The 230686-nt window shown below is 57.5% G+C and carries 182 protein-coding genes, 2 tRNA genes, 1 other RNA gene, 3 pseudogenes, 2 riboswitches and 1 other annotated feature; of the genes and pseudogenes, 82 read left to right on the forward strand and 106 right to left on the reverse strand.

Annotated features, from left to right (window positions below; translation table 11 throughout):
- Positions 1-2: 2 nt before the first annotated feature.
- Both ACWGXE_RS17145 and ACWGXE_RS17150 read right to left on the reverse strand, forming a co-directional pair.
- A complete protein-coding gene (locus ACWGXE_RS17145) occupies positions 3-398 on the reverse strand; it encodes a hypothetical protein (protein WP_447599218.1) in 396 nt (131 codons plus the stop codon).
- Positions 399-531: 133 nt separating this feature from the next.
- Positions 532-1161 carry a CGNR zinc finger domain-containing protein gene (locus ACWGXE_RS17150; RefSeq protein WP_447599219.1) on the reverse strand — a complete coding sequence of 210 codons (630 nt, stop codon included), beginning with the start codon at positions 1159-1161 and terminating at the stop codon, positions 532-534.
- Between the two features lie 131 nt (positions 1162-1292).
- On the opposite strand from ACWGXE_RS17150, the gene ACWGXE_RS17155 reads away from it, so the two are divergent.
- From ACWGXE_RS17155 to ACWGXE_RS17170, 4 genes are all read left to right on the forward strand, one after another.
- Positions 1293-1754: a VOC family protein gene (locus ACWGXE_RS17155; protein WP_447599220.1), complete on the forward strand. Its 462-nt coding sequence runs from the start codon at positions 1293-1295 to the stop codon at positions 1752-1754.
- Between the two features lie 37 nt (positions 1755-1791).
- Positions 1792-2700 (forward strand): pyridoxamine 5'-phosphate oxidase family protein, encoded by a 909-nt coding sequence (locus ACWGXE_RS17160; RefSeq protein WP_447599222.1) that lies wholly within the window; start codon positions 1792-1794, stop codon positions 2698-2700.
- Between the two features lie 123 nt (positions 2701-2823).
- Complete coding sequence (locus ACWGXE_RS17165; RefSeq protein ID WP_447603780.1) at positions 2824-3084, forward strand: superinfection immunity protein; 261 nt, start codon at positions 2824-2826, stop codon at positions 3082-3084.
- A gap of 9 nt (positions 3085-3093) precedes the next feature.
- A complete protein-coding gene (locus ACWGXE_RS17170) occupies positions 3094-3360 on the forward strand; it encodes a hypothetical protein (RefSeq protein ID WP_447599223.1) in 267 nt (88 codons plus the stop codon).
- 364 nt (positions 3361-3724) lie between these two features.
- Here the strand turns inward: ACWGXE_RS17170 and ACWGXE_RS17175 are convergent.
- From ACWGXE_RS17175 to ACWGXE_RS17210, 8 genes and pseudogenes are all read right to left on the reverse strand, one after another.
- A pseudogene (locus ACWGXE_RS17175) lies at positions 3725-5283 on the reverse strand (IS110 family transposase).
- 38 nt (positions 5284-5321) lie between these two features.
- Entirely contained in the window at positions 5322-5714 is a 393-nt protein-coding gene (locus ACWGXE_RS17180) for a nuclear transport factor 2 family protein (protein WP_447599224.1), read from the reverse strand.
- Positions 5715-5864: 150 nt separating this feature from the next.
- Positions 5865-6182 carry a response regulator transcription factor gene (locus ACWGXE_RS17185; RefSeq protein WP_447599225.1) on the reverse strand — a complete coding sequence of 106 codons (318 nt, stop codon included), beginning with the start codon at positions 6180-6182 and terminating at the stop codon, positions 5865-5867.
- A 37-nt stretch (positions 6183-6219) separates the two neighbouring features.
- Positions 6220-6465 (reverse strand): hypothetical protein, encoded by a 246-nt coding sequence (locus ACWGXE_RS17190; RefSeq protein ID WP_447599226.1) that lies wholly within the window; start codon positions 6463-6465, stop codon positions 6220-6222.
- Positions 6466-6704: 239 nt separating this feature from the next.
- Positions 6705-8078, reverse strand: a complete 1374-nt coding sequence (locus tag ACWGXE_RS17195) for a sigma-54-dependent transcriptional regulator (protein WP_447599228.1) — start codon at positions 8076-8078, stop codon at positions 6705-6707.
- Positions 8079-8096: 18 nt separating this feature from the next.
- Positions 8097-12509, reverse strand: coding sequence for a PAS domain S-box protein (locus tag ACWGXE_RS17200; RefSeq protein ID WP_447599229.1), 4413 nt, complete (start codon positions 12507-12509; stop codon positions 8097-8099).
- A gap of 223 nt (positions 12510-12732) precedes the next feature.
- On the reverse strand, positions 12733-13641 hold the full coding sequence (locus tag ACWGXE_RS17205) for a DMT family transporter (protein ID WP_447599230.1): 909 nt from the start codon (positions 13639-13641) through the stop codon (positions 12733-12735).
- Between the two features lie 40 nt (positions 13642-13681).
- The gene (locus tag ACWGXE_RS17210; RefSeq protein WP_447599231.1) at positions 13682-14329 is read right to left on the reverse strand and encodes an O-methyltransferase; all 648 of its coding nucleotides are present in this window, start codon (positions 14327-14329) and stop codon (positions 13682-13684) included.
- Between the two features lie 89 nt (positions 14330-14418).
- On the opposite strand from ACWGXE_RS17210, the gene ACWGXE_RS17215 reads away from it, so the two are divergent.
- Positions 14419-15963: a carboxypeptidase M32 gene (locus ACWGXE_RS17215; RefSeq protein WP_447599232.1), complete on the forward strand. Its 1545-nt coding sequence runs from the start codon at positions 14419-14421 to the stop codon at positions 15961-15963.
- A 241-nt stretch (positions 15964-16204) separates the two neighbouring features.
- Positions 16205-17620 carry a CHASE3 domain-containing protein gene (locus tag ACWGXE_RS17220; protein ID WP_447599233.1) on the forward strand — a complete coding sequence of 472 codons (1416 nt, stop codon included), beginning with the start codon at positions 16205-16207 and terminating at the stop codon, positions 17618-17620.
- A gap of 68 nt (positions 17621-17688) precedes the next feature.
- Here the strand turns inward: ACWGXE_RS17220 and ACWGXE_RS17225 are convergent, their stop codons facing one another.
- Positions 17689-18252, reverse strand: coding sequence for a hypothetical protein (locus ACWGXE_RS17225; protein ID WP_447599234.1), 564 nt, complete (start codon positions 18250-18252; stop codon positions 17689-17691).
- Positions 18253-18468: 216 nt separating this feature from the next.
- Here ACWGXE_RS17225 and ACWGXE_RS17230 point away from each other — a divergent pair, with 216 nt between their 5' ends.
- The 6 genes from ACWGXE_RS17230 (at position 18469) to ACWGXE_RS17255 (ending at position 23657) form a co-directional block, all read left to right on the forward strand.
- On the forward strand, positions 18469-18900 hold the full coding sequence (locus ACWGXE_RS17230) for a Fur family transcriptional regulator (protein ID WP_447599235.1): 432 nt from the start codon (positions 18469-18471) through the stop codon (positions 18898-18900).
- A gap of 112 nt (positions 18901-19012) precedes the next feature.
- Positions 19013-20038, forward strand: a complete 1026-nt coding sequence (locus ACWGXE_RS17235) for an extracellular solute-binding protein (protein ID WP_447599237.1) — start codon at positions 19013-19015, stop codon at positions 20036-20038.
- Positions 20039-20052: 14 nt separating this feature from the next.
- Positions 20053-21639: an ABC transporter permease gene (locus ACWGXE_RS17240; RefSeq protein ID WP_447599238.1), complete on the forward strand. Its 1587-nt coding sequence runs from the start codon at positions 20053-20055 to the stop codon at positions 21637-21639.
- Positions 21640-21663: 24 nt separating this feature from the next.
- Positions 21664-22785 carry an ABC transporter ATP-binding protein gene (locus ACWGXE_RS17245; RefSeq protein WP_447599240.1) on the forward strand — a complete coding sequence of 374 codons (1122 nt, stop codon included), beginning with the start codon at positions 21664-21666 and terminating at the stop codon, positions 22783-22785.
- Between the two features lie 82 nt (positions 22786-22867).
- Positions 22868-23293, forward strand: a complete 426-nt coding sequence (gene exbB / locus ACWGXE_RS17250) for a TonB-system energizer ExbB (RefSeq protein ID WP_447599242.1) — start codon at positions 22868-22870, stop codon at positions 23291-23293.
- Complete coding sequence (locus ACWGXE_RS17255; RefSeq protein ID WP_447599243.1) at positions 23283-23657, forward strand: biopolymer transporter ExbD; 375 nt, start codon at positions 23283-23285, stop codon at positions 23655-23657. Before exbB (ACWGXE_RS17250) ends, ACWGXE_RS17255 begins: the two co-directional genes overlap by 11 nt.
- Before the next feature lie 133 nt (positions 23658-23790).
- On the opposite strand, the gene ACWGXE_RS17260 is transcribed toward ACWGXE_RS17255, so the two are convergent.
- The 4 genes from ACWGXE_RS17260 to ACWGXE_RS17275 all read right to left on the reverse strand — a co-directional run bounded on the left by ACWGXE_RS17260 (position 23791) and on the right by ACWGXE_RS17275 (position 29510).
- Positions 23791-24747, reverse strand: a complete 957-nt coding sequence (locus ACWGXE_RS17260) for a glycosyltransferase (RefSeq protein WP_447599244.1) — start codon at positions 24745-24747, stop codon at positions 23791-23793.
- A 217-nt stretch (positions 24748-24964) separates the two neighbouring features.
- Positions 24965-27076: a hypothetical protein gene (locus ACWGXE_RS17265; RefSeq protein ID WP_447599245.1), complete on the reverse strand. Its 2112-nt coding sequence runs from the start codon at positions 27074-27076 to the stop codon at positions 24965-24967.
- Positions 27077-27102: 26 nt separating this feature from the next.
- Positions 27103-28029: a glycosyltransferase gene (locus ACWGXE_RS17270; RefSeq protein WP_447599246.1), complete on the reverse strand. Its 927-nt coding sequence runs from the start codon at positions 28027-28029 to the stop codon at positions 27103-27105.
- Positions 28026-29510 carry a lipopolysaccharide biosynthesis protein gene (locus ACWGXE_RS17275; RefSeq protein WP_447599247.1) on the reverse strand — a complete coding sequence of 495 codons (1485 nt, stop codon included), beginning with the start codon at positions 29508-29510 and terminating at the stop codon, positions 28026-28028. Before ACWGXE_RS17275 ends, ACWGXE_RS17270 begins: the two co-directional genes overlap by 4 nt.
- Positions 29511-29578: 68 nt before the next feature.
- Between ACWGXE_RS17275 and ACWGXE_RS17280 the strand changes: the two genes are divergently transcribed.
- Positions 29579-30562: a hypothetical protein gene (locus ACWGXE_RS17280; RefSeq protein WP_447599248.1), complete on the forward strand. Its 984-nt coding sequence runs from the start codon at positions 29579-29581 to the stop codon at positions 30560-30562.
- Here the strand turns inward: ACWGXE_RS17280 and ACWGXE_RS17285 are convergent.
- The 6 genes from ACWGXE_RS17285 to ACWGXE_RS17310 form a co-directional block, all read right to left on the reverse strand.
- Positions 30489-31463, reverse strand: a complete 975-nt coding sequence (locus tag ACWGXE_RS17285; RefSeq protein WP_447599249.1) for a glycosyltransferase family 2 protein — start codon at positions 31461-31463, stop codon at positions 30489-30491. The genes ACWGXE_RS17280 and ACWGXE_RS17285 overlap by 74 nt on opposite strands.
- Before the next feature lie 23 nt (positions 31464-31486).
- On the reverse strand, positions 31487-32545 hold the full coding sequence (locus ACWGXE_RS17290) for a Gfo/Idh/MocA family protein (RefSeq protein WP_447599250.1): 1059 nt from the start codon (positions 32543-32545) through the stop codon (positions 31487-31489).
- Between the two features lie 14 nt (positions 32546-32559).
- Positions 32560-34032, reverse strand: a complete 1473-nt coding sequence (locus tag ACWGXE_RS17295) for an NAD(P)/FAD-dependent oxidoreductase (protein WP_447599251.1) — start codon at positions 34030-34032, stop codon at positions 32560-32562.
- A 40-nt stretch (positions 34033-34072) separates the two neighbouring features.
- Positions 34073-35203: a glycosyltransferase gene (locus ACWGXE_RS17300; protein WP_447599252.1), complete on the reverse strand. Its 1131-nt coding sequence runs from the start codon at positions 35201-35203 to the stop codon at positions 34073-34075.
- A 181-nt stretch (positions 35204-35384) separates the two neighbouring features.
- Entirely contained in the window at positions 35385-36524 is a 1140-nt protein-coding gene (locus tag ACWGXE_RS17305) for a hypothetical protein (protein WP_447599253.1), read from the reverse strand.
- A 500-nt stretch (positions 36525-37024) separates the two neighbouring features.
- Positions 37025-37744: a class I SAM-dependent methyltransferase gene (locus ACWGXE_RS17310; protein ID WP_447599254.1), complete on the reverse strand. Its 720-nt coding sequence runs from the start codon at positions 37742-37744 to the stop codon at positions 37025-37027.
- 115 nt (positions 37745-37859) lie between these two features.
- Between ACWGXE_RS17310 and ACWGXE_RS17315 the strand changes: the two genes are divergently transcribed.
- From ACWGXE_RS17315 to ACWGXE_RS17355, 9 genes are all read left to right on the forward strand, one after another.
- Positions 37860-38612: an ABC transporter permease gene (locus tag ACWGXE_RS17315; RefSeq protein WP_447599255.1), complete on the forward strand. Its 753-nt coding sequence runs from the start codon at positions 37860-37862 to the stop codon at positions 38610-38612.
- 60 nt (positions 38613-38672) lie between these two features.
- Positions 38673-39959: an ABC transporter ATP-binding protein gene (locus tag ACWGXE_RS17320; protein ID WP_447599256.1), complete on the forward strand. Its 1287-nt coding sequence runs from the start codon at positions 38673-38675 to the stop codon at positions 39957-39959.
- A 183-nt stretch (positions 39960-40142) separates the two neighbouring features.
- Positions 40143-41327: a glycosyltransferase family 2 protein gene (locus ACWGXE_RS17325; RefSeq protein WP_447599257.1), complete on the forward strand. Its 1185-nt coding sequence runs from the start codon at positions 40143-40145 to the stop codon at positions 41325-41327.
- Entirely contained in the window at positions 41279-42652 is a 1374-nt protein-coding gene (locus ACWGXE_RS17330; protein WP_447599258.1) for a glycosyltransferase family 2 protein, read from the forward strand. The genes ACWGXE_RS17325 and ACWGXE_RS17330 overlap by 49 nt, the downstream gene beginning before the upstream one ends.
- A complete protein-coding gene (locus ACWGXE_RS17335) occupies positions 42633-44978 on the forward strand; it encodes a glycosyltransferase (protein WP_447599259.1) in 2346 nt (781 codons plus the stop codon). Before ACWGXE_RS17330 ends, ACWGXE_RS17335 begins: the two co-directional genes overlap by 20 nt.
- Positions 44944-46536 carry a hypothetical protein gene (locus tag ACWGXE_RS17340; protein WP_447599260.1) on the forward strand — a complete coding sequence of 531 codons (1593 nt, stop codon included), beginning with the start codon at positions 44944-44946 and terminating at the stop codon, positions 46534-46536. Before ACWGXE_RS17335 ends, ACWGXE_RS17340 begins: the two co-directional genes overlap by 35 nt.
- A gap of 292 nt (positions 46537-46828) precedes the next feature.
- Positions 46829-47968, forward strand: coding sequence for a TonB family protein (locus ACWGXE_RS17345; RefSeq protein ID WP_447603782.1), 1140 nt, complete (start codon positions 46829-46831; stop codon positions 47966-47968).
- A 28-nt stretch (positions 47969-47996) separates the two neighbouring features.
- The gene (locus ACWGXE_RS17350; protein ID WP_447599261.1) at positions 47997-48458 is read left to right on the forward strand and encodes a hypothetical protein; all 462 of its coding nucleotides are present in this window, start codon (positions 47997-47999) and stop codon (positions 48456-48458) included.
- Between the two features lie 83 nt (positions 48459-48541).
- A complete protein-coding gene (locus ACWGXE_RS17355; RefSeq protein ID WP_447599262.1) occupies positions 48542-50935 on the forward strand; it encodes a TonB-dependent receptor family protein in 2394 nt (797 codons plus the stop codon).
- 290 nt (positions 50936-51225) lie between these two features.
- Here ACWGXE_RS17355 and ACWGXE_RS17360 read toward each other — a convergent pair whose 3' ends face one another.
- The 17 genes from ACWGXE_RS17360 to ACWGXE_RS17440 form a co-directional block, all read right to left on the reverse strand.
- The gene (locus tag ACWGXE_RS17360; protein WP_447599263.1) at positions 51226-52263 is read right to left on the reverse strand and encodes an FAD:protein FMN transferase; all 1038 of its coding nucleotides are present in this window, start codon (positions 52261-52263) and stop codon (positions 51226-51228) included.
- 80 nt (positions 52264-52343) lie between these two features.
- The gene (locus ACWGXE_RS17365; protein ID WP_447599264.1) at positions 52344-52856 is read right to left on the reverse strand and encodes a hypothetical protein; all 513 of its coding nucleotides are present in this window, start codon (positions 52854-52856) and stop codon (positions 52344-52346) included.
- A 13-nt stretch (positions 52857-52869) separates the two neighbouring features.
- Positions 52870-53553: an FMN-binding protein gene (locus ACWGXE_RS17370; protein WP_447599265.1), complete on the reverse strand. Its 684-nt coding sequence runs from the start codon at positions 53551-53553 to the stop codon at positions 52870-52872.
- Positions 53538-54008, reverse strand: a complete 471-nt coding sequence (locus ACWGXE_RS17375) for a hypothetical protein (protein WP_447599266.1) — start codon at positions 54006-54008, stop codon at positions 53538-53540. Before ACWGXE_RS17375 ends, ACWGXE_RS17370 begins: the two co-directional genes overlap by 16 nt.
- Positions 54009-54088: 80 nt before the next feature.
- Positions 54089-55543: a hypothetical protein gene (locus tag ACWGXE_RS17380; RefSeq protein ID WP_447599267.1), complete on the reverse strand. Its 1455-nt coding sequence runs from the start codon at positions 55541-55543 to the stop codon at positions 54089-54091.
- Between the two features lie 429 nt (positions 55544-55972).
- Positions 55973-56578, reverse strand: a complete 606-nt coding sequence (locus ACWGXE_RS17385) for a hypothetical protein (protein WP_447599268.1) — start codon at positions 56576-56578, stop codon at positions 55973-55975.
- A gap of 217 nt (positions 56579-56795) precedes the next feature.
- Positions 56796-57266, reverse strand: coding sequence for a bacterioferritin (bfr, locus tag ACWGXE_RS17390; RefSeq protein ID WP_447599269.1), 471 nt, complete (start codon positions 57264-57266; stop codon positions 56796-56798).
- Positions 57267-57336: 70 nt separating this feature from the next.
- A complete protein-coding gene (gene bfr / locus ACWGXE_RS17395) occupies positions 57337-57813 on the reverse strand; it encodes a bacterioferritin (RefSeq protein ID WP_447599271.1) in 477 nt (158 codons plus the stop codon).
- A gap of 317 nt (positions 57814-58130) precedes the next feature.
- Positions 58131-60467, reverse strand: coding sequence for a type I DNA topoisomerase (gene topA, locus ACWGXE_RS17400; protein ID WP_447599272.1), 2337 nt, complete (start codon positions 60465-60467; stop codon positions 58131-58133).
- A 112-nt stretch (positions 60468-60579) separates the two neighbouring features.
- Positions 60580-61701 (reverse strand): DNA-processing protein DprA, encoded by a 1122-nt coding sequence (dprA, locus tag ACWGXE_RS17405; RefSeq protein WP_447599273.1) that lies wholly within the window; start codon positions 61699-61701, stop codon positions 60580-60582.
- Positions 61702-61842: 141 nt separating this feature from the next.
- Positions 61843-63351 carry an Rne/Rng family ribonuclease gene (locus tag ACWGXE_RS17410; protein WP_447599274.1) on the reverse strand — a complete coding sequence of 503 codons (1509 nt, stop codon included), beginning with the start codon at positions 63349-63351 and terminating at the stop codon, positions 61843-61845.
- Between the two features lie 149 nt (positions 63352-63500).
- Positions 63501-64607, reverse strand: a complete 1107-nt coding sequence (gene rodA / locus ACWGXE_RS17415; RefSeq protein ID WP_447599275.1) for a rod shape-determining protein RodA — start codon at positions 64605-64607, stop codon at positions 63501-63503.
- Between the two features lie 4 nt (positions 64608-64611).
- On the reverse strand, positions 64612-66495 hold the full coding sequence (gene mrdA, locus ACWGXE_RS17420; RefSeq protein WP_447599276.1) for a penicillin-binding protein 2: 1884 nt from the start codon (positions 66493-66495) through the stop codon (positions 64612-64614).
- Between the two features lie 26 nt (positions 66496-66521).
- On the reverse strand, positions 66522-67022 hold the full coding sequence (locus ACWGXE_RS17425) for a hypothetical protein (protein ID WP_447599277.1): 501 nt from the start codon (positions 67020-67022) through the stop codon (positions 66522-66524).
- A complete protein-coding gene (gene mreC, locus ACWGXE_RS17430; RefSeq protein ID WP_447599278.1) occupies positions 67019-67900 on the reverse strand; it encodes a rod shape-determining protein MreC in 882 nt (293 codons plus the stop codon). Before mreC ends, ACWGXE_RS17425 begins: the two co-directional genes overlap by 4 nt.
- 18 nt (positions 67901-67918) lie before the next feature.
- Positions 67919-68950, reverse strand: a complete 1032-nt coding sequence (locus tag ACWGXE_RS17435; RefSeq protein ID WP_447603784.1) for a rod shape-determining protein — start codon at positions 68948-68950, stop codon at positions 67919-67921.
- Between the two features lie 70 nt (positions 68951-69020).
- A complete protein-coding gene (locus ACWGXE_RS17440; RefSeq protein ID WP_447599279.1) occupies positions 69021-69479 on the reverse strand; it encodes an RDD family protein in 459 nt (152 codons plus the stop codon).
- 154 nt (positions 69480-69633) lie between these two features.
- Between ACWGXE_RS17440 and ACWGXE_RS17445 the strand changes: the two genes are divergently transcribed.
- Complete coding sequence (locus ACWGXE_RS17445; RefSeq protein ID WP_447599281.1) at positions 69634-70332, forward strand: SurA N-terminal domain-containing protein; 699 nt, start codon at positions 69634-69636, stop codon at positions 70330-70332.
- 10 nt (positions 70333-70342) lie between these two features.
- Here the strand turns inward: ACWGXE_RS17445 and queA are convergent, their stop codons facing one another.
- From queA to ilvB, 13 genes are all read right to left on the reverse strand, one after another.
- On the reverse strand, positions 70343-71362 hold the full coding sequence (queA, locus tag ACWGXE_RS17450; protein ID WP_447599282.1) for a tRNA preQ1(34) S-adenosylmethionine ribosyltransferase-isomerase QueA: 1020 nt from the start codon (positions 71360-71362) through the stop codon (positions 70343-70345).
- Positions 71362-72417 carry a SpoIID/LytB domain-containing protein gene (locus ACWGXE_RS17455; protein ID WP_447599283.1) on the reverse strand — a complete coding sequence of 352 codons (1056 nt, stop codon included), beginning with the start codon at positions 72415-72417 and terminating at the stop codon, positions 71362-71364. The genes queA and ACWGXE_RS17455 overlap by 1 nt, the downstream gene beginning before the upstream one ends.
- 179 nt (positions 72418-72596) lie before the next feature.
- Positions 72597-72851, reverse strand: coding sequence for a DUF2905 domain-containing protein (locus tag ACWGXE_RS17460; protein ID WP_447599284.1), 255 nt, complete (start codon positions 72849-72851; stop codon positions 72597-72599).
- Positions 72852-72854: 3 nt separating this feature from the next.
- The gene (locus ACWGXE_RS17465; RefSeq protein ID WP_447599285.1) at positions 72855-73874 is read right to left on the reverse strand and encodes an aspartate-semialdehyde dehydrogenase; all 1020 of its coding nucleotides are present in this window, start codon (positions 73872-73874) and stop codon (positions 72855-72857) included.
- Between the two features lie 33 nt (positions 73875-73907).
- Positions 73908-75113: an NHL domain-containing protein gene (locus tag ACWGXE_RS17470; RefSeq protein ID WP_447599286.1), complete on the reverse strand. Its 1206-nt coding sequence runs from the start codon at positions 75111-75113 to the stop codon at positions 73908-73910.
- Positions 75114-75123: 10 nt separating this feature from the next.
- Positions 75124-76197 carry a 3-isopropylmalate dehydrogenase gene (gene leuB / locus ACWGXE_RS17475; RefSeq protein WP_447599287.1) on the reverse strand — a complete coding sequence of 358 codons (1074 nt, stop codon included), beginning with the start codon at positions 76195-76197 and terminating at the stop codon, positions 75124-75126.
- Between the two features lie 29 nt (positions 76198-76226).
- Positions 76227-76589 carry a cupin domain-containing protein gene (locus tag ACWGXE_RS17480; protein ID WP_447599289.1) on the reverse strand — a complete coding sequence of 121 codons (363 nt, stop codon included), beginning with the start codon at positions 76587-76589 and terminating at the stop codon, positions 76227-76229.
- Between the two features lie 98 nt (positions 76590-76687).
- Positions 76688-78235, reverse strand: a complete 1548-nt coding sequence (locus ACWGXE_RS17485) for a 2-isopropylmalate synthase (RefSeq protein WP_447599290.1) — start codon at positions 78233-78235, stop codon at positions 76688-76690.
- 183 nt (positions 78236-78418) lie between these two features.
- Positions 78419-78658, reverse strand: a binding site (T-box leader).
- Positions 78655-79455, reverse strand: a complete 801-nt coding sequence (gene pssA, locus ACWGXE_RS17490) for a CDP-diacylglycerol--serine O-phosphatidyltransferase (RefSeq protein ID WP_447599291.1) — start codon at positions 79453-79455, stop codon at positions 78655-78657. It overlaps the preceding feature by 4 nt.
- Positions 79452-80102: a phosphatidylserine decarboxylase family protein gene (locus ACWGXE_RS17495; protein WP_447599293.1), complete on the reverse strand. Its 651-nt coding sequence runs from the start codon at positions 80100-80102 to the stop codon at positions 79452-79454. The genes pssA and ACWGXE_RS17495 overlap by 4 nt, the downstream gene beginning before the upstream one ends.
- Before the next feature lie 48 nt (positions 80103-80150).
- Positions 80151-81164, reverse strand: coding sequence for a ketol-acid reductoisomerase (gene ilvC / locus ACWGXE_RS17500; RefSeq protein ID WP_447599294.1), 1014 nt, complete (start codon positions 81162-81164; stop codon positions 80151-80153).
- A gap of 63 nt (positions 81165-81227) precedes the next feature.
- Positions 81228-81746, reverse strand: a complete 519-nt coding sequence (gene ilvN, locus ACWGXE_RS17505) for an acetolactate synthase small subunit (protein WP_447599295.1) — start codon at positions 81744-81746, stop codon at positions 81228-81230.
- Between the two features lie 16 nt (positions 81747-81762).
- The gene (gene ilvB / locus ACWGXE_RS17510) at positions 81763-83538 is read right to left on the reverse strand and encodes a biosynthetic-type acetolactate synthase large subunit (protein WP_447599296.1); all 1776 of its coding nucleotides are present in this window, start codon (positions 83536-83538) and stop codon (positions 81763-81765) included.
- Positions 83539-83853: 315 nt separating this feature from the next.
- Between ilvB and ACWGXE_RS17515 the strand changes: the two are divergent.
- Positions 83854-83964, forward strand: a pseudogene (locus ACWGXE_RS17515) (hypothetical protein); the annotation flags it as partial.
- Between the two features lie 66 nt (positions 83965-84030).
- On the opposite strand, the gene rnpB reads toward ACWGXE_RS17515, so the two are convergent.
- An RNA gene (rnpB, locus tag ACWGXE_RS17520) (RNase P RNA component class A) lies at positions 84031-84442 on the reverse strand.
- A 143-nt stretch (positions 84443-84585) separates the two neighbouring features.
- Here rnpB and rnhC point away from each other — a divergent pair.
- Positions 84586-85245 carry a ribonuclease HIII gene (gene rnhC, locus ACWGXE_RS17525; RefSeq protein ID WP_447599297.1) on the forward strand — a complete coding sequence of 220 codons (660 nt, stop codon included), beginning with the start codon at positions 84586-84588 and terminating at the stop codon, positions 85243-85245.
- Here the strand turns inward: rnhC and ACWGXE_RS17530 are convergent.
- The 18 genes from ACWGXE_RS17530 to rho all read right to left on the reverse strand — a co-directional run bounded on the left by ACWGXE_RS17530 (position 85242) and on the right by rho (position 101559).
- A complete protein-coding gene (locus tag ACWGXE_RS17530; protein WP_447599298.1) occupies positions 85242-86018 on the reverse strand; it encodes a zinc ribbon domain-containing protein in 777 nt (258 codons plus the stop codon). The genes rnhC and ACWGXE_RS17530 overlap by 4 nt on opposite strands.
- A 62-nt stretch (positions 86019-86080) precedes the next feature.
- Positions 86081-86157, reverse strand: a tRNA-Ile gene (locus ACWGXE_RS17535).
- Between the two features lie 200 nt (positions 86158-86357).
- Positions 86358-88163 (reverse strand): RNA polymerase sigma factor RpoD, encoded by a 1806-nt coding sequence (gene rpoD, locus ACWGXE_RS17540; protein ID WP_447599300.1) that lies wholly within the window; start codon positions 88161-88163, stop codon positions 86358-86360.
- Between the two features lie 12 nt (positions 88164-88175).
- A complete protein-coding gene (dnaG, locus tag ACWGXE_RS17545) occupies positions 88176-89990 on the reverse strand; it encodes a DNA primase (RefSeq protein ID WP_447599302.1) in 1815 nt (604 codons plus the stop codon).
- 138 nt (positions 89991-90128) lie between these two features.
- Positions 90129-90473: a histidine triad nucleotide-binding protein gene (locus ACWGXE_RS17550; RefSeq protein WP_447599303.1), complete on the reverse strand. Its 345-nt coding sequence runs from the start codon at positions 90471-90473 to the stop codon at positions 90129-90131.
- Position 90474: 1 nt separating this feature from the next.
- Positions 90475-91152, reverse strand: a complete 678-nt coding sequence (gene hisIE, locus ACWGXE_RS17555) for a bifunctional phosphoribosyl-AMP cyclohydrolase/phosphoribosyl-ATP diphosphatase HisIE (RefSeq protein WP_447599304.1) — start codon at positions 91150-91152, stop codon at positions 90475-90477.
- Positions 91142-91957 carry an imidazole glycerol phosphate synthase subunit HisF gene (gene hisF, locus ACWGXE_RS17560; protein ID WP_447599305.1) on the reverse strand — a complete coding sequence of 272 codons (816 nt, stop codon included), beginning with the start codon at positions 91955-91957 and terminating at the stop codon, positions 91142-91144. Before hisF ends, hisIE begins: the two co-directional genes overlap by 11 nt.
- Positions 91951-92691: a 1-(5-phosphoribosyl)-5-[(5-phosphoribosylamino)methylideneamino]imidazole-4-carboxamide isomerase gene (gene hisA / locus ACWGXE_RS17565; RefSeq protein WP_447599306.1), complete on the reverse strand. Its 741-nt coding sequence runs from the start codon at positions 92689-92691 to the stop codon at positions 91951-91953. The genes hisF and hisA overlap by 7 nt, the downstream gene beginning before the upstream one ends.
- A 6-nt stretch (positions 92692-92697) precedes the next feature.
- Positions 92698-93396 carry a hypothetical protein gene (locus tag ACWGXE_RS17570; RefSeq protein ID WP_447599307.1) on the reverse strand — a complete coding sequence of 233 codons (699 nt, stop codon included), beginning with the start codon at positions 93394-93396 and terminating at the stop codon, positions 92698-92700.
- A gap of 35 nt (positions 93397-93431) precedes the next feature.
- Positions 93432-94064 carry an imidazole glycerol phosphate synthase subunit HisH gene (gene hisH / locus ACWGXE_RS17575; protein WP_447599308.1) on the reverse strand — a complete coding sequence of 211 codons (633 nt, stop codon included), beginning with the start codon at positions 94062-94064 and terminating at the stop codon, positions 93432-93434.
- A gap of 32 nt (positions 94065-94096) precedes the next feature.
- On the reverse strand, positions 94097-94699 hold the full coding sequence (hisB, locus tag ACWGXE_RS17580; protein WP_447599309.1) for an imidazoleglycerol-phosphate dehydratase HisB: 603 nt from the start codon (positions 94697-94699) through the stop codon (positions 94097-94099).
- A complete protein-coding gene (gene hisD, locus ACWGXE_RS17585) occupies positions 94696-95979 on the reverse strand; it encodes a histidinol dehydrogenase (protein ID WP_447599310.1) in 1284 nt (427 codons plus the stop codon). The genes hisB and hisD overlap by 4 nt, the downstream gene beginning before the upstream one ends.
- Entirely contained in the window at positions 95976-96683 is a 708-nt protein-coding gene (gene hisG, locus ACWGXE_RS17590) for an ATP phosphoribosyltransferase (protein ID WP_447599312.1), read from the reverse strand. Before hisG ends, hisD begins: the two co-directional genes overlap by 4 nt.
- The gene (gene murA, locus ACWGXE_RS17595; protein WP_447603786.1) at positions 96677-97936 is read right to left on the reverse strand and encodes a UDP-N-acetylglucosamine 1-carboxyvinyltransferase; all 1260 of its coding nucleotides are present in this window, start codon (positions 97934-97936) and stop codon (positions 96677-96679) included. Before murA ends, hisG begins: the two co-directional genes overlap by 7 nt.
- Positions 97936-98796 (reverse strand): peptide chain release factor N(5)-glutamine methyltransferase, encoded by an 861-nt coding sequence (prmC, locus tag ACWGXE_RS17600; RefSeq protein ID WP_447599313.1) that lies wholly within the window; start codon positions 98794-98796, stop codon positions 97936-97938. The genes murA and prmC overlap by 1 nt, the downstream gene beginning before the upstream one ends.
- Before the next feature lie 42 nt (positions 98797-98838).
- Positions 98839-99906 (reverse strand): peptide chain release factor 1, encoded by a 1068-nt coding sequence (gene prfA / locus ACWGXE_RS17605; RefSeq protein WP_447603788.1) that lies wholly within the window; start codon positions 99904-99906, stop codon positions 98839-98841.
- Between the two features lie 108 nt (positions 99907-100014).
- The gene (gene rpmE / locus ACWGXE_RS17610) at positions 100015-100221 is read right to left on the reverse strand and encodes a 50S ribosomal protein L31 (protein WP_447599314.1); all 207 of its coding nucleotides are present in this window, start codon (positions 100219-100221) and stop codon (positions 100015-100017) included.
- Between the two features lie 90 nt (positions 100222-100311).
- Positions 100312-101559 (reverse strand): transcription termination factor Rho, encoded by a 1248-nt coding sequence (rho, locus tag ACWGXE_RS17615; protein WP_447603790.1) that lies wholly within the window; start codon positions 101557-101559, stop codon positions 100312-100314.
- A 519-nt stretch (positions 101560-102078) separates the two neighbouring features.
- On the opposite strand from rho, the gene ACWGXE_RS17620 reads away from it, so the two are divergent.
- The 10 genes from ACWGXE_RS17620 to ACWGXE_RS17665 all read left to right on the forward strand — a co-directional run bounded on the left by ACWGXE_RS17620 (position 102079) and on the right by ACWGXE_RS17665 (position 108620).
- On the forward strand, positions 102079-102492 hold the full coding sequence (locus tag ACWGXE_RS17620) for a DUF2203 domain-containing protein (protein ID WP_447599315.1): 414 nt from the start codon (positions 102079-102081) through the stop codon (positions 102490-102492).
- Between the two features lie 63 nt (positions 102493-102555).
- Positions 102556-102843 carry a YciI family protein gene (locus ACWGXE_RS17625; protein ID WP_447599316.1) on the forward strand — a complete coding sequence of 96 codons (288 nt, stop codon included), beginning with the start codon at positions 102556-102558 and terminating at the stop codon, positions 102841-102843.
- Positions 102844-103142: 299 nt separating this feature from the next.
- Complete coding sequence (locus ACWGXE_RS17630; RefSeq protein WP_447599317.1) at positions 103143-103778, forward strand: carbon monoxide dehydrogenase beta subunit family protein; 636 nt, start codon at positions 103143-103145, stop codon at positions 103776-103778.
- A gap of 38 nt (positions 103779-103816) precedes the next feature.
- A complete protein-coding gene (locus ACWGXE_RS17635) occupies positions 103817-105028 on the forward strand; it encodes a transketolase C-terminal domain-containing protein (protein ID WP_447599318.1) in 1212 nt (403 codons plus the stop codon).
- Positions 105029-105083: 55 nt separating this feature from the next.
- Entirely contained in the window at positions 105084-105989 is a 906-nt protein-coding gene (locus ACWGXE_RS17640) for a thiamine pyrophosphate-dependent enzyme (RefSeq protein WP_447599319.1), read from the forward strand.
- Between the two features lie 17 nt (positions 105990-106006).
- Positions 106007-106714, forward strand: a complete 708-nt coding sequence (locus tag ACWGXE_RS17645) for a 2-oxoacid:acceptor oxidoreductase family protein (protein ID WP_447599320.1) — start codon at positions 106007-106009, stop codon at positions 106712-106714.
- Between the two features lie 18 nt (positions 106715-106732).
- Entirely contained in the window at positions 106733-107011 is a 279-nt protein-coding gene (locus ACWGXE_RS17650; RefSeq protein WP_447599321.1) for a pyruvate ferredoxin oxidoreductase, read from the forward strand.
- Between the two features lie 116 nt (positions 107012-107127).
- A complete protein-coding gene (locus tag ACWGXE_RS17655; RefSeq protein ID WP_447599322.1) occupies positions 107128-107397 on the forward strand; it encodes a hypothetical protein in 270 nt (89 codons plus the stop codon).
- 84 nt (positions 107398-107481) lie between these two features.
- Positions 107482-107557, forward strand: a tRNA-Asn gene (locus ACWGXE_RS17660).
- A 109-nt stretch (positions 107558-107666) separates the two neighbouring features.
- Positions 107667-108620, forward strand: coding sequence for a YheT family hydrolase (locus ACWGXE_RS17665; RefSeq protein WP_447603791.1), 954 nt, complete (start codon positions 107667-107669; stop codon positions 108618-108620).
- Positions 108621-108670: 50 nt separating this feature from the next.
- On the opposite strand, the gene ACWGXE_RS17670 is transcribed toward ACWGXE_RS17665, so the two are convergent.
- On the reverse strand, positions 108671-111670 hold the full coding sequence (locus tag ACWGXE_RS17670; protein ID WP_447599323.1) for an ATP-binding protein: 3000 nt from the start codon (positions 111668-111670) through the stop codon (positions 108671-108673).
- A 226-nt stretch (positions 111671-111896) separates the two neighbouring features.
- The gene (locus ACWGXE_RS17675) at positions 111897-113006 is read right to left on the reverse strand and encodes a TenA family transcriptional regulator (protein ID WP_447599324.1); all 1110 of its coding nucleotides are present in this window, start codon (positions 113004-113006) and stop codon (positions 111897-111899) included.
- A gap of 739 nt (positions 113007-113745) precedes the next feature.
- Here ACWGXE_RS17675 and ACWGXE_RS17680 point away from each other — a divergent pair.
- Complete coding sequence (locus ACWGXE_RS17680; protein WP_447599325.1) at positions 113746-114141, forward strand: hypothetical protein; 396 nt, start codon at positions 113746-113748, stop codon at positions 114139-114141.
- 228 nt (positions 114142-114369) lie between these two features.
- Positions 114370-115215: a hypothetical protein gene (locus ACWGXE_RS17685; RefSeq protein WP_447599326.1), complete on the forward strand. Its 846-nt coding sequence runs from the start codon at positions 114370-114372 to the stop codon at positions 115213-115215.
- Here ACWGXE_RS17685 and ACWGXE_RS17690 read toward each other — a convergent pair.
- The 9 genes from ACWGXE_RS17690 to ACWGXE_RS17730 form a co-directional block, all read right to left on the reverse strand.
- Complete coding sequence (locus ACWGXE_RS17690; protein WP_447599327.1) at positions 115190-116707, reverse strand: proteasome accessory factor PafA2 family protein; 1518 nt, start codon at positions 116705-116707, stop codon at positions 115190-115192. The two genes, ACWGXE_RS17685 and ACWGXE_RS17690, sit on opposite strands and share 26 nt — an antisense overlap.
- Before the next feature lies 1 nt (position 116708).
- Positions 116709-117548 carry a hypothetical protein gene (locus ACWGXE_RS17695; RefSeq protein ID WP_447599328.1) on the reverse strand — a complete coding sequence of 280 codons (840 nt, stop codon included), beginning with the start codon at positions 117546-117548 and terminating at the stop codon, positions 116709-116711.
- Complete coding sequence (locus ACWGXE_RS17700) at positions 117541-118320, reverse strand: proteasome subunit alpha (RefSeq protein ID WP_447599329.1); 780 nt, start codon at positions 118318-118320, stop codon at positions 117541-117543. The genes ACWGXE_RS17695 and ACWGXE_RS17700 overlap by 8 nt, the downstream gene beginning before the upstream one ends.
- A 127-nt stretch (positions 118321-118447) precedes the next feature.
- Positions 118448-118639, reverse strand: coding sequence for a ubiquitin-like protein UBact (locus ACWGXE_RS17705; protein ID WP_447599330.1), 192 nt, complete (start codon positions 118637-118639; stop codon positions 118448-118450).
- Between the two features lie 3 nt (positions 118640-118642).
- Positions 118643-120163 (reverse strand): proteasome accessory factor PafA2 family protein, encoded by a 1521-nt coding sequence (locus ACWGXE_RS17710; protein WP_447599331.1) that lies wholly within the window; start codon positions 120161-120163, stop codon positions 118643-118645.
- A gap of 76 nt (positions 120164-120239) precedes the next feature.
- The gene (locus ACWGXE_RS17715) at positions 120240-122018 is read right to left on the reverse strand and encodes an AAA family ATPase (RefSeq protein ID WP_447599332.1); all 1779 of its coding nucleotides are present in this window, start codon (positions 122016-122018) and stop codon (positions 120240-120242) included.
- Positions 122019-122106: 88 nt separating this feature from the next.
- Complete coding sequence (locus ACWGXE_RS17720; protein WP_447599333.1) at positions 122107-123216, reverse strand: S1C family serine protease; 1110 nt, start codon at positions 123214-123216, stop codon at positions 122107-122109.
- Between the two features lie 20 nt (positions 123217-123236).
- On the reverse strand, positions 123237-123659 hold the full coding sequence (locus ACWGXE_RS17725) for a secondary thiamine-phosphate synthase enzyme YjbQ (RefSeq protein ID WP_447599334.1): 423 nt from the start codon (positions 123657-123659) through the stop codon (positions 123237-123239).
- Between the two features lie 3 nt (positions 123660-123662).
- Positions 123663-124511, reverse strand: coding sequence for a hypothetical protein (locus ACWGXE_RS17730; protein ID WP_447599335.1), 849 nt, complete (start codon positions 124509-124511; stop codon positions 123663-123665).
- Between the two features lie 190 nt (positions 124512-124701).
- On the opposite strand from ACWGXE_RS17730, the gene ACWGXE_RS17735 reads away from it, so the two are divergent.
- The 5 genes from ACWGXE_RS17735 to ACWGXE_RS17755 all read left to right on the forward strand — a co-directional run bounded on the left by ACWGXE_RS17735 (position 124702) and on the right by ACWGXE_RS17755 (position 130849).
- Complete coding sequence (locus ACWGXE_RS17735; RefSeq protein ID WP_447599336.1) at positions 124702-125325, forward strand: hypothetical protein; 624 nt, start codon at positions 124702-124704, stop codon at positions 125323-125325.
- Positions 125322-125756 (forward strand): HIT family protein, encoded by a 435-nt coding sequence (locus ACWGXE_RS17740; protein WP_447599337.1) that lies wholly within the window; start codon positions 125322-125324, stop codon positions 125754-125756. Before ACWGXE_RS17735 ends, ACWGXE_RS17740 begins: the two co-directional genes overlap by 4 nt.
- Before the next feature lie 44 nt (positions 125757-125800).
- The gene (locus ACWGXE_RS17745) at positions 125801-126463 is read left to right on the forward strand and encodes a hypothetical protein (RefSeq protein WP_447599338.1); all 663 of its coding nucleotides are present in this window, start codon (positions 125801-125803) and stop codon (positions 126461-126463) included.
- A 199-nt stretch (positions 126464-126662) separates the two neighbouring features.
- Positions 126663-128138, forward strand: a complete 1476-nt coding sequence (locus ACWGXE_RS17750; protein ID WP_447599340.1) for a tetratricopeptide repeat protein — start codon at positions 126663-126665, stop codon at positions 128136-128138.
- Positions 128139-128152: 14 nt separating this feature from the next.
- Positions 128153-130849 (forward strand): sigma 54-interacting transcriptional regulator, encoded by a 2697-nt coding sequence (locus tag ACWGXE_RS17755; protein ID WP_447599341.1) that lies wholly within the window; start codon positions 128153-128155, stop codon positions 130847-130849.
- 232 nt (positions 130850-131081) lie between these two features.
- Here the strand turns inward: ACWGXE_RS17755 and ACWGXE_RS17760 are convergent, their stop codons facing one another.
- A complete protein-coding gene (locus ACWGXE_RS17760) occupies positions 131082-131324 on the reverse strand; it encodes a hypothetical protein (RefSeq protein WP_447599342.1) in 243 nt (80 codons plus the stop codon).
- On the opposite strand from ACWGXE_RS17760, the gene ACWGXE_RS17765 reads away from it, so the two are divergent.
- From ACWGXE_RS17765 to ACWGXE_RS17805, 9 genes are all read left to right on the forward strand, one after another.
- A complete protein-coding gene (locus ACWGXE_RS17765) occupies positions 131303-132145 on the forward strand; it encodes an OmpA family protein (protein WP_447599343.1) in 843 nt (280 codons plus the stop codon). The two genes, ACWGXE_RS17760 and ACWGXE_RS17765, sit on opposite strands and share 22 nt — an antisense overlap.
- A 221-nt stretch (positions 132146-132366) precedes the next feature.
- Positions 132367-132822 (forward strand): DoxX family protein, encoded by a 456-nt coding sequence (locus ACWGXE_RS17770; RefSeq protein ID WP_447599344.1) that lies wholly within the window; start codon positions 132367-132369, stop codon positions 132820-132822.
- 95 nt (positions 132823-132917) lie between these two features.
- Positions 132918-133310, forward strand: a complete 393-nt coding sequence (locus ACWGXE_RS17775) for a tetratricopeptide repeat protein (RefSeq protein ID WP_447599345.1) — start codon at positions 132918-132920, stop codon at positions 133308-133310.
- Positions 133311-133315: 5 nt separating this feature from the next.
- A complete protein-coding gene (locus tag ACWGXE_RS17780; RefSeq protein WP_447599346.1) occupies positions 133316-134083 on the forward strand; it encodes a dioxygenase family protein in 768 nt (255 codons plus the stop codon).
- Positions 134080-134889: an SDR family NAD(P)-dependent oxidoreductase gene (locus ACWGXE_RS17785; RefSeq protein WP_447599347.1), complete on the forward strand. Its 810-nt coding sequence runs from the start codon at positions 134080-134082 to the stop codon at positions 134887-134889. Before ACWGXE_RS17780 ends, ACWGXE_RS17785 begins: the two co-directional genes overlap by 4 nt.
- A gap of 46 nt (positions 134890-134935) precedes the next feature.
- Positions 134936-136771 (forward strand): glycoside hydrolase family 15 protein, encoded by a 1836-nt coding sequence (locus ACWGXE_RS17790; RefSeq protein WP_447599348.1) that lies wholly within the window; start codon positions 134936-134938, stop codon positions 136769-136771.
- Between the two features lie 238 nt (positions 136772-137009).
- Positions 137010-137528: a helix-turn-helix transcriptional regulator gene (locus ACWGXE_RS17795; protein ID WP_447599349.1), complete on the forward strand. Its 519-nt coding sequence runs from the start codon at positions 137010-137012 to the stop codon at positions 137526-137528.
- Positions 137525-138484, forward strand: coding sequence for a TonB family protein (locus tag ACWGXE_RS17800; protein ID WP_447599350.1), 960 nt, complete (start codon positions 137525-137527; stop codon positions 138482-138484). Before ACWGXE_RS17795 ends, ACWGXE_RS17800 begins: the two co-directional genes overlap by 4 nt.
- Positions 138485-138905: 421 nt before the next feature.
- Positions 138906-139088: a hypothetical protein gene (locus tag ACWGXE_RS17805; RefSeq protein ID WP_447599351.1), complete on the forward strand. Its 183-nt coding sequence runs from the start codon at positions 138906-138908 to the stop codon at positions 139086-139088.
- A gap of 603 nt (positions 139089-139691) precedes the next feature.
- On the opposite strand, the gene ACWGXE_RS17810 is transcribed toward ACWGXE_RS17805, so the two are convergent.
- From ACWGXE_RS17810 to ACWGXE_RS17825, 4 genes are all read right to left on the reverse strand, one after another.
- Positions 139692-140135, reverse strand: a complete 444-nt coding sequence (locus ACWGXE_RS17810; protein ID WP_447599352.1) for a Fur family transcriptional regulator — start codon at positions 140133-140135, stop codon at positions 139692-139694.
- Between the two features lie 103 nt (positions 140136-140238).
- Positions 140239-140889: a hypothetical protein gene (locus ACWGXE_RS17815; RefSeq protein ID WP_447599353.1), complete on the reverse strand. Its 651-nt coding sequence runs from the start codon at positions 140887-140889 to the stop codon at positions 140239-140241.
- A gap of 1239 nt (positions 140890-142128) precedes the next feature.
- Positions 142129-143247, reverse strand: a complete 1119-nt coding sequence (locus ACWGXE_RS17820; protein WP_447599354.1) for an energy transducer TonB — start codon at positions 143245-143247, stop codon at positions 142129-142131.
- Positions 143248-143259: 12 nt separating this feature from the next.
- Positions 143260-145365, reverse strand: a complete 2106-nt coding sequence (locus ACWGXE_RS17825; RefSeq protein ID WP_447599356.1) for a TonB-dependent receptor — start codon at positions 145363-145365, stop codon at positions 143260-143262.
- A 26-nt stretch (positions 145366-145391) separates the two neighbouring features.
- A riboswitch (cobalamin riboswitch) is annotated at positions 145392-145564 on the reverse strand.
- Between the two features lie 432 nt (positions 145565-145996).
- A riboswitch (cobalamin riboswitch) is annotated at positions 145997-146170 on the reverse strand.
- A gap of 161 nt (positions 146171-146331) precedes the next feature.
- Here ACWGXE_RS17825 and ACWGXE_RS17830 point away from each other — a divergent pair.
- The 4 genes from ACWGXE_RS17830 (at position 146332) to ACWGXE_RS17845 (ending at position 152625) form a co-directional block, all read left to right on the forward strand.
- Positions 146332-147198 (forward strand): carbon-nitrogen hydrolase family protein, encoded by an 867-nt coding sequence (locus tag ACWGXE_RS17830; RefSeq protein WP_447599357.1) that lies wholly within the window; start codon positions 146332-146334, stop codon positions 147196-147198.
- A gap of 392 nt (positions 147199-147590) precedes the next feature.
- On the forward strand, positions 147591-148103 hold the full coding sequence (locus ACWGXE_RS17835; protein ID WP_447599359.1) for a sigma-70 family RNA polymerase sigma factor: 513 nt from the start codon (positions 147591-147593) through the stop codon (positions 148101-148103).
- A gap of 186 nt (positions 148104-148289) precedes the next feature.
- Positions 148290-149342 (forward strand): FecR family protein, encoded by a 1053-nt coding sequence (locus ACWGXE_RS17840; RefSeq protein ID WP_447599360.1) that lies wholly within the window; start codon positions 148290-148292, stop codon positions 149340-149342.
- A gap of 514 nt (positions 149343-149856) precedes the next feature.
- A complete protein-coding gene (locus ACWGXE_RS17845; protein ID WP_447599361.1) occupies positions 149857-152625 on the forward strand; it encodes a TonB-dependent siderophore receptor in 2769 nt (922 codons plus the stop codon).
- An 80-nt stretch (positions 152626-152705) separates the two neighbouring features.
- Here the strand turns inward: ACWGXE_RS17845 and ACWGXE_RS17850 are convergent, their stop codons facing one another.
- The 11 genes from ACWGXE_RS17850 to ACWGXE_RS17900 form a co-directional block, all read right to left on the reverse strand.
- On the reverse strand, positions 152706-157385 hold the full coding sequence (locus ACWGXE_RS17850) for an amino acid adenylation domain-containing protein (protein WP_447599362.1): 4680 nt from the start codon (positions 157383-157385) through the stop codon (positions 152706-152708).
- A gap of 54 nt (positions 157386-157439) precedes the next feature.
- Entirely contained in the window at positions 157440-160673 is a 3234-nt protein-coding gene (locus tag ACWGXE_RS17855) for an amino acid adenylation domain-containing protein (protein ID WP_447599364.1), read from the reverse strand.
- 4 nt (positions 160674-160677) lie between these two features.
- A complete protein-coding gene (locus ACWGXE_RS17860; RefSeq protein WP_447599365.1) occupies positions 160678-165348 on the reverse strand; it encodes an amino acid adenylation domain-containing protein in 4671 nt (1556 codons plus the stop codon).
- Between the two features lie 4 nt (positions 165349-165352).
- A complete protein-coding gene (locus tag ACWGXE_RS17865; RefSeq protein ID WP_447599366.1) occupies positions 165353-177565 on the reverse strand; it encodes an amino acid adenylation domain-containing protein in 12213 nt (4070 codons plus the stop codon).
- Entirely contained in the window at positions 177562-182901 is a 5340-nt protein-coding gene (locus ACWGXE_RS17870; protein ID WP_447599368.1) for an amino acid adenylation domain-containing protein, read from the reverse strand. Before ACWGXE_RS17870 ends, ACWGXE_RS17865 begins: the two co-directional genes overlap by 4 nt.
- 13 nt (positions 182902-182914) lie before the next feature.
- Positions 182915-183928 carry a TauD/TfdA family dioxygenase gene (locus ACWGXE_RS17875; RefSeq protein ID WP_447599369.1) on the reverse strand — a complete coding sequence of 338 codons (1014 nt, stop codon included), beginning with the start codon at positions 183926-183928 and terminating at the stop codon, positions 182915-182917.
- Positions 183929-183992: 64 nt separating this feature from the next.
- Positions 183993-184772 carry a thioesterase II family protein gene (locus ACWGXE_RS17880; protein ID WP_447599371.1) on the reverse strand — a complete coding sequence of 260 codons (780 nt, stop codon included), beginning with the start codon at positions 184770-184772 and terminating at the stop codon, positions 183993-183995.
- On the reverse strand, positions 184772-185008 hold the full coding sequence (locus ACWGXE_RS17885; RefSeq protein WP_447599372.1) for an MbtH family protein: 237 nt from the start codon (positions 185006-185008) through the stop codon (positions 184772-184774). Before ACWGXE_RS17885 ends, ACWGXE_RS17880 begins: the two co-directional genes overlap by 1 nt.
- Before the next feature lie 79 nt (positions 185009-185087).
- Complete coding sequence (locus ACWGXE_RS17890) at positions 185088-187460, reverse strand: penicillin acylase family protein (protein ID WP_447599373.1); 2373 nt, start codon at positions 187458-187460, stop codon at positions 185088-185090.
- Positions 187457-188860, reverse strand: a complete 1404-nt coding sequence (locus tag ACWGXE_RS17895) for a diaminobutyrate--2-oxoglutarate transaminase (protein WP_447599374.1) — start codon at positions 188858-188860, stop codon at positions 187457-187459. The genes ACWGXE_RS17890 and ACWGXE_RS17895 overlap by 4 nt, the downstream gene beginning before the upstream one ends.
- Before the next feature lie 9 nt (positions 188861-188869).
- The gene (locus ACWGXE_RS17900) at positions 188870-190576 is read right to left on the reverse strand and encodes a cyclic peptide export ABC transporter (RefSeq protein WP_447599375.1); all 1707 of its coding nucleotides are present in this window, start codon (positions 190574-190576) and stop codon (positions 188870-188872) included.
- A 424-nt stretch (positions 190577-191000) separates the two neighbouring features.
- Here ACWGXE_RS17900 and ACWGXE_RS17905 point away from each other — a divergent pair, with 424 nt between their 5' ends.
- Together ACWGXE_RS17905 and ACWGXE_RS17910 are read left to right on the forward strand one after the other, a co-directional pair.
- Positions 191001-191519 carry a sigma-70 family RNA polymerase sigma factor gene (locus tag ACWGXE_RS17905; protein ID WP_447599377.1) on the forward strand — a complete coding sequence of 173 codons (519 nt, stop codon included), beginning with the start codon at positions 191001-191003 and terminating at the stop codon, positions 191517-191519.
- Between the two features lie 203 nt (positions 191520-191722).
- The gene (locus ACWGXE_RS17910; protein ID WP_447599378.1) at positions 191723-193552 is read left to right on the forward strand and encodes a tetratricopeptide repeat-containing sulfotransferase family protein; all 1830 of its coding nucleotides are present in this window, start codon (positions 191723-191725) and stop codon (positions 193550-193552) included.
- Positions 193553-193688: 136 nt separating this feature from the next.
- Here ACWGXE_RS17910 and ACWGXE_RS17915 read toward each other — a convergent pair whose 3' ends face one another.
- The gene (locus tag ACWGXE_RS17915; protein ID WP_447599379.1) at positions 193689-194267 is read right to left on the reverse strand and encodes a Fur family transcriptional regulator; all 579 of its coding nucleotides are present in this window, start codon (positions 194265-194267) and stop codon (positions 193689-193691) included.
- Positions 194268-194471: 204 nt separating this feature from the next.
- Here ACWGXE_RS17915 and ACWGXE_RS17920 point away from each other — a divergent pair, with 204 nt between their 5' ends.
- The 12 genes from ACWGXE_RS17920 (at position 194472) to ACWGXE_RS17975 (ending at position 205908) form a co-directional block, all read left to right on the forward strand.
- Complete coding sequence (locus ACWGXE_RS17920; RefSeq protein ID WP_447599380.1) at positions 194472-194726, forward strand: hypothetical protein; 255 nt, start codon at positions 194472-194474, stop codon at positions 194724-194726.
- 173 nt (positions 194727-194899) lie between these two features.
- A complete protein-coding gene (locus ACWGXE_RS17925) occupies positions 194900-195073 on the forward strand; it encodes a hypothetical protein (RefSeq protein WP_447599382.1) in 174 nt (57 codons plus the stop codon).
- Entirely contained in the window at positions 195070-195354 is a 285-nt protein-coding gene (locus tag ACWGXE_RS17930; protein ID WP_447599383.1) for a DUF3649 domain-containing protein, read from the forward strand. The genes ACWGXE_RS17925 and ACWGXE_RS17930 overlap by 4 nt, the downstream gene beginning before the upstream one ends.
- 39 nt (positions 195355-195393) lie before the next feature.
- A complete protein-coding gene (locus ACWGXE_RS17935) occupies positions 195394-196935 on the forward strand; it encodes a PepSY-associated TM helix domain-containing protein (protein ID WP_447599384.1) in 1542 nt (513 codons plus the stop codon).
- Positions 196913-197260, forward strand: coding sequence for a DUF3325 domain-containing protein (locus ACWGXE_RS17940; RefSeq protein ID WP_447599385.1), 348 nt, complete (start codon positions 196913-196915; stop codon positions 197258-197260). Before ACWGXE_RS17935 ends, ACWGXE_RS17940 begins: the two co-directional genes overlap by 23 nt.
- A gap of 161 nt (positions 197261-197421) precedes the next feature.
- Positions 197422-198174 (forward strand): ZIP family metal transporter, encoded by a 753-nt coding sequence (locus tag ACWGXE_RS17945; RefSeq protein WP_447599386.1) that lies wholly within the window; start codon positions 197422-197424, stop codon positions 198172-198174.
- 1038 nt (positions 198175-199212) lie between these two features.
- Positions 199213-199638 (forward strand): TonB-system energizer ExbB, encoded by a 426-nt coding sequence (gene exbB / locus ACWGXE_RS17950; RefSeq protein ID WP_447599387.1) that lies wholly within the window; start codon positions 199213-199215, stop codon positions 199636-199638.
- Entirely contained in the window at positions 199628-200002 is a 375-nt protein-coding gene (locus tag ACWGXE_RS17955; RefSeq protein ID WP_447599388.1) for an ExbD/TolR family protein, read from the forward strand. Before exbB (ACWGXE_RS17950) ends, ACWGXE_RS17955 begins: the two co-directional genes overlap by 11 nt.
- Positions 199999-201114 carry a TonB family protein gene (locus tag ACWGXE_RS17960; RefSeq protein ID WP_447599389.1) on the forward strand — a complete coding sequence of 372 codons (1116 nt, stop codon included), beginning with the start codon at positions 199999-200001 and terminating at the stop codon, positions 201112-201114. Before ACWGXE_RS17955 ends, ACWGXE_RS17960 begins: the two co-directional genes overlap by 4 nt.
- A gap of 42 nt (positions 201115-201156) precedes the next feature.
- A complete protein-coding gene (locus ACWGXE_RS17965; RefSeq protein WP_447599390.1) occupies positions 201157-201615 on the forward strand; it encodes a hypothetical protein in 459 nt (152 codons plus the stop codon).
- Positions 201616-201684: 69 nt separating this feature from the next.
- On the forward strand, positions 201685-202767 hold the full coding sequence (locus ACWGXE_RS17970; RefSeq protein WP_447599391.1) for an efflux RND transporter periplasmic adaptor subunit: 1083 nt from the start codon (positions 201685-201687) through the stop codon (positions 202765-202767).
- Between the two features lie 21 nt (positions 202768-202788).
- Positions 202789-205908, forward strand: coding sequence for an efflux RND transporter permease subunit (locus ACWGXE_RS17975; RefSeq protein ID WP_447599392.1), 3120 nt, complete (start codon positions 202789-202791; stop codon positions 205906-205908).
- Between the two features lie 52 nt (positions 205909-205960).
- Here the strand turns inward: ACWGXE_RS17975 and ACWGXE_RS17980 are convergent.
- Together ACWGXE_RS17980 and ACWGXE_RS17985 are read right to left on the reverse strand one after the other, a co-directional pair.
- Positions 205961-206406: pseudogene (locus ACWGXE_RS17980) on the reverse strand (efflux RND transporter permease subunit).
- Positions 206407-207020: 614 nt separating this feature from the next.
- A complete protein-coding gene (locus ACWGXE_RS17985) occupies positions 207021-209261 on the reverse strand; it encodes a response regulator (protein WP_447599393.1) in 2241 nt (746 codons plus the stop codon).
- A 330-nt stretch (positions 209262-209591) separates the two neighbouring features.
- Between ACWGXE_RS17985 and ACWGXE_RS17990 the strand changes: the two genes are divergently transcribed.
- The 10 genes from ACWGXE_RS17990 to ACWGXE_RS18035 all read left to right on the forward strand — a co-directional run bounded on the left by ACWGXE_RS17990 (position 209592) and on the right by ACWGXE_RS18035 (position 218985).
- Positions 209592-211316 (forward strand): sensor histidine kinase, encoded by a 1725-nt coding sequence (locus ACWGXE_RS17990; protein ID WP_447599394.1) that lies wholly within the window; start codon positions 209592-209594, stop codon positions 211314-211316.
- A 33-nt stretch (positions 211317-211349) separates the two neighbouring features.
- On the forward strand, positions 211350-211802 hold the full coding sequence (locus ACWGXE_RS17995; protein ID WP_447599395.1) for a response regulator: 453 nt from the start codon (positions 211350-211352) through the stop codon (positions 211800-211802).
- A gap of 4 nt (positions 211803-211806) precedes the next feature.
- On the forward strand, positions 211807-215385 hold the full coding sequence (locus ACWGXE_RS18000) for a PAS domain S-box protein (RefSeq protein ID WP_447599396.1): 3579 nt from the start codon (positions 211807-211809) through the stop codon (positions 215383-215385).
- 10 nt (positions 215386-215395) lie between these two features.
- Positions 215396-216037, forward strand: a complete 642-nt coding sequence (locus ACWGXE_RS18005) for a response regulator (RefSeq protein ID WP_447599397.1) — start codon at positions 215396-215398, stop codon at positions 216035-216037.
- Between the two features lie 306 nt (positions 216038-216343).
- Positions 216344-216757, forward strand: a complete 414-nt coding sequence (locus ACWGXE_RS18010; RefSeq protein ID WP_447599398.1) for a hypothetical protein — start codon at positions 216344-216346, stop codon at positions 216755-216757.
- 51 nt (positions 216758-216808) lie between these two features.
- Positions 216809-217078, forward strand: coding sequence for a DUF2934 domain-containing protein (locus ACWGXE_RS18015; protein ID WP_447599399.1), 270 nt, complete (start codon positions 216809-216811; stop codon positions 217076-217078).
- 68 nt (positions 217079-217146) lie between these two features.
- Positions 217147-217545 carry a hypothetical protein gene (locus ACWGXE_RS18020; RefSeq protein WP_447599401.1) on the forward strand — a complete coding sequence of 133 codons (399 nt, stop codon included), beginning with the start codon at positions 217147-217149 and terminating at the stop codon, positions 217543-217545.
- A 46-nt stretch (positions 217546-217591) separates the two neighbouring features.
- A complete protein-coding gene (locus tag ACWGXE_RS18025) occupies positions 217592-217807 on the forward strand; it encodes a hypothetical protein (protein WP_447599402.1) in 216 nt (71 codons plus the stop codon).
- Positions 217804-218484, forward strand: coding sequence for a response regulator transcription factor (locus ACWGXE_RS18030; RefSeq protein ID WP_447599404.1), 681 nt, complete (start codon positions 217804-217806; stop codon positions 218482-218484). Before ACWGXE_RS18025 ends, ACWGXE_RS18030 begins: the two co-directional genes overlap by 4 nt.
- 198 nt (positions 218485-218682) lie before the next feature.
- Entirely contained in the window at positions 218683-218985 is a 303-nt protein-coding gene (locus ACWGXE_RS18035; RefSeq protein ID WP_447599405.1) for a hypothetical protein, read from the forward strand.
- A gap of 257 nt (positions 218986-219242) precedes the next feature.
- Here the strand turns inward: ACWGXE_RS18035 and ACWGXE_RS18040 are convergent, their stop codons facing one another.
- Positions 219243-220955: a helix-hairpin-helix domain-containing protein gene (locus ACWGXE_RS18040; protein ID WP_447599406.1), complete on the reverse strand. Its 1713-nt coding sequence runs from the start codon at positions 220953-220955 to the stop codon at positions 219243-219245.
- A gap of 168 nt (positions 220956-221123) precedes the next feature.
- Between ACWGXE_RS18040 and ACWGXE_RS18045 the strand changes: the two genes are divergently transcribed.
- Entirely contained in the window at positions 221124-223418 is a 2295-nt protein-coding gene (locus ACWGXE_RS18045) for a mechanosensitive ion channel domain-containing protein (protein WP_447599407.1), read from the forward strand.
- 559 nt (positions 223419-223977) lie between these two features.
- On the opposite strand, the gene ACWGXE_RS18050 is transcribed toward ACWGXE_RS18045, so the two are convergent.
- Both ACWGXE_RS18050 and ACWGXE_RS18055 read right to left on the reverse strand, forming a co-directional pair.
- Positions 223978-225054 (reverse strand): hypothetical protein, encoded by a 1077-nt coding sequence (locus tag ACWGXE_RS18050; RefSeq protein ID WP_447599408.1) that lies wholly within the window; start codon positions 225052-225054, stop codon positions 223978-223980.
- 575 nt (positions 225055-225629) lie between these two features.
- Positions 225630-225998 (reverse strand): hypothetical protein, encoded by a 369-nt coding sequence (locus ACWGXE_RS18055; RefSeq protein WP_447599409.1) that lies wholly within the window; start codon positions 225996-225998, stop codon positions 225630-225632.
- Positions 225999-226520: 522 nt separating this feature from the next.
- Here ACWGXE_RS18055 and ACWGXE_RS18060 point away from each other — a divergent pair.
- Positions 226521-227546, forward strand: a complete 1026-nt coding sequence (locus ACWGXE_RS18060; RefSeq protein ID WP_447599410.1) for a cysteine synthase A — start codon at positions 226521-226523, stop codon at positions 227544-227546.
- A gap of 635 nt (positions 227547-228181) precedes the next feature.
- Here the strand turns inward: ACWGXE_RS18060 and ACWGXE_RS18065 are convergent.
- From ACWGXE_RS18065 to ACWGXE_RS18075, 3 genes are all read right to left on the reverse strand, one after another.
- The gene (locus tag ACWGXE_RS18065; protein ID WP_447599411.1) at positions 228182-228340 is read right to left on the reverse strand and encodes a hypothetical protein; all 159 of its coding nucleotides are present in this window, start codon (positions 228338-228340) and stop codon (positions 228182-228184) included.
- 122 nt (positions 228341-228462) lie between these two features.
- The gene (locus ACWGXE_RS18070; protein WP_447599412.1) at positions 228463-228702 is read right to left on the reverse strand and encodes a hypothetical protein; all 240 of its coding nucleotides are present in this window, start codon (positions 228700-228702) and stop codon (positions 228463-228465) included.
- Positions 228703-228993: 291 nt separating this feature from the next.
- Complete coding sequence (locus ACWGXE_RS18075) at positions 228994-229497, reverse strand: cupredoxin domain-containing protein (RefSeq protein WP_447599413.1); 504 nt, start codon at positions 229495-229497, stop codon at positions 228994-228996.
- A 257-nt stretch (positions 229498-229754) separates the two neighbouring features.
- Here ACWGXE_RS18075 and ACWGXE_RS18080 point away from each other — a divergent pair, with 257 nt between their 5' ends.
- On the forward strand, positions 229755-230294 hold the full coding sequence (locus ACWGXE_RS18080; RefSeq protein ID WP_447599414.1) for a hypothetical protein: 540 nt from the start codon (positions 229755-229757) through the stop codon (positions 230292-230294).
- Positions 230295-230686 lie beyond the last annotated feature (392 nt).

Below are 230686 nucleotides of genomic sequence, written 5' to 3' on the forward strand. Positions count from 1 at the left end.
GGTTAATCGGTGCATTGGCAGCCGTCCAGGGATCGGCTTGCAATGTAAGTGAGGTTGTTGGAATACCTCGCGAATCCCTTTTGACGGCCATAGAGCCGCAGCAGGCATTCCGAACGTTTGTGCTGAACGAAAAAACTATAGTCGGCTCCCGAGGGAGAGGACACGCCGAACGGCCGAGGCCCCAAGGCGCCGGTCGCCAAGACGGTGGTGGTGTTTACAGCGAGCCGCTGAGCGATTTCAGGCTGTTCGCCTTGTTCAAGCAAGACCGAGTTGAGTTGGTCCCGCACCGTGCTTTTGCACGCCGGATCATCCAGGGTGGTGACTTGCGCGACCGTGGTGCACCCCGTGCCCACCGTCAGCATGGCTATCACACCGCCTGCCAAAATGAATTGTCTCATTGATTTCCTCCGGTCGCAGAAAAGCCCGCGCCTGTATGCCTCAATGCAGAGGAGCACGCACCAAGCGGGCAGGACGGTAGCCGGAAGAGGATGAAATGTCAATGAAGCGATCATTACGATATCACCCGATGATCTATGTGGTATCCAAAGTTCTCAAGCGACGATAATAGGCCGCCACTTTCATCCGATTTCCGCACGCGCTCATGCTGCACCAGCGGCGGCTATGGTTCTTAGTCGTGTCGTAGAAGAACAATACGCAGGCTACGTTTTCACACTTCTTGACGAGAGAAAGATCTCCATAAACCAGAAGATCGCACGCCGATTCGGCGACAGGCCACAAGAGATGGATCGGCTCTCTAAAATCGCTTTGGAATCGTTTTTCAAAGCCGCCCTTCACGCGCCTGAGTTCTCCGTGCCCCACGTGATGCTGAAGTAACTCATTAATCTGATCGACCACGGTTTGCGGCACCGCTTTTCCCTCCATAATCTTTTCTGCCATATGCCGTAAGGCCGTCCTAAATTCTCGCGCACGATCAAGCACTGTCGCAGTTTCACGATCCTCACTCCAGTTCCTGATGATTGCTCTCGACTGCTCCGTATCGAGCACGCGGGTCTGACTTAACCACACGATGAGATCGTCGAAGCAACTCAAGAGATCAACCGGCCGCCCGTCCTGAGCAATGAATGTATTGACGAAATCCAGGCATAAGTAGTTACCGATTAAAATGAATTTGTCCTCCTGCCGTTGCCTTGATATTGCCATCCCTCTCTCCTTTTAAGCCATTATCGCATAACCATCAAAACATATATTGACAGGTTATCATTTCCAGCGTATAACCTCTAATTATCGACTTTACAGGTTAGCGCCCGCAATATTTCAAAAGGAGCCGTCCAATGACCAGTCATAGCATACAGAGTGTCACGACAGGGCACGTGGGTCTTAACGTCAGCGACCTTAATCAATCCAAACGGTTTTACCAGGAGGTATTCGGGTTCAAAGTCACCGGGGAATCCCAGGAACCGAACCGTCATTTTGTCTTTCTAAGCGACGGAAACACACTGGTCCTGACCCTCTGGCAGCAGGCGACCGGTCGATTTGAGAAAAAGCATCCCGGCCTTCACCACCTTTCGTTTCAAGTCGCTGCCATCGAGCAAGTCAAAGAAGTTGAGCGGAAACTTCAGAGTATGAAGGTGCCCTTCATTTACGACGGCATCGTACCCCATGCAGAGGGGGCTCAGTCCGGCGGCATTTTCTTTGAAGACCCGGACGGCATCCGTCTGGAGATTTACGCCCCGAGCGGTGCGGGCAATCGAACCGCTCCATCACCTGGCGCGCCTTCCTGCGGATTCTTTTGAATCATGTCTCAATGAATGGAAGGGAAGGAGGGGTGAGATGGCTGTCATGTATCATCCCGGCGAGCTTATCGTACAAGCACGCGCGAATCGCCGTGACATGGCGGATCGTATCGGCAAGTCCATCAGCGCCGCCATCCCGCCGGTGGCGCGGGAATTCTTGCTCCGCCAGCCCATAGCCTTTATCGGGGCGGTCGCTAGCGACGGCCGGCAGTGGGCCTCTGTTCTAACCGGTCATCCCGGCTTCATGCAAGCGGTTGATGATCGGACTGTGAGAATCAACGCCCGCCCCGCGGCAGGCGACCCACTCGCTCAAAGTCTGGCAACCGGCGGCCAAGTCGGCATGATCGTGATCGACTTCGCAACCCGTTATCGGATGAGACTGAACGGCAGGGCCGAGATACAGAAGGACGGAGCAATTCACGTATCCGTCCAACAGGTCTATGCCAATTGTCCCAAGTATATTCAAGCGCGGCAATGGCAGCCGGCAGCCGGAAAGTCAATGAAAGAGGAAAGGATTCTATGCAGCCGGAGTCTTACAGAAAAGCAGCGGCGGTGGATTCGTGAAGCGGATACATTCTTCGTAGCCAGCAGCCACCCGGATGGCGGAGTCGACGCGTCACATCGCGGCGGGAACCCCGGATTTGTGCAGGTCGTGAACGAGAGCCGGCTGGTTTGGCCCGATTATTCCGGCAACATGATGTTCCAAACCTTGGGCAACATCGCCGTGAACCCCCGTACCGGGCTCCTGTTCATAGATTTCAAAAAGGGCGACACACTCCAACTCACGGGACAGGCCTCTATCAATTGGGAAGTTAATCGCGCGATTAACTTTCCCGGCGCGGAACGTCTCGTGGAGTTCGACACCGAGGAGACGGTAGAAATCACCAACACGATTCCGTTCCGGTGGCAATTTATTGAGTCCTCACCCTTCAACCCGACCGGGTGAGGATAGGATGGGATCAGCGGCTTCCAGGCGAGGGAGTTACGGCCCCGGCGGCAAGAGCAACGGATAGATCGCATGGTTCGTGTACCGCCGGTTCAGAAAATCTCGGACACCCTCAATCGGAGCATGATATGCGCCGCGGGGGGACGATCTCGGAGCTACTCGATTGCTCTCGTGAATATTTTTCTAGGATGGACAGTGCTCGGCTGGTTTTGGGCGCTGATCTTGTCCTGTATGAATCCACCGCCACAGAATCTAATCGTGATCGCTCAGAATTTTCAGGAACAGCCGCGTGCTCGGGATTGGGAGCGGGGCTTGCTGCCCAGATTGCCACCGCTCCGCCTCCCCGCGCAGCTCCTACTTTCCGGCTGCGCTATGGCACGCTGACAGCATGAAATGCTCGAAACCGCCGGCATGATCCCACCGGCAAAAATGCATCCAGCAGGAGTGAAACTGTACCGTGATGGGGCCTTTCCTGAAGCTGGCTGCTTCAAAAGGCGAAAGTGGCTGGCGCATGGAAATGGCTATGCCAATATGCATACCTTGGAAAGTAAGATTCAAGAGGAAGCGGCGGATATCGGAACGGAGTCGGTTATCATTCTTGGCTCGCACGTCTCCAATGGAACGACTTTTGGGACTTATGGAGGAGGGCTCGCCATCTGAATTAGCTAACGAGCAGGCCTGCACCCTTTAAGTGCAAGCTCCACTTCACTCCATTCCATCTTACTACCTAAGCTAATGCAGCCATCGAGGCCTGTGGCCGCGACTTCGCCGGCGAGTCGCGCTGATGTGCGAAGGTGCGCGAGGCGATGAAGAAATCGCCTCATGCTTGCGACGGGCGCGAGTCGGTGAGCGCCCAGTGTCTTTGCGAGACCCGACCGGCAATGCCATCACTTTATGGCATTGCCGGATCGGAATCCCCCGCATTCCGATGCGGGGGTGCGCGATGCGAGGACTAACGAGCATCAGGTCTGCGCACGCCGCCGAGTCGGTGAGATACCGTTGTGATTGTCAAGTGGTGTGTTCGTCATTGGAGGACTCCTTGCTCCACGGGGTGGGCGACAAAAGGCCGGCGATGTTTTGCGACGCTATAGATGGCCGCCAGCAGTTTGTGCATGGCGGCGATGAGGGCGACCTTGGCCAGTTTGCCACGAGCCCGCAGGCGCTCGTAGAACGCGTTCAGCCAGGGATTGAAGCGCACCGCGACGAGCGTCGGCAGCCAGAGGGCCGCCCGCAGCCGCGCATGGCCCAGTGGAGTCAAGCTGGCCCGGCGCGACTGCCGCTTGCCGGATTGTCGCAAGGCGGGGATGACGCCGACATAGGCGGCCAACGCCGCCGCACTGCGGAAGGCGGCCGGATCGCCCAGTTCGCCGATCAGGCGGGCGGCGGTCTGTGGGCCAATCCCCTCGATCGTCGTCAGCAGCGTGCCGACCTCATGCTGCGTCAACCCCCGCTCGATGTCCTGCGCCACGCCATGCAGTCGCTGTCGCAACAGGTCGAGATCTTCACAGAGATACCGGATCTGCAGCTGGTATGCGGCACCGTGATGCTGCCCGACCGAGTGCGCCGCCGCCTCCACGAGCTGCTGCGCCAACGGGGCGCCGACGCGCCGCCGTTCTCCATAGCGCAGCCCCGCCAGGCGCCGAGCGGAGACGGTCGCAAAGGCCTGCGCCGTGGGATAGGCGTGCAACAGGGTGGTGGCCAGGGGATCGGCCAGATGTGGAACCAGGCGTGTGAACTCCGGGAAGCCCAAGTCCACCAGCCGGTGCAGCTGCCGAACGCGATCGCCCTGGTCCTGCAGCAGGCGATCCCGCAGGCGGACCCATTCGCGCAGTTCCCGGACCAGCGTGTCGGGCACCGGCATGGGGGCCGGCCGCTTCTGGACCGCCAACCGCGCCAATCCCACCGCATCAATCGCATCCGTTTTCGTGCGGGCCAGGTCCTCGGCCGCAAAGCGGTGGGACCGCAACGGATTGAGCACGGTCACGGCGAAGCGTGCGCCGTCAAGAACGCGAAGAGGTTTTGCCAGTAATGGCCGGTGGCTTCCACGACGATCAACAGATCCGAGGGGGAGCCGAGCCGAGCCTGGAGCAGGGCATAGCCCGAGGCATCCTCGCCAAAGGGCGTGGGCGGCACGAGGATCTGTTCGTGCTCATCCATGAGAGCGACCACATGACGTTCAGCCGCGATGTCAATGCCGGCGAAGCGCATAGGACTCCTTTCTGCGGCGGCACGCGGGGAGTCTCGATGCCGGTGCGCGGGTTCGGCCTTGTGCATGCGAGGACACGACTGGTGCCTCGGGATACCGTGCGAACCATCGGCACCGGTCGAGGGCGCCCTTCTCACCTCCGAGGACGGAGCCTCGCGGCGGCCATGACGGCGACCCTCTCCCGGCATCCGTCGAGCAACTAAGATGTTCGAGGACCTATCATACAAGGCGGCCGGAACAGGGGGGAGTCGCAGCCGTTCTGCCGCTAGCTTACAGCAGACCCGGCGAGCCGGCGGAAGCGAGCACAGGCCTTGATGGACCTGAGACGAGATAATTATCGCGTGGAATTCTTCACAGTCCTGCAACATGACGAGCATGCACCGAACGACTTTTCTGTCGCGACGAAGTTCCTCGTTCACCCCATGACCGGCGATCCATGGTGATGGATCATCAGCCACTCGTCCCCGATCCGCTCGAACAGATTCGTCGCGAGCACGCGCGTCTCGATCGGCTGCTCGCCCTGCCGGCTGGCGAGATGCTCCGTGCAGATGACCCACCCGATGTCCCCGGCCACCTGGACTTGGACCTCGGTCAGCTCGAAAGACATGGAAAAGGTATTGTTGAAGATCAAAACCCAGGAATCGCGGACGGCAGGCCAGCCGGACCGCAGGGACCAGCCGGGATGGATGCAGGTGACATAGTCCTGATGCGCCCAGATCTTATCCATCTGAGCAACATCGAGACTTTCGAAAGCTTCATAGAAGGCACGATTGGCTTGGGTCACCTCTTCGATTCTCTGTTCAATCACTCGCCGCTCCTGTGATGAGGTCCGCTATCATACTGCAAACCGCATCGCAGGAGCGAGCGCGATGTTGGGCGCGGGGCGAACAGCCGGCGCGGGAAACGGCGGCGGCTCGAGGTCGATCGCGAGGCTACCGCCGCTTGCCGCAATGATAAGTCAACGGCTCTCCATCCCCGCAGCGAGCAACCCGGTTTCAATGGCGGTCTTCAACAGCTGGGCCGTATTGGACACCCGCAGCTTTTTCATCATGTTGGCACGATGCGCTTCGACTGTTTTAATGCTGATGCCGAGTTGATGCGCGATATAGCGATTCGTGAACCCGGCCCATACCTTCTCAAGAATTTCTCGTTCGCGCGGCGTGAGATCTTCCGGCCGATGCCGCCGGGCCGAAGCCTGCATCGCCAAGGCCTGCTCTTCGCCGCGACTCGACATCGCCACCAAGGTGCTCACTATCCCCTCCTCTTTGTACAACATGGCCCCTCCTTTATTGTCGGTATTGCCGGCGAACCGGTTATTGCTCGACTCTTGGTATCCTCTGCGTCGTTTGCCAAAGTCCTTGGAGATATCCAAACACAGCCGCAATGGCCAGACTGCGGTCCTGCCACGAGGTTTGCGCATTGCTGCCCAGATCAATCCAATAGCCGTCCACTTTCTCCCGAACGACCAAGCGCTCGAACGGACCCTGCGCCGAGGGCTGGATCGTCAGCAAGAACTCGCGATCCGATCCATTTTGAAGAAGAAAACCTTTGACGGTCATGGCTCAATCCTCCTGAGCGAACGATTCAGGCTTCAGTGACGGTTTCCCCCGCCGATCCTGCTTGCTTGGTGACTCGCATGGAGTTTTCTTATGTCAAGCTCCATGCCAGCCTTGACGAACAGCCAGATCGGGCTTTTTCAATGAGATAGAGAACTGCCGGGCAGGGATGAACTTTGGAGCTGTGCCAACGCTGTGCCATGAAAGAAGCCTGTGCCAAGGCCCTCACGGTGCGTGCAACGTCAGATGGTCAGAGGCAGGTTATATTCGAGGAGTCGCCGATAAAAGGTGCGCCGGCTCATTCCTAACAGACGAGCGGCTTCGGAGCGGTTGCCGCCGGCCTCACGCAAGGCGATCACAATGCGGTTCCGTTCATCCGATGACGGCTGTTCACCTGCCTGTTCCGTCGGGGTGTCGGGGGCGATGATTTCCGGCGGTAGATCGTCATACTCGATCATGGAACTTTTGCAATGGATGACCGCCGATTCGATGGCGCTTTTCAATTCCCGAACATTGCCGGGCCAGGCGTACCCTGCGAGCCCCTGCATGGCAGCGTCGCTGATCTGGTGAACCGGCTTCTCCATGATCGACCGAAATTGGCTGAGAAAGAAATGTGCCAAAACCGGCACATCATCCTGCCTGGCGCGCAGGGGCGCAATATGGATACGGGCGACACGAATTCGATACAAGAGATCGCGACGAAACGTGCCCTTCTCGACGTCATCGGCCAGCTTGTGGTGCGTCGCTGCCAGAACGCGCACATCCACCTTGCGCGGCTTGGCTTCTCCCAGGCGCGTAATCTCCCGCTCTTGAAGCACCCGCAGGAGGCCGGTCTGGACCGCCGTCGGGATGTCACCGATTTCGTCGAGGAAGATCGTTCCTCCGTGAGCCGCCTCGAAGACGCCTTCCTGCGAATCGATCGCCCCGGTGAACGACCCTTTCTTATGGCCGAAGAGCTGACTTCCCAGAATCGATTCTGTAAACCCGGCGCAGTTGACTGCAATGAACGGCTGGTCCTTGCGGCGGCTCGCCGAGTGGATGGCTCTGGCTACCAGTTCCTTGCCGGTGCCCGTCTCCCCTTCGATCAGGACTGTGGAGTCCACCGCGGCGATCTCTTGGATCTGCGCATACAATCGAGTCATGCAGGGAGTCTGGCCGACGAGGTCGAAAAAGCGTCCAGCTTTGGCCAATTGTCGCTCGAGGTCTTGCGCTTTGTCTTCCGCTTCAAAGCGACGGGTCAGATTTTCGACCCATTGTTCTGCGACGCCGAGGCGCAGCTTGAGCAATTCCGACCCGAGTGGCTTCACCAGGTAATCGTTGACGCCAGCCTGGAGCGCCGCCTTGAGACTCTCGGGTGTATTGTGCGCCGTCACCATGATGATGACACATCGGTCCCCGCGCGGGTCTGCACGGATCTTCCCGCAGAGCTGAAGGCCGTTCATCCCGCCGCATCCTAGCTCCCAATCCAGCAGGATCAAGGAATACTGTCCCTTCTCATAGGCTCTCCATCCGGCCTCGCCATCCGCGCAGGCCTGCACATGGTGGCCCAACGATCGGATGACTTGGCCGAACAAGTCCCGGATATCTTCTTGGTCTTCGACGATCAATACCCGCATGAACAGCATGCTCTGGGGTTACACAAATACCAATTCGACGCGCTCCAAATAGTCGTTCAGTGCGGTCACATCCGCCTCAATTGCGCCCGCGTTCCGCTCGATCGCAGCCTGTTCAATATGCTCTCCCAGCCGGCTAATGACCGCGGACCCATAGGTTCCGCCGGCTCCCTTGATGCCGTGTCCTAACACTCTGATACGCTCGAACTCGCCGTTGGCCAATTCCGCGATGATCTGCGCCACATCGCGCCGGCGATTCGCAAGAAATTTCGGCATCAATTCTTCCAGCTCCGCACTCACCTCCAGAACCAACCGGCCTTCCGGATTGGCCTCCGAAGGAGGGACGTCATTCGCCGGCCGGTCCTCCGTATGCTGCATGATGGCCTGGAGTAATTGCGCCTTCCTGATGGGTTTCACCAGGTGGGCGGTGCAGCCCGCGGTCAGGCTTTTCTGCACCTCGCCTTTCAAAGCATTGGCGGTCAATGCCAGGATCGGCGTCGGAGGCCGGTGCTGGTCCGCTTCCCATTTTCTGATCAATCCGGTCGCCTGATAGCCGTCCATGACCGGCATCTGAATATCCATGAGCACGAGGTCATAGGAGGCATTGGTGAACATCTCCACCGCAACCTGTCCATTGGGAGCCATATCAAGCTGATAAGGACTCTTCTTCAGATACAATTCGATCATGCGGCGATTATCGGCGAAATCCTCGACCAACAGAATCCGCAACGGTCGCGTCGCTCGGGAAAGGGTCTGTCCTTCGCCTTCCGAAGAAGAGAGCGGCAAAGCCGTTTGCGCCCCGATGATAGCCATGATGGCATTGAAGAGATCGGACCGTCTGAAAGGCTTGGCTAGATACCGGGTAATCCCCAATCTCCGAATCATCTCTTGATCGCTCTGGCTTCGCTCCGAGGCCAACATGACAATGGGCAGTTTCGACAACAACGGTCTGCGCGCCATTGATTCCGCCACCTGCCACCCGCTCCGGCCCGGCATTCGCACATCGAGGATGACCAGGCGGAAAGGATCTCCTGCTTCGCCGGCTCGCGCGAGCGCGTCCAACGCCTCATCTCCGCCTGCTGCTTCTTCGACAGGAATTCCCCATGACACCAATGTCTCCCGCACGATCAAACGGTTGGTCGTATTATCATCCACTACCAGGGTCTTCAAGCCCGTCAACCGCTCCCATTGCGGAAGAAGCTCCGCCACCGACTGCCTCACTCCCACTCCAAAACAGGCGGTGAAGAAAAATGTGCTGCCTGAGCCCAGTTCACTTTCAACCCAAATGCGCCCCCCCATGCGTTCCACCAATTTCTTTGAGATGGTCAGTCCTAGCCCGGTGCCGCTGTACTGGCGGGTAGTCGAAAGGTCGGCCTGACTGAAACTTTCGAAAATCATGTCCAGTTTGTCCGCCGGAATCCCGATGCCCGTATCACGCACGGAGAAGAGCAGTGCTCCCCGAGCGCCCCCAGTAGGATCGGACTGAATCTGCAGCACGACTTCTCCCGCTTCCGTAAATCGAATCGCATTGCCCAACAGGTTGATCAGAATTTGTCGCAGGCGGTTCGGATCACCGATGAGGAATCCCGGCACATCGGATTGAATGCGATAGGCCAGCTCAAGATTCTTCTCATTGGCCCGGATGGCGACCAGTTCCGCAACCCGTTGGACCAGATCATGAAGGTCGAATTCGACGGCGTCCATTTCCAGATGGCCCGCCTCGATCTTCGAGAGGTCCAGAATGTTATTGATCAGGCCGACAAGATTTTTCCCGGCATCCCGGAAGATCCGCACATATTCCTGTTGGTCTTCGTTCAGCGGGGTCTCGGATAACAAATCCGCCATGCCGACGATCGCGTTCATCGGCGTCCGAATTTCATGGCTCATCGTGGCGAGAAAATCACTCTTGGCCCGATTGGCGGCCTCCGCCGCCTCTTTCGCAATGAGCAGCGCTTGCTCCGCTTCCCGCCGATTGGTCGCTTCATAGGCGAGCAACACCACATGTCCGATGGCCGACGCAAACTGCTGCTCGGCCACGGTCCACCGGCGAGCCGCTCCGACATGCTCATGGCAGACCACGCCGGCGAGTCTGCCTTCGCGGGAAATGGGCACATCCAGCACCGACGTGACGTCCGGCGGGGCTAAGGCCGACAGTGTTCGTTCGCCTGCCCGGCTGTCGCTCTGCACCTCATCCATGGCAATTACCCCTTCCCGGGAGAGCCGCTCGAAATAGTCCGGATGGTCGCCGGCCGAAAGCATCTGACCGTCGCCATGGCGTGCGAGCGACCGTTCGTACAGCTCCACACAGCGTAACTGTACGCCGTCGCGGTCGAACAACCACACGCTGCCTCGTTCGACATCCAAGCCTTTGGTGGAGGTTTCCATGATGTCGCGCAGAGCATCCGACCACTGCCCGCTGCTGATATGCGCATTTTGTGTCAGGCACATCAGTGCCTCCTGATGTTTCAGGAGCACCTCCTGATTGTAATGGAGCGCATCCTCGGCCTGTTTGCGCCTGGTAATGTCCAGGATCAGGGTCAACAGGCACTGGTCGCGCCCGATGGTTAAAATCTCGACATTGAACAGGCAGTGGCGAACATCTCCGGATTTGAGATGGTACGCTTTTTCCATAAAGCGAATATGCCCGTCACGTTTGAGGGTCTGCAGGAGATCCTCCCGCTCTTCCGGCTTCACCCATAACCCGAAGTCGAGCGCGGTCGTCCCGATCACTTCCGCTCGAGTGCCTCCGAAAATCCGCAGGAACGCCTCATTCACGTCCAGCAGTCGGCCGTCTTCATAACGGCTGATCACCATGGCGGCGGGACTGCTCCGAAACGCCGTGGCAAACCGCTCCTCGCTTTCCCGGAGAGCGGATTCAACCCGCTTGCGTTCGGTAATATCTCGAGCGACCACCTGAAACCCAATGATCCGCTCGCCGTCGCACAGCAGCTGCACATTCTGGCCCAGCCAGACTTCCGCGCCTGTTTTAGAGACCGCAGGCAGTTCGTAATAGGTACGAAGGCGCTTTCTGACGAACTGTCGGCCGTAAAAATTCTGCGCCTCCTGTCGAGAAGCCGGGTGGACCAGCGCCAGGCAATGGCGGCCAATCAGTTCTTCGGGCGTATACCCCAGGATTCGCTGAGAGGTCGGATTACAATAGGTAAAAATTCCCCGCTCATCGGTCCGATACATGATATCGCTGGCGACCTCAACGATGTTTCGATAGCGCTCTTCGCTGGCCCGCACCGCCGCCTCGGCTTCCTTGCGAGCCGTAATATCTTCGACGATCCCCTCATAGCCGACAATCGTCCCATCATTGTCGCGAAGCGCCCTGACATTCTCCCAGATCCAGATGAGCGTCCCGTCTCGTCGCCGCACCTGCGCCTCAAATTTCGTCACCATCCCGGCTGCTTGCATCTGCCGTTTGAATTCATCCCACCGTTGCGGATCGACATACAACTGTTGCGCAATACCGGTCACGAGGCTCAGCATATGTTCCGGCGAATCATAGCCATACAGCTTCGCCAAGGCGCGATTGACCGTCACATAATGCCCGTCTATGGTGGTCTGAAAAATTCCCTGCAACGCATGCTCGACAATATTGCGGTACCGTTCCTGGACCAGCCGCAGTGATTCTTCTGCGAATTTGCGTTCCGTCATGTCGATGTGAACACCGGTCATGCGGACCAGCGCTGCCTTCTCGTCTCGAAATGCCGATCCGCTGGTCAGAATCCAGCGATAGGACCCGTCTTTGTGCCGCAGCCGATGTTCAACGTTATAGATCAACAAATGGCCTTCGAGGTAGGCGCGAATCGTCTCCATCGCCCGTTCGTGATCGTCGGGATGTATTCGCGATTCCCATTCTTCAAACGTATTGCCGATCTCATGATCGGCATAGCCCAATTGGCTCTTCCAGCGCGGGGAGAAATACATGCGGTTGGTCCGCAAATCCCAATCCCAGACTCCGGCATCCGCCCCTTTCGTGGCCAGTTCCAACCGTTCACGACTGTCCCGTAACGCCGCTTCAATTTGTCGCCGTTCGGCCAGCTGCTGGGTCAGCTGTTGGTTGACGGTCCGGAGCTTATGGGTCTGATCGGCCACTTGTTGTTCCAGTCGCTCTTTCACTCCTAGAAACGCCTGTTCCGCGCGCCTGCGATGCCAAAATAAGCCGGTCATTCCCCCCAGCACCGCAATGCCGAGCATGCGATTCACAATCGCCATGGACAATTCCATTCCCGGCGGTGAAATCACCATTCCCACCGCCGTGAGGGACGCGCATACACCGCCGGCCCAGAGGGCCGCTCCAGGCGGAAGAAGACGGAAGGCCAACCAGATCGGAATGAGATAGAGAAGAGGGACCAGATACCCCAACGCCGTCAATACATCCGCAAACAAGACCGCTGCGATGAGAAGGGCAACGCCGATGTATGCCACCGCCTGACCTCCTGGGGAGAAGCTGCGGCCCGAACCCCGTCCTGCAAATGTGCCTCACCATACTCTTGTCTCGCGTCCAGGTAAATTCTGGCCAATCGGCCCTAGATCCCTCAACGTAGTTTACGGGACAGCGGTTCAAGAGCCGGCAGAATGCAGGACCGCTGAGGCAGCTACGGCGTTATGCCATGCAGTAAGAAAATGGAACCATTAAGGGGATGCTGGATCAGCGGGCCGTTTTGACTCCGGCCGATTGCCGGCCCACCAGCCAAACGCCTGCGAGAATGAGCAGAATGCCCGCGCTTTCTCTTACGCCGATCGGTTCTCCAAGTATGAGCGCGGACAATGACACAGCCGAGACCGGAATGAGATTCACGAAGACACCCGCGCGCGAGGGACCGACTCCCTTGACCCCATAGAGCCATGCCTGCTGGCCCAACGCGGTGGCGAACACAATCAGATAGATCAGCGCCATCCATCCACCGGAGGAGACGGCGGATACGCCGGTATCCAACATTTTGTGGTCAGTCGCCAATAAGGGCGCCTGTACGAGAAGCGAAATCAAAAGTGTCGTCCAATTGACCGTCAAAGGGGAGAGACGGTCCATGATCCGCCGCCCACCGATCGTATACAGACTCCAACTCACGAGACCGAGCATGACGAGCATGCCGCCGAGCCAGGGATTCGACCCGGCCGATCCTCCACCAAATCCCGATACCAGCGCGACACCGGCAAAAGACAAGAGGCAGCCGCCGGCAACCGAAGAGAATGGGACGTCTCGAATCAATAGCGCGGACAGAAAGGCGGTGATGGCCGGACTTGCCCCGATGACGACTCCCGCCGGGGCCGCTCCGATGTACCGGAGTCCGATCAAGGTCAAGAGATGATTGCCCAGCACTCCCATCCCAAGCGCGGCGAGCACCATTAGATCTTGCGAGGAGAACTTGACCTGAGGTCCTTCCTGCCGCCACCACAGGGGAATAAGAATTGCCAGCGCCCCGATCCCGCGTAAAAGGGAGGTCTCCACAGCCGAAAACGCATCCAACGCGATTTTCTGCGCGACAATCGATCCTCCCCACACGAAGGCGGCGGTGGCCAAGGCGCCATAGGCGACCACATCGGAGGGGCCCCTCATGCGCCCCTCTCGAAAGCAGAACTCTGCAGACCGGCGCCGTTCACGATCCGGTCGGCTTCACGACAAACAGGCCGTCCCGGACCGTAAGCATAACGGCGTTGACCGTGGAATCGGCTGCGACCACCCGGTTCAATTCCTGAATGGCGGCCGTCCGCTCGTCCGGAGGCGGTTGCCGAACAACGGCGCCGTCCCATAGAACGTTATCGATGAGGATGATGCCCCCCGGCGCGAGCAGTTCCAACGCCCGCCGGTAATAGTTGACATAATTTTGTTTGTCCGCATCAATGAAAATCACGTCAAACGGATCGGTAAGCCGCCGCATCGTGTCCAAAGCCGGTCCCATTTCCACCTGAATTTTCCGCCCGACCGGCGAGCGGGCGAAATAGCGGCGGGCGATCGCAGCGGCCTGTTCATCCAACTCGCAAGTGATGACTACTCCCTCTTCGGGCAAGGCCTCGGCAAAGCAGAGGGCGCTATACCCGGTAAACATGCCGAGTTCCAACACGCGTGAGCCCCCGACGAGCCGCACCATCATCTTCAGAACCGCCCCTTCCAGAGGTCCGACGATCATCTCTGCACATTCCATGGTACGAATCGTCTCTTCCCGCAATGCCCGGCAGCAGTCGGATTCAGAGGTTGAATGATTCTGGGCATAGGCTTCCACATCGGCTCTCACCAGCTCCTGCATTACATCGCTCCCTTGGTTTGAAAATGCGGCACCGGTCACGTAGACTGGCAATCATAGCATGGCGCCCCGGCGCAGTAAGGAGGATTCGTGTGAAGACCCTCGCGACCCTGGAACCATTGACCTCCCGGCTCCTCGAGATTCAACGCATCGGTAGCGCCGCCTCCCTGCTCGGTTGGGACCAGGAAACGTACATGCCCGCAGGCGGCGGAACGGCCCGCGCCGATCAAATCTCAACCTTGCAGGGCTTGGCTCACCAGAAGCTCGTCGCGCCGGAAATTGAACGTTTGCTTCGGCAATGGATTGATCCACTTAGCGGCCAGGCGATCGACACCCCGGCCAATGGCTGGGACGAACCGTCCCGTGCGCTCTTACGTGAAATTTGGCGGGATTTCAGCCGGGCGAAAAAACTACCCTCGGAATTCGTGGTTCGTCTCAGCCGTGAATGTTCGCTGGCTCAACAAGCCTGGGTCACCGCGCGCGAGCATAACCGTTTCAAAGACTTTCTGCCGCATCTCCAAACCGTTCTTGACCTCAAGCGGCAGGAAGCCGACTATTTGGGATACCGGGCCTCGCCCTATGATGCCTTACTCGACATATACGAGCCGGGAGCCACCGTGGCGTTTCTCGAGCCTCTGTTCGACCGATTGCGGTCCCACCTCGTGCCGTTGCTCCAACGGGTCATGGCCGCCTCCGTGACGATCGACGAGCGTTTTCTCTATCGGAGCTATGACAGCGGCCGTCAAATTGAGTTCGGCCGCCTGGTACTGACCGCCATGGGATATGATTTCGACCGGGGACGCTTGGACCTATCGGCGCATCCGTTCACCACCTCATTCCATCCGACCGACGTTCGTGTGACCACGCGCGTCCACGAACAGGACCTGCCGTCCTGCCTCTTCAGTTGTATTCACGAGGGCGGGCACGGGCTCTACGAACAAGGCCTCGATGTTCGCTACTATGGAACACCGCTGTGCGACGCCGTGTCGCTCGGCATCCACGAAAGCCAGTCGCGATTGTGGGAAAACTGCGTGGGACGGTCCCGGCCGTTTTGGCAATTCTTCTATCCGATTCTTCAACGGACCTTCCCCGATCAGCTGAACGAGATCGCGCTCGATCATTTCCACGCCGCCATCAATCGAGTGAAGCCCTCCTTGATCCGTGTCGAAGCGGACGAATTGACGTACAACTTACATGTCATGTTGCGCTTCGAAATCGAGCAGGCTTTGATTGAGGAACGCCTGCGGCCGGAAGAGCTTCCCGAGGTGTGGCGCGAGAAGATGGGACAATACCTGGGCATCGAGCCGGAGCGGGATGCCGACGGCGTCCTTCAGGACGTGCACTGGTCAATAGGCTCCTTCGGCTATTTCCCCACCTACACATTGGGCAATCTGTATGCGGTACAACTCTATGAGCAGGCCAAGCGGGACATTCCTCGACTGGAAGACGACATCGCGTCGGGGCAGCTCACGGGGCTGCGTCGATGGTTGGAGCAAAAAGTCCATCGCTGGGGCCGGACGTTTTCTCCCGACCGTCTGGTGGAACGAGTGACCGGGTCCACGCTTCAGCCCGAACCATTCCTCCGCTATCTCGACGACAAATACCGCCGGCTTTACCGCCTTGCTCACTCACCATAACGTGCCGCGTTCCCTTCGCTCCCTGCATTGCACGGCCAAAATCGCCCGATGAACCGCCATATGGCTATCACGGCTATATGGACCTGACCTAATCGGCTCTATTGTACATCGGCGGAACGATCTCTAGAATCATTTCCTTGGGAATGGTTCTTAGTGAGTCCTCATTCATCCACCCTGCGCGAAATTCTCTTCGCTGCCTGAGCTGCGTTTCGCGCAACTGTAGGAGACCAACGCCTCACTGATGGGGAAGATCCCCGCGCCGCACAGCAAAGGGATATCGATGCTCTTGGCCCTTGAACGGAAATGGCTCTTGGCCGGGCTTCTCGGCATCCTTTTATTTCTCTTCAATATTTATCTCTCGGTCACCAACGCGTGGACGATCATCGAGCTTCGGCAATCGGTCGAGCATGCCCATAAGAGCGTCGCCGGCTTGCAGCGCTTTCTCGCGACGTCCCAGGCGGCGGAGAGCGGGCAACGGGGATTTGTGATCACCGGCCTGCCCGAATACCTGGACCTGTACAATGCGGCACTGGCGGAAGTGAACCAGGAGCTCGACCGTGTCGCCGAGCTGACGACGGATATACCCGGACAACGGCAACGAGTGAACCAGCTACGAGAGATATTGGCGGAGAAGCTGACCGAACTCGCCGAAATTATCCGTCTCAGAAAAGAACGTGGATTCGAGGCAGCCCGCAAGGCCGTCGCCACCCAGCGGGGCAAGCAACTCATGGACGGCCTCCGGTCCGTGGTAGGCCGAATGGAACAGGAAAATTATCGTCTCCTGAGCGAGCGGGAACACCTGTTCACGCGTACGTCCTATCAAAGCCTATTTGCATTCAGCGCCACCGCGCTGTTGGCCCTCATCGGCTTTTCGATCGCGGTCGCTCTGGCGCAAAAATACGTCTCCATCCGCCGGACAGCCGAGGAGCAATGGAGACATTCCTACGAACAGCTCCAGGCGGCCGGGCGGCTGATCACCGGAGCGGAGAATGCGGAGCGCCGCCGCATCGGCCGCGATGTCGATGAGGATTTAGGACAACTGCTCAACGGCATGCGGTTTGACATGACCTGGCTGCACAAACGGTGCACGGCGTTGCCGACCACGTCCGAGCGGCGCGAGATTACCGATAAGCTGAGCGACCTCATCGGACTGGCCGACCGCGCCTTATCCTCGGTTCGACGAATCAGCGCGACGTTACAACCGGTCCCGTTGGACCAGATCGGTCTCATCTCGGCCGTTCACACCTACGCGCAGAATTTCGAATCCAACACCGGCATTGCATGCGCGGTGGCGGTTTCGCAGACACTCGATGATTTTACGTTTGATGAGCACACGGCCTCGAATATCTTCCGAATCATTCAAGAGTTGCTCACCAATGCGGCGCGCCATGCGGACGCCACGCTGATCACCGTCACGCTGACCTTGGCGGATGATACGGTCATCATCACCGTGGAGGACAACGGGAAAGGCATCACGCTCGAGCAGGTCAAACATGCTCAATCACTCGGCATCGTCAGCATGGAGGAGCGGGCCCTGTTGATCGGCGGCGAGTTTACCATCACCGGCACGCCGGGCGTCGGCACGGTTGCGAGGCTGACGATCCCGATCACGCCCAGTCAACGGCGCGAGCGGGACGTGCTCAAAGTACGCTCCTGATCGGCTGTTCTCCATAGACGGATAGACCTCCGGTCGAGGCCTCCTCGCGGACGCATCACAGGCCCCGCTCAATATCCCATGGCCGCGTTCAGCTTTCTCACCAGATTCGGAGCGAACGTGAGTTCCGTGTGGACTTCGATGCGGCTGGGAACTAAGAGAGTAGTGTGGAAGACGATATCCCGAATCGGAATTTTATGGTCCGGTTCCTGCGGCGTGACAAGTTCGACTGATTCCACCGATTTGATAATGGCGCTGCTATCCTGCGGGCCATAGGTCGCCACGACAGCCTGGATGATTTCACTGGTCTTCTGGTTGGGCTCCGTCCCTTCGAACCCCGTCGTCAGCAGCGGGAGCACAGCTTCCCGCGCTTGATCGGACAAGGTAAAATTCTCAATGCGTTCCTTCCGGCGCAGCGACGTGAGGTCGTTATCGAGATCCTTGCTGAACGCGCCATAGGCGAACCGGAAGAATTCAAAATGAAGCCCTTTCATGCCTTTGCCGAATAACTGCAACTCGCACAAAAAACAGAGCTGCTGAAGTTTGACATCGTTGAGCAGGCCATAGGGCTCGGCCAAGTGGAGGATGAACAGCAGCAGCCCGCGATCTATCGTCATCTCATGGGGTTTTCGCATGGCATCATCCCGCAGCCGGAGTGGTCCAGGACTATAGGCCGGCGAAAACACGCGCGTCAATCGCCGTGATGACACCGCCGGGGCCGGTCACGCCGGGCGCAATGCCTCCACAATCAGGCGGCAAATCTGATCTCTTTCTGAGAGGCCGCAAGAGGCACTTGACCAAGCATGCCATTTCGTCTTTTAATAAACGGTCTTTGGCTCATGGAAACTCGGATGAACAAGAGCATGAAAGAAATGGAGACCTTGAGGGAGCACCTCGCCAAGCACCAATTGAAGCTCACCCGCCAGCGCGAACTCATTCTCACCGCCTTCCTCAAGCAGGAACACGTCACGGCCGAAGCCATGTACCATCAGCTCGCCAAGAAAGATCCCCATCTGGGCCTGGCGACGATCTACCGCACGTTGAATCTCTTCTGCGAGGCCGGCTTGGCCCAGGCGCGGCACTTCGGCTCTCAAACCCAATATGATAACGTGTCACACAAGGGGCATCACGATCATCTGATCTGCACCGGCTGCGGGAAGATCGTGGAGTTTGAGAATTGTGAAATCGAGCGCCTGCAAGAGGAGGTGGCGTCCAAGAATGGATTTATAATCCAGACGCATAAATTGGAACTGTACGGGTTGTGTTCCCACTGTCGCCATTGACCCGCCACGACATTTCCGATAACCGGAGCGCGTTCCTGGTCGTCACCAGCTCTTGCCCTCGCTTACCCATCACGTCGAAAGAATGTCCGACACCGGAGGAGCAATGTTCCATATGACTCATCGGCGATTACTATGGTTCTTCATGTTCATTGTGATCTCCGGCTGCCTGGCGATCACGGAAGGCCACACGGAGGCGGCGGATACACTTATAGTATATTCCGGACGCGCGGAGCGATTAATCAAGCCCGTGCTGGACGAATTCCAAGCCAAGACCGGTGTTCAGGTCCAACTGCTTTCATCGGGTACGACGGAGCTTGTGAACCGGCTGAAAGCGGAGGGAGAGCGCAGTCCGGCCGATGTCTTAATCACCAATGATGCCGGCAGCCTGGAATATGCCCGTGAATTGAAGCTTCTTCGTCCTCTGAACCTCCGGGAAGTCGATCGGGCCATTCCCCCTCAGTTCAGAGCGCCGGACAACAGCTGGGTCGGGCTGTCGGGCCGTTTTTGGATCTTGGTGTACAACACGCAACTAGTGAAGGCGGACCAGATCAAATCGTTGCTGGACCTTGCGGACCCCCGCTGGAAGGACAAAATAGCCATTCCCAATGCCGGCAGCGAATATCTCCAGGCCGGTGTCTCGGTCATCAAGGCGACGTACGGCGACGAGCGGACGAAGCAGTTTCTGAGAGGGCTCAAAGCCAATGCGGGAACCCAGGTGTACCAGAAAAGCTCACAAATCGTGGAAGCCGTGGCCAAAGGACAAGCGGCGATCGGCATTGTCAACCACTATTACATCTATCGGCATCTCGCCACCCAGCCCAATGCCCCAATTGCCGCGCTGATGCCGGATCAGCAAGAAGGAGGCATGGGCGCGATCATGAATGTGGCCGGGATCGGCATCACCCGATCTTCCCATCATGTGGACACCGCCAAGTTACTTGTCGAATTTCTGGTCGCGCAGGCCGGCCAGCGGTTTTTTGCGGAACTGAATAAAGAGTATCCTCTGCATCCCGAAGTCCATGCCGACCCGGCTCTTGTCGCGCGCGCGTCTTTTCGAGCCGCCATGGTTCCGCTCGCCCGCCTGGCCGAGCTTCGTGAGCCGACCTTGCTCTTGATCGAACAAGTCGGCCTTCGTTGAGTGGCTCAGCCGCCATGGTGATGACGCTGCGCCGCAGTCTTTTGACTCCTCTCCAATGGATCAGCCTCGGAACCACTGCGCTGCTGGTCTCACCTGTCGCCTACATTACATTCCTGGCGTTCCACGGCAATGCAGCGGTATGGCAGAGACTGTGGACAACCCGCCTGCCGGAGTTGTTGTGGAATACCGTCGCGCTCGCCATGAGTGTGTCCGGCCTGACATTCGTCGTCGGGTTTTCCCTGGCCTGGCTCGTCGTTCGATACGAATTTCCCGGTCGCCGGATATGGGAATGGGCCTTGGTCCTGCCCTTGGCCATGCCGACCTATGTCCTGGCCTATGTCTATGCTCATTTATTCGGCATGGGCGGCCCGGTGGATCAATGGTGGCATAGTCTGTTCGGACCGGACGTCCAGTTGCCGGCGCCTCAGAGCTTTGCCGGGGTCAGTATTATCATGGCCCTGGATACCTTTCCGTTTGTCTATCTCCTGGCCCGCGGGGCATTGTTGAGCCTGAATGTCTCCTATGAAGAAGTTGCCCGTGCGTGCGGAGTCTCCCCTTGGCAAACCATATGGCGAGTGACGCTGCCGCTGATTCGTCCATCCGTCGTGGCAGGGCTCGCATTGGTGGTCCTTTATGTGATTTCCGATTTTGGTGCGATTTCTCTTCTGCGTTATCAGACGTTGACCTATGCGGTGTACCAACAAATGACCGGCCGGTACGATCAAACCGCCGCCGGCATTTTGAGTGTGCTGCTGGTCGTCATGGCCTTATTCTTTCTTGTCATGGAGCGGTGGTTCCGGCGCCGGAGTCGTTTCTATCAAACCAGCGGACGCTACAAGACCATCCAGCGGCGGCGCTGTGGCCTGATCGGCGCATGGACTATCACAGCCTTGGCCGCGCTGCTATGCAGCATCGCGTTCGGAGTCCCGGCCGCCATGCTTCTCCATTGGAGTGTCGCGGCCGTTCAGCAGGGCGCCCTTGATGGTCGGTTTATCGGTTTTGTCTGGAACAGCGCCTTTCTCTCTTGCATAGCGGCCAGTTGCGCTATCATGGTCGGCCTTCCCCTCGCCTACCTTGCCAGCCGCCGTCCGACGCGGTTAAACCTCGCCTGCCTGCAAGCCGCTTATGCCGGCTATGCGCTACCCGGCCCAGTTGCAGCCTTGGCGGTACTGGCTTTGTTTACCGCATTCCTGCCGTTTTTGTATGGTTCCGTGGTGATTCTCATCGTCGCGTACGTCATTCATTTCCTGCCCGCCGGGCTCCAATCGCTCGAACCGGCCATCCAACAAGTCACGCCCAATCTCGAAGAAGCGGGCAGAACGCTGGGCCTGAGGACCCGCGAGACATTGTGGTTGATCACCTTGCCGCTCATTCGAAATGGATTTCTCGCCGGATGGGTTCTGATGTTTTTGCAGACGATGAAAGAATTGCCTGCGACCCTGCTCTTACGTCCCGTTGGATTTGATACACTGGCTATTCGAGTCTGGCTCGAGGCGAGCGAGGAGTATTATCAACTGGCGGCTCCCAGCGCACTGCTGATCGTCATCCTCAGTCTTCCCGCTTTGCTGCTGTTGGTATCCAGAGATTGGCGCAGCGCATAGACGCATAGGGGGATGGAATACCCGGTGGAACCTCGAACCGGCACATGGACCACAACCTCAGCCCCGGTCGAGCCGGCGATCAGCCCGGAGACCATTGTTGAGCTTCGGGGTGTGTCATGCGCCTATGAGCCGGGGCATCCCGCGGTCTCGGATATCTCTTTTGCGGTGCGGCACGGCGAAGTGCTTTGCCTGCTCGGACCGTCCGGCTGCGGCAAGACGACGATTCTGCGTGCGATAGCCGGATTCGAGTCGGTGACAGAGGGCTCAATCACTTTGTCAGGCCAAGTCGTTTCCTCGCCGCACGTGCTCATTCCGGCCGAAGAGCGGCATGTCGGCATGGTGTTTCAGGAGTATGCGTTGTTTCCTCATCTCCGCGTCGGCCGCAATATTGCCTTTGGCTTGCGTCGCGTGCCCCGCGCCCAACGCAAGGCCATGGTGGAAGATCTGCTGAAGCTGACCGGCCTGACCGGACTGGAACGTCGATATCCTCACGAGCTGTCGGGTGGCCAGCAACAACGAGTGGCATTGGCCCGTGCCCTTGCTCCCCAGCCCGTTCTGCTCTTGCTCGACGAGCCCTTCAGCAATCTGGATCCCGATATGGCGACCCGGATGCGCCAGGATCTCCATGATTTGCTCAAACGAACAAAAACCACGGCTATTCTGGTCACGCATGATCACGATGAGGCGTTTGCGATGGCGGATCGAATCGCGGTCTTGAACCATGGCCGCCTGGAGCAATTCGATGTTCCGGAAATCATCTACCACACGCCGTCCACGCCGTTCGTCGCCGATTTCGTCGGGCAAGCGGATTTTTTGCCCGGCATGGTGCGTGGAGAGCGGATCTGCACTGAAATCGGAGAGTTTCCCAATTTGAAACGGCTGGAGGAGGGAATGAACGTCGTCGTGATGATTCGACCCGACGACATTCATGTATCTCCGGATAAAAACGGCATTGCCCATGTCGTCGGGCGGCAGTTTAAAGGATCGGAAAACTTGTACACGGTCCAACTGGCGTCCGGACAGCTGCTTCATAGCAGCGAAGGGTCCTTGCACATTCTGCCGGTCGGCACGGCGGTCAGTCTACGTGTCCTTGCAACCCATACCGTGTTGTTTCCGGCAGCCGAGGATGGAGACGGGCCGACTTGACAACCTTTCCGCTCCCCTGGCATTCATAGATCTGTACACCCTCCAAACCGGAAACATTTCCGCAACCATCGAGGAGCACGCTATGGAGTTTCTACAACACACGGTTGATTATGGAATCATCGGAGTCTTGCTGGCATTGAGCATGTGGTCGGTGGCCGTGGCCATCGAGCGATGGCTGTTTTACCGCCGCGTCGATCTGGCGCAATTTCCAAATCCCCAAGCGTTCGAGATCGCTCTGACCAGGCGATTGGTCGTCATCGGCACGGTGGCGGCCAATGCCCCCTATATCGGACTCCTCGGAACGGTGCTCGGAATCATGCTGACGTTCCATACCATGGGAACCTCGGGTACCATGGCGGTGAATACGATTATGGTCGGCCTCAGCTTGGCGTTGAAGGCGACGGCCGTTGGTTTGCTCGTCGCCATCCCATGCGTGGTGATGAACAATGTGTTGCGGCGGCGCGTTGCGGAACTCATTACACTCTATAAGGTGCAGCATGGAACGTGAGCTGGATCAGATTAATGTCATTCCGTTAGTCGATGTGATGCTGGTACTCCTGGTTATCGTGCTGACCACCGCGACGTTTATCAGCACCGGCCAGATCCCGGTCAACCTCGCAAAGGCAAAAGAAGTGGGCGATCATAAGGATGTCCCGATCGTAATCACGTTGACAGCCGAAGGGATCTTATATCTCAATGATCGAGCCGTCCCAGGGAATGAACTCAAGCCTGTACTGGTATCGCATCCCCGCGAATCTCAGGTGGTCGTGCGCGCGGACAAGGTCACGTTACTCGAGCGATTTGTCTCCGTTGTCGACGATGTGCGAGGGATGGGTTTTCAACAGGTCAGCTTAGAGGTGGTGCGCCTATAAGCGGTATGGCGCGCACGAAGGTGATCCAGGCCCTATTTCATCGCGTTCGGTAATTTAACAGAGACGTCCCTACCCGTACTCGTGATCTTCGCGCAGGGTTTCCTGCTCCCTTCTCTCATGGCGCCCTGGGCCTCTACTTTCGCCCGTTCTTCAATATCCTGCGGGTTAATCGCTCGGGATAATTGAGAAGAAGTTGCGATAAATACCGCGCCGTACTTCTCCACTTCCTTCTCTCAGCGTCTTCGTATATTCTGATCACAAGCCTTTCGCCATAGTAGTTCTTCCAGTGTGTCCTTCCTCGTTTCAGCGCAGCTTCCAAAAACGGGTTGCCTTTGACCACCGGTGCCTGTTTTCTCAAGGCAAGAAGGCACGCTGGCAGCATGACGGCTGGGTCATTGCTCATATTAGCCCCGTGACGGCGATATTCCAGGACCGGTTCAGTATGACACGTGACGGGGAACACATATGTGAGACGAAGATACAGATCATAGTCGCCCGCAGCTTGGTTGGCGGAGTCGAACCCATCGACCGCCAGGAGCGGATCCTTTCGGTAGAGCGCGACCCCGGGATTCCCGATGAAATTCTGCTCGAGGAAATCGCTATACCCATATCTCCGCTGGGTGACAGGATGACAACTCCCTTTTCTCTTACCGTCCCCGTCGATCATATAGAACGTCCCGAATGTTAACGCGCAATCAGGATTGGCCTGGAGACTTCGAATGCCGATTTCAATGGCTTTTGAAAGCAATCGATCATCCGCATCCAGAAAGAGAACATATGAGCCGGCGCTCAGCTTGAGCCCGACATTGCGTGCGGCGGTGACGCCACGATTTCTTTGTTTCACATACCGAACACATTGATACGCTTTGACTACATGCTCGGTTTCATCATCGGATCCATCGTCGATCACGATGATTTCCACCGGCCCATAGGTCTGTTCCATTACACTTTGGATCGCGTCGGGAAGGAAGCCAGCATGGTTGAACGATGGAATAACGACGGAAACGAGTTCCGCTTGGGGGGTAGCGTGGCGTTCAATGGTCCTCGCTCCGTTCAGTCCTTCCTCCTTATTCAACTCAGTGGCGGACAACCTGCGGCTCCCCCTCGGCAAACTCACTAGACAGTGAATGCTGATCGCTTCTTCATCAAAATAAGACCACACCGATCTGCAGAAACGGGGTTCAATCTTCGTATAGTATTACAATGATACTGATAACAGTTATCAATGACGGGAAGATCTTGTCAAGTGCTATGTTTGAGGATTCACACGAGCGGTTCCACAATATTCCGGCTGAGATCCGATCCTCTCACTGCCCGTCATGCCCTACTTCCCGCGCGGCATGCCGTTCCGAGTATGGCATAAGATAAACCCAGTAGCGTTCTTCCTTGAGAATACTCCGCTGAAACGAGGCGAGTTCCAAGGTTCGCACCCCCGCACTCCCGAGGTCATAGCTCAAAATCATGACCACATTGTCATGGTTCACGCGGGCCAAATCCGTTGCCTGCCGTACGACCTCCTCAGGAGTGGCACGCGTTCGCTTGTCTTGCCATCGGATAAACGTGCCGGTCTGTTTGTTTTCAACATAATACATCGGGTGATTGAGATACCCAGCGACCGCTGAGGCCAGGTCAAATTTGCTGCCGACCATGGTGGTTCCCATGAGGCCGCGTCGTTCGATGAATTCTGCCGTCTCCTTACTGGCGGAAAAGGGATAGACTAAGTCAGTAGCGGCGGCTAATCCCCCAGCCACCGTGTGGCCTGCGAATAGCATCGTGACGAATGCCATGTCCGCCCGCCCCGTTATCCTCTCGATACCCTGCCATTGCTTTCGCGCGAGCGAGAGCCACAGGCATCCCACGAAGATGAGAAACACATGGCCCGTATGGCGGATGCCATGATTCACCTTGAGATGTAGAAACAATAAAAGCCCGCCGGTCGCCACGACATAGAGCAGCATAACGGACGGGGTTCGTGCCAGCAGAACGGCCGCAATCCCGAACAGCCCCACCGCCAGCAATGATTGGACATCCCGCGGTTCGAGCACCAGCTGCCCAAGCCGAATAGCCGGCATTTCATCCAAGAGGTTCGAATTCCAAAAGTGCGGGAGGTTCAATGGAAGCGGTACGAACGACCTCCAGATTGCACTCACGGTCTTTTCCAGCGGACTGCCCAGAAGAATCGTGTTCCAGGCCAGCATCCTCGGCGAATTATCCGGAGGCGGAGTACTTTGCATTCCGGCAACGGCGAGGCCGAGACCAAGCACACACACGACTCCCAGAATCAAGGCCGGGGACGTCCTCTGCCGGCAAGCGAATCCCTCGACCAGCAGCCAGCCTCCGAGCGCCACAGCAATGATTGCTCCGAACGCGCTGGTATTGATCATGATCGCGAGAAGAAGGGCGGAAGTCAGAAGACGCCCAGGCGATTTGGTCTGCACGGCGCAGAAGGCGCACAATGCCAACACACCCAATGCATAGTTCCGGCTTACGATAAGGTATTCGTAGAAAGGGAAGTAGCCAAACGAAAGGCAAATCTTCTGCAAGCGGGTGAACGGCGCATGCCGACATAACACGAAGACCGCTGCAACACCGACCATTAGATGGAACAATTGCATGAGGAGGGGATTGTTCGAGAACCGACTCAAAATATACAGACAGAGATACCAGAGAGGCGGATGGCCTTCATATCGCGCATTGCCAAGGAGCTCCGACAAGGTCTGACTGCTCGCGGCAATGCTCCAAGCCTGCAGTTCATCACGCCACATTTCATGATGAAGAATAACCACCAAGCCGATCAGGAAGGCCGTCATCGACACCACGGCGGCGAAGCGCGCATCCGACTCGGTCGGCGAGTTGTCAGCCACTGCAGGCTCCGGTTGTGACCACATAAGCCAGCCGGACAACGTAAGGAGCCCGGCGAAGAGTACAGCCAGAACAGCCGCGAATATGGCGCCGGCTGTATCGATCAATATCGGCCAATTCTGATAGAGTTTCACAGACTGTACGGACAACACCTCCGACCGAGTCGGTGTGGCATGATAACTATCATCGCCGTCCCAGACGTCCACCGGCGCGCCTCCGGCTGTCTTGGTGATCAAAAACCCGTAATTGACTGTCGCTTCTTTCTCCACCCGAAGGATGACCGTAAACGATTTCTCTTTCAGGATCATGGGCGTGGCCATCACTTGTTTACGCATCACAGTCCCAGGAGGCCGGATGTGGTCGCTGACCGGAAGCCATCCATTCACTCCCCAAACGAACAATACTTCCCCCGCGGCGGGAAGTTCGTATCGGATTTCGAGATCGATGAGAGACCCTTGAGCGGGCGCCGGCCAACCCGGGGCCGGGGATAACAGGAATGCGCAGCACAGGAACCCAAGAAATACCCGTATCCGTGAGGCTCTTGCACGAACGCGCATAACCGATTCGCTCCTCACGCCCAGCATCAGGATCGCTCCGGCCGATGCGCCGGTATGTCGCCGCGGCGGCCTGTCACTGCTTCCTTCAAGGCTTGTTCAAAACATCCGGCCGCATTGGCAACTTGCGCCGTCATCAATAAAGAAAAGTCGCGGAGAACGTACCGGGTGAACCCTTTTGACAACGGCGAGCACAGCAACGATTTATAAAACGCCCAATCAGGCCGGAACCGGCCCGTGCCGCGATTCGCACGTGCCGTGTGATAGAGCCACGCTCCTCGGCCATATCCGGCATGTTGATTCCAAAATGAGCGGAAAGTCAGATGATGCGCATGGAAGATAACTGCCTCCGCCGCGTACTGCAAAGGAAGACCTTGTGACCGCCACCGATCACACAGATCACGATCTTCGGAAGTTCTGAAGCCGGCATCGAAGCCGTTCATCGCGTGAAAACGATCCGCTGGAATTGCCATGTTATTGGAGGCAAAGAACTGTGCGTCCAATGGATCTCGATTGTAATGCGCATACACGACGTCGATGATCAGCTGGCTTGCGCTGGCATACGGATTCCTGTGCAAGGCATTGATCGTCCGCCCTCCCACGAGCGCCCTGTCCGTCATAGCAAATTGCGATGCAAATGCTTGCAACCAGTGGGATGCAGGCGCGCAGTCGTCGTCGGTAAAGACAAGGATGTCCCCGTTCGCATGCGAGGCTCCGCAATTGCGTGCGGCGGCCGGGCCGGCATTCGCCTGCCACACCACTTTCATGCGGAGATCTCCGGCAATCGGGTCGAGCAGCGGTTGCAATGGAATAGCGCCTCCATCATCGACAATGATGACCTCGAATCCATCTCGCGGATAATCAAGCGCTGACAGCGCCTGCACGCAGGCGCGCAACGCCTCTGGACGGCGGTAGGTCGGTATAATGATTGAAAACATCGGTCGATAACGGCTCATGGGATGTCTTCTGTACCCTGTTCGGTCACATGCCGGATGTTAATGAGAGACGGATATCCGATAAGCCCCTCCCACCATCCATAGATCGCGATGAGGACGATCGCTACGCTGGGCAAGCCCAACAGTAGCCAGATAGGCCCTGTCGGACCGATCGTCGTCACCCCCCACCCAAGCGCTCCGAGAAATAGTGCGCGGGCCAGGCTTTGGATACGGAGTCGGACCAAGCGTAGAGATTGCGCGACACCATACGCGAAAAGGGTTCCAACCAGCATCGTGCTGCTCGTGACGGCTGCGGCTCCGAGTGATCCCCATATCGGAATCGACCATACATGCCCAACCATCGCAAGCAATACGAGGAGACTCCCGATGGCCGCGGTCCAGTGCAGGTCGCCATTGGCCGTCAAAACAGCCATCAATATTCCCATAAATACCTGCGCCATGGCCCCAACCATGAGCAGCGATACAAACGGCGCGGCCCCTTGGAATGCGGGCCCAAAACACAACACAGCAATGCCGGAAGCCGCCCCGGCCACCATGGCCACCGGCGGCAGCAGACAGAGCACCACTTGAAGCGACTGGCCGGCCGTTTGTCGAAAAATACCCATCTGCCCATCGACCTTCGTTCTGGTCAAGGTAGAAAGGAGGACAGAGGAAACCGCCTGTCCCAAAATTCCGGGAAGGATGGCGAGATTCTGCGCAGCTGCATAGAGGCCGGCCTGTTCGACCGGCATTCCCAATATTTTGATCAGAAACAAATCCATCTTACTGACCAACATGATGCTCGCGGCCGACACCACAAGAGGAAGTGCAATCCGCTTGAGCATCACTCCATCCGAGGTCCCCACCGACCCAACCGGTCCCAGAGCCCAGCGTCCGATCGCCAGTTCAACAATTGAAGCGCCGATACTGGCCATAATCGCGGCGGAAATTGATAAGCCGATCTCAACCGCTATGCCGATCAACACCAATCTTGCAAGCCAACGGCTGGCGCCCGTGAGGGCCCGTGCGGCGAACTGTCCGCGGCCGGTTAGAATGTTTCGATACGCTTGGGCCAACAGAAAAAACGGAAGGTCACAGGCAAAGAGCGCCAGATAGATAAACAACGCCGGCTCGCGCAGCAATTCCGCCAGCGGGTGAGACAAGATCCAGAGGATCGACAGGACCCCCACTGCAAGCGCCAGATGCCAGCCAAGCAGCGTGCGAGCCACGGGACGCCAGTCTGACGCATGACTGAGACTATGAATCGTAGGGCGGGACAAGATTGAGGCAAGACCCCATTCGACGCCGGCGACCAACGACGCCGCGAGCGCAAACATCCCATAACCTTCGGGACCCAGCCAGCGAGTGAGAAGCGCCACGGTCGCGAGGCCGGTTGGGACCATGAGGAGATCGGCAAGACAAATGAGCGCACTGCCGGTCCACAGATTCGACCGCCCATCGAATGCCGATCGGTTGAACTGACCGGTGCGTTGCGCTAGCATGGCCCCCCACCACGATGACACGTCACCAGTCGCCCATTTTGGAGACGAACTCTCACTGGAGCTGGCATGTGCTGGCTGCCTTGGCTGTCTTGCTGCTCGGTGTCGCAATACTGCTTGTTCAGCTTGCCCCGGCACACCAACAATTCGGACAGGCGCAACGGCATGTCCTTGCGACCATCTGCGCCATGCTGGGAGTGGCCTGCCTCATACCATGGTCGCTGCGTCGCCATCTCTCGCGTGACTGGCGCGCCGCAGTGGCTCGGCAACATTCCCCTTGCCCTTCGGCCTACGATATCATTCCAGCCGTTCTTCCTCCTGCGCTCAACACGGCTTCGTGGCTGATACTTATATTGTGGACGGCTTGGGTCGCCTGGACGTTGACGATCAACGATGGCCCGGCGGCCGGCATGACCCTCGAGAACGGCTTGTTGCAGCACCTTACGGTGCTCTGTTATGGCACCGCTGCGATTCTTTTGTTCAGGCTGATGCTCCGGGCTCTTGGACCGGAAGCCACCCCCGGGTTTCGACGCTGGTGGCTTCTCATCCTCGCACTTGGATGTCTGGGAGTGGCGGGCGAGGAGATCAATTGGGGCCAGAGCATCCTCAACTATGAAACACCGGAGTTTCTCGCCCACACGAACATTCAACAGGAGGTAAGTCTCCATAACTTAGAACTTCCAGGACTGCCCGGTCGCCATTGGTCCAACGACATACTGTGGGGGATCTCGCTGTTTGGCGGCGCCATTTTGCCGATCGCTTCGTTGGCAAGCGCGCGGTTTCGACTGATAGCTTGGAGATGGGACATTCCTCTCCCACCCTGGATCAGCCAAAGTTATTTCTTGGCGGCCGCTCTCATCCCCCGCGACGGCAATATGCTGGGGCAACTGAGCCGTGACAACATTCCCTCCGAATTGAGAGAAGTGACGATTGCTTTCGCCATGCTGATCTGGGCATGGGCGTTGTGGCGAGGGCGAATCATTACACCGGCTGATCTTGAGGATCATACGCGCCAAGATGGCGGACCCGATGAAATTCGAATTCAGCGAGTCTAGGCCGGGCCTGTCCGGGACCGGCGCAGTATCCCACGAATTCCCCGAGCGCGCTGATGAAAAGGCCCAACAAGAGCATCGGCAGAACACCGCGAGGAACTTTTTGCCATGCCCCGGATTCTCGGGCCTGCTCAATAATTCGTTTGATCCGTACAAATGGAATCAATGGTGAGGCCATTGCGTACAGGATTCGCCGGCCGGTGCTCCAAGACCGGGATCGAGAAGAAGCAAAGACACGGCCGCTGTAAAATTGCGCCTGAAGCCAGGAGGACAGCCGACCAAAGTTGAGGTGAGCGATTTGGGCGGCCGGCTCCAAATGGAGCTTATACCCTTTCTCGCGCAAGTCCCAATGCAGCACGCTCTCCGCCTCGAGCATGGCTTCGAGCTCGGAACCATACGCGAGAAGCACGCTTTTCTTGTAGCTGCTATTGTGTCCGGGGAGATGCTCGGGGTGTCCGGTTTTCCCAGGATACAGCCAGGGCGCATAGGCAATGAGCAGATCGGCCCAGCTGACGATGCTCCGTGGATTGGCATTGCGGACCACCGGACCGACCGCGGCCCATTCGGCATTGTGCGCTGCCAGCAATGCCTCGGCCCATCCCGGAGCCGGGAAGGCATGATCCTCCGCCAAGGCCACGATCGGCGCTTTCGCCTGCCGGACTCCGGCGCAGTTGGCATAGGCAATAGATTGGATCGGCCCGACCTCCACTACTTGATAGGTCAAGAAGCCGCGTAACTCTTCGGGATCCAACCGCAGATCCTGCTCTCGCGGGACAACTACGACCAGTTCCATGCGATCACGAGCCTGCTGTCGCAGGAGATAGCGAATCGTGGTTCGAATGGTCGCATAGGTGTCTGGGGTGACGAGGATGACAGACAATTCCGGCTCTTGGACTGGTTTCATATGGAAGGCTCCGATTCGATGGGTCAGGTCTTTACAGTGATCGGCTGTCCGATCAACAAGGATTCCGTGGCAGCGACCGCCAACTGCACGGCGCGCCGTCCATCCTCCACGGTGCAGCCGACTCGGGCGCCGGTTCGCACGCAATGGAGGAAATGTCGCCACTGCGCGTCATAGGAGCCGGCAATCTCGCCTCCGCACCTCATCCGGCTGACGGCATACGGCCACGCCACGGCTTTGCCATACGCGCCACGAATGAGGCCGGCGAGACCGGCCCTCTCCGGAGAGTGCTGCAGGCCGTCGTACCGATAGCAGGAGACCTGAAGCCGACCGGCTTCACCATAGCATTCCAGCTCATGGGTCTCGCTTGTGCCGCTTGCGAACACGGAAGAGACCAGTATGCCGTTTGCCATCCGCGCGGACAGCACCGCCGCTTCATCCTGCCAGCGTTCCGAGCGGCCAGAGACGGAGATCTGCTGCACGTCGGATGATAAGAGAAACCGCCATAGGTCGAAATGATGCACGGCAAGATCCTGGATCACGCCCCCTCCAAGAGAACGGTCCCGCCGCCACGCCGGGATACGACCATCATGGCGCAACGCATTTGTGAAGACCGTCCGCATCAGTGAAATCGACCCGAACCGCCCCTCATCGAGCATGGACTTCGCCTGTAGAACCAGTCGATGCCAGCGAAGGTTGAATCCGACTAAGACTTTACGATCCGTCCCTGCGGCGCGTTCCACCAACCGATCCGCCTGCTCGATCGACAAGGTCATCGGCTTTTCGATGAAGACATGCTTGCCCGCATTTATTGCGGCGATCGCAAGATCCGCATGATCGGCGGGGGGGACACAGACTGCTACGGCATCTACTTCTGCGTCCGCGATCACTTCAGACGCATCGGCAAAACAGCGCCGTATATCGAAGCGACCACCGAGTTCTTGCGCACGCTCCAAGTCCCTATCGGCCAACGCCACCACGGCGTAACCGGGAATCCTGCGCAACGCAGGCAGATGCAAGTTGCCGGTAGCCCACCCGCACCCAATGATCCCGAGTTTCAGCTTCCCGTTGAGACCCGTCGGCATGTTGAGACCATGACCTATACCATCCCTGACATTTGCTTCGAGGTGCGGGCCTCTCTCACTTCTTCCAGGTAGTGATCGTGCCCCGAGACCTTCCACGTGGTTTGGCGCTCACCTCGCACGACCCTTTCGGCCGCCTTCATGCCGGTCAGCATTGCATGATCTTGATTGTCGTACCTGTGAAGCCCATTGCGGCCGATGGTATGTGCGTTGTGAAATCGCCTCACATACTGCTCAATGATCGCTAAGGCATCCCGATAGGTGGAATCGTAAATCGGATAAGCTTTTGGCATGCGGAAGACGCAGCCATCTTCAACTTCCTCGGTTCGAATCAATCCGATCTTCGCGCTCTCCCGTGTGCCAAGCGCAACTAGTTGGCTGTCGGACAAAGACCACAAGTCGTCTCCCTCTTGGCAAAAGTATTCCAACCCGAGACTGGATTTCTTCTGGTCCGGCACCATGTCGGGACTCCAGTTCTTGAAGTTTTGTATTCGTCCCACCTTCACGCCCGGATCATGGATATAGATCCAATTGTCGGGGAAAAGGTCGGGGCGATTGACGATGAGGCAAACGGTCAAAAAGTCTCTATAGCGCAAGCGACGAGCCGCAGCGAGCACATCGAGAGGAGCCTCCGGGCGCAGCTTGAAAATGAACTCGGTAATCGGCATGCTCGATATGATTTCGGAAACCGGAACACGCTGCCGGCCGCTATGACACTCCATGACGGCCTCGCGTATTGTATTTCCGTCATGACCTATTTCTATCACGGATGAATTCAAACGAACCGCGCCGCCATATTGGTGAATACGCTCCTGCACCGCGCTCCACATCATGCCCGGCCCGAGGCGAGGATAGGAAAATTCTTCTATAAGCGTGCGAATCCGGCCTTTTCTTCTCCACATCATGTTGAGTAGCGCGGTCTTCAGCGACAGATCTTTGATCCGTTGCGCCGCCCACTCCGCCTTCAGCTCAGAGCAGGATATGCCCCAAACCTTCTCGGTGTACCGCCTGAAGAAAGTTTCGAAGAGCCGTTGGCCGAATCGATTCGTAACCCACTGCTCAAAGGTTTCCTCCCGCCGATGAGGAAAACATTGCCAGTACAGATAGCTCCCGATAACACGGACCGTTTCGCCCAGACCCAGGTGTCCCAATACATTCAACGGGCGTAGCGGATAATGGAAGAACCGCTGTTTATAATATATGCGGGACAAACGCGGCCGAGTAAGAAAATCCTTCCCGAGCATGTCCTCCCAGAATTGTTTCACCAATTCCGAGGTCGTGAAAAAACGGTGACCGCCCATGTCGAACCTGAATCCCTTATAACATTCGGTGCGCGCCATCCCTCCAACGGTGCCGGATCGCTCGGCCACGACCGGTTTCAGACCGCGCCGCGCCAACTCCATTGCAGCCGTAAGGCCGGCTGGTCCCGCACCTATCACTAGAACGGTTCCTTCACTGTGATGTCGCTGTCCCCGCGTTCGACTCTTCATTGAACTCACATGCCACCCATTCGAGCCTTACCTGATCCAATCATGGTCGACTCCCGCTTCCAATTGAGGCCGACTTAGATGTTCGGGCGATCATCGTCTGAAAGAACATCGCCAGTCGGGGTACAAGGCCATAGCAAACCAACCCGGCCGCAAACGCCAGACCGCCGTAGGCGAATGACAGCCAGTGCAGAGGAATAACAGCCAAGGCGAATACAAAACCTCGCCGCGCGATAAAAAAACGATAGAGAGGAGCATTGAAGATCAACAGGAGCAGCACCAAACTTGCCGGCACAATAATCAACGCCGGCAACCATGCAGCCAGGGCCGAGGTCGGAAGAAGAGCAAACACCGTAAGAACGCTGAGGCGGTCGGAATATCGCAAATTGAGATCGTTGCGGAAGATGTGGTGCCGCGTGATGAGCTCGGTCCATGGCAGCGCTCGATCTCGAATATCGGAATTGAGAAGCGAGAAGAAGCTCCAGGGTTTCAGATGCTTGACCTGCAGTGTCTTATGGAGGCGGATCGCATGGTTCGCCGCCCGCAAACGGTAGCCCAGATCGATATCTTCAACGCAGGGACGGCGATAGCGCTCATCAAACCCACCCATCGCGGCGAACACCTCCCGCCGGATAGCGCCGCACGCTCCCCAAAATGTCATGGCCTCTTCATTGGATTGCTGGTGCACGTAGTGATGCAAAAGATTTTTGTACTGCGAGATGACGCCTGGTGCGGCCGGATCACAATCATAGGAGCCCATGATCGCAGCCGCATGCGGGGCGCCCTCGAAGGCTTCGATCACTCGATGAATAAGGTCGGGAGGAACCGCCACATCAGCATCGATGAACAAGAGGATTTCACCGCGCGCTCGCCACGCTCCCTCATTTCTCGCCCGGGCGGGGCCTCCTCGTTCAGCAAGACGGATGACTTGGGCATTAAATTGAGCGGCCATATCAGCCGAACCGTTGGTATCCCCGTCGCTTACCACAATAAGTTCAAGCGGCGGTGGTTGTAACGCGCTCACGGTTTCCAAACAACGCCGAAATTTTTCTCCGCCGTTGTGAACGGGAATCACGATGGAGATTTTCAGAGAGTGGTCCGCGCTACGATCAATCGCAACCGGCCTGGCTTTCTCTGCTCTCGGATTTTGGTTTCTATTATCAATATCAGCCACGTGCATTACAACCCAGGGTCCTTTACGTCCCTGCGAATCACCTTAACAATACTGCGGCGAGAGGGCGGCGAAGCGCGAGCTATAGAGATGTCCAGCGGCGAGAGGAGCCGAGGTCGAAAGTCGTGAGGCCACCGATAACAGGCGCATGTCCGTCATGATACTCGGAAATTAACGATCCATGTCAATACGAAACTGATGCTTCAGCATAGTTTTTACTGAGCCGCGACGGATTCTCGATTGAATAGGAGGATCTTTGCTTCAGGCGGCGTCTTTCACTCAATACTGTAATGGAGAACGGATGCAGATCGATGCGGGTTGGATCGGCGATTTCAACATCGGGGAGCTGTTCCCATATCGGAGCGGTATCGGTCGGTCCTGCGCCTCTGAATACCCATCGCTCCAAGGACTTCGACGTCACTGGACGGGTGGTGGAAATGGAGGCCGCTTGATGGCTGGATTCCTTATTTAGTAGAAAAATTGTCAACTCTTCCCCTTCCTGCATGTAGGAGGCATAGGCACGGACAGGGTCATGGCTTGCCGCGGCCACCAACTGACCGCCGCTATACTGCCCCCAAATGGCAAGTGCTCGCCCCACCGGAAGCAATTCATTGGCAGAAGTTAAGGCATCGTAGACACTAGGCGGGAATCGTTCGTCTATCCACCTGGTCGTCCAGAGGTGAATGAAATCAATCTCGGGTATGGAGAGCAATTGCCCAAAGAGGTCAAATGCAACCAGGGCATGACCTAAATCATTGTCGTTCGCCCAGGTGAAAATCGGCGACCAATCCCCTACGTTGGCCTCGGTAACCGCGATGCGCAAGCGCTTTCTATCCTGCGCCGGCGCATAGACGTTCACGGCTTCGATCACATCGGCGATAGGGTCCGTCGGGTTGACCGATCTCAAGCGGTAATAGTCATAGCTTTCCCAGCCCCACACCGGATAAACATGAACACTTAAAAAGTCTATTTTGGATGCAGCCAAAGAAAGGACCTCGCGCCACCACTCCAAACCAAGTCCGTTGGCGCCGATCTTAATAGTGGGATCCACCGCCTTCATGGCATCCGAAAATTCCTCCAAGTCAGCGGCATATTGTTCGGCGATGGTGGACCCGTTATTGGAATCGAGATAACTTTCATTCCCAATTTCCCAATACTTCACCGCATAACCCTTGGTAATGTTTGCATAGCGCACCCATTCGACGGCTGTCCTCAGGAGCCGGGATTTGTCGGGAGCAGTCCCCCCATCTCCAGCCGGTTTGTACATGGAGTCATAGCAGACGACCAGGACCGGCTCGGCGCCCAACTCGTTTGCAATCGCCATGAACTCGTCAAAATCCAACGTGTCGCGTAAGGTTATTCGATCTGGGAAAGTAAATCGGACATCGTTCGCAGGCCATTCTTCTCTTCCCGTTCTCGCGAGTGTGGGGATACTTTTGGTAAACGGCGGGACCGACCACAAATAGCCGTCTGAATCCTCTCCCCCGGGAAACCGTAGCGACCCTACTCCCATCTCTCTGAGGGCCGCTTGCAGAGGCCTTGGCGGTCGGCGGTCTGCCTCATCATCCAAGAGAAAATTGAGATTAATTCCCAGGCGCGCCTTCGTCAGGCCCGCCTTCTTCCTATTCGTGTCGATGAGAACGGCGCCGGAGGCGAGTGAGGACAGCGATAGGAAGTCCTCCCTGCCGACTCCCTGCGTTTGCCGGCAACCGGTCAACATCGCAACAACGACCAACCCAAGACCGACCGTCCCCGTCGCGATCCGGAAGAGTTCTTGGAGGTGCGTACGGCGGCTTCCGATTAGAATGCTATCTATGGCTCTCATCACGTACTGGCACTGAATCTGAGAATGTGTCGAGAATAGACGGTCTCGTGGACAACCTTCAATTCCTGCTGAGCTTCAGACCACTCCTTAAGCTCCTGCAGCCAGGGGATTTTCCGGCCACCGACAGTGGCGTACATTTTCTGTGGTGTGATACAGATCGGGCTTAGCCGACCGCTCAATACCGCCTCCCATGTTGCGGCCGCCACTCCTGGGGTATGGGCCGACCTATAATCGTCAATAGCGACGACACCGCCTGGTTTCAAGAGGTCGGAAACCGTACGAATATCTTGACGTACAACTCGATACAGGTGGCTCCCGTCAACATGGATGAACCGGAAGGTTTTCGTCAGCTTCGCAAAGTCCTTGATCCGACCGGAACTGCATACCAATATTTCCGGTAGCACCGGATGGACTTGAAGGTAGCGTAATTCGAAGGTTTGCCGACCAAGCTCGGGATACCAGGCTTCCTTCTCGGCCTGATTCTCAGCGCTCCTTGCCCGATTGCCGAATAAATCGCAGACGATAAACCGCTCGTTCGTCCCGCGGAGAAATCCCAAAAATGCGGCACTTTTGCCGCAATACACGCCGATCTCCAAAAAATCTCCACTCATGCGGCGACCGGTCTGTATCGTATTGATCGCCTCAAACACGATCGCATCTTCGCGGTAGAACCATCCCTCAATGTCTTGTACGGCTTTGAAGTATGTATGTGGATCCAACGTCAGTCTCCGCGCATCGGATTTGCCGCTGTGTGCAAAAAGAGTCTTGACTTGAGCCGGCCCCTCTTTCTAAGCTTTCTGATCTGACTAATTGCCTCCTACCGATTGATCTCGAGTGATTTATTCCGCCGATCTGATATGGCATTTGGTGCAGCGTGATTTCCAGCTCAGCCACATCGGCTCATGCCTTGGAGTCGGTTGGCGGATTCTTCTTCCGCTGGCCCAACTCGCATTGCTGGTTCTCGTTTTTGGTTCCGTAGTCCCACTCGATATTCCGGACTATCCCGCGTTCATTTACAGCGCTTTGCTTCCATGGCTGTGGTTCAACAGCACATTAGGTTCGTCCGGTTTTCTTTTTCTGGGCAATCGCGATCTTTTGCGCCGGCCGAACTTTTCTCCCATTGTACTGATTGTTGCGAATATGATTTCAACCTTGATTACCTTTCTCCTCAGTCTTCCGCTTCTCTTTTTCCTCCTCGCGTGGTACGAGAGGCCGGTGAGCGGCGCGGTAGTGTTTTTTCCTTTAATCCTTCTCGTTCAAGGCGTCCTGATCTTTGGGCTCAGCCTTATCATTGCGACCTACAATGTGTTTTATCGCGATATCGCCCATTTTGTGAGTATTACGCTGCCCATGCTTTTCTTCATTACTCCGGTTTTTTACCGCCCGGTGACTGAGGTGGAATATAGCTCCTGGTTTCAATTGAATCCCATGACGGCGTTGGTCCGAGCCTATCGGGCGGTTTTCTTCCACGGCGCCATGCCGGAATGGGGCGCCATCCTTATCGTGGCCGCGATCAGTCTGGCTCTACTGTGGGCAAGCTATGCGGCGTATCGAAATCGGTTACCGGACATCATTGATATTTTATGACGGTCGCAACGCTTCGATTCCGCGCCGGCCGGTGCATCTGACGACACGGGGACCGTTATCATGCCGTTGGCGATAAAGGCTGACCATCTCACCAAGCGTTACCGCGTCCTGCGCAACCGCCCAGTGACGCTTCGGGAATCATTGCTGCATCACCTTACCGGAAGCGCCGCGGTTCAAGACCATGTCTTGGCGCTTGATGATGTCACGTTCTCAATTGAACAAGGACAGATCCTTGGAATCGTCGGTCACAACGGTGCGGGTAAGAGTACGCTCTTACGTCTCTTATGCGGCCTGGGCCGCCCAACATCCGGTCGAGTCATGTCGAACGGGATGGTCAACGGACTTCTTGAACTGGGAACCGGTTTTCACCCGGAGCTGACGGGGCGCCAAAATATTATGACAACGGGCATCCTGAACGGGCTTCGGCGTTCAGAAGTGTCCGAGAGACAGAATGCCATCATCGCGTTCGCCGAGCTGGAAGACTTTATCGATCAGCCGGTGCGGACATATTCCAGCGGGATGTACCTGAGGTTGGCTTTCGCAGCCGCCATGGAATTTGATCCTTCCATCCTTATCATCGACGAAGTCCTCACGGTCGGCGACGAACGGTTTCAACAGAAATGCCTCGAACGCATTCAGACATTCCGGGCGCGAGGCAAGACCTTGATCGTCACATCCCATGATGCCGGCCTCATTCAAAGCCTCTGCGACCAGGTCCTGGTCCTTGAAGAAGGACGGGTCGTCATACAGGGAGATCCCAAAAGCGCGTTGACCTGCTATCACGATCTCATGCGTGAACGCACCAATCGCCGAGCCTCTCTTGTATCGTCCAGGTCCGTGCTGCCTCATCTCTTGAATGCTCAAGGAAGCCGGCAAGGCACGCAAGAGGCCGCCATTACATCCGTCCAGCTGATCTCCCGTGGCAAGGAGATCGTCGAACCGCTCAGTAAAGGACAGGACCTCACGATCGAGCTGATGATCGAACTCCACGTTCCCTCTACGGATCTGGCCTGTACCGTCGGCATCTTCAGCGAAACCCATGTGAAATGTTTTGAGGCCGTGATCGCCTCGATGAAGACCACGTTCGGCGCGGTTCAGGTCAAAAGTATGCTGCAATGCAAAATTACATCATTGCCGCTGCTTCCGGGAACTTACTTTGTCAACGTGGGTCTCTTTCCAACCGATTGGAGCTTCGTCTACGACTTTCATTGGCAGATGCATCCGTTCACCTTGGTTTCGGAAGCAGTGCCGGGCATCAATGCAGCCGGAGTGGTATCGTTGCAGGCCGAATGGGCCATCACATCGGTTCCAGCAGCCAGCACCCTCCGATCGGCCTCATCCATGTGACGCGCAAACAATCCTTCCGACTCATCATTCATTCCGGAAAATCCAAGTGCAACAATGACTCCGGCGAGACGCTTTAATTTGAACGGACGGACGTAGTAGCATACCCGTCCACCAGGCTATATAGGGGGCCATTTTCATCTTTGCCCTTCGTACGCTTGAACAGCCGCTCGAGGTCGTGACTCTATGCCAACCGCCGTGCTTGATTTGGAGTTTGCTCATCTGCCGCGGGAGATTACCGGGTTGGAGCGCTATCATGGAGCCTACATCCTGATCCGATTACGGGGCGTCCCAATCGCACAGATAACTTTGCCTGTCTTCGAGGGTCGTATTGACGGCATGGAATTGCGTTCAGCGGCGGTTCGAGCCGGTGGCTGGCAGCTTTGGGAGACATGGTTACACCAGTCGTTGGAATGGGATCAAATCCAGTTGGGCTATAATCCGCCCCCCTTATCGACGGTTGCAATATGCACACGGGATCGGCCTCACGATGTCCGCCGTTGCCTCGAAGCTCTTTCACGCCTGGAAGATGACGGACAGGAATTGTTGGTCGTCGACAATTGTCCTTCCACCGACGAGACTCGGCGCGTGGTCGAGACTTTTGCGCGCGTGCGCTACGTCAGAGAGGATATTCCGGGATTGAATGTCGCGAGAAACCGGGCACTAGAGGAAGCTGCGCACGATATCGTCGCCTTCACAGACGATGATGCCGCTCCGGGCCGCGGATGGTTGCGGGCATTGATCCGTAACTTCAATGATCCTCTGGTGTATTGCGTGACAGGGCTGACGCTGCCGATGGAACTTGAGACGGAGGCGCAGGAATGGCATGAGCGGTATAGCACGTTCGGACGGGGCTTCAAGAGGCGCTTGTTCGAACGTGCATCCATTAATCCCATGGCAGCCGGTCAAATCGGGGCGGGAGTCAATATGGCGATGCGCAAGAGCGCGTTGGCGCTGGTCGGCCGGTTTGATGAAGCACTGGACGCAGGCACGCGAACGAGATCGGGCGGGGATTCCGAGATGTTTTCGAGATTGCTCGCCGCCGGATGCCGCATCGTGTATGAACCGCGGGCGGTCAGCTGGCACCGCCACCGGAGGACGTGGACCGAGTTGAGAAAGATGATCTACGGATATGGCGTAGGGGTATACGCGGCTTGGACGCGAAGTTTTCTTGTCGAGCACGAATGGTCCATGTTTCGCTTGGCGGCAAGGTGGTTTTTTGAAACTCAACTCCCGAATCTTTTCCGTTCAGCCCTATGGCGATCCTCGCCGGTGCATTTTGATCTGGGCCTCCTGGAGCTTCGAGGGTGCATCGCGGGCCCATGGCATTATCTCGCTTCACGCGCGGCCGTCCGCAAGAGAACACGATAGTGGACCGCGACGTGCCTGCCGTCAGTATTGTGATTCCTACCCGTAATCGATGCGGCTCCCTTCGGCGCACCCTGGACGCGTTGAACACCCAAATTACCTCTTCAACAATGGAGGTCTTGGTGGTCCTTGACGCCTGCACCGACGACACAGCGCATATACTGGAACGGTATGAGGCGAATTTCAGGCTTCGGACGCTGGCTCTCGATCCTCCGCACAAGGGACCCGCGACGGCGAGGAACCTCGGGGCGCGTTCTGCTCGAGGCCCCTTGCTTCTCTTCCTGGACGACGATGTGGTACCAGACGCCTGTCTCGTGCAGGCGCATATCGACGCGCACAGGGCGATTCCAAACTCCGTCGTCCTGGGCCCCTATCTGCCTGTGATGCAGCGCGGCGCGGATTGTTTCCGTGTTCTGCAGCAAACATGGTGGAACGATAAGTTCGTCTCGCTTCAACAGTATGGTCACAGGTTTTCCTATACAGACGTTCTTACCGGCAACCTCTCTATCCAGACGCACCGGTTTGCTGAAGTCGGCGGCTTTGATGAGCGCTTTCCGGCGGCGCATGAAGACTATGAATTGGGCCTGCGCCTCATTCAAGCAGGACTCCGTATCGTTGTTGCGAGAAACGCAACCGCGCGTCACCATGAGCACGAGCATATGACGGTTGAACGGTCATTCGAACGTGCACGGATGGAGGGCCGCGCGGATGTGCTTCTGGCGCATCGCCATGCGAGTGTGATCCACACGTTGCTCTTTGTGATCTTGTATGAGCAATCGGCTCTGCCCCATCGAGTTATCCGCTGGCTGGCTTATGACCGCCCGTCGCTCGGCGATACACTCGCAAAGTTCCTCGGCTCCTTTCTGCCGCTGCTTGATGGCTGCCGCTTCAGGGTTAGCTTTCATAGAATCTACAAAGGGCTCCGATACTATTGGTACCTGCGGGGTGCGGCACAAGAGGCCGGGAGCGCTTCCGCGGTGAGTGTCTTGCTGGAAAACAATCGGCTGCTGAGCCAACAACACCATGAAACTCATCTTGATTTGCGTAAGGGCCTGACGGAAGCGGAGGCACAATTGGATCACGAGCGCCCCGAAGCCGCACGGCTATGGTATGGTCGGCAATTTATCGGAAGAATACCGTTTCTTCCCGGGAGCGAACGTCTACGTGGTGAACATCTACGACCTGTATTGGCCTCTTCCTTATCTTGGCGCTACCTAATGTGTCTGGTGATGGAAACGGCCGGCCAATCGCCTGTTGGGCATTCCACCGCCGATTTTTTTCAATCACTGGCCGTCGACGAGACTTCGCATGCCGGTAAAACTAATTGACTGGGACCTTTCAGAGCCGCTGCAGGCAATTTGGGGGATGGAAGGATACGAAGGTCTCAGTGTGCTGGTCCGCTATCACGGCAAACCGATCGGATGGGCCTATGCCGTCGGATCCAACCGCAGCTTTGTTTCGTCTGATCAAGTCTTGCATGCGATCGACAATCAAATCAGTTGGCAATGTGTTGAGGCGGTATTAGGCGAAGGTCCCCGCGATATCGACGAGGTCCCCGATAAAGTTCCCCCGATCAGTGTCATCGTGTGCTGCGGCGATTTGACGAGGCGCATCACCGATTGCCTCACCCACCTTCGGCAGCTTGCCTATCCTCAGCGAGAAATTATTGTCGTTGATTATGGGGCTCATCCCCAGCCTGCCGAGGTGTATGAGGAGCTTGACTGGCGCGTTATTCGTATGGAGCAAGCCAACCTAAGCGTGGCCCGAAATCGGGGAATCACTGAAGCGCGTCACGATATCGTGGCATTTATCGATGCGGACGGCTATCCCGATCGTGAATGGTTAAATGCCATCGGTCGTGCGTTCAGGTCACCCGGCATCACAGCAGTTTGCGGCCTCGTGGTTCCAACAGAGTTAGAAACCCCATCGCAATTTCAATTTGACCATGGAGGGTACGGCTTCGGCAAAGGATTGGAGCGCAGGGTGTGGCGCGGAAGACACCTCGACCAGCGGCGGCTCCTACAGGTGGAAGATTTCGGCAGCGGCGCAAATATGGCATTCCGTCGCTCGGTGTTGGATGAACTCGGAGCCTTTGATCCTCGGTATGGCATTGATTTAATCAGTGGAGGAAGCGAGGTCGAACTCTTGCATCGCCTCCTGGCAAGCGGCCACACCTTACTATACGAACCGAGCATCCTTACATGGCATGCCCCTAAGCGTGATCCCGATTCACTCCGTAGGATTGCTTACGAACATGGGAAATCCGCAGGGCTGTACCTATTCATGTGTTTCCGCAAGCACACGGTGCGTCGCGGTGCGCTCATAGGGTTTCTTTTTCAAGACTGGGCATGGCGACGCATTTTCAAGCGCTTGCTTCGTCCTGGAAAGGCCACGCGAACATTGGTCCTCGCCGAATTGGCGGGCGCCTTCGCTAGTCCCCTCACGTTCCTGAAAAGCCGAAAGCGGTTCGGCAAGTTGGCCGAAGCCGCGCATGCTGCGTCCACCGCGTTGCAGCAATCGCTGACCAAGCGCCGGAGGAAGATCAGCGAGATTCAATCACCCGCTCCGGATCTCTCGCTTGACGATCCGAACGTTAGCCGGATCACAATCGTAAGGACCTGGTATCCTCACTGGGGAGCCTATTCGGGCATCCACCAATATCTGAGACATCTGAATCGGCAGAAATACCGCTCGGCGACCCTCCTGGTGCATGAAAACGACTCCCAATTTCCGGTCCGAAATAGCCGGCTTCGGGATTGGCTTCGTTATCGGTGCCAAAAACACGACATGGCCTGGTATAACCTCAGCGATCTGAGGGCGGAGTTCTCCATTCTCACATCATGTATCTTTGAATGTCCGGATATCGTGCACTATCTGGACGGGGAGCATGCCGCGCAGTGGGTGCCCCGGCTCTCCTCTCTTCCGGCTCGGATTCGACCGGCTCTCGTTGTTTCTTATCACCAACCGCCCGACGTGATGGAATATGCGGTTCGTAAAGAGACTATCGGGCGTTTCGACCATGTCATTGCCGTCGCCCCCGAACAAATGGACTTCCTGCATCGATTCACATCGCCGGCAAAAGTGAGTCTTATTCTCCACGGGATCGATACGGAATTCTTCCATCCTTCTCCCAAAGAAATCGCGACGGATAAGGTTCGTTGCATATCGGTCGGTCACAATTACAGAGATTACGCTATGATCCGACAAGTCGCCACAAAGCTCAAAGACAATCGCCGCATTGAGTTCCACATCGTCTCTCCAAAAGCCACAGGGCTGGAGGGTTTCCCCAATGCGGTTTTGCACAACGATGTCGATGATCTCGGCTTATTGAAATTGTACCAGGGCGCCGATATTCTTTTTCTTCCGCTCTTAAAGGCAACCGCGAACAATGCCTTGTTGGAAGGCATTGCATGTGGTTTGCCGGTCATCTCCACATTGCTTCCATCGGTCAAGGCATACGTTCCCGGACCGGAGGCCATGTTGATTGATACCGACGATCCATCCCATTATGCGGATGCCGTCCTTGCCCTCTCTGAGGATATCCAACATCGGCGACAAATGGGTAGGCTAGCCCGCCAGAGAGCCGAACAGTTGAGCTGGCAAAACATAACCGTTCAGTATGAAGCGCTTTATGCAAAACTCGCCGGTCGATAGGCCGATGGATTTCCTGCTTATCTTCGTGCTTTTCCTTTTCACATGCGCGCCTGTCCACGCCGACCAGGAACGGCCGGCTGAACTCATCGCACAGGACATTCGATACATTTCCCACGAAGCCGGTGAGGTTCTTCTTGTTTGGGGCATCAATGATTGGAAAAGGATGCCGGATGACCAGAGACCGGCCGGGACTCTTATAAAAAATTCGGTCATGCATACGCCCATGACTAAACATGAAAACCACTTTGCTGTCACGTTATATGCGGAGGCCGGCACGATCGTGGACTTCGGCTTTTTGGTCACGCGGACCAAGAACGGTATCGATGTGCTGGTATGGGAAGGGGACGGCAAGGATTCCTTTCATCAAAAAGTGCGGAGCGACCATGTCATCAGTGTGTCCTCTGAAGTAAGCCTCCTACAAAGCGGGAAAACACCACCCGATAAATGGGATTCAATTCCCTACCTCATAATCCCCATATTGTGCTTCTTCATTGCATTGAAAGCCGGCATCGTCCTTGTCAAACATAGGGACAAGGTATGGCGGCGTCGAGTTTTACTCCCAGCCTTTAAGAAGCCGCGCCGGCCGTCTACCGCGGGCAATGCAGGGCTTATTGGAATCAGCCTATTGATCGGTTTCGCTCTGACAGAATTGACGCTGTATCTAATAGACCCTGATGGGGGCTTTGGAGCAGCGAGACCTCTGGAGTGGATCCGGCAAGGCGGTCATGAGATCGACCAGTCGATTATGCTCGATCCTACAGTGGGCCTCAGACCCAGACCAAGCCGGGGGCTATATGATGAAAACGGGACTGTGGTAAATTCCTATCCCGCCAGAAAATCTCCCGGCACAGTCCGCATTCTGGTGCTGGGCAGTGCGGCTGTATTTGAAGGCCAACTTGTTGAGGCACTTCGTCATCGTTATGCCGAAAGAGACGTAGAAGTTTGGAACGGCGGAATTCCGTCCTACGGGACCGTTCAGACGATTGATTTCTACCAACAGCATCAATCCCAAATACAGGCTGATAAGATCATTCTTTTCATAGTATCCGGCGATATTGAGACTACGCCCATCGCCTACCGAGACGGCACTCATAATATCGTGGCGCTGATGCCGTATTTGCCGACCAGTTCGTTGAACTCATTCTTGTTTGTCCACAGTCGTTTCTACAGACTTTTGATTGGCATGCAAGCGCTCATCAGCACGGAAGCAGGAGTGCTTCAAGAGATCGGTGCCAAGCTGTCAGATTTGGCTGCGTCATTGAAAACAGATCGGAAAGATTTCTTAGTTGTCGTGCTGCCGTTGCTGTACCCGGAAGAGATGTGGACTCGTGCAGAGCAAGAGCGGCGAAACGCGATTATCAATATGCTTGAGACTCGGGACGTTCAATACGTTGATCTGTTAACCCCGTTCCGCATAGCGATCAATGAAAGGCTTGACGTACGGGAGCATGCCGGAAGTCCATTCGCACCGACAACCGGCTTAGCGAAACGCTTTGTTGCGTATTTAGATGAACAGGACCCCGCAAAGATACTTGATGCAAGAGTGAAGCATCAATAGAAGCAATGCCCGCAACCCCCCGATTCCGTTTCTAGCCTCACTTCATAAATTTCTAGTTGCGTCTTAAATTGAGAAGTATTATCATTCTCTCCGCCATTATCAGCGTGTGATCCGTCTAGCAATCTCAGCGCTTCCCTTCAGCGTCGAGCTTCATATGTGTTTTACCAGCAAGGTTCTCCGAGATCCGGATTGGGTCCCTGCCGACCAATTGGAAAAAGAAAGCGGACACACACTTTATAGAGCAATTATGAGATTCAGCAAAAAAGGCCGGACGCCGTAAGCTGTGGTGACGATGTCTTTAGATGTCGAGATTCTTCCAGACCGGATGTCGGGATGGCTCATCTCTTTGGTCACGCATGCAGTCGTGGCAAGCATGGCTATTCTGTTGATGAACGACCTGCACTTGGCCAAGCAACCCGAGCCGTTTCAATGGGAAGTCTCTGTAACACAATCGTCGGTCCCTCAAGGATCTGAAGTTCCTTCGCCACCGACACCTATCCCCCCACCAACACACAATGTGACTCAAACGCGTACACCAGCACAGAAAGTACCCGTGCCTGCCAGTACACCTATTGAACGGGTTCGGCATGCTACCCACGCCGTTCAATCGGTAGCACCGGTTACCCATCGGGAAAACCGTCATGTTGAGCCGGTGACGCACTCCAGACGCTTACCCGTGGAGCCTACACAGCCTCAGCCGGCGGTAACGCAAGAAACGTCACCCATTGCGCAGGTAGAAACCCGTTCCATCGCCACAAAAACAGCCGCTGCATCGACCACAGAAATTGCTGTAACCGAGTCCGAGCACTCTGTCGTCCAATCACCTCCCATGGTCGAACAGAAGGTTGTCGAGCGAACGGATCCCATAGCTACTGGGCCGGTGGCTGCCTTGGAAAGGACTGTCACAGAGGCGAGCGAGGTGATCAATCCTGTCCCTTCCCGGGTAGAAGTCTCAACACTTGAGACCAAACCCGGTGTAGAGCCGTCCTTGAGTCAACACGCTATTGAAAGTGTTCCAGTTGAAACCTCTCTCGTAGAGACAATGGCGGTTACTGAATCGACTCCGGTTGAGCCAATGCCTCCCGCCCCCATCCAGCAGGCATCAATTCAGAATCTGCCCATACAGTCTATGCCTGCGGCGAAGGCCGATTATGATTGGCTACTCGACACACTGTGGAGGCGAGTTGAGAAGCTGAAGCGTTATCCGCACATCGCGAGAGCCAATCGTTGGGAAGGTCTGGTCATTCTGCAGGCGGTGATCGACGGCAACGGGCAGCTTCTCGATCTGAAGGTTGCAGAAAGTTCGGGATATGCGGTGCTCGACCAAGATGCAATGGATGTCCTGAAAAGATCTTGCCCTCTTCACTTGAAACATTCGTTGGGGAAGCCGCAGGTGGAACTCCGGATTCCCATCAACTATAAACTTCGGTAGACAATGGCGGAAACAGGAGGGTACGGCATTGAACACATATTCATTCGGCATTCAAAGAGTTTTGCTTATTCTTGTCGCAGCGATATCTTATGAGTTCTTCCAACAAGCTTGGTGCTCGGCTGAGGGTCAAGGTAAGGATCGCTCCTTCAACGCAGTCATAACGGACTCTCAAGGCATAGAATCCGAAGTCAAGAACGTCCTCTTTTATTGGGAAGAAAAAGTCAGTGAGACGGCATTCGTACCTCACGAACTGCGGGATGTGCCTGTCAAGAAAGGAGCGGCAACCATTAAAGTGAGGTTTGATCAGATCAGGCAGATCGACATCAAACCAGCCCCGGATTCCGGCAGCTCCCCGGCCCTTGTAATCAGCTTAGCCAGTGGCAAAACCGGTGAATTTTCACTGGCAATTAATGGAAGTTTCAAGGGGTTGTCTGATTTTGGTGAAGCGGAGTTTCCTGCCAACGGGTTAAGAAGAATCGTTCTTAAATAATCGTTCCTTCATGGCTACTCGCCGACAGTTCGTCACCATTCTCAATTAGTTCAAAGCAAGCACCGGGTAAAGGAGGGAAGCGTATGCGTGGGCAACCAATTCGTCCGTTATTGAGAATAAGAACTAGAATTGTTATCGCCTTAATCGTATTACTCATGACTGTCGGTAATCCTTACGGTCCCCAAGCCAGTGATCAAACCCATCCTAAGGATGAGACTCTGCAGACGGAGCCGTTCGGCACCACCGAGGAGGATCAGAAATCCTCTGTCATTCCCTCCAAACCACAGGGTCCGACAGCCCCGCGCGAGGAACCGCTACATGTCCCACTCACGGAAGTGATTGGAACCGGCCCCGAAGCGTTGGAACACATTCCCGGATCCGGACGAGTTGTTACGCAGAAAGAAATCTGGGAAAACCATCGCATGACAGTCAACGAGGCACTTCGAGAAGTACCAGGTGTAAACGTGCGAGATGAAGAAGGCTTAGGTCTACGCCCAAACATCGGCATCCGCGGTCTCGACCCCACTCGAAGTCGAAAAGTCCACATTATGGAAGACGGTGTACCGATCATGTTAATGCCTTACGGGGACCCCTCATCCTACTATTTCCCACCGATCTTTCGATTTGACAGGATTGAGGTTCTGAAAGGGAGTGGCCAGCTACTCTATGGCCCTCAGAGCATCGGCGGTGTGATGAATTTCATTACAAAGATGCCGCCTCGCGCTCCACAAGGAAACCTCGAATTCAGAGGTGGCAATCTGAATTATTTCAACACACACTTCGACTACGGAGGCACTTGGGGAAAGAGCGGATACCTTGTCGACTACACCCACTTCCAAAGCGATAGCCCGCGCTTCACCAATAACCGTGTTAGAGTGGACGACATCACGTTCAAAACGGTTCAAGAGATTAGCGATCGTACTACCATTCTCGCCAAGTTCAACTATTACGGCGAGGAGTCCAAGCTCGGCTACCAGGGATTCACGGAAGCGGATTGGGGAGCTCGCGGAGGTGACCGCCAAACTCCATTCACACACGACAAATTCGATTTTCGCCGAATTGGCGCACATATCGCTGTTCAGCACACATTCAACGCCAGCCTCAGCATGACGACGAACTTCTTCGGTCACTATATTTCACGCGATTGGATGCGGCAAAACCAACAGGGGGTCGATGCTAACGGCAACCCCATCGGACCGAGTGTCACGGGAAACAATATTCCCGCGACAGCGTTCAGCGTCGTGCCCGCCAATCAGAGTTTCACCAACGGCCGCGAATATTGGGTCTATGGAGTCGAGCCGCGCTTTCACTTGGCTCATCACCTCTTCGGGATTGCGAGTGAAGCCGATTTCGGGGCGCGGGCCATGTATGAGCAATCGGATCGCAAGCAGTTCCTGAATCAATTATCGGGCGCCGGCGGGATGTTTACGTGTTTTGTCACAGACCCCAACGGTCTATGTTTGAACGAAAACAATATCCGAAAGACGGCCGCCTATTCGCTGTTTTTCCAGAATCGTTTCTTCGTGACGGACCAGATAACCATTACGCCGGGATTCCGTGTCGAAAACGTGAACTATGAACAGTACAACAAGCGCAACCCGCCGGCAGAGACGTTCGCAAAAACTAGTGTTACCGAGGTACTACCGGGAATTGGGGCAACCTATTCCCCCTTCGACAATTACACTTTCTTTGCCGGAGTTCACCGCGGATTTGCACCACCGTCCATCTCGGACGCCATCACCGGAGCTTTTTCGCCCGGCCCAAGCGTCATCAATGACCTCGATCCGGAACTCAGTTGGAACTATGAATTGGGTGTGCGAAGCACTCCGGTTCAGTGGCTCGGATATGAGCTGACGTTGTTCGAAATGGACTTCCAGAATCAAATTGTTTCTCAGTCGGTCGCCGGAGGAACGGGTGCTACTCTGACAAATGCGGGCAGAACTCGGCATCGCGGCATCGAAGTCGGAATCAAAGCTGACATGTTCGATATGATCAAAAGTCAGAACAGGGACCAAGACGTTATTTTGGATGTCAATTACACCTGGCTTGCGGAAGCAGACTTCCGAGGCAATAGAAACAGTTCTATTACCGGTGCAGCGCTTCTGCCGGATGAACCAACTGTGGTGAGCGTCAGCGGGAACCGTCTGCCCTATGCGCCGAAACACATGATTACGGCCGGTTTGGGCTACACAAATCGTCCCATCGGATTCAATGCCAGAATAGAAACCCAATGCATCAGCGATGTCTTCGCTGATGACCGCAATAGACATGACCCGACACCGAACGGCGCGCGGGGCATTATCCGAGGTTGGTGCGTTCTCAATGCGGCCGTCAATCAGTATGTGAAGCCCATCAATACAACGTTTTACGTGGTAGGCAAGAATCTGCTTGACCAACTGTACATGGTCGATCGGTCACGTGGAATTTATCCCGGTCTTCCCCTTATGGTGCAAGCCGGAGCAAGATGGACTTTCTAAGACGGCAGGAACGCGGAGTCAATTCCGGATACCGCCGGAATTGATCAAGGCTATGTCAGGGGTGGTAGAAGAAAACTTATTGCCCAATGAGCAACCAGCAGAGTTCAACATTGACTGCGGAGATGTTGATATTTCGTCATCCTCTGATATCCAAAAGATGACTCATGATCGAGTAATATAAATCCAACATTCATTATGATTCGGTTCGACTCTATCCGCTTCAAATATGAGCTTGACCACGTTGCGCGGACTTAAGAGAACCTTCGCGCCGCGTGATGTCCAGGGGCGCTTCACTTCCCTGGCATCGACGCGGAGCTTTCGGATCTGCCTGCCAAACTCATCTGCTCCATGTGCACTCGCCCATTAAGGCCCGATGAAATCCACACCCTCCCGTCACGATCCACGATGAGGGCCTCAACCTCCGGTAACCGTTCGACCAGTTCCATGCCGCGTTCGGGGCCTAATACAAAAATCCCAGTGTCCAGGCCATCGGCCATAACTCCCTCTCGCGCAATAATGGTGACGCTTTGACAGGCACGTGCGGGCCAAAGGGTGTGCGGATCCAAAATATGGTGATAAATGACACCGTCCTTCTCAAAAAAACGCTCATAATCTCCCGCCGTTGAAATAGCCTCATCTCGAAGTTCCACACGGGCCAGCAATGCTCCTTCAACACGGGGATGTCTAATACCAAAGGTAAACGCCCCACCGTCCGGCATCCTCCCGAACGTCTTGATGTCGCCGGACAAGGCTACGACTCCAGCCAGAGCTCCAGCTGCTCTCATAGCGGCCACAGCACGGTCCGCCGCAAACCCCTTTCCGATTCCTCCGATATCAATCTGCATATGCGGCCGTGAAAGGAATACCGTCCCCGCTTCCTCATCGAGATGTACCTGCCCGAGGTCAAGAAGAGGCCTTAGACGAACCAACTCGGCATCATCGGGAATTCGCGGTTCCTGAACCACATTCCAGGCTTCCACGGCCGGCCCGACCGCGATATTGAAGGCCCCGTCGGTCAACCGTGCAATCTCCAGCGACCACTTAAGAACGGTCATGGTGTCCGGACTTACTGCAACAGGCTCGAGTCCGGCGGCGGCATTGACGTGAGACAGCTCGCTCGTGGAGATCCAGGTGCTGAGCAGCTCCTCCAGCCGCCGAATCTCAGCGAAGCCGGCCGATATCGCCTGACCGGCACTCTGTTCATTTGAACCGACTGCAGTGATCTGAACCAGAGTGCCCATCAACAATTGGCTGCGTTTCACGGTCTGAAAACGGATAGCGGAATCGGAAGTCCAAGCGCAGCCCCCGGCCAGAAATATGAGCCCCACGATAAAACACCGGAAACAGCGGACCACAACATCTCGCACGCGAGTCGGACTCTGGACATCGCAGAATAGTGAGGAGCATCTCATTTGCTTTCTCCGGACGCCATAAACGGAACTTTCCGGACCCACATTTCATACATGGGAATAGCCATCATTACCAAAAAGCTCGCAACCATGAGAAAATCTCCCGCCAACATAGTCAGTACGAAAATCGGAGAGACATAACTAATCAACCACGGCGAGATCAAATCCAGCATGACACCGCCGAATCCGGCCCATGTCATCCATATTTTCATTCGGCTGCTCGCCATAGTAAGGTATAAGACGTGAACGAGAATGATAAAGACAACCGGCATGGTGAACAGATGAAAATGCGTCACCTCAGCCAGTTCGCGAAAAGACATGGGTTCGCCGAATGTGGCGTCGGAACCGAGATAATGATCGGCGATCCCCTGTGGGGACAGGCCGGTCATGCTGTGGGCCCAGAAGAAGCTAAACGCAAAGCCGGCGAGCATGCAGAAAAGGAAAAGAGTATAGACCAGCCGGATCTGGCGATCGGTATCGCGGAGCCGGAATCGCGCATTGAAATTACGCATCTTTCTAAGCGCGCTAGAACCCGAACAGCGTTCCCAAGAATCCCTTCTGATTCCGTCGCGCTTGCACGTTGTCACTGCCGCGGCCGATCGGCTTCAGATACAACTCATCGACCATCACCAAAGTGCGTTTGACGCCTGCACTAAGCGATCGAACCGACATCGTCGCCCCGCTGATATTGATGATATCCTTGTTCATGCGAATCGGGTCGAAAACCGTCTTCCCCTCGTATTGAGCATTAAAGCGTTTGGTGCGGACTTCGCTTCCCCGCGACTCCCGATAGATGAGAACTTCAATGTTGAGCACTTCGCCGGCGGGGTCGACACCGACCATATAGGTGATCGGCTTGTGCTTGCCGATGGTATTTTGCACAATGGCGTACCCGTCTGTCTGGGCGCCTGTTTTCCCTAGATATACGTTGAAATCGTTCTCCGGAAAATGCCACCCAATCCTGTCTTCAATGACCTTCTTTTGGTCGGGGGTCAATTGAATGACTTCCTTGCCGATGCGTTCAGATTTGGGAAACATCAAGCGCGCGGCCTCGTCTTCCGTCAAGAAGACGTCTTCCTGCCCCATCTCCTGAGGGGTGAGGAACCGCTTCAGTTCCGCATCCCAGATACGTTCCGCTCCGGCGGGCGGCGCACTGAGCAGAATCGCGGCGACCAACGCACCGATTGAGAATGTTATGAGGGGGTGCATCCTTGGTCCTTTAGCTTGGTATTAAGCCGGTTCATCACCTCCACCATCGCCTCTTCGGACGGCTCGATCGGCCACCACCGTGTGGCCTGACTCGTCACACCGCCCTTGAGATGCCAGCGTTCTCTGTTTTCGGTGACAATGACTTCAGTAACTTCATTCAGTCTTTTGACCGTCAGAAACATGCGGGCACGCTCTTTACTGCCGAATCCCGAACTGACCCGTTGGAATAGTCCAAATCCTCTCTCCGGGCCTTCCATCTCGGTCCATCTTGTTTCAATCACACCGCTGTCCTTGTCTTGGACCTTTACAGGAAATACTTTCATCGTATCAGTCGCCGCTTTCCATACGACCTCATACGGGCACACCAGATACTGATCCTGCTGATCTTTCGGGAACAAGGCGCAGCTTGAAGAAAACACACCGAAGCAGAAGATCATCGCGATACGAACCTGCATATGAATACCCTCTCCTTAAAATGACACGGGCGGCCCGGAGGCCGCCCGCTTGAAGCCCTCCTGTTCCTCTTTCCAACCGCCTAGAAGTATGTCGCTGCCGACAGAATAAATGCGGTATCGTGAATCCTCTGGTTGTTGCGATTAATCGTTTCCGGACTGTATTGAAAGTCCGCCTTGAAAACCGTGTCCTCGGTCGGCCGGTAGTTCAATCCAACGGTCAGCCGCTGGAGATCTCCGAGCCCGCCCGGTTGGTCTTTATTCGTGTTGACCTGTTCCCATCGAACCATGGCTGTAAACGTGGACACTTCAGGGCGGAAGAAGCTCGGGGCCAGCCGGGTTATCCATTCCGGAAGGAAATGGTAGTTGCCTTGTATGTAATAGCCCTGCATCCGTTGGGGACAGAAGTGTCCCGGCGCGATCCCGCCGATCGATGTATTCACCGTACATGGGGTACCGTTGAGATTCTTGGAGTTATCCTGAGCATAGGTCCAGATCGATTCGCCGATCACCTCAAACGGACCGCGGACAAGCGTCCAGTCCACCGCCCAAATGCCCAAATGCTTCTGACCAAAGGGATCATAGGTGCCATAGTGTCCCGATCCGCCGATTTCAACACCCAGGAAAGGACTAAAAGCGACCCTTCCGACGACCGCCTTGCCGTTGTTATTGTCGAACCCCGAACTGATATCCGTCTTGCGCTGGCGGGCATTGGCCACCCCGCCTGCCTCGTTGATTTGAGAACCGCATGACAGGCTATTGGCTTGTACGCTTCCGGCCTGGCAGTTTCCGTATCCGTTGTAGCCTGTGGTGACGTAAAGTTCATAATCGAGTTTCGAGCGGCGGGACGGATAGAAGGTTCCATAGATGCCGGCGCCGGTCTCCGAAAGCACGGATCCATAGAGCAGTTGCGTGACGAGCGGCCGCTCAGTAAGGTCCCGCAACGGCGCGTCATGCAGAAGGTTGAATTTTCCGACCGGCAGCAAAAGAACACCCGCTCTAAGATTCAGCTTGTCGTTAATCAAATAATCGATGGAGGCGAATTCAAGGCTGACTTCGCTATGGGGCACGCTGGAACTTTCCAAGATACCATGCTCAATCTCGATTTCAGAGGCGAATTTGACGTGCTCGCTAATATCGCCGTAGATGAACGGGACAAACCGGTGGACATCGATGCTGCTTGGCGTCCCCTGATGCGCGCGATTGATGTATTCCACATCCATATATCCACCGACGATCGCCTTGGGGCTTGCAACGAACGGGCGAGCGTAGATCAGCTTACCGGACCCCTGCATAATTGATCCGTACTTTCGTTCAGCGCCCTGTTCTTCAGCGCCCATCTGTTGAACGTTTGGGGTCTCGCCCGGCTGTGTTGCCGGTGGCTGCCCCTCGACTTCCCGCTCAAGGGCCTCGTGCCGCTTCATTTCTTCAATAGCTTCTTCCAATTTTTTCAGCCGATCATCCACGCTCTGCGCGAACGCCGTTCCGTTGAACACCCACACATACATAACCAAGACCACAAACCATAGCCGTCCCATGAATTCCTCCTTAAATTAAGCTGCCGGGACGCCATGGTCCTCTGAATCGAAATGATTACTTTCGGTTATGACCCCCTATGATCTCGGCACTGGTAGTAAGAGGCTTAGACATCCGTAATGAGTCTCTTTCAAATGGAATGAATAGCAGGCGTTTGCAGCGCTTGCATTTCAGTTCAACGCCGGTTCTTCTCAACTTAGCGACGAGATGCCCACAATGGCACCGCGCCTCTTCGTTGTGAGTCCCGGAAATCATTGGTGCCAACCCATAAGAATGATATTGAGAACGAGTCTTACTCTCTTTAATAGAAGGGTGCACCGCGTATGTCAATGACAATTTTTTGCGATTTCAGTTTTTTCTGGCGGAAGGCAAATCGAGCGCGACCCTGGCGCCTTTGACAGTTAGTCTGAAATCATGTGAATTATCGATGTTTAGGAGGTGTGATGGCGTCGGAACCACCAAAACCTTGGGTAGGGAGCAACCTCGTACAGACGTGTTTCTACCGTCGCAGGGACTAGGAGATCGATCGATAAAGGATGGTCTCGAAGAGACTGATAAGATCCCATTGCCCGGCGAACAACCTCCCGGTCTTCCTCGATGGCCGACAATACAATGCTGCGATCATACTGAGGTGATTCGATACCGAGTCGCCACATTCCGACGTAAGTGATCCGCCCCTCGATGACCTTGAAACCCGGATTCAGCCCCGCCGTTGCCTGAAACGCGCCCTCGGAGATCTGAAGACGGCTCAATTCATAATCTCCCGGAAGCAACGGGAGAATAAACCAGCGATCCTTGCTCTGAACGTCTACTCGAATTCGTTCTTGTGTCGCCGTATTGATCAGTTCAAAGAAGCGCAACTCCGGAGCATACGGACGCGTGGTTGGTCCAATCAGGACTGTGACCACATGGCCGACCACAACGGCGCCATCGGAAGGTAGAAGTTCCGCCAGTTCAGCGGAGTCGGGCGAGGCCGGTAGCGAGACGACACATCCACCAAGCGTTAGCAGTATGAGACAGAGAACCAATCTTCGCATGGTCCCTTTCAAATCAATGACTTGATGGCATTCTAACAGATAAGGCTATGCCGGCATGGAGAAATCTATCCAAAGGAGACGCCCAACCTAAGCGCGGTAAGCCGGAAGGACTAGGTCATAAAGACCCATGAACGTCACTAAAGGGAGGGCACAACGCGGCAGGGAGAGTGTGGGAGGGAAAAGGCTCATCCGCAGCCCTCTCCCTCCCGGACGGTTGCTACATCTGCTCGGAGAGGTACCGGGCTAGTCCGATCTGCTCGATCGTCCGCAACTGCGTTTCAAACCAGTCGATATGCTCTTCGGTATCTATGAGCATATGTTCAAGCATGTGCCGAGTGGTGAAGTCCGAGACCTTCGTGGAATGCGCAATCGCCTCGCGGAGAAGTTCCACATCATCTTTCTCGAACTTTAGATCTCCCTCGAACAATTGCTTCACATCAGTCCCGGTTGCGACAGCCTCGACCTGTTGCATGTCGGGAACTCCGTCAAGATAGAGAATTTGGTCAATCAATTGCCCCGCATGCTTCACTTCCCCCTGAGCCAGGGATTCAAACTCCTCATGCAACCGACCATAGCCCCAACTCTTGCACAACCCGGCATGGAGCAGATATTGGTGAACGGCCGTCATTTCCGCCGTCAGGATTTTCTTCAGATTCTCGATGACTCCTTCTTTCGCCTTCACCGGCATCCCTCCATCGGACGGTTGGTGATGATGGTCCCTGGCTCAACGTCTGTTTGACTGCCCTTCCTTCGGTCCATCAACTCTCCTTCTTGATCTGCTCGGCCAGATAGTTTTCCAGCCCGATCTGCTTCACAGTTTCCATCTGTGTCTCAATCCAGTCGATATGTTCATCGACGTCTTTGACCATATCCTCGAGCATGTGCCTGGTGGTAAAATCACCGACTTTTGTGCAATGCGCGACCCCTTCGCTCAGCAGCGCCAACATCTCCTGTTCCGCTTTCAGGTCGGCCTTGAATTGCTCTGGCACGGTCTCTCCGACATGCACGTTGTTGAGACGTTGCACATTCGGCACACCCTCCAGATAGAGAATATGCTCGATCAACTCATCGGCGTCTTTCATTTCATCAAAAGACCGCTGCTTCACGTGATGATGGAGTCGCTCATAGCCCCAATTGGCGCACATCTTTGCATGGACGAAATATTGATTGATCGCCGTGAGATCAGCGGTCAGGATTTTATTCAACAGTTCGATAATGCCTTGTTTTGCTTTCATCGGTTGCTTCTCCTTCCGGCCGGGGAGTTTGTCGCGGGCATCCGTCGCGTCCGAAGCGGCCATCAATGGCGCGACGGCGTATATCTTCAATCAGCTCCTTCCTCATTATCGACATCTCGCCGAGTATCGTCAAGCCCATTGTTAAGTAGTTTTGACTAACGTTCTCATCTTCACTGAGAAGAGAACTCATTGTTGACCAACGGGGCACAGCAAAAGCACACTCCTACAAAATTGCCGTTGAATCGTACGGCAAATGCGGAACACGAAATTCCGTTAGCGTCTTATGTTGATGCCTATGCGGGAGAGATGAAAGCAGTTCAACCGGCTTCGCGGTAGCCGCAGTCCTCATTGCGACACTGTACCGTGCGACCGGTCTGCTTGGAGATCCTCTCAATGAGGAACGGGGCTTGGCACGTCGGGCAGGATTTATTCACAGGACGATCCCACAATGCATATTCGCACTGAGGATACCGGCTGCAGGCATAAAACGATCGGCCTTTTCGTGTTCTTTTCTGAACCAAGTCGCCCCCACACCCTGGCGTGGGGCACTTGATGCCCAAGGCGATGGCTTTTGTAGTTTTACACTCGGGATAGGCGGAACAAGCAAGGAATTTCCCAAACCGCCCGCTTTTCACCACCATGGGGCTGCCGCATTTCTCGCATTTCTCGTCGGTCGTCAATTCCTCCTTCGGCAAGATCTTGATGCTGCCGTCTGGAAGTCGCTGGAAGTTCTGGGTATTTTTGCAGGGCGGATCTTCTTTGAATCCCGGACAAGCAAGGAATTTCCCATTGCGGCCCCATTTGATCTCCATCATGCGGCCGCACTTTTCACAAGGGATGTTTGTAGGCGGTTCCACGGTATCTTTCGGCCCGGGGATATTCTGAGCGTGTTCCATGTCCCTCGTAAACGGAGTATAGAATTCCCGAACGGCCGTGACCCATGGTTTGCTTCCTTCCTCTACCTCATCCAGCTGCTCCTCCATCTGTGAAGTGAATTCCGTATCCAGGAGGTCCGGAAAACCCTTCATCAGAAAATCGTTCACCGTCTTGCCGGTTTCAGTTGGAGCAAACCGTCCCTCCACCTTCTCAACGTACTTCCGCTCCTGAATTGTGGAAATGATAGACGCATAGGTGGAAGGGCGTCCGATACCTTTTTCCTCAAGCTCACGAATCAACAGCGCCTCATTGTAGCGGGGTGGAGGTTGGGTAAAATGCTGCTTGGACAAAAGGCCCGGCTGATTCTGCCCTTCTCCGGCAACTAAGCGCAACGATTCGCCTTCCGACAACACCGGCAACTGCCGTTCCGAGTCGTCGTCGCTCTCCTGCTCCGCCTTGGACTTTTGCGCGCCGCTTTCCTTGTCTGTCCCCTCCAGGTACACAGCCGTATGGCCGGGAAATTTCATCACGGTGCCCGTCGCCCTGAAGACATAGCGATCATTCGTGCCGACGGGCGTGCAATCGACCCGTGTCACATCGAAGATGGCCGGCACCATCTGCGACGCGATGAACCGGTTCCAGATCAGCTTATAAAGATGATATTGGTCCGCCTGAAGAAACTGTCGAATGGATTCGGGGTCACGAAAAGCCGAGGTCGGTCGAATGGCCTCATGCGCCTCCTGCGCGGCCTTTTGCGTCTTGTACACATTTGGAGCCTGCGGCAGATACTCCGCACCGAATCGATCCATGATCACGCGACGCGCATCCTCCGTCGCTTCGGACGAAATGCGCGGCGAATCGGTCCGCATATACGTAATCAGGCCGGTGGCCCCCTCTGCTCCGATTTCAATCCCCTCGTAAAGCTGTTGGGCCAAGGTCATAGTTTTTTTCGGTGTAAAATGCAGTTTTCTGGCCGCCTCTTGCTGCAGGCGACTCGTGATGAATGGGGCGACTGGATTGCGCCTCTTTTCCTTTCGTTCGATTAATTGGACGACGAACGGCTTCCCATGGACGTCATCTACTACCCCGCGAGCCTGCTCACCTGTCGAAATATCGGCATCCTGACCGTTGATACTATGGAGTTTGGCATCGAATGGCGGAGGCTGCTCTCCCGCCAATGTAGCGACGATGGACCAATATTCTTCGGGCCGAAAGGCCTCGCGTTCCCGCTCTCGATCGCAAATCAGCCGGACAGCCACTGATTGGACGCGTCCCATGCTGAGTCCGCGGCGTACCTTTTTCCAGAGCAGTTGGCTCCCTTGGTATCCCACGATTCGGTCCAGCACCCGGCGGGCCTGTTGCGCCTGCACTAACTTCATATCGATCTGGCCCGGAGATTGAAGCGCCCGCCGGATCGCCGATTCGGTGATTTCATTGAACAACACTCTAAAGACTTTCCCGTCCTTCTTGCTCTTCTTTCCGTTCAACTCCTGAGCAATGTGCCAGGCGATGGCTTCTCCTTCACGATCTGGGTCCGGAGCCAGATAAATCTTGTCGACTGCCTGCGCTTTCTTTTTGATCTCGGCCAGTACCTTGGATTTGCCTTTGATCGTCACGTACTGCGGCTCGAAATCATTGTCGAGATCGACACCCAGCTTGCTGGTCGGCAAATCTTTCACATGCCCCACCGACGCCATGACGGAGTAGCCTCGCCCCAAATACTTGGTGATGGTCTTCGCCTTCGTTGGCGATTCGACAATGATCAGTGACTTTGCCATATGAATCCTGTGAATCCTGGCGACCTCTTCGCGTGCATTCGATCCCCTGTCACTCCTTCACTATAGCAAATTCCAGAGATGTCTCCGCAAGCAGAGACTTAACCTTCTGAAACTACAGACGCAGATACTGGTTGCCCGGAAGTTGGCGGATACAGTTCTTCAGTTCGAGCGTAAGAAGAGCCGTTGTCACCTGTGAGGACGTCAATCCGGTTTTTCGTATCACGGCGTCCATAGATTGAGGCTCGCATGACAAGGCATCATACACCAGAGTCTCTTCATTTCCAAAGCACTGAGGAGAATGCGGAGCGGGTATGTGGCGCATTCGAAGCCGCTCTTTGAAGACCTCGTCCACCTGTGAAATGAGTTCATCAATCACATCGTTTCCCGACTCCACCAATTTAGCCCCTTCCTTAATCAACGCGTTCGGGCCACGGCTGGTTTCGGACTTGACCATTCCCGGGACTGCGAAGACTTCTCGTCCCTGATCGGCCGCCAATCTCGCTGTAATGAGCGATCCGCTGTTCAAGGCCGCTTCCGTCACGATCACGCCAAGAGCCAGGCCGCTGATGATCCGGTTCCTGCGCGGGAAATGGTAACTATGAGGAGCCGCCCCAACCGGCAACTCCGATAGAACCGCCCCACATTGCTCGATATCGTGCCGCAGCCTCGCATGAACGGACGGATAGGTCCGTTCGATTCCGCAACCCGAAACCGCAATCGTCCTCCCCCGGGCCTCAATCGCACCACGATGAGCAGCCGCATCGATGCCTAATGCCAAGCCGCTGATAATGCTAAATCCGGCCGATGCCAATTCACGGCTCAATTCTTCGGTGAACAAGCGCCCGGCATGCGAGGCTCGCCTGGACCCGACGATAGCCACAGCATACTGATCTGCTGCAACCATCCGTCCCGACACATATAAGAGCGGCGGGGGATCGGCAATTGCCCGCAGACGAGACGGATAGGCCTCATCGGAGTATGCCAATACAGTGACTCCCAAACGATCCAGCACCTGAAGTTCCCGGTCGATCCGGCGTTCCATATTCGCCGGAAGACTGGAGCGGATCGCTTGAGCCAGGCTCTGACGACAACCGAGTTGAACCAAGGTCTCCTCGGAGGCTTCCAGCACCGACTGGGGTGAGCCGAGTGCTTGGACAAGAGTCAGCATCGTGGCATCACCGACTCCCGTGACGGCGCGCAGCACAAACCACGGGCGAATCGTGGCATTATTCATACGGGACTTGGATCCTGATGTGCAGGATTGCGATGGGTCTTCCGGCGCGGACCGTCCCGGACGGCGATAGCAGGCGGGGGCTTAGGCGAATACTCAATGAGGTTCCTGCAGGGCGTCGTGTGCGCGCAACGCCGTTTCGCGTTACATCATGACCAAGTCGTATTGCTCCAGATGCAACTTGCTGTCCGGCATGACGATAATCTTTGCCGCATAGCGCCGTTCGAGATCTTCCAAACCTTGTTGCTCCTCTTCCTGAAGCAGTCTCGCAACGGAAGGATGGGCCCCCACGATAATGCGTTGTTGTTCCGATGAGCTGCCGAGGCGCCGAATGTCACGAAAAATTTCATAGGCGACTGTCATCGGCGACTTCGTATAACCCCGCCCGTCGCAATAGTGACAGGGCTCCGACAACGCCCGCAGGAGGTCTTCCCTGACACGCTCGCGGGAAATTTCGATGAGGCCGAGATCTGAAATCCTAGAAATACGGGTTCTGGCTTTGTCGGCGGCCATCGCATCGACGAGAGCATGATAGACCTTATCCCGATTCTTCTCGCGCTCCATATCGATGAAGTCCACAATGATGATCCCGCCGATCCCGCGGAGTTTGACCTGGTAGGCGATTTCTCGCGCTGCCTCGAGATTATTGCGCAAGATCGTCTCCTCCTGGTCTCGCTTGCCGACGAACCGCCCGGTGTTGACGTCAATGACGGTCATGGCTTCGGTATGATCGATAACGATGTACCCTCCGGACTTGAGCCATACTTTTCGGCTCAGGGCCCGCGCAATTTCCTGTTCGACTCCAAGATAGTCGAAGAGGCTCTCTTCTTTGTCATAAAAATGGATGCGCGATGTCTGTTCCGGCGAAAAGCGCTGCACAAAATTTCGGATCGCCTCGTATTCATCGCGGGAATCGATCAGCAGCCGATCGACCTTTCGCCCGAATAAATCTCGGACAACTCGGAAACTCAGACTCAGGTCGCTATGCAGCAGGACCGGCGCCGGATGCTGGTCTCGCTTAGTCAGCACATCCTGCCACAATACATGCAAGAACTCGACATCGGCGCGGAGGTCTTCTTCCTTCACTCCTTCGCTGACAGTCCGCACGATATACCCATACCCAGGTCGGCGAACCCGTTTCATAATCTCCTTTAAACGGGCCCGCTCTTCGTCCCGCGCAATCCGCCGGGATACTCCGATATGTTCGACAGTCGGCATAAAGACGAGATATCGCCCCGGCAATGAGACATATGTGGTGACGCGGGGGCCTTTAGTGCCGATCGGACCCTTCGAAATCTGAACCATCAGCTCTTGCCCTTCACTGAGCAGTTCTTCGATGGGCTTCGAAGTCTGTCGCTTGGGGCGAGGCACTTCGGAATCCCGATCGTCTTCCTCCGCATCCACGAGAGTATCCGCCGGCTCCGTATCTTCGGACAGATCGGATACATGCATGAAGGCCGCTTTCTCAAGACCGATATCGACGAATGCGGCCTGCATACCCGGCAAGACTTTGGCCACCCGTCCTTTATAAATATTTCCGACAAAATCTTTATCTTTCGCCCGGTCACCGTACAGGTCGGTGACGACCCCGTTGTCGAGAACCGCGACCCGCGTCTCTTCGCGGGCCTGACTGATCGCTATTTCCACACTCATATCGACTCCTTCACATCCGGGTCAGCCGCGATGAGGGCTGGCGCGGGCGACAGCGCCCGGGTATCGATGCACCCTTCACTCACGCAGTTTCCCTGTTTTCCTGTTTGACGATCGGCCGCAGCCGAATCTATGTCTGGCCCATAACGGACTCAATAGAACAAGGCTAATCGCCGTCGCTTCACATTCAGCAATAGTCCCAGCGAAGCCATGATCATAATGGTCGCGCTGCCTCCGTAACTCATCAGGGGCAGCGGAATCCCCACGATCGGAAACATGCCCGCCGTCATGCCGATGTTCACAACGACACAAAAACATAACATAGCGACAATCCCGGCCGCTAAAAGCACCCCGAGCGTGTCTTTTGCGCGAGCGGCAATCTCGAGAGACACCCATATCAACATGACAAACAGCGTAAGGAGAGCGAGCACCCCCAGAAAGCCCCATTCTTCGGCGAAGACCGCAAAGACGAAATCCGTATGCCCTTCCGGAAGAAACTTCAATTGGCTTTGTGTGCCGCCGTGCAATCCTTTTCCGGCCAACTCCCCGGACCCTATTGCAATGCGAGATTGAAGGGCGTGGTACCCCTTTCCTCCCGGATCATACTCCGGATCGACAAAGGCCATAATGCGCTGGCGTTGGTAATCATGAAGCGAGCCCCACACGTACTCCCAGGCGAAGGGAAACAACATTAATGAAAACAGCAGGATAATTCCCAGCGCCTTGGATCGCACGCCCACCATGAGCAGCATAGCGGCGTACACCGCGACAAAGCTCAAGCCGCTGCCCAAGTCAGGCTGCTTTAAAATCAATAGCAACCCAGGCAATACCAGCAGACCCGGTATGACAACCCGCTGTATCCATCCGACCCGCGGTACAGACGAATAGTATTTTGCCAACACAAGAATGAGCACCAGCTTGGCGAATTCCGACGGCTGAAATGCGAACGGTCCGATGGTCATCCAACGCTGCGCCCCGTGGGACGTTTTACCCATCATGAGCACCACGGCCAGCAGCACAAGAACCACAGCATAAGCAGGATAGGCCAGCCGTGCAACTTTATGGTAGTCGGACACCAACATGACAACAAATGCAACAGAGCCGAGCCCGATCCAGACGACCTGCTTCAGATACAGCGGAACACCGCTGTCCTGCTGATACGTCACGCTGTAAATCGAGACCAGTCCGAATGAGAGAATCGCCAGAATCAATCCTATGAAACGGATATCGAAACTATCCAATCCGCGACTGTCGATCACACGATCAATCATGGCGGTAATGGAGAGCGGATGCCGGCGAAGCGGCGACAACGCCCGCGGCCGTATGTACCGAGGGAGACGAGGCGGAGAATCTCATGTACGCTTCAATAATTTCCTTCGCTAGCGGCGCGGCAGCCGAACCACCATGGCCCATATGCTCGGCCAGTACGGCTACCGCGATTTTAGGGACATCCACCGGCGCAAACGCCACGAACCACGCATGATCGCGGAACTTCTTGGGGATGTCCTTTTCCGGCCCGGTGCGCAACGCGGCCGTCTGCGCAGTCCCGGTCTTCCCGGCGATGGATACGAGAGATGATTTCGCGCGCGTCCCGGTCCCCTCCTTCACGACACCGGCCAGCGCCTCCTTGATGACTTTGAGCGTGCCGGGTTTCATGGACAGCCCCCCTCGCACGCTCGGCTCAAGGTCCTTTCTTTGCCCGCTGCTCCGATCCATCACCGCCTTGACGACTCGGGGCCTGAAGGCCATCCCATCATTCGCCACCGTCCCAATCACACTCGCCATCTGAAGTGGAGTGACCGTCACATACCCTTGACCGATAGAGGCGGAAATCGTTTCACCGGGAAACCAGGGCTGTCCCTTAGCCTTTTGCTTCCAGGCTGTGGATGGGACGATGCCGACGCGCTCCGATGGCAATTCGACGCCGGTTTCATGCCCCAGCCCGAATTGCTTGGCATAGTCCGCAATCGTGTCGATTCCCATACGCTGGCCGACGGTATAGAAATATACATCGCAGGAATGGACCAATGCATAATTCAAATCGACCGACCCGTGTCCGGAGGCCTTCCAGTCACGGAACAAGCGATTGCCGAACTGATATCCTCCGGCGCATCGGACAGTGCTGGACGGCGTCATCGTGTTCGTTTCCAGCGCCGCCGCCGCCATCACGACTTTAAACGTGGACCCCGGCGGATACTGCCCCTGGGTCGCCCGATTGTTGAGTGGACGGCCTTCATCTTGCACGATTTCCGCCCATTGTTTTGACGTGAGTTCCTTCGAGAGCACATTGGGGTCAAACGTCGGCCGGCTTGCCATGGCCAGGATATCGCCGTTGGTCGGATCCAAGGCCACGATCGCTCCGGTTTCTTCACCGAGCAGGTCTTCGGCCAGTTTTTGCAGACGGGCGTCGATCGTCAAGTATAAATCGTCGCCCGCCACAGGCTTGTCCGCGACGACCGCCCGCTTTTCGTGGCCCAGCGCATCGACCTCCACGGTTTTCTGTCCCGATCTGCCTCGAACCTCCCGGTCAAAGAATTTTTCGACCGCGTACTGTCCCACAATGCTCCCCTGGTGAAGGTCGGCGAACTCGGGCTTTTCCAGCTGTTCGGACGATATTTCTCCGACGTAACCGAGGAGATGCGCGGCAATCGGTCCCCCTGGATAATTGCGCTGCGACTCGACTTGGATCATCACCCCGGGCAAATCGAGGCGGTGGGACTCGATAATCGTAGCTTCTCGCAATGTGAGGCGGTCTTTGATCTTTCTGGGCTGGAGTTTGCTCAGCCGGCCGATGGACAGTTTCTTCTGTATGAACTCGGGCTCCAGATTGAGCAACGTCGCCAGTGTGGACACCAATGCTTCGCGATCCTTCACATCTTCCAATGTCACGTACAAACTGAAGCTGGGAACATTGTTTGCCAACAAGATTCCGTTCCGATCATAGATCAGCCCCCTGGCCGGTTCCAAGATCACCGAGCGGGTTCGATTGTTCTCGGACAAATCGCGATAATAGGGACCTTCACGAATTTGGAGATGCCATAATCGCAAAGCGAGGAGCGCGACGACGAGCATCAATCCGACACGCAGGATGCCGAGCCGTCGCTGAACATCCACGAACTCATTGTCTTGAATACTGGCCGAGGCCATCAAACCCGCCCACATCCATTCTGTAATTAATATTGGTCACCGACCGCCGTCTGATCGGATGTCGATCGGCGCATGAACCACCAGTACACCGCCGTTCCAAGAGCCGCATCAAAGATCGCCTGAATGAGTACCTTGGAGTGTATCGCGTGCCACATCACATCCCAGTCTGGACTCTTCATCGAGTAGAGAAACGCCAGGTTGGACAAACAAGAAATGACGCCAAGGCCGACCAGGAGGACCGCCGGGGTAATATAAGCGAGATGCCGCCCGGCCAAACCGGCGAGAAATCCCGCCCCGCTTTTCGACACGACGTCGACCCAGAGCCCGCCCCCTGAGAGCAACCCCTGCGACCAGCCCAGCATGACTCCCAAGAGGAGGCCGTCCAACTCTCCTTCGAAAAACCCGACCAGGCACACCACAATGAGCCCGAGGTCGGGGCGGATATCCAGAATGTTGACATGATTCAAGAGCGTGGCCTGAATCGGCGCTACGGTCAACACCAGCACCGCGTATAACAATATTCTCATGGTTTTTTCTTTTCACCGGTCAGATTGGGCATCATTTTTCTTGACGCTTCGGCTCCTTCATGCGCCGCGCGGATGACCAGAACTTCTTCAAGTTTGGCGAGGTCGACTTCAGGCTCGACCTCTGCCGACTGAAACAGATCGCCCTCTTCTTTCTCAATATGCGTGATCACCCCAATGGCCAATCCGCGGGGAAAGGCGTCGGTCAACCCGGATGTCACCACCCGGTCGCCCGGATGGACGTTCGAAAGCAACGGAATATACTTGAGGCGCGCTCGTCCATTCCGGGTACCCTCCACGATGCCCTCATCTCTCGTCCGCTGAACCAGCGCGGCAATGGCGTTGTTGGGATCCGTCGCCAGCAGGACGACCGATGAGGCGGCTGTCGCTTTCACCACCCTGCCGACCACTCCAGCCGGGGTAACCACTCCCATTTCCGCCCGCACCCCATCCTGCTCGCCCTTGTTCAGAATCACTCCGCGATACCAATTCGTGACGTCACGACCGATGACCTGAGCGGCGACCGTATCGGGAAGCATCGCTTGCTTGAAGCCCAAGATTGCCTCGAGCCGTTCGGTCGCGACGGCTGCCTCTCGCAGCTGGTTGTTCTGTCCCTGCAAAAACTCGATTTCCTTGCGCAGTTGTTGGTTTTCATCGCGAACGCCGCGGAGGGCGATATATCCGTCCCATAAATCCGAGATTCCGCGGTCAAGGGAAGAGAAGGCTTCGAGAGGAAGGCTAAGAATCTGCCCGAAGGGGCCGCCAAGAACCTGCAACAGCCCCTGGCTCTGACTGGGAAGTAGGAAGAGGGCTGCCAGCAATAGAGCAAAGAGGCCGACGGCCAGACGCCTGCTGCCGTATGTTGAGCGCAATAGAGCCATCCACACTCGGGATGGAGATCATCGAGCGGTGCTGCACTGCGACATGACGGAAACCTTGCGCAGGAGGTCCAGTTCGTCGAGAATCTTTCCGACACCGAGCACCACGGACGTCAGCGGATCATCCACGGTAATAATCGGCAGATTCGTTTCTTCACGGAACCGCGTATCCATTCCTTTGAGCAAGGAGCCACCGCCCGTCAATACAATACCGCGATCAATAATATCTCCCGCCAATTCAGGAGGCGTATTCTCCAACGCCACCTTGATGGCATTCACAATCGTTCCTATCGGTTCCTGAAGCGCTTCTCTCACTTCGGCATCGTCCACCACGAGCGTGCGCGGGATGCCGGAAATGAGATCACGCCCCTTGATCATCATGGTCTTTCGCTCCTCAAACGGATAGGCCGAGCCGATCTCAAACTTGATGCGCTCGGCCATATGCTCGCCGATGAGGAGATTGTATTTCTTTTTGATGTAATTCATGATCGCGTCGTCCATGCGATCACCGGCCACCTTGACGGATTCGCTGTACACGATGCCGCCCAGCGAAATGACCGCGATGTCCGTGGTGCCGCCGCCGATATCCACCACCATGTTGCCGGACGGCTCGGTAATCGGCAATCCCGCCCCAATAGCCGCCGCGACCGGCTCCTCGATGAGATATACTTCACGCGCTCCCGCCAACTCGGCCGAATCGCGAACGGCCCGCTGTTCCACTTGCGTGATCCGAGAGGGCACCCCGATGATAATCCGGGGCCGCACAAATGCGGTCCGATTGTGCGCCTTCTGGATGAAATGCTTCAGCATGGCTTCGGCCATTTCAAAATCGGCGATCACCCCTTCCTTCATCGGCCTGACCGCGACAATATTCCCCGGTGTCCGTCCCAACATCCGCTTCGCCTCCGCCCCGACCGCCATAACCCGCTCGGTCTTCTTCTCCACAGCCACTACCGAAGGCTCGTTCAGCACAATGCCCTTTCCATGGACATAGACGAGCGTGGTTGCGGTTCCAAGATCAATGGCCAAATCGTTCGAGAACCAGCCGAACATATCACTGACAAAATTCACGGATGCTCTCCCTTCCCGGTATCTTCAACATCCCGGTCTGTCACGATTTTCATCAGTCGGGCAGGTCCAGTTGACCGGCATCAAGCACCTGTGTTCTGGCGATCTCATCCCCCAGCCGGCGGCCGTGGCCGTTGCCGATAATCAGCAACCCCTCCACTGTCAGCATGGCCATCGAAACGACCCACCCGATGTATGGAATCTCAAACATCAAATAAGCGAGACCAAATGGAAGGTTGCGAACGATCGACTCTTTGAACCCGGCAGCCTCGCGTGTTCGCGGCAGAATTGTCTGAAGCCCAATGAGCCGTTTACCTATGCTGCGCCCGCCCGCAAACCCATCGGCTACCAAGACATAGGCGAGCCCGGCAAGGAAACCGACAGGCGGCACCAGCTTGTCGGCCGCGGCCACGATAAGCAGATCGATCAGCTTAGCGATGAAACGGTTGAGAACCTGAGCCTTGGGATAAACCCCGATATCGATCGGCGTTTCGCCGCTTATCGCCTCCGCCAATTGCGGTCTCCTCGAATAGCGACACTATAGCAAATTCATGGGGTGGGCACAAACAAAGTTGAAATCTTGTCGAACCGATCAGGCCGTGACCCGCTTGCCTTTCCCGCGCCAGCCTGAGTAAAATCCGATTCTCATCGAGAGCCGAACGAACGCCATGATCAAGCTTCTTCGCGAAGTCGCGCACGACTACCCATGGTTTCTCAAATCCATCATGGGGGTCCTTGCCATTGCCTTCATCATCACGATGGGTTGGTGGGGATTCGGCCAGCAAACCGGAAATGTCGTCGCTTCGGTCGGCGATATGGCGATTCAGCAGGACGAATACCGACGGGCCTACGACAACACCTACCGTTTTTATAAAGACAAGGGGCAAACGGATATCAAAGACGAATTTCTCAAGCAATTCGTGCTGGAGCAGCTCATTGAAAATCGGATGTGGCTGATTGCGGCCCACGACATGGGAATCACGGTCTCGGACGATGATTTGCGCAACGCCATTACGCAGCGACCGGAGTTCCAACGGGACGGTGCGTTTGATCCGGACGTCTACCGCCGGCTGCTTGCGGCCAACCATCTCACGCCGGCCGTGTTTGAAGCCATGGAATCCAAAGACCTCCTGACCAACAAGGCCCGCATGGTCATTATGGACGCAGTGGCGCTCACACCGTCGGAACTGTCCGAGGCGCAAGCCTTGCTCACCAGACAAGGAGAAACAGACCCAGCCAAGGCCGCGGCGGCGAAGGAACGTATCTTCCAAAGCTTCCTGTTTCAGAAGCAGCAGCGCGCCTTGATGGCCTATGCCGAGTCCATGAAAACACGAGTTCCGATCAAGGTTCACAAGGAGCTGCTCTAGTCTTCCGGCCTCAACGAATCAGCATCGCGTCTCCATAACTATAGAATCGGTAGCGCGCCGTCACCGCGGCGGCGTACGCGTTCCGAAGCCGTTCCGTCCCTGCAAAAGCAGATACCAGCATCAGCAAGGTCGTCCGAGGCAGATGAAAATTGGTGAGGAGTCCATCTATCGCGCGAAACACGAACCCGGGCTTGATAAACAACGACGTCTCCCCGCGAAGCGACCGCACCTGTCCGCTTGACCCTGCAGCGCTCTCCAACGCACGGGTGACGGTCGTGCCGATCGCCACAACTCTACCGCCACGGATGTGCGTGTCTTGAATCATCTGCGCCGTCCGTTCGGGCACTTCCATGACCTCCGCATCCATGCGGTGCTCTTCAACATGATCAGCCTTCACCGGACGGAACGTTCCCGGCCCAACGTGCAGGGTCACGGTGGTGAACCCGATACCCCGCCGCTCCAAGTCGGCGACCAACTGCTCCGTGAAGTGCAGTCCGGCTGTCGGCGCCGCGATCGCGCCCTCGGCGCGCGCAAACACCGTCTGATACCAGTCATAGTCTTCTCGGACCGGCTGCCGCTTGATATAGGGCGGCAGCGGCATCCTGCCGAATTTCTGAATCAAATCATCGACCACTCCTCCTCCTTCGATCCGTACGGTCGTGCGGGTCCGGCTGCGCTCCGTCACAAGAAGGCGGACCTCCGGCGACACCCGAATGAGATGGCCCGCGCGCAATTTGCCCTTGATCAAGACCTCCCATGTCCCTTGTCCGGCATCCCGCACGAAGAGAATGTCCACCGCCTTTCCGGTGTGGATGACCTGGCCGCCGACTCGAGCCGGTAAAACCTTGGTATCATTCGCCACCACCAGGTCGCCGCTCTTCAACAGCTCCGGCAAATCGGCCACCAGGTGATGGCTTATATCCCCGGTGGCGCGATCCAGGACAAGCAAGCGGGCTCGATCGCGCGGAGTCTCGGGATGTGCGGCGATCAGCGACGGGTCGAACGGAAAGTCAAAATCCGAAAGCAGCATTACGGAGAAGGAATTGAAGGCGCCGACAACGGCGTCACAGCGGCGTTGCGCAATTCCGTACCGGGGTAATAATACCGCAGAATACTCGTAAACGGATAGCCGAGTTCCGCCAGCTCCTTTGCACCCCACTGGCACAGACCCACGGCGTGGCCCGCGCCATATCCGGCGAAGACCACATTCACGCCGACCGACTCGATTTCAAACTGGGTGCTTGGGATCACCGTGTAGCCGACGGCTTTCCGTAACTCTTCCCCTCTCAACAGCAATTCCCCACGAGAATGCAAAATTCTCAGTTTCGTAACACGTCCCGCGCGGCTGTAGGCAATGGGCGTAATCGTCGCAATTGTTCCGACAGAGAAGCCTTGTTCCCGTAAATGCTCTTCAAGGCGGTCCATTTTCACACTCGCCTTCCATTGATAATAAGGCGAGCTCAGATCGAACGGACATTCGACTCCCTTGAGGTAAGGCAAATCCTTGGCCCACACATTCATTGAATCCTCGGTCGGGCCGGCCGCCGTCGACGAAAACGCGGCGTAGATAGGAGCGTTCTGGTAGGTCATCACCATTCCTCTTGTCAGCTCAACCGCTTGCTCGACCCGCGCATTCACACCGTAGCGGCCCCGATAGACCTGATCTTGAATCGTGGCCACGAGATCATACTCGCGCGCAGCGCTCAACGCCTTGTTATAGAGGGCATAGGTACGGGCTGCCACGGCTTGGACCTTCAACATTTCCGGGTGCCAAGAAGAACTGACTTCCGAAGGGACGACGCCTTTTACGTATTCCTCGAGATCGACCTGATTGATAGCCGAGAGTCCTTTACCCCGGCGCATGATGCGGACTGTCCCGCTGACCGGCATACCGGGGACATCTGCCGAACTCAAGCCGGCGGTCGTAGCAGCTTTTGACTTCCCCCGCAACGCGGGAAGCGTTTTCGGAAAGGCCAGCGACAAGATGGAGCGGCTTGGCCGAATTTCTACTTGTTCGCCCGTAACTTTCTTCCCATTCACCACCAATCCGGCACCGATCGCGGACACAATCACAGGAAGTTTCACGGTCCGAGACGCGCCGTTCTGAGACACCAGAATCACGTCTGTCGCTGAACGGACTTCGACATGAGGGATGTCTTGAGCCAATAGCACACGAACCGATTGTGCGGAAACTATGGCCGGAAGGCACACACAAAGAACCGAGAGCGCGAGGCCAAACCAGACACGGGCTGCAAAGAGTAGCGTTAACGGCGAAAGAGCCATGAGAGAAGATAGAGCAAGAGGCTTACTGCAACACTCACGACCAAACTAGTCGCGATCGGGAAGTAGAAGCTGTAATGTTCCCGCTTGACTGCAATGTCCCCTGGAAGCCTGCCGATCCAGTTCAGGCCGCTACCGAGGGCCGGAAATCGGTCCGCCAAGCTGAACAGAATTCCGACCACCATGACCCCGAGCCCGATCAGAATCAGCACACGGCCGAATCCAGTCCACTCCGACATGGCTCATTGTACCAAACACTCGGCGATTTGCACGGCATTTAGCGCCGCGCCCTTTCGTAGATTATCGGCGACGACCCAGAGATTAAGGCCATGCGGAATCGATTCGTCCTCTCGGACTCGTCCGACATACACGTCGTCTTTTCCGGCTGCATCGAGCGGCATCGGATAGAGCTTGCGCGACGGATCATCAAAGACCAGCACGCCAGGCGCCGCAGACAGAACGGCTCTCGCCTCATGCGCGGTGAGCTTCCGCTCGGTTTCAATGTTGACGGCTTCGGAATGGCACACATAGACCGGCACCCGGACCGTCGTCGCCGTAACCTGGATGGTCTCATCGCCCATAATCTTCCGCGTTTCATGGACCAGCTTCATCTCCTCTTTGGTGTAGCCGGAGGGCAGGAAATCATCGATGTGCGGGAGGCAATTGAAGGCGATCTGGTAGGGATACACCTTGGGCGTCGGTTCTTTGAAGCTCAGAAGGTCCTTGCACTCCTCCATCAGTTCATCCATCGCCTCTTTGCCAGTGCCGGAAACCGACTGAAAAGTCGTCACCACGATACGCTTCACCCGGGCCTGGTCATGCAACGGTTTCAGGGCGACCACCATTTGAATGGTCGAACAATTCGGATTCGCGATGATACCTTTGTGTCGCGCGAGATCATTTCGGTTGACCTCGGGCACGACCAGAGGCACGCTAGGATCCATGCGCCACGCGGCGCTGTTGTCGATGACCACGGCGCCTTGTTGCACGGCAACAGGAGCATACTCCCGGCTCACGTCCGCGCCGGCCGAGAACAAGGCGAGGTCCACCTCGTGAAACGAATCGTTGGTTAAGAGTTGAACGGGGATATCTTCTCCGCGAAAGGTCACCGTTCCTCCCACGGACCGGGAAGAAGCAAGCGGGAGCAATACATCGACCGGGAAGTTTCTCTCTTCCAACACGTCGATCATCTCGGTGCCGACGGCCCCGGTGGCCCCGACAACGGCGACCCGATAGGCCGGCTTCTTTCTCAATAAAGACATGGTCTCATTCCATACCACGGCTGATATAGGCTGTCACGCTGTCAACCGCCGTACTCGGTGGTTAAATGTATCCGCGACAAAGATCGCTCCGCGATCGTCGATCGCCAAGCCGAAAGGATAGCTGAAGGTGGCGCCATCGGCGGGCCCCCGATCGCCGGAGAAGGCAGCCGTTCCATTTCCGGCAACTCGGCACGCCACATGCCGAGTTTTGTCGTACATGCGCAATAAATGGCTGTCGGAATCGGTGAGAAAAATATTGCCTTGCCGATCCACCGCAATGCCGTAAGGCCGCGATAAGCTGACCGACTCGTCTCCGTCCTGGAAACGATACTCGCTACCGTCTCCGGCGGCGGTCTGAATGGTTCCCGTTTCGAGATCGACCGAACGGATCCGGCCGTTGAAGGTATCCGCAATATAGAGGATCCCATCGGGTCCGAGGGCCAATCCGCTTGGTCCTGCGAGGGCAGCGTCTGCAGCGGGCATCCCATCCCCGTTATACGCGGCGGTCCCATTACCGGCGATCGTCGAAATTCGGCCCGTCCTCAAGTCCACGGCTCGCACGCGATTGTTGCTTTGGTCTGCGATATACAGACGATCCCGCCCATCAATTACCAGTGCAGCCGGATCTTGAAGAGAAGCGGAAACGGCGGGTCCTCCATCACCGGAATACCGGGCTTGGCCGGTGCCCGCGATCGTACGAATGATTCCGGTGGCGGCAGCAACCATCCTGATCCGGTGATTCAACGTATCGGCGATATAGACATTCCCATCTTTATCCACCGCCACGGCGGTCGGAAAGTTAAACAGCGCGTCCGATGCCGGTCCGCCATCGCCGGCAAACCGCGTTCTGCCGATGGCTTCGCCTGTCACAAACCTGACTGTCCCGCTGAGGTCGGCCACCTGTGAGAAGGCGGGAGCCTGTTGAGCCGGCGTCTCACCCAATGGATCTTCTTCAATTTCGCCGGTCGAGCAGGATGCCGCTGGACCAGCCGGTGTAGCTGGCGCAGAAGCACGAGGGGGCGATCCGGCGATGGTTGAAATGACTCCAGAAAGACGATCGACTCTGCGAATGACATGGTTCTCGGAATCGGCGATATAGAGATGGCCGTGACCATCGACCGCCAATCCTTTCGGTTCATTGAGCGACGCAGCATGAGCCGGTCCACCGTCTCCCAAATATCCGGGCTCCCCGATGCCGGCAACCGTTTCAATGATGATAGATTTGGAGGACATAGCCATACGATCTCGACTAGGAGACATTAGTTACGATCGCATTGCCCATGTCTGCGGTTCCGACCAGTTTCATCCCGTCGGCCTGAATGTCTTTAGTTCGATATCCCGATTCCAAGGTCCGGACAATGGCCTGTTCAACGGCCTCGGCCTCTTTATCCAACTGGAACGCGTATGACAGCATCATGGCAGCCGAGGCGATCGTGGCAATGGGATTCGCGATATTCTTACCGGCAATATCGGGGGCGCTGCCATGGATTGGTTCGAACAGTCCCACCTTCGCTCCGATGCTCGCGGAGGGCAGCATCCCGATCGAACCGGTCAACATGGCGGCTTCGTCGCTCAGAATATCTCCAAACATGTTGTTGCACAGCAGTACGTCGAATTGCTTGGGATTCCTCACCAATTGCATGGCGCAGTTATCCACATATATATGATGGAGCTCGACGTCGGGATAGTCCCGCTGCACTTCGACGACGACTCGCCGCCAAAGCTCGGAGGATTCCAGCACATTAGCCTTATCGACCGAGGTGACCTTTTTCCGGCGCTTCCGCGCGGCGTCGAAGGCGACCTTCGCAATGCGCCGGATTTCCTCCGTGGTATAGACTTCCGTGTTAAAGCCTCGTTCGCCTCCGGAAGGGAGCTTTTCGATTCCCTTGGGTTTTCCGAAATAAATTCCGCCGGTCAGCTCGCGCACGACAAGTATGTCTATGCCTTCGACGACCTCTCGGCGCAATGTGGAAGCGTCCACGAGACCGGGATAAAGTTTCGCCGGACGCAAATTGGCATAGAGACCTAGTTGTTCTCGTATGCCCAGCAGCGCCCGTTCCGGCCTGAGACTATATTCCAGCGTTTCCCATTTGGGCCCGCCGACAGCACCGAGTAAAACCGCATCGGACTGTTTCGCCAAGGCCAAGGTATCTTGTGGCAAGGGCACACCCACTTTATCGATGGCATGTCCTCCAATGTCCCCGGGCGCAAACTCGAAGGTATGCCCGAATCGCTCGGCCACCTTCTTCAACACCTTGACGGCCTCGGGCACGATCTCACGGCCGACCCCATCACCTGCCAACACCGCTATTCTTGCCTTCACTCTCTTCCTTCCTTTTGAGCAACTACAAGCTATTCGAGAATGTCTTCGTCTTCCATTTTCCAAGCCGGATCGACCAGGCAAATAAACTCGATGGCCTCGCTCCCATGGTTCAGCAATGATTGCTGTGCGCCCGGCGGCACATAGACCAGATCGCCCCTGGAAATTTTCATAGATCGATCTTCGACCGTGAACGTCCCTTCACCGGCCAAAAAAAAGTATACTTCCGACGAGCGAAGCCGATGCCTAAGTGATTGAGTCCCCGGATCCAGATAGCCGTGAGCCAAGCTGTAGCCGACTTTCGCATCCGTTTTGTCGGGATGCAGGAGTTCACGGAGACAGGTTCGGTCTCCGGCTATGAATTCGGCACAGTCACTGAGCCTGGTGACGAACATGAACCACCCAACAATCAGTGCAATCAGTCAGATCGGCACATCCGAGTTTCCCACGGGCCGCATCATAGGGATTGAGGACTCTACCCTCAGGATGCGAATCAAATCAAGCCGACCTTCCGCCCCCCATCCCCTTGCTTGGATGAAAAATAGGCCAGCTTATTCAGGGCATTGAGATAGGCTCTAGCGGCCGCCGTAATAATATCGGTATCGGCTCCGTGTCCCGTCACCGTGCGTCCATTTTCCTCCACGCGGACAGAGACCTCTCCCTGCGCATCGGTTCCTCCTGTGATGGCGTTTACCCCGAACATGAGAAGCGTGCTCTTCGTCTGAAGCATCGCCGCAATAGTGCGATACACTGCGTCCACCGGCCCGTCCCCCGTTCCCGTATGGGTATGGGCCCCCCCATCGAACTCCAACTCGACCGTGGCGGTCGGTGTTTTGGTGGTCCCGCTTTCCACATGAAACGACTTCAGGACCACGCGTTCCGGCATCTTGGCCAATTCTTCGGACACGATGACCTCGAGATCCTCCTCATAAATCTCCTTCTTTTGATCGGCCAAGCGCTTGAATCGCTCAAAGGCATGATTCACGTCCTCGTCGGTGAGGACATAGCCCAATTCTTCGAGCCGCTGGCGAAACGCGTGGCGTCCGGAGAGCTTTCCCATCACGAGTTTGTTCTGTTCCAGCCCGATGGATTCAGGGCGCATGATCTCGTAGGTGGTTTTGTCCTTCAGCAGTCCGTCTTGATGAATGCCGGAGGTATGGGCGAAGGCATTCGCTCCGACAATGGCCTTGTTCGGCTGCACCACCATTCCCGTAATTTTGCTGACCAGGCGGCTGGTCTTTGAAATTTCCTCCGTATTGACGGCCGTATCGGCGCCGTAGAAATCTCTCCGCGTGCGCAATCCCATGACGACCTCTTCCAGCGACGTATTCCCGGCTCGCTCACCGATGCCGTTGATCGTGCATTCGATTTGTCCCGCCCCGTTCGAGACAGCCGCAAGACTATTGGCGACGGCAAGTCCGAGATCGTTATGGCAATGGACTGAAATCACCGCTTGCGCGCTATTGGGCACATGTTGCTGAATACCGCGGATCAACCGCCCGAATTCCTCGGGAATCGCGTATCCGACGGTATCGGGGATATTGACCGTCCCGGCTCCGGCTTCGATGACCGCTGCGACGACCTCATAGAGATAGGAGGGATCCGATCTGCTTGCATCCATGGGAGAAAATTCCACGTCCTCGACATAACTGCGAGCCAACCGGACCATTTCCACCGCACGTTTCTTAGCCTCATCCCTGGTCATGCGAAATTGATGCTTCAAATGGATGTCCGAGGTCGATAAGAACGTATGGATACGGATCTTGGGGGCTCCTTTCAGGGCTTCCCAAGCCCGGACAACGTCCTCCTGACGCGCCCTGGCCAGGCTACAGACCGTCGGACCTTGGACTTCCTGAGCGATCCGCCGCACGGCTTCAAAATCCCCGGGCGAGCTATACGCAAATCCCGCCTCGATGATATCGACGCCGAGACGAGCCAGTTGTTTGGCGATCAGGAGCTTCTCCTCGATATTCATGCTGGCGCCCGGCGACTGCTCCCCGTCTCGCAACGTCGTATCGAAAATCTTGATCATCCGTGTCATGGGTTTCTCCTCCCTCTCAGGGCGCTCAAAACGGTTTGGCGGACAGCGGGACAGAGCCGCAACCACAGCTCCTTCACTGGAGAAGCCGAAGCCCGACACCCGGTTAACTTCACCGCCGATAGGCTGTAACTGGACGAGAGGAAGGAAAGAGATCGGACAACAGGCCTTCCTCCCGTCACATTACCCAGGGACGAAGGCCTACGCGCTCCGTGGTACCACCCCGATTCGGCGAAAAACCCCATACGGTAGTTTTATCGCCCTTCATTGCCATCCGTCACGAGGATGAATCGGAGCCCATTACAACCGGATCGGATTCACGGGCTCGGCTCGGAGGCGAGTTCCGCGGGCAATCGGCTGGTTCGCACCATCCACCAGCTCTCTATACGATTACGGCCGCGTACTACTCCTCGTCAGCGCCGCTATTCTTTTGCGTCGAGCACCGGCATCTCCGGCTTCCCCGCCTGCTTACTGATTGCTTTCATGAGGGCAGTTGAAGCCCGCGTGACAGGACCGGAGAGAGCATAGCCGGCAAAGATAACAAGTATCATAACCTGAGGCCACGCCACAATCAGCATCAACGCCAGAATACCCCAGACCAGATAGGTGAAATGTTCACCGCGGCGGAACCTCAGATCCTTAAAGCTTCGATATTTGATCGTGCTGACCATCAGAAACGCGAGACCCAAAGTGATGACGAGGATAATGATCGGTTTGACCTGAGACCCCATTTTCGTGATGTGCAAATCGAAAATGACCAGCGAGGCCACGACCCCGGCAGCGGCCGGTATGGCGAGACCGGTAAAGAACTTGCTGTCCGCAGAGGAGACCGTTGCATTGAACCGCGCCAGTCGCACGGCGCCCATGGCGACATAGGCGAACATGACCGCCACACCGAACATCCCTTGTCCATTGAGGGCGAACGAATAGATCAGAAGTCCCGGCGCCACACCGAATGAGACCACGTCCGCCAAGGAATCAAATTCGACGCCGAATTGACCGGTGCTGTTGGTGAGCCTGGCCAGTTTCCCATCCAACATGTCGAAAATCATCGCCACTAGAATCGCAATCGCAGCCGCGAGATGGTTGCCGTTGAAGACGGACAGGATTGAATACACGCCGCAGAACAAGTTCCCTGTGGTGCAAAGATTCGGAATCAGGTACATCGCCTGACGCTTCCGGTTCCCTCTGGTCAATGCCCCGCGCATGGCCGACGCTTTCATGGGAGTTCTCCTAGGACCGTTTCTCCCCCCTTCACGCGGTCGCCGACCGCCACGCGCACGGAGGTCCCGGCCGGCATGTAGGTATCCATTCGTGAACCGAAGCGGATCAGCCCGAATCGCTCCCCACGTTCCACCCGATCACCCGGCGATACCCAACAGACGATCCGCCGCGCAATGAGACCGGCCACTTGGACACAGAGAATTTTCGCGCCGGAGAGCGTTTGGATCATGAGCGCGTTTTGCTCGTTCCGGACACAGGCTTCCGGTTTGTTTGCCGGAACAAAACATCCCGGTTGATATTGAACGCCCGCGATCGTGCCGGCAAACGGAATCCGGTTGATGTGCACGTCGAAGACGTTCAGAAAAATACTGAGCCGAATACTCTTATCTTTCAGATAACGGGGCTCAAATTCCTCTTCAATGGCAATGACTTTGCCGTCGCCGGGAGCCACGATCGCTCCGGGCGCCTGGGGAATGGTCCGGCTGGGATTTCTGAAGAACCAGGCTGTAAAGATGGTGAGCGCGCCGAATATCCCGGCCGGGATTACCCAGCCGATCATCCCCGTGACAAGGGTCGCGCCGGCGAGGACGCCCACAAATGGAAACCCCTCTTTGGCGATGGGAATTCCGACGGCACGATCAGCCATGCTTTCACACCTTCCCTATCAGGGTACCATAGGCAGACAACTGCGGGGCTAGTTTTTATTCTTATCGACTAATTGATCTTTCTTGAGCCAGGGCATCATCGCGCGAAGCCGGGCGCCGACCTCTTCGATTGGATGCGCTTCGCCTTTTTTCAATAATGCGTTATAGACCGGTCGATTGGCCTGATTTTCGAGCACCCATTCCTTGGCGAACTGACCCTGTTGAATCTCGGCGAGAATCCGCTTCATCTCCTGTTTGGTCTGCTCGGTCACGACACGGGGGCCGCGCGTGACATCCCCGAATTTCGCCGTGGTGCTGATGGAATACCGCATGTTGGCAATGCCGCCCTGGTAGATCAAATCGACGATCAGCTTCACTTCATGCAGGCACTCGAAGTATGCCATTTCCGGGGAATACCCCGCTTCGACGAGCGTTTCGAACCCGGCTTGAATCAACGAGGTGAGGCCGCCGCACAACACCGCCTGTTCGCCAAACAGGTCGGTTTCCGTTTCTTCACGAAAGTTCGTTTCGATGATACCGGCCCGTCCTCCGCCGATTGCGCTCGCATAGGCCATGCCGACTCGGCGTGTGTCCCCGCCGGGATCCTGATGAACCGCCAACAGACAGGGAACTCCGCTGCCTTTCGTGTACTCCGACCGTACCAGGTGTCCGGGACCTTTCGGCGCGACCATAAAGACATTGATATCGGAAGGGGGGACGATTTGGCCGAAATGAATATTAAATCCGTGGCCGAAAGCCAGATAGGAGTTCGGTTTCAGATTGGGAGCGATGTCTTGCCGATAGATCGCCGGCTGCGCTTCGTCGGGCGCAAGGATCATCACAACGTCGGCCCCTTTCACCGCATCTGCCGACGGCATGACTTTGAGCCCGCTTGCTTCGGCTTTTCGCCATGAACCGCCTTCGCGGAGACCCACCACGACGTTGACGCCGCTCTCTTTTAAATTCAGCGAATGCGCGTGCCCCTGGCTGCCATATCCGATCACTGCGACCTTTTTTCCTCTGATGAACTGCGTGTCGGCGTCCTTGTCGTAATAAATCTTCATGCGTGAACTCCTCGGTGAACAATGCCGTCGAAAGATTCAATGAATCAGGCGAAGAAGCGCAGCCTACTCCCGGGCCACCTTTTTTGGTTGGGTGACTGCAGGCCTGACCGGTTCGCGCGCGATCGCCACGCGGCCGGTTCGGATCAACTCTTTGATCCCGAGCGGTTGCAGCAGATTGATGATGGCTTCGATCTTTTTAGGATCCCCGGTCACTTCGATCGTATAGGTCGTCGGCGTTGAATCAATGACATTGGCCCGAAAAATATCGGCGATCCGGAGCGCTTCCGCCCGATCTTCCGCCTTCGTATGGACCTTGATCAAAGCCGTCTCGCGGGAGACGAACTCGCTCTCGTTCAGATCCACCACTTTGATCACATCGATGAGCTTGTTCAGCTGCTTCACGATCTGTTCGACGATCCGATCGTCACCCGACGTGACAATCGTCATCTGTGACATTGTGGCATCCAAAGTCGGAGCAACCGACAGACTCTCGATATTGAACCCCCGCCCACTGAAGAGTCCCGCAACTCGCGACAACACACCGAATTTGTTCTCAACGGTGACGGAGATGATATGTTCCATTCAGACTTCCTGCCTTCTATGCCGTCAAGATGGTGTCTTTGTCCTCGCTCGTGCTCGTGCGTATCCCCGCCTGCTTTTTCTTGAGTTCCGGCGGGTCTTCCAGAATCATTTCATGATTGCAGCCGCCAGCCGGAATCATCGGATAGCAGTTTTCGTAAGGATAGGTCGGTACATCCACCACGACCGGCTTATCGGTATCGATCGCCTCTCTGAGAACCGCGTCCAAATCCGCGACGGCGTTCGCGCGCAAACCCACCGCACCATACGCTTCCGCCAGCTTCACGAAATCGGGCGTGGTATCCAAATAACTGGAGGCATACCGGCCCTCATAGAACAGATCTTGCCATTGTCGGACCATGCCGTGGAATCGATTATTCAGAATGATAACCTTGACGGGCAGCTTATGAACCACGGCGGTGGCCATCTCCTGCATATTCATCTGAACGCTGCCGTCCCCGGCCACACAGAGGACCAATCGACCCCGAAATGCCGCTTGTGCGCCCATTGCGGCAGGAAATCCAAATCCCATCGTACCGAGCCCGCCGGAGGTCAACCACCGGTTCGGTTGCGCCAGCTTGAAATATTGCGCCGCCCACATTTGGTGCTGCCCCACGTCGGTGGAGACGATCGGGTCGCGATCCTTCGTCAACTCGTAGAGCCGCTTGATGACATGTTGCGGCTTGATCGGGCCGCCGGCATCCTGTTGATACGCGAGCGGATGGGCCGTCTGCCATTCCCGAATCTGGTCCCACCACGGCTTTCTGAGCACCTGTTGATCGCCGTTCACCGTCGCCCTCAGAATCTGATTCAATTCGCGCAGGACCGCCTTGCAATCGCCGACGATTGGAATGTCGACGTGGATGTTCTTTCGGATGGATGTCGGGTCGATATCGATATGGATAATCTTTGCGTAGGGACAAAACTCCGATACTTTACCGGTCACTCGATCGTCAAATCTCGCTCCCACCGCAATCACCAAGTCCGAGTAATGCACCGCCATATTGGCCCAATAGGTGCCGTGCATGCCCATCATTCCCATGGACAGCGGGTGTTCGCCCGGGAAAGCCCCGAGCGCCATTAAGGTCATATCGACCGGAATTTGGGTCATTTCGGCCAATTCAATGAGTTCCTTGGAGGCTCCCGAGAACACCACGCCTCCCCCGACGTAGAGGACGGGCTTTTTGGCTTTCATGATGGCTTCCGCCGCCTGCTTGATCTGCCACTTGTTACCCTCATAGGTAGGGTTATATCCACGAATGGACACCGAGTTCGGATAGGTGAACTCCGTTTTGGCCATAGAGACATCCTTTGGGATATCGACCAGCACGGGACCCGGCCGACCGGTTGTCGCGATATAAAACGCCTCTTTAATGGTCATGGCCAAGTCATTGACGTCCTTCACCAGAAAGTTATATTTGGTGCAAGGTCGGCTGAGGCCGATATTGTCCGCTTCCTGGAAGGCGTCGTTGCCGATCAAGCTCGTCGGCACCTGTCCGCTGAAGCACACGAGCGGAACGGAGTCCATATACGCGTCGGCCAACGCCGTGATGACGTTGGTCATGCCGGGTCCCGAGGTCACGAGTGCAACTCCGGCTTTGCCCGTAGCTTTGGCATAGCCTTCCGCCATATGGCCGGCTCCCTGTTCATGACGGGTGAGGATGACTTCCACATCTTTTTGCTGATGCAGCATGTCGAAGATTTTGAGGACCACCCCGCCGGGAAGCGCAAAAATCGTCTTCACACCCTCGCGCTTCAGACTTTCGATAAAGATTTCGGATCCGGTGAGCTTCATATGGACCTTCCCTTCATACTCTGCCTGTACCTGACAGAAGGGTTGAAAGATGAGGCATTACCCGCGATCGGCCGATACGGACGACAGCAATGTTATAGAAAAATCAACGGGTAAGATAGCGGATCGTACCATCGGGCATCAAGAGAGGTCAATAGAGAGAAGCGAAGAATCCGTGCCATGGCCGGCCACGATACACTGAGGTGCACCGGCAACGCGACCGACATTCAGATCATGCGGTTTCCTATGCCATCGCATATCCCATCCGTCACGATCTACTCCAGAAACGGCTGTCATCTGTGCGAAGTCATCTATCGCATGGCCCGGCGTATCCAAACAGACTTGGCATTTCAACTGCGATATGTCGATGTGGAGGCTGAGGCTGATCTGGCTCATCGGTTTGGAGAACAGGTGCCGGTAGTGCTGATCGATGGGCGCGAGATATTTTTCGGAAGAATCACGGAGAGCCAGCTGCGACGGGCCATTGAAAAAGCGCGTTGGAGGAATCCTATAAGCCGGATTCTGTCCCGCCTGAAGCTTGCGCTCAAGCGAGGGCGATCATTTCTCTAGGACTTGTGTCGCCACAAGCCTCAAGCGACCTACCCGGAGACTCGGCCGGGCCGGCCTTTTCTGATCCAGCTCGCAAACGAGCCGTTCAGCCGTCTCCCTATTTGGCCTTGCTTCGGACGACGCTTACCGTGCCGTTGATGTCGCCACCAACGCGGTGGGCTCTTACCCCACCGTTTCACCCTTGCCTGTGCCGTAACGTTGAGGCGCGACGGCCATCGGCGGTCTGTTCTCTGTGGTGCCGGTGTCGGATTACTCCGCCTGGGTGTTACCCAGCGTCCCGCCCTTGAAGTCCGGACTTTCCTCTCGTCCCGCGACGAGCGATCACCCGTATTCCTCCAGCGCACACAACAGTATACGGAGGCCCCAATAATGTTTCAACAAGGATAATGAGGGTGTCATGCCATCGTCGATCAAATTGACCCTCTGGGTCGCGTTTGTTACATTGGCGGCCACCACACGTTCCATGCGGAGTTCTACCGATTGGCCACCGGCGGCGACTTCTCTTTTCTTGCACGTATCGGAATCGATGAATCAGGCAAGGGCGACTATTTCGGCCCATTGGTCATCGCTGCGGTCTTCGTTGATTCGTCTAGCGAGTCCGACCTTGCCCTGCTAGGAGTTCGTGACAGCAAGAACATTTCAGACCGGCGTATTGACGAGATGGCACCCGACATACGCCGGGTATGCCGCCACAGCGTGGTCGCCATTGGGCCGCAGCGATATAACGAACTCTATGCCAAGATCCGAAACCTGAATCGGCTCTTGGCATGGGGGCATGCCCGCGCGTTGGAGAACATCCTTCACCAGGTGGACTGTTCTCTCGCGATTTCAGATCAGTTCGGCGACGAACGATGGATTCTGAATGCCTTGCAGGAGAAGGGCAAAACAATTCGGCTGGTTCAACGCACGAAGGCCGAGGCAGATCTGGCCGTGGCAGCAGCATCCGTCCTGGCTCGTGCGGAGTTTCTCCACCGGTTGCAGCGCCTCTCTCAAGAAGTCGGCACGTCATTGCCGAAAGGAGCTTCGCCGGCCGTCGAATTGGCGGCGCGTATGGTCATCAAGAAACACGGCCGTGCCCGGCTCGGCGCGGTCGCCAAACTGCATTTCAAGACGACCGAGCGAGTAGCCGGCGAGAGCTAAACGGACTCGCCCACTTCGAAATTCCGGGAAGCGTCCGGTTCTTCGGTTTTCTTACTTTCCACACCCGGTTCACCTCCCCAGTAGAGCATGCGGTGGCAATAGGGGCAGGTGTGAAGATTCTCCATGCGCTTAACCTGGGCCACCAACTGGGGAGGGAGCTGTAATCTGCATCCGCGGCAAATGCCCTCTTTCACGGCCGCCAGCGCCTGATCCTTCCGCGTGGACTTGAGCCTGGTGTACTGATCGAGCAATGGTTTGTCCACTTTGGCGGCGAGTTCTTTCTGCTGGCCTTCCAGTTCGGCCAATTCCACTGCAAGTCGCCGATCCTGTTCGTCCAGCGTCGCTTTTTCTCGACCGAAGGACTGTTCAGCCTCCCCCACCTTCATTTGCGCCTCTTTAACCACTCGCTGGAGTTGATCGATTTTTTCCATGGCCAACAAGATGTGCTCTTCGATCTCACCCTTCTTCTTGTTGGCCAAGTCCACTTCAAAGAGATGAGCTTGATATTCCTGATTCGTTTTCAACTGCGCCGCTCGATCCTTCATTTTCCCGATCCGATCTTCGTGCGCCTCGAGATCCTTTTCATGGCTGCGCCGTTCCTTCGTATAACGCTCAACGGCCACAGAAGATTCCGTCAGGATGCGCTTCGCATCATGCAAGGGTGCTTCGGCCGCCTCCAGGCGTTGAGGGATCTTTCGTCGCTGTTCCTTGGCCTCGGCGATGCGCAGGTCCAATTTCTGAAGTTCGATAAGTGGGGATAGTTGGATATTCAACGGTCTCCTTTTTAGGCTGACTGAACAGGTCCCAGCCTCACCGGTCCACACAGACGAACGCCTGGTGGGCCCACTAGGACTTGAACCTAGGACCAGCTGATTATGAGTCAGCCGCTCTAACCACCTGAGCTATGGGCCCGGCGTCACCCAGAACCGGCACGGCGCTTCGTCGAGCACAACGCATGAATGATGTCCGGGAGAACTGTTCACCGCGACAGCCGACCGATGCATGACTCCTGAATCTTTGGCGACCGCGTCCAGTCACCTGCTGCTGAATCGTGATCCCGCGATTGTAGGCTGTCGTGCACCGTCAGTCAAACTCCGCGCCGGGCGTCTCAATTACAAGCTTTCGACGAAGCTGCGCAGCTTCTTGCTTCGGCTCGGGTGGCGCAGTTTGCGCAATGCTTTGGCTTCGATTTGCCTGATCCGTTCGCGCGTGACCTCAAAGTCCTGCCCGACTTCCTCCAGCGTATGGTCGGTGGCTTCGCCGATCCCAAAGCGCTTCCGCAACACTTTTTCTTCGCGAGGGGTCAAGGTCTCCAACGCGCCGTTGATCTGGCGCTGGAGATCATACCGAATCGCCGCCTCAAGCGGCGACACGGCTTTCTTGTCCTCGATAAAATCGCCCAGATGGCTGTCTTCCTCCTCACCGATCGGCGTCTCCAACGAAATGGGCTCCCGGGCGATCTTCAGAATCTTCCGCACCTTATCGAGCGGCAGGTCCATCCGCTCGGCGATCTCCTCAGGGGTCGGTTCGCGACCGAGCTTCTGCACCAGATGGCGTGATGTCCGGATCAATTTGTTGATCGTCTCGATCATGTGCACAGGAATTCGGATCGTTCTCGCTTGATCGGCAATGGCGCGGGTAATGGCTTGCCGGATCCACCAGGTGGCATAGGTGCTGAACTTATAGCCGCGCTTGTATTCAAACTTATCCACCGCTTTCATGAGACCGATGTTGCCTTCCTGGATCAAATCGAGAAATTGCAGCCCGCGGTTCGTGTACTTCTTGGCGATGCTGACAACCAGGCGCAAGTTCGCCTCTACCAACTCAGCCTTCCCCCGTTTGACCCGTTCCTCCGCGACATCGAGATGCCGTACGGCTTCTTTGATTTCCTCCGCGGTGACAAGGGCCTCAGTCGTTTCCAACTCGCGGATTCTGCCCCTCGCCGCCATGAAGCTTTTCTTGATATCGAGCAGCGATTCCTCGGACAACCCGGTCTTTCTCTTGACCGTCAAAAAATCCTTCCGCGTGCGGCACAGCTGCTTGAGCAACTCGGCTCCGGGCTCTCCGCTGATTCCCAACCGGCGCTGGCAGCTTGATGCTTCACGTTCAGCCGTCCGGAATTGAACCGCCAGCTCCCGAACCCGTTGCACCATCCGATCCTTCAACACGGCATGAAGATTAACGGTATCCATCTTCTCGACGACTTGGGCGCGTACGGCATCGATCTGCTTTTTCAGTTTCTTCTGATCCGCGGGATCGTTGCCGACATGGCGGGCTTTTTCGTAAAGGGTTTTTAGGAGACTTGATACTTTGCGGACCGCATTCAGCGCCTCAAGCGTTTTCAACCGCAATTCCTCGAAATCCCGCTCGACTACCTCTTCTTCAAAATCTTCCTCCGTTTCGACCACCGGCACGATTTCCCGCACATCGATTTTGCCGTTCTTCAGTTGGTCCCTCAAGGTCAGGACAAACTCCAGGGTCATGGGCAGTCCATAGACGACGGTGGCAATGTCCTTCTTGCCTTCTTCGATTCGTTTCGCGATCTCAATCTCGCCCTCTCGGCTCAATAAAGCGACGCTGCCCATTTCCTTCAAGTAGAGGCGTACGGGATCATCGGTGCGGCTCAATGCGCCGGGAGTCAGGTCGATTTCCTTCTCATTTTCCTCGATCCCGTCTCCGTCTTCGCTGTCCTCGATCGTATCCTCGGACTCCGAGGGCTTTTGCGCCCGCTCGGCATCGCCCGACTCAACGATCTCGATATCCATTTCCCCAAACATCGTCATGATGCTGCTGAATTGCTCCGAAGACACGACTTCGGCGGGCAAAGTGCTGTTCAAGTCGTCGTAGGTTAGAAACCCCTTTTCCTTCCCCAGGCTGATGAGTTTCTTAACCTCGCCCAGCAGCTCTTGTTTCGGCATAATCACACTCCTTCATTGCGGAGTCGAAGCCGGCAACGGCAGACCGGCCTTCCGCATTCGCAATTCGTTGATCCGCACGTTCAAACGGCGCACTTCATCGTCCCGTTTTTCGCACTCCGCCGCCTTTAATTCGACGATCAGATTTTGCAAATCCATCTCTCGTCGTTTGCGTTCCAGCTTATCAAGACATTCTCTGACATGAGCCCCCAGGTCGTCACAGTGTTGTTCCAACAACGATAGTTCGGTCGCCAAGGCCGCACAGTCAGCATCCGCCAGCATGGTATCGAGCGCCGGACGGGCCGAGAGCCGCCCATCGGGCTGGCGATGCTGCAACGCGATCTCGATCGCGCGGCGGTAAAGCGGCACGACAAACAGCTGCGGCGACAGGCGTCCGACATCGGATGCCGAGAGCCGGCCCTGCAGCAAGAGATGCAACAATTCCCTTTCTTCAGGATGCTGCTTGCTCTGCGGGGCGGCTGCCGCAACGGTCGACTGGCGGGTGTGGGGTTTTCGAACCGTGACCGCCTGGTACCGATCGATCAGACGCTGCTGACTCATTCCAAGCCGATCCGCGACGCGCCGAATGCGTTCCTCGCGTTCGATCGGATGGTCGCCTTTTTGGATGGTACGCAAAATCTCATCGACCGCGCGGATTCGATCTTCTAAAGACCCTCCCTCGGCATTCCGCGCACTCTGTTCCACCGCAAAGTCCAACAGGGTTGGAGCCTTTTCCTGCAAGCGAAGGAATCCTTCCGCGCTGTGGCGGCGAACGAACGTATCGGGATCGTCTCCGTCCGGCAATGACACGACAGTGACGCCCAACCCGCTGTTGACGAAAAGGTCGAGACTCCTCAATGCCGCCCGGACGCCGGCAGCATCCGGGTCGAACAACAACACAACATTCCGGGCGAACCGGCGCATGGTCTGAACGTGTTCGGTCGTCAGAGCGGTACCTAACGTGGCCACGACATTGCGAATACCGGCTTGATGCAGCGCCACCGCGTCGAAATAGCCCTCCACAATAATGCAGCTGTTGGATTGTGCCGCCGCCTCCCTGGCTTGGTCCAAGGCATACAGAGTCTGACCCTTTTTAAAAAGCGGCGTTTCAGGAGAATTCAGGTATTTGGGCGTGTCCGCTCCCACCGAGCGGCCGCCGAATCCGATGACGCGCTTTCGCAGATCAATAATCGGGAACATGACCCGCCGGCGAAAGCGATCATACGCTTGCCTCCCCATGCCCGGTTGCACGACACGTTCGCTTATTCCTACAAGCCCCGCCAGAGACAGTTCCTCGAGAGAATGTCCCCGCTTCTCAAGCGCCTTGATCAGTCCGTCATTCGGCGCAAATCCCATCCCGAACCGCTCCGTCGTTTCAGGATTGATGCCTCGTTCCGCCAAATAGGTCCGTGCCTGTTTCCCGACCGCTGGATCGGCCAAATTCGTCCGATACCAGGCGGCTGCGGCCGCGTTGACGTCTTCGAGGCGTGCGGACCGGACGACAGGTCCGCCGGAAGCACCGGCGTGAGCGTCCGGCACGTCGATGCCCGCGCGACGGCCCAGTTCACGAACAATTTCTGGAAATGGAGCGCCGGTGATCTTCGAAAGGAAAGCAAACACATCCCCACCGGCCCCGCAGCCGAAGCAATGGAAAATCTGACGGGAGGAACTGACGTTGAAGGAAGCCGTTTTCTCTTGATGAAAAGGACAGAGGCCTTTCAAATTTTGACCGGCCTTGGTGAGACTGACGTGTTGGCCGATCACCTCCGCGATATCCACCCGGTCTCTGATTTGGTTGATCAGCTCATCAGGAATCAGCCCACGGCCCATTGTGCCCCTGGCTCCAGTCGAATCGTCCCGCATGCCGGCGTTCGCTCAGCAAGCGGGACCTATTGAGCTCAATAATAAAACGACCGTACAGGCTAACAAACGCGGATTGATGATGTCAAACGACGTAGTCCTGCGACCTTATCCCGGCGGCCAGCTCATCTGGCGTCCGCCCAGCACATGGAGATGCATATGAAACACGGTCTGTCCGGCATCCCGGCCGACATTGGTCACGACCCTGTATCCCGAGTCCGCTAAACCATGGCGATGCGCCATTTCCTTACAAAGCAGCAAGAGCCGCGCCAACAGATCACGATCTTCATTCTCAGAATCTTGGAGGGACGGAACATGGCGTTTCGGTATCACCAGCAGATGCACGGGCGCCTGGGGATTAATGTCGCGAAATGCCAGCGCCTGCTCGTCCTGAAATACGATATCGGCAGGAATGGTCCCTTTGACGATCCGACAGAAAAGGCAGGCACTCACATTACCCTCCTTTTGATGACGCAGCGCGCACGCCGGACTTCCCATATCGGACGGCCAATTCCGCCCACACATCATTGATGGTGATGTTGTGATATCCCAGCACCAGCAAGACATGAAACAGCAGATCCGCCACCTCATATGTGATTTCGGCGCGATTATTATTTTTGGCTGCGAGCATGACCTCTCCGGCCTCTTCCGCCACTTTCTTCAGAATACGGTCGGCTCCTCCCTCCAGTAGTTTGGAAACATATGAGCCCGGTTGCGGAGCCGCTTTTCGATCGAGAATGGTTTGATAAATCCGTTCCAGGATGCCGCCTGCTGCATCATCCGGCGAACTCGGCACGGCTTCAGCTCTCTCATCGAGTTGAGAGAAAAAACATGTCTGGGATCCGGTATGGCAGGTCGGACCGACCGGTTCGGCCTTAACAAGGATGGTATCGCGATCGCAGTCGATCAAAAGGTCTTTCACGATCAACACATGGCCGGATGTTTCCCCCTTTTTCCATAGAGTCCGTCGGGAACGACTCCAGAAGTGGACGAGCTTGGTAGAGATGGTACGCGCGATCGCCTGCTGATTCATGTAGCCGAGCATCAACACCGTCCCGTCACGCCAATCTTGAATCACGGCGGGAATCAACCCGTCGCGATTGAAGACCAGGGAGTCGCGCTTATCCGACATCTGAAACCTCGTCCAATGCTTTGCGAACCGGCACGCCGTACCTCTGCAAATGCTCCTTGGCTTGGCGGATTGTATAAGTCCGATAATGGAACATCGAAGCGACCAGCACCGCATCAGCCCGGCCTCTGGTCAAACCTTCATACAGATGATCGAGTGTGCCTGCGCCACCCGATGCGATGACCGGGATAGTCACGGCCCCGGCAACGGCGGCCGTCAGTTCCAAATCGTATCCGACTTGAGTGCCGTCTTGATCCATGCTGGTCAATAAAATCTCGCCGGCTCCATAGGCAGCCATGCGTTGCGCCCAGTCCACCGCGCACAGTCCCGTCGGCTTCCGGCCGCCATGTGTAAAGATTTCCCATTGCTTGGAAGACGTTCCATCCTTGTTTCGCTGGTCACCAGTCGATCGCTTGGCGTCCAGGGCGACGACAATACATTGGGTGCCAAAACGCTCGGCGGCCTCCTTTACGAAGTCCGGCTGTTGCACCGCCGCGGTATTAATACTCACCTTATCCGCACCCGCGTTGAGCAAGTTTCGGATGTCGGCCAAGGTCCTGACACCCCCGCCGACCGTCAACGGCATAAATACACGTTCCGCGGTCTTTGCCACGACATCTAGAATGGTGCCTCGGTTTTCATGCGAGGCCGTGATATCAAGGAAACAGAGCTCGTCGGCTCCCTCCCGGTCATAAATCGTTGCCACTTCGACCGGATCGCCCGCATCTCGCAAGTCGACGAATCCCACGCCTTTCACCACCCGCCCGTCTTTGACATCCAGGCAGGGAATAATGCGCTTGGTCAGCATGACGGCGCCGCGCTCTCCGTGATCGTCCTGATGGCTTCACCCAACTCTATTCGACCGTCATAGAGCGCCTTGCCGACGATCGCTCCTTCAATCCTGGGCCCAAGCCCGTGAATGGTTTGGAGATCTTCCAGGCGGCTAATGCCGCCGGACGCAATCACGGAAAAGGAGGATTGCTCGATGATCTCCTGTAAACCGGCTATATTGGGACCCGTCAACATCCCGTCCCGTGCAATATCCGTATAGACGACGGCTGCCAATGGATAGCCGGCGAGGTCCCTCAACAGTTCCGCTGCCCTGGTATCGGAGAGGCTGGTCCATCCCTGAATGGCGACTTTGCCGTTCTTGGCGTCCAATCCGAGAACGATGCGGCCGGGGAATTCGCGGCACGCTTCATCCAGGAGCATTCGATTGGATAATGCCGCCGTTCCCAGCACCACACGCCGGACCCCGAGCGAAAGATATCGGCGAACTGTGTCCATTGTGCGAATACCGCCGCCAACCTGAATTTCTGTCGTCACTGTTGCCAGAATCTTTTGAATATGGGCCAGATTCTTAGGCCGGCCGTCCACGGCCCCGTTCAGATCTACGATATGGATCAGCGCGGCTCCGCTGCCCTGCCAACGCTCGGCGACGGCCGTCACATCATCGGAGTACACGGTTTCAGCAGCCATGTCCCCTTGGCGCAGGCGGACGCAACGGCCGTCCTTCAGATCAATGGCCGGAATGATCAGCATGTGTCGTTACTCCTTAATTCGCCCGCCGAATGGGAATTCACGAGCAAGTCTGTCCGAGCCATAGGCGGCCAGTTCTTCGGCTGTGACAAAAGCTCCATACCGTTGAATGAACCCCCACAGGTCTTCGGACATCGGCCGCTGCCGTTCGTAATAATTGCCTTCCCAGAGCACGGCGCCGTCATTACCGACCAATTTCATTTCAAACCCGACCGTGGCAGGCGGACTGGCGCCCACGCGACTGCCGACTCGCTCTTGATAGACCAGCACCGTACCGATTAAAGCCGCGTCCGCGTCCATGCGCGCCGCAATTTTCTTCCCGATCGCCTCCAACGGCTCCGGGTCCTTGTCACGATAAAGCGTTCCTGCGCTCTTTATGACTTCATCCGGTGAGATAATCTCAAGACCGGGCTTGTCCTTCAGCTTTGTCCAAACCAGGTTGGTGATGATCCGGGACGCAGACTGAGGGACTTCCTGAGTAAACCGAGGATAGGTCTCGGTGTTCGGGGGAACAGCCACAGAGATATCCGAACGCCTGACGCCTTCCGGCACGGACATCGAGGGGCTGTTAGGCTGGAGAACCTGCGGAGTGGATGTCGTCTCAAACGGCACCACGGCAATTTTGTGAATGCGGTACTGCTGGATTTGTGGGGCGGTTTTGGTCGTGACTTTCGGCCCGCTGCAGCCGCCGAGGGCAATCAACACCATCGCCCATATCCATCGAGGTCGGCGCCGGCGGGAACTCATTGCCAGTCACCAAAATTTTTGAGGAGCTGCAAACCGACACGTTGGCTCTTCTCCGGGTGAAACTGGCAAGCAACGACGTTGTCCTTCCAGATGGAAGAGACAAAACTGATTCCATACTCGGTGTAGCTCGCCGCAAGACCCGCGTCCTCGGGCGTTACGAAATACGAATGCACAAAATAGCAATATACGCCGCTGGAGACCCCGGAAAATATAGGCGCCGGGCGGGTGATCTCGATTCGGTTCCAGCCGATGTGTGGAATTTTCAGATCCGCGGCGACGGACTTCGACGAACCGGCCGATGACGGAAATCGCGTGACGCGGCCTGGGATGACATCGAGCCCCTTGTGGAAACCGAATTCATTGCTCTCGGTAAAAAGCAGTTGAAGCCCCAGGCAGATTCCCAGAAAGGGCTTCCCGGACCGGATTGCCCGCACAATGGGATAGGTCAAGTCATACCGGAGCAGATTCGCCATACAGTCGCCGAATGCGCCGACCCCGGGCAACACCAGATGGCTCGCATCGGCAATAACGCGCGCGTCTCTGGTTATGACGGCCCGATGTCCCACCGCATCGAGCGCCTTGTGGACGCTGCGCAGGTTCCCCATACCATAGTCGATAATGGCGATCATTATGACGCCTGCGTACCGAATGGAAGATACGGCTACAGTTGACCTTTAGTGGATAGCACTCCGGAGACTCGCTCATCCAGCGCCGTGGCCTGATCCAACGCTTTGGCCAACGCTTTGAAAATCGCCTCCATGATGTGGTGCGGGTTCCGACCATAGAGCAGATTGACGTGAAGGTTGAAAGCGCCGTGGGTCACAAACGCTTGAAAAAAGTCCTCGAACAGGCCGAGATCGAACGACTTGATCTTCCGATCCGGCAAGTCGACGCGATACACGAGATAGGGACGGCCGCTCAAATCCACGGTGACTTGAGCCAGCGTCTCATCCAGCGGCACCGAGGCGAAGCCGAAGCGCTTGATGCCTTCTTTCTTTCCCAATGCTTGGTTCAATGCCATGCCTAGAACGATTCCTACGTCCTCCACCGTGTGGTGTTCATCGATCTCGGTATCCCCCTTCGCCTGGACGGTCACATCGAAGAACCCGTGCTTGGCAAAAAGAGTCAACATATGATCCAGGAACGGAATCGTCGTGGAAACGTTCCCGCGACCGGCTCCGTCCAAAAGCCATTCGATTCGGACCTGTGTCTCCGTGGTCGAACGGTCTACATTGGCCTGTCTGGCCGCCGGCTGAGCGCTCATGAGAACCTGCTTTGCGCGGACTTCGCGTGCGCGTCAAACCCTTCAATGGTCGCCAGGCGAAGGATGTGGTCTTTGGCCGTTCCTAATTCTTCCTTGGTATAATGAATGATATTGCTCACCTTCACATAATCTCCGACGGACAAGGGCGAAAAAAATCTGGCCGTGGCCCCGGTGGGTAACACGTGGTTCGGACCGGCAACGTAATCCGCGACGGCGGGCGGCGTATATCGGCCGAGAAATAATGCGCCCGCATGGTGAATGCGCTCCAGATAGTCGAAGGGCCGCTCGACGGAAAGCGTAAGATGTTCCGGCGCGATGGTATTGGCCGCCTCGATCGCGTCATCCAGCGTGGCCACCACAAAGGCGACAAAATGCCGGGCGATAGACTTGGCGGCGATTTTTTCCCGCTGCAGCCCCTTCAATTGGCTTTCCAGCATGCGGACCACATCCTCGGCCAACGACTTCGACGTCGTGACCAAATAGACTTGTGCGTCTTCATCGTGCTCGGCCTCGCATAACAAATCCGCCGCGACATGAGCGGCTTTGGCTTCACCGTCCGCAATGACAAGCAGCTCGCTTGGACCGGCCACCATATCGATGCCGACCGTGCCGTACAGCATTCGCTTGGCGGTCGCAACATACACATTGCCCGGACCGACGATCTTATCGACCGCTCCGATCGTCTCCGTCCCGAACGCCATGGCACCGACGGCCTGCACGCCTCCTACCCTGTATATCTCGTCCACACCGGCAATATCGGCTGCGACCAGAAGGTACGGGTTGAGGTGTCCTTTCGGCGCCGGCGTACACATCACGATTCGCCGCACGCCGGCGACTTTGGCCGGGATCGCGCACATGAGCACCGAAGATGGGTACGCGGCTTTTCCGCCCGGCACATAGACGCCGACGGCGTCCAGGGGAGTCACCATCTGTCCGAGTGTCGCGGTATTCTCCTGATACATCCAAGTCTGGATACGCTGGCGTTCGTGGAAAGCGATGATTCTCTGCGCGGCATACCGCAATGTATCTCCCTCTTCTTTGCGGATGCGATAGTAGGCTTCCTTGATCTCTTCCGATTTAACCCGTATCTGATCGGCCTTGAGTGTCGCGTGATCGAACTGTTTCGTGAACCGGATGACGGCCCGATCCCCCCCCCGTTCCACGGCCGACAAGATAGCCCTCACACTTTTTTCGACCGCGTCCCCTTGAATCCTGGAACGACCGGCAATCCGCTTCAACGCGCCTGGAAAAGCCTTATCGGTTTGGGCAATAATTTTCATGGCGTCTTGGTCAACGCAGTTCCGGGTTTGCGCAGTCGAAGCACCGGCCGCCGCATCCTCGCCTTACCGTTGGCGCCTGGAACGATTTGGGTCCGCAGAGCGTCAATCAGTTCCGTCAGCGGGCGATGTTTCAATTTCAAACTGGCTCGGTTCACGATCAATCGCGCAGTCGAATGAGCGATGACTTCTGTTTCAACCAAATGATGGGCCTTCAACGTATTGCCGGTTTCCACCAGATCCACAATCCGATCCGCCAGCCCTACAATGGGCGCGAGTTCGATCGAACCATAGAGTTTGATGATCTCTACCGGAATGCCCCGTTGGTTGAAATAGCGCTCCGTCACTTTCGGATATTTGGTGGCGACTCGAATCTTTGAGGACAGGCTGTCACATGATGCTTGTCCTTCTAAAATGGCGACGGAAATTTTACACGCTCCCACCTTTAAATCCAACGGCTCATAGACGTCACAATCTTGCTCCAAGAGAACGTCCTTGCCGACCACACCCGCATCGGCTGCTCCATATTCCACGTAGGTCGGCACGTCGCTCGGCCGAACAATGAGAAACGTGACATCGGACCCGGAGCACCGGAACACCAGCTTTCGGCTGCCCTTCGCTAGTGTCTCGCTGTGATATCCGGCCTCAGAAAAGAGCGCCAGGATGGGATCGAGAAGCTTTCCTTTTGACAACGCAATAGTCAGCATTGCTCTTTCTTCCGTTCGATGGTCGCGCCGAGTCCCTGTAGTTTCTCTTCGAGACGTTCATAGCCGCGATCCAAATGATACACGCGCGAGACCTCGGTTGTCCCTTCAGCGGCCAATCCGGCCAGTATCAGACCCGCGCTTGCACGCAGGTCCGAAGCCATGACAGGAGCACCCGTCAACTGTTCCTTACCAGTCACCATGGCACGATGGCCCTCTACTCGAATATCGGCTCCCATGCGGCGAAGTTCCTCCACATGCATGAATCGGCTCTCAAACACCGTTTCTGTGATCACGCTCGTTCCTTCCGCGACCGCCATTAAGGCGACAAACTGAGCCTGCATATCCGTGGGGAAGCCCGGATGCGGACAAGTCCTGACATTGATACCTTTCAAACGATGCCGCACGCGCAGCCGGATGGTTTCTTTTCCTTCTTGGATCTCCGCGCCGCTTTCCCGCAATTTGACAAGTAACGCTTCCAAATGGCTCGGGCGAGATCGATGGACCTCGACGTCTCCGCCCGTCATGGCGCCCGCAATCAAGTAGGTCCCGGTCTCGATACGGTCTGGGATGACTTCGTGATCCGCACCGTGCAGCCCCGAGACGCCGTCGATGACCATGCAATCCGAGCCGGCTCCATTGATCCGAGCTCCTCTTTTTATCAAGAATTCAGCCAAATCGCATATTTCAGGCTCTTTCGCGGCGTTCTCAATCACCGTGGTGCCTTCGGCCAGACATGCAGCCATCATTACGTTTTCGGTTCCGGTAACCGTCGGGGTATCGAAATAGACTCGATCCCCTCGCAATCGGCTGGCTCTGGCCCTGATATAGCCGTGCTCAATCTCAATGTCGGCTCCGAGCTTGGCCAGCCCAGTCAAATGCAAGTCGACCGGTCGGGAACCAATCGCGCACCCACCAGGCAGCGAAACGACAGCTTCCCCGCAACGGGCCAATAACGGACCAAGGACGAGAACGGACGCCCGCATTGTTCTGACAAGATCATAGGGGGCCTGTGTGGATTTCACCGATTCGGCGCGGACGACGGTATGCTCGGCCTCCCGGGATACCGAAATCCCAAGCATCCCAAGTAGCTTCCCCATGGTCACCACATCAGCCACATGGGGCAGATTCGACAGGACGCATTCACCGCCCCCCAGGATCGTAGAGGCAAGGATGGGAAGCGCCGCGTTCTTTGCGCCGCTGATCCGAACCACTCCCTGTAGCGGTTTCCCCCCTGTGATGATGATGCGATCCATCATGACCCCAGGGACTGTATTCGAATGATGCGGTCGATTCCCGCTGCATCCCGACGAACAGTCGGCTGCGCATACCGTCCCGTTGCTATCGCCAATTGACGGACCGCCTGCGATTGTCCCCTCCCCATTTCCATGAAAAGCCACCCACCCGGTTTGAGATATCGCCAAGCCTGGTCGAGTAGCCGGCGATGCACTTCAATACCGTCGGTGCCTCCGACAAGCGCAACCCGAGGCTCGAAGTCTCGTACTTCGGGCTGGAGCGAGAGCCATTCCGCTTCCGAAATATAGGGAGGATTCGACACAATGACATCTATCTGACCGGCCAGTCCCATGAACTCCAGCGGCTCGCAAAGATCTCCTAGAGCGCAAGCAATCCTTCCGCAAAGCGAATGCCGGGCCGCATTATTCTCGGCCACCGCCAGCGCCGATGCAGAACAGTCCACAGCATAAACCCTCGTGTCCGGCATAACGGAGGCCAGTGTCACGGCAAGACATCCCGATCCCGTTCCGACATCGACGACGGTCGCCGGAGACTTCCCGATCAGCACTTGCTTCGCCTCCTCAACGAGCAGTTCGGTTTCCGGGCGGGGGATCAGCACTGCGGGACTGACGTCAAAGTCCAGTCCACAAAATTCTTGGGATCTCAAGATGTATTGGAGCGGTTCTCGCCCGGCCCGCCGGCCGATGAGCGCCTCCACTTCGGCGCATTCGGATTCGGTCAGTCGCCGTCCTCCTTCAAGAGTCAACCTCAACCGCGTCGTCCGCAAGGCCTCCTCCAACAGCCAGGCAGCCTCGTGCGAATCGTTTTCAATTCCTGCGCGCGCCAATCTCTGCCGGGAGCGCGCCAATACTTCGGCCACGGTAGGTCTCGTCAAGGGTTCAGTGGATGTCACTACGTCCATTTATCCCCCTGCGACCACCGCTTGCTGGTAATGCGTCCTCAGCGTCAGCACTATCTCCTCAAGATCCCCATCTAATACCTGATCAAGTTTATGAACGGTCAAGCCGATGCGGTGGTCCGTGACGCGGTTTTGCGGAAAATTATATGTTCGGATTTTTTCGCTGCGGTCTCCGCTTCCCACCTGAGCCTTCCGGTTCTGCGCGATTTCCGCCTCCTGCTTTTCGCGTTCCGCTTCGACGATGCGCGCCCGCAAGGTGCGCATCGCTTTCGTGCGATTTTTCAGTTGCGACCGCTCATCCTGGCAGCTGACGACGACTCCGGTCGGAAGGTGCGTAATTCGCACGGCCGAATAGGTCGTATTCACGCTCTGGCCGCCGGCGCCCGAGGAGCAGAACGTGTCGATTCGAAGATCCTTTGGATCAATATGGACATCGACTTCATCCACCTCGGGCATCACCGCGACAGTGACGGCCGACGTATGTATTCGGCCGCTGCCTTCCGTGACCGGCACTCGTTGCACGCGATGGACACCGCTCTCATATTTCAATAGTCCATAGGCGCCCTTCCCCTCGATAAGCGCGATGACTTCCTTATATCCTCCCATGCCTGTTTCGGAAGCCTCTACAATTTCGAGGTGCAATCCTTGCCGCTCGGCATACTTCGCATACATTCGAAACAGATCGCCGGCGAACAACGCCGCTTCGTCGCCCCCGGTACCGGCACGGATTTCCAAAAATAAATTCTTTTCGTCACGAGGATCTTTCGGCGTCAACAGCTCTCGCGACCGGTCCTCCATTTCCGACAACTGTTTCCGCAACCGGCCGCTTTCCTCGGTCGCGAGGCCCTTCATCTCCAGCCCGGCCGCGGGATCGGCCAACATCGATTCAACCTCATCAAGCTGCCTCCGCAAATCGCAAAAACGGCCGTAGTCCTGGGCCAATTCTTCGATTTCCATCCGCTCCTTGTTGACCTTATGCATGAGTGCCGGCTGGCTCAACACAGACGGATCCAACAGTTGGTTGGTCAGTTCATCGTAGCGGCTTGCAACGCCTTCCCACTTCTTTAACAATGCTTCTTCCATGAGCCATCCACCTGGATTCACTTCAACTCTAACTCCACAAAAAACAAGAGACCCTGCCCCATCGATGAAGCAGGGTCTCCCAAAGCCTGTGAACGGCTACTTGTCCTTCTTGGCGTACTTCTTTTTGAATCGTTCCACACGGCCTTCGGTATCGACAATCTTTTGCGTACCCGTAAAGAACGGGTGGCAGCTGGCGCAGATATCAACATTGATGTTTCCCACCGTCGACCGTGTCTTAAACGTATGGCCGCACGCGCAATGGACCACCGCCTCACGATAGACCGGATGTATCCCTTTCTTCATATGCGCTCCTTCATGTCTGCAATAAGCCTTATCCCGGACTCTGAGTCGGCAGAATGTACACCGGATGGAACCTGCCAGGCAAGTTCGCCGTCACCGATTCATCGATTGCAGGAATTCCTGATTCGTCTTCGTGCCTTGAATCTTGTCCATCAAAAATTCCATCGCTTCCATCGTTCCAAGCGGACTCAACACCTTTCGGAGAATCCACATCTTGTTCAGCCGATCGCGATCAACCAACAGTTCTTCCTTGCGCGTACCGGACTGGCTGATATCGATCGCGGGGAAGATCCGCTTATCGGCCAGACGGCGATCCAAATGCACTTCCATGTTGCCGGTGCCTTTGAACTCTTCAAAAATAACGTCATCCATTCGACTCCCCGTGTCGATCAGAGCCGTGGCCATAATGGTCAGGCTGCCGCCGTTTTCAATATTTCTGGCGGCCCCAAAAAAACGTTTGGGTCTTTGCAGCGCATTCGAATCGAGCCCGCCGGACAGAACTTTGCCGCTCGGGGGCGCGATGGTATTGTAGGCGCGAGCCAACCTGGTGATGCTGTCGAGCAGGATCACGACATCTTTCTTATGCTCGACAAGTCGCTTCGCCTTCTCCAGAACCATTTCAGCCACCTGCGCATGGCGCTGCGCCGGTTCATCAAATGTCGAACTGATGACTTCAGCCTTGACTTGTCGCTGCCAATCGGTGACTTCTTCCGGCCTTTCATCGATCAGCAATACAATGAGGACCACTTCCTTGTGATTCTTGAGGATCGATCTTGCAATGGCTTGCAGTAACATTGTCTTGCCGGTTCTCGGCGCCGCGACAATAAGACCGCGCTGCCCCTTCCCGATCGGCGTCGTGAGATCCATCACCCGCGTGCAATACTCCTCCTGGTCGAACTCAAGCTTGATTCGTTCCTCGGGGTAAAGCGGGGTCAGATTGTCAAATAAGATCTTGTCTCGGGCGATCTCTGGATCTTCAAAATTAACCTTCTCCACCTTAAGCAGGGCAAAATATCTTTCGCTTTCCTTTGGAGGGCGTATCTGGCCGGAAACAATATCACCCGTGCGCAAATTGAACCGGCGGATTTGCGATGGAGAGATATAAATGTCGTCCGGCCCAGGGAGATAGTTCGAATCGGGAGCGCGAAGGAATCCGAATCCATCCGGGAGCGTCTCAAGAACTCCCTCGCCAAAGACCACGCCGTTTTTTTCCGTCTGAGCTTGGAGAATGGCAAAAATCAGTTCCTGCTTCCTCAAATTGGCGGCGCCTTCGATTTTCAACTCACGAGCCACTTCGTTGAGATCGGCGATGGTCTTCTGCTTGAGTTCGGCAAGATGCATAATCTCCCCCTTTGCCTGTGCCATACAACTCCCTACCGAGCGCTGGGCTCTTTCAATTCGTTATACGATGAGAACCGTGGATCCCCCATCTATCAATGTGCGGATTCAATCTTGTAATGTGCGGATTCAGTCTTATGATGTCGTCGGCCTGTGATTTTCAAATGGCGAGGATATTCTACTGATTCAATGAAGCGACACTGCCCTGCCTTGAAGAAACGGACCACGTGGGGTCAAAAGTAAGATCGCCCTTCAGAATTTAGGATTCAAGTCGTTGATTCGAGATGGGTCCTGGAAGTTGAAGGAGAAGAGGTACCCTTCAAATTGAACCTGAAGCTGTCTGTAGCATAACGACCAAGCTATGTTTTGTCAATACACTTCAGATGTGTGTCAACCCCAAGTAGAAATGTCCTCTTTCCCATGAGACCGAAAAGATCCCGACTCGTTATTCCATGCTCCCTATTTTTCCGAGCGCGGACGCTATTGCAGCCCAATCTAAGGTTGTGCTAAAGACGTGGCTCTATGGCGGCTCAAGGAAATGATCATCCGGAACGAGTGTTCTCGTTTGCGGAGGCGACAGAACTGTTGCCTCAATTAAATTCGCGCTTTACGTCCATTCGACGTTCCAAAGCCATTCTTGTCCGCACGAACGAGGAAATCAAGAAGGCCAGCGCGAATGCCGTGTATGGAGGAGGAAGCAAAAGCGGCTCCCTTTACATTCAAGCACTTCACGATGTCAGCACCAACTTGCAAGCGATTCACGAGTTGGGAGTTGTCGTCAAAGACGTCAACATTGGTTTATGCGATTTTCCCTTCCTCCTCGATGGACGTGTCGTCTACCTCTGTTGGAAATTTGGCGAAGACAAGATCAGATGGTGGCATGAACTGAGCCATGGGTACAAGGATAGGCATCCGTTGGAAGAGACCGCCATTTGATTGATCCTGCCGGTTGCCCCTCATTCTCCATGTGCCCATGTACCATGGTTAGCTGACCTTGCCATGAAATTTGTCATTCTCGGGTTTGATGGCCCGGATGGTCAAGCCAAGCGAAAAATTTATCGCCCGGCTCATATCGAACGAATAGAGCGTTGGAGCCGCCAAGGTCGGATCGTGCTGGCCGGCCCCTTGACGGATCAGGTCGGCAGCCTGATCGTCATCGAAACTGATTCGCGGGAAGAGGCTGAGCAGTTTGTGCGAGAAGATCCCTACACCGTGTTCGGAGTTTTCTACCGAGTCGAGGTCCATCCATTTCTACAGGTCTTTCCACTTGAGCAAACTCACTCCTGACCATTTCTATTCGATTCCATTAAGATCCTTCGTTCAAAAGCACATCCGCCTTCATTGCGTGCATTGACAACGTTAAAGTTTCCTACCTATAATGCCCACTTAGGAAATTTTCTGAGGCCGTTATTTTAGACCAAAAGGCCTAACGGTCTTTTTTTCTCGTAGCCCTAAATTTCCTCTAGGTGGGCCTTCTGCCGTGTTGCAGACGGCATCAAAAAAGCATAGAGTAACGATATCTTGCGTGGAAGCAGGGTCCTTCTTTCTCTTCATCGCCAAAAACTTAAACAAGTGAGCATATTCGAATGACTCAGTACCGCGTTCTACCAGGCCCGGAACATTTCCTTCCTCCTGCGGCGGCCAGCATGGGAATTCGTTTACCGAATCCCGGCGAGGCCCACATCAATGGAACAATTGTCTCCGAAGACAAAGCATATGAAGAGGCCGCCAAGCAATTTCTTATGGCTCAAGTGCCGACTATTTTCCCGGGTCCGCTGGTTTTATGGGCATGGAATGAAAAAGCCGCCAAGAAGGCCGCGGCAATACGCCATCTGTATGAGACCTTGAAGGAATGTGTTCAGCCTGGTCAGAAAGCCATGCTTATTCCTATGCCGGATTATCGCCCCAAGTATCCCAAAATCAATCCTGAAATCGAAATCAATCCCAACCACCCGAATCTGACGATTTGGCACAACAAGATCGACTGCTGCATGTTCGTCGGTGTCCATTGTCATCAGGCGAACCTGTCGCTAAAGATCATTCGTGGAGGAACATCTTGCTATACTATTGCGATGTGCGCGCAGGCCGGGCATGAGGACGCCATGCTCTCCATCCGAGATACATCTGTTGAGAAAATCATGACGCTGGCTCAGTGGGTCAAAAAGCTAAAAGGAACCGTGCAACCACGGCTGGCGGCAGCCAAAAGCTCCGCTTCGAACTGATCGGTTCGGGCAGGACAATTCGAAAGGAGGCTGGGCCCATGGGAGATATACATTCAGTCATCGGCACACAGAATAAGAAAGGCCAGACTTACACGGACCCGTGGGTTCTGATGAACGAGGCTCCGAGAACCCCGTCCTTCTATACAGGCAGCGAAGTCATTAAGGAAGCGGTTCGCCGAGCAAGCTGCGATGTGATGATCGCTTATCCAATTACTCCGCAGAGCGAGGCCGCCGCCTTAATCGGTGAGCTGTTTGCCGAAGGCTACATCGGGGACTATTTCCGCGGGGAAAGCGAGTTTGCGGTCATGTCTCAGTGCGCCGGAGCGGCGTTCGGAGGCGCCCGCGTCTTTACCACCACGGCCGGCCCTGGAACGATGCGCGCCATGGAAAATTTCCCGATGTGGGCAGGAGCCCGACTCCCCATCCAAATGATCGTTACGTGTCGAGGGATCAATTCGCCCCTCTCCATCCAACCGGATACCCTGGAAATAGCCTATTTGCTCAATACCGGTATGCTCGTGTGGCATGCCGAGACAGCTCAGGACTTTTTTGATTGGATTCTCAAAGGGTATATGGTTTCTGAAGAGCCGGACGTCCATCTGCCTCTGGCCCTTTGTTGCGACGGATTCTTTGTCACTCATACGAAGGACGTTGTGAATTTGACTCCTGTAGACATGTGCTTACCGCCGTACGATCCATATCGCTCACCGGTCCCGTGCATGGATATGGAATGCCCTCCGGTCCGAATGATGCGTGATCCTTTCGTGATGAAGAGCAACTATATCAGTTACGCGACACATGCCAGCTGGCAGCAAGAAATATGGGCAGCCATTGAACGGTCCCGCAAACACTCCATTCATTGGCTCAACGGCCTGATCGATTCGGAGAACACTGATGCCGATATTATGATTGTGGCATCCGGCACGGCGGTTTCCCAGGGTCGTGAAGCGATCCGCCTGCTCGACGATGAAGGAGTCCGATGCGGTCTCGTGAAGGTAAAGACCTTACGACCATGGCCGGGCGACGAGATCCGTGAAGCAACCAAACATGCGAAGCATATCTTCGTGCCGGAGTTTAATGTCACCGGATGGTTGGCTAAGGAAATTCGCGCCACTATCCCAAATAGCGATCGGGTGCATGCCGGCCCTCACGTCTGTGGAGGTATGACCATGCCGCCCGAGATTATTGTGTCCGAAATCAAGACCGCATTGGGGATGAGAGCCGAATCCCTGGCTGGACGAGGTAGCTGATCACAGCCGGTACGACAGTTCATCTGGCAAGAAAAGCATTTTTGGGGAGGCATACATGAGCAAAGAACGAATCAAAATTTCACCGGATCTATATGACATCATGCCGTCGGATTATCAGGACCTCGTCCAGCGCGCCACATATGGGAAAGAAGACCGCGGGTGGAAAGATATCGGCAACTCCAAGGAGCTGATTGAACAGCACTCGCTCTGTGCCGGCTGTCCGGAATCAATGGCTTTTCGCTATATCTTGGCCTCGCTGCCCAATCCCGAGGATACCGTCATGGTGGGTTCCACCGGCTGTACAAGCCTCGTGTTCCCGATGGTGGCCGTCCACAACATTCACTCCCTGTTCGGGAATCAAAATGCGATCGCTTCGGGATTAAAGCGCGCTCTCAGCGTGAGATTCCCGGACCGCGTGAAGGATGTGGTCGTCTTGGCCGGAGATGGGGCAACGGTCGATATCGGACTCGACATGACTTTGCAGGCTTGGTTTCGCCAGGAGAAGTTTACCACAATCTGCTTTGACAATGAACTCTACGCCAACACCGGTGGCCAGGAAAGCGGGCTCATGCAAAAAGGGTTTGTCGCCAAGATGGCCCCAGTCGGCAAACTTTTCGAGAAGGTACGTCTACCGGAAATTGCGCGAGAATCCGGTTGTCATTACGTTGTCAACTGTACGGTGAGCAAGCCGTCGCTCGTCGAAAAGGTTATCCGCAACGCGGTCTTAATCGCACGTGAAATCGGTCCGACCTATCTCCAGCTCTACACGCCCTGTATCCTCGAAATCGGGAAGAACAGCATGGAAGGACTGCAGGAGATGCGGGATTCGGAGAAACCGACCGAACGCTTTGCGTATAAAGAATACATCAGTGAGCCGGCCAAGCAACTGCTGGCCGAAGCGGCCGCAAAGGAAAAGGAAAGGAAAGCCGCAGCCAAACAGTTGACCGGCCAAGGCGCTTAGGATTCAGGAGGTTCTCGATGATCAAGAAAAGATTGAACATCCGCATGTCGGGTCTCGGCGGGCAGGGCGCCGTCACAGCGGCTCATGTCATGGCCATGGCGGCCAATAGAGACGGCAAATTCTCTATTTCGAATCCGTTTTTTGGAGCGGAAAAGCGGATGGCTCCGGCCGAAAGTTATTGCCGTATCGGCATTGAACGCATCTATGATCGGGGCGAGCTTGTTTTCCCTGATGTGATCGAAGTGTTCCATCCCCAGGTTATCACCATGGGAAAGAGCTACACCATGCCGTTTTATTCCGGTATCAAGGAAGGCGGGGTCGTCATCATTAATTCGGATGTTCCTTTGCTTTCCGAGGAGGACATTCAGCGACTCAAGGATTTGAATGTCGCCACACTGTACATTCCCGGCACGCAGATCGCTCTTGAGGTCGCGGGAACCGAACTCTCAACCAATATGACTATGATTGGCTCTGTGGCGGGCATCACAAAATGTGTCACGATGGAAGCGCTTGACGCAGCTCTTCAAGAACGTTTCGGCAAAAAATTCGTCGCCTCGGGAGGCACCGCGTCGCTAGACGAGGCGATCAAAAAGAAGTTCGCCAAGAAAGAAATGCTCTTACAAAAGAATCTTGCAACGGTGCGGCGAGCTTACGAAATTGGATCGGAATGGGCCGAGAAGAACCACGTGGAATTGAGAGTCGGCAATCCGGCTGTCGCAGCATAAGAAAAGGAACCTATCCGCATGTATAACGTTGCACAAGTCATTGACGAAAAGTGCGTCGCCAAGAAGGGGTGCCGGCTCTGTATCATGTATTGTCCCGAGGCAAATTGCCTCGACCTCAACAGCACTAAAATGGTTGCGGAAGTCACCATTGATCGTTGCAAGGGCTGCGAGCTGTGCGTCGTGGTCTGCAATGCCGCGAAACACCAAGCCATCGTCATGCAGGCCGTCAGCGCCAACGGCAGCCTTATGTCGGAAAAGGGTGAATCTGCCGGGCTGGGCCAAGCGTACCAAGGTTAACGCGACCGTAGTCGACAGGAACCCCGTAGCTTTCCGCTATGGGGTTTTTTGTTGGGGGAACCCGCTTCAGTATCGTTAAAAATCTCGACCAATATATATAATGTGGAGCGGAACCCATGCACAGTGAAGACAATGTTTTGGACGAGCTCTTGAACGAGATTTGCGGCCTGCTAAGCGCCTTTCCTAAAGCCCTGGAACGACAAGCTGCCGTCATCCACGCAGGGGGGAAAGACCCCGACTTGGCTCAGAAACTGATTAAAGCAGCCGATACAATGCGCGATAGCGGTAATCTCTACATTACCTGGGCCAAACATTACGTCGCCATGTCCCAGGGCAATACCGACGCCAGTTCAGAAGAGGACGAATCGGAAGACTTTGATATCTAACAGCCGGATGGGGCATTCTGCGGAAAAAAATTTCCCCGTCGGTTTCTCGTTTTGCTAGAATGTCGAAGTCTCAGCCCACCTTGTTCCCCGGTAGCTCAGTTGGTAGAGCAGCCGGCTGTTAACCGGCTGGTCGCAGGTTCGAGTCCTGCCCGGGGAGCCATCTTGTTCTAAATGCCTCTTCATGATGGTAGCCTTCCTGTGCTGGAATGCCCGTGACCAAGCTTCGCCCTGCCTTTGAACCGCATCCCCTCCTTCGGAATCCTCATGCGATGACGCTCGTCGCGAAGTTCTATCCGCGAAAGGGCCTACTGCGAGACATTCCGTTTGAACCAAGGAAGTTCACCGTCGCACCACACACACAAGTACTCGGCTTTTGTCACTGGCAACACCGTCGACATGCTTGTGGAACGGTGGTGCTTGTGCATGGCCTAGAAGGATGCGGTGACTCTCATTATATCGAAGGACTTGCCGCGAAAGCCTGGAAGGCGGGGCTGAACGTGATTCGCCTCAACCAGCGAACATGCGGAGGGACCGAACATCTAGCACCGTCCCTCTATAACTGCGGTCTCAGCGGAGACATCCGAGCCGTGGTCATGGAATTGACCGATAGAGATCGATTGGGATCGATTTCATTAATCGGGTACTCGATGGGAGGCAACTTAGTCCTCAAAATGGCGGGCGAGATAACGGCACCCATGCCGTCATTGTCCGGTGTATTCGCTGTCTGTCCCAACATTGATCCGACACAATGCATCGCTGCCCTGGAACGCCCCGGTAATCGTCTTTATCATGACTATTTTTTGAAACGGTTGAAATCAAGAGTCATCAGGAAAGCGGAATTATTTCCGGGACAATGGAATCTCGCCGCTTTACGCTCCATACGAACCATTCGCGAATTCGATGAACTCTACACTGCGCCCGACGGAGGATATGCGAACGCGGCCCAATACTATGATTTGTCAGGGGCGCGCCATGTGCTCGGCGCTATTCGAGTTCCGACGGTGATCATTACCGCTAAAGATGACCCATTTATCCCACATACCATGTTTGACACCTCGGCCATTGCCGCCAATCCATTCATTGATCTGGTCCTCACCGCAAAGGGCGGACATTGCGGCTTTTTCCAATGCCGGCAGAGGCACGAAGACTACTATTGGGTGGAAAACCGGTTAATCGAAATAATATCGACACAGCAGCCGGGCGGATTGAAGGGAATCGGGTAGCGGATGGAGTAAATCAATTTTAGGCTTTTTCGTGGAATAAGGAGGACTCTTTATGCGGGCTCTTTGGGAGAGTCCGTCATGCTCTGAAAAGTCCCCTCCGGGCCAAAGCGGGATTTGGCAACCAGCAGGCCGATCGCTCTGTCGGAATCCAGGTCAGCCGGTCGTGCCTGCCATTCGACGATTGGCGGACTGACGGGTAAATTGACGGAAAACGTGGTCCCATGGTCTACCTCGCTTGACACTTCGATATATCCGCCATGCTCCTTGATGATTTGATGGGCAATCGTTAATCCAAGACCGGTTCCTTCTCGTTCCCCGCTGGCGTGCTTGGTCGTATAAAACGGATCAAAAATGTGCTCCAGATCTTTGGGTGAGATACCGGGGCCGCTGTCTGCTATTTCAATCCTCACCCAATCCTCATGGGGATGCTTCACCAACTTTCTTGTCTTCACCGATAAATGCCCGCCGCGGTCGCCGATCGCTTCCACCGCGTTGATAAGCAGATTGAGCAGCACCTGCTTGATCTGCTGACGATCAAGCTTGACGTGGGGCAGATCGGTCTCAAGCTCGCGGCGAATGGCGATCGCCTTGCTGCTCGCCTTGACCTCTATAAAGTACAGGCAGGATGACACCACATCATTGAGGTTCTCCCGAGTTAGTTTTGGCGTCATATATCGGGCATAGTCAAGGATCTCGTGGATCAAGCGTTCAATCCGCTCGACGTCATCGCACACGACTTGACTGAACTGTTCCATGAATTCCGCGTCATCCCTGCGCTCGGGCGCGAGTTGGATAAACGTCTTAATGGACGTCAGCGGATTCCGAATTTCATGTGCAAACCCCCCGGCCATGGTTTCAAGCGATCGCAATCGATCAGTCCGGCGCATGAGGAGTTGGGACCGGCGGAGGTCTTCATACAGCAAGGCATTATCGAGGGCAATGGCGGCATGCTGAGCCAATGTGCGCAAGAGACCAAGTTCTTCCGTGGAATACATGCCGTGATTGGTTCGCTGACCGAGACAGCAAAACCCCACCAGGCGATCTTTATTGAGCAAAGGAATGCAGACTTCCGCATCGAGAGACTTCAAGGAATCCAAGACCCGCATACTGAGGTCACCTCCGGCTTCATACGCCACTTCTTCTTGCACGAGTGCCGTCTCCGCCTGCATCAATTCACGAGGCAGGTCTGAATCAACTTTAATTATCGCAGCCGCGCGATTATCTGCTCCGGCTCCATAATGAGCGGCCAAAGAATAGACTCCTTGTTCCTTATCCAACACAAAGACTGATGCCGTCTTGATACTCATAACCCTGGCCAGCGTTTGGACGATCTCCTTGGTCAACGATTTCAGTTCGAGAATCGATACCAGCGATTTCGAGAACTGCACCAGTGTGTCATAGGCGTCGTATCGTTCCCGGAACAACGTTTGTCCGATGGCCTGCTCCACTCCCTTCTGAAGATTGGACAAGACTCCTGCCACCACGACAAATAACGCAAACAAGACTCCGGCGAGCAGATAATAGAGACTCCCTGTAAACATGCGGATGATCAATAAAATAACGAGATAGGCCGGAATCAACGCGAGCAGTTTGATGGAAAGCACTACTTTCGGACGGCTCGGAACGAGGCTGACGTCCATCAATTCATATTTGGCCATCGTGTAGGCCACGACCGTTACGCATAATCCTGCAAAGAGATAGCCCAGGGGATAAAAGCCGATTCCATACGTCTGCAAAAAGTCGATTGACGCCGCAAACCCAAGTAGGAGCGCAATGAATGTATATTTGAGCTGCGCGGAGAGAAGAAACGAAGAGCCGAGGCTGATTCGATATCCTTGGTACAACCGATAGAGACTCACGACAGCGCCGGCTGCCAGATACATCACGAATGCCGGATGCAGAACGCCGGCTCTGGGATAGCGGCCCCAATAATAGGTGTAGTAGCCGTTTACCAGCAGATCGGTAAAGGAGAGAAGCCAGAATCCGGTGCTGATGACGTAGCCCCAGACGAGAGCCTTGTCTCTACGAGCCGTACCCAAAAGACTTTCTGTGAAATGATACGCCAAGACCGGAATATAAACGACACCCGTATAGATCACACGTTCCCAAAACACCGCTTCCTGTCCATCCTTTGCCGAGAACAGCATGAAGCACCCGAACAACCAGAGGCAGGCGGCGCCGCAGAGAGAGGCGAACGTGACGTTGGCAGCCGTACGGATGCCGTTGCCGAGCACCCAGAGACCGCAGATCAGGAACAGTGTCCCGGCAAGCAGCGGTGGAGTGGAATGAGCCGTCGCACGATCGCTCAAGACAGCGCCGATTGAAGTGGCGACCACGATGATCCCGAGCACGATGGCGTATCCGAGCCCTTTGTTGATCACCAGGCTGATATCCATTAATCGATGTCTGACGATTGCATACGTCATGATGATCGGATAGAGAACGATGGCGAAGTTTCCATACGGATAGACATCGATAGAAAAAATGGGCAGATAGTCCAGCGCGCCGAATAAATAGCCGATCGACGTGGCCAGAAGGAAATAGGAAATTTGAGTTTTCTTCTGGCCGGTCCGATGGGAACCTGTCGCGAGCAAAATCCAATGGCTGTAAAGGACCGACCCCATCCACCAGATCACGAAATAAGGAAATACGGCGCCCGGCACCGCGTAGTACAACGACGAAAAGACATGCCGCGCATTGCTGAAGAAGAGATCCGTGAACGCAAGTGGGGTAAATACGATTCCATGGAGATAACTGCTTAACAAAAATCGTGAAGCCGGGATTTCGCAAAATACATACACGAAGTGCGCAAACAGAATCGGGATCCATACCACCCCAAAAGCAAACGCCATTCTCCAGGCCCATAACGCTTCTGCCGGCTTCGAAGCCATGCCTATCCACATCCCGCCCCATCCCCAAACTCCGACGGAAAGCGTGAAGAAGAACCATAATCTATTGACGGACCGATGGCGCCCTTTTACGTAAACGAAATACCCGAATGCCATCGACGTGAGCCCGGTCAACAGCCCGGAGACAGCAAATGCATTCATGGGCGATCCGACGCGCAAATCATAGAGTAGTCGATCCCGTCAACCTGACAACGGGTCCGTAATAATTCGGTCATAGAGTCATCCCCATCCCCGGCGCACGGGTACAGAAACAGGCCGAACAGACCATGCGGAGTGCGAGCAATTTTAGACCGGCATCGGAAAGAATACAAAGGGGATACTGAAAGGCAGAAGTCACTCCTCGGGGAGCTTAACCAGGCTAGCCGGTTCAGGATCGAGCCATACCGTGGGGTGCGGCATATCGGATCGTTCGGTCCGCACACCGAACATAACAACCCTCCAACGCCATCAACAGATACTCCAAACTGCGTCTCGAGGCGAATATCACCTTCTCTTCCAAATCTCTGGTGGTATAGAGTTTCATGACTTGCAGTGCCTGCACCGGATGTAGCTCGTCATATCTGGCGTGATTTTGCATCCAGGCATACGCTTTACGGTCTAAATGAATGTTCGGCATTTTTGCATAATGGGGAAACCCTTGAAGGGTTAGTTTGGCGATGCCTTGCGTCACGCCTTCCACCGCATAATTCGTCGCAGCGACGGCTTCAGCCAAAGATCCTTGCGCATTGATCGACCATAACCAATGGGTCAACGCATCGACTTCGGGATATGGCACCACCGACTGCAGCGCCGATTTGGTGATCCCGAATCCTTCCGCCATATGGACCCATTGCGTCGCGTGCCGCTTTTCCACGCGAATATTGTCGATCATGAACCCACGGCTGTCCAAATCCGTCACTTTTGCGATGGTCAGAGCAATCCATTTCGGAAACGTTTCAATAAAGGGATACATTTGAAGAATCCACCCGCGCATCCGGTCCAACGATAAGGTTCCCGTGGAAGCTTCTTGAATAAGCCGGCACTCGAGAACGGCGTCCCAGTATGGTTTCGTCTGGCGCTGGAGTTCCGCAACCCAGGACGGATCCTTAGATAATCCGGAAGGCCCGGTGACTCCCCATGCCGCCGGGGTTGCGTGCGGGGCGGATTCGATCAACCGGGTCGCCTCTTCCGCAAGCGTATCCCTGGTCCCGTGGATGGTCAGCAGCGAATCCCGCCGGGCCGATGGATCGCGTATCACTTCCGCAAGAGCCGACTGGAGCATGTGCTCTTCGAATTCGCGGACCGCCGACAGCTGGACCATAATCAAATACTTGCGGGCGCCAGCGCCATCAGCAGGAATGCAGGAGATGACTTGTCCTGCGACATTCAAATAACAAATGCCGCTCCCCATTCTAAATTGGAGCGCCAGGGGACAACCCGACTTCAGGATCTGGTTGGTCAGCAGGCGCAACCGGTGAACACCGATCGCGTCCGTCATGCCTGGGGCATCCTCCTTCCCGTCTTGCAGGCGCAACAACACGGGTATGGCCACCGAAACCATATCGGAAGCCTGCGCCGCGGGCGCCGAGGAGGATCTCGTGTCAGATGAATTGAGACGTTGAAAAGAAGGCAGAAGCTTTCTGAACATGGTCTTCGTTCCCCGGCTCGACACGAAACAGCGATACCGGCTGTCCCGTTTGCGTCATCAAACCATTGCAATGAGCGAGCCCGTCAGGACGGCATCCGCCCCCCTCATCGGGCCGGAACGGTATCCCACAGATTTTCTATCCCGCAATGCGCCGGATCGACTAAATATTGCGCCGCATTCGCGGCCCGCGATCTAAGAAGGACAAATAAGACCAGGTAAGAAGCGCAAGACTAATGAATTATGACCGATATGATAGTACGTACATTCCCATTAGTACTTTGCGAAAAAATGAGTGGCAGTCACATAATTAATGAATCGAGCTCCTAATGTCAAACAAAACAATGGCCCTATTGCAATGTCGTAGATGACTCCCCTTAGTCATCACGGGCGGCCGAGACAGCGGTCTCGCGTCGCAGGTCGCATGGTGGCCATCAATTACCGCTCGCGCGCGCCAAGATGAGTGCCGTCGGGTGATGGGGCCGCATACGATGGCAATGGCTCCGCCGCAATGGCCTGGATTACGACAACACCAAAGAGTTGTCTTTCTCATAACGCTGTGCTAACGAGATATTCCATGGAGACATTCGCCATGATGCCACCATGGCGTCCGATCTTGTGGCGCCTGGCAGCTCTCTGGGTTCTGTACGCAAGTGGCTGCAGTTTCTCCCCACCCATCACGGACGGGTACCCGGCTCAAACTCGGATGCGGGGGAAACTCAAAGCGGAGATATTATCGTGTGCGGGGCGGCCGATCAGCGAAACACAGGAGGGCTCCGTAACGGAACTCCGCTATTACCGGGAAGCGCCGATGCTTGAAGAATCGGGCACGGCTTCAAAAGGGAGCATGCCGAGCGTCCATCACGGCTGCTGGGCTTCGCTCATGCTGAAAGACGACCGGGTGGAAGAGGTTCGCTATCGATTTGTCCCGGATTTCGTCGATGCCTCGAATGACTGCGAGGACCTCTTTTCGAACTGCGGCTCATGAGAATGAGGCCGCTCCCATTGCGCCAAATCGCGCACGATACAGCGTGCATACCAACCACGGCATGCGCAGACTTGAAGCGTTATTCTCTTCTTACCGCGATCACGTTTGGCGAGACCCAGCCATTAGATCCGGTATCTTGGACGGCACGACCGCCTGATGACTCTTCGCCGATTCACCACGTGCATGACCACATGTTTCTTGCTCTGGCACGCCGCGGATTCGATGCACGTGGATTCGACCGCCACCTATGGATTGGAAAAATATGGACGGCCCCTTCCATCGATGGAGCGGGCCGATGAAGAGGAACGCGAAGAAGAGGAAACGCTGTTCGGCGGGTATCTTTTGACCGCCGCATTCGTCGATAATCCGACTTTCGCCGCGAGGCCCGACAATACCGGCTTGGTCGGCCTGCGGCATATGCTGCATGTGGAGACGGATTTATATAAACAGTATTTGACTTTCTACACCGACCAGAATTTCTTCTCGGACCGGACCGACGGCTGGATCAAGCTGTCCGAATGGGACAGCACGGTGGCCTTTACCGGCCTGATTGATCGATTTAGTTGGCGCCTCCAATACGAGCGGGACGCCCCCATTGACCGCAGCGGGATCAAGCAATCCTATGCCGATGTCCTGGTTACCGGACGGTTCCAGGCCGTTCAGGATTCCGCCTGGTGGCGACGCACCTTCCCGAATCAGAATCTCACGGCCTATGCCGGCGGCGGCTGGCTGTTTTACAATAGCCGCTATTTCGCCCGTCCGGACAATACGGGACGCGCGCTGTTCCGCTATGTCGGTCACGCAGACTTGGATCTGTATAAGAACAGGCTCGTGCTCTATGGCGACGTCAATTTTTTTACGGATCGCGAGGCCAGCAACCCGGTCGGCCCGACGGAGCTGGATTGGATCGTCGGAATTGCGGTACGGTGGCGCGATACGGAATTGGCCGTCTACCGGGAAGAGGATCGGCCGCTCGACCGGGGGGGCTTGATCCAAAAGTACGTCGCTGTGCAACTGCGCTTTTCGTTCGATGTCCCGAAACGGGCGGTCAAAGCCCTTGCGTCCGGCTTCTAGCCTCGTCGCTCTTGAGACATTCGGCGATATGGCGCCGCACCTCCGCGGCATAGGTCCTAAAGGGATCCGGCATGGGAAACGGCTCACCCCCGCGGATCTGGAACACGGACCAATTGATGATATAGGCGGGAGGCCGCTGCCATTGCTCCCGCACGGGTGAGTCCGACTCAGCGGCCAGCAAATGGCGGATGAGCTCCGCTCGACCGAAGGCGCGGGTATTTCTCGGCGGATTGGTCTGGGCCATTTCCACAGCTTTGCCGGTCGTCACGCGAAGAGCCCGCCCTTCCTCTTCAAGACCGAAGTAAAGTCCGCGTTGCGGGTCAAGATTATGATATTCGAGATCCAGGCTTTTTAGAACGGGATCATCCCAGGAAAGGTCTTTCTCCTCCGCGCGAAAGGTCTCCAGTAGCCAGAGCTTGGACGCCCAATCTACCCGTCCCACCAGTTTCGTATAATCGCCCGTGAGGTCACGCAGGACAGAGTCCCACTCGTGAAGCACCCAATCGGTCTCTTCGTCCTGCCCCTGATAATGCCGCCGTGCCGCGCCCAAGAACGCGACCTGGATGTCGATCGCCGACATGCTCCTTCCCGACTCCAAGGTGACGATCCATTTCCGTTCCGGATCGCGCGAGACCTCGCGCAACGTTTCGACCGGTTCACTGAGCGCCAGATCCTTTGGCGCATGACCGTCTTCGATCAGTTGCAACACCAGGCCGGTTGTCCCCATTTTCAGCGCGGTGGCATACTCCGCCATATTGGAATCGCCGCAGAGGAGATGAATGCGGCGATATTGATTCGGATCGGCGAGCGGTTCATCCCGCGTGTTGACAATGGAGCGGTTATGCTGCACCCATTCGAAGAAATCGTTGACGATGAAGTCCGCCCGTTGCGAAAGCTGGAAGGCCAGGCGCGTCCGGTCCGGCGCATCGCGCAGCCCCGGGCGATGCAGGATCAAGCCGCCGACCTGCACCCATTCATTCGGATCACTAGCCACTCCTACACGCCCAGCGCCGGTGAAGATCTGCCTGGTGACGAGGAACGACACCAACGGAGCCAGCCCGCGGCGGGAAAACGGAAATCTCCTCGAGACGAGGTAATTCTCATGCGACCCAAACGTCGCGTCCGTCTCGTGATCCACATTGTTCTTGATCAAGTGAACGCTCTCAGCGAGACCGAGGTCTTCCAAGGCGCCTTGTAGAATACGATCGCCCGCCCGGTCCGCGGCGACGAGATCGATCAAGGTCGCGCACTCGGGAGAGGCATATTCGAGGTGACCCATATCAAGGTAAATCCGTCCCGCATTAGCCAGGAATCCCCCGTTTCCCGGCGGTTCATCATGCCCCCGATGGTGCCGATCGAGAACGCCCCGCCGCTGGATATGAAAAATATGATCGCGCAGGCGGTGGGCCAAGGAGGATGGAGTCTGGTCCGGACGGTCTTCATTGATGAGGAGGCCGTACTCGGTTTCCAGCCCGAAAATCCGGTTCAGCATGTCATGTCCTGACGGCGGGAAGAAGATCTGATGGGAGCAATCCGGCGAGTTCTGCTGACTTCAGCGGACGGTATTTTGAGGAACCGGGCAGACTATGCCCAAGGATCGCGCATTCCAGAGTCATCTCAGTTCCGATCGTGCGTAGATGTTCGCGCAACGCAGCAGGGTCCGGCGCAACGGTGGACTTTTGTGAGCCGGATTCTTCCGTGATGGAGGTCTGCGCCGGCATAGCGGAATCCGGTTTCTCTTCACGCTGAACCAACGACCCGACGGCCCAGGTCAGAAGAGACGTGGACAGGGTTTGGGCAAGCGAGGCCCGTTGAGGATCGGCCTCTTGCTTCAAGAACGTGCGCATGGAGGCTTGTGCATCATCCGAGGCGGCCAGAACCGCCCAGCTAGACGTCTCCTCGAAGGTCCCGTCGTAATTGATAGTAAGAAAGGCATCGCGCCCGGCCTTTACGCCGAGTTCGGCCAACAGAATCTTCACGATGAACGGCGCCTTATAAATTTCCTCGAACGCCTGCTTGATTATCGGAGCCAATCCGTTCTTCATCAACCTGGCTCCCGTTACATCGGAAGGCGACCGATTAAATCCCTCCACGTGAGCCATTTCCAGAAGAGTGAACCGCAGCTTTTCAAGATCGGCCGGATGCCCCATCCCGGCAAAAGCCAGCCGGTCGTAGATCTCATATAGTTTCGGCGTCCCGCGGCTGAATGTCACAAGGACGATGCCCTCTGCATAGGAGGCCGCCACGACAGGACTGCCCTTGCGAAATTGCTCATCCAGATAGTGGCGCCGATTGCCGACCGCTTCGACCCACCGGTACGGTTCTTCATACATGGCGGCTTACCTGCTCCTCGAACAATGACTTCAGCCGTTGCTCTTCCACTCTCGACACCCCATTGCTTGTAATGACTTTGACGACCGGATACAGATTGGCTTCGCGATTGATCCCTCCCGTCGCCGAATCGAACTCCGCCGCGCTCGCCAGCAGCCGGAGGGCCTGCGCGGTCGCTTCATCGACGGTTTGAGCGCTCAGCGGTTTGGGGCCCCAGGTGTTGAGGTAATGTAGAATACCTCGGATCACGGGTGACCCGGACCCCGATACCGCATATTCCACCGCTTCGAATTCTGCGCCGAGGATATCATAGAAGAAAATCTTGGCCGCTTCCTGATCAGGGTCATACCCGGCGAAAATGGGTGCGACAGCGCCGGTTCCCGCCAGCGCCGCGGCTACATTGTCCTTGAGTAACTTGGACACGGCGCGTAATTTCCCTTCGAAACTGAGTTCCTGCAGTTGGGTACGCCGATAATATTTGAACGAATGTTCCAGCACCCGCACCATCTCATAGGCGGTCGCGGGCACCCCGGCAATCGCCATGACACTGTATCGATCGATCTCCAGCACCTTATCCGTGCGGTCATACATGACCATGTTGCCGGCCGTGGCCCGGCGATCACCGGCCACCAACACACCATCCGCGTATCTCATGGCGAGAATCGTGGTGCCGAGCATGATGTCGGACCGCATGGAAGCTGCATTGTCGCCGGCATGGGCCGCGCCGAATTGATAGCCCTGCTCTTTGAGCAATTGAAGAAAATCACCCTGCATCCCCATCCCCGGCACCCCCAGTGCTGAATGTTAAATGCTGAATTATGACTAGGGCAGGAACTGTATCCGCTTAATCAGCTATTCAGGTCAATTCAGAATTCAGCATTCACAATTCATAATTAATCGGTTACTGCCCGGTTCGTTGTCGATATCGCTCCGCCTGCTTGGGATCGACTTTGCGCATCCTCTTGAGAAGATTGTCCTTATCCGGCGAGCCGGTCTCAGGCCGTCTTGGCCCAGTCTCCTCCTTTTGATCGGGAGGGCGAGTGATCGGATCGAACGGCGCTTCCTTGCGTTCCCATGTGATCAGGTGGTTCATAAATCATCGTCCTTTCGTATTGTTCCATCGAACCAATGCTTCGGACGGGGTGGCCGCTGCGGACAAAATATCGGTCAATGTCTTGACCCGTTCAGGCTCAAACAAATCGGTCATCTCCAACGTCCTAGGCAAGAAACCCCCGTTGAATTTGATGCGTTCCCATTGCACCGATGTGATGTGATCCGGGAAACGCCGGATGCAAAGCCCGCGAATGCCGCCGCGTGTATCGCTCGGTCCGGCCGCCATGGCCGCTTCAATATCCGCCTCGGCGGTCAATCTCCACGCGCGTCCATCACTTTCGAGACCCAGAAACAGCCCTCGGTCAGGATCGAGATTGTGATACTCGAGATCCAGACTGGTCAACCAGGGATCATCCCATCCCACCTGTTCGGCTTCGGCAAACGTTTCAAGCAGCCAGAATTTGGTGACCCAATCGATGCGCCCGATCAATTGCGACCGGTCCGCCTCCAGAACGCGAAGCACCTGATCCCATTCACGTAGCACCCAGGCTCTGTCGCCTTCTCCGGGGCCGAATCGGCGGCCAGCCGCTTCGCAGTAGAGACGTTGGAGTTCCAGCGCGGACATGGTCCGGCCGTCCTGCAAACGGACGCGCGCGGTCAACGAGGAATCACGCGAGATCGTTTTGACGGCCGCAACCGGGTTCTCCAACGCCACGGCCGGGGCCTGCCCCGATTCGATCAAATCCAATACAAGCGCCGTCGTCCCGACCTTCAGCGCCGTCGCGTACTCGCATAGGTTGGCATCCCCGATGATCAGATGGAGCCGGCGGTACCGACGCCGATCGGCGTGCGGCTCGTCTCGGGTGTTGAGGATCGGACGATTGTGCATGGTATCGACGCTCATCGGAGTCTCAATGAAATCGGCGCGCTGCGACAATTGGTACAGGCCCGGCTGGAACGCCCCTTCCTGCGCTTCGACACCCAGTTTTCCTGCCCCGGCAAACACCTGCCGTGTCACGAGAAACGGAATCAGCCCGGAGGCCAGCGTGTCGAACGGCACCGATCGCCGCATCAAGTAGTTATCGTGGCAGCCGTAGCTGTGCCCGTGAAAGTCGGTGTTATTCTTGTACAGCTGCACGTGAGGCCCGCCGAGCGAACGATTGCGCCGTTGGGCCGCTCGAAAGAGGAGGCGCTCTCCCGCCCGGTCATGCGCCACCAGATCCCGCAGTGTGCGGCATTCGGGAGTCGAATATTCCGGATGCGTATGATCATTGTAGAACCGCGCGCCGTTTGCCAGCACCAAGTCGCTCTTCATCTCATGGAATGAGAACGGCCGATGCGCGTCCATTTCGGCGAATTGATCTTCTTCCTTGTCCTGTTGCAATCCGGTGACCCGAAACCCACGCGCGTCTTCATGCGGATCCTCGCCGCTATAATCCCAGCGCCGTTCAAATGCGGCCGTAAGGTGGGCGCGGACCAGTTCCATTGATTCGACCACCGGGTCGATGGAGTCCAAATCACTCCGCGTAATGCCGTATTCGGTTTCGAGACCAAAGAGACTCATACCGATCTACTATTTGCCCATTTCCTTCATTGCACCATTCATCAATGCTGCAATGGATTTAGGATACAATCGCGTATCAAATGATCTGCCCGACCAATCGCTCTTCCGCCTGTCGCCCGCGCCGGAACGAGGAGATTCCCACGACCTGTTCCGGGTGATGGTCCAGCAATTTCAGCCATTCTTCGGCCGCATCGTCGGGAGGCAGGACCTCGCCCTCGCGGTATTCATCATTGACGGCATCCAAGAGATCGTCGCTCCTGATGCCCGGATCGGCAATCGATCCGTGGAGGGTCCTTTCAATGGCCTTTTCTTTTGCCCGGCGGACGATCGCGGCCAAGATCGCTCCGCTCACCATATCGCCTCGATAGAGGACCTTCGTATGGCCGCTGCGCAGGCGCACGGCCAGCAACCGATTCGCGTCGGTTCGTGAAAAGAGGTGGGTAACGACCTGCTCAACCAACTGATCGCGAGCGGCAACCTCGTCCCTTCCCCCTTGCTCATCGGCAGGCGGGGTACCGTACGGCAAATCCGGCGTCAAATAGACCTTCAGGATCTCGGCGGCTGCCTCACGGTCGGGACGGGCCACCTTGATCTTTCGATCGATGCGGCCCGGTCGCAGAACAGCAGGATCAATGAGATCGGGCCGGTTGGATGCCAGGATAATGACCACATCCCGAAGGGAATCGATTCCATCCATTTCGGCACAGAACATGGGCACTAATGTATTATTGATATTGAACGATCGCATGGAACGTCTCGTCCCCAAGATCGATTCGGCTTCATCGATAAAAATGAACGGCAACGCTCCGTCCCGCCGGCGGGCCCTGGCCTGGGCAAACAGATCTCGCACGATCCGTTCGGATTCCCCTACCCACATGTTCAGGATTTCAGGCCCCTTCACATGCAGGAATGCGCCGGTCGACACGGGAGGTGTGCCCGGCGAATCGCTCCGCGATTCGCCGGCGGTCTCCTGCATGACCAGTTGAGACAGGCTTGCGGCAGCGGCCTGACCGATCAACGTCTTGCCGCAACCGGGCGGGCCATAGAGAAGAAAGCCTTTCGGCTGCGTAAACTGATAGCGCTTGAATGTCTCCCCGTGCAACAGAGGATATTCGATGGCCTTTCGAATGGCATCGATCGCGGGCTTCTGGCCCCCGATTTGGTTCCAGGTTACGGTCGGGACCTCGTCAAGCAGATGTGCGCGGGCCTTGCGATCCTCGCATTTCTCAATGGCGATCCGATGAGTGGGATCAATCCGTATTTCATCGCCCGGTTTAAGGTCCACGGACGTCAAATCACTCGACCGGGGCAAAATCATTGCCTGACGCCCCATGTCCTGTTCAAATCGCAACCGGCCATCCGGCAACAACTCGGCGACCTTGAGCACGGGCCCGCTTCGGTCATACCCGAGCGTGCGGATCAGGGCGAACGCCTCGTTCACGAGAATCTGTGTCCCGATTTTGAGATCGTCGGAGACCACGCGGGGATCAACATTCGTATAGTATTCGGCACCGCCGACGACGATGCGCGCGAGCCCCTCCGCCGGCACATCCAACAACATGCCGATACGATTGGCGGGCGCAGTCAGCTTGGCCACCACATCGTTCAATTTCTTAAATTCGCTATCTCGTTGCTGATGCGCCGCCGATTGGGCCAGGAGCAGATGCCTCAGCTTATAGAGTAATTTCTGTCTGGGATCATCGTCCGGAAAGGCGGCCAGGCATGCGTCGATTAATTCCAATGGATCCGGGTTGGTATGAGCAGCGGGGCCCTTGGCGCTGTTCGAAGCCCGGCTATATTTGCCTTCGTCCGTATTGTTGTCGGAACCTTCCGACAGAGTTCGGTGATCACTCATGGCATGTCCTCCGACCGTTGAATCGTGATCTTAACACACGCGTCAGGCCGACTGCTGCCTCGATGCATCGGTGGCGCGATTCACGGCGTCAATTTACCGCCTGTAGAATCACACGCACCTGTTGTCGTCGATTGGCGCGAAGATAATCCACGGTCACCGTATCCCCCACTTTATGCTGTTCCATCACGTCCATCAGGTCATCGATCGTTTCGATCGTCTTTCCATCCACCGCAACGATGATATCGCCCAATTCGATGCGTCCCATCCCTGCTTCCCGAGCCCCGCGAAGTCCCGCCCGTTCGGCGCCGCTGCCCCGGCTGACTTTGCCGATCACGAGCCCTCGCACTCCCCACCGCCGAGCCATGGCATCCGGTACGAGCGAAATCCCGAGGCCGGGCCGAATGAGCTTGCCGTGCTTGATGAGTTCGGGAACAATTCGAGCGACCGTATCCACCGGCACCGCGAAGCCGATGCCTGCGAAGGCGCCGCTGGGACTCACGATCTGTGTATTGACCCCAATCAGTCGTCCGATCCCATCAAGCAGCGGCCCCCCCGAGTTGCCGGGATTGATGGCCGCATCCGTCTGGATGACTCCTTCGATCGTGCGGTTGCTCATGGATCGGATGGTCCGACCCAACGCACTCACGACCCCGGTGGTCAAGGTATGGTCCAACCCGAACGGGTTACCGATTGCCAGCACTTTCTGGCCGACCCGCAACGATTGCGAGTTGCCGATGGTCACGGGCTGCAACGAGCTCTCCGGCGCTCGAATACGGAGAACGGCTAAATCGTGATCTGGATCCGCTCCGACAACCGTGGCCTTGTATTCTGTTCGATCAGACAAGGTCACCGTAATCGCGTCCGCCTGGTAGACGACATGGAAATTGGTCACGACATGGCCGGTCTTGTCCCAGACAAAACCGGTGCCGGATCCCTGCGGCACCTCGAGGACATTGAAAGACCAAGGATCGCGCTGCATCGCCGTATTGGCGATGAAGACCACAGAGCGAGCCGCCTTTTCAAAGACCGTGATCGTCGCCTGCTCTTCCGGCGAGAGGTCGGTCGGCTCGGCCAGCGGGAGCCGGCCCTTTCCATCGCACCCGTTGTAGGCCAGGGCCCAAGCGGACTGGCAGACCAGGCTCGCGATGAGAGAGAGCACGATCCGGCGCCGGCGGATAATGTGGAGTGTCGGCCACATACTTATCAGCGGTCCGTTCCTTACTCGCCGATGATCTGAATCACCAAGTCACGTGTGCGGGGGCGGGTATCGAAATCCAGAATGACGATCTGCTGCCAGGTTCCCAGCGTCATGGAGCCGTCGGAAAACGGGATCGTCAATGATTGACCTTGCACTTGCCCGCGCAGATGACTGTGTCCGTTGTCCTCGCCTGGATTGCGTTGATTATGCTGCCAACCGGGGTCAGCGGGGATCAATCGGTGCCAGAGAGTCTTCGTATCGGCTCTGATCCCCGGCTCGTCTTCGATAATGAGCACCGATGCGGTCGTGTGTTTGATGAAAATGGTGACGATGCCGGCAAGGAGGCCGGTGGACGCCAAGGCTTGCCGGATCGGCTCGCTGATGTTTTCAAACTGCGTATCGCCCGGCATCGGCACGCGCAAGGGAACACTAATGACCGCCATCCCTCAACTCTCCTTCTTACTCGTACGGCTGAGCCACAACCGTTCCCGCCGGGAGAGAGGCATGCCGCGCGCCTCTGCGAGGATCTGATCAAACTCGCCTTCAGACGCCAACTGCTGCAAGCTCTTTACCACCGACCGGCTGAGAAGCCCCTCACGCTGCAATTTCTTCAGATAGGCAAACGCCTCGGGCAAGGTTTCCTTCACCCGGACATAGTAATCACGGCCCCGCCGTTGGTTACTGTAGGCTTCGAACTGTTCGCAGGCGACCAGCACCTCCGCCAACTGCTTCACCCAAGATTTGGCTCGAACGAGCTTTTCCGGATAGTAATAGTACAACATCACCTGCTTCATCCAGGGAGACCAGACCACGCCTAACTCGGCCAATCGCGGCCGCACCTGGCGCAATCGTCTGGCAAGCCGACGGGCATACCCTAAGCGCATTTCGACTTGCTCGCAGGCCCAGAGATCCATGGTGATCCCGGCTGCCTCCAGGTCCTTCCGGAATCGGGCGAGAAAGGCCTCGGTTTCTCGGCCGTACGTCGTTCCCGGATAGGCCGCCCGCCATTCACGCGGCCTGGTCGGGATACCCCGCTCCTTGGCCCACGACCAAATATGCCCGAACAACCGGCGGTCCAGGCCGGCTCGACCGAGGTCATGCAAGAGGCAGGCGATCTGATACCGTTCGACAAGCGCCGGCGCATACCCGAGCCGTTGCGCGACCGCTGCACACATCCGGGCAGTACGGACCGCATGAGGCCTGTCATACCCACGAATGACCCTGCTACGGCGGCGGGGATCGGGCACATCGTACAATTGAAGTAGTTGCTTGGCGAATAGGCGAGAGATGAGCAACGGAGCCCGCCGAACGGAACCAGGTGACATGGAAACAGATAGACCCCTTCAACAAGCGCGATCGGACGCGGTCAGGATATAGTCCGTAAAAACGGACTGTCAAGACGATGACGTGCTGAGGCTCGCGGTCTCGATGTGACTCTGCTATTCTGGGGCACGCGAACCATTCGGGTAAGGGAGGAACACGTCCATGCGCATGCCTGGTTCGGGGCTGTCCTGTTTCGCGGCACTGCTCTTGATCATCACATGGGTCGGGCCATCCACCGGTCTCGCCACTTCACTGGACCAACTTTCCGACCTGACCGGCAAAGCCACCGCTATTGTCACCCTGAAAGGCCGCGACAATTTCACCAGTGAGTATCGTTACGACGTCAGCGTGAGAAACAATTCGAGCGATTCGTTCATCGCCGATTCCCTTGTGCTCGTCCTCGATAAGGTGACGAACCTTGCTGGGGAAGACCGGGAACCGCTGAAGAACGAATCCTTCCTGCAGCGGTTTGAGGTGCTGGATCAGGACGGAGAGACAGACGATGGGAAACCGTTCTTTCGGGTTCCGACCGGAAGCAGCCCGGATTTGGGGCCCCACAGCGATAGCCGCGCAGCCACGGTCCGCTTGCGCAATAGGGACTATGTGGCAGTATTTACTCCGTCGTTTCGGGTCCTCGGACTGAAACGGCCACCCGCCAAGCCGAAACCGCCAGAGCCGCCGCCGCAGATCAGCGAGAACACCAACGCCATCGATAAGCTGCTCCAACTTCTGATCAAGAAGGGTGTCATTACCGACGAAGAAGCTAGGAGCTTGAAGCGGCCATGAGCGGGGCTCCCTGCAAGGCCTGTTCTGGTGAATGGCCGCGAGAGGACCACTTCATCGCCGATTGCGGCACGACAATAGCGTACCTGCATGAGGATCAGTTTTTTCGAGGCTGGACCGTGCTGGTGCTGAAGCGGCATGCCACGGAACTCTTTCACTTGTCTCGTGATGAGCGAGCCGGTCTCATTGAGGAAGTCGCCTTCGTGGCGAGCCGGCTCGGGGAAGAATTTCAACCGATCAAGATCAATTATGAACTGTTGGGGAACCAGTTGCCCCATATTCATTGGCATCTCATTCCCCGGCTTGCCGATGATCCGGCCCCGCTGGAACCGGTGTGGCGGATTGCTCACGAACCGCGACCGTTTTCCACGAGCGACCGTGAGGCGCTGGCGGCTCGTCTCCGAGTCCGATTCTCCGGCGCAGACTTCCAATAGCGTCAGACCTGGTCGCGCGCTCTCTTTCGAACGATCACCCTCACATGGACGCACACGACTCGTCATTCTCTCTCCTCCGTCTCCCGAAATCATTGTTGATGTCCCTGCTCTGGGCTCTGCTGTTTCATATGTTCGGCTTAACCGCTCTTCTGACGTTGTCGGCCGGTTTCTATTTGAAAACCGTTTGGAATCAAAGCATCTGGTTGATCATCGGCGGCTGGTCCATGTTGATCCTCTACGTCTTGACCGGGCTCGGAGGTGGCATTGCGGCAGGCCTGCTGTTCGCGGCGCATCGCGTCGTGGATGCCGTCGAGTCCGCCCTTCACGCGGGACTTCGCCGGTTGCCCGCGCTGACAGAGACTGCCGTGGATTCACCGTCGCTTGATGAGGCTGACGCGCGCTATACAGACCTCGTGAACCGCGTTCTCAATCAGACATTGGGCTATCTTCCGCTACCGGCTTGGCTCCAACGATTGATCCGCGTTTCGGTTCATGACGCCATCGTCACCGATTTCATCGCCGTGTGCCGCAAACGAGGGCTGACTCGAATTCCCCCGCAGGAATTTCGAAATTGGGCCCTCGCAAAGGGCGCGACGTTCGCGCTCTCAACCGTTCATGATCAGATTGCTGTCTGGCAGTATGCCGTTTTCGGCCTCGCGGGATTCCTGGCGGGCGGGGCTTTGCTGTTGGCGTATCTCGCCTCGTAGCCGGCTCGCGATCAACACTTTTAAAAGACTTTTTTATTCGCTGGGGATACCTGCGACGTATGGACGCTTTCCAATCACGCCACATCATTCGGTACGATCACGAAGATTGGACAGGTGAGAAGAAGCTCAAGTTTTCAATATAATCTATGCTATATATGCATGGTTTAGGGAAAACTGTTCAGGAGGGATTGAGTCGTTCATGTCGAAACCGGTAGGCCCAATATCAGCCTGTATCGTCCTTCTGCTCTCTCTATTGACTTTGACTATGGCGTCCGCTGAGGAGGCACTGCCTTTAATCCCTCACGATGATGGAATTACCGAAGAACGCTTGCAGGGTGAATCCCGGCCATCGCCGGAACTGCAGCCGGTGCCGGAAATTCAACAGTCTGCGGAACCGGCCCCCGTGCCGGGACCAGCGCCGTCTGACGGGGCAGAGGCGGCGCCGGGGCCTGAGTCTCTGTCCGGAGCGGCGACAACACCGGGGCAAGAGGCCTCTTCGAAACCCGAGCCAATGCCGGGCTCAGAGGCGTCGCCCGACAACGCCTCTGCGCCGGCCGAGACACTCGAACCTGCTGCCGCTCAGGAACCGGCTTCCCCGCCGAACAGTCTCGATGAGCTCGCTCGCTTGCGGAACGCGCTCCATGTGGACCCCGACGGGCAGGAACCGCGCTTGAAGTTGGCGAACCTCCTCTACCAGATGGGTGATTCTGAAGCGGCGATTGATGAATATCGCACGCTGTTACGTTTTCATCCGGATGCGGCCTTGGGTCATCTGGGCTTGGGGATTGCGCTCATGGCCAAGCAGGAATGGAAAACCGCCTTGGGCGAGTTGCAGGAGGCGGCGCGTTTGGATCCGGGTCTGGTGCAGCCTCACTTTAGCATGGGGACGATTCACTATACCCGCGGAAGTCCGCTGGCGGCGGCAAAGTCCTATCGAGAAGCGCTTCGGTTGAAACCGGATTTCGCCGAAGCCCATTATCGTCTCGGGCTGGTCCTTAAAATGGCGGGGCAGGACAAGGTAGCGGTTCAGGAATTCGAAACGGCCGCGCTGAGCGGCATCGCCAAGGCGCAACTCTTCCTCGGCAACGCATATAGGTCGGGATACGGCGTGGAAAAGAGCCAAGTCATGGCTATCACCTGGTGGTCGCGCGCGTTCGAGCAGGGCTTGCCGGAGGCGGCGCAGGCATTGGCGCAGCTCCGCCGCCTCGCCACAGTGCGACAAACCACGCCGACGAAACAGGCAAAGGCCGCGGCTGAATCGTTTCAGGAATTCTGTAATCAACTATGGCTCGATTTTCCCGATCTGGAGCGCGAGCACGCCGACGATACCGTCGGCGTGACGCTGCTCAAGCACGGGCGTACGGGCGAAGCGCTGCCTGTCTTGCTCCGCGAAGCCTATGCGTTGAATGAACGGTCTCACGCGGAACTCGTTCGACTCTATGAGGAAGGTCTGGACGGACAGCTTCCCAAGCATGGACAATGGATTCTGACATTCCTTGAATCAACCGCCGCGGACGGCGCGCGGACTTCCCGTGTCGCGCTGGCGAGGATTTATGGACTGGGGCTCGGCGTCGAACCGGATATGGCCAAAGCCAAAGGGTTTCTGAAGGGGCTGCCCAAAGACGAAGCAAAGGCTCTGCTCGACGATATTACGGCGGTTGCTTCCCAATCCTGAAACACGTTCCAACCATGGCGCTGGCTGGTCGCCTCTTCTTTACGTATCGATGGGTCCAAGCCGCCGTCATCAGTCTCGCGGCGGTTTCGATCGCGTGGTCGGTATGGTGGTTCGCCCCCTCTGCATTCAGCACCCTCGAGCGCGGCTGGTACGACGCCTGGCTCAAGAACCGGCGACCCCTTGAAGCGAGCCCGCGCTTGCTCGTCGTGGTACGAGATGCGGAGAGCGAGCAAGTGTTCGGCAGCGGGCTTTGGGATCGCGCCGTCATCGCACGAGCGGTGTCGGCGCTGCAAGAGGCCGGCGCCCGGGCAATCGGCATCGATATACCCCTCAATCGGCCGAGTCCGCCCTCTCAAGGCGGCGCCGCCAGCGATGCGTTGTTGCTCGAAGCGGTCCGCTCCGCCGGTTCGGTCGTCTATCCGGAACCCGAGTATTCCTTTCTCGACATCCAACATCCGCCTACGTTCTTTTCACAAGATACCGGCGAATCGCCTCCGGCACACATGATTGCGACGGAAGATCCTGATCGGATCGTACGGCGAATTCCACTGTTCGTTGAAGCGGGGCCCAGGAGGATTCCAGCCTTCGCAGTGGAACTTGCCGCGAAGTTCCGGAGTCTGGAGCCGCATGGAGACCAGACCCGTTATATCCCGACGGACCGTACGGGTCGTCTCCTGGTTAACTTCGCGGGGCGGGGTTCAATTCAAGCCTTCCAGCTCATCACCTTTGCTGAACTCCGGCAGCAACTTGAGGATACACGCGATGAGAAATTGGAGAAGCGCGTCAAGGACAATGTCATCATCCTTCTGACCCGTCCGCCGAGCCTTCCCGCCTACTCCTCACCGTTCGGTTTTGCGATGTCGGCCGAGTTAATGCACATTCACGCCTTGGATACGATCCTGACAGGACGTTGGATCCATGAAGTGCCCGCCTTCCCGCAGTTTCTCATCGCGGTCCTGTTCTCCCTCGTGCTGGCATGGACCGTTTTCAATGGACCGGGGCTGAAGCGGGCCGCGGTCGCAGTCGGCGGCATTGTCATCTATGTCACGACGGTCGTCATGGCGCTTATTACCGTCCAACTGGTCTTGCCCTTGACCATTCCCCTGACCGCCGCGGCCTTCGTGATCCTCAGCGGGATCTTCCTTGAACAGATTGTTTCGGCTCGAAGGATCTCCTTGATGGAAGACAACATGCTTCGCATTCAGCAAGAACTGGTGTCCGTCCGAGAGGCGCTCGTGTGCCGTGAAAATGCCGTGGATGCACTTGAAGAAGATTTGGACTCGGCACGTCTTGTCGCCGCCTCGTCGGCCGACCGACACAAGGAGTTACTCAATACGACACACGAACTACGGCTTCACATGGCGGAAGCGCAGCAACAGGAGGATGTCGCCCGCCGGCGGGTGGAAGAATTGGAACGGGAATTGAGCACCGTACGAACCGCAGCCATCAGCCCGCTACCCCTCGGCGATGTGGAGCTGGACCAGTTGCGGCAGGAATGCGAGGACCTCGGAATTGTAAGCGGTCACCCCCGCATCCTGAAGATGTTTCGGGATCTCAAAAAGGGGGCGCGGTCCGGTGTCACCGTGTTGATCACCGGGGAGCCGGGCACCGGCAAAGAGCTCTTTGCGCGGGCGGTGCATCGCTTGAGTCCAAGAGCGAACAAGCCCTTCATCGCCGTCAACATGGCGGCCATCTCGCCGGAACTCTTCGAAAGCGAACTATTCGGCCATGTTCGGGGGAGTTTTACCGGAGCCCTCGCGGATCGGAAGGGGTACTTTGAGCTGGCCCATCAGGGAACCATCTTCCTGGACGAAATCGGCGATCTTCGACTTGACCATCAAAGCAAGCTGCTGCGTGTGCTGCAGGACCGGACTTTCTACCGCGTCGGGGCGACGAATTCCACGACCGTCGACGTGCGCATCGTCGCCGCCACGAACAAGGATCTCCAGCGCGGCGTCTCGGAAGGTTGGTTCCGAGAAGATCTGTATTTCCGATTGAAGGGACTGGTGCTGCACTTGCCTCCATTGGAACAGCGTCCGGACGACATCCCGTTGCTGGCCACAGCCTGTTTGGAGGAAATCTCCAGACAGACACAGAGAGGCAGGATGGAGTTGTCTGAAGAGGCGGTGGCGACCCTGAAACAGCACCAATGGAAAGGAAATATCCGGGAACTTCGCCATTGTCTGGAGCAGGCGGCGGCTCTCTGCGACGGGGCCATTATCACCGCCGACGATCTCAGACTTGAACGCGACGCGTCTCCGATTCCAGTCGCAGGGTTGGAACCGGCACTCTTACCGGACCCGGCCGGGGATGCAGCGGTGTTGAATCTGCTCCGCCGTCACACGTTTGATATGCAAGCCACCGCCAAGGCCTTGGGATGGGACCGCAGCACCGTCACTCAGCGTCTCAAAGGCCTCTGTTTTCAAGCCTTGCTGGAATCCGGCGGCGATCAAGGCAAAGCGGCGTCAACCTTGGCGGGGGACCCCGCGCTATTGCGCACGGTCGAGCTGAAACTCATGGACTACTATGGCCACCTCATGGGAACGATCCAACGGTTCGCCACCGCGGAGGAAGCTCTGCTCGACTGCAAACGGCGGTTCAAAAACCTGCCGGAACGGCATTTCAAATCGGTTGAGGCCCTAGTGCGGAGACACTTTGAGCAGAAGGCGGAGTCAATCGACTGGGAAAACAATTCCCGGCTTAGCCAATAAAAAGACGTCGCAGTGAGCTGTCGACATAGTCAAATTATTTGTTGCTCTCGTGGAAGCCCGCGCTCCTGCGCCTTCGGAGCGGCCCTTTAGCAACCTACCGGGCGGAATCTTCCGAAATTCCCGTACCCGATGCAAGTTCTCTGCAGCCCTCTCCATGCGCTTCCATGCGGGGCCAGCCCCGCACGCCATGCGGGTCCCCGCAGGCCTCTCTCATTCCTCGCATCGGATTAAATCAGCTAACTCCTTGTTCTTCTTTTGTTTTGTCATGTTTTGCTGAGGGTTCCTTCTTGGCCTCGGCCTTGCTCAACGCACCGAGCGACGCAGCGGATTGGCAAGGAAGGAGGTGAGCATCCGGCAGGCCAAAGCCGCGGCATAAACGGTCTTCACGCGAACCATCGACCGAAGAACCACAGGCCGATTCCACCCGGCCGTAGTCAAGAAGGAGAAACACCCATGCAGAAAGTACCGGCAGCATCTGTCAGCTCAGGACAAACGGCTCCCACGATTATGGGGCCAGACAAAGACTTCAAGGAGATTTATGTCGTCAGCGGCTTAGTCTTGTTCCTCGCCGTCGTCGTCGCCGCATTCTGGTACTCCTCGCAGTCGGATGAGATTCAAAATGATCGGTCTGCAGACGCCCTCAATGGCGCCCACATCTCGCAAGTTATCAAGAATCAAACCGATCCAATGCCGATCAGCGCGCCGGCCCCCGCGATTCATGTGGAAGCAGCTCCGTTGGCTGGCCGAGCCTCGGATGTCGTCCACGACGATATCTTCTTCGAAATCGGGCGGAAGGGGTTGACGGATGACGGCAAGGCGGCCTTGCTACGGCATGCGGAGCTTCTGAAAAACGAGCCGGATTGGGGCGTCCTGTTGCAAGGCTACACCGACCAGCAGGGCTCCACGAGCTACAACAAGGTCTTGGGACTTAAGCGGGCGGAAACCGTCAAGCGACAACTGGTGGATCTAGGAGTCCCCGAGGGCTCGATCCGCACTGTCAGCCTTGGTGAGGAGGGCGCCTTGTGCAGAGATACCAGCGACATCTGCCGCCGGATGAACCGGCGGGTTCACTTGGAATTGCGCCGCATCGGCAGTGAACACATGATCATTCCGGCCATCGCGCCTCCTGTCCTCGCTCCGGTGCTCACTGATCCCCAAGCTTTCATTGAGCCCGGGACGCAAGCCGGAGAAGACCTTGGGACCGGAGCCGGTCCACTCGAATCGACGACTTCGTTGCCGGAGCCGGACGCCGCTCTCATGATAGAAGAGAGCACTGTTCCAACCTCGGCTCAGTGATGCAAGCAATCGGAGCCCGCGTGAGGACGTACAGGCTTCATGCGGGCTCTTACGCCAAGCCCTCGCCTGTTCGGATTTGCCGTCCCCTGGTTCGCTTGACTAGGGGGTTACCGAGTTTAGCAGCTACAGCTATACGTCTATGACTAGAAAAAGTCGGATCGAACTCCAAAACAACCGCTTCCGATTATCAACACAATAGACGCCGGCACGGGAGGTGTACTATGACGCTTTACGACCATCCCTATTCGACGCTCATCGGGCGCATCCTTCTGGGCTCAATCTTCCTCTTGTCCGGCATCAACAAAATAGCGGACCCAACTGGGACACAGGGCTATATGGTGGCGATGGGAATGACCTGGGCGACCATGCTCTTCTATCTCGGCGCCGTCATCATCGAAGTCGGGGGCGGGCTTTCGTTGTGGCTGGGTTATTGGACCAGAATCGGGGCGGCGGTGCTGATCGGGTTTATGATCCCAACGACCCTGATTTTCCATACCAACTTCGGAGACCCCAACCAGATGATTCACTTCATGAAGAATCTGGCCATGACTGGCGGGCTGCTTTACCTTGCTACGTATGGTCCCGGTCCATTAAGCCTCGATCGACGCTTGTTTGGGCAAGCCGGAATCGAAGCCGATCAAGATTCTTTACGCATGCGCCGCAGGGCGAGCGCCTGATCCCGACAAATCGACTCGCTTTGACCTGCGGATCTCGTTATGATCGCTCGGCAGGGTCGCAACCGGTCCATTTGCCAACCACAAGGAGGATGTTCATGCGCCAAGCCCATACATCTATGGTGACATTCGTGCTCGCATTGTTCTGTACCGGAATGTTCGGTGTCTCCATATCCGCCGCGGACATGAACATGAAAAAGACTGCGCCGGCCTTAAAGACAGCGGCCGGTTCCAAGGCCGAGATGCACAATAACGAAGGCATCGAGCACTACAACCAGGAACATTGGGACGTCGCCAAGAAGCATTTCATGGAGGCGGTCAAGAGCGATCCTTCGTCTGCCGAGGCCCATTATAATCTGGCGCTGGCGCTGGATAAGTCCGGTGACCATAAAACCGCGATCGAACATTTCCACAAGGCGAAAGAGCTCGGAAAGGATAATCCGGATATTCAACAATCAGAAATCCTTCAAGCACATCTGAAGAAACACTAAATCTGATGGGACACGCAGCCGGCACGGGGCGGCAGTGGCCTCGACTGCCGCCCGCGTCGCTCGATTGGGCTCAAGCCATCGGCGCGATAATCATCGGAATCATTATGGCGCCGATGGCCGGCCTGGGGGCACCGGATGAAACGGCGCCCGGAGTGTGTGGCGCCACACCGAGACAGACGGAAGGCCCTTATTATCCGCCGGCACTGCAACGCGAGAGCCAGCTCGACCGGGACAATGACCTCACCGAGGTCGCAGGGCAGCCAGGACAGGCAAGCGGACAGACGGTGTACGTCACCGGTCAAATTCGTGATAGCCATTGCCGCCCACTCGCCGGGGCGGTGGTGGAGATTTGGCAGGCGTCGGCGAACGGACGGTATCGGCATCCGGATGAAAGCAAGAATCCAAGGCCGCTCGATCCGGCCTTTCAATATTGGGGCACGGATCGTACCGGCACCGACGGCGGCTATCGATTTAAGACCATTAAACCTGGTCCTTACTCAATCGGGCGGGATCGCATGAGACCGTCCCATATTCATTTCAAGGTCACGCATCCGTCTGTGGACGAGTTCATCACACAAATGTATTTCGTTGGGGACCCGCATCAGGATGCGGACCGTATCCTGAACGGTATTCCTGCAGGTGAGCGAGGACGCGTCATCATCGCGCCTGATCCGACGGATCAGGCACGGGACAAGGAGGCGTTGCTCTGCAGATTTGACATCACGGTTCCACTTCAATCTCAAACCGGCAAGAGCCGCCCCGGCGATCGATGAAACTGGAAGGCAAAGTCGCCATCGTGACCGGCAGCGGACAGGGAATCGGTCGCTGTATCGCCCTGCGGTTTGCTCAGGAGGGCGCGCGTGTCGCCATCAATTATCCCTACAGCTCGGCCAAAGCGCTGGAAGTGTTGCATGAGATCGATCCATCGGCGCACCGAGCCGTCACGATTCAAGCGGATGTGACTATCCTAGAGGATACGCGACGGCTGATCCAAGAAACACTGGATCATTTCGGACAGCTCGATATCGTCGTGAACAACGCAGGAATTGAACGAAAGGCTCCCTTTTGGCAGGTCACGGAACAAGACTACGACGCCGTCATGGACGTGAACGTCAAAGGTCTCTTTTTCGTCTCCCAGGCGGCGGTCAAATACTGGATCGACGCCAAACGACCGGGCAAGATCATCAACATCAGCTCGGTCCACGAAGAGATTCCGTTTCCTTCGTTCGCCTCGTATTGCGCGAGCAAGGGCGCGGTCCGCATGTTGACGCGGAATTTGGCGGTGGAACTGGGCCCGTTCGGCATCACGGTGAATGCCATCGCTCCCGGTGCGATCCAGACCCCGATCAATAGGGAATTGTTGAACAACCCGAAGGAAATGTCCGCCTTGATCGAACAGATTCCGCTCGGCCGTCTCGGGCACACAGACGATGTAGCGGGAGTCGCCGCCTTTTTAGCTTCCTCCGACGCCGACTATGTCACCGGTTCGACGTATTTCGTCGACGGAGGCCTCACCTGGCATTACGAAGAGCAGTCGGGTTCCGAAACCGGCTATCAATCCGCCAAGCCGCCGCGCTAGACTCACGTACTCCATATCAGTCGGAATACGGGACCCTCGATACACTATGGCGTACCAGCCCATCGAACATTACGGGATCATCGGCAATATGCGGACGACCGCGCTGGTTGGGCGCGACGGCAGCATCGATTGGTTCTGTTTCCCCCATTTCGACTCGCCCAGCGTCTTTGCGGCCATTCTCGACGATCGCAGAGGAGGCCGTTTTCGTATTGCGCCGGTGAACGATCAGATCACTAATAAACAATTTTATTGGCCGGATACAAACCTCTTGATTACGCGCTTTTTATCACCGGACGGCATCGGGGAAATTGAAGACTTCATGCCGGCCGGACCCGCCACCACCCCGGACTGGCATCATCAATTGATTCGCCGGATCCGCGTGGTGCGCGGGCGCTTGACGTTCCGACTCCAATGCCATCCCGCATTCAACTATGCCAGAACTCCGCACGAGACTCATATCACCGGGCACGGAGCTGGGTTCTACACACCTGGGCTCAACCTTGGCCTGGCCACCGCCTTGCCACTCAAGAAAGACGACCGCGGCGTATCATGCGAATTCACGCTGCAACAAGGAGAAACCGCGGTCTGTGTCCTGCGCGAAATTACCGGCGGCCAAGACTGCGGGTCGGTGGTGTCTGACGACCAGGCGCAGGTCCTATTCGAATCGACGGTGCGCTTCTGGCGCGATTGGCTGTCACATTGCCAATACAGCGGCCGCTGGCGGGAAATGGTGGCCCGCTCCGCGCTCGTATTGAAACTGATGACCTTCGAACCCACAGGAGCGATCGTGGCCGCACCGACGTGCAGCCTTCCGGAGGAAATCGGCGGCGTACGCAATTGGGATTATCGCTACACCTGGATCAGAGACTCCGCCTTCACCCTCTATGGGTTGCTCCGCATCGGCTTCACCCGAGAAGCAGCCGCCTTCATGGATTGGCTGGACAAACGGTCGCATCAGCCGAGCGATGCGGACGGCCCACTTCAGATCGTCTATGGCATCGACGGACGGACGGATTTGACCGAACACGTTCTGGACCATCTGGAGGGATACAAGGGCTCAGGACCGGTCCGGATCGGCAACGGGGCATACCGCCATCTCCAGCTTGATATTTACGGCGAGCTCTTGGACTCCATTTATCTCTACAATAAATATGGGAGCCCGATCTCGTTCGACACGTGGAAACATGTCCGCGGGTTATTGGACTGGCTCTGCGACAATTGGAATCGACCAGACGAAGGAATTTGGGAAGTGCGCGGCGGGAGGCGGCATTTCGTCTATTCCCGGCTGATGTCCTGGGTCGCGATGGATCGCGGCCTGCGTTTGGCCGGAAAGCGTTCGTTTCCTGCCAATCATTCCCGCTGGTTGGCGGTTCGCGATGAGATTTACGAAGAGATCATGGCCAAAGGCTGGAACGACCAACGACAGGCTTTCGTCCAATATTATGGCGGCGACTCGCTGGATGCGTCGAACCTCATTATGCCCCTGGTCTTTTTTCTGGCCCCCACGGATCCGCGCATGCTGAAAACTCTGGCGGCCATTAATCGGCCGCTGGCCGAGGGTGGGTTGGCGTCCGATGGGTTGGTGTATCGCTACGATGCCGCGAAAGGGATGGATGGCCTCCACGGGACTGAGGGCACGTTCAACATGTGCACATTCTGGCTGGTCGAAGCTCTGACCCGCGCGGGACGGGTCGATCGCCGGAAAGTCTACGAGGCGCAACTGTTGTTCGAACGCATGCTCGGGTATGCGAATCATCTCGGACTCTATGCCGAAGAAACCGGCCACAGCGGAGAAGCGCTTGGAAACTTTCCGCAAGCTTTTACCCACCTGACCTTGATTAGCGCCGCCTTCAATCTCGACCGCGCGCTCGACAATAAGTAGTAGCGGCTCCGTCCATCGACGCTCGCCATTTCCCGTGGCAGGGTTTCATGTCATATTGATGCCGCTGATCATTTCAATGATTGACAAAGATATCGTTACTATGATATTGAGAACCATACTCAACTAGACAGTAATCCGCCGCCGTATTAAGCAGAGGCCCGAGGAAGTACATTCCCAGAGCCCACGATCAATTCTGATCGTGGGCTTTTTTGTTGAACTCAAGGAAGGAACGATGGTCATGGCTCACCTGGCAACCGTTGAGATGCCCCTATCAAGAATTTCCCGTATCGGCATGGACGGCAATAAAAAACTCGGGCCATCCCTCCGCCACGACGTCGAGAAATCGGAACAGTTTCGTTTCACAATCTTGAGGCCCACAACTACGGACTGTGTCGGCTCAGGTCGCACCGCTCAGATGACACAGCCGTTGACCGAACGGATCCGAGGCTTTGTCGAAGACAATCTGAAAAACCGCGTCACCCTCAAAGAACTCGCGAGCTTTCTCGGGTATTCGGAAAAATACAGTTCCGAATTCTTTCAGCTTCACATGGGCATGTGCTTCTCGCAGTACGTCAAGCACCTCCGCATTATGACAGCCGCGCGTATGCTCACCAAAGACGGCGGATCGGTCACGCACATTGCCGAGGCACTCGGATTCAGCGATTCCTTCGCGTTTAGTCACTTCTTCAAACGCGCGGTTGGCTGTTCGCCGACCACGTTTCGCAAACAACAACTGACTCTTGCCGGCGTGAGATGAAAATCGGCAGCCATCGCCGCGGGGACGTCTGCGGATGGTCATTCTCGATACTAATTCACGCGATCAGTTTCGGGACCGCCATCGTCGTTGCGGCGGAGTTTTCACAACTCCCCCGGCCAAACCTGTTCCAGTGGGATGTCTCGCTCGTCGCGGCTCTTCGACCCGAACCGATCGTATCGGACAGTCCTTTGGTGTCCCACGCAAGCCCGATCTCTCCCTCCATCGCGGCCGACTCCCACAGTTCGAAGCGGACCGTTTACGGCCCGGCCCCTTATTCCTATCACAAGAGTGACAAAGCGGCCCCTACGGCCGATTCGAATATCCCGGTCCTGAATGACGGAACGGAAAACACGACATTGGCCGACCCCATCAATCAAGCCTCGGCGCTTCAAGGCTCGGACAGCTCTCCCATTGTCTCCGAGCCGGCGACGGAAGAACGTCCTGCCGTACCCGCAAGTAATTCTTCCGAGCAGAATGCCGACACAGTTCCGGCTGACCTCGCCAGCCTTCCCGTTTCAGATGGAACGCCCGATGAATTGCCTCCACCGGAAATGCGGGAATCAGAACAGATTGCGCCCGTATCAGATCCGGCGATACGGGAACCTGAGCGATTAGCTTTTCGGCCAACTCCTCAGTTCCGAGATCCAGTTGTTTCAAAGCCTCTCCGCCCGGACTACGGCTGGCTTGCGGATATCCTGTTCGACAAGGTGCAACAGATGAAGCGCTATCCCTATCTTGCAAGGAATAATCGTTGGCAGGGAAATGTTGTGTTGCAAGCAGTCATCACCGAGGACGGCCGGGTCGAAAACATCCTAATCGTGCAGAGCTCAGGGCATTCGATGCTGGATCAAGATGCCGTTGCGCTCCTCGAACGAGTGTCTCCTGTCAGGCTCAACCACCCCCTTGGACAGCCGGAAGTCATCGTGCAAATTCCTATCGGTTATCGACTGGAGTGAATCTGTCAATGCCAAACAATCAGACCATGCCCTGGCTCACTGCTTTTGAGCATCAGCATGGCCATCTGCTCCGCTTCTTTACTCGCAAACTCGGGTGTCGCCATCTTGCGGCCGATTGTACTCAAGACACGTTTGTGCATCTGGCACGCATCACGCTATCGATGTCCCTTCAGAATCCACGGGCCTTCCTTTTTTAGAGTGGCCGCCGCCAACCTGGCGATAGACTACCTGCGGAAAGCCAGGACGCGCGGGATCGTCTTCTGCTCGGATCCTCCACCGGAGGAAGCGGCAAGAATGGCTCCATCAGCTGAAGAAGTGATTGATGCAAAGCAACGGATGGTTCGTTGGAGACAGCCACCGAAGAATTATCCGCTAAATGCCGGCGGGGCCCTGCTGTTCAATTGATTGGAAGGCAAGACGCATGCGGAACTCGCCCGAACGCTGGGAGTCACAGCATCTGGTCGTATGCCTGGAGCAATTGCCGAAGGGCAAGGGGATCGATCACCACAAGCTCACCGCATCGATTGCATTTGATGACAATGCCTCGCTTCTCGATACGAGCGACCATTCGGCCGCAGTCGCAGCGAAGATCTCTGTCGGCTGATGCGGTGACGGTGCGCTGTTTCATACGGAGCCTGTAGACGCGTTCCCTCCTATCTATATGGGACGATCAAGCCGGCCTATCCCTCACCATCAATATGGCCCTAACCCCAGTCGCGGTCTTTCTCCCGTTCCTCGGAATGTCTGGGACGGCAATCTCGATGCCTGTCTGGCCGAAGCCGTCCCGTGCGCCCGCTGGCACAGGAACAAGGCTTCCCTAGATCTTCATTTCGTTGGCGGCCTTGTTGGTAAAGATCAGCGAAGCCCGACAGCAACCAAAGCATGCTCGACCTTGATCGCGGGGCGCCGGCGCAAACGAACGCGTGGACCTGCGGCCACTGTAGCAAGAGTCTTAGCAGTTCCGGAACCGTCGCCATTTCGAGAGGATGAGGCCCGCATGGTTAAGCCCTGTCTCTGCCCATTGAGGGTAAGTTTCAAAAAGCCCTGTCGATTGAACAGCACGAGTACGCGATGGTGAGCCGTGGCATAGAAGAGTTGAGACCTGCGCCCCAACCGTGCTGGCCACGGTGGAGCTGTAGTTCTAACCAGACGCTGAGCTGTGGTCCCAACCGATGATGAAGGAAGCTAGCTGCGGCCTTGCTGCTCCTTAGGAGAACTGGGCTGTTCTGGGGTCTCGGCAACCCGGACAGACTCCGTACACCTCGAGCTTCCGGGCAGTGAGATGGAAGCCGTGTGCCGCAGCAATGTGCTGTTCCAGGTTCACAATGACCGGACTCTCAAATTCGACGATATGTCCGCATCTGGTACAGATCAACTGATCCTGTTCGCCGGTCACCACGATATTGTCATATTGGGCTCTGTCCCCGAAGTACCGTGGCCGCGCAAATCCCACTTTCACTAACACTCGCATGGTTTGATAAATCGTTCCCACGGGTGTCCGATGCCCGTTCCGATTCAACAACGCGTACAGGCCACGGATTGAAACGTGGTCATGAGACAGAAACGCAAGGACTATGCGTTCGCGCTGTATGCTCCACTTGAAATGCGAGCCCGTCAGACGCGACCGGAACAGGTCCATGGTTTCCTTCACGAACCGCTTTCCTTTCCGTGGAAACGTGGATGGAAAAGGGAGTGTCATGTGTGCACACACGGCCCGCCGGAGCGGCCGCCCTAGCGTAGGCGATTGTCTAATCTCATTGGACATTCCGAAGTTTCTTGATCTCTTCCTCGTTGAAGGTATGCTGAGCCGGCGTCGGTGTCGATTCGCCGAAATGCCGAAAGGTCGCCTCCACCAACAGGGGCGCCAGCTTCGGCAGTTCATTGGTGTAGCCGGTGTGGGTCGTTTCTCCCCGCCATAGCTCGACCAAATGCCCCGCCTCACGCGACTTCGGCAAGTCGCCGACGACGATCACCACTTGGCTGGTGACGCGCCGCGCCGACGACGGGTCCGACGAGGACATGCTGCCCCCGTAACCACCTGCACTACCATATCCGGAACTGTCGGTGGAAGTTCCGGACGGGGCTGGCCTGGGCGGCCGAGCGCCGAGCGAGCCGGGGGAAGATTCAGTCACGCCGTAGCCAAGATAGATGGCAAGCTGCGCGACCCTGGCTTCTGTTTCTTTATAGCCCCGCTCGTTCATCTTCGCGGCAACGAACCGGGCATAATCGGCACAAGCAGGGTCTTTCTCTACCTCCATGGCCGGAAAGATCGCATACGTCACATGCGGCGGAATCGGTGCATCGGCTTTTGGGGTTCCCTTGGTTTGAATTGTCGTCGTTGATGCGCATCCCGTGTGCAGCAACAGTAACGCTGCCACCGGCCCAAACAACCATCGCCTCTTCATGCGTAAACCTCCCATAGAGTGAAATCCGTCACCGCACCGCCCCGGCCAAGCATAGCGCACAGCCGGGAAAAAGGAATGTTCCTGGACCGCAAAGCACTGCTCTCCCGGTAGTCTCCTTCAGGGAAAATGTTTATTCATCTGGAAAAAAACATTCCCCCCCCACACGCCATCCTGTTAAGTGGGATCTCAGGGAGCCAACATGGCAGGGATCACCAAACGAACAGGTCGTGCATTGCTTAAGTCACTGCTAAGGCTCGCCGCGTTTGGTCTCGTCTGCGGCACCTCCGTGCATGCCTCCGCAGGCACAGAGACGGATGATTCAGGATGCATCACAGGACGGCCGGGCGCTCGTCATTTCCGACAGTCTCTATGGAGCGGGCCCTTTCGAACCCTGTTCGAAGGCCTGCACTATACGTTGAACAACAAAGGCTTCGCACACCCGGTCCTGACGCAATGGCTTGAGACGGGGTAAATCGGGACGCGCGGACCACGTCCGAAAGAAGCCGGCCGGGTCGTTCGTTCCCTAGCGCACCGCGAACGAGACCCGTGAAGACAGCACGCGATGCACGCTCGCCTGACCGTTCGCCAGATTTGGAGGATGCCGATTCTCATCGGGGTTCTCAGCGGCATCGGTTTGTCTGCGCTCTCCTGGGCAATGTCCTCTGGGATATCTTGTCCTGGGCAGCGCTCGCTACTCCGGTGGCCGTTGCCCTCTGGTATGTCGGTCTATCCGTCGTTCGTCGTTCGTCTCGTATCTCGGGGATGACAAGCATCTACTTTCCACGCTTCACGAGGTCCACGACGCGAACGAGCGACGTTTCACGGACGGTCCCATGAATCACTCCTCACCGCTCGATCTTGAACGCCTGTTTCAAGCTCATCAGTCTGAATTGATCGCGCGGCTTCAGACGGGGCACAACGAAGCCAAGGGGTTAAGTTCGATCTGACCGCCCAACTGCTGCCCGGCTGGAAGGTCATCGCGACTTACGCCTACACCGATGCGCGGATTGCTGCAGACACGACGATCCCGGCGGGAAATCGTCCACCAATCGATATTGGGCAGGAATATCTGGTGGCTGAGGGAAAGGTGTAGAACGTGTAGTGGAGCGGCATCATAGCCGGCAGTGTCCGATGGGCGGCGCGAGGCTTCCATGAGCACATGGAGAATGTCAACAATCCAGCTTATGAGTCCCTGTTGGTGAATCGGCTCTAGCACATCGGATTTGCACCCTTCAGCACCTATTCGAGTCCGAAGGAAATTGGAACCCGGAATCTGACCCTTGTGGCTCCCAGCGCGCGGTCCAGTTCAAGCGGCGAAGCACGCTTGATCAGCACCGCCGCTTCACGGTCGAGAGAGCCGTTTCCCGAACTTTCCGCAACACTCACGTCATCAATTCGGCCATCCGACCGGATGGTCACCACCATAACGACTCGACCCTCCCACTCGTATTCCACAGCATCGTCCGAATAGTTTTTCACGCGATTGATGCGTTCCCACAGCAACCGTTTCAGCCATCCGTAATCCGGACCGGCTCCCTTACCAGACCCGAATACCGAAGCACTGGCCATCGGCCCAACTGTTGCCGTTCTTGCTTCCGAGGACGTTGTCGCGTGCGAGGCCTGTCCAGAGCCTCCCATCTCTGCTGTTTCCGCTGAAGGTTTCTCAAGTATTTCCAACTTCCTAAGAGAAGTTGCTTCTCCGCCCTGTGAACCCATCGGTTTCGCGATTGGGGATGGTCGAGTTTCGGCTGACGCCCCCTGGACGGCGGCCGGCCTTATCAGAGCGGCCTGACGCTGAACGCTACCGGGTGTGACGACCGCGGTTGTCTCAACGGAGCCGGCTCCCAACAGACTGGGTTGTTGGCCGGTCATGCGCCCATCACGAATTTCGGATCGCTTCACCTCGTACTGTTGGCGCTCGTTCGATCTCTCGACAGCCGTATGTTGGATAGCATCTTTGGCCACCGGCTCGCTGTGTACGGATTCGGTCGCCACAGCCGAGGACTCCGGTGTGATCACTTGCCGATTTATTGATTGCGTGACGACCCCCTGGACCGGCAATTCCTCTTGAGTGACAATTTTCCGGAGCTGCGTCCGACGTTGCACCGGTCGAGCTGTTTCGACCGGTTGCGGCAATCCATTATCCCCCTCGCCTGCCTCGATGGTCTGGGGAGCCGAGATATCCTGTTCTACAAGCCTCACGTCCCATCGAAACGGCGCCGTCGCGTCGACAGCCAAATGGAACGGTGCAACGAGGACTAATGTGACCGCTGCCGCATGGAGAGCAACCGAGGCCAGCCACGCCTGCCCTTGCAAGTCCGGTCCTCTCGCCATATAACTCGTGGATTCCTCAGCCACGGCCCTCCCGGTTTACAACACACTGAAGTTGACTCGGACTCCGCCAAAGATAGAGCGGCCCGGCGTTCCGAAATACAGAATTTCTTCGTACCGTCGATCGAAGAGGTTATCGACGCGTAGATAACCCTGCACCTGCTTGTTGATGTCGTACGTCGCTGATAAATTCCACACATCGAAACCCGGCGGCGACTGCGTCGCCGCCGCGTCATTGAATCGCTGGCCGACGTAGCGGAATTCCAGATTTATGCGAAACGGATCGATTGGCTGATAGCTGATGATCGCCGAGTATTGCTGAAGCGGCCATCGCGGCAACCGGTTATGCGGAGGAGTGGTCATATCTCGAGTAGCCGTATGGGTATACTGACCTTGCACATCAAGGCTTCTCGCCCAGCGCAGATCCCGCAGGACATTGGCCTTGATGCTGACCTCCACCCCTTTCGCTGTGGTGCTTCCGAAATTGAGCGGACAGAATCCGAAAGAGCCCGGGATGCCCGCACAGGCGACCGGATCAAATGTCGTCAGAATTTGATCCCGATAGCGGGTCCAAAAATAATTGGCGCTGACGGTCACGCGTTTATCAAAGAGGGTTTGGTCGATCCCCACATCGCCGCCCTGGCTTTTTTCAGGACGGAGATTGGGATTGCCGAATCCGGGGAAAAACAGCTGATTGATCGTCGGGGCATGAAACCCGGTGGCGTAACTCGCCCGGATTTTTGTTCCGGTTTCCCTGTGGAGATAGCCGGCGGTCACTCGATAGGTGGTCGCGCTGCCGAATACATTGTATTCGTCCTGACGAATCCCGGCCGTTCCGAAGAGCCTGTCCCAGAGATTCAGCTGTGCTTCGGCAAAGCCGGCATTGGACGCCACGCGCCGATCGGAAAACGAGCCGACATTGTCGCCGATCATCTCCCGGTACTGATACCCCGCGGTCACGGACAACGGCTTGATGATCTGAAAGTTGTGTTGCCATTCGATTCGATTGCTATACGTGCGAATATCCGAGGCAAACTGAAAAGGGACGCCGGTCTGCCCCGTAACGAGGTCTCGAAAGAACGCCCCGTCCTGCGTAGTTAAATTGTCCGTTGCCCTGGCTGCCGTGACTTTCGTCGACCACCACGTTGTAATCGGCTGAAAATAATTCCCTGAATAGACAAACTGGTTGCTGCGAGTTCCGGCTCCCAACACGTCGGCCGGATTCGTTCCATTGAATCCATCAAACTTCGTAAAACTGTTCAGCCATCTAATATCGAATTCCAGCCGTCCGTTGGTCGGTAGATTCCAGCCAAATCGGCCGGACCCCTGCCAGTTGCGCAAGCCGTCCATTTCCGTCGCCCCGCGGCGATAGTTGATGGCTGAGACACTTGAGATATCCCAGCGGCTCAAGGTAGCCGACCAGTCAAAGGCTCCTTTCTGACCGCTGATCGTTCCGCCTTCGCGAAGCGAATTATAGGAACCGTATTCCAGGAAGCCTCCGACCGAGAGGGGTCCGCGCCCACGCTTCGTCGTGATACTAATCACGCCGCCCATCGCGTCCGACCCATACAACATACTTTGGTTTCCGCGCAGGATTTCTACGCGCTCAATGTTGTCTGTCGTGAGGAAGGCGAAATCGTAGGCTCCGTCGGTCGCGCTGTTGACGATCGCCCCATCAATCATGACCATGACCTGCTCGGCATTCGAACCGCGAATACGAACGTTGGTGGTCGTGCCCTGTCCTCCGCTGGAAAACACGGCCATGCCTGTCGCCAGCCGCAAGGCTTCCGCCACGGTCTTGAGATTGCGCCGTTGCATCTCCTGTCCCGTCATCACTTCCACTGCGCTCGTGACATGGCTCACCGGCTGTCTGGTCTTGGTCGCGCTCACGACCACCTCATCGGTTTGTTCGAGTTTCGCGTTTTCGACCGCTTCGTCCTCGGAAGGAGACGTGGCGGAAGTCTCTGGAGAAGCCGCTTGTTGGCGCTCTGCATCAGGCCAACTTTCTTTCTGCTGCCCTTCCGCAGGGGGCTTGTCTTGAGCAATCACCGTTCCCACGCCCCAACAGAACGCCATCCATGCCAGAACGCCGATGAGCCCGGCACACCAATAGTGACCGGGTATTACATTGCGCACCCTTCCCATTGTCAGCTCCCTTTCGCTCGAAGGGGGATCAGACACATCCGTCAGTCGGGTCTCCTGACTCGCGGATCATCAATCGTCCACGCCTTCCCACGTGCCGAAGCACGCAGTGGCATTCGTGCGGACGCTCTCCCCGCTTACAGTGGCGGCACCGTGATGGCTTTCCACCATCTTCCCCGGCGCTGACGGCTCGCTTCTGTTCCTTGTGAAATCCCTCTCGGTGTATGTTGCGTACCCACACACAGCAACGGAGTGGACCGGGTACGGATCCACTCCGTTCGTCACGTTGAACCGCGCGACTCCCTCGCAACCGAAACGGCGGCAATGCTCACGACGCGGCACGGACGCCACGCGAAGGCCTCGCGCATGTATAGGACTCTGCTCGTGAGGTATATGGATATGCGGATCAGGCTGCGGAAACTACAAACGGATACGGGACGCCGCGCGACAGACAGCCTAGCCAAGACAAAGACCGTACTGGCGGGCCTGCCCAGGAGGAGCGCCGGCTCACTAAACGGACCGACATATCTGAGAGACGGAGCAGGCAAAAAAAATCCCCGGGGTCGATTGCCGACCAGATCCCGAGGATTGCTCCCGCCTCCATCCTCCCCCTTCTCTCCACCCCACGGGAGATCAGGAGTCTACACCTCCGGCCAGGTCTTCTGACTCCTGGTTCATCCAACGCCGATGTCTTCCCATTCACGTATGCGAACAGTGACACTCGTACTCGGCGTTGTCCCCAGTTACAGCGGCGGGACCGTGAGGGATTTACACCCTCTTCCCTTAGACCAGAGTGGTTATGTGTCGCGCACACTAGAGGAGAAGAATCCGTCGTGTCAAGAACGAAGTAGTGGTCGCAATGAGCTCGCGTGAGCAGGCAAGCTTGAGCAAATCAGCATGGTGGAACCAAGAGATGCCTGGAAATGACCGTTCCTGGGTGGTATGTTGCGGGCGCCCGCGAGGGAAATCATGAAATTGAACAGGCGTCAATTTCTCCAGGCCAGTATGTGGGGGGTCGCGAGCGCCATTGTCGCCCCCTTAACACAAGCCCAAGCCGGATCTCACACCTTGCGCATTGCATTACTTCATCTCGCCCCCCGGCCCGCCGATCTCGCCTACAACCGCTGCCTGCTTGAACAGGCCCTCGTTACCGCAGCGGAACAGCGCGCCGCATGGATTCTGACACCCGAGCTGAGTATTACCGGCTATACCTTCGCCGACGCGATCGGCACGGATTGGATCTTGCCCCAACCCGATCCATGGATGAAAGACATCGCCGATCTGATCGCTCGTCTGAACGTCACCGTCTTCATGTCCGTCCCTGAGCGCGATCCGCACACGCACCACCTTCATAATTCCGTCTGTGTCATCGCCCCCGATGGGTCTTTCATAGGCTGTCATCGCAAGATCAATACGCTGCGAGTCGGGTCGGAGTCCTGGTCGAATCCCGGAGAACGGGTCGCCCCCTTTCCAGTTGCCCCATTCGATCGTGTCGGAATTCTTATTTGCGCCGATGCGTTTTCCCCGGACATCGCGAAGCGTCTTCACGCACAGGGAGCCCAACTTTTGGTTTCATCAGCCGCCTGGGCGCCGGGGCTCCATGGCCCGAACGGGGAGTGGGAGCGATGTACGCGCGACACCGGCTTGCCGCTTCTCGTGTGCAACCGGACGGGGCGTGATCGAACACTCGATTTCACGAAGGCGGAGAGTGTCGTCGTGCGGGACGGCCGCCGACTGTTGTCGATGTCCTCGGAACAGTCTGTAATTTTTATGATCGACTGGGACTTGAAGGCACAACACTTGATCACCACAGAGTATGAGAGAATTGTGCTATGAACCAGCCGCGCACCACCTTTCCCGGCGAATACAGCCTATTGAAGTGAGCAGCTGCCTCGTCCATGAAGTCTCATCCAAAGTCCGGCGCAGGTGTGGATGGTCAGGTCCTACACGTCTTCATAGTAAAGGCTTCATTGCCCGGTCCCTTCCTTCTGATGGCGCCGGGCAGCGCTGCGGGAGCCGGGGTGGTGTGCTCCACTCCGCCCCCCAACGCACCTGCTCGACCATAGTGGGGTGACCCTCTTATGGCCGGCGGATCGGTCTCATCCATCCCACACAAATTCTCGACACCTGGAAAGTAAACATTCCCTTCCTTCCATCGGTTGGCTAGGATCACGCCTTGGCTGCCTACTCGACCATGCAATCGAGAGGTCTACCCAGGCTCCTGCCATATGGCTGAATTTACTGCTGCAGAACGATTCTCGGTTTTCCACGAGTACTATGATGAGCTCGTCACGTATCTCACGGCGAAGCTGCGCTCCCGCGACCACGCTATGGACGTAGCACAGGAAACCTTTCTGCGAATTCTGACCCGAGAATCACCTCAGCCCATCCTTCAGCCACGGGCCTTCCTTTATAGGACCGCGTTTAATCTCTCGATCGATCTGTTCCGAAAACGCCGGCAGCAAGCCGAAGAGACCTTGGATTCTGAAGAGATCCAGGGTCTCTTAACGATGCCGGCCGATCAGGAAAGAACCGTCGCGGCCCGGCAACAAGTGCGCATCCTCTATCGCGCTATTCTGGACCTGCCGCCCAAGTGCCGGCAGGTCTTTCTCCTCTATAAATTCAAGGAGCGCTCCCATGCGCAGATTGCCGCCCATCTGGGCATCTCAAAAAGCATGGTCGAAAAGCACATCATCAAAGCAATGACCCATTGCCGGCAGCGATTGGAAGAAAACCCTTAGGCTGCCGGCCCCATTCTGGATGGCGCACCCGGTCCGTCCCGTGCCATGCCCCTAATTATCGCTACGAACTCAAGGTCAGGTTCTTCCTACTCTGATTCGTCCTAACCAACAGAAGCTTCGTTGAATCGGCTGCCTGTTGCGCCGAGTTCAAGCATCGCGCATAGTAACGCCGAGCGGCGAACCGACATGGTGCATGATCACGACGACCCGACGGCCCCGCCAGCACGGCAGCAAGCCATCCGATGGATGGTGCGCCTCCGTTCAGGAAACGCCACACGATGCGAGCAGGACGCATTTGTTGCCTGGTTAGCTGAAAACCCGGCGCACCGGCACGAATTCGAGCAACTCTCCATCATGTGGCGTACGCTGGATGCCGCCAAACCCTTGTTCGAGACGGAACTCAACCGGGTCGAGGCCGGCTATCAATCAGATCCGACCACGCGACGGGTGCATCACCGGCCGCAGCCGGGACGGTGGCTTCCGACCGCCGGCGCGCTCGCAGCGTGCTTCATCCTGGCCGCAACCTGGTGGCTTGTGTTGACGCCGAAGACGGTCCGCTACCAAACCGCGAAAGGCGAACAGCGGCAGGTGAACCTTGCCGACGGCTCATCGGTTTTCCTGAATACAGCGTCCGAAATCGTGGCACAGTTCTCGGACAGTGAACGGTTGGTCGTGCTCAACCATGGAGAAGCGTGGTTTGCGGTACGCCACGACGAGACGCGGCCCTTTCGCGTCCAGGTCGCCAACGGCGCTGTGGAGGATATCGGCACGCAATTTATCGTGAACAAGTCGGCAGAAAAGGTTCTGGTTTCGGTATTGGAAGGAACAGTCGAAGTCCGCGTGGTCGCGTCGCCTGAATCGCTTCGCGCCGCCAAGCCGGCCGTGCTCCATCATGACGAGCAAATCTGGTACGACCCCGATGGGCGCCTTTCGTCTATCGGTTCGTTCAATCGATCCATGATCGGCGCATGGCGTGAAGGCAAACTTATTTTTCAGACGCAGCCGCTCGAACAGGTGCTCGCCGAAATCGCCCGATACAGACCCGAGGAGATCCGCGTCATCGATCCCGGCCTGAAAGGTACGCCGGTGAGCGGGGTCTTCAACATTCACGACATACGCAGCTTCGTCCAAGCATTGCAGGATGCCCTGCCGATACAAGCGACCTGGGTCAATCCTCAACTCATCATCGTTGAGCGGGCGCCGGTCGCCGCGACTCCGCCACAAGTCTTGAATCACTGACTGCGAACCCGATAGCCCGCCTTCGGCAGCCTTTTACACGAAATTGCTTCTCCCTACGTCAGGTCTCTAGGGCCACATTTCGTCTTAGGTATGGTGTGCCGGTATCCGCTTCCCGCGGGCACGGGAGTTCGCGCCGAAGTATCGCGACAGTCACGGCAGTCACCGAGTCCGATCAGCCCGCACTGTTCATGGCGCTTCGTCGCGAAATCGTGGAGTCGCCAGGCGAGGTCCCCGGCGCGAAGAATAATGAGCGCCGCGTTTGTGCGCGACGCCGAGGCGGTAAGGTGGCTGGACCTGAGCGGCGAGCACGCTCGCCATACCGAGGTTCGCTTGACCCGCCGCGTTCGCTCAGATCGCGACGGAGAAGTTTGTGACCATTGACTTTGTGTCGTCGTAGCAGCGAATCCGCGATTGGAGCAGAAGTGTTCATGAATAACACGGGCTAACACAGCCGGACCACCGCCGGCCGCATGGACGACATGGGAATTGTTCATTTCGCAACCAGGGGGAAAGGATGCGCCACAAGATCAGGAAGCACCGGAAGAAGCCAGTGGGCGAAGCGGCCTTGCGCCGCATTCAAGCCGCAGTTGCGGCAGCCGCCGATACGGTCGCAGGATATGATCGGAAGCGGTTTGCATGGGGCTTCATCGTCAGCCTCTCCGCCTTAGCTCTGGGCGCCTATCATCCGGCGATGGCGCAGGACAAGCGATCGCAGGATTGGAAGCAGGGGCCGTATGACCCGGATCAGGACGATGTTGCTTTACGGGCCAATGGACCGAGCGGGCGAAGCGCGTTTGATTTCGCCGGGCGCGCCGGCCAGACACGGGACTACGATCGTGGCGCAACCGCGCCTATCCGACTGGCCGCAAATGAGGAACCGCCGGGCGGCTCAAAACAGCCGTTCGATGTCCCCGAAGGAGACTTGGAGGGAGCTCTCCTGAATTTTTCTCGGCAGGCGAACTTACAGATCCTCTACTCGTCTGATCTAGTGACTGGGCTCCGGAGCCGCGGCGTGCAAGGCGACTATACGCCGGACGAAGCGCTCAATCGGTTGTTGGACGATACCGGGCTTGAATACCGCTATTCCAATGCCGCCACGATCACGCTCCATCGCAATGCCTCGATGGGAGCAACCGCAGCAGGTGCTGCCGGGGCGGCAGCCGCATCTCAGGCGCAAGCTTCCAAACCCGTCAAAGTCCCGGAAGTAGTCGTCAAAGAGGTGGTGGAACGAACGCCGGCCAACGATCCCCCGGAAGGGTACAAGGCCGATTATTCATCAACCGTCACCCGCAGCCAGATGTCCATCGACGAGAATCCGACCTCGGTCGGCGTCGTGACCCGAGATCTCATCAAGGACACCTTGGCCCGCACGCAAAATGACGCCTTCGAAGCGGTCAGCGGCGTGTCCCGCGGCAGTTCGCGAATGGGCCGGGGTGAAGGCATCCTTATCCGAGGATTCGATGTTTGTAACTTTGATGGAAGTTTTAACGGCATGAAGGTCAATGGATTGCCGACTGATTGCGTGTTCGCCCCGGATTGGGGCATCGTCGAACGGTATGAAATCGTGAAAGGTCCGGCCTCGATCGTCGGCGGCGCCGCCAACCCGGGTGGGATCGTCAACCGCATCACCAAGACCCCGCAGCGCTACAACTTCACCACCGTCGAATCCAATGTCGGCTCCTATGGCTTTGCCAGAGGCATGATCGACGCCAACGGGGTCATGCCCAATCAGGAGAATATTCGAGGCCGCATGGTCTTTGCCGTCGAAGACGGCGGCAACTTCGTCAATTTCACCCCGGTCCGGCAATACACCGTCGCCCCCTCCGTCGAATTCGACCTATTCAAAGGCGCCGGCAAGTTGCTTATCGTCGGTACCTATCAAAAATTCCAGGGCGCCAGCTATCCCGGTTGGCCGCTCACGAGCGATGGGAAAATGCTGGATGTGCCGCGCACGCGGAACTTCGGCGGGGGCGCCGGGGTTGGAGCCTATACCAGCTATACCGGCTACAACGGCGAGCTCCATTACGACCACAAATTCATCCACGACATTAAACTGTCGGCCAAAGGCAAGGTATCGAAGTCCGACCTCACCGATAAGATCGTGTATAGCTATGCGTTCGGCGGGATTCCGCCGAGCGGCGACTCGTACCTCACCAACGGCTTTCGACACAACCGGTTCGATACTTATGCGGGCGAGTTGACCCTGAGCAAGGAGTTCTCCCTGTTCGGGCAGAAGCATGAGATCCTGGCCGGCGCGGACCATCGCGACATGACGCAAAATTTCTTTCTCGGCTATACCTATTTGCCGGAGGGCGGACCCTTTGTGATCGATAACGTGTTCAATCCGAGAAACGGGATACCTGTGGCATCGAATTCGTTCTTGACAAGCCAGGCCACGACCCCATTCAGAGCAACATTGAAGCAGACCGGCGTGTTTGCGCAAACCGTCATCCGTCCGTTCGAACGCTTGACCCTCGTCTTGGCGGGACGGCATGACGAGGCGGACTCAACAAATCGCAGTACATTGACCGGCGTGCAAAATGACCAGACGCGGTCCGCCTGGACCGGCCGAGCTGGTGCGACATTGAAAGTCACCGAATGGATGAACCTCTATGGCGGCATTCAGCAAGGCTTCGCTCCGCAGCCCTTTTTTCTCACGCGAGGCAACCAATTGCTGGAGCCACAGAAGAGTCTCAATTATGAAACAGGCGCCAGGTTGAACTTTTTCCAGGACCGCCTCCGGATCACCACCGCCGTGTTCCGGACCTATCTGCAAAATTCCCCGTCGGTCGATCCGACGGACAATCGATTCTTCATCGCGATCGGACAGCAACGCAATCAGGGGGTGGAATTGGACGTGAATGGTCAACCGACCCCCGGCCTGAATCTGAATGCCGCGCTCACCTTCCTCGATGCGGAGATACGGAGCGACACCGATCCATCGATGGTCGGCAATACTCCATTCCGAGTGCCGCGCGACTATTTTGGCCGCGTCTTCGGGACGTATGAACTGCAGTCCGGACCGTTGCGAGGGTTCGGCATCGGCGGCGGAGTTTATTTCACGGGCGGCTATGAAGTGACGTTGCCCAATAGGGTCAGTACAGATCCGTATCAACGGGTGGATGCGCTGCTGTTCTACCGCGGGAACAAACGGTACGATGTGACCGTCAATATCCGCAATCTGCTCAACCAAAAGTATATCGAGTACCCCGGTACGATAAATGCCTATAACCAGTTCGGCGCACCGATCAGCGTCTTTGCGTCACTGCGGGTGTTCTTCTAAGCAGTCAGGAGAAAGCCTTTTACGCAGGCCGGGTTCACCGGGACGATGAATCCGGCCTGCTCTCCGCCGGCATCATATCTTCATTGAATTTCTTCAAGAATGTGATCCAGCAGATCCGGGCTCAGCTCGACATCCGGGAAATCCGCGGGCGTATAGCCTGCCGCCTCCCCCGCCAGACAATGCGCAACCAGCGTGCGAAGCATCTGCGCGTACTGCTCGCCGAGCACCTCCATCGTGGCCCGGCGGTACCGGCGCCCGCTGTAGCCCCACAGCAGGTGCAGCCGGCCGTCGAGAATATTGGCGTTGATGTCCAGCTCATACGGCAGCCGATTCCGCGCATCCCGGTTGGCCCCGCCCGACTCCGGCGCCGGCCGCACCGGCGCTTCCGCCGGAAACGTTTGGTCGACCTGCCCTAAGTAGTTGAACCGTACCGGTGAGGGCGGCCGAGCGGCCAGCCGCTGCCGCACCTCGGGATCCCCGCAGCCGTAGCGCAGCAGCCCATAGCCGATTCCCTTGTGCGGGATCCGCCGCAGTTGGTCCTTCACCGCCGCCAGCACGGCCCCCGGCGCCGCGCCGGGCACCACCCGCACCATGACCGGAAAGACCGTCGTGAACCACCCGACCGTCCGCGATACATCAATTGCCGGAAACAACTCGTCCCGGCCATGCCGCTCGAGATCGAGTTGGACGACCGCGCTCTCGCTCCACCGGCTCAGCACATGGACGAGCACCGCGATCAACACCTCGTGAATCTGAATCCGCGCGGCCGCCGGCACGTCCTGCACCAACTGTCGCGTCGTCTCCGCATCTACCGATACCGTCACGATGTCGGCGTCCGCCTCGGTCGCCGCCCCCTCCGGCTCCTCCACCGGGAAGAACGGCGCGGCCTCCTGGTCGGCCCCCAGCCAATAGGGCGCCTCCGCCTGGAGCGCCGCCGCCTGACTATAGGCCTGCAGGTGCGCCGCCCAGGCTTGAAAAGAATTCGTCGCCGGCAGCCGCACTGTTTCTTGGGTGGCGAGCCCCTGATAGGCCGTCATTAGATCGTCGAGCAAAATTCGCCAGGAGATGTCGTCCACCACCAGGTGATGGACGACCAGCAGCAGGCGCGCGGTCTGCTCCGGCCCGCGAGTGAACAGCACGGCCCGGGCCACCGGCCCCGTGGTTAGATTGAGTCGCCCCTGCCATTCAGTCGCCGCCGCTTCCAGCGCCTGGGACTGCGCCGCCGCCGCGACCGTCGCGAGATCGACGCGCTCCACGGCCACCGTCGCCTCCACCGCATAGGCTTGCCGCCAGCCGTCGGCCTCCGGCGTAAACCGCAGCCGGAAAGCGTCATGATGGGCCAGCACCGTACGCACCGCGGCCTCGAGCCGGCGCAGATCGACCCCCGGCTGGACTTCTAACAACACGGCTTGGTTGTAGTAATGAGGATTCGGCAAACTCTGCGCAAAGAAGTCCTGCTGGATCGGCGTGAGCGGGACCGCGCCCTGCGCCGACCCTGCTCTTTCCGCCTTCGCCGCACTCCCCGTGCTCACCGCCGCCAAGGCCGCGACCGTCTGATGTTGAAATAGCTGCCGCGGAGTGAGCTCAATTCCCTGTTGTCGGGCTCGGGAGATCGCCTGAATAATGAGTATGGAGTCGCCGCCCAGTTCGAAGAAGTTGTCGTGAATCCCGACGCGCGCCGCTCCTAAGACGTCGCGCCAGACCGCCGCCAACGTGGCCTCGAGCTCCGTCCGCGGCGCGGCGTACGGGCGGGCCTCTCCCCGGCCCTCTTCCGGCGCCGGCAAGGCCTTCCGGTCTACTTTGCCGTTCGGCGTGAGCGGCAGCTTGTCCAGCACCACGAACGTCGCCGGGATCATGTACTCCGGCAGCCGGCGCCGCAGAAACTCCCGCAGTTCTGACGCCGCCACCGGCTCACTCGCCACCAGGTAGCCGACCAGGCGCTTGGGGCCGGCCGGCTCCTCCCGCACCACCACGACCGCGTGCGTGATGGGCGGATACTCGACCAGCCGCGCCTCGATTTCCCCCGGCTCGATCCGGTACCCGCGCAGCTTGACTTGCTGGTCCACCCGCCCCAGACATTCGAGCGTGCCATCCGCCCGCCGGCGCCCCAGATCGCCCGTGCGATAGAGCCGCGTGCCGTCGTCCCGAAACGGATGCGGCACGAAGCGCTCCGCGGTCAGGTCCGGCCGCCCCCAATAGCCGGTCGCAAGCCCGGCGCCCCCGATGTAGAGTTCGCCCACCACCCCGACCGGCACGAGCTGCAGCCGGCGGTCCAGCACATAGAGGTCCGTATTGGCCAGCGGCCGTCCAATGAGGATCGGCCCCGCCGCATTGTCGATCCGCTGCGCGGCCGACCACACGGTCGTCTCCGTCGGGCCGTACACATTCCAGAGCGCGGTCCCCGCCCGGCCCAAGCGCGCCGCCAAGTCCGGGGCCAAGGCTTCGCCGCCGCACAACAGGGTGCCCCCGGCCAAGCCCTGCCAGCCGGCCTCCAAGAGCATCCGCCACGTGGCCGGCGTCGCTTGCATCACCGTGGGATGTGTGGCCTCCACCCAGTGCATGAGCTTCGTCCCGTCCGACGCGGTCTCGGCCTCGGCCAGCGCCATCTCCGCCCCCACCATGAGCGGCAGGAACACCTCCAGCACCGCGATGTCGAACGACAGCGACGTGACCGCCACCACGCGATCGCGCGCAGACAGCCCCAACAGGGCCTGCATGGCCCAGAGAAAATTCACCACGCTCCGATGCGCGATCATCACGCCCTTGGGCCGCCCCGTGGACCCCGAGGTGTAGATGACGTAGGCCGTCTGGGCGGAGTGGCCGGCGGCCGGCCGACGGGCCGGGGGTGGGTCGGCCGGCAGCGTGCCGTCTGGGTGCACATAGAGCACCGGCGCGCCACAGGCCGGGAGCCGGTCGGTCAGCGCCCGCTGCGTCACCAGCCCCGCGACGCGCGCATCCTCCATCATCAAGGCCAGGCGCTCGGTCGGATAGCGCGGATCCAGCGGCACATAGGCGGCCCCCGCCTTCAGAATGCCGAGCAGCCCCACCACCATCGCGACGGACCGCTCCACGCACAACCCCACGCATGCCTCCGGCCCGACCCCCGCCGCCACGAGCGCGTCCGCCACCCGCGCCGCCCGCCCCTGCAGCTCCCGATACGTCAGCGCTTGCTCGGCATCCCGCACCGCCACAGCCTCCGGCGTCCGGTCGGCCTGCTCGTCCACCAACTGCTGCACACAGCGGTCGTCGGGATACGCAGCCGCCGTGGCATTCCAGTCGACCACCGCGCAGTGCCGCTCCGCCTCCGTCAGCAACTCCACCTCCGACAGCCGCGTCTCCGGCGCGCCGAGCAGCTGTGCCAGCACCAGTCGGTAGTGCCGCACCAGCCGCGTGATCGTCTCCGCCTCGAATAAATCCGTGCTGTACTGAAACAGTCCGCTCAACTGCCCTTCCATTTCAGTCATATCAAGGCACAGATCGAAGCGGGCGCTTTTCTCTTCCATGCCGACCGGATAAAACTGTAACCCCGAAATCTCGATACTCCGTCGGGGAACATTGTGCAGTACAAACAGAACCTGAAACAGTGGGGAATGGGCGAGGTCGCGTGCGGGTTGCAACTCATCAAGCAACTTTTCAAAAGGCACGTCTTGATGGGACTGGGCTTCCAACGCGGTCTCTCGAACGGCCGCCAAGTGTTCGAGTAAGGTCAGGTCCCCTGACAGGTCCGCGCGTAACACCAATGTATTGATAAACACTCCGATCAGGCCTTCGATCTCCGGCCTGGTCCGGTTGGCAAGGGGCGTACCGATACAAAACTGCTCTTGGTTGGAATAGCGGTACAGTAAGACTTCGAATGCAGCCAACAGGGTCATGAATAAGGTCACTCCCTGTTTTCGGCTGAATTCGTTCAGCTGCGCGGTGAAGGCCTCCGTCAGCGTAAAACGAATCTCATCTCCCTTATACGTCTGAACAGACGGCCTCGGCCGATCGGTCGGCAGCTTGAGAAAGGTCGGCACTCCTCGAAGCTTGTCCTTCCAGTACGCCAACTGCTTCTCCAGCATGGGTGCGGAAAGTCGCTGTCTCTGCCAGGCTGCATAATCCGCATATTGCACGCCATCGTCCGGCAACACGATGGGCGTGCCATCCGCGAATGATCGATAGGAGGCGGCCAATTCACGAAAGAAAATTCCCATCGACCAATCATCCGTAACAATGTGGTGCATCGTGATAAAAAGCACATACCGCCGGTCTTCCAATCGCAGCAGCATCGAGCGAAAGAGCGGTCCCTTTGCCAGGTTAAAGGGATCCTGAAATTCTTGAGTCAAGAAACGTTGGAGTTCTCTCTCGCGCGCCTGGTCGGCAAGGGCCCGTAAGTCAACGTGCTTGATCGGTAGAGGAGAATAGGGCATCGCAGACTGAACAGGCTGTCCATCGACCTCTGTGAAAATACTGCGCAGAGCCTCGTGCCGCAGAAGAACGGCATCGATACTCTGTTGGAGGGCTGCGATATTCAGTGCCCCGGAAATTCCAAACGCGACGGGCACATTATAGAAATGGCTGTTCGGTTCCAGCTGATTCAAGAACCACAGGCGCTGTTGCGCAAACGACAACGGCGCCGGATCGTGGGGATGAGACCGCCGGCAAATTCGGTCCGGATCTGCACTATCCCCGCCCTTGCCCTCGAGTAACTTTTGCAACAGGGCTTTTTTCACAGCCGACAGTTGCGGACGATCGGCGGCGCGCTTTTTCTGTTCCAGCATGTGTCTCTCCTACGGAATGTATAAGGAGCGAGCCAAAGTGCGGGGACTCGTGACTCATCCGGCTAGCAGGCGCTCCGCTTCACTCTCCGAGAGTGCTTCCAGTTGCCTGGCCAATGACTCCTCAATATGATCCGCCAACCCGGCGACCGTGGAGGCTTCGAAGAGATCCCGCAACGCGAGCTCGGTTTTGAAATGCTTTCGTACCCGTGACATCAACTGCACAGCCAGGAGGGAGTGGCCGCCCAACTCGAAGAAGTTGTCGTGCCGGCCGACCCGGGGCACCCCGAGGAGCTCCGCCCAAATCTTCGCCAACAGCTCTTCCGTCGGCGTCTCCGGCGGCGCATGCTCCGCCGCCCCGCGCTGGAGATCGCCGTCCTCCGGGGCCGGCAATGCCCGCCGATCGACTTTGCCGTTCGGCGTCACCGGCAAGGCGGCGAGCGGCACGATGATGGCCGGCACCATGTACGCGGGCAAGGTCAGCCGCAGCGCCGCCCGCAGGTCCGTCGCCGCCGCGTTGGAGTCCCATACGACATAGGCCACCAGCTGCAGTTGGCCCGCCAGCGCCTCCCGCACCACTACCACCTGATCCCGCACTCCCGGCACCGCGGCCAGCGCCGCCTCGATCTCGCCCAGTTCAATCCGACACCCGCGCACCTTTACTTGCTGATCCCGTCGCCCGATGAACTCCAGCGTCCCGTCCGGGCGATACCGACCCAGATCCCCGGTCCGGTACAGCCGTGCGCCGGGCTGCGCCGCATAGGGATGCGGCACAAACACCGCCGCCGTTCGGCCCGGCTCCTCGAGATACCCGCGCCCCACGCCCACGCCCCCGATACAGATCTCGCCCGTCACTCCCACCGGCACCGGCGCGAGCTCTCCGTTCAGCACATACAACTCCAGATTGGCTGCCGGCCGCCCGATCGGCACCACTCGCTCCGCGTCTACCGGCGCGGCCGTGAGCACGTAGTACGCCACATCGTCCGCACACTCCGCCGGCCCATAGGCGTTGAGCAGCGGTACCGTTGGATAGCGCACGAACCAGGCGCGACAGAGTTCCGGCGTCACCGCCTCCCCCGTCGGCAGCAGCCACCGCAGGGCGGGCAGCGCCTGCGGCGGCTCCACCGCCACGACTTCCCGCAGCAACGACGGCACTAGTTCCGCCACCGTCACGCCCGTACGTGCCAGCTCCGCCACCAGCCGCGTCGGCTCCTGCACGGTCTCATCGGCCATGATCTCCACCCGGCCCCCGCACAGCAGCGCACTCAGGACTTGCCACACCGAGATGTCGAAACAGGCCCCCGCCGTCTGCGCCACCACATCCCGCTCCGTCAGCCCCAACGTCGGGATCTTCCCCCACACGTTGTTCACCATCCCCTGTTGCGTGACCACCGCTCCCTTGGGCTGCCCCGTCGAGCCCGATGTAAAAATTACGTACCCGACTTGCTGCGGATGCGTTCGCCGCGGCGGCCGCGGGCCGCGCCCAGCCGGCAACGACGCCCGCGTGTCCACCCGCAACATGGGTAGTTCCGCCGCCAGGGCCGCCAGTCGGCTCGCCTCCGCCTCTGTCGTCAGTACGTGTCGCACTTGGCCCTGCGCCAGTATCTGGCGCCAGCGCGCCGCCGGATGCTTCGGGTCCAGCGGCAGGTAGGCCCCGCCCGCCGTGAGAATGCCGAGCAGCAGCGTCACCCACTCCACGTCCCGTTCCGCCAGCACCGCCACCACCGTGTCCGGGCCGACGCCCGTGGCGACTAAGCCCTGCGCGACCTGTTCCGCCCGCGCCGCCAGTTCGGCATAGGTCAGAGCCACCGGCCCGCATTGCACCGCGACTGCCGCCGGCGTCCGCGCCGCTTGCGCTTCAAACAGGTCCGCCACGCTCATCTCCGCCGGATAGGCCGCCGCCGTCTCATTCCACGTCCGAGTCTGCTCGGCCACCTCCGCGGGACTCAGCACCGTCAGCTCCCCCAGCCGCCGCCCCGGCGCCTCGACCATTTGCTCCAGCACGCCCTTGAACTGTGCCAGCATCCGGCGAATCGTCCCTTCATCACACTGCCGCCGATCGTAGGTCAACTGAAGCTCCAATGCCTCCAAGGGAACGATCACGACCGTCAGCGGATAATTGGTATGAGTACGGCATCGTTCATGTTGGACACGAAACGGAAGATTCTGATTCTTGAGAGAAGAATCGACGGGGAGGTTTTCGAAGACCAGGAGTGAATCGAACAGGGCCCGGCCACGCGGCACCTCGCTCCATCTCTGAATCTGTACCAGCGGCGCATACTCGTACTGCCGCAGCCGGAGGTTCTGCGCGAAGAGGGCCTGCAGCCACGACACTACATCTAGGTCTCCTCGCACCTGCACTCGCAGCGGAAGGCTATTGATGAACAGACCGACCATGTCCTCCACTCCTGCCAACGCCGGCGGCCGCCCTGCCACCGTCACCCCAAACAGCACGTCCGTCTCATCGCTGTAGCGGCTGAGCAGCCACGCCCAGGCCCCTTGCACCAGCGTATTGAGCGTCACCCGATGGCGCGTCGCCCACGCTTGCAGCGACGCCGTTGTCTCCACCGAGAGCGTCATCACCGCATCGGCCATGGGATCCAGCCCGGTCTCCGCCTCTGGCTGGCCGTGCAGCACATCCAGCGGCGTCGGCACCGTGAAGCCGCGTAACTGTTCCCGCCAAAACCCTTCCGCCTCCTGTATGTCCTGCCGCTGTAACCAGTCGATGTACTCGCGATAGGGCCGCGGCTTCGCCACCGCCAGTGTCCGTCCCGCCAGCAGGGATTCGTAGAATCGAAGGAAATCGACCATCAGCAAGGAAAAGCACCAGGCATCCATCACAATCAGGTGATAGCTGCGTGTAATCCGATACGTCGTGGCACCTGTCCTGATCAGCCGTAGCCGCAGCAGCGGCACCTTACTCAGCTCGAACCCCATCACACGTTCCTGCGCCAGCAGCTCTTCCAACGCACGCGCCTGCTCCGCCGCGGACCGGTCCCGCCAGTCCAGATACTCGAGCGGCACCGTCACCTGCTTGTGCACAACCTGAAGCGGTCGCTTCTGCTGTTCCCACACAAAAGACGTCCGCAATACCTCATGCCGGTCTACCACCTGCTGCCATGCCTGCCGAAACGCCGCCGGATCCAGCGGCCCATCCCACCAATAGCGGTCCTGCATCAGATACATCCCCGAGCCTGGCTCCAGAAGCGTATGAAACAACACCCCTTCCTGCATCGGAGCCAGTGGATAGATATCTTCAATATTGGCCGACATCTGCTTCGTCTGCGTCATGCGCTTATCCCATCTCCTTCAGTAAGTCGTGGAGTTCTTCATCCGTCAACCCGGCCGCCTCAAAATCACTGGCCATCACTCCGCCGGCGCCGGGACTCAGGCAATGAGTGATCAGTCCTCGCAATGCTTCGACATAGCGATCGGCAAGACCCCGCATCGCGACCGCGTCGCGGTCGCGCGAAGGATACCTCCAGTCGATCGACAGTTGGTGCCCGACGATCTGAACGTTCACATCCAGGACTTCCCGTCGCTTGCTTTGCGGGTCACGGGAGGATCCCACCGATTCATGCGCTAAGGTGAACAACGATTCACCTTCCAGCGCAACATCCAATTGACCGAGATAATTGAAACAGACGGCGGTGGGCAGCTCGTTCGTCAAGGCATGACGGAGAGCGGCATCCTGACTGAGATAGCGCAGGACGCCGTAGCCGATCCCCTTCTTGGGAATCCGGCGCAACTGTGCTTTGATCGCTTGGATCGCTTCGCCGGGCTTGCCTGTTCCCGGTGTGAGGGTGACCGGAAAGCGGGTGGTAAACCAGCCGACCGTGCGTGAGACATCCACTCCGTCAAACAGATCTTCCCGACCATGGCCTTCCAATTCCACATCCACAGAAGGCCGCCCGCTCCATCGGCAGAGGGTCTGGGCCAGCGCCGCGAGGAGAATGTCGTTGATTTCGGTGCGATAGACCGACGGTACGTCATGCAGCAGCGCGCGCGTCTCTTCTATACTCAGATGCACCCGCTCCGTTGCCGCATCACCGACTCGGCCCGCTCGTGCAGAGGCATCGGACAAGAGCACCGTGCGCTTGCGTCCTTCTGCCAGCCAATAGGTCCGTTCCTCGGCAACTGCACCGGTGTCGGGATACATCCCTAGCCGCTCGCTCCAGGTTTTCCATGACGTGGTCTTCGCCGGCAGTTCGACCGGCTGTTTGCGGGCCAGTTGCCGGTACGCCGTCTGTAAATCTTCCACGAGCACCCGCCATGAGACGCCATCGACCACCAAGTGGTGCACCACCAGCAAGAGGCGGCCCGGTTCCTCCGGCCCGCGATCAAAGTACACCGCCTGCAATAATGGTCCTTGTGTGATATTGAGAGTTTGTTGCACCTCTGTCGCCAATGTTTCGAGCACCTGCGCCCACGACAGACTTTGCCCATGCATTACCTCCCTGAGATCAATCCGGCGACATAGAGGGTGTGTCTCTGCCGGAGCATAGGCTTGTGTCCACTGACCTGATGGATCCTGCTGAAAGCGCAACCGGAGAGCATCGTGATGCTCCACCAAGATCTGCATGGCCTGCACAAGTAGCGGCAAGTCCAGCAGCCTTTGCATCTTCAGAAGTACGGCCTGATTCCAGTGGTGGAGGTTGGGATGCCGGGCCTCAAAGAACCAATGCTGAATCGGAGTGAGCGGCACCGTCCCGGTCACCGGCCCTTGCGACATCCGACCATTCAGTGCGCGCACAACGGCAACTTCCGCCAGCCTTGCAATCGTCGGCCGCTCGAACAATTGCTTAGGCGTCAACTTGAGGCCGCTACGATGAGCGCGTGCAATAATCTGTAGACTCAGGATCGAGTCGCCTCCGAGCTCAAAAAAATTATCGTGCCGGCCGATCCGATCCCGTCGCAAGACCTCTCTCCAGATCTCGGCCAACCGTTGCTCGACATCCGTCTGTGGAGCGGCGTCAATTTCTGCTCTCTGGTCACGTGACTGGTCCGGATCCGGCAAAGCCGCCCGGTCGAGTTTGCCGTTCGGCGTCAATGGGAAGGCGGTCAGCTCGATCATAGCTTGCGGCACCATATAGTCCGGAAGCTGCCGTGTCAGGCGTGAGCGGAGATCAGCCAGTTGTCCAGCTGCGCCCGATGTCGGCACCACGTAGGCCGCGAGCTGTTTGGCCCCGGCTGCGCCGTCGCGCAGCACCACCACGGCTTCCTGAATGTCCGGATAGGCCCGCAAGTGAGCTTCGATCTCGCCCAGCTCGATCCGATACCCGCGCAATTTGATTTGGTGATCCCGTCGACCGAGGAACTCAATAGATCCGTCCTCTTGATAGCGCGCCTGGTCGCCGGTCCGATACATGCGCGCGCCGGCCTGGCTGAACGGGTCCGGCATGAATCGGTCGGCCGTCAATCCCGGCTGTTGGTGATAGCCCTGTGCGAGCCCTGCTCCGCCGAGATATAATTCGCCTGTCAATCCGACCGGCGCTAGCTCCAAGTGCCGATCCAAGATGTATGCTCGACTATGGGCGAGCGGACGCCCGAGCGGAACGGTCGCACCCCGTCGCGGCCCCTGGCCATCGACTCGATGCGTGAGGACGCCCACCGTCGTCTCAGTTGGGCCGTAGTGATTGATCACCGCACAGGCGGGCGCCAAGGCGTGAACGCGCTCGACGAGAGGCCATGTCAGCGCCTCCCCGCCCAAGACCAAACACTCGCACGGCAACACCTGCTCCGGATGAGTGGCGTCCAGCAAGCCGGCCAAATGGCTGGGCGTAATCTTCAACACGTGGATCTGCTCTCGTTGCATGTACGCCGCCATCTGCTCAGGGTGGAATCCCCGGTCAGTAGACAGGAGATGGAGGGTCCGACCGGCGCACAGCGCGCCAAACAACATGGTATGGCCAAGGTCGGCTGCCACAGTCGAAATCAAGGCCCATTCGGTAGCGGTTTCCGGCACGGCCATGGCCGCCAGCACGCCGGTCAGGTAGCTCACGAGGGCGCGATGGGACACGGCCACCCCTTTGGGCTGCCCGGTAGAGCCGGAGGTATAAATTACATAGGCCGAGCACTGCGGATGAGGCGGCGACAAGTTTGTGTCGGCGCCGCCTTGGCCCTCTCCATGAATCACATCCTCGATGTCCCATATCCGGATGGTCTGCAATGCCGCGACCGTGTCGGCGGAGAAGGTCGCACGCACGGCGGTTTGCGCAAGCAATACCGCGACGCCTGCATCCCGCAAGACAAACACCAAGCGCTCCGGCGGCATCGAGGGCTCTACCGGCACATAGGCGGCACCGGCCTTCAGGACACCCCAGATGGCAATCAGGAGTTCAGGAGACCGTTCGAGACAGATCCCGACTCGCACGCCGGGTCCGACACCGGCGGCGCGTAACCGGTGAGCCAATCGGTTCGCCCGCCGGTTCAGCTCGCCATACGTGAGTCGTTGCTCTTCAAAGACCAATGCCAGTCGATCGGGCTTTCGACCAGCTATGGCTTCGAACAGTTCATGCACGCACCGGCTTTCCGCCGACATGCTGGCTGTTGGATTCCAATCCACCAACATGCGCCTCCGCTCTTCCGGCGTGAGGAGCGTCACATCTGCAAGACGACCGTGCGGATGGGTTATCATCCATTCCATGATCTTCCGGAACTGCGCCAACCATCGCGTCATCATGGCGTGGCTGAATCGCTCATGGGCGTAGCACAGTGTGATCTGAATATCCGCACCAGGCTCGACCACCAGGGAAATCGGATAGTTGTTCCGTCCCTTGGTCAGCCAATAGCCGTCCCGGGCATCTCCCATAGGACGCGTGCGAATTTGCAGGTCATGAAGGGCCAAGCCGGTCTGCTCGCGAATGGGGAAATTCTCGAAGACGACGATGGTCTCAAACAAAGACCGGCCGCTCGGCACGTCGCTCCAACCTTGAATTTTTGCCAGCGGCGTGTATTCGTAGTGGCGGAGCAGGCTGTTCTGCTCCTGCAAGAGCTTCAGCCATGAGGATACTTGGGCGTCATCGCCGATTCGCACCCGAACCGGCAGCGTATTGATGAATAGCCCGACCATGGTGTCCGCGCCGTCCAAATCTGGTGGACGTCCCGAAACCGTCGTGCCGAAGACCACGTCTGTTTCCTGGTCATAGCGGTGAAGCAACAGTGCCCACGCGCCTTGTATCAACGTATTGAGCGTGAGCCGCTGCTGCCGAATAAAGACTCGTACCCGTTCGCTGTCTGCGGGCGGCAACACGACCGTTTGTTCGGCGAAGGGCAACATGCTTGGTTCTGACGTCGACGGCGCTTCCCCGGGGGGGAGCCTTGTCGGAGCCGTGAAGCCGGTCAGGTATGTCCGCCAAAACTGTTCGGCTTCTTTGAGATCCTGCCGTTGCAGCCATGCGATATAGTCCCGATAGGGGCGTACGGGATCCAGCTTCGGCTTCTCTCTCTGAATCAAGGCGCCATAGCAGTCCAACAGATCGCGCACCATCAATTGGAAGCTCCATCCATCCAGCAATATGTGATGGTGCGTGTACAGCAATGCATAGTCCCGCGGCCCGGTTCGAATAAGCCGCAACCGCAGTAACGGCGCCCGCCGAAACTCGAATCCCTGTCGCCGATCTGCCTCCAACGTCGCACGCAGGTCCGCAGCCTGTGCGGCTTTGCCGCACGATTGCCAATCCGCATACTCGATCGATAGCCGTACTGTCTTCTGGACCACTTGAATGGGACGCGGCACCTGTTCCCAGACAAAGGCCGTTCGCAGAACCGCATGGTGCTGAACGACCGCCTGCCAAGCCTGCTCAAAGGCCGGCACATCTATGGTTCCCTCCAAGTGATACACCGCTTGATCCACATAGGGATCGACTCCCTCTTCGGCGACATGGTGGAAGAGGAGCCCCTCCTGCAAATGGGAGAGGTAATACATCGATTCAATTTCGGCTCGGCGTGGGGTGGTCGGCATCATGTCCTCATTGGATTTCTTCGAGAATGTGGTCCAGCTGGTCCGGACTCAGCTCGACGTCCGGAAAATCCGCCGGCGTATAACCCGCAGCCCCCCCCGCCAGACCATGGGCGACCAGCGTGCGGAGCATCTGCACAAACCGCTCGCTCAGCGCCGCGATCGTGGTCCGGCGGTACCGGCGCCCGCTGTAGCCCCACAGAACGTGCAGTCGGCCGTCGAGAATGTTGGCGTGAATGTCCAGCTCATAGGGAAGGCGACTGCGCGCATCCTGGTTCGGCCCCGCGGATTCCGGTGCGGGACGAACCGGTGCCTCGGGTGGAAACGTCTGGTCGAACTGTCCTAAGTAGTTAAGGCGTACCGGCGCGGCCGGCCGCACTGCTAGCCGCCGGCGCACCTCGGGATCCGGACTGCTGTAGCGCAGCAGCCCATAGCCGATCCCCTTCTGCGGGATTCGCCGCAGCTGCCCCTTCACGGCCGCAAGCACGGCCTCCGGCGCCGCTCCCCGCTCGACCCGCACCGCGAGGGGAAAGATCGTCGTGAACCACCCGACCGTCCGCGACACATCAAGCGCGGAAAACAATTCTTCCCGACCATGCCCCTCGAGATCGAGTTGGACGACCGCGCTGCCGCTCCACTGGCTCAGCACTTGGACGAGCGCCGCCACCAGCACCTCCTGGAGTTGGATCCGCGCGGCCGCGGCCACCCCCTGCACCAGCTGTCGCGTGGTCTCGACATCCACCGAGACAGTCACAAGTTCCGCGTCCGCCTCCGTCGCGGCGCCCTCCGGGTCCTCCACTGGCAGGGACATCGCGGGCTCCTGCTCGGATGCCAGCCAGTAGGCCGCCTCCGTCTGGAGCGCTGCCGACTGACTGTGGGTTTGCAGCTGCGCCGCCCAGACTTGAAAAGAACTGGTCGGGGCCGAGAGCCGTACCGTCTCCTGGGTTGCCGACTCGTGATAGGCGGTCATCAAGTCGTCCAGCAGAACCCGCCAGGAGATCCCGTCCACCACTAGATGGTGAATCACCAAGAGCAGGCGCGCTGTCTGTTCGGCCCCGCGCGTGAACAGCACCGCCCGGACCACCGGCCCCGTGGTCAGATCGAGCCGCGCCTGCCACTCGGTTGCCGCCGCTTCTAACGCCTGAGCCTGGGCGGCCGCCGGAACCGCCGCGAGATCGACCCACTCCACCGCCACCGCAGCGGCCTCGGCCGCATAGGCTTGCCGCCATCCATCGGCCTCCGGGGTAAAGCGCAGCCGGAAGGCGTCATGGTGAGCGAGCACGGCCTGCAGAGCCGCCTCAAGCCGGCGCAGGTCGACACCCAATTGGATTTCCAAGAACGCCGCTTGGTTGTAGTGATGCGGATTTGGCAGCCTTTGCTCAAAGAACCAGTGCTGGATGGGGGTTAAGGGTACCTCGCCGCTTACTATTGCCTGCTCGGACACAACTCCTGCCTCGTATTCCACCGCCGCCGCCAACGCGGAAATGGTCTGATGCTGGAAGAGTTGCCTGGGCCTTACCGTCAATCCTGCCTTTCTGGCTTGCGCAACTACCTGCAGAGACAGGATGGAATCGCCGCCCAATTCGAAAAAGTTGTCGTGCACTCCCACTTGCTTGACACCCAATACCTTCTCCCAAATCCTGACCAGGAGCTGTTCCGTCTTTGTGTCCGGTGCACAGAAATGCTGCGCCAACCGACTGCTCGTGTTCGGCATCGGAAGCGCCCTGCTGTCCACCTTGCCGTTTGAGGTCAGGGGCCACGCTTCCAGGACCATCACCACGGCCGGCACCATGTACTCGGGCAACTGGCACGCCAGAAACTCACGCAAGGTCTCGACGGAAGGCGCGGTGTTCGTCGCCGGGATCACATAGGCCACTAGCCTCTTTCTCTCTCCCTGATCTTCCCGGGCCAACACCACTGCGTCGCGCACTGTTGGATGCGAAGTCAGGTGGGCTTCGATCTCGCCTAACTCAATCCGGAATCCACGAATCTTCACCTGATGGTCGATCCGGCCGAGATACTCGATGGCTCCATCAGGCCGGAAACGCGCCAGGTCTCCAGTCTTATACAGCCGGCTCCCTGGCACTCCACCGAACGCATCCGGCACGAATTTCTCGGCTGTCAGCGCCGGCCGTCGATGGTACCCCCGCGCCAATCCTACGCCTCCGATGTAGAGTTCTCCGGGCACTCCTATTGGAACAGGATGGCCGTCCCGATCGAGCAGATAGATTTGGGTATTGGCAATCGGCCGCCCAATCGGCACGATCGATTCACGATCAAGGCGTTCACATAGCCAGGCGGTCACATCGATCGATGCTTCCGTGGGTCCGTAGAGATTGAAGAGTTCCGCTCCCGGCAATCGTTCATAGCACCGCCTCGCAAGGTCTGCAGGGAGCGTTTCGCCGCTGCAGATAATGCGTCGTACGACCGAATAGTCCTCGACCCCGGGAGCCTCCAGAAAGGCCTGGAGCATGGGCGGCACAAAATGCAACGTCGTCACCCGCTGCCGGCGCACAACCTCGCCCAGGCGTTCTCCGTCTTTGTGATCCCCAGGCCTCGCCATGACGAGGCAAGCGCCAACCATCAGGGGCCAAAAAAACTCCCACACCGACACATCGAAACTGAACGGCGTCTTCTGCAGCACCCTGTCCACGGCCGTGAGACCAAAATACTCCTGCATCCACAGCAGCCGGTTGAGCAGCCCTCCGTGGGTATTGCCGGCTCCTTTTGGCCGGCCTGTCGAGCCCGAGGTATAGATGGTATAGGCGAGACTCTGGAACGAGAGATCAGCGGCGGACAAACTGACGGGTAGGCGGGCGATCTCGCTCCGCTCCCTATCCAGGCAGATCGTGCTGCCAACATTTTGCGGCAATCGCGCCTCAAGATGATGTTGCGTGAGGAGCAGCGCAGGAGCCGCATCATCCAGCATGAATGCAATCCGTTCCGCCGGATAGTCCGGGTCGATCGGCACATAGGCCCCGCCGGCTTTCATGATACTCAACAGGCTTACGATCATATCGAGCGAGCGTTCCATACACACACCGACTAAGACATCCGGACCAATGCCCTGCTGCCGGAGATAGTTAGCTAGCTGATTGGCACGGGCGTTCAGCTCGGCGTAGCTAAGTATTTGATCTTCATACGTGACGGCTGGGGCATCAGGGGTTTGAACAGCCTGCGCCTCAAACAATTCATGCACCCACCGTTCTCGAGAATAGGCCTTGTCGGTCCTGTTCCGGTTTAGCACCTCTAACTGTTCCACCTGCGTAAGGATCGATACCTCTGATATTCGTTTGTCCGGATTGAGGGCGATATTTTCAAGCACGTGCTCGAAATGGCCCAGCAGCCGGTCGATCGTCTCGTCCTCGAACCGGTTGCGCTCGTACATAATGCTTACGGTCAGAAGCGGGCCCGGTGTGATATCCAGCGTCAACGGATAGTGGGTCCTGCCCTCGATTCTTACATTGGATACAGCGAAGCTTCCATGTGTTCCGGACAAACTCTGAGACTTTGGATAATTTTCGAATACCAGCAGACTCTCGAACAGCGGCTGCCCCTTCGGAACTTCGCTCCACCCTTGAATGTGTGACAAAGGGGCATGCTCGAATTCGCGCATGTCGAGATTCTGCACCATCATCTGTTGCAGCCAGGCCTTCACCGAAATATCCGGTGAGACCTGCACGCGCAACGGCAACGTATTGAGGAACAGACCAATGGTAGACTCCACACCGGCCAGATCCGCAGGCCGTCCCGACACAGTGACGCCGAACAGAACATCCCGCTCTCCGCTGTAGCGGCTCAGGAGCAATGCCCACGCCCCCTGCATCACGGTATTGAGGGTCACATGATATTGTTGTGCCGCGATTGCCAGTGTCGATGTTAGCGACTCAGAGAGCTGTCTGGACTGCTTGCCGTACCCTCTCGCCTCGACCTCTTGAACGGCTCCCGTTTGATGATCGCCCACCAGGCGGGTTGGCGCCGTAAACCCGGCGAGTGCCGTGCGCCAGTACCTCTCAGCGGCAGCAAGGTCTTGTGTCCCGAGCCACGCGATGTAGTTACGATACGGCTGGCCGGGCATGACGACGGTCCGCTCCCCCCGTTGTAAGGCCGCGTAACGAACCAAGACCTCCTGAAAGACGAGCGCAATGCACCAGCCATCCATCAAGAGATGATGATGAGCCCAGACGAAGAGCGTGGTGTTGTCGGACGTCCGGATGAGAGAGACCCGTATGAGCGGCGCCGCCGCCAGATCAAATCCGCTTTCCCGATCGGCTTCCAAGAGCCGCTTGAGCTTTATTTGCTGGGCGTCGTGAGTACAATCCCGCCAGTCCTCCCGCTTGATCGGAAGGGATACGAGTGTGTGAACGATCTGCAGTGGCTCTCGCACGCCTTCCCATATGAAAGAGGTCCTGAGTGCTGGATGGCTCTGGATGGTTTCCTGGATGGCCTGTAGAAACGGTGATTCTTGCCACTCACCTACCAGAGTGCAGCATAACTGCTCGACATACAGACCGGAACACGGCGCATCCAGACTGTGAAACAGCAAGCCCTGTTGTAATGGAGTGAGTGGATACATATCTTCAATCCGACGCAGCGTACCGAAGACGGTATCGATCTCAGACTGTTGGAGCCTGCTGAGCGGGAAGTCTGAAGGAGTATAGCCGCCGGCACCGGGCTCCGAACAATGCCGAATGAGCTTGCTCATAGTTTCCAAATAGGTCCGGCTCAACTGCTCAATGGTCTCGCGGTCATAGCGCGACCGGCTGTAACTCCAGGACATGTGCAACCGTTCGCCCAAGATGTCGCTGTTGATATCCAATTCGTAGGGGAGTGTCGCCTCCGGATCGCGATCGACCCCGGCGGCATTAATCGACGGTACGAAGGGGGAATCAGCCGGAAGAACATGATCCATCTGTCCCAGATAATTAAAGCGGACCTGAGACGCCGGATAAGCGCGCAGAGTTTCCATGGTGGACGTCCAGGGCCCCAGATACCGCAGGATGCCGTATCCGATTCCTCCATACGGAAGGCGACGCAGTTGTTCCTTGACGGATTTCAGGCAATCGGCGAGCGGCGCCTCCGGCGACCACGACAACAGAACGGGGGTGACCCCGGCGAACCAGCCGACGGTGCGAGACAGATCCAAATCGGGGAACACATCCTCGCGACCATGGCCTTCCAGATCGAGCAATACCTCTTCATGGCCGCTCCATCCGCCCAGCGTTCGCACCAATGCCGTAAGTAATACGTCATTAATATGCGTTCGGTAGACGGCCGGTACATCGTGGAGCAAGGCACGGGTCGAAGCCTCGTCCATCCAGACATGCAGCGTCTCCGAGGCAAGTTCGCGCTTATCTCCCGTCGGGTGATCGACAGGAATGGGACATGCGCGTTGTCGAGCAGGATCGAGCCAATAGGCGATTTCGCGCGCCAGCGCTCCTGACGTGGCATGCTCCACCAAGCGCGTTGCCCAGCGTGCATAGGAGGTACTTTTCGCCGGCAATGACACCGACATGCCGGACGCGAGTTGTCTGTAGGCGAGATGGAAATCCTCCATCACCACCCGCCACGAAATCCCGTCCGTCACCAGATGATGCATGATGAACAGCATCCGGTCGCGTGTTGCCCCACCCATCGCGAAATACACCACCCGCAATTGAGGACCGGCGCCGATATCGAGGCTGCGCTCCCACCGGTCGATCTCCTCAACGAGGCAGGCATCCTGGCTCTCCACGGAAATCGAAGATAGATCGACCAGATGCACCACCTGTTGGTTGCCCTGAGCGGCATACCGCTGCATCCATCCGCGCTCGTGACGATCGAAGCGGAGGCGCAACGCATCGTGATGGCCGACGATCCTCGCCACCACCTCGGTCACGATGGACAGGTCCAGCGGCCGCTTCAATTCCAACAGCAACGATTGGTTCCAGTGATGAGGGTTCGGAGCATCGAGATCGAAGAACCAGTGCTGAATGGGGGTCAGGGGAATGTCGCCGAGATCGGCCGTATCATCGGCAAGTGAAATGTCGGCACGAGTGACGACTGTCGCCAACTCGGCGATCGTTTGTTGCTGAAACAACTGCCGCGGCGTCAACGCAATCCCTTGCTGTCTGACACGAGAGACGACTTGGATGCTCAGTATGGAGTCGCCGCCCAGTTCGAAGAAGTTGTCGTGAATCCCGACGCGCGCCGCTCCTAAGACGTCGCGCCAGACCGCTGCCAACGTGGCCTCGAGCTCCGTCCGCGGCGCGGCGTACGGGCGGGCCACTCCCCGGCCCTCTTCCGGCGCCGGCAAGGCCTTCCGGTCTACTTTGCCGTTCGGCGTGAGCGGCAGCTTGTCCAGCACCACGAACGTCGCCGGGATCATGTACTCCGGCAGCCGGCGCCGCAGAAACTCCCGCAGTTCTGACGCCGCCACCGGCTCACTCGCCACCAGGTAGCCGACCAGGCGCTTGGGGCCGGCCGGCTCCTCCCGCACCACCACGACCGCGTGCGTGATGGGCGGATACTCGACCAGCCGCGCCTCGATTTCCCCCGGCTCGATCCGGTACCCGCGCAGCTTGACTTGCTGGTCCACCCGCCCCAGACATTCGAGCGTGCCATCCGCCCGCCGGCGCCCCAGATCGCCCGTGCGATAGAGCCGCGTGCCGTCGTCCCGAAACGGATGCGGCACGAAGCGCTCCGCGGTCAGGTCCGGCCGCCCCCAATAGCCGGTCGCAAGCCCGGCGCCCCCGATGTAGAGTTCGCCCACCACCCCGACCGGCACGAGCTGCAGCCGGCGGTCCAGCACATAGAGGTCCGTATTGGCCAGCGGCCGTCCAATGAGGATCGGCCCCGCCGCATTGTCGATCCGCTGCGCGGCCGACCACACGGTCGTCTCCGTCGGGCCGTACACATTCCAGAGCGCGGTCCCCGCCCGGCCCAAGCGCGCCGCCAAGTCCGGGGCCAAGGCTTCGCCGCCGCACAACAGGGTGCCCCCGGCCAAGCCCTGCCAGCCGGCCTCCAAGAGCATCCGCCACGTGGCCGGCGTCGCTTGCATCACCGTGGGATGTGTGGCCTCCACCCAGTGCATGAGCTTCGTCCCGTCCGACGCGGTCTCGGCCTCGGCCAGCGCCATCTCCGCCCCCACCATGAGCGGCAGGAACACCTCCAGCACCGCGATGTCGAACGACAGCGACGTGACCGCCACCACGCGATCGCGCGCAGACAGCCCCAACAGGGCCTGCATGGCCCAGAGAAAATTCACCACGCTCCGATGCGCGATCATCACGCCCTTGGGCCGCCCCGTGGACCCCGAGGTGTAGATGACGTAGGCCGTCTGGGCGGAGTGGCCGGCGGCCGGCCGACGGGCCGGGGGTGGGTCGGCCGGCAGCGTGCCGTCTGGGTGCACATAGAGCACCGGCGCGCCACAGGCCGGGAGCCGGTCGGTCAGCGCCCGCTGCGTCACCAGCCCCGCGACGCGCGCATCCTCCATCATCAAGGCCAGGCGCTCGGTCGGATAGCGCGGATCCAGCGGCACATAGGCGGCCCCCGCCTTCAGAATGCCGAGCAGCCCCACCACCATCGCGACGGACCGCTCCACGCACAACCCCACGCATGCCTCCGGCCCGACCCCCGCCGCCACGAGCGCGTCCGCCACCCGCGCCGCCCGCCCCTGCAGCTCCCGATACGTCAGCGCTTGCTCGGCATCCCGCACCGCCACAGCCTCCGGCGTCCGGTCGGCCTGCTCGTCCACCAACTGCTGCACACAGCGGTCGTCGGGATACGCAGCCGCCGTGGCATTCCAGTCGACCACCGCGCAGTGCCGCTCCGCCTCCGTCAGCAACTCCACCTCCGACAGCCGCGTCTCCGGCGCGCCGAGCAGCTGTGCCAGCACCAGTCGGTAGTGCCGCACCAGCCGCGTGATCGTCTCCGCCTCGAATAAATCCGTGCTGTACTCGAGTTCTCCGGTAAGTCCCCCATCCCGCTCTGTCAGATCGAGCGTCAAGTCGAAGCGGCTGTGTTGCAGCTCGGCCTTGAGTCGAGTCACTTCAATGTCCGGCACATCCACCCATTGGAGGTGATCCTGATCCAGCGAGAACATGACCTGGAACAGCGGGCTATAGCTGAGGTCACGAACCGGTTGAAGCGCGTCCACCAACTTTTCGAATGGACAGTCCTGATGCGCCTGCGCGCCCAGGACCGTCTCCCTCGCCCGTCCTATCACTTCCCGTAATGAGGGATCGCCGGAAAGATCGGTGCGCAGCACGACGGTATTGACGAAACAGCCGATCAGCGGCTCTATTTCGTGGTGAGTTCGATTGGCGACCGGCGTTCCCACAGCGAATTCTTCCTGCCCGCTATAGCGAGACAAGAGCACTTGAAACGCCGCCAGCATGGTCGTAAACAACGTCGCGTTCTGCCGTCGACTGAACGATTTGAGGGACTCGACCAACGTGGGAGGCAGCACAAAAGAATGGACTGCGCCCCGATAGCTCTGCGAAGGAGGCCGCGGCCGGTCTGTCTGCAACGTAAGAGTCGGCAGGCCGGTTCCAAGCCGGTTCCTCCAGTAGGCTAATGACTCCTCGAGCGTCCGGCAGACATACCGTTCACGTTGCCAGCGGGCATAATCGGCATATTGAATCGGGAGAACTGGCAAGTCGGAGGGCAGGCCGCCCGTGTATTCCCGATAGAAGGCGGAAAACTCCCGCACCAATAGCCCCAAAGACCAGCCGTCCGAAATAATGTGGTGCATCGTCAGCAACAATACGTGGTCATGAGGCCCCACGTTCACCACAGCGACACGCCACAGCGGTCCGTCGTGGAGTTTGAACGGCTGGCGGACGTGATCAGCTGCCAGGCGTCCTATGGCGGTCTCACGGTCCTCTTCTGAGGCCTCAAGGTCGATCAGAGAAAAGGATACGCGCATCCCGGGAGCGATGCGTTGAACCGGCCGGCCATCAATCGTCACCAACGTCGTACGCAAGACGTCGTGGCGGCTGGCGATTCGATTCAATGCCTGCTCCGCCGCCGCAGGATCGAATGGTCCTCTGAGACGAAGCGCGGCCGCGAGATGGTAAAAGGAGCTGCCGGACTCCAATTGATCTAAGAACCAGAGCCGTTCTTGTGAGAACGACAGCGGGATCGGATCGGACGATGCAGTGGCTGTAACTGGGAAGGGGATGCTCACCGCCGGGCGATCGTGGGTGTCGGCGAGCAGCATCGCCAAGCCGGCGACCGTCGGCGTCTCGAAAAAATCAGCGGGGGCCACTTCCCGTTGATAGAGAGCTCGCACTTGTGAGAGGAGCTGCACGGCGAGCAGAGATTCACCGCCCAATTCAAAGAACGAATCGTGAACGCCGATACCGTTAATCTTCAGCAGTTCCTCCCATGTGGCGACCAAACGCTGTTCCATCTCATTGGAGGCAGCGCTATAAGGGGTCGCGAGCGGAGGACGCTGGTGTCCCGGAGAAAGAGGGTGCGCCATTGCGGCCTCTTCCTCTCTCTCCAGTTCCTCAGTACGTTGCGGCGGCAAGGACGCCTCGCTTCTCTCAGCCTCCACCCAGTACCGCTGTCGCTCGAATGGATAGGTGGGTAGTGGCATCCGGCGCCGTTCTTCTCCGGCATAGATTTGCGGCCAGTCGATGGACCCGCCGGCGAGCCATACCCGCGCCAGTGCTTCCCACACATGCGCCTGTCCAGGCTGCCGCTTGTGTGGATGTGGAAGCGACGAGATGACCGGCATGGGGATGGCCGCAGACTCCATCATGGCCGAGAGCCGGCGGCGGACCAGGCCGCTGAGCTGGTCGCCGGGACCGACTTCCAACGGAATGCGCTTTGCCTCTTTCACCAACCGGTCCAGCCCGTTAGAGAATCGAACAGTCTCACGAAGGTGTCGCACCCAGTAGTCCGGAGAGGTGGCCTCTGCCCGCGAAATCCAATCGCCGCTCACATTGGACACAAAGGGAATCACGGGCTCTTTAAATGTCATCTGCTCCAATGCTTTCTGAAAGGACGGGAGGATCGGCTCCACCATGGCGGAATGGAAGGCATGGGACACATGAAGGCGTCGAGCAGCAATGCCCTGCGCACTGAGACGAGCAGCCGTCGCTTCGATGGCTTCCGTGGGACCCGACAAGACGGACAGCCGCGAACCGTTGATGGCCGCCACATTGCAGCTTCCCATGAACGGGGCGAGTTCGGCTTCATCCAAGGTGACGGCGAGCATCGCGCCGGCAGGAAGGGACTGAATCAACCGGCCGCGTTCGGCGACTAAGCGAATGGCTTGCTCGAGCGAAAAGACCCCGGCCAAGCAGGCGGCGACATATTCACCGATGCTGTGACCGATCATCGCATCCGGCTTGACACCCCACGCCATCCAAAGTTTGGCTAAAGCATACTCAACGATGAACAGGGCCGGCTGGGTCACAGCGGTTTGATTGAGCCGGGCCGTCATCGCTTCCTTGTCAGCTTCTGCCGGATACAAGATCTCCCGCAGGTCACACCCGACGTGAGGTGCAGCGAGTTCCACACAGCGATCCAGCTCTTCTTGGAAGAGAGGCTCTTCCCGGTAGAGCTCGGCCCCCATGTCGACATGCTGGGCTCCTTGTCCCGGAAACAGAAAAGCGACAGGCAAATCAGCCTGGACCGGCCCCGATGTCAGGAGGCGCCGAGGATCTCGTTCGTTCAGAATACGGCAGGCATCCCGATGATCATGGCAGAGCACCACCCGGCGATACGGAAAATGCCGACGGCCGACTTGCAAGGTGTACGCGATATCGGGAAGTGAAGCCTGCGGATGCGCCGACAGATACTCACTGAGCCGAGAAGTAGAGAGCTCGAGCGCAGAAGAGGATCTTGCCGATATCGGCAACACATGCCAGCCCCGCGAAGAAGACCCGGACAGGTGTGGAGCTGCTTCTTCCAGCACGACGTGTGCGTTGGTGCCGCCGAGCCCAAACGAACTGACGCCGGCCCGCCGCGGCGTCCCATTTCTGTCCCACTCGCGGAGAGCGGTGTTCACGAAGAACGGCGTGGCCGCAAAATCAATTTCGGGGTTCGGATTGGTGAAATGGAGGCTGGGTGGGATCTGTTTGTGCACCAGGGCCAAGACAGCTTTGATCAGGCCCGCGATGCCGGCCGCGGCATCAAGATGACCGATATTAGTCTTCACCGACCCGATTGCACAGAACCCTCTGTGATCGGTTTGCGTTCCGAATGCGTGGGTCAGGGCGGCCAGCTCGATCGGATCTCCCATGGGTGTGCCGGTTCCATGGGCTTCGATGTATCCGATCGTCCTCGGGTTGACCCCGGCCGCGACCTGCGCCGCTCTGATGACGTTCGCTTGTCCTTCGACACGCGGGGCCGTGTAGCCGACCTTGCGCGCGCCGTCATTGTTAATGGCCGACCCCCTGATGACGGCCAAAATGTGATCGCGATCGGCCTGTGCGTCCTGGAACCGCTTGAGCAGCACCAGGCCCACTCCGCTGCCGCCGACTGTTCCTTGTGCCCGCTCGTCAAATGCTCGGCAATGTCCGTCCGGCGAGGCAATGCCGCCGTTCTGATAGAGGTAGCCGACATGCTGAGGAACCGTGATGGACACACCGCCCGCCAGCGCCATGTCACATTCTCCGGCGAGCAAGCCTTGGCAAGCGAGATGCACCGCCACCAGCGAGGTCGAACAGGCTGTTTGGATCGCGAGGCTCGGTCCCTCCAAGTTCAATTTGTACGAGGCGCGCGTGCAGAGCGAGTCTTTTTCCACGCCGAGCAACGCGGCCATATCCGCCGCGGATTGAAGCAGGATGCCATGGGGAAAAAGATTGAAGAGGTAACCGCTCGTGCTCGATCCGGCATACACGCCGATCGGGCCCGCACATCGATCCGGATCGTAGCCGGCGGATTCCAGTGTCTCCCATGCGCATTCCAGGAATAGGCGGTGCTGAGGATCCATGAGCTCCGCCTCTCGCGGTGTAACGCCGAAGAAGCCCGCATCAAACAGATCGATCCCTTCCATGATGCCGCGCATGCGAACATAGTGTGGATGCCGACGCAGTGCTTCCGGTACACCGGCTTTCGTCAAGTCCTGCTCGCTCAGGAGAGAAAGCGATTCCACCCCATCGCGCAGATTCCGCCAATAGGCGGCCACGTCGGGGGCGCCGGGAAACCGGCCGGCCATGCCGATAATCGCGATGTCCAAACCATCGCGCGCGCTGTCCGACTCGGATGGCGAAATTAACTGGCTCATTCTGTCCTCGTGACGGCCTGCTGGGTGCGCCGTCGCTTCATCCTGCGCAGCCCTGCCTCCCGTTTGTCTTGGATCCGCTTCGTGGTCTGATCGTCGACCATAGGAGTCGGCTGCTCGACGATATACGCCGCCAGCGCTTCCACTGTCGGATAGCGAAAGAGATCCACCATGGAAATCTCGCGTGGAACTATGGCACGTACCTTCGTCAACACTTTGGGCAGGAGCAGAGAATGCCCGCCCAACTCGAAGAAATTGTCATGCAGGCCGACGGCGGGGAGACCCAAAACTTCTTCCCAAATCGCGGCGATCGCCCGTTCGCGCTCATTGCGTGGAACAACCTGCCCGGCCGCCTCCGGTGCGACCCTGGCCTTCGCAAGCAAGGCTTGCCGATCGATTTTTCCACGAGGGGTCAAGGGAAAGGCATCGAGGAACGCCCACCTGCTCGGCACCATGTATTCGGGGACATGGTCGTTCAGAAAGCCTCGCAGTTCTTGAACGCCGAGGGATCCCATGACCCGGGGCACGACATAGCCGACCAACTGGGCCGCAGGTGCACTGGTTTCCAGGAACACCCCTGCTTCCTTCACGTCCGGATGCCGGCGCACATGGTATTCGATCTCCGCCAACTCGACGCGATACCCTCGAATCTTAATCTGATCGTCGCAGCGTCCCAAGAATTCCAGATTCCCATCCAATCGCCGCCGCACCCGATCGCCGGTACGATAGAGTCGTTGGCCGAGGCGATGGCTGAACGGATGCGGGAGAAACTTTTCGGCCGTCAGCGCGGGAAGGCCGTGATACCCGCGTGCGAGTCCCTCTCCACCGATGTACAGATCCCCGGGCAAACCGGCCGGGACCGGTTGCAGATGGGAATCGAGGACATACAGTTCGACATTGGCGATCGGGCGGCCAATCGGAACGGTGTTCATCGCGAGCCAGTCCGTCTTCGAATCCGGGATATACACACTGGCCGTGACCGTCGCTTCGGTCGGTCCATACGCGTTACACCAACCCACGCTGTCGCCCGCGACGCGGCCCCAACGCCGCACGTCGTCCGGCGCCGCCTTTTCGCTTCCGACAACCACGAGACGGAGGGCAGGCGGCATGAGCGCGCCGGTGTGCTCGATGTCCTGGATCCAAGCTGCCCAGTAGGGAGTTGGGAGATTGAGCACCGTCAGGTTTCGTTCCCGGATGAAGGCGTGAAAGTCGGCATAGGCCGGCATCGGATCAGATGGCCGCAATACGACCGCCGCGCCGGCCAGCCATGTCGGAACACATTCTTCGATCGCCACATCGAAACTGATGGACGAAAATTGCAGCACACGATCGTGCCGGCTCAGTTTGAAACTCTCGACCATGGCTATCCCGTGGTTCACCAACGAACGATGGGTCACGCTGGTACCTTTAGGCCGGCCGGTGGTGCCGGAAGTGTAGAGAAGGTAGGCCGCATTGTCAGGACGCGCCAGATTGGGGAGATTCTCCTTCGAATGTTTCGCCGCTCTTAACCAGTGATTATCCAATGCAAAGACGGGCGCCAGCTCGCCAGGGACAGCACCCTGGACTCGCTCCTGGGTCAACACGATGTTCGGCTGCGCATCTTTGAGGATGGCGACTTTGCGCTCTGCGGGATAGCCGGGGTCGATCGGCACATATGTCGCACCGGCTTTCAGACTTCCGAGCAGGCCGATCACCATTTCAGGAGATCGATGTACGCACAATCCGACCGTCGACTCCGGCCCGATGCCTTGTGCCCGTAAATAGCGCGCACATTGATTTGCACGGGCGTTGAGGGAGGCATAGGTGTATATCAGGCCTTCATGAACCAATGCCGGGGCATGCGGCGTCCGGGCCGCCTGCGCCTCGAACAATTCGTGCAGGCAAGAGCTGCGCGGATAATCCGCTTGTGTGTTGTTGCATTCGACAAGCACGAACCGTCGTTCCGCCGCGGACAGCATGGTCAACTCGCTCACCGGCACATCGGGAAAAGAGCAGATCTGACCCAGCAACTCCTTGAAATGTCCGGTCATGCGCGCAATGGTCGATTCGGCGAACAAGTCGGTGCTGTATTCGAATACGGCGCGAACGGCGCCGTCAGCCTCCAGCGCCATTTCGAGCGTAAGATCGAAGGCAGATACCTGGGCACTCACATTCATTCGGGACGCCTCGAGGCCTCCCAACCGGCGGACGTCCCATGGCTTGTCTTCCAGCACGAACATCACTTGAAACAGCGGTGTATGACTGAGATCTCCGGCCATTCCCAATTCATCAATCAAACGCTCGAACGGAATGGCCTGATTGGCTTGCGCGCCCAACACCGTGGTGCGGACTTGCGCCAAGAAGGTCGAAAACGAAGGGTTTCCGGAAAGATCGGCACGCAAGGCCACTGTGTTGACAAAGCAGCCGATGAGGTTTTCGCATTCTTTGGGGTGGCGGTTGGCGACCGGTGTCCCGACACAGAAGTCGGCCTGATCGCTGTAACGGAACAGCAAGACCTTGAACGCCGCCAACAACGTCATGAACAGTGTCGCTCGACAGCCTGCTCCTAAGGCCTGCAGGTTCCGGACGGTCTTCTCCTCAATACCCCACGCGTAGCGGGCTCCTCGATGACCTTGCACCTCGGGACGGGGATAATCGAACGGCAGGTTCAGCACGCCGGCAACGCCGTCGAGTTGGGTTCGCCAGTACGTGAGCTGCCGCTCGAGTTCCATGCTCCGCTGGTCTTCCTGCCGGGACACGACCACATCGGGATACTGGAGCCAGGGTTCCGGCAATGGCGATGGCCGGCCAACCTTGAATGCTTCATACAGCACGGACAATTCGTCCTTGAAGATCCCCATCGACCACCCATCCGTCACGATGTGATGAAGAGTAACGGATAAGATGTGGACATCTTCTTCCATCCTGACCACACGAGCACGCACGAGAGGACCGTTCGCCAAATCGAAGGGGTGGCGCGCTTCCTCTGTCGTGACTCGCCGAGCTTCCTCATCCCGCTGAGCCTCGGATACATGACGCAGATCGTCGATCGGTAGAGACAGCTGGTGATGCGGCAGGATGACCTGTACCGGCCGCCCGTCTTGCATCTTGACGCAGGCACGCAGAACGTCATGGCGGCGAATGATTTCATCCAGCGCACGACGTAAAGCGTCGACATCGAGCGCGCCGCGCACGCGAAGCGCAACGCCAACGTTGCTCACGGGGCTTCCGGGAGACAATTGATCGAGGAACCAGAATCGCTGTTGCGCGAACGACAGCGGCAGCGCCGCTTCCCGGACCACCGGCCGAACGGAAACGGGCGGCGCGGGCTGGTCACTGCGAGGCTTCGTTGCGAGACAGGCGACGAACTGCTCCAATGTCGAATTGTCGAATAGCGTGTCTAATGGCAAGTCCACCCCGTGAACGTCCCGTATACGAGCCAACACCTGCAGCCCTCGCAGAGAGTCTCCACCCAGCGCGAAGAAATCATCATTCGGCCGGATTGGATGGTGATGCAGCACCTCCGCCCAGATGCGAGCTACGACAGTAGCGAGCTGCTTCGGAGTGTGATCATCGAGCCCCGTCTCGACATCGATCGGAGCGGTCACGGCGGGAGTTCCTGACAAGAGAGACTCCCAAATCACAGTCAACTCGCGGGCGAGATACCTGATGCGGCAGAGTCCTCGCTGCACCTTCCCGCTCGATGTCTTGGGCAGCGTCCCCGGTTTGATAAGCACCACGGCCGAGACGGCAAGCTCATGCTCGCGCGCCACCGCTTCGCGGACGGCCGTGGCGACTGCCTCATGATCGAATGCCTTGACGCGGGGCTCCACTTCCTGCACGACGACCAGTCGCTCTTCCCCCTGCTCGACGATGGAAAATGCGGCTCCGCCTCCGGGCCTGAGAACGGGGTGGGTTTCCTCGACCGTTCGTTCGATGTCCTGCGGATAATGGTTGCGACCACGAATGATGATGAGATCTTTCAGTCGGCCGACGATGAAGAGGTCTCCGTGATCGAGCAGGCCAAGATCTCCGGTGCGGAGGAACGGGCCCTCGCCGGTATCGGCCAGCATGGCGTGGAAGGTGGCGTTGGTCTCTTCTTCCCGCCGCCAGTAGCCCTGCGCGACACTCTTCCCGCTGACCCACACCTCTCCGACCTCCCGATCCACACATTGAGTCCGGAGTTCGGGACGGACGATTCGAATCTGTTGATTGAGTTTGGCCGTGCCGCATCCCACGAGCGTCTGAATGCGATCGGCCGACGCCGAGCCTGCTGAGCGGTCCTCGGCTACACCGCCAAGTGATCGGATGACGGGCAGTGTCCCGGCCTCTCCTCCGCTCACGAGCAAGGTGGCTTCCGCCAGTCCATAGCAGGGATAAAAGGCCTCCCGCCGAAATCCACAGGACTGAAACGTATCGCCAAACCGGCGGAGAGTGTCGGGACGGACTGGTTCTGCCCCGTTGAACGCCACGGTCCACGTACTCAAGTCCAGCGACCGCCGCTGCTCTTCCGAGATCTGCCGCACGCAGAGGTCATACGCGAAGTTGGGGCCGCCACTCGTCGTGGCACGATACCGCGAGATGGCAGAGAGCCAGCGGACCGGTTTCTGCAGGACATGCACCGGCGACATCAGCACACAGGGCACGCCGAGATACAGCGGTTGGAGCACGTTCCCGATCAGCCCCATGTCGTGATACAGCGGCAACCAGCCGACAATCACCTCCTGCCGGGTGTGCCCGAACGCCTCCTGGATCATCCGTTGGTTATGCAGGAGGTTGCCGTGACTCACCATCACGCCTTTCGGCGTCCCCGTCGAGCCAGACGTGTATTGGAGAAATGCGAGACTGTGCTCATTGATAGCGGGTTCATGCCAGTCGTCGCCGCTCTCAATGGCCAATGCATCAGTGTTCAGCCACCGCAACGCCGTAAGCCGCTCATATCCGGCTACTTGGTCGGACAGACGGCGGATGGCGGCCTGCGAGGCAGTTGTCGTGAGAACATAGGCCGCCTCTGAATCCATGGCGATGGCCTGGACGCGCGGCAATCCCCGTTTTCGCTGCGGCGGATAGGCAGGAACGGCAATGACACCGGCATACAAACAGCCCAAGAAGGCCGCAATGTATTCGAGTCCGGGCGGATACAAGAGGAGTGCGCGTTCACCGGTCGCACCGCACGATTGCAGCCGTGCCGCAATCGCCTTGGCCTGACGATCCAGATCGGCATACGTCAGGGACATGCTGTTCATTTCCCCGTCTGCCAGGAACTCGTACGCGCGCTGCTTCGGCACATCGGCGGCCCGCCTGCGCAGCAGTTCAACTAAAGTCAGCGGTTCCATATGTATGGCGGTGCTCAGAGACATGATGCCGTACCCATCAAACCGATTGACCGACAACCGCGGCCGAGCAGGGCTCCGCCATCGCGACCAGAACCTTGCGTGGTCCCCTAAACGGTGCTCGCCCGTGCGCAGCCAGCATGTTGTCCAACAGCATGACGTCCCCCGCCTGCCAGGGACATTCGACGGCGCCGCTTCGATACACCTCTCGAATCTCATCCAGGATTGAGTCTTCGATGGCACTGCCATCTCCATAGTAGGTCTGTCGCGGCAGATCTTCCTCGCTCACCACCTCAAGCAGCGATGCCCGAACCCCCGGCTCCAGATTCGAAACATGAAAGAGATGGGCCTGATTGAACCAAACCGCTTCACCCGTCTGCGGATGCACCGCCATGGCTTGACAGACATGACGGGTACGAAGCTCGCCGTCCTTCTTCCATTCGTGGTGAATGCCCGCCCGCCTGCAAAACCGGTCCACTTCACCACGGTCGGACGTGTTGAAGACTTTTTCCCAGGGCAAGTCGAGCCCGTTTCCATAATTCCGCACATACATGACCTTCTTCTCGATGAATCGGTTTCTGATCTTTGCCGGAATACGATTGAACACTTCGCGGCTGTCGGCAATCGGCGTCGCACCGCCTTCCTGCGCCGCCACCACGCAGCAAAACCAGATCTTCATCGGCCATTCGGTCGTATAGGCATTTTCATTATGAAGCGGAATGTGTTGGTGGGCCGGATATTCCGTGGAGGTGTAAATCCGGTCGGCCACGTGCGAGCGGGGCGTGGAACGGAACTCATACCCCAATAAATCGGGCGTCACCTGCTTGACCATCCGTTCAAAAGCCTCCGTCGAATCGACACGGAAGCCCCGGAACAGCATCCCGCCGAACCTCGGCAGATAGGCATGAACCCATGCACGCAGTCCGTCCAGACGCACGTGAAAATCCTGATCGCCATTCGGCTCGACCACCAGCGGAAGCCGGCTGCCGGACGAAAGAAAGCTTTTCGACAACAGAGGAGGCGCAGTCGCGCTTATATCGCTAGACGAACTCATCGGTTGATCCTCCACGCACCAACAAGAAATGGAACCCGCTGTACCGATCCGACCATGCTGCTTCTCATTTATGTGGTATTTGCGTTTCACATCCCTCCTGCAGCAGTACGCGAGACACGATACTCACAAGAGGGTTTCGAGCATCTCGGAGAAAGAAATGATCACCGGGCAAGACCCACAGGCGAAACCGCCGACCAGTCTGTTCACGCCAGGCCTCAATGGCTTCCAGCTTGACGGTGGTGTCGTCCCTGCCTGCGAAGGCCGAAATTGAGCACTTTAGGGGTGGGGCAGTCACATGGCGGTACGTATCCCGCAACGCGAAGTCCGCCCGCAGGGTCGGGACCATCAGCGCCATTAGTTCGGGATGAGTCATGACCTCCGGCGGTGTTCCGTTGAATTGCTGCAGCCGGTTGATAAAGTCGTGCTCCGGCAGATCGGAGATTCGATCCGTATCGGCAAGCTGAGGCGCAGGACAGGCGGACACGAATAAATGATCGGGCATGAGCCTCCCACGCCGGCATATCTCACGCGCCAGCTCGAACGCGATCAATGCACCGATACTGTGACCAAACAGTGCGTAGCGGCGATCCAGATATGGCTCGATCGCCCCGCTCAAGGCTCCAATCAACGGCCGCAAGTCCGCGATTGCCGGCTCATTGACCCGTGCCTCCCTTCCGGGAAGATGGACAGACCAGATTTCGACGTCGGAGGATATTTCGTCCGGCCAAGTTCGAAACACAGACGGCCCACCGCCGGCGTAGGGCACGCAAAAGAGCCGGATGTTGCCCTTCATGGCGCGAACCGGCACGACCCATCGTGGTGAGCGGGATTGCACGGTCAACATTAGACGGTGGCCTCGTTGACGTTGGCTTGCTCGTCCATCCATTTCCGCAGGCTTAAGGGACGCATGTCCGTCCAGACCTTTGTGATGTAGGCCAAACAGTCGCCTTTGAGACCGGTTTTTCCCGCATCTCGCCAGCCTGCCGGGTTGGCTTTGTATTCCGGCCAGATGGAATATTGCTCCTCGTGGTTGATCACCACCTTGTAGATCGTCGTGTCGTCCTGTTCATCGCGACTCATAATTTCCTCCCCGGTGTTGTAACTGCATGAGCATTCATCGGCGGTGAATGGCGACATTCACCGCTCCCATCTTTCTAACTCAGCTCAGTGAACTAAACGGAACCAGGGTCAACATATGTCGGGGCAGCAACCCGATAAAAGGCAGAGCTGTCCCCTGGCTCCAGGCTTGCTGTTGATCGCGGTAATGAGGTGACAGCGGATGACCGGACTGCCCGCCCGGCATATGCAAAATGCCGTCTTCCACCTTTCCCGGCGAAACCACGAGGCGCTCGGTGGCGGACACTCTTCCGCTCAGCACCCGCACACAAGAGTCACAGCCAGGCGATTCACTGTCCGGCATGTCGAGCAGCCACGAAAGCCCCGGCAGCGCTCCACTCAAGGGATGTTGAATCTGCAGCCGGTTGATCCGGCCCCACGTGATGTTCTCCGGTGATACGCCGTAGTGGTTTTGGAGATCCCGCCAAGTCCGCTCCAGTGCGTCGATGAGGAACGATCGCCAGGCATCCGCGCCTTGACCGGTGGGAGACAACTCGGGGACTCGAGCGGTCAATAGCGCGCGCAACGGGGTTTCCATCCCCCCGACATAGGTAAACTGTCGATCCTCGGCTCGACATCGTTCCAACAACGGCATGAAGATCGATCGAGCCAAGACATCGCGAAATTGGATGAGGAAGTCGTACCCGACGCTGTCGATGTCGGCATGACCGTCCCAGGCATCGACGGCTCGGCGCAACGGGGCGAGGCCGGAATTGCTCCGCACCGCCTCATCGGTCAGGACTTCACGCGCGATCCGACGATAAAACTCGTAGACCTCGCTCTTCGTATCCAGTTGGATCCGCAACAGATCAGGTTCTTGCGCCTGCCGCATGCCGCGCAGCTGCTCCGCAATCCGATAGGCACGATAGCCGCCGACGAAGGAATGTCCCACGGTATACGGATACTGCACGAGCATGCGCTGGTTGGCACTGACGATGAACCCGGACGGCGGATCGATGATGCGAGGCAGGTCCTCGGCGGGGACATACCCAGCCCAGCCCTTCTCCCCATCCGCCCAGGACACGCTGACCGATCCGTCAAATCCGCGCCGAACTGGAATCTTTCCCGTGAAGGTCCAGGCGATGTGTCCGTCGGCATCGGCCAGCAAAACGTTGTTCGCCGGTCCCTTTGCCCGATTCATGACATCCAGCGCGTCGTTCACAGTGCGCGCGCCGTCCATATGCAAGAGTCCGATATCGACGGCGTCCGGATCGAGACCGGTCCAGCGCACGGCAACCTTGTGTCCGAGCAACGGCTGCTCGGCCACCGGACCCCACACCGTATCCATACAGTAGACGATCTCATCGGGCGCGCCCTTGACTGTGATAACTTCGCGCCTGCCCTCGAAGCGGCGCCACCCATAGGGGGTCTTATACTGATTGGGGTCATCCCGATTCAGATCGAGCCGCACCAAGTCGACAAAATCGCCTTCAACGTTCGTAACTCCCCACGCCACATGACCATTCGTTCCGACGACAACCACGGGAATACCTGGAATGACGAGGCCCATCATGTCCACATCCTCATAGTGCAGGCGGACGCGATACCAGGTATTGGGAATCGTCATGTCCAAGTGCATATCGTTCGCCAGCATGGCGCGCCCGCCGGCGGCGCGCCCGCCGGCAAGAACCCACCCATTGGACCCAACGACAGGCTTCTCGCGAATGACGTCGGCGTAGCGTGATTGATCGGAGCCAGGCGGCCGGCGCATTGCCGCCAACTCTTTCACCGGTATGGACACATGGAATCGATCCGGGTCTGTCTCGTGTAAGACGGCATGCGTATACAGATCGACATCGGGCAATAAGAAGGACACCACGCTCGGAGGGAGCGCCTTGGCCATGACGGTCCGCATACGTTCATCGTCCTCATAGAGATTCAGCATTTGAAACATAGCGAGAACGACGAGCAGCGAATCCGTTTGATGCCAGGGTTGGGGGGCGTACCCGAGCAAGAGAAACTCAGGCGGCAACGCCATTGCCTGCGCGAGAAAACTATTGATACCCTGCGTATAGGCCTCCACGGCCTCCCGTTGGTCAATCGGCAGGCGGTCATAAATCGCACGAGCCGCCTGGTGCAGACCGAGTCGTCGTTGCTTGATGTCGTTCGCGACGGCCGCGCGACCAAGAATCTCGGCCAATTCTCCGGCCGTGCTTCTCCGCAGGAGATCCATCTGAAAGAGGCGGTCCCGCGCGGTGACATAGCCGAGCGCTCTCAACGCATCCGCGCGGGACTCAGCGACGATGGTCGGCACACCATACTCGTCCGATGTGATCGACACGGGCGCCGCTAATCCCTCGACCGAGGCGGTGCCATCCAGCACGGGAAGCGATGCCTGCAGGGTCATGATGCCCCACAATCCTGCAACCGCCAGAATGGCGATCATGGCCAGCGCGATGCGAACGGTGTATTTCATGCCTGCTCGCCGGTTGCAGCCTTGACGGCATCCGAAACAATCCTCGCAATCTTGTCGATCTCTTCCGGCGTGACAATCAAGGGCGGAAGAAAACGAACCACGGCGTCATGGCGTCCACCCAACTCGACGATCAGTCCTCGGCGCAACGCCTGCGCCTGAATGCTGCGGGCCATTGCGGCATCGGCAGGATAGATTCCTCTGTGGTCCGGTTCGGCAAACGGATCGACGATTTCCGCACCGATCATGAGCCCGCGGCCGCGGACGTCTCCCAGGATGGGACACTCGCGCTGCACCTGGCGAAGCCGCTCGACCAGCCGCTCTCCCATCGCCCCCGCATGGTGGTGCACTCGCTGCTTCTGAACGAATTCCATCGTGGCGATGCCCGCCGCCATGGCCAACTGATTGCCCCGAAACGTTCCCGCGTGAGCGCCGGCCGACCAGCGATCCAGTTCCGCCTTGTACACCACGACGCTCAAGGGCAATCCCCCGCCGATCGCTTTGGACAAAACCACCACGTCCGGAACGATTCCCGCTCGCTCGAACGCGAAGAGCGTGCCCGTCCGCCCCAGTCCGGTCTGCACTTCATCAATGATCAGAGGAATCTTGCGTTCCTGGGTGATACGGCGAATCTCGCGCAACCAATCATCGGGAGCGGGAACGACGCCGCCTTCCCCCTGCACCACCTCGACGATCATCGCCGCCGGCCTCACGATGCCGCTGTTCGGGTCATCGAGTAGCCGCTCGATGTAGCCGCTGGACAAGCGATGTCCCGCTTCACCGCCGGTTCCGAAGGGACATCGGTAGTCGTAGGGAAAGGGCAAGAAATGGACGTCCGACATCAACCCGCCTACCGCCTCCTTCGGCGAGAGACACCCCGTGAGGCTCAACGCGCCGTGCGTCATGCCGTGATAGCCCCCATGGAACGAAAGAATGGCGCGTCGCCCCGTAGCGGTCTTAACGAGCTTGATCGCCGCCTCGACGGCGTCGGCACCCGAAGGTCCGCAGAATTGAATGCGGGCATCGCCCGCAAATGACTCCGGCAGACATGACAAAAGCCGCTCGGTAAAATCGTCCTTGACGGGGGTGGTGAGATCCAAGGTTTGGAACGGAAGCTTCTCGTGCAGGGCTTGCTGGATGGCATCGCTGATAACCGGATGGTTATGTCCCAGCGCCAAGGCTCCCGCACCGGCCAGACAATCGATATACGTATTGCCTTTCGTGTCCTGGACATAAATTCCTTTGCCCTTTCGCAGCGCCACCGGGAGGCGCCGCGGATAACTCCGGGCATTCGATTCACGCGCCGCTTGTCTTTCGAGATATGGGTCCACCTCCAATTCGTCACACGATGTATTCGCACCCGTCGGCAATTCCCGCCACATTTCATCGAACGGAACGATCATGGGAAACTCCTATTCGATAGGCGCAGCCAATACTGCGCTTCTTGGAACAGACCCGTTCACGTGACTCTTCCCGTCGACGATATCGACGATTCGTCCAAAATCCATGCGGATGCAGCGGTCGGCCACGAAAAAATAGTGGTCATCATGCGTGATCACGAGCACGGTTTTGCCGCGGGCTTTCAAATCCGGAAGCAACTCCGTGTAGAACACCTTTCTGAATACCGGGTCCTGGTCCGCCGCCCATTCATCGAACACATAGATCGGCCGATCTTCGAGATAGGCGGTCAACAGGGCCAATCGCTTCCGTTGCCCCTGCGAAAGCGCCAAGGTCGAGAGCACCCCGTTCCTTGCGTACACCTTGGAACTGAGTTGCAGCCGGTCCAGATACGTCCGCGCCTGGCCGTCAAGATCGTGATGCGAGAGGCCCAATAATGTCTCGAACAGGTGAAACTCGGAAAACACGACGGAAAACAGTTGCCGATATTGCTCCCGATTGGTTTCATCGATCGGAATGTCGTCGAGCCGAATTTCACCGGACTCCGGCGTATAGAGTCCGAGGAGCAAGAGTACGAGCGAGGTTTTGCCGCTTCCGTTTCCGCCGATGAGGAAGACGATCTCGCCGCGGGACACCGCCAGATCGATCGGTCCGAGGCAAAAACTTTCCTCTTCGTGCTCACGATAGTAGCGATGGGTCACACTGGCCAATTGCAGACGCCGCCATTCGCCCCCGCGCAACGAACCAATGGCATGCTTTGTCGGCGCGCCGGGTTTCGCCCCGCTCTCCGTATCGTTCGACTCAGCCAGCGACAACCCCAAGTCCTGCACCTTCTTCAGTGCGACATTTGCCCGGCCTACACTCTGAAGCATTTCCATGATCTGGGCGAAGGGCCCCATCATGTAGAGCACGATCAGCATGGCGCCGGTCACGGTCGCCGGAGGCAGACTCAGCCACGGAGCGAGCACGAACAGCACCGCTCCGATCACGCCGTAGAACAGGAACATTCCCCAACTTGATGCGATGGAATACAGCCACATGCCCATCAAGAAGTCCCGTTTGTATGCCGTCACCGTGGGTTGAAGTACGGTTGTGACGAAGGCGTGGCGTCGCTCGCGATGCAACTTCAGCTCCTTGATGCCTTTCATGATCGACCGAAAGTTGTGGAAGAGCGTATCGTTCGTTTCACGCGCATCCTTTAAGTGCCGCAGAGCCTTCCGCTCAAACGCCTGAAACAGAGCGGCCCCGATGGCCATTAACATCAGGGTCGCAAGAAGCAGGGGGCGGGACAACCATCCCAAGTAGGCCAAACAACCCAGGACCGTCGCCGCATTGATGCAGATGAGCGGCAAATTCACGTACGCGTTGGCGATGACCGCTGCATCATCATTGAGCGCGGCCAGTAAGCGATGCTGGCCTAATTGCTCCACATGCCTCAGGGGCGCGCTCAAGATTTCCCGGCTCAGATGCATGCGCAAATCGGCAATCGCTTCCTGACCGAGTCGGACGAGAAGCAGCTCGGAAACGGCTTTCGAGACAACGACCACGACGGCCAGCCCGAGGAAACTCCATGCCACGATTGCACCATGCTCCGTCGACTCCATCGCCGCATTGACGAAGGCGATAATGCCGGCACTTGCCAATCCGCTGAATATCCCGACCACGATGGACGACGCCACCAAACGCCAGGATCTTTGAAGAAGAAAGCGTATGAGATTCACTTCATCGCTCGCTTTGTGGCACTCGTCTTCTTGTGGAGGTGATCATGCCTCGCCTTGATGCCAGGACAAATCAAGTGCGATACACTTCCATCCACGGTCCTGTCGGCTCGCCCCATATCGGTGTAGACGCCGATCATCGGGCAGAGCCTCAGGTCCGCTCAGGAAAAATCTACGTAGCAGGCTGTTTTCCGGAAACTGGAACATCATCCAACATGATCTAATGCGGCATTTCCTCTACTTGGCCCCGTATATGGGCACTGAGCATGGTGTGATGAATGTTCCGCGAGTAGTCGCCACGTTTTTCGTCTGATTGCTTTTCCATCCGGAAAGCAAACATGGCTCACAACAGCACGCTTCAGCTATGGTGAAGACAACAGCCGTACTGCCTGCGCCGCGATATTGGGCTCATGCGTAGGTGCCCAGCATGGGGGAATGTCATTCCATCACTGCCAACCGCTTTCAATTGTTTCGGGATTATTACGACGAACTCGTCGCCCATCTCACAAGGAAGCTACGCTCACGGGATCAAGCCATGGATGTCGCGCAAGAGACATTCCTTCGCGTGTTGAGTCAGCAGCCGGATGCTCGCGTGGAGCACCCGCGGGCATTTCTGTATAAGACTGCATGGAATCTCTCCGTTGATCTGTTCCGCAAACAGAGACGGCAAGCCGAAGAGTCGCTCGAATCACAAGAGATTCAAGAGGTCCTGATCGTATCGGCCGATCAGGACACCATCGTGGAGGTAAAGGAGCAAGTGGAGCTTCTCTGTCGCGCGATTCAAGAGTTGCCTCCGAAATGCCGTCAGGTTTTTCTCCTTCATAAATTCAAGGAGCGCTCGCATGCGGAGATCGCCGCACAGTTGGGCATCACCAAGAGCATGGTGGAAAAGCACATCATCAAAGCGATGGCCCATTGCCGCCACCGATTGGAAGAATCGCTCTAACCCGCATTATTCATGAACGCTTCTACTGCAATGACGAACCGTCATGAATAAGCGGGCTAAGGTCAGCGGTATGCCTCTATGGTGTCTGTTCCGAGAGGCGCATCGTCGCTCCTATGGTCTCTCCTATAGAGAGGGAAAGCGCTGTCCGCCGAAATATGATAGGCGGATGCCATGTTGTTCTATTGGGACAGGAGCAGATAGCGATGGGAATGCGATATTCCTCTTCTGATCTTGAGGGGCACGAGACGTCCGATCAATCGCTACGAGCCTCCATCCAAGCGGCGCTGGACCGCAACGATCCTGTCGCCGCCAAGAGGCTGTGCGAGGAACATCTGCGCACGCTGCCGGATGACCCGGATGCTCATCGGTATTTGGGGCACGTCCTGATGATGTTGGGCAATCGTGAGGGCGCCCTCAACATCGCGGCCCGTGCCACGGTATTGGCGCCGGACGATCCCCGCGTCTGGTCCGATCTGGGTCGAATCCGTGTCTTGTCCGGACATATGGGTGAAGCCGTTTCGTGTTTCGAAAAGGCCGTCGAACTCGTTCCGGATTATGCCGACGGCTGGCACAACTTGGGCCTGGCTCTCCGGCAGACGGGGCGGACACAGCGCGCATTTGACGCCTTGAAGCAGGCGCTGCTCATCGATCCGACTCGAGCCGAGACCTACTTGAGCCTCGGGAACTTGTTGGTTGACGCCAGACAGTTGGAAGACGCGATTGGTTGTTTCGAACGGGCGGTTGCCTATGATCCGTCAATGGCGAAAACTCACACCCGCCTGGCGCAGGAGCTTTCTCATCGAGGAGACGTCGATCGGGCCGAATCGTTGTTTCGGCGGTCTCTCTCACTCGATCCCGACAATGTCGAGAGCTGGTTCGGGCTGGGACGTACCTTGGAGGATCTCGGTCAGGCGGATGTGGCGTTGAGCTGCTATCGGAATGTTCTGGAGCGGCAACCAGGGCATGCCTTGGCGCTCGGCCACTATCTGGCGTTCGCGAAAAACGACGACGGTCAAGAATGGATCGATCAATTGGAGCCGGCGCTTGACAGAACGGATGGCTCACCCGAAGCAAAAGCTCTGATGGGGTATGGTTTGACGAAATGGTATGACAGGCGCGGCCGCTTCCGTGAAGCCGCCTCGGCTGGGATACGGGCCAATGCGGCGAGGCGGACCGCAGCCGGATCATTCAATCGCCCGACCCTCACCGCTCGAATCGACGCGATCATCGACGCGTATCCCGCCGAGTTTTTTGTGGCACGCCGCCATATCGGCATCGGCACCGATCAACCGGTGTTCATCGTCGGATTACCACGCTCCGGCACGACCCTGACAGAACAGATTCTCTCAGCCCATCCACTCCTACATGGCGCGGGCGAGTTGCCCGACCTGGCCCGGCTCGCAGCGAAATCCCTTGAAGGAGCCGATGCTGCCCCTTGGCAGGCCGCTCTGCGGTTGGACGATACCATGACCGGCCACCGATTCGCCCATGAATATTTGGCCGCGTTGCGGCACAGTGCCCCAGCAAATTCCCGGCGCATCAGCGACAAGCAGCCGCTGAACTTTTTTCATCTGGCCTTTGCCGCGCTACTCTTCCCGAATGCCCGTGTGCTCCATTGCCGGCGCGACCCACGCGACAACGCCCTCTCGATCTGGATGGAGAATTTCAATCGCGATCAGACGTATGCCACGGACTTCGAAGACCTGGCTCATTTCATGACCGAATATCGCCGGTTGATGGCGCATTGGCACGGCAGCCTCCCGTTACAGATCCTGGACATTCAGTACGAGGACACGGTGGCGGATCTCGAAAAACAGTCACGTCGAATCATGGCGTTTCTGAAAGTACCCTGGGACGAGCGCTGCCTCGACTTCCATCAAGTCGATCGAGCCGTGCAAACGCCCAGCCGTTGGCAGGTGCGGCAGCCGATCTACAACCGTTCCGTCGGCCGCTGGCGAACTTACCGTGAATATCTGCCCGAACTGGAAACAGCGTTTGCGGACCTGGGCGGCGATGGGCGAACGACGGCGTGACAATTCTCATCCGGGTAAGAGCCATTGTGCAGGCCAGGCCCCGTTCGACAGAGAAGGTTGGAAGGTGCTTTAGCGAAAGAAACCTTTCAGGGCTGGAACATGAAGCCACGGCATGACGCTCGGCATCATGTCCCACTCAATTCGACTGAATAGTCTGATTCAGAGGAAAGGGGAGGCACTGACGGGACGAACGGAAGCTCACTGGACGGCGCGATTGCGCGACATTCACGCCGGAGAACCTGCATTTCGAGCAAAGCCCATATAGCTCAAGGTTCTGCGCGGTCAGAGAAAACCCATGAGCGGCGGCGATTTTATGTCGCAGATTGTCGATGGCGACATCATGGAACTCCAGGATTGCGCCGCAGTCGGTACAGATCAGGTGGTCATGGTCGCCCTTTGACGAGAGGTTATCGTACTGAGCCTCTTCTCCGAAACGCCGGCGCCGGGCGATACCCATCTTACAGAGCATGCCCATCGTTCGATAAATCGTACTCAGAGAAACTCGTTGGCCCTTGATAGTAAGCAGGCCGTAGAGTTCATGAACGGTGATGTGATTTTGCGAGAGAAATGCGTTAAGGATCCGCTCACGCGGACGGCTCCACTTCCGAGACGAACACCCCCGGGTCGAACGAAGTCGGGCGATGTTCTCCTGAATGATCAGGTTCGGCTCAACAGAACACATAGGTGGGCGGTTTGTTCTCACGTGCTCGTCCATCCTTCTGTGATAACATTCCAGTGATGACGACAGTGACCTTTACTTCTATAAGACGAATCATGCAGGTTGTTTCCTCATCCTTGTCATAGTCCGGCTGGGTGGCTCCCTTCCTTTTTCCGGAAACTGAACATTCCCTTGTTCTCCGCCGGTCGCCTACACTTCCGGCATTGTTCGTGCGTCACCGTAGTGGGGAGAGTCGTTTCCGTGAGCCAAGGCGATCTGCTGCGAGCCTTCGAATCCTGTACGCTGGATTTGCGACGGTTCCTCGCCACACGACTCCAATGCGAAGAAACCGCCGGGCAGAACCTCCGAGCCTTTTTCTTCCAGATTGCCGAGAATCTCGGCGATCAACTCGACATCTCGGTGGTTGTCCGGGCGGATGCGGCCGCCTACGCCTCGCCGATTCTCTTTTTCGGCGAGCCGTGGACCGTGCTGGCCGCAGTGGGACTGAGATTTTGAAAAGACCGAACGAGTGGTTGGTCATTCGCCGGCAAAATGACGCGCACAAGACCTTGGACGTGTCGATAACACGTCGGCTTATTCACTCGGTGTGATTTGGAATACGGGCGAGGTGTGGTTTCCAGAAGGCGACACGTCTTTTAGATATGGCAAAGTGCGTGCCGGGCGCTGCCATGCGAACCGTGTCTGCTCGTGTCGGGACCATGGTCCTGCTGTCCGGCTGTGCGGACGGTCGATGGGCGCATCCCTTACGGACCGAGTCGCAAACCCAACAAGATTGGGATATGTGCAGAGCGGAGGTCTTAGCCGGACATGAGCAAAAGGAGACCATGGGGGCAGCCGCTTGAACAAGCTTTCGTGGCAGAACGTGGCCGCTCGTGTCGCCGCCGCAGCGCTGGGCGGATACACCCTGACCTACTCCGTCACGGCTTGTTTGGCGCTATTGTTGCCGTTCTCGAAATCCGAGGCGGTCCTGATCGCGTCGATGCCGTCTTTTGCATTCTATACGGCTGCGATTCTGTGGGCCTTTGCCGCGCCGACGCCTCTTCGTGCCTGGCTCGGCTTGTTGATTCCGGCGGCCATTTGCGCCGTGGTTGCCTTCCCGGTTGCGCGGGCCGCCGGCGGATGAGCCGGCCGGCCGCTGTCACAAGGATTACTCGACGCGGCCATGAAAGCCAGCTTCACACAATCGATGGATTGGCTGCATACCTGGGGCGGATTGCTCTTTGGATGGCTTTTGTTTGCCGTCTTTCTCACCGGCACCTTGACCGTCTTCGACAAGGAAATCACCTATTGGATGCAGCCGGAGCTGCATCATCTGCCGGCCGCCGCACCCAACATCGAAGCCGCCTCACGACTCCTGGAGAAGCTGGGCGGCCATTCGGATCACTGGTGGATCCAGCTTCCCACCAGCCGCATTCCCGTAACCAGGATCTTTTGGAAGATCGACGACAAGTTTGAAGAACGGCTGATCGACCCGATCTCAGGCGGTGCGCTCGCCGCGCGCCAGACGCAGGGAGGCGAATTCTTTTACCGATTCCATTATCAGTTGCATTTGGATCGTGCGGGCATATGGATCGTCGGCGCCGCCGCCATGGTCATGCTGGTGGCTTTGGTGACCGGCTTGGTCATTCATCGACGGTTCTTCAAAGATTTTTTCACCTTCCGCCCGCAGGCCTCTTCTCATCGCGCCTGGCTGGACCTTCACAATGGGACGAGCGTGCTCGCGCTGCCGTTCCATTTCATGATTACGTTCACCGGGCTCGTGATTTTCTGGCAGGTTTACATCCCGGCCGGAGTCGATCTGTTCTATGGCGGCGATCCGGAAAAGTTATTCGATGATGTCGAACAACATATCGAGCGGCCTCCTCAACACAGTTCGGCACCGCTGGTTTCCTTACAGGCACTCGAGCGGAGAGCCCGTACCCATTGGGACGGCGGAACGACCGAATGGATCGAAGTCAACCATCCGGGCGACTTGCGGGCAACCGTCGATATCAGTCGTCGTCCCGACGATCGACTTGCATTGATCTCCGACCGGGTGACTTTCGACGGCGCGACGGGAGAAGTCTTGCAAGTTTGGGAAGGTAGCCGTCCGGCCTTTCTGACCTATTCCGTGCTGATCGGACTTCATTATATTTGGTTCGACAAGATCACGATCCGATGGCTCTATTTCTTGATGGGTCTGGCAGGCAGCGCCATGATCGCCACGGGACTTGTACTCTGGACAGTAAAACGGCGCGAGCGGCATGCGGACGGAGCAACAGCAGTCTCGTACCGCATCGTTGAAGGACTGAATATCGCCGTCGTGGCAGGCCTGCCGGTGGCGGTGGGGGCATTTCTTTGGGCCAACCGACTGGTACCGGTGGAGGTCCCCGATCGCGCCCTCTGGGAGATGCGTCTTTTTTTTCTTATCTGGAGCGCCTGTGCCGTCCAGGCTGTTCTGAGGCGGGATGCCAGGTCCGCGTGGAAGCAACTATTATACAGCGCAGGCGCTCTATTTGGGTTGCTGCCGCTGCTTAATATGGCGACCACACAGAGTCACATGCTCCTGACGATCCCCAACGGAATGTGGCGCCTGGCCGGTGTTGATCTGACCGGCCTGGCAGCCGGCATCCTATTCGGGTGGACTGCTTGGCGCATGGGCCGGCCGGCGGAAGTCGCGTCGCAGGCGCGGGTGAGGCAGCATGCCGAAGCCGAATCGGTGTGACATGCGATGGGTCGAACTGGCGCTCACTTACAATGGCTTGCTCGCCTTGTGCCTCGCCATGCCGAAACACTATCGGCAAATTTTCGCACACCACCCGGCCGGCATACTGATGTCTCTATTTCGAATGGGAGGCTGGCTGCTCTTGAGCGCGTCGTTGGGCGCGTCGGTCGCCGTGAACGGATGGGCCTTTGGACCGATCGAATGGGTCGGCATGCTCACCGTCACCGGGCTGGGGGTGGTATTGCTGTTGCCGTTCGCGCCTCGGATGACCGCACTGACAGGATTAGCCGTCCTGTTGTCATCCTCCATCCTCATGTTCTTGTGACAGATAGAACAGGGCAGAACCGGCGAGGCGTTCCGCGCAATGGAAAAACAGTGTCGCATTAGGGCGTGCTTTTCTCACGTTTGCGTATCTATTATGGGGCAGATGATACATCCAATCATGCTACGCCAACTTCACGAACCCGGGTCAATCGACCTTTTTCCATGCTGGATCTCATCGGATTAGGCGCCATCGCCGGCGTGCTGCCGGTTTACCTTGGAATCGGGGTGGCCATCCTGGTTCGTCGAGCGGTTTCTCGCTCATGGGAGAGCGGCCTGATCGGCACCGCCGCCGGCGTGCTCATCTACCTCTTCTTCGATTTGATGCATGAAGCGGTGGAACTGACCGGCGCGCGCGACCCCTTCTCCTGGCTGGTTTTTCTAGGCAGCCTATTCGCCAGCTTCGTCGGACTCGTCATCCTTGACGAGCGCCAACTTGGAAAAGACCGGCGCGCTGCGCGTTCCTTGTCCCTTCCCTATGTCATCGCCCTCGGCATGGGATTGCATAACCTCGGCGAAGGCCTGGCCATCGGCGCCAGCTATGCCAACGGTGAATGGGTGTTAAGCGGCCTGCTGGTTGCCGGATTTGCGCTTCATAACGGGACTGAAGGGTTCGGCATTGTCGGAGCCGCCGGACAATCGGTGATTCGACCGCGCGACGTCCTGCTGTTGGGCCTCCTCGCCGGCGCGCCGACTTGCCTGGGCGCGGTCTTGAGCGGGCTCGCGCTGTCGCCCTACCTCACCATCCTGTGGTACGCGCTCGCGGCAGGATCATTGCTGTATGTCATGTTTGCACTGGTGGCCATGACCTACACGAGCACCCGCAAGGTCCATATGGCGTATGGCGTCGTGGGCGGCATTGCGCTCATGTTCCTAACCGCCATGCTTCTGTTGCTGTGGGGCGGTATTCGCTCTTGACCTACCGCCGGGCTCGCGACACGACCGTCATTCACCTTGTAATCGAGGTAACGACGATGCCGGAAGAGCAATGTCCGCTTCAAGCGAATCTACTGTGCCAGCGCATCGGCGTTTCATTTCAAACTCGTCGCGAGCGATGGGTCAAGCGATGTAACCGTCGCGGTCCTCTCGAATATAGAGAACATCGAGGAAGCGGAAACGATGATGCTTGCGCTGCCCGAAACACTGATAGATCGCGGCCACACGGATCGCGCCTGATTCGCTGATCGCGCTCGCTATCGGGACCCTGGCGTGAAGTCAGGCCGCGCCTAAGGGAAGGTCGTCCGACCATCCTTAAAGCGCCACAGAACATGTTCCAGTCTTTCTAAGCGCGATTGATCGGGAAGCGAGTCCAGGAATCGAACCAGCGTCTGATCTATCGTAACCGACAACTTCTCTTTCATGTTCTATGTGCCAGCTTAGCTCCAAGGAGGATACCGTCTGTTCAATCCCGCCTGGGATCTCACGTCGGAATCGGCCGTGCTATTAATGCGTTGAACGGCATTCAATGCCAGATTTCTGTAAGTTAATCATCGCCTTACCAAATTTTCTCATAGAGATGCGGAATCGCCTCGATCAAACGTCTCTTACTAGAGGGGTGCATTGCGCCTAGCCTGCACTGTTCATGACGGTTGGTCGCGAACTTGGGGAAGGTGCGTCCCGGCGTGCCTGGGAGGGCGGGTGTAAGCCTCAGTCGCCAAGCGAGGTCCACGGCGCGAAGAATAATGAGCGCCATGTTGGTGGACGCTGGCGAGTCGGTGAACCGGCAGTATCTTGCAAGCACAGCTACGAGGGACCGAGGCGTACTTGAAACAGTACGTCGAGGTCCTGAGAGGCGTGCACGCCCGCCGACTGGCTTGTCGTAGCGGTGAATCCGCGATCGCAGCAGAGCCGTTCATGAATAATGCTGGCTAGAGGCCGCCTTGTATTCCCCACCGGGCCCGACAGCTGGACAATAGACACGGATGAACAAAGCTCGAACTGAAAGGTACGGCTGCAATGGAAGGACTCAAAGAGTTAGTTGATTACGGCATCATCGGATTGCTCGTGGCTCTCAGTATATGGGCCGTGGCGGTGGCCGTGGAACGCTGGATCTACTATCGGCGCGTAGACACCGCCCGCTTTCAGACGCAACAGGAGTTTGAGATCGCGCTCACCAAACGGCTGGTCGTGATCGGCACGGTCGCCGCAAACGCCCCCTACATCGGCCTGCTCGGGACGGTGCTAGGCATCATGCTGACATTCCACACCATGGGCACGTCCGGCACGATGGCCGTCCAGACCATCATGGTCGGCTTGAGCCTTGCACTCAAAGCCACCGCCGTCGGTCTGCTCGTGGCGATTCCCTGTGTCGTCTTGAATAATATTCTCCGGCGCCGCGTCAACGAGCTTATCACCCAGTTCGAGGTTCAACATGGAACGTGAACTCGATCAGATCAACGTCATTCCGCTCGTGGATGTGATGCTGGTGCTGCTGGTCATCGTTCTGACCACGGCCACGTTCATCTCGACCGGGCAAGTTCCGGTTGAATTGGCAAAAGCCAAAGAGGCCGGCGATCGAAAGGACACGCCGCTGGTCATTACGATGACCGCCGACGGGGGTCTCTTCATGAATGACCAACCCGTTCCGCCGGATGGACTTAAGATTGTTCTCACATCTCATCCCAGAGAATCGCTGGTACTGGTTCGCGCCGACAAAATTACCGTCCTGGAGCGATTCGTGAGCGTGGTCGATGAAGTACGCGGCCTTGGATTCCGGCAGGTGAGCCTCGAAGTGGTCAAATCGTGAGCACGGATGCTCGGCAATCGCGCCCCGCGCGCTATTCCGTCTGCTGGGTCTTGTCCATCGCCATTCATGGAATGGTCGTGGGCGCAGCCCTGGCATTGGTATCCGATCTGACGCTTCCGCCCTCTCAGGAACGGTTCTCCTGGGACGTGGCGGTCGTAGAGAAACCTGCGCCACCCGAGCCGGCGGCTCCCGCTCCGCCTCCCGTCACTCCGACTCCTCCGGAACCTCAGCCGGTGAAGACGCCGGTGTCCGCCAAACCTCGCCCTATCAAGCACGTGCCTATCGTGCCCGCGCAACAACCGGTCCAGGCAGCGCAGCCACTGGAAGCGGTTCGGCCGGTACAGGAGGTTCAGCAGCCTCACGAGGTCCAATCAGCGCGTGAAACTCAGCCTGTCCAAGAAGTTCAGCCCGTGCGGGAAGCACAGATTCAACAGACGCTGCAGCCGGTCCAGCAAGCGGCGCAGGAGCTGGCCACGGCGGTGACCCGCCCCCTTCAAGACGAGAGCCGGCCGGCACGCGAAGTGACACAACCGGTATCGCACAACGACGCGTCGGTTGAAACGGCGGAGCCGGTTGAAAGGACTCTTCAAACCGCCCAGCCGCTGATGAGGGGCGAGCAGGTTGAAGCCTCTGAAGTACAAGATTACGCCGTCACATCCGTCCCTTCCGTCACCCAACACACAACGGTTGAAGAATCACAGGTCCCGGTGGAGGCCGCTCCGAAAGTGGAACAGCCCGTAGCGGCTCGACACACGCCGGCCGTTCACCAGCGAACCGTGCAACATATGCCCGTTCGTGCAAAACCCGCCGCTCGGCCCGACTATGGTTGGTTGGCTCAAGCGCTGTGGGCCAATGTGGATCAAAGAAAACGCTATCCGGCGGAGGCGAAGCGCAACCGTTGGGAAGGCAACGTCGTCCTTCGTCTGACGATTGAGCAGCGGGGCACCGCTCTCCATCTGCTTGACCTGACATTGGAGGAAAGTTCCGGACATGCCGTGCTGGACAAGCACACGCAGGAAATGGTCCGCAAGGCGTTCCCGCTCGAGGTCAAGCACGCGTTGTCGCAGCCTCGGATTCAACTCCACGTGCCCTTCTCTTACTCGATGCAATGACGACAAAAAACGCTAATGGTACCTGAACGACTGGAGGGATTTATGATCTATCGACGACCCGCTGCCCGGCATCCGTTCTATATCTTCATCCTGCTCTCAGCGCTGCTGGGAGTTTCCGGCGTCTCCGCGCTGGCCCAACAGAACGGCGAGAAATCTTTTCATGCCGTCGCTACCGATGCCAAAGGCGTGGAGACCGACCTTAAAAACGTGCTGTTCTACTGGGAAGAAAAAGTGAGCGAAACGGCGTTTATCCCGCACGAATTGAAACACCTGCCGGTCAAGCGGGGGACCGCGACCGTCAACATCAAATTTGATGGGATCAAACATATCGAGGTGAAGGCGAACGGAGAGAACACTCTGCCCGTCCTCCACATTACGCTGAGCAATGGAAAGACCGGCGAGTTCCCCTTGGCTATCGAGGGCAACTTCAAAGGAGACTCCGATTTTGGAGCGGTAGAGGTCCCGGTCCATGACTTGAAGAAGCTTGAATTCAAGCCGTGACGGCCGGCAATTGTGCGGCGGAAATCCGCTATTCATGCATTCCAATGATCTTGAGCACCAAGACGACACATGAATTCCCGTCGCAGCACGTATCTGTCCTTTGCCCTCCTATTGGCGGCCTCTGCGTTCTTTACCCTGAAGTGGACGGGGATTCACGCCATTCCCGCTTCGGATGTGGTCGGCGGTGCCGATGAAGAGACAAGCGTCTCTCTGGCACCGGTGACCGTTGAGCACATCCGGCAGAGTACGAAAGCCGTCGGGACACTTCACGCCAACGAATCCATCATGATCCGGCCGGAGATCCCCGGCCGGGTCCGACACGTCCTGTTCCAGGAAGGCCAAGCCGTGGAGAAAGACGCCTTTCTGATTGAACTGGACGATTCGGAACTCCAAGCGGAGCTTGCACAAGCTGCCGCTCAACTCCGAGTCTCACGCCTGACGTATGAGCGAATCAAACAGTTGGACATTGACGGCAAACGGTATGTCCCGAAGCAACAGCTCGATGAAGTCGCGGGCTCTCTTCAAGCAGCTCAAGCCGCTCACGTGCTGTACACGACACGCCTGGCAAAAACCAAGATGCGGGCGCCGTTTGCCGGTTTGATCGGGATCCGCCGCATCTCTCCGGGGGATTTTGTCGTGGCCGGTCAGGACCTCGTCAATCTCGATGACGTGCGCACTCTCAAAATCGATTTCAAGATATCGGAAACCCTTCTGCGCCACCTCGTCCCTGGACAGTCCATCGAAGTGACCACGGACGCCTATCCGGGAGAAATCTTTCAGGGTACGGTCTACGTGGTGGATCCGAGGGTCGATATGTCCACCCGATCGATCCAGGCGCGGGCGCGCATTCCGAACGTTCAGTATCGACTGCGTCCCGGCATGTTCGCTCAGCTCACCCTGTTCCTGGGACAACTGGAACGCGCGCTCCTCATTCCCGAGGAAGCAGTGGTTCCGCAGAAAGACAAAAGCTTTGTCTATCGAGCCGAGGGAGGAACGGCACGGTGGACCGAAGTGCAGCTCGGGATGCGCACGCGCGGCTATGTGCAAGTTGTGCAGGGCCTCCGGGAACAGGATCTGGTTGTCCGAGTCGGCCATCACAAACTGCAGGACGGCACCCGTATCCGAGCGCTGGCCGAACCGATTCCTCGCTGAACCTCAATCGCAGCGCTCCGCATGAAACTGTCGAATATTTCCATTCAGCGTCCCGTTTTGGCGACGGTCATGACGCTCTTGCTGATGCTGTTCGGCCTGCTGTCCTATTCCAAGCTGCCGGTCCGCCAATATCCGGACATTACGTTTCCCATCATTTCGGTGCAGACTGTCTATCCCGGCGCGGACGCCAAGTTGGTCGAAACCGACGTCACCACGATTATCGAAGAAACGCTGAGCGGCATCGAAGGGCTTCGCACATTGCGCTCCGTCAGTCGTGAAGGACTGTCCGCCATCGGACTCGAATTCGCACTCACGCGGAATGTCGATGCGGCGGCCAACGACGTCCGGGACCGGGTGGCAAGCGTGCGGCATTTGCTTCCTCCTGGAATCGAAGCTCCGCTGGTCATGAAGGTCGACAGCGAAGCGGACGGCATCATGTGGCTGGCTCTGATCAGTGATCGACATACCGAATTGGAGATCACGGATTTCGCCGAGCGCCAGGTTAAGGATCAACTGTCGTCATTGCCGGAAGTCTCGCGAGTGTTGCTCGATGGACAACGGCGGTACGCCATGCGGATTTGGCTCGATCCGGATCGTCTGGCGTCCCGCGTGCTCACGGTCCAGGACGTCGAAGACGCCGTTCGGACGCAGAACGTCTCCATTCCCGGAGGACGCCTCGAAAGCGCCGAGCGGGAATTTAGCGTCCGCATGAGCGGCGGATTGGTGAAGGCGGAGCAATTCAATCAGCTTATTCTGGCCTACCGTGGCGGCTACCCCATCCGCCTGCAGGATGTCGGCTCGGCCGAAATCGGCGCCGAAGACGATCGGAAACTGGTTCGCGTCAATGGCAGGCCTGCGGTCGGTTTGGGCATCATGAAGCAATCCAAGGCAAACACGCTGGCGGTTGCGCGAGCGGTCAAGGCCAAGCTGCCGGCCCTGGAAGCCTTGTTGCCGCCCGGCATGCAATTACTCATGGCCTTCGACAGTTCGATCTATATCGAGGAATCCCTTCGTGAAGTCTATGTGGCGGTGGGGCTGTCTCTCGCTTTGGTCGTGCTCGTGGTGTTCGTATTTTTAGGCAATGCCAGGGCCACCTTGATCCCGGTCGTCGCCATTCCCGGTTCGGTGTTAGGCACATTCATCATCATGCAGGTGACCGACTGTTCCATCAATACGATTACACTGCTGGGATTCGTGCTGGCCATCGGGTTAGTGGTCGACGATGCCATCGTCGTAGTCGAGAACGTCTATCGCCGAATTGAACAGGGCTCGAGCCCGATACATGCGGCGGCCGAAGGTAGCCGCGAGATCGGGTTCGCCGTCATCTCGACAACATTGACATTGGCGGGCGTCTTTGTCCCGATCATTTTTATCCCCGGCGTCATCGGCCGTCTGTTTACCGAGCTCGGCATCGCCGTTGCCGGATCGGTCCTGCTGTCCGGCTTTATTGCGTTGACCCTCACGCCGGCCATGTGCGCCCGGATGTTGAAAGCGAGATCGGCGAACATGGCCGAGGGCGGGGATGCGACGCCGAATCCAGGCGGTTGGATTGAATGGATGACAGACGGGTATCGCCGGAGTCTGTCCGCCGCCTTGGGCGCCCGGCCGGCGGTGATCGGCTGCGCCGCCCTTTCCCTGCTCATCAGCGCCATCTTAATGACCCGGTTGCCGGCCGAACTCGCCCCTGTAGAGGACACCGGATGGTTTACGGTTCATCTCAATGCTCCAGAAGGCTCGACCCTCGCCTACACGGACCGCTATACCAGGCAGGCGGAGGAGTTGCTGGCTCGCATTCCGGAAATGGATTCCTATTACACTGTGGTCGCGCGAGGAGACCGTCAGGCGGTAGTGAATCGCGCCGTCAGTTGGGTGTCGCTGAAGGATTGGTCGCTGAGGGACCGGCTCCAGCAACGGATCGTCGATGAAGTGACGACTCCTCTCGCCACGATACCGGGCGTCTCGGCCTACGCAATCAATCCTCCTCCGATTGATGTGGTGGATGACGGCAAGAACCCCGTGCAGCTCGTCATCCGAGGGCCTACCTATGAAGTATTGGACGAAGTCGTTTCGAGTATCAGAGAAGAGCTGTTCGGCCGGCCATTATCGGCCAATTTCTCGTCCGACCTTGATCTGAACAAGCCGGAGGTGCGCGTCGATGTCAATCGCGACAAGGCGGCTGATCTCGGCATCCCGGTTGAGACTATCGGCAGGACGATGGAAACGTTTCTTGGCGGGCGGAAAGCCTCCACCTTCATCCGGGACGGGCGAGAGTACCCGGTGATCATCCAAACCCAGTCGCAGCACCGCAGCACGGTTTCGAATATCGAGCACCTCCAGGTCAGAGGCACAGCGGGTCACCTGATTCCGCTCAATAATGTCGTCGCGATTCGCGAAACGGTGGCGCCCCGACAACTCAATCATTATGACAAGTTGAGGTCGGTCACGATCAGCACCGGCGTGGAGCCCGGTGCCACGCTCGGCCAGTCGTTGGAATCATTGGAACAAGTGGCGCGCAAGCACGTCCCGGCGGGAGCGACCATCAGTTATGCCGGAGAGTCGAAAGAGTTCAAAGAGTCGGGCGGCAGGCTTCATTTGACCTTCGCCCTGGCCTTGCTCGTCATTTATTTGATCTTGGCCGCGCAATTCGAAAGCTTCCGCCATCCGGTGACGGTCCTTGTCTCGGTGCCGCCCGCCCTTGCCGGAGCGCTCTTGGCGCTAGCCCTATCGCACGGCACGATGAACATCTATAGCGAGATCGGGCTAATGATTCTCATCGGGTTGGTTACGAAGAACGCCATTCTGATCGTCGAATTTGCCAACCAGCTGTGTGGACGGGGCATGGACGTGCATTCCGCCGTCGTCGAAGCCGCGGCGCTTCGGCTACGCCCCATCATCATGACGACGGCCGCGACAATTTTGGCTGCGCTGCCTTTGGCACTCGCCGCGGGAGCGGGCGCCGCCGGGCGGCGCCACATCGGGCTGGTCGTCATCGGTGGTCTGATTGTTTCCACCGCCCTGACACTCTTCTTTGTCCCGGTTATCTACACCCTCCTGGCTCGACGAATCTCAACCGACGCGATCCGCGGAACCGACTTTCCTACCGGCTTGATCCATCCAGCTCCGGCAGAAACGAACGGGTAAGGCGCTCGCTTGATTGCCCGGCATCGATTATGCCGATCAAAGCATGTCACTTTCATTTCTCGTGTGCCATTTGTTCCACCCGGTGCAGCAGCTTGAAGAGAACCGGGAGCACGATGAGGATCAACTCCGCCGACGTCAGCATCCCGCCGACCACGACGCGCGCGAGCGGCTGCTGAGATTGCGATCCGATTCCGGTCGCGACCGCCGCAGGCAGGAGTCCGATTGCCGCAGCCAGCGAGGTCATGAGGACCGGTCGCATCCGCATCTCCGCGCTCTTCAAAATAGCCGCATGAAGATCCTGCCCTCCTGCAAGAGATCTCGAATGCGGGTCACCAGGATTAACGCGCCTTGCACCGCCACACCGAACAACGAAATGAAGCCGACGGCGGCCGAAATACTAAAATGGGTCCCCGTTACGACGAGCGTCAACACGCCGCCGACCAACGAAAAAGGGACGGCGAACAGCACCAGGCAGGCGTCACGGAAGGACCCCAGCACAAAATAGACGAGGAATAAAATCAGCAACAGCGTCAAGGGAACAATCGTGGTGCCATTCGATTCGATACCCTTCCGGGCAGCGCCACCTCGCAGCTGATTCGGCGCTGTGCTTCTGTCACGGTGCTCGCCAAATCGCGCCCCCGCACGCTGAACTTGATCGGAATGTACCGCTCGTTGTTCTCCTTATAGACAATGAACGAGCCGGTCTGTTCGCGAATTAAGGCGAGTTGCTTCAAGGGAGTCCTGGCTCCCCCCGGGAGTGCTCAGCCTCGGAGGCCGGTCAAGGTATGAAAGAGAACGAGTCGCGGTCGCGGCGAGCATCGTCGACAAGTATCGCCGCCGCATGAAATTCATCGGCGGTTTCGTTTTCGTCGGACTCGACAACCTGTTGCAAGTCGGCATGCGGGCCTGTCATATCGCCGCTCAGATCAAATCGATCCGCCCAGGACAGGCCGGCACCACAATCCAGATGAACAGGACGATGAGGACTCGGCAGGGAACGGGTTGAGCGAGGAATCGAGGTAAGAGCATGTCGGAAAGACCGAGGCCGTCCGCGTGTGTGCTTCAGAACCGTGAGTCGACGATTCGTATGGTAGCAATGCAGCAGCGAGGCGTTAACGAGCTTCACCGAGGACGCCGTGCGCCTCGTCTTCCAAGGAGTTTTTTTTCTTATCCACCGCCCGAATGATCGCCTCGTAGAGATGGTCGGCGGCCGAGTCTTTCGTGACATAGTCGGCCGCTCCTGCCTCCTTCAGCACATGCTCGATCTGGTTGGCATGATGGACGGAGAGTCCGATGACCGCGGTAGACGGCCGGCTCTCTTTGATCTGTCTCGTAGCTTCCACCCCATCGAGTTTGGGCAGGTTGACATCCATGACGACCACGTCGGGCGACCAGACCCGAGCCAATTCCACCGCTTCCCGGCCGTCGGCGGCTTCCCCGATCACGTGAAGGTCCCGGTAGCCATCCAAGATCCCGCGCAGCCCTTGCCGAACCATCGCATGGTCATCGACTAAGAGCACGCGCACGGCGCCCCGATCCTTGCCCGGAGCAGACTCAGAGAATCCGGAGAGGCCCGGTCTGCCCGGCTGGGAGGCACTGGACCTCTTCAATCCACAGGGAAGTATCAAGCAGGCTCTCGTGCCTTGCCGTGGGGCGGACTCCACGTCGAAGCGTCCACCAAGGGCCTCCATTCGTTCTCTGATGCTGAACAGCCCGAATTGGCTGATGCTGTCATGCCCAGGCTGGCCGTTCGGCAACATAGCAGGATCAAACCCATGTCCTCTGTCCGATACCTCAATCGTGAGATGTGCTCCATCAGATGTCACCGATACCTGCGCTCGATCGGTTTTTCCATGTTTCACCACATTCATCAGGAGTTCCCGCACCGACTGGAATAAGAGCCCGATCTGATCTTCCGTGAGTTCGACACAAGCCGCATCGGTTCGGACCTCGACCGTAAGATGATGTCGCCGAAATTTCTCGGCCAACCACTTCAAGCTCATCAATAATCCGAATTGGAGAACCGGCGGCGTGAGATCCGCCATGAGAGAGCGGGTGTACATGATGGATTCGTCCAGCACCCGATCGGCCTCCTGCAGCAGGCCGGCCATAGTCGGGTCGGTCGCCAACTGGCCGACCTTGAACAGCTTCATCCGCAAGACGATCAAGAGCTGCGCCAGGTAATCGTGAAGTTCCGTCGCAACTTCCTTGCGGACCCGCTGCTCCGCCAAACTGAGTTGGGACGCCAGCGCCCGCAGCTTATTCTGGGAGAGGACCAATTCACGCGTGCGTGCCGCCACTCGCCGGTCCAATTCTTCTTCGGTTCGTTTTCGTTCGGTCACATCGCGGGTGAAGCACCGCGTATGAATAAAGCGTCCGTCTTCCCACAAGGCGTTGGAGTGGATCACCACATCTTTCACCGTCCCGTCCTTACAGCGTAACCGCGCCGGATAATCATAAAGGGTCTCGCCTCGCAACAAGCGCTGTAGAATGTCGTCAATCCTATCGCGATCCGCATGAAATTCAGCGATATGATGTCCGACGTATTCATCCGCCTCATATCCCAAGAGATCCAATTCGGCCTTGTTGGCCCATAAAATCGTGCCGTCCGGGCCGACTTGATGTAGGCCTTCCACGGCGTTCTCCACAAAGTCGGCAAGTTCCTGTTCGCGACGCCGCAAGGTTCGTTCGACTTCTTCGCGTCGGGCGATCTCCTGCTCCAAAGCCTGAGCCTTTTGCTGCAACTGTGCGACCGCGCGACGAACCAATTCCGGGCTCTTGGCAGAGAGGAAGCTTTCCGCGGGACGGACCACAGAATGCGCGCCGCAAATGCCGGAAAAGCCTGCGGCATGTTCCTGCCTGGAAAACGCCTGAATCGGATACGCGCAAAACAAAGTAAATTGATGGGTCCCTGCAAGCTGGTTCCACAGTTCTTCGAGCTGGAGGGCCGCATCGTATTGCCCGCTTCCCCATAACAGCGCGACGAGTTCACCAAACACGCGAACCGATTTGTTCCCTCCTTCCGCCGCCTGCTGCACAAGGGTTCCGATCACCTCGACAAATCGGTCTCTTCGAGGACTGCCATGGACCATGATCTGGGCCAGCGTGGCTTCCGCATCGAGCGCAATGATTCGTCCGCCGGACGACGGTCCGGCCAGCGTCCGCGATGAGCGCGCCGCGAGACGAGCTTGAAGAGCGTCCTGATGCGCCTTGGTCGCAATGATAATGCCGGTACCGTCCGATTCCGGTAGCCCGGAGATGAACTCCGTCACTTGATCGATCAAAAAGGAGTCGTTCTCGTAGAACTGCACCAGATGCTCGGTTTCATGTAGATCGTCGAACAGATCCTTCATATTCAGCCTTGCCTTTTGTCCCGATCGCAGAGCATGACAGATCCCCTATTGTCGCTGAACAGACATCACTGAACAAGTAGAAATGGCCCTTGCGCTAACTTTGAGCGCTTTGGTATCTTAGTGGGCCTCGTCGGTTCAGGTCAAAATAACGTTCCCTTACTTCAGCATAGCCCGGAGAATTTGCAGACATAAGCGTGGTCCACGTTCACCACACCGGCTTTCTGCCTCGCTCCAGATCCTCGAAATCCACGGCTGGACTATTCAACGATTACCCATAGAGAGAAAGTCGGAACGCTATCGCTCGTGGCTCCTGCCTCCTCGGACATAAAAATGGCTTCCCCCCGGGTGCGCTTGGCGGACAATTCGCAACTGTCGCGTATAGCCTTGCCCGGGACCCTCTTGCTCTGTTTTGTAATTGCCGCGGGATTGGGCCTCTATGCCTTGTCATACCTGAGAACCGTTCTGGTTCACGAACGAGGCAACCATTTGACGAGCACGGCCGCGGCCATGACAAATACACTCGATCGCGTGCTGTTTGAGCGATACACCGACATCCGCCTTCTGGCGAATGAGAGCTTGATTCGCGAGGGAACGTCCCAGGATAAAACCAATCGTCTCATCCAGTACAAGACACTCTATCGGTACTATTCCTGGCTGGGACTCACGGATGCCACGGGACAGCTCATCGCGTCAACAGACCAGCCTCTTCCGCAAGGAGCTTTTGAAACCGTTCCCGACTGGCATACGATGTTCAAACATGAACCGGTCCGTCTCTTATTCGATGCGCATTCGGGTGAACCGGGCGGAGATCCTTCCGTCGGGTTTGCGGCGCCGATCCGTGATTCAATGGAGAGTTTTCAAGGAGTCGTGGCCAGCAGGGTGCCGCTGGACCGCCTCAGACCGATCTTGGAACAGGAAAGTCGGCTACGCGAAGGCCAGGAGGACATTCACGATTGGCTTCTGCTGGATCGGGAAGGAACCATTGTGATCGAAAAGCTTTCGTGGAACAGTTCGAGTGAGACAAAGAAGCCGTTTCTTCGCTCGTCGGCTCTGGCCATGGCTGAACCGAATCCCGGCTTCGTCGAAGAAATGGATGAGCGGCGACATGTTCCCGTCCTGACCGGATACGCCAGAACCAAGGGATACGATTCGTTTCGCGGTTTCGATTGGATCGTGCTCATCCGAGTCGACCGCGAGCACGCCTATGCACCCATCGACCGGCTCGTCTGGACTGTCGGAGGCATAGGCCTGTTAGTCACGGTGCCCTTGACCGGTTTTGGGATCTGGGCCTCATGGAAGCTCGGCCGCGAGCACCGGAATCTCATGGCGGCACGGCAAGATCTGGAACATTCGGTGGCGGAATTGGGTCGCTCCAATGCGGAGCTACAGCAATTCGCCTATGTCGCGTCCCACGATCTGCAGGAACCACTGCGGATGGTCAGCAGCTATACTCAACTCTTGGCCAAGCGCTACCGAGGCCGGCTGGACGCCGATGCGGATGACTTCATCGGCTTTGCCGTAGACGGCGCCGCTCGCATGCAGAAACTGATTCAGGATCTCTTGGCCTATTCCCGGGTCAGCACCAGAGGCCTGGAGCGGCAGTCCGTATCGATGGACACCGTGTTGGGATATGTGACCGACATGCTCCAACTGACCATAAAAGACACCGACGCGGTTGTGACCCATGATTCACTGCCGTCGATCAAGGCCGACGAGCGGCAAATGACACAACTCTTTCAGAACCTGATCAGCAATGCGACCAAATTTCGTGGATGCCAGCCGCCTCGTATCCATATATCAGCCAAGCGCCTCGATGGTGAATGGCTCTTTTCGGTTCACGATAACGGGATCGGAATCGACACCCAATACGCGGACCGCATTTTTGTCATCTTTCAGCGGCTGCATAATCGAGAAGAATATCCGGGGACGGGAATCGGGCTGGCGATCTGTAAAAAAATCGTGGAGCGGCATGGCGGCCGAATCTGGATGGAATCCGAACCAGGCCAAGGCTCGACCTTCTTCTTTACCGTTTCCGACGGCAAAGAGCCCGCTTAAATCCCTTCACGAAAGGAAAGGAGCAATGTACGCATGGTCCCAGAGCTTGTAAAACCGATCGAAATTCTCCTGATTGAAGACAATCCGGGCGATGTGCGTCTGACGGTGGAGGCGTTGAAGGAAGCGAAAGTCATCAACAACCTCACCGTCCTCAAGGACGGGGTGGAGGCGTTGGCTTTTCTCCGGCGGCAAGAGCCCTATGCTGCGGCGAAGCGCCCACACCTGATCCTCCTCGATTTGAATCTTCCCAGAAAGGACGGCCGGGAGGTTTTGGCTCACATCAAAGCCGACGAGACGTTGAAGAGGATTCCTGTCGTCGTGTTGACCACATCGGAGGATGAACAGGACGTTCTCAGAAGCTATAATCTCCACGCCAATTGCTATGTGACCAAACCGGTCGATTTGAACCGGTTCATCAAAGTGGTGCGGTCGATAGAGGACTTCTGGCTCGGTATCGTGGTCCTTCCATTGAACGGCAAGGGGTAATCCCATGAGCCAGGTTTCCACCCATATCCTGCTGGTTGAAGACAATGCGGGCGATGCGCGGCTGTTGCGCGTGCTGCTGGCGGAGGGAAACCATGACCGGTTCAAGGTCACCCATGTCGATCGGCTCGCCACGGGCATCAACTGTGTGCGGGGAGGAGGAATCGATCTCGTATTGCTCGATCTGTCGCTGCCGGACAGCCATGGATTCGACACGCTCAACGGCATGCACCAAGCCGCCATAGAAATTCCTATCGTGGTGCTGACCGGACTGGAAGATGAAGCACTGGGGCTGCAACTCATTCAATACGGCGCGCAAGATTATCTGGTGAAATGCCAGGTGACAGCCCCATTGCTGCATCGGTCGCTGCGGTACGCCATCGAACGCGGGCGAATGGCCAAGGAACTACGCGAGAAAACGACGCTTCTTCAATCGGTTCTGGACGGCGTGGCCGACGGCGTCATCATGGCAAACGAGGCCGGCGAGTTCAAAGTCTGGAATCCTGCGGCCTGCAAAATCGTCGGCTCGGGACCATCAGCGGTCAAAACCGATGAATGGCCTTCCCATTACGGCCTTTTTTTGCCCGACGCGACCAGTCCGTATCCGCCGAACGATCTGCCGCTCGTCAAAGCGATTCACGGCGAGTCCTCCGACGACGTGCTGATCGTCATTCGAGACAGCGATGGACCAGGGAAGAAGTGGCTGAGCGTGAATGCCCGCCCGCTTCGAGATCACAGCGGACGCCTCAAAGGCGGCGTGGCGGTCTTCCGGGATATTACGGAACAGAAACGCACCGACGAAGCCTTGCGCGAAAGCCAGGAACGTTATCGATTATTAATCACGAAGGCCAACGACATCATCTACCGGACCGATCCCATGGGGCGATTCACCTTCGTGAATCCCGTCGCGATGCGGATCATGAAGTACACGGAGGAGGAACTGCTGGGCCGCCGGTTTCTCGAATTGATCCATCCCGATCACCGAAATGCGGCGGAGCGATTCTACGGGCGGCAGTTCGTCCGCCGGCGCTCCAGTACCTATTATGAATTCCCCGCCGTCGCCAAGGACGGCAGCCAAATCTGGATCGGTCAAAATGTGCAGATTCTGCAAGATGAAAAAGGAACGATCGTCGGATTTCAAGCGGTCGCCCGCGATATTACGGAGCGCAGGCGGGCGGAGGACGCGTTGCTTGAAAGCGAGGAGCGTTTGCGGTCGATTGTGCAGTCCACGAACGACGCGATTATCTTGATGGACACACAGGGTAATGTCACCTTCTGGAACAAGGGTGCGGAGAGAAGCTTCGGGTATACCGCCGAGGAGATGATCGGCCGGCCGGTGGCCCGCATCGTCCCTGAACGATTCCGCGAAGCCCACCAACGAGGCGTCAAACGGGTGGCGGCCGCGGGACGGCTCACCATGCAGGCCAGCATGTTCGAATTGATCGGATTGCGTAAGGACGGCACGGAATTCCCGTTGGAGTTTAGCCTATCCGCGTGGACCGCGAAATCTCGATTGTTCATTACCGGGATCACTCGCGACATCACCGAGCGCAAACGAGCCGAAGCGGCGTTGCGCGAAAGCGAACGGCGATACCGCCAGCTTATCGAAAGCCTTCCCGCCGCCGTCTACACCTGCGACGCTGAAGGCCGTATCACGCTCTTCAATCAAGCCGCCGCCGCCCTCTGGGGCCGAAAGCCGGAACTCGGCAAGGATCGGTGGTGCGGCTCCATGCGAATCTATGGCTTGGACGGAACCCCGATGCCGATTGATCAGTGTCCAATGGCGATCGCGATGCGCGAGCGGCGGCCTATTCGCGACATTGAGATCCTGATCGAGCGGCCCGACGGCACCAAGCGGAACGTTCTTCCCCACCCGGATCCCATTATGGATGCGTCCGGGAGCGTGATCGGTTCGGTCAATATGCTGCTCGACCTTACCGAGCGCAAGCGGGCGGAAGAGGAACGACAAAAGCTGGCCCGAGACCGCCTGCTCTTGTTGGAATCGACTGGTGACGGTATCTACGGGGTCGATCTGGATGGGCGATGCACCTTCATCAACAAAGCCGGAGCCGAGATGCTCGGATACGAGCCTCGTGAAGTGATGGGTCAACACATGCACCGGCTGATCCATCACTCTTTTCCTGACGGCTCTCCCTATCCGCTGCCTCAATGTCATATTCACCTGGCGTTCCATAGCGGCATCAGCTGCCACATCGACAATGAAGTCTTGTGGCGAAAAGACGGCCGATCGTTTCCAGTCGAATATTCGGCCTATCCGATCATCGAGCAGGACGCCGTCATGGGCGCGGTGGTGAGCTTCATCGATATTACTCAGCGCAAGCGGCTGGAAGATGAACGAACCCGCCGCACCGCGCGCCTCATCCGACAACAATTGGCCTTGACTGACCTGACCCGGCGCCGTCTTTCCCAGTGCTCGGATCTCATATCGATGCTGCAGCACATCACGGAAGTCGCGGCGAGAACGATCGATACGGAGCGAGTCGGCATTTGGCGCTACCTCGAAGACCGCAGCGCGATTTACTGCATCGACCTGTATGAGCTGAGCCACGGACGGCATACAAGCCAGCCGGCCATCCCAGTCGATCCCGGCCTGCCATATTTTGAAGCGTTGGCCTCCTCTCAAGTCATCGCGGCCACGGACGCGCATACGGATAAGCGCACGTCGGCCTTTTCCAAGACGTATCTCTCCGACGCCGGTATCAGCTCCATGATGGATGTCCCGATTTACTTATTCGGCAAATTGGAAGGCGTGATTTGCTATGAGCATACCGGCCCGATCCGGCGATGGACCGAGGACGAGCAGATGTTTGGCATCGCCTTGTCGAATCTCATTGCACTCGCGTACGAGGAACACGAACGCCGGCGCTCCGAAGCGCAGCTCCAACAATCGCAGGAACGATTGAGAAGCTTGAGGGGACGCCTGGAATCGATCCAGGAGGAAGAACGGATCAACATCGCGCGTGAAGTGCATGATGAATTGGGCCAAGAGTTGACCGGCGTCAAGCTGGAACTGTCCTTTTTACGCGACCAGCTGGCCACTCACGACCCGGCGGTACTCACCCGGGTTGAATCGATCGCCAAACAGGTCGACGGCACGATGCAGTCAGTGCGAAAGATCGCGACAGAGCTGCGACCTGTGGTGCTGGACCAGCTTGGGCTCATTCCCGCGATAGAGTGGCAAGCCGGGCAATTCCAGACTAAGACCGGCATTCAATGCACGCTCAATATTTATTTGCGGGCCGTCGATCTCGCCATCGACCGTTCGACCGCCGTCTTCCGCATTTTCCAGGAGATTCTGACCAACGTGGCTCGTCATGCTCAGGCTTCCCATGTCGAGATCAGCATGCAGGAATGCAGAGGCCATCTGCTCTTGCAGGTCACCGACGATGGCCGGGGCATCACAGATTCGGAGATGTCCGGCGTCAAATCTCTCGGCCTTCTCGGGATGCGGGAGCGGGCGCTCCTCCTCGGAGGAGAAACAAAAATCGAAAGACATCCGGACAAGGGAACAATGGTCACCGTGCGCCTCCCGCTCGAGCCGCCGGAATTTGAACAGGGTAAGTAGAGGTATTCACATGAGAATTCTTGTGGTGGACGATCACGCAGTGGTCCGTCACGGCGTCAAGCAAATCCTGGTCGAACACTTCACGTGCTCCATTATCGGAGAGGCACAGAGCGCAGAAGATATGTTCCGCCAGATCCAAGCCGGCCCATGGGATATGGTGATCCTGGATATCGGCATGCCCGGGAAAGGCGGCCTGGAAGCCTTGAAAGAACTCAAACGCATGCAGCCTAAACTGCCGGTCCTCATTTTAAGCGCCTATCCGGAGGATCAGCTGGCTCTTCGACTTCTGCGAGCCGGCGCCGCCGGCTACTTGTCAAAAGATACCGCACCGCGCGACCTGGTGCATGCGATGAAGAAAGTTCTGGATGGAGGGCGGTTCATCAGTGCTTCGCTGGCCGATTTATTGGCGGCCAATCTGGAGAGCGGCCTGGAAAAGCCGCTCCATGAGCAATTGTCGGATCGCGAATATCAGGTGATGTGCCTCATTGCCGTCGGGAAAAGCCTCAAGGACATCGCCGACGAGCTGTCCGTGAGCGTCAGCACCGTCAATACCTACCGAGCGAGGATCCTCGAAAAAATGCACGCGAGAAACAATACGGAACTGACGCACTACGCCATCGAGAATCGACTCGTGAATCGCATCATCACGTAACACCTTCCCGATGTGAGACTTTCCCGTTCACCGCGGCCTGCATATCCGCATCCCTTCTCATCCCGACACGTAATACAAACATCGACATCCTTTCTGCAGCAAACATGACCCACAATTTGGCACGATGTCGATACCGCCGTCCCCGCGCATTTTCTACACTTCCGCCACCGGACGCGACGTATGACTCCTGCCCGCCGAGCACGTCATGTGACACAGCGGGTCTGGCTCTTCATTCCAAGCCGTCTCGCTGCCGGGCGGTGATCCATCACTACAGCTTCACGGCTGGTACGACATAAGGAGCAAACCATGATGAGCGGAAGCATCGCAAGCAGAGAGCGAGTGGTCATCGTTGATCGCAACTTCGACTTTGGCCTCAAGCTCGCGGATTGCCTGGCCAGCAGCGGATATCACGCCGTGCTCGGCCGCAGTCTCGATGCCCTCGTCGATGAACTGAGCGAGATGCAGCCGAACGCAATTCTTCTCAGCCCTGAGCCGCGGGATCACGGGATCATCGGAAAGGAAACGGAAACCTTACGAACGGTCAAAGCCCTGTGTCCCCAAGCGCCCGTCATTAGCGTGATGAAGCCGGCGCACGATAGATTGCCGGGACCGCCCTCGACACATGGCGCCTGCGGCGGCGGCTCGACTCCTTCGACATTCAATCGCGTGGAAGAACTGCACCGCACACAATTCGGGATTCCCTGCGCCCGTGTCCTTTGACGCCGGCAAGCTTATCTCACTCACACACATACGTATTAGGGGAGCATGGATATGGCACGGCAGCGAGCGAAAGCCTCTCGGCAGAATAAGGATGTGGAAATTCAATCCATCAGCGAGCTTCCGGCGGCAACCGGCCGGTCGTCCTCCAAGACCATGCGCGGGCATGCCCATAACGGCGCCATGTCGCCCGACACCAAGCGTCGCATCGAGGAGCTGGCTTATGAATTTTATCAACAACGAGGATGCCGGCACGGCGACGATTGGAAAGACTGGCTGGAGGCGGAGCGACTGACGATCGCGGCACAGGAAGCCGCGGACTAGCAATGGTGCGCGGGGAAACGTCGGACGCCGCTTTGCTACTCGGATGGCCGAGAATACCAAAGGCAGCCATGATCTTGTGCCCCAACTGCAAACATGTAATGGAGGGCGATCATGCCCGCGAGCCCGGGCTTCATGCAGGGCTGGAGGCGTTGAAGTGTGGTCGATGCGGACATCGGGGCCTGAGGGCGAAAGACGGATTCCAGGTGCTGTCTACCGCGGGGCACGAGTATCTCCTTGGTTACGGATCTTCCTCGTCGTTCCTGCGAGTGGAGCTTTCGTCGATCGCACTGGATCTCTTCGGCGCCCACGGGCTCACACCGGCTCAAATGGCGACCTATGTGGCGGAATGGGCCCTCATCATGGGGCAGGTTTCGGGCACGATTCGGCTCGTCGACAATCACCTCGCGCTTTCTGGTTGTTATGAATATTATCGGCGGCAAATGTTACGAGATGCACGCGTTTCATAGCCGTAAGGGCACCGGAAGCTCCCTGTCACACGAGGAGGAATTGCCCATGATGACTTCGATTCGGAAAGAGGTCCGGGAATTTATGCATGCAGCCGAAACGTTGCTGGGGCCGATGGTCGGACGTCTGGAACTCAATCAGGATGAGCGGGGTATGATCGGCTTATACATTCAACAAGTCGCCGAAAAATTTCCCGATGAATACCATGCCGGTCGTGTGGGAGGCGGCGAGCGCGATAAGAGCGCCCCGACAGTCTGTCCGTGAGTCGATTGTCCGTCATTAAGGTCATGTTGATCAGCCGCAACCATATTCTGCGGCTCGGCGTACAGAATGTCCTGACGACGGCGCCGCATCTCCGACTGATCGAACCGCGCTCGGGCGAACTCCAGGCCGATGAGACCTTGACGCGTGAGCAACCTCATATCATCATCATTGACCTGGAACACGAGCTGGATCTCGCGCGACTCCTGTACAGGCTTAGGCTCCTCGTCCCGCAGGCAAAAATCATCCTGTTGATCGGAATTGAAGAAAGAAGAGGCACGGGGCAAGCCTGCTCATCGGAAGTGGACGGTGTGATCCTCAATGTTCAACCACCGGAAGTGTTGATCGCCTACATCAACAGCTTCTTCGATATTTCGGCAGAGACCTTGCAGGATATAGAGTCGACTTCTCGTCCACCTGCATGGAAGCAGGCTGCGCAACCGGGGGGTCCATCTGACCCACAACCGACCGCGGTCTTGACCGTACGAGAGCGTGATGTGATCCGATTGGTCGGACAAGGGCTATCCAATAAAGATATTGCCGATCACCTCTGCGTTTCCGCGATCACGGTACGACATCACCTGACCAGCATTTTCGATAAACTCGGTGTCACGACCCGCCAGAAACTCCTCATTCGCGCCCACCAATACGGCCTCGTCGAATTGTCCGTACCTGCCTGATTTTTTAGCGTCCCTGCCGGGTGCAGGGACGCTGCCCTGCCTCTCCTTCGGATCCGCCTATTTTCCGGTTCGGCGCGTTCTAAGTGAGTTTTCGCACGGTGCGTGGCGTGCGAATCCCCCCATGATGATCGCTCACCTGTTCAAAATCCAGGTCTGGCGATGGTGGCAGCGGTGCTCGTTTTCCGGTGGGAAAGATGGGTGGCCGCCCTCATCCTTGGGCTCTATGGTTTGTCCTTGCTTGAAGAGGTCCTCGTTCTCAACCTCTATCCACTCTACGATTTTCGGCTGTTCATGTCGGCGCTATTTGCGCTGCTCGGATGGCGGATGTCGATCGCCGGCCCGTTCAGTTCTTTCTGGCCGCTCGGCATGATTGCCGGCGGGTATGTGTTCGCGGTGATAGAAGCCGTGATTATCGCAAAGGGATTTCATGGATCATCCACCGCCGTCAGGGATCGCTCGTATGGGGTGGGATCATCATGGTCACGGGACTGTTCCTGTTGACCTTGACGCGTCCCGCCGTTGGTCAAGGCATCACATTTTCGTTCTTGGCAAAATGGGTCCTCGGTATCTATGTTTCTCATATGCTCGTGCTCTATACCTTGGAACCTTTTCTGGGTGAAACGGCCCGGTCGTCGGCTCTGTGGAATCTAGCCCTTTGTCATCGCCGTATATGCCATGTCTCTGGGCTTGACCTTCACCCTCACCCATACCCCGATCTTGCGGTATGCCGTTACGAGGAAATGACCGGAATGGCACAGTCATGTCGGCCACGCGGGCTTTATTCGCGCTGCTATGTCCGCCGATCCCAGCGTATTGACCACGTCCCCCGCCGCCAGGCCCGCCTTTCTCGCCACGTTCACGCCCAGCATTACATTCGCCACCTCTTCTATTGCATGGGCATCCGGGTTGACGCAGAACGTCACCCCTTCGGCTCGTGCCGCGCGTACCCAGCGCCAGTCCAGATCCAGGCGCTGCCGGCTTCCGTTGATTTCGATGATTTTCCGGTGAGCGGCGGCCGCCGCGATGACACGGGAGAGATCGACGCGGTACCCGGATCTGGATAATAGGAGGCGGCCCGTGGGATGGCCCAGCATGGTCACATAGGGATTGGCCAAAGCGCGGCATATCCGCCGAGTCTGGTCCTCTTCCGATAAGTTGAACCGGCTATGGACCGACGCGATGACAAAATCGAACTCGGCCAGCAGGGAATCCGGATAATCCATGGATCCATCAGGCAGGATATCGGCTTCAATGCCCCTGAAAATGCGGCAATCGGGATATTTCTTCTGCACCTGCTCGATTTCGGCCCATTGCATTCGAATCCGCGGCTCTTTCAGGCCGTTCGCATAAAAGGCAGACTGGCTATGGTCCGAGATGCCCAGATAGCTATAACCGGCATTTCTGGTCGCGAGCACCATATCCTCCACCGTACCCGCTCCGTCCGAATAATTCGTATGAGTGTGAAAGAAGCCTCGAATATGGCTTGCATCGAGCAAAGGGGCGCGATGGGTCATGGCCCACGCCGATTCATCCAGGCCTTCCCGCAACTCCGGAGGGATGAACGGAAGCCCCGCTGCGTGATAAATATCCGCTTCGCTCAAGCCGGCCATCCGGGTTTTCACGCCCTTCCAATCCCTGAGGCCCCGCTTTGCAAATCGGCGACGAAGATCACGGAGATGCTCCTCGTTCCCTGTGGCTTGTAATAATGCGAACCCATAGTCCTTCGGGCCGGCCACGACGATGGAGAGCGGCATCCCTCGTGGCGACAGGGCGCTCACGGTATCGGAACGGGAAGCAACGTCGGTGATGTTCGGCATCCCGATAAGCGCCTCCGCCATGTAGGACAGCGGGCGCGCGTGATCGCACCGCACGACAAACACGAATTCATTGATGACTTCCATCTTTCGACGCATGGCCCCGGCACAAGAAACATCGGTCACTCGGTCGAGAGCCTCAAAAGCCTTGGTCAACTCCACCGCCTCCTCCATGGCATCGGCGAACAGGACATAGCCTCGTCCCCGTTGATACTCCCCTAGAGCCGCGACGAATTTGGCTTGCAATTTCAGACCAACACCTGGAACGGCCGAGACATCGTTCTTCCTGCACGCGGCTTGGAGGTCGGCGATGGAACGAATGCCGGCACGGTCAAACAGCCGTTTGATTTGCTTGACCCGTAACCCGGGGATGTCTCTGAGTTCTGCCAGTGAAGAGGGATACGTTCCGCGGATCTCATGGTGATAAGCGGACACACCGGTCTCCACCAGCTCGGTAATGATGGACGCGGTGGCCGGCCCGATTCCTTTGACCTGCATCAACCGGCCGCTACGGACAAGGTCCGCCGCAGTATCGGGACTGGTAAGCAGAGCCGTGGCGGCATGACGGTAGGCCCTCGCTTTGTGAGGGCTCTCACCCTTGAGGAGAAGGAAGAAGGCGACTTCTTTCAAGATCCGCGCGATTTCCCGTTTCTCCATAGCTCTCCTCCAGACTCTTTCTTTTTACTGTAGTATGGGCGGAATCGCTAATCTACTTCCCGACCACACGGCTTTTCAGCCCGTTCATATCTCGGCTTGTACAAACTCAATCAAGATTGCATGATCGGCTGTATCATCCCATGACATATTGAGGAGGCATCGATTATCGTGCGGTATCCATTTGTCATGCTTTCCGCCGTGCTGCTCGGTCTGCTGTGTACATCTCCTTCACTTGCAGGAGCCGCTCCATTATCAGCCGATCCCTCTTCCGGCGAGCCGGCCGCTCAGCCGGATCAGCCCGCCGCTTCCGGAAATCTATCCGCCGACTTGCAGGCAAAGCGGGCGCAGGCGGCCACAGAACTGGCCCAGATAGACAAGCCGTCCACCTTACGGAAGGGCGCCCCGCCGGGTGTCTCGGAATCCGAACTGTTGGAACGCCGGTCATTGTTGCAGCAACTCGTGCAAACGTATGATCGCCACCTTGATGAAATCGGCAAGCTCGCGCAGGCGCAGCAACGAGTCCGGGACGTCGAGCGGCAGAGCAAGGAATGGGACGGCTTTCCGGAATCCCCGCCGTATTCCGTGTTGATGGTGGACGACTTGCGCAATGCGTTCAGATCCATGACCTTCACGGCACAGGGCATTGAGACCCGGCTTTCGATGACCGAACGACTGATCGAAACAACCGGCCGCACGTTAAGTAAATCACAGGAACAAGCGCGCCAAGCGGCGGAACGCCTCGAAGGCGTGCGCGACCCCGTGCAGTTGGAACAATTGACGTGGACCCGTGAACTGGCGGATCTGCGCACACGCGCCGCCGCCGCTCAAGCAAGTATGCTGGACACTTCCCGCAAGGTGCTTCATGAAGAGTTAACCGAAGCGGACCGCCGCCGTGCGTTTCTTGATCGACAGAGACAGACCGCGGAGCAGGACGTTCAATTCACTCAGCAGGACTTGGACAAGATCACGGCGCGCTTGGACGAGGAACACAAGGCTTTGGCTTCGGAGATCGAACAGGCCGTGCTCCAGCAATCCGTCCAGCGCCGCGCCGTCTCGGCCGCGGAACATGAGGTGACCTCCGCCCACCGCGCGGTGTCCGAGTCGAAAAAGAAGGCGGCCCGTCCAGGCGAGGGTCGTCTGGCTCGCTTGACTGAAACACTCGAGCTTCAGCGACTTCGCTACGACAATATCAATCTGAACCTCGACCTGCTTCGGCAGTTATTGGACAGTGTCCGGCAGGAACGGCGGATCTGGGAAATGCGGTTTGCGTCGCTTCATGGCACCGTGCCGATTACGGAGGAGCGTGACGCAGTGAGCAAGCTCACCGCCGCCGCAAAACTCATTCAAGGCTGGAGAGAATACTGCTTTCAGCAACTTGCCATGGTGGCGGGCCAAATCAATGAACTCACCGGCCGCATGGAGGAGCAGCGCCCTCGGTCCAGCCCCAAACATCTTCAAGATATGATCGGCGTACTTCGGCATCGAGAGGACATGTACCGGCGCGTGCTGCAGCAGACCGATACCATCCTTCAACTTATCGATCACAGAGAGGCGGAGTTTAAACAGCGCCGGCACGCCAGGCCGCTGTCCGAACGACTGCGAGAATGGGGGACGTCGGCGGCCGCTTCGGTGAACAACGCCTGGAACATTGAACTATTTTCCGCCGAAGACACGATCGAGGTTGAAGGGAAGACGATCACGGGCCGTCGCAGCATCACGGTGGGCAAGGTACTGAAAGCGCTTGCGATTCTCCTGGGCGGATACTGGATCTCGATCATTCTGGCCCGGTTCGCCGAAAGAAAAGCCATCACCAAATTCCATATCGATCCGAATGTCGCCAATATCATTCGCCAATGGGCTTTGGCCTTCCTCTTTACGATCCTGGTCATTATCACCCTCATGTCGGTCAAAATTCCGCTGACGGCGTTCGCGTTTCTCGGCGGCGCCTTGGCTATCGGCGTGGGCTTCGGCACTCAAAACCTGCTGAAAAATGTAATCAGCGGAATTCTCCTCCTTGTGGAGCGTCCCCTTCGCGTCGGGGATGTCATTGAGGTGGACGGGATTCGCGGGACCGTGACGACAATCGGATTGCGTTCTTCCACCATCCGGGACAGCACGGGGGTCGAAACGCTCATTCCAAACAGCAATCTACTGGAACGGAATCTCACGAATTGGACGTACTCCAGCTATAGAAAACGATACTCCCTTCAGTTGACCGTGGTGGAGGGACCTGCGAGCCGTCGGGTAAAAGATCTGCTCGTGGACTTGGCCTTGCGGCACGGCCGAATCTTGAAAGAACCCGAGCCTTATGTCCTCTTGGAGGAGTTTAAGGATGGGGCGCTCGTTTTTTCATTGCAATATTGGATTGAAATCGGTCCGGCGGTGGACCCCGCGACTGTTGCAAGCGACCTGAGATTCATGATCGAGAGCGCCTTTGCGGATCAAGGCATCGCCCGCAAATAACAGCGCGGCCTGGTGCAGGTGGAATTCATCAACGTGGTATGAACGGTTTACCCGGGAAGAAGATGAACAAATGCAGAAGATATCGGAGCCAGGAATGACTGGGCCGTTTGGCCGCACAAATCAGACATTGCTTTCCGCGAATTGCCTCATGCCGGCCGCAACTTCTACACATGCGGCAGGCATACCATGATCGACAACGCTGAACTACTCGTAAACACCCTAGCCACGGCCATTGATTTTACCTGGCTGGAGTCTGTCTGGTAGGGCCGATCGGTCCGGCCTACCGGCGCAGCTCGGGGGCGTAATGGAAGATACTCATCGGATTCGAGACCATAGAGTACAAGCGGGCAAGCAGACGTTGATGAATTCGTTTCGTGGGATTCCTTCCCCGACAATAGAGGCACTGCGGTCCATTGACGGCCCGGTGATGCCGGCACTTTTCGCACAAGCCATTGGCTCGCTGGTTCATCAAGCTACGTATCCTTTCCATTGGAGATAATTCACCGTTTCTCACAACACGCGCGCGGGGGACATAACTCGAACGCCCGGGGAGGCCGAATCATTCGACGAGACGCGATCGGCTGTGGGCCAACCTGGCCATTCCAGACAAGTGTCCCAGCGTCTCTTTGAACAAGAGATTCAAATCCTGACTCATCAGCCGCACCGCGGCTTTCAGACGATCAAGCATCTCCGCACGATGTCGCAAATCCGGGACGGTATACACGCCGCCCTCCCCAAAGAACAGCTGCTTTTGTCGATCCTCTTTCTCTGATCCCGCCTCCCCCAGGTGTTTCTTCCAATCCTGTATGATGACATCGCGGCGGGATTGCGCGCGCTCGTTGTTTTGTGGCCAATTCAAAAACCGCCATACAGACTCCGGATACAGGGTGGAGTATTCCGGTCCCTCCCAGACTTCCTGCATGAGATTGCGCTGCTGCAATAATTGATATTGCTGCTGACCGCCTAAGGCAGCATACCCGTAGCTGCCCTGCAAGATATTCCCCACAACATCCGCCGCCCCTGCCATCACCTCCGACCCGCCGAAGAGAAATATGCCGGACAAAAGACCGGCCGTCGCATCGGAAAGGAGGGCAATGACAGTCCGTCGTTGTTGAATGTCATTCTGTATTTCATCAAGGCCGGCCGCCAACGCTTCGGCACGACCCTTCTCACACTCCAGTTCCGCCGCCACACTGGACGCATCGAACAGTGCCAAGAGAAGCTGATCGGAAAGCTCCTGGCGCAACTCGAGCAGCCGCAAACGGGCCCCCTCCACATTGCGTGAGACCTCTCGTTCGAGTATCGGGATTTCTAACACCAGGTCTTCAACGCCGATTATCTGCGCGATTTGGCGGGTCCTAGGCGAGAGGAATAAGAGTTTCTCGGTTCTTTCCTGTTCCGCTTGAACCCTGAGTTGAATGGGAAACGCGGCTTTCGGGCCATCGACCGGGGGACCGACAGCCGGCGAACAATAGCTCTCCACCACATATTCCTCTGTATCGCCTTGAAGATCTGCCGTCGGAGAAGGCTTGGGGCTGGTGGCGCATCCGGCGCCGATGCCAAAGAGAACGATACAGAGTCCTACCGCCCGCAGACGACAGCCATACCCGGATGAATTGCAATTCGAAGTAACCATTGGGATCAACAATACAAAAGGCTTTTCAGGCCTGTTTCACCGGCTTCTTTCATGAAGGTTTGCGAAAGAATCGCTGAAGGCAACCTTGCCCCAGCACCAGATGATGGCCTGCTCTCCAATTTACAGTAGTCCCCCGACATGAGGGAGGGATGAAAAACAGATGAAAACTAGTCTTAAGACGTCTGCCCGCCAAACTTTTCTCGGTTTTGACCAATTCTAGGGGATCTCTTAGCTTACGGAAATCCGGAACCATGTGACAATGCACGTATGCTTCGCAGTTTGGTTTCACACTTTCGAGGCGAGCCGATATGCGTGGGTTGTGAAGAACATCCCGTCGTGTCGGATTACCTCTGCCAATATTGTCTGGCGAAACTGGCGGATTTCTTGGCCGAAAGAGACAAGAACTCTCAATCGTCAGTGAAGTTTCGGCGCGACGACTGAATCGTCAGTCAAACGCAGCCAGGACGGCAGTCACATCGATGGGGCCGCAGCCCTGGCCTCGATCCCATCGTCCGTTATAATTCTGCGTTTTCTGGCGAAGGACGGAAGCAATTTGGTTGCCGTATGGATCCCCTCTACTTTGTTCGAGCCGCTCGACCAATGCGCCTGGCTGTCGCGGCCAGGAGCGCACCCGCCGTCAACGCTGTGAGATCGAGACCCGCCAGGGCCCACTGTCCTCTCGGCACGGTCATCAACAGATGACTCTTCGTCGTCAGCCCATTGAGTAGCGGCAAGGATCCTAACAGGACCGCCGCGCCGTACAGTTGCTGTTTCCAGGCAAGGAGGGATCCTGCTCGGGAAAGACTATGCACGAGACAGAGAACCCAGGCTACAAAGAAACACCGGATCTCCCATAGTGACCGGTCAAAGAGTGGCATCGGTAACAGTCGATTGACCCAGAAGAACACAGCAATGGCGACCAGTAACCCGCCCACCGTCGCCACATTCAGGACTTCAACCAGGCCGAGGCTGATAGTACTGCCGGCATGATACTTCCGCCGCTTGCTGGTTCATAGAACAAGGCCTGTCGCAATCACCCCGCTCGCCGTCAGCCCCATCACGAAATAAAGCCAGCGCCTCGTGCTGCCGCCGAATCGTACAAAATGCAACACCGACATCGGTGAGAGGATGTGTTCGCTTGCAGACCGCTCCATGAATGCAGCCAGCTGATGACTTGTGTGGAGCTATTCTTCATCAGCAGTCAAGACGATTCGGAGGCGATTCGAACGCCACCGGTCATGAGACCCCCCGGATATTCATCGTGGCTTAGGAAAGCCTTGCGCGGGCCCATAGTATTCGGTCAGCTTCGGATGTTCCAAGGCCCGAGCAGAGGCCGCTGGCCGTTAATCTTCGCCCCGCAAACCCTCTTGCGTTTTGTACCGTAAAGCAGTATTCAGAAGAAACACGATCCTCATGCTTTCTGATAACGACATCCATACCAGTCTTACGTTGGGTAATGTCATTCAATGGCCGGCAATAATACGCAGATGACCACGCTACAGTACCATGGGGTGGATGGCCATGTCGGCAACACCCCGCTCATCCGCCTGCGCCGCCTTTCGGAACTGACCGGCTGCGAAATCCTCGGCAAGGCCGAATTCATGAACCCCGGCGGATCGGTGAAGGACCGCGCCGCACTTGGCATCATTCTCGACGCCGAGGCCAAAGGACTGCTGCAACCTGGCGGCACCATCGTCGAGGGAACGGCCGGCAACACCGGTATCGGTCTGACCTTGATCGGCCACGCCAGGGGCTACCATTCCGTCATCATTATTCCCGAAACCCAGTCGCAGGAAAAAATCGACCTCCTGCGCACGCTGGGTGCGGAGGTTCGCACCGTCCCGGAGAAGCCGTATTCCAATCCGGACAACTACAACCATGTCGCCCGGCGCCTGGCGGAGGAAAAGGGCTGGTTCTGGGCGAACCAGTTTGACAACACAGCGAACCGCCTCGCGCACTATCGCACCACCGGCCCGGAAATCTGGGAAGAGACCGCCGGAAAGGTAAGTGCCTTTGTGTCCGCCGTCGGTACCGGTGGCACGTTGGGCGGAACCACGCTGTATCTCAAGGAGCGCAATCCGCACATCGTTATCGGATGCGCCGACCCCTATGGCGCGGCCATGTGGTCATGGTTTACTAACGGCAACACGGACATAAAGGACGGCGATTCCTTTGCCGAAGGCATCGGCCAGTCTCGCGTGACCAAGAACCTCGAGGGAATCGCGGTGGACAGCGCGTGGCGTATCCCCGACCAGGACGCGCTCACCATCCTCTACCAGCTCCTGCGCGAGGAGGGTCTGTTTCTCGGACTGTCCTCCGGCATCAATATCGCGGGCGCGGTGAGGCTGGCGCGCGAGCGTGGACCGGGCCAGATCATCGTGACGATCCTGTGCGACTCCGGCGCCAAGTATCAGTCGAGGCTTTTCAATCCAGAATGGCTGGCGGCCAATGGACTACGGACGGATTTGTCCGTCGATACCCTCCTTGCGTAGGTACAACGGCGATTTTGCCTGAGACGAAATCGACATTTTCACGACTGCTCTTGAGCAGCAGTGTTTGGAGAATCGCAAAACGATTGTCGGCCCTCTTCGCTCTCGCGCTCGGCACTTGGTTCAAGTTAAATATCGTGTCTCGCGTCAGCCGATCGATTCGTTCATATTGAAGGCCTCGAAGGCAGGACTCTTCCAAAGCGTACTAGACTGCAATAGGAGAAGAGCCGGAAGAGAGAGTTCACTTTGCGTGGAGGACATTTATAAGCAACCCCGTATACGTCACATTCGTTTGTTCCATGCTGCCACTGTCCTGGCCCAAGCCGCCGGTCTGTCCCGCACGAAAAAGTTTCCCTGGCTACCCGTTATTTCGCCCAGGTATTCACAACCTTGGGGTTCATTGAATGCAACCCACGCGTAGGAATCCGTCGCGCACGGCTCCGGCCATGAGTGACCAGCAACACTTTCACGTATAGTCGATATATAGGCTCATGCGTGCATTTATCATCCGCTTATATGGCCTACCTTTGAAGGTCTTCTCCACATAGGCCATGCGAAGACATCACACTGCGTATAGAGTGACCGCTTGTTGGAGACAACCGATATTCTATGGAGACGGCTGGTCCTGCGTGGAATCATTAGACGGTGACATCTTTAATGAATGGCTTCACGTACCCGCGCAGATGGCCGTTTTTCACCGCCAACTCGCTAAAGACAGCCAACGTCCCGTCCGTGACATCAAAATCTTCATACGCACGCAGCAGCGCGTTCAATGAATGCAACGGTGTCTTGATCACTCGTATTTGGACGGTGAAATCCGGCGATGGTCTCTCGGGCGGAACGTTTCGTTGGCCGAGCCAGGCCGGTGCCCATGAATTTGCCTGCGATCTTCACGTAAGCGGTGCCTTCCACGCGTTGGTTACTGCGGCATGACTGACAGTGCGGCATCTTGCCAGCCGCGGCTGGCGAAGGGTTCCGCATCATGCAGCTCGTTTTTCACGTGGACCAGCGTGGCCGACAGCGTCGGCCGAGCAATGACATGATCACTGCCGAGCCGGCAATGGAAGAGTGCTTTCCAATGAATGGCGGCATGCCATTCGGGAATGATGGCGACGGGGGGATTCCGGTCGTGCAGTCTGACGAACGACGACTTGTTCAAAGCTGATTGTTCCACGTATAGGACGAAGGTGAAGCGCACCGATAGACACCGTCTGTCCCTAAAGTGGGAAGTGTTCCGAATGGACAAGCTGTTCGCTTGCCGAATGGCCTGGTGCAACGTTTAATCAGGGATCGCCCTCACGGTGAACGGGGACTTGGACCGGGTTGGTCTACATAGGCGTATCCGCATGAAAGAGGAGGCAGATCGGCAGAAGGAAGATGAGGCAGCTTTACGCTGCTGTCTCACCTTCCTGTTTCCGTTGCAGCGGCATGTGACATAGCCGGGAAGTCGTCATCTATCAGGGGATACTTTCAAATCTGTCTCTGCCTCTGATCGTCCCGGTGGCGGGACGCTCTCTCGGGTGCGCACCGGACGCGTCGCGCTTCCTCCGACGAGTATGTGCGCGGATAACACTTGCTCTCCCCCGGTCACGGCCTGCTGCTCACGAGCCATGTATTTGACGGCGCCCGTTTTGTTAAAGCAGAAACTCGCATATTGTCCCGGCTTGATATCCGCTTCTTGGTCAATCAAGCCATTAAACCCTTTGTTACAGGCAATACTTTTCCCCGCTTCAATCAGAATGATGCGAACAGGTTGCGTTTTATCATTGATAAATCGCACCTCGTCTCCAACATTGACGCGGAGTTCCGCCGGCACGATGTCCGTCAGTGAAACGCGCACGTCATGTACGACCGCCGTTCGGCTCGTTTCAGGGACCGTCGGCTTATTCGCCCACATCGTATTGCTGCAGCCTGACAGCAACACAAGTAATGCTATTGTCATCCAGGATCGCATGGTATTCCTCCCGCGAAATGATGATAGTGGCCAAGCTATTAGAAGGACACGAATACCGGGGATAAGCCGCCGGCACAACACAGGCTAATTCTGTACAACTTTGTATTCGCGCCCTACTAGGTAGAACCCTAATATGGATCTGATAGGCTTCGTGCCCTCAGTCTTCAAGCTAAGCCCCTTGCATAGAGATTGTGCTTGCTCCAGACTAAATGAATCATCCAAGCTAAGGTCGAGTCGCCACGGAACCGAGGTGCGTTGTGACTCGTCGCCTGCTCCTTGTACTGGTCGCATTAGTTGTCGCGGCGGTTCTTGTGACGTGGTTTGTAGACTGCACGCATTCGCTCTGCCGTCTTCTGAATCTCTACACCTACGAAGTCAGTTCGCTCGATGAATTCCGCGAACATTTGGCTGGGGCGGACCTCCATGCCCGCCATCAAGCGCATAGACTTCGGTTTGATGAGCAGGCACTCAGACGCCAGGTCGCGGCTGCGATGCACAAACAGCTCGGGAATATCTATGCCAAGCAATTGGCGCCTGAGAAAGCCACGCGGCTCATTCACTCCGGGCTGGCCAGAGTCGAGGGGCGCGCGTTGCATCTGACGGATGAGGTCAGGTATGGGAAAGAAACTCTTAGGACATGGGCAGTTTCGATCAAAGCCTTCATGGCAGACGAGCCGAGGGATGCCACGCAGCAGGTCTATCAAGCCGAACTCAAAGCTTTATTTGATGAAATAGTCATCCACACCGGTGAGACCATGGAGAGGGTGACTTTGGCGGAGGCGCGAGGAAGTGACTAATTGCCACCAATGACTCTAATGTCTCGTCGCACATGGGGCGAGAGTCTCAATCAGTCCTTCGTGTGCTCGCCAGCAAGACGACCATCCGTCTCGCGCCTCTCTCCTGTCCTGGTAGCACCGTGGTAGCAGATGAGAATAAGTGAGCGCAAACCGCAGTCACTACAATAACTTCCAGCTCTTACAGCCGGGCATAGGGGTCTTCCTCCGGCCGAGCCCACAACAATCGGGTCGCAGGTCAAATGGATGCAACCGACCGATATGACGGATCAGTTTCGCGCCGTGAATGCCGAAACGATGATGTCGCGCGATTCATGCAGGTGTTCCCGCGGAGCCCGGAGTCCACTGGCGAAACACTTTCGCTAAAGATTCGTTTAGCAAGGCTTCGGCATCGG

The organism is Nitrospira sp. Nam80, assembly GCF_965152575.1.

Coding starts and splice junctions, on each gene's coding strand:
- ACWGXE_RS17435 (WP_447603784.1), bottom strand. CDS start 68,950: ATGTTCGGCTGGTTCTCGAACGATTTGGCCATTGATCTTGGAACCGCA.
- ACWGXE_RS17695 (WP_447599328.1), bottom strand. CDS start 117,548: ATGTATGAAGAACCGTACCGGTGGGTCGAAGCGGTCGGCAATCGGCGC.
- ACWGXE_RS17205 (WP_447599230.1), bottom strand. CDS start 13,641: ATGAGGGGCCCCTCCGATGTGGTCGCCTATGGCGCCTTGGCCACCGCC.
- ACWGXE_RS18050 (WP_447599408.1), bottom strand. CDS start 225,054: ATGGTTACTTCGAATTGCAATTCATCCGGGTATGGCTGTCGTCTGCGG.
- ACWGXE_RS17220 (WP_447599233.1), top strand. CDS start 16,205: ATGGGGAAGATCCCCGCGCCGCACAGCAAAGGGATATCGATGCTCTTG.
- ACWGXE_RS17735 (WP_447599336.1), top strand. CDS start 124,702: ATGCGCATGCCTGGTTCGGGGCTGTCCTGTTTCGCGGCACTGCTCTTG.
- hisF (WP_447599305.1), bottom strand. CDS start 91,957: ATGCTGACCAAGCGCATTATTCCCTGCCTGGATGTCAAAGACGGGCGG.
- ACWGXE_RS17495 (WP_447599293.1), bottom strand. CDS start 80,102: ATGGCTGATCGTGCCGTCGGAATTCCCATCGCCAAAGAGGGGTTTCCA.
- ACWGXE_RS17875 (WP_447599369.1), bottom strand. CDS start 183,928: ATGAGTTCGTCTAGCGATATAAGCGCGACTGCGCCTCCTCTGTTGTCG.
- ACWGXE_RS18025 (WP_447599402.1), top strand. CDS start 217,592: ATGATGACTTCGATTCGGAAAGAGGTCCGGGAATTTATGCATGCAGCC.
- ACWGXE_RS17465 (WP_447599285.1), bottom strand. CDS start 73,874: ATGTCTTTATTGAGAAAGAAGCCGGCCTATCGGGTCGCCGTTGTCGGG.
- ACWGXE_RS17965 (WP_447599390.1), top strand. CDS start 201,157: ATGATCTATCGACGACCCGCTGCCCGGCATCCGTTCTATATCTTCATC.
- hisD (WP_447599310.1), bottom strand. CDS start 95,979: ATGAAAATTATTGCCCAAACCGATAAGGCTTTTCCAGGCGCGTTGAAG.
- ACWGXE_RS17320 (WP_447599256.1), top strand. CDS start 38,673: ATGCCGTTGGCGATAAAGGCTGACCATCTCACCAAGCGTTACCGCGTC.
- ACWGXE_RS17470 (WP_447599286.1), bottom strand. CDS start 75,113: ATGGCTATGTCCTCCAAATCTATCATCATTGAAACGGTTGCCGGCATC.
- ACWGXE_RS17355 (WP_447599262.1), top strand. CDS start 48,542: ATGCGTGGGCAACCAATTCGTCCGTTATTGAGAATAAGAACTAGAATT.
- ACWGXE_RS17830 (WP_447599357.1), top strand. CDS start 146,332: ATGAAATTGAACAGGCGTCAATTTCTCCAGGCCAGTATGTGGGGGGTC.
- ACWGXE_RS17690 (WP_447599327.1), bottom strand. CDS start 116,707: ATGCTGAACCGGATTTTCGGGCTGGAAACCGAGTACGGCCTCCTCATC.
- ACWGXE_RS17780 (WP_447599346.1), top strand. CDS start 133,316: ATGGGACACGCAGCCGGCACGGGGCGGCAGTGGCCTCGACTGCCGCCC.
- ACWGXE_RS17925 (WP_447599382.1), top strand. CDS start 194,900: ATGCGAACCGTGTCTGCTCGTGTCGGGACCATGGTCCTGCTGTCCGGC.
- ACWGXE_RS17385 (WP_447599268.1), bottom strand. CDS start 56,578: ATGCGAAGATTGGTTCTCTGTCTCATACTGCTAACGCTTGGTGGATGT.
- ACWGXE_RS17955 (WP_447599388.1), top strand. CDS start 199,628: ATGGAACGTGAACTCGATCAGATCAACGTCATTCCGCTCGTGGATGTG.
- ACWGXE_RS17750 (WP_447599340.1), top strand. CDS start 126,663: ATGTCGAAACCGGTAGGCCCAATATCAGCCTGTATCGTCCTTCTGCTC.
- ACWGXE_RS17460 (WP_447599284.1), bottom strand. CDS start 72,851: ATGTCGGAGTGGACTGGATTCGGCCGTGTGCTGATTCTGATCGGGCTC.
- ACWGXE_RS17915 (WP_447599379.1), bottom strand. CDS start 194,267: ATGGACGAGCACGTGAGAACAAACCGCCCACCTATGTGTTCTGTTGAG.
- ACWGXE_RS17235 (WP_447599237.1), top strand. CDS start 19,013: ATGACTCATCGGCGATTACTATGGTTCTTCATGTTCATTGTGATCTCC.
- ACWGXE_RS18000 (WP_447599396.1), top strand. CDS start 211,807: ATGAGCCAGGTTTCCACCCATATCCTGCTGGTTGAAGACAATGCGGGC.
- ACWGXE_RS17295 (WP_447599251.1), bottom strand. CDS start 34,032: ATGAAGAGTCGAACGCGGGGACAGCGACATCACAGTGAAGGAACCGTT.
- ACWGXE_RS17285 (WP_447599249.1), bottom strand. CDS start 31,463: ATGAAACCAGTCCAAGAGCCGGAATTGTCTGTCATCCTCGTCACCCCA.
- ACWGXE_RS17705 (WP_447599330.1), bottom strand. CDS start 118,639: ATGAACCACCTGATCACATGGGAACGCAAGGAAGCGCCGTTCGATCCG.
- ACWGXE_RS17150 (WP_447599219.1), bottom strand. CDS start 1,161: ATGGCAATATCAAGGCAACGGCAGGAGGACAAATTCATTTTAATCGGT.
- murA (WP_447603786.1), bottom strand. CDS start 97,936: ATGGATCGCATCATCATCACAGGGGGGAAACCGCTACAGGGAGTGGTT.
- ACWGXE_RS17890 (WP_447599373.1), bottom strand. CDS start 187,460: ATGAAATACACCGTTCGCATCGCGCTGGCCATGATCGCCATTCTGGCG.
- ACWGXE_RS17865 (WP_447599366.1), bottom strand. CDS start 177,565: ATGAGCCAGTTAATTTCGCCATCCGAGTCGGACAGCGCGCGCGATGGT.
- ACWGXE_RS17365 (WP_447599264.1), bottom strand. CDS start 52,856: ATGCGTAATTTCAATGCGCGATTCCGGCTCCGCGATACCGATCGCCAG.
- dprA (WP_447599273.1), bottom strand. CDS start 61,701: ATGAATAATGCCACGATTCGCCCGTGGTTTGTGCTGCGCGCCGTCACG.
- ACWGXE_RS17910 (WP_447599378.1), top strand. CDS start 191,723: ATGGGAATGCGATATTCCTCTTCTGATCTTGAGGGGCACGAGACGTCC.
- ACWGXE_RS17625 (WP_447599316.1), top strand. CDS start 102,556: ATGAAATTTGTCATTCTCGGGTTTGATGGCCCGGATGGTCAAGCCAAG.
- ACWGXE_RS17785 (WP_447599347.1), top strand. CDS start 134,080: ATGAAACTGGAAGGCAAAGTCGCCATCGTGACCGGCAGCGGACAGGGA.
- ACWGXE_RS17715 (WP_447599332.1), bottom strand. CDS start 122,018: ATGAGTGATCACCGAACTCTGTCGGAAGGTTCCGACAACAATACGGAC.
- ACWGXE_RS17170 (WP_447599223.1), top strand. CDS start 3,094: ATGCTCGAAACCGCCGGCATGATCCCACCGGCAAAAATGCATCCAGCA.
- ACWGXE_RS17480 (WP_447599289.1), bottom strand. CDS start 76,589: ATGTTCGTCACCAGGCTCAGTGACTGTGCCGAATTCATAGCCGGAGAC.
- ACWGXE_RS17210 (WP_447599231.1), bottom strand. CDS start 14,329: ATGCAGGAGCTGGTGAGAGCCGATGTGGAAGCCTATGCCCAGAATCAT.
- hisB (WP_447599309.1), bottom strand. CDS start 94,699: ATGAGCGCTCAGCCGGCGGCCAGACAGGCCAATGTAGACCGTTCGACC.
- ACWGXE_RS17990 (WP_447599394.1), top strand. CDS start 209,592: ATGGCTTCCCCCCGGGTGCGCTTGGCGGACAATTCGCAACTGTCGCGT.
- ACWGXE_RS17895 (WP_447599374.1), bottom strand. CDS start 188,860: ATGATCGTTCCGTTCGATGAAATGTGGCGGGAATTGCCGACGGGTGCG.
- pssA (WP_447599291.1), bottom strand. CDS start 79,455: ATGAAAGCGTCGGCCATGCGCGGGGCATTGACCAGAGGGAACCGGAAG.
- ACWGXE_RS17770 (WP_447599344.1), top strand. CDS start 132,367: ATGACGCTTTACGACCATCCCTATTCGACGCTCATCGGGCGCATCCTT.
- ACWGXE_RS17160 (WP_447599222.1), top strand. CDS start 1,792: ATGGCTGTCATGTATCATCCCGGCGAGCTTATCGTACAAGCACGCGCG.
- ACWGXE_RS17665 (WP_447603791.1), top strand. CDS start 107,667: ATGACGCTCGTCGCGAAGTTCTATCCGCGAAAGGGCCTACTGCGAGAC.
- ACWGXE_RS17145 (WP_447599218.1), bottom strand. CDS start 398: ATGAGACAATTCATTTTGGCAGGCGGTGTGATAGCCATGCTGACGGTG.
- ACWGXE_RS17745 (WP_447599338.1), top strand. CDS start 125,801: ATGGACGCACACGACTCGTCATTCTCTCTCCTCCGTCTCCCGAAATCA.
- ACWGXE_RS17760 (WP_447599342.1), bottom strand. CDS start 131,324: ATGCTGCCGGTACTTTCTGCATGGGTGTTTCTCCTTCTTGACTACGGC.
- ACWGXE_RS17305 (WP_447599253.1), bottom strand. CDS start 36,524: ATGGCGATTGCAAACGAGTTGGGCGCCGAGCCGGTCCTGGTCGTCTGC.
- ACWGXE_RS17270 (WP_447599246.1), bottom strand. CDS start 28,029: ATGAGCCGTTATCGACCGATGTTTTCAATCATTATACCGACCTACCGC.
- ACWGXE_RS18010 (WP_447599398.1), top strand. CDS start 216,344: ATGATGAGCGGAAGCATCGCAAGCAGAGAGCGAGTGGTCATCGTTGAT.
- bfr (WP_447599271.1), bottom strand. CDS start 57,813: ATGAAAGCAAAACAAGGCATTATCGAACTGTTGAATAAAATCCTGACC.
- ACWGXE_RS17985 (WP_447599393.1), bottom strand. CDS start 209,261: ATGAAGGATCTGTTCGACGATCTACATGAAACCGAGCATCTGGTGCAG.
- ACWGXE_RS17335 (WP_447599259.1), top strand. CDS start 42,633: ATGCCGGTAAAACTAATTGACTGGGACCTTTCAGAGCCGCTGCAGGCA.
- ACWGXE_RS17290 (WP_447599250.1), bottom strand. CDS start 32,545: ATGCCGACGGGTCTCAACGGGAAGCTGAAACTCGGGATCATTGGGTGC.
- ACWGXE_RS17845 (WP_447599361.1), top strand. CDS start 149,857: ATGCGCCACAAGATCAGGAAGCACCGGAAGAAGCCAGTGGGCGAAGCG.
- ACWGXE_RS17720 (WP_447599333.1), bottom strand. CDS start 123,216: ATGTGGCCGACACTCCACATTATCCGCCGGCGCCGGATCGTGCTCTCT.
- ACWGXE_RS17800 (WP_447599350.1), top strand. CDS start 137,525: ATGAAAATCGGCAGCCATCGCCGCGGGGACGTCTGCGGATGGTCATTC.
- ACWGXE_RS17940 (WP_447599385.1), top strand. CDS start 196,913: ATGCCGAAGCCGAATCGGTGTGACATGCGATGGGTCGAACTGGCGCTC.
- ACWGXE_RS17905 (WP_447599377.1), top strand. CDS start 191,001: ATGGGGGAATGTCATTCCATCACTGCCAACCGCTTTCAATTGTTTCGG.
- ACWGXE_RS17620 (WP_447599315.1), top strand. CDS start 102,079: ATGGCGGCTCAAGGAAATGATCATCCGGAACGAGTGTTCTCGTTTGCG.
- ACWGXE_RS17765 (WP_447599343.1), top strand. CDS start 131,303: ATGCAGAAAGTACCGGCAGCATCTGTCAGCTCAGGACAAACGGCTCCC.
- ilvC (WP_447599294.1), bottom strand. CDS start 81,164: ATGAAGATTTATTACGACAAGGACGCCGACACGCAGTTCATCAGAGGA.
- ACWGXE_RS17410 (WP_447599274.1), bottom strand. CDS start 63,351: ATGAGTGTGGAAATAGCGATCAGTCAGGCCCGCGAAGAGACGCGGGTC.
- ACWGXE_RS17710 (WP_447599331.1), bottom strand. CDS start 120,163: ATGAGTCTCTTTGGTCTCGAAACCGAATACGGCATTACGCGGAGTGAT.
- ACWGXE_RS17835 (WP_447599359.1), top strand. CDS start 147,591: ATGGCTGAATTTACTGCTGCAGAACGATTCTCGGTTTTCCACGAGTAC.
- ACWGXE_RS17345 (WP_447603782.1), top strand. CDS start 46,829: ATGTCTTTAGATGTCGAGATTCTTCCAGACCGGATGTCGGGATGGCTC.
- hisH (WP_447599308.1), bottom strand. CDS start 94,064: ATGATCGCCATTATCGACTATGGTATGGGGAACCTGCGCAGCGTCCAC.
- hisIE (WP_447599304.1), bottom strand. CDS start 91,152: ATGTCGGATAAGCGCGACTCCCTGGTCTTCAATCGCGACGGGTTGATT.
- ACWGXE_RS17570 (WP_447599307.1), bottom strand. CDS start 93,396: ATGGTGTTGATTGCCCTCGGCGGCTGCAGCGGGCCGAAAGTCACGACC.
- rho (WP_447603790.1), bottom strand. CDS start 101,559: ATGCATCTTGCCGAACTCAAGCAGAAGACCATCGCCGATCTCAACGAA.
- ACWGXE_RS17185 (WP_447599225.1), bottom strand. CDS start 6,182: ATGTTGTACAAAGAGGAGGGGATAGTGAGCACCTTGGTGGCGATGTCG.
- ACWGXE_RS17795 (WP_447599349.1), top strand. CDS start 137,010: ATGGCTCACCTGGCAACCGTTGAGATGCCCCTATCAAGAATTTCCCGT.
- ACWGXE_RS18005 (WP_447599397.1), top strand. CDS start 215,396: ATGAGAATTCTTGTGGTGGACGATCACGCAGTGGTCCGTCACGGCGTC.
- ACWGXE_RS17975 (WP_447599392.1), top strand. CDS start 202,789: ATGAAACTGTCGAATATTTCCATTCAGCGTCCCGTTTTGGCGACGGTC.
- ACWGXE_RS17155 (WP_447599220.1), top strand. CDS start 1,293: ATGACCAGTCATAGCATACAGAGTGTCACGACAGGGCACGTGGGTCTT.
- ACWGXE_RS17840 (WP_447599360.1), top strand. CDS start 148,290: ATGGTGCATGATCACGACGACCCGACGGCCCCGCCAGCACGGCAGCAA.
- ACWGXE_RS17340 (WP_447599260.1), top strand. CDS start 44,944: ATGAAGCGCTTTATGCAAAACTCGCCGGTCGATAGGCCGATGGATTTC.
- hisA (WP_447599306.1), bottom strand. CDS start 92,691: ATGCTGATCATTCCGGCCATTGATCTGAAGGACGGCCGTTGCGTCCGC.
- ACWGXE_RS17935 (WP_447599384.1), top strand. CDS start 195,394: ATGAAAGCCAGCTTCACACAATCGATGGATTGGCTGCATACCTGGGGC.
- exbB (WP_447599242.1), top strand. CDS start 22,868: ATGGAGTTTCTACAACACACGGTTGATTATGGAATCATCGGAGTCTTG.
- ACWGXE_RS17485 (WP_447599290.1), bottom strand. CDS start 78,235: ATGACACGGATGATCAAGATTTTCGATACGACGTTGCGAGACGGGGAG.
- ACWGXE_RS17860 (WP_447599365.1), bottom strand. CDS start 165,348: ATGATGCCGACCACCCCACGCCGAGCCGAAATTGAATCGATGTATTAC.
- ACWGXE_RS17375 (WP_447599266.1), bottom strand. CDS start 54,008: ATGCAGGTTCGTATCGCGATGATCTTCTGCTTCGGTGTGTTTTCTTCA.
- ACWGXE_RS17670 (WP_447599323.1), bottom strand. CDS start 111,670: ATGAATGCATTTGCTGTCTCCGGGCTGTTGACCGGGCTCACGTCGATG.
- hisG (WP_447599312.1), bottom strand. CDS start 96,683: ATGCTGACTATTGCGTTGTCAAAAGGAAAGCTTCTCGATCCCATCCTG.
- ACWGXE_RS17190 (WP_447599226.1), bottom strand. CDS start 6,465: ATGACCGTCAAAGGTTTTCTTCTTCAAAATGGATCGGATCGCGAGTTC.
- ACWGXE_RS17445 (WP_447599281.1), top strand. CDS start 69,634: ATGATCAAGCTTCTTCGCGAAGTCGCGCACGACTACCCATGGTTTCTC.
- queA (WP_447599282.1), bottom strand. CDS start 71,362: ATGCTGCTTTCGGATTTTGACTTTCCGTTCGACCCGTCGCTGATCGCC.
- ACWGXE_RS17325 (WP_447599257.1), top strand. CDS start 40,143: ATGCCAACCGCCGTGCTTGATTTGGAGTTTGCTCATCTGCCGCGGGAG.
- ilvB (WP_447599296.1), bottom strand. CDS start 83,538: ATGAAGCTCACCGGATCCGAAATCTTTATCGAAAGTCTGAAGCGCGAG.
- ACWGXE_RS18015 (WP_447599399.1), top strand. CDS start 216,809: ATGGCACGGCAGCGAGCGAAAGCCTCTCGGCAGAATAAGGATGTGGAA.
- ACWGXE_RS17725 (WP_447599334.1), bottom strand. CDS start 123,659: ATGGCGGTCATTAGTGTTCCCTTGCGCGTGCCGATGCCGGGCGATACG.
- rpoD (WP_447599300.1), bottom strand. CDS start 88,163: ATGCCGAAACAAGAGCTGCTGGGCGAGGTTAAGAAACTCATCAGCCTG.
- ACWGXE_RS17945 (WP_447599386.1), top strand. CDS start 197,422: ATGCTGGATCTCATCGGATTAGGCGCCATCGCCGGCGTGCTGCCGGTT.
- ACWGXE_RS17870 (WP_447599368.1), bottom strand. CDS start 182,901: ATGTCTCTGAGCACCGCCATACATATGGAACCGCTGACTTTAGTTGAA.
- ACWGXE_RS17805 (WP_447599351.1), top strand. CDS start 138,906: ATGCGGAACTCGCCCGAACGCTGGGAGTCACAGCATCTGGTCGTATGC.
- ACWGXE_RS17645 (WP_447599320.1), top strand. CDS start 106,007: ATGATCAAGAAAAGATTGAACATCCGCATGTCGGGTCTCGGCGGGCAG.
- ACWGXE_RS17255 (WP_447599243.1), top strand. CDS start 23,283: ATGGAACGTGAGCTGGATCAGATTAATGTCATTCCGTTAGTCGATGTG.
- ACWGXE_RS17680 (WP_447599325.1), top strand. CDS start 113,746: ATGATGCCACCATGGCGTCCGATCTTGTGGCGCCTGGCAGCTCTCTGG.
- ACWGXE_RS17825 (WP_447599356.1), bottom strand. CDS start 145,365: ATGGGAAGGGTGCGCAATGTAATACCCGGTCACTATTGGTGTGCCGGG.
- ACWGXE_RS17700 (WP_447599329.1), bottom strand. CDS start 118,320: ATGCAGGGTGATTTTCTTCAATTGCTCAAAGAGCAGGGCTATCAATTC.
- ACWGXE_RS18040 (WP_447599406.1), bottom strand. CDS start 220,955: ATGGAGAAACGGGAAATCGCGCGGATCTTGAAAGAAGTCGCCTTCTTC.
- ACWGXE_RS17265 (WP_447599245.1), bottom strand. CDS start 27,076: ATGCGCGTTCGTGCAAGAGCCTCACGGATACGGGTATTTCTTGGGTTC.
- exbB (WP_447599387.1), top strand. CDS start 199,213: ATGGAAGGACTCAAAGAGTTAGTTGATTACGGCATCATCGGATTGCTC.
- ACWGXE_RS17635 (WP_447599318.1), top strand. CDS start 103,817: ATGGGAGATATACATTCAGTCATCGGCACACAGAATAAGAAAGGCCAG.
- ACWGXE_RS17640 (WP_447599319.1), top strand. CDS start 105,084: ATGAGCAAAGAACGAATCAAAATTTCACCGGATCTATATGACATCATG.
- ACWGXE_RS17970 (WP_447599391.1), top strand. CDS start 201,685: ATGAATTCCCGTCGCAGCACGTATCTGTCCTTTGCCCTCCTATTGGCG.
- ACWGXE_RS17230 (WP_447599235.1), top strand. CDS start 18,469: ATGAACAAGAGCATGAAAGAAATGGAGACCTTGAGGGAGCACCTCGCC.
- bfr (WP_447599269.1), bottom strand. CDS start 57,266: ATGCCGGTGAAGGCGAAAGAAGGAGTCATCGAGAATCTGAAGAAAATC.
- ACWGXE_RS17630 (WP_447599317.1), top strand. CDS start 103,143: ATGACTCAGTACCGCGTTCTACCAGGCCCGGAACATTTCCTTCCTCCT.
- ACWGXE_RS17885 (WP_447599372.1), bottom strand. CDS start 185,008: ATGAGTCGCGATGAACAGGACGACACGACGATCTACAAGGTGGTGATC.
- ACWGXE_RS17380 (WP_447599267.1), bottom strand. CDS start 55,543: ATGGGACGGCTATGGTTTGTGGTCTTGGTTATGTATGTGTGGGTGTTC.
- ACWGXE_RS17330 (WP_447599258.1), top strand. CDS start 41,279: ATGGCATTATCTCGCTTCACGCGCGGCCGTCCGCAAGAGAACACGATA.
- ACWGXE_RS17275 (WP_447599247.1), bottom strand. CDS start 29,510: ATGCTAGCGCAACGCACCGGTCAGTTCAACCGATCGGCATTCGATGGG.
- ACWGXE_RS17775 (WP_447599345.1), top strand. CDS start 132,918: ATGCGCCAAGCCCATACATCTATGGTGACATTCGTGCTCGCATTGTTC.
- ACWGXE_RS18075 (WP_447599413.1), bottom strand. CDS start 229,497: ATGCGATCCTGGATGACAATAGCATTACTTGTGTTGCTGTCAGGCTGC.
- ACWGXE_RS17755 (WP_447599341.1), top strand. CDS start 128,153: ATGGCGCTGGCTGGTCGCCTCTTCTTTACGTATCGATGGGTCCAAGCC.
- ACWGXE_RS17650 (WP_447599321.1), top strand. CDS start 106,733: ATGTATAACGTTGCACAAGTCATTGACGAAAAGTGCGTCGCCAAGAAG.
- mrdA (WP_447599276.1), bottom strand. CDS start 66,495: ATGGCCTCGGCCAGTATTCAAGACAATGAGTTCGTGGATGTTCAGCGA.
- ACWGXE_RS18060 (WP_447599410.1), top strand. CDS start 226,521: ATGGCCGGCAATAATACGCAGATGACCACGCTACAGTACCATGGGGTG.
- rpmE (WP_447599314.1), bottom strand. CDS start 100,221: ATGAAGAAAGGGATACATCCGGTCTATCGTGAGGCGGTGGTCCATTGC.
- ACWGXE_RS17850 (WP_447599362.1), bottom strand. CDS start 157,385: ATGCTGGAACAGAAAAAGCGCGCCGCCGATCGTCCGCAACTGTCGGCT.
- ACWGXE_RS17880 (WP_447599371.1), bottom strand. CDS start 184,772: ATGTTGACCGTGCAATCCCGCTCACCACGATGGGTCGTGCCGGTTCGC.
- ACWGXE_RS17790 (WP_447599348.1), top strand. CDS start 134,936: ATGGCGTACCAGCCCATCGAACATTACGGGATCATCGGCAATATGCGG.
- ACWGXE_RS18020 (WP_447599401.1), top strand. CDS start 217,147: ATGATCTTGTGCCCCAACTGCAAACATGTAATGGAGGGCGATCATGCC.
- mreC (WP_447599278.1), bottom strand. CDS start 67,900: ATGGCTCTATTGCGCTCAACATACGGCAGCAGGCGTCTGGCCGTCGGC.
- ACWGXE_RS17675 (WP_447599324.1), bottom strand. CDS start 113,006: ATGACGGACGCGATCGGTGTTCACCGGTTGCGCCTGCTGACCAACCAG.
- ACWGXE_RS17740 (WP_447599337.1), top strand. CDS start 125,322: ATGAGCGGGGCTCCCTGCAAGGCCTGTTCTGGTGAATGGCCGCGAGAG.
- ACWGXE_RS17425 (WP_447599277.1), bottom strand. CDS start 67,022: ATGAGAATATTGTTATACGCGGTGCTGGTGTTGACCGTAGCGCCGATT.
- ACWGXE_RS17855 (WP_447599364.1), bottom strand. CDS start 160,673: ATGACGCAGACGAAGCAGATGTCGGCCAATATTGAAGATATCTATCCA.
- dnaG (WP_447599302.1), bottom strand. CDS start 89,990: ATGGGCCGTGGGCTGATTCCTGATGAGCTGATCAACCAAATCAGAGAC.
- ACWGXE_RS17165 (WP_447603780.1), top strand. CDS start 2,824: ATGATATGCGCCGCGGGGGGACGATCTCGGAGCTACTCGATTGCTCTC.
- ACWGXE_RS17195 (WP_447599228.1), bottom strand. CDS start 8,078: ATGCGGGTATTGATCGTCGAAGACCAAGAAGATATCCGGGACTTGTTC.
- ACWGXE_RS17995 (WP_447599395.1), top strand. CDS start 211,350: ATGGTCCCAGAGCTTGTAAAACCGATCGAAATTCTCCTGATTGAAGAC.
- ACWGXE_RS17815 (WP_447599353.1), bottom strand. CDS start 140,889: ATGAAGAGGCGATGGTTGTTTGGGCCGGTGGCAGCGTTACTGTTGCTG.
- ACWGXE_RS17240 (WP_447599238.1), top strand. CDS start 20,053: ATGGTGATGACGCTGCGCCGCAGTCTTTTGACTCCTCTCCAATGGATC.
- ACWGXE_RS17370 (WP_447599265.1), bottom strand. CDS start 53,553: ATGCACCCCCTCATAACATTCTCAATCGGTGCGTTGGTCGCCGCGATT.
- ACWGXE_RS17225 (WP_447599234.1), bottom strand. CDS start 18,252: ATGCGAAAACCCCATGAGATGACGATAGATCGCGGGCTGCTGCTGTTC.
- ilvN (WP_447599295.1), bottom strand. CDS start 81,746: ATGGAACATATCATCTCCGTCACCGTTGAGAACAAATTCGGTGTGTTG.
- topA (WP_447599272.1), bottom strand. CDS start 60,467: ATGGCAAAGTCACTGATCATTGTCGAATCGCCAACGAAGGCGAAGACC.
- ACWGXE_RS17655 (WP_447599322.1), top strand. CDS start 107,128: ATGCACAGTGAAGACAATGTTTTGGACGAGCTCTTGAACGAGATTTGC.